Source organism: Mycetocola sp. 2940, from assembly GCF_040548835.1.
GTDB lineage: Bacteria > Actinomycetota > Actinomycetes > Actinomycetales > Microbacteriaceae > Mycetocola_A.
The window spans coordinates 1-216,711 of sequence record NZ_JBEPSK010000006.1 but is presented as its reverse complement, the minus strand read 5'-3'; the positions used below and the strand labels follow the sequence as shown (position 1 = coordinate 216,711).

Sequence of the window (216,711 nt, the reverse complement as noted above, 5' to 3'; positions counted from 1 at the left end):
CGACATCGCCCAGCATCCGCTCCGAGAACCTCGGACTCATCTCGATCAACACCCTTCAATAATCAGGTGTTGCTCTAACCGTTAGAACCCGCGCGACGATACGGAGCTTTTGCGTCACCGGAAGGTACGGATGCTCCCACGCACGCCGTGAAGGTCACGCCGCGCGGACCTCGATCTCGCCGGGCACGCTGCCGTCGACGCCGAACACGAGCTTGCGGTTCGCGACCTTGTCGCTGAAGAACCGGTCGTGCGAGACCACGACGACCGCCCCGGGAAAGTGCACGAGAGCCCGTTCCATCACCTGGGTGCTGGGCATGTCGAGGTGGTTGGTGGGCTCGTCGAGGATGAGCACCGAGGCCCCGGACAGCAGGCACTGGGCCATCGCGACGCGGGCCCGCTGCCCGCCGGAGAGGTTGCCGATCCGCTGCTTGAGGTCCGCCTCCGAAAACTGGAACATCGACAGGAACCGGCCCACCGACTTGCGGGTCGCCGCGAAGGCGAGGCTGCCCGGCGCGGCATTGACCGCGTGGGTGATCGTGTCGTCGTCATCGAGGTCGGCGAGCATCTGGTTGTACGAGACGACACCGGAGCCCTTAGCCCACAGCGCTTCACCGGAGTCGGCTTTTTCCTCACCGGTGAGCACCCGGAGCAGCGTCGACTTGCCGCTTCCGTTCGCGCCGAGCACGACGATGCGGTTGCCGCGACGGATCTCGAACGTGAGGTCGGAGAACAGAACGTTGTCGCCGTAGGCCTTCGACAGCCCCGTCACCCGGCAGAGGATGTCCTTGACATGAAGGCCGCCGTAGATCTCGGTGATGATCTGGTCGACGGGGCGGGGAGCGCGTGACTTCTTGATCCCGGACAGTTTCTTGTCCAGTCCCCTACTCGCTGCCTTCGCGGCCGCCCGCCGGTCGGCGATGCCCTCGGCTTCGAAGGCCAGGAGCTCGGACTCGTGCACGAACTGCTGTTCGAGGGTCTTGAGCCGGAACTGCTTCTGCACCACATACTCGGCGAAGTTGCCCGGGTATTCGTGCAGGTGGAAGTTCTCAAGCTCGACGATGCGTGTGACAACGGAGTCGAGGAACGTACGGTCGTGCGAGACGATGATCGCCGCTCCGCGGAAGTCCCGGAACCATGCTTCGAGCCATTCGACGCCGGCGACGTCGAGAAAGTTGGTCGGTTCGTCGAGCAGCAGCACGTCGGGCCGCTCGAGCACGATCTTCGCGAGCGCGGCACGGTTGCGCCAACCACCGGACAGGTCGTCGATCGGGCAGGTGCGACGGGCCTCATCGAAGCCGAGACGGGTCAGCGCCTCGTCGATGCGGCGCGGATAGTCCCAGCCGTCGAGTCGATCCATCTCCTCGAACAGTTCTCCCTGGCGGCCGATCAGCGCATCGAGGTCCGCGGTGGGGTCGGCGGCGATGGCTGCGTCGATCGCCGCCAGTTCCGCTTCGACCGCGCGGATCTCGCCGAACACGTCGTTGAGGACCTCGCTGATCGTCGCGGTGCCGTCGAGTTCGGAGAACTGCGAGAAATACCCGATCCGGATGCCGTCGTCCAGCGTGAGTGTTCCGGCATCCGTCGCCACCTGCCCGAGGATCAGCTTGATCAGGGTTGTCTTTCCTGAGCCGTTGCGGCCGATCAGGCCGACGCGGTCACCGGTTTCCAGCCGGAAGAAGGCTTCCCGGAGCACCGGAGTGCTTTCGAATCGCACGCTGACGTCGTTCAGTCGGATCAGGCTCATGCCCGGGTTCTCCTCAAGGATCGTGTCGTTGAGGCGGGGGTTACCTGAACGCTGGAGCTTATCCACCGTAGCTGAACGACCTGTGCGGCCCGTCCTCGGCCTCAGTGGATGAACACCTTGAGCAGGATCATCGCCATCCCGAGCGTTGCGGTCCCGAGGCTGCTGAGCAGGCGCACCGGCCAGCTGTTTCCCCGCGCGGCGGCGACGTGGTAGCCGACCGCAGCGAGGATCGCGACGCCGAGCCATAGTGCGGTCCAGACTGCAAGGTCGTCGGGGATCGCCTCGAGCGCGCCCAACAGGAGCGCGATCGATGGCGGGATGGCGGCGGTGAGGAATCCGACCGAGCGGCGGAGCGCCCGCCGGATCGCCACGCGGAGCGACGTCTCGTCCCCTTCGACGGCGTGGTACCCGGCGACTGTTCCCGCGTAGACGTGAGCGATCCAGAAGACGAGGACGGTTCCGAGGACAAGCTGGAAGGTCTCCCACGAGCTGGCGCCGTATCCGCGGGAGACGACGATCATCCCGCTGACGAGCACGGTTCCGTAGACCGACTCCTCGGTGATGAACTCCAGTTTGGGTGTTGTCGTCACCCGTCCATTGTTACGCGGCCCCGGATCGTTCATCGCGTGCTCCGTCGACCGCATGGCGGGAGGATTTCTCGGATGATCCCTCCCATGAGCTTCCTCCGTGACCTGCCCCGCGACATACGAGGCGCTTTTCCGCCAGCGTTCCCCCGGATGCGGCTCACGATACCGATGGGAGGATGGTGCCGAATCATCCGGTGCGGGTGAGCGGCCCAGGAAGATGTCGGGACCGTGTGAGATAATTGACCCAGCCAAGCTTGCGGCTCCAGAACCTCCCACCCGTGTGGGAACGTCCTGTCCGCGCGCCCATGTCATCTGGCGCACGAGCGAGTCGTGCGCCTCGCCTTGGGACGACCGTCACCGGCGGAATGAATTCACGTTCACCCGGCCGGTGAAGTCGAGTGTGGCGCTTATTGCGCACCCGGAGGTACATCCCCATGCAGTTTTCTGAAGGCCAGACCGTCGTCTACCCACATCACGGCCCCGCCACCATCACCTCGATCTTCTCCCGAGTCGTCAAGGGCGTCGAGATCCAATACTTCAAGCTCGAAGTCCACGATTCAGGGCTGTCGGTCAGCGTCCCGGTCGCCAGTGCGGACAAGGTCGGCATGCGCGCGGTCCTCGACTCGACCGAAATGACCGCCCTGTTCGACGTGCTGCGCGCACCCACCCTCGACGAAGAGACCAAATGGTCCCGTCGGATGAAGGACAACCAGGAGAAGCTCAGGGTCGGCGACATCGTGACCGTGGCGAGTGTGGTTCGCGACCTCACGCGCCGCAACGACGACAAAGGCCTTTCCCTCGCGGAACGCGACCTGCTGCGCCACGCACAACGCCCGCTCGTCACCGAGATCGCTCTCGCACTGGGCGTCGACTACGACACAGCCGAGCGGGAACTCCACGAGGCGTTGACCGGCGACACGGCATCCGGTTCCTCAGCGGCAACCGCCGCCGCGTAAGCCTCGACGGCCGCGGTCGTCAGTGGGCGTCGTCGACGAGCTTCAGTCCGACGATGCACCCGATGAGCCCCAGCAGCAGGGCGATTTTGATCCACGAGACGCTCGCGTCGCCGGTGATCATCGACCACGCGACGGTCAGGGCAGCGCCGATGCCCACCCACACCGCATAGGCCGTGCCGATCGGTATGTCGCGCATCGCCCACGCAAGACCGCCCATGCTGACAACGAGCGCTCCACCGAATACCAGCGATGGCCAGAGCTTGGTGAGACCCTCTGATTTGCCCAGCGCCGTCGCCCAGACGGCCTCGAGCACACCGGACGCAAGAAGAATGATCCACGACATGACTGTTCGCTCCTGGCCAGTCTTGTCGCGTTCCGGGTACTGATCCCTCGTCCGGGGCCGCATCCCCGCAGCCTGCCTCGAGAATAGCAAAACCGCGCTTCACCGGCCCGTTTGCTCCGGACTTGCACAGGAACCGGGATGCCGTGCGCTCACGGCATCCGCTCGAAAGCGCTTCCTGTCCGCGGACGTCGGTGTCACGATGGACCCGAGCAACGAGCGAAGGCGGATGCGATGACCCTCGACGTGAGACCGGCCCACGAGTTCGATGACCTGGCAACGATGCTGGGACCGAAGAACCCGCAGTCGTCGGTGTGCTGGTGCCTGTCGTGGCGGTTGAGCTCGAAAGAGAATCGATCGCTGGCGGGGACCGCCCGTGCCGACAAGGTGAGGGAGCTGTGCGCCCGCGAGCTGGCGCCGGGAGTGCTCGCGTACCTCGACGGCGACCCGGTGGGCTGGGCGGGAATCGCTCCCCGGTCGGAGCTCCATCCAATTGAGAATTCCCGCAAGATCCCGCACCTCGACGACCTGCCGGTCTGGTCACTCTGGTGCATCCGGGTGCGGCCCGGATTCCGCAAACAAGGCGTCACCGAAGCGCTCATCGACGGTGCCGTCGATTACGCCCGCGCATCCGGAGCTCCTGTGGTCGAGAGTTATCCGGTCGACAACGAGGGAGAGCGGGTCGACCAGACCATGGCGTTCGTCGGCACGCGCAGCATGTTCGAACGCGCCGGTTTCACCAAAGCCGCCGACACCACCTCGGTGTCGGGCGGTTTTCCGCGCATCCTCATGCGTAGGATGCTCTCCTGACGCCGGCCGCTGCAACGCCAGGTGGGGGCTGACGCGTCGGCTCGCGCAGCATTACGGTGGGCTCATGAGTCCGACGAAGAGCCAGGCAGCGGTGCTGCAGATCGGCGACCGCGAGGTGCAGGTCTCGAACCCGGACAAGGTGGTCTTCCCCGGACCCGGCCTGACGAAACTCGACCTGGTCGAGTACTACCTGGCCGTTGCCGACGGGGCGCTTCGTGGCGTGGCCGGTCGGCCAATGGTCCTCAAACGGTTCGTGAAGGGTATCGACCAGGAGGCTTTCTTCCAGAAGCGAGCACCCGAGAAGCGCCCGGAGTGGATCGACACCGCCACGCTGCAGTACGCGTCGGGCAACTCAGCCGAAGAGGTCGTCGTCCGGGATGCCGCGTCGCTGGCCTGGGTGGTGAATCTCGGTTGCATCGACCTCAACCCCCACCCGGTCCGGGCGGACGATCTCGATCACCCGGACGAACTCAGGGTGGACCTCGACCCGATGCCGGGCGTGGACTGGCGCCAGATCGTCGACGTCGCCATGATCGCCCGGGAGGTCCTCTCCGATCACGGCCTCGTCGGCTGGCCGAAAACATCCGGTTCCCGCGGCATCCACATCTATGCCCGGATCGAGCCACGCTGGGACTTCCGACAGGTGCGGCTGGCCGCTGAGACGCTCGCCCGGGAGGTCGAACGCCGCGCTCCAGGCCTCGCTACAGCGAAATGGTGGAAGGAAGAGCGGGGCGAGAGCGTCTTCGTCGATTTCAACCAGAACGCGAAGGACCGCACCGTCGCGTCGGCGTACTCGGTCCGCCCTCTTCCAGATGCTCGGGTGTCCACGCCGCTCGACTGGGACGAGGTGCCCGGATGCCGTCCGGAGCAGTTCACGGTCCGCACGGTGATCGAGCGATTCGCGGAACGCGGCGACGCGGCATCCGGAATCGACGACGCCGTCGGCGGCCTCGACGCCTTGCTCGCTCTCGCCGAAGAACTGGGCCCCGCCGAGAAGCCGCCGAAGTCGTCCGACGGATCGGGTCGCCGCACCTCGACAATGCCGCTCATCGAGATCGCCCGTGCGAAAACGAAGCCTGAGGCGCTGGCCGGTCTGGAGCGGTGGAAGTCCAGGCATCCGGACGTCGTGACCCTCCTTGAGCCGGCCGATGTGCTCGTCGACGGGATGCGGGGCTCCAGCTCTCTCTGGTATCGGATCCGGGTGAACCTCCAGCACGTACCGGAGAAGGTGCGGCCGGAACAGGCAGAACTCGAGGTCGATTACGACCCGTGGGCGGGGAAGAGCCCGTCGGCATCGTGAGGACGTTCGGGCCCGGTCCGGGCAGTACATGTCACACCATTCGAGTGATGCGCGAGCCGCCAACGGGAATGTAGCTTCTGACGAATCCGAGAAAGGAATCGACATGAGCACCGTGACCAGAACTCGATGGGTCGGCTGGGCGAAATTCGCCGGGGTGATCCTCCTCCTCAGCGGCCTCTTCAACCTCGTCCAGGCGATCGTCGCGCTGGTCGGGCCCAACACCTATTGGGCGGTGGGGGGCGATTCGTTGTGGCTGCTCGATCTGACCGGCTGGGGATGGTGGAACCTCATCGTTGGGGTGCTCCTCGTCATCACGGCGGGTTCGCTCGTCGCCGGGCAGGCCTGGGCGCGGGTCGTCGCCATCATTCTGGCCGCCGCCAGCGCGCTCGGTTCGCTCATCACCCTCCCAGCGCAACCGTGGTGGTCGTTGATCATCATCGCGATCGATGTCCTGATCATTTATGCGCTGATCGTTCATGGGAAAGAACTGCGCATAGCTGAGTGAAGATCGTGGCGACGCCGCGACGGAAGGAGAATCGCATGTCCGGTCGCATCCACATCGACCATTTCACGACACTCGACGGAGTCGCCCAGGCGCCCGGCGGCCCTGAGGAAGACAGCGAAGGCGGTTTCGCGTTCGGTGGCTGGCAGGCGCCCCTGATCGACGACACCGTCGGCGCGCAGGTAGACGAGGGCATCCAGACCATGGACGCCCTGCTACTCGGACGGCGCACCTACGACATCTTCGCCTCGTACTGGCCGTATCAACTCGATGGGCCGGAGGCCGAGATCGCCCGCAAATTCGACGCGATCCCCAAGTACGTCGCGTCGCGGGGCACGCCGGACCTCGCCTGGCGCGACTCACACCTGCTCGGCAGCGACCTCGTCGCGGAGGTGTCGGCGCTCCGCGAGCGGCACCAGGAGATCCACGTGATCGGCAGCATCGAGTTCTCCCGGGCGCTCGTCGTCGACGGCCTGTTCGACCAGCTGAACCTGTGGGTGTACCCGATCGTGGTCGGGCCGGGCAAACGCCTGTTTCCCGACGACGGGCCACCGGCGTCCCTCGAGTTGCTCGGCGCTGGCGCTGTTTCCGAGAAGGGCGCCGTGCTGCTGCGCTACGGGTGGAAGGGTCCCGTTCCGGAGACGGGTGACATGACCTGACTGCTTCGTGACGGCGTTCGCTATGCTGACGGCATGACGGCGCCGCAGATCTATCTCAGCTTTCCCGGCACGGCCCGCGAGGCGCTCAGCTTCTACGCGGATGTCTTCGGCGGAGAGCTTTCGTTGCATACGAACGAGGACTTCGGCCGGAGCGACGGCTCGCCGGATGCCATTGCTCACGGCGTGCTCACCGGCGTCGTCGCCCTCGCGGGATCGGACGCAGCGGCAGGCGAAAAGCCTGTGCGGTTTGAGGGTTTGATGCTCTCCCTGTTGGGAACCGCCGTCCCGGAGGTCCTCCACGACTGGTTCGATCAACTCGCCGTCGGGGGCGTCGTCGTGGATCCTCTCGCCCCGAAGCCGTGGGGCGCGTCGGATGGCCAGGTCATCGACCGCCACGGCCTGCACTGGCTCATCGGATACGAACCCGAGTGACCCGCAACCGCGAGTTGCTACGTTTGTGGCGGTGTGACCGCGATCGCACCCCTGCACGTTCAGCATCTCGCGGGGGCGGTTGACGGTCGCCTGTGCCTGAGTAGCATGACCGCATGTCCGGTCGCATCGTTGCACGCACACTGTCCGCCGCCGCACTGGGTGCGCTCCTGATCGTTTCAGGAACACCCGCGGTCTTCGCCGCCCCGCAGGCGCCGCCCGGCAACTTCGAGGAGGTCATCGGGCTGCCCAACGGGTTCCAGCCCGAGGGGATCACGATCGGGCCCGGTGGCACTGGCTACGTCGGCTCGCTCGCCAACGGCGACGTGTACGTCTTCGATGCGCGAACGGGCGAGGAGATCAGGACGCTCGACGGCCCCGGCACACCATCCGTTGGCCTGAAGATCGACAAGCGGGGCCGGCTCTTCGTCGCGGGCGGCGACACCGGGGAGGGTCGGGTCGTGGATGCCGTCACCGGCGAACTCCTCCGGAATTACACCTTTCACAGTGAGCCGACGTTCATCAATGATGTCGTCGTCACGCGTGACGCTGCCTGGTTCACCGACAGCCAGCAGGCACAGCTCTACAAGGTTCCGCTCGGACCCGGCGGTGCACTTCCGGCGGAGAATGCGTTCGAGGTCGTCGCCCTGACGGGTGACTGGGAGCAGGCGGTGGGATTCAACGCCAACGGTATCGCCGAGACCCCCGACCATCAGGCGCTTCTCGTGATCCAGTCGTCCACGGGACTCCTGTACCGCGTGGATCCCCAGAGCGGCGTCGCCACGATCGTGGACCTGGGCGGTGCATTGCTCACCAACGGCGACGGGCTGCTCGTCGTCGGGCGCACGTTGTACGTCGCCCAGAACTTCTTGAACACGGTCGCCGTCGTCCGCCTCGACCCGGCCGGCACCAGTGGCGAACTCGTCGACGAAATCACTGACACCGACTTCCAGATCCCGACGACGATCGCGAGGTTCGGCAGCGGCCTCTACCTGCCGAACGCGCGCTTCGACACGGAGCCGACGCCGGACACGGAGTACTCCGTGGTGCGCATCGACCGGTGACCACCCGCGCGAGATGCTGGGGTTGCAGGGTTGCGACGCCCCTGCACCACCGCAAAGACAGCAAGTGGTGTGGTTGTGAGGGTCTACGTGATGGCGTACACGCGTGATGATGCGTGATCGTCGTGGACAGCCGGCTTGAGCGAGCGCAATTCCGCCAGCTGCGTGATGAGGTCGACCCGTTGCGTATCGGACGGCACGAAGGAGCCGTCGTGCATCTGCTCGGTGACGTACCGGATGGCGATGTTCGTCTTTGTCAGCACCAGCCGGAGAGAGCCCAGGACCGGCCGCAGGGCGTCTACGCCGCGCGTCCCACCCCCAAGTCCTCCGTAGCTGACGAAGCCGACTGGCTTGCCCACCCACTCGTGGTAAAGAAAATCGATGGCGTTCTTGAGAGCGGGCGAAAAGCTCCGGTTGCACTCGGGCGTGACGAAAAGGAAAGCGTCAGCGGCCTGAACCCTGGCACTCCAGAGCCAGGTGTGCCGTTTGGTGTACTGCTGGTCCCTCGGATGCCCCGGCTCATCCATGAACGGAAGGTTCAATTCGGCGAGGTCGACGAAGTCGATTTCGATATCAGTGGCCTCGGTCACCAGTTCGTGTACCCACAGGGCGACGGAAAGGCCGACACGCTGTGGCCTCACGCTGCCGAGGATGATCATGAGTTTCATCGGCGCTACCGGTGACTGAACTGGTGCTGAGTCGAACATGGGGATCGCTCCTTCTCTCGCGCTGCCGGTGAACTCGGTTCCTGCTTTCGAGTCGTAGACACAAGCTCCCAGAGGTTCCTCAAGGACGCGCCAAGATCCGCGAAATTTTGTCCCAATGTCTGCTGCGATGCAACGCCGGTTGCTGGATGTGCGGTAGTTCCGGTGCGTGCGCACCCGTCAAAGGCAGCGCCTCGCGGGGCTAGACGTTGAAGCGGAACTCCACCACGTCTCCATCAGCCATGACGTAGTCCTTGCCCTCCATACGGGCCTTGCCTTTGGCCCGAGCCTCAGCGACGGAACCCGTCTCGACGAGGTCGTCGAACGAGATGACCTCGGCCTTGATGAAGCCGCGCTCGAAGTCCGTGTGGATGACACCGGCCGCCTGTGGCGCCTTCGCCCCCTTCGGGATGGTCCAGGCGCGAGATTCCTTCGGTCCTGCCGTGAGGTAGGTCTGCAGGCCGAGTGTGTCGAATCCGACGCGCGCGAGCTGGTCGAGCCCTGACTCGGCCTGGCCGGTCGAGGCGAGGAGCTCGGCGGCGTCTTCGGGGTCGAGATCGATAAGTTCGGATTCGAGCTTCGCGTCGAGGAAGATCGCCTTCGCCGGCGCCACCAGAGCGGCCAGTTCGGCCAGCTTGACGTCGTCCTGCAGCACGCCCTCGTCGATGTTGAAGACGTAGATGAACGGCTTCGAGGTGAGCAGTCCCAGTTCACGGATCGGCTCGAGGTCGAGCCCTGAGCTGGAGAGCGGCTTGCCGGTGTCGAGATATTCCTTCGCGGCCAGAGCGGTGTTCAACACGATCGGGTCGAGCTTCTTGCCCTTGACCTCTTTCTCGAAGCGCGACTGCGCCTTCTCGAGGGTCTCCAGGTCGGCGAGGATCAGTTCCGTGTTGATGGTCTCCATGTCGCCGGCCGGGTCGACGGCACCGTCGACGTGGATGACGTCTTCGTCGGAGAATCCGCGAATGACCTGCGCGATGGCATCCGCTTCTCGGATGTTGGCGAGGAACTTGTTGCCGAGCCCCTCCCCCTCGCTGGCGCCGCGCACGATCCCGGCGATGTCGACGAACGACACGGCCGCAGGCAGGATGCGTTCGCTGCCGAAGATCCCTGCCAGCACGCCGAGGCGCGCGTCGGGCAGGTTCACCACACCGATGTTCGGTTCGATCGTCGCAAACGGGTAGTTTGCCGCGAGCACCGAGTTCTTGGTGAGTGCGTTGAAAAGGGTTGACTTGCCGACGTTAGGGAGACCGACGATACCGATAGTTAGAGCCACGAGGGTCTATCGTACCGGGCCGACCTCCGAGGACTCTGCGTCGAGCGCAATCGGCGACGCCGGAGCGACGCGCCCGGTCCGCGGTGGACGACTGGTCAGCCAGACACCGGCGATGACGAGGGCTCCGCCGAGAACCTGCACGAGCGTGATCGGCGTGCCCATCGCAAGCGCCATCAGCGCCGTGAACACCGGCATGAGGTTGAGGTAGATCCCCGCCCGCCCGGCGCCGATCTTCTTCACCGAGATGTTCCAGAGCATCAGGCTCAGTACCGAGGGGAACAGCCCGATGTACAGCACGCCCCACCAGCCGGCGCTGTCGAGGGTGATCGGGCCGCCGATCAGCAGCGTCACCGGTGCGAGGACGGCGGCAGCGAACACCGACTGAACGGCGGCGGATGTCACGGGTCCCGTCTTCAGCGTCCGTCCGAGAATCGTGTACACGGTCCACACCATGACCGCACCGAGCATCCACAACCCGCCGACGTTGTACTCGGTGGTGAACACCTCGAGCAGTTTGCCGTTGGTGAGAATGAGGAACACGCCGACGAGGGAGGTGACCAGCCCGAGGCTGCTGGTTCGTCGAATCCGCTCGCGAATCAGAAGGGCGGCGACCACGGCGATGAGGACCGGGTTCGTTGCCCCGACGAGCGCAGCGTTCAGTGCCGTGGTGTGCGCGAGGGCCTGGTAGCTGAACAGACAGAAGCCGATGAGGCCGAACGCGGCCTGCAGCAGGTGCATCGGCCACTCGCGGAGGGCGGCACGCCAGTCCGGCTTCTCGATCAGCACGGCGAGCACCACGAGGAACGGTGCGGCGATGGCCCAGCGGATTGCGGTGAGCTGGAGCGGGCTGATCCCACCGGCGAGGAGGTTGCCGACGACGTAGTTGCCTGACCAGAACAGGTTCGCCAACACGAGAAAGAGGTAGACGCGCCACGAAGCCATTACTCGATCGTATCGAGCGGCGCGGGCGCTTCGTGCACCCGTTCGGGCGTTCGAGGGACGCAAACCGCTGTTAAACCCGCAAAGAGGGATCAGAGCGGTTTGAGTCCCTCGAACGCTGCGGGGTGGTTCGCACACGAGCGGTGTCGGCGGTCACTGTCACACTGATTCCATGGACCCTCTCCTGACCCTCCTGCTCGGAGTTCTCCTCGGCGCCCTCGTCGGCGCCCTGGCCACGCTTGTCGTCGTCCGGCGGCGGCAGTACGGATCGGATACCGTCGACCCCGTGGTCGTGGCACGGCACGAATCAGAGCTGGCGCGACTGCGCGCGTCGGAGGCTGAGCGGCATGCGCAACTCGCCGAACTCCTGGCACGCGCCGAGACTCGCGCGGATGCCCTGCAGGACAGGATCGACGCCCAACGCGACCAGTACCAGGACCTCGTGGAACGGCACCGCCGCGAACGCGATGACGAGGCCGAGCGGGCCCGTTCCGAAAGCCGTGTGCTGCAGGCGCTTGCACCGGTGCGGGAGAGCCTGCAGGAGATGCAGCACAAGGTCACTGAACTGGAGACCCAGCGCACCAGGCAGCACGGCGAGCTGGCACAGCAGTTGCGAAGCGCAACCGAATCCGAGGAGAGGCTCCGTTCCACAGCCGAGTCGCTCGCGTCAGCCCTCAACAACAACTCGACCCGTGGCGTGTGGGGCGAAACGCAGCTGCGCAGTGTCGTAGAGGCGGCCGGCCTGCTCGAGCGGGTGAACTTCGATGTGCAGTCGAGCATCACCTCCGACAGCGGTGCAGGGCGGCCCGACATGGTCGTCTACCTCCCCGGCGGCAAGAGCATCGCCGTGGACGCCAAGGTGCCGTTCAGTTCGTACATCGAGGCAAGCGCGATCCCGCTGACGGCATCCGCACCCGAGCTGGCCCGTCGCGCCCAGCTCATGAAAGCGCACGTGAAGGCCGTTCGTGACCACGTGATCGCGCTGGGCAGCAAAACGTACTGGGACGGCCTCGATGCCAGCCCCGAGATGGTCATCGCGTTCATCCCGAGCGAGTCGCTGGTGTCGAGCGCCCTTGAGGCCGACCCCACCATCATGGAGTTCGCGTTCAGCAAGCGCGTCGCGCTGTCCTCCCCCGTGACCCTCTGGTCGGTGCTGAAAACCGTGGCCTTCAGCTGGCAGCAGGATGTCGTCTCCCAGGAGGCGAAGACCCTGTTCGACCTCAGCCGCGAGCTCTACGGCCGGCTCGCCACCATGGCCGGACACATCGACAAGCTCGGGCGATCGGTGAAAGCGACGGTCACCGACTACAACCGGTTCGTCGGCTCACTGGAACGCCAGGTGCTTCCATCGGCTCGCAAACTCAACGTGCTCGACGAGTCGAAGACGATCCCGGCGCTCACCGCGCTGGAGGAGACCGCACGTGACCTCGCCGCCGTGGAACTGGTCTCAGAAATCGACACCGAACGGCTCGCGGCAGGCGGCGATGCGGGCCAGGAGAGTTTGATCACGCGTGAGATCCGGGAGCGCGCGGGCAGCTGACCGCGCGCTTGGCCCTGCGCAACGAGCAGCATCCGTCATCGCACGCTGCGAAGACGAAAAGGGTCGACACTCACAAGGAGTGTCGACCCTTTTGTCGGTTCAGACCTGAGACGCGCCTAGAGCCACTTCTCCGCGAGGTGCTCAGCCACGATGCGACGCATCGTTCCCGACTTCGACCGGAGCACGACGCTCTCGGTGCGGATGATCGACCCGAACCGCCGCACGCCGTCGACGAGCCCTCCATCGGTCACACCGGTCGCCACGAAGAACGTGTTGTCGCTGGCGACGAGCTCATCGGCCTCGTAGACGTAATCCATCTTGAGTCCGGCATCGATGCCCCGCTGTCGTTCCACGTCGTCCTTAGGCGCCATGATGCCCTGAATCAGCCCGCCGAGCGCCTTCACGGCACACGCGGTCACGATGCCCTCGGGGCTGCCGCCGATGCCGACGCACATGTCGATGCGGGTGGTCTCGCGTACGGCGTTGATGCCACCGGCCACGTCGCCGTCGAGCATCAACCGGGTCCCAGCACCCGCTGCGCGGATCTCGTCGATCAGCTGTGCGTGCCGCGGGCGGTCGAGGACGGCGATGGTCATGTCGCCGACGCCCTTGCCCTTCGCTCTCGCCAGGGCACGGATGTTCTCACCGATCGGCTTGCGGATGTCGACGACGCCGATGCCCTCGTGACCGGTGACGAGCTTGTCCATGTAGAACACGCTGGATGCGTCGAGCATGGTTCCGCGGTCAGACACGGCAATCACCGAGAGCGCGTTCTGGCGGCCGGCCGCGGTGAGGCTCGTGCCGTCGATCGGGTCGACGGCGATGTCGCAGGCAGGGCCACGACCGTTTCCGACGCGCTCGCCGTTGTACAGCATGGGGGCTTCGTCCTTCTCGCCCTCACCGATCACGACGACACCATCGAAGTTCACCGTGCCGAGGAAGGCCCGCATGGCGTCGACGGCGGCACCGTCGGCAGCAAGCTTGTCGCCGCGTCCGATGTACGGCGTGGCCCGGATGGCCGCAGCCTCGGTCGCCCGCACGAGTTCGAGGGCGAGGTTGCGGTCGGGGTGGGCGAGGAGGGAGGAGGAATCGGGGGTCACAATGGTCCTTAATCGGAAACGGTGGTTGCGATGGCGGGTTCGCTGTTGACCTGTCCAGCCTACCGGCGCGGGAACGCCAGGACTCCTTACATGAACGGACGTGTGCTCACCTCGCGGTCCGGGCGGTGGTGCGCCGCACCACGATTCCCGGCCCGGCGCTCCACGATGACGTGATGACATGCGAGCCGTGGACGCGCACACCAGGCAGAACCCGCCCGGCTTCGATCCGGCAGTCGGTGATCGCGGTGAGGAACAGCCAGGCGTCGCCGGTGCACAGCTCCGCGAGGGTGAGTACCCGCCCCGTTTCGAGCCCGGCGAGCCGCACCCGCCCTGCCTCCCGACGGCTCTGGGGAGCGAGGCGCGCCTGCATGTGGCCGCCGAGGGCGCGAACCGCTGCGGCGGTGAGAACTCCCTCCGGTGCTCCCCCGATGCCCACAAGCAGATCGATGGCGGTGCCTGACTGCGCGGCAAGCAGGCACCGCTCCACGTCGCCGTCAGCGAAGAGATCGACCTGCGCGCCGGCGGTCCGGGCCGCCGACACGAACGTGTCGTTGCGCGGACGGTCCTGCACGGCGACGACCAGGTCTCCCACCGCGACGCCGCGGGCAGCGGCAAGCCGTGCCAGGTTCTCGGCGAGGGGCGCGCCCAGATCGAGCGACGCACCGGTGGCATCCGTCACCAGCTTCTCCATGTAGTGAGCCGGGCCGATGTCGAACAGCGTGCCACGTTCGGCCACCGCGAGCACCGCGACCGACCCGGGCAGGTTCTCGGCGGCGAGCCGGGTGCCGTCGACAGGGTCGACGGCGATATCCACGCCAGGCCCGGTGCCGGTGCCGAACCGTTCGCCGAGGTGGAGCATGGGGGCTTCGTCCTTTTCCCCTTCACCGACCAGCACGAGTCCGTCGACCTCGATGCCGGCGAGGGCTTCGCGCAGGGCGACGACGGCGACACGGTCCACCTCGATCTTCTTGCCCGAGCCGAGCAGATCGAGAGTGGCGACGGCGGCGCTCCGGGTGGCGCGGGCGAAACCCTCGAGGACGTCGGCGGGCAGGCTGGGGGAAGTCACCCTCCAATCCTGCCCTGTTCACGCGGCTCCTCCGTTCGGGAGCCGCTCGCTACACTGAACCTCGAAAGACATTCCCATCTTGTCAAGGAGAAGATATGCCCGTCGCAACCCCAGAGCAGTACGCAGAAATGCTCGACACCGCAAAGGCGAAGGGTTTCGCCTACCCCGCGTTCAACGTGTCGAGTTCTCAGACCATCAACGCGGTACTCCAGGGACTGACCGAAGCCGGCTCAGACGGGATCATCCAGGTCACCACGGGCGGTGCCGACTACTTCGCCGGCCACACCGTGAAGAACCGCGCGGCAGGGGCCATCGCCTTCGCGAAGTTCGCCACCGAGGTCGCGAAGAACTATCCGATCACGGTCGCGCTCCACACCGACCACTGCCCGAAGGACGCCCTCGACGGCTTCGTGATGCCGCTCATCGCCGCGTCCGAAGAAGAGGTCAAGGCCGGCCGCAACCCGCTCTTCCAGTCGCACATGTGGGACGGATCAGCCGTTCCCCTCGACGAGAACCTCGAGATCGCCCAAGACATGATCAAGCGCACCCGTGCGATCAACGCCATTCTCGAGGTCGAGATCGGTGTTGTCGGCGGCGAGGAAGACGGTGTCAGCCACGACATCAACGAGCACCTCTACACGACCCTCGACGACGCGATCGCCACCGTCGAAGCCCTCGGGCTCGGCGACAACGGCCGTTACATGGCCGCACTGACCTTCGGCAACGTGCACGGTGTCTACGCACCGGGCAACGTGAAGCTCAAGCCGGAACTGCTCAAGGAGATCCAGGACGGCATCGCCGCCAAGTATGGAACCGGCCCGAAGCCTCTGGACCTCGTCTTCCACGGCGGATCCGGCTCGACCGACGCCGAGATCGCCGAAGCCGTCGCGAACGGCGTCGTCAAGATGAACATCGACACCGACACGCAGTACGCCTACACCCGCGCGATCGCCGACTACATGCTGAAGAACTACGCCGGTGTGCTCAAGGTCGACGGTGACGTCGGCAACAAGAAGCTCTACGACCCCCGCGCCTGGGGCAAGGTTGCCGAGTCGGCGATGGCCGCCCGCGTCGTCGAATCGACCCGCCAGCTCGGTTCAGCGGGCCACTCGCGCGGCTGAGCCACCGGCGCGCACACGAAAGACGGATGCCCCGACCAGCGCGGTCGGGGCATCCGTCTTTCTCGTGTGGGCGGGGTTCAGAGCCGGTCAGTTCATCTGGTTCATGTACTCGGTGAACGCAGGATCGCCGACCATCGCGAATGCGACGCAGGCGAAGACGACGACATTGCCGAGAACGCCGAAGACGAGGGGAATCCACCAGGCTTTGCGTCCGCGGCGGAGGGCGCGCATCGACAGCCAGAGGGCGGCTACCCACAGCGCCACGGCGAGGATGAGGGCGGTCCAGCCCAGCGCCGAGCCGAGGGCGAAGGAGGTGTAATCCTCGAGTCCGAGCTGCGCGAACGCCGTGTCGATCGCTGTCGGCAGGTCGACGAGGGCGGACATCGACAGAAGGATCGTCAGCAGGCCGATCCCGAGCAGAGTCATCGTCGCCACCCGGTCACCACTCGGGCCCGCCGGCACGGCCTGGGTTCGCGGAGACCCCTGCACGCTGATGTGACTGGTCGGAGACTCCTTCGACGCGACAGGCATCGACTCGGTGTCGTCGAGCGGAACCTTGATCGCTTTCTTCTGCTCCTCGGGCGTCGCGTATTCGCCGAACTGGGGCCGGGGTCGCTGGGCGTCGCTCATGGCCGGTTCCTTCCGCCGAGCGCCCGTTTGTCCTTGGCACCCTTCAGGTTGGTGCGGAGTTCCTTGGGCAGGGAGAACATCAGGTCCTCCTCGGCCGTCTTCACTTCCTGGACGTCGCGATAACCGGCCGAGGCCAGGCTCTCGAGGACTTCGGTCACGAGAACCTCCGGTACGGAGGCCCCGCTGGTCACGCCGACGGTTTCGACGCCGTCGACCCACTCTTGCTTGATCTCGCTGGCGTAGTCCACCCGGTAGGCGGCCTTGGCGCCGTACTCGAGTGCCACCTCCACGAGGCGGACCGAGTTGGACGAGTTCGCGGATCCGACCACGATCACGAGGTCTGCGTCCTGTGCGACCTTCTTGATCGCGACCTGGCGGTTCTGGGTGGCGTAGCAGATGTCGTCGCTGGGCGGGTCCTGCAGGTTCGGGAACCGGGCACGGAGCCGGCGGACCGTCTCCATGGTCTCGTCGACGCTCAGCGTCGTCTGCGACAGCCAGACCACCTTGTTCGGGTCCTTCACCTGGACGGTGTCGGCTTCGTCCGGGCTTCCGACCAGCGTCGTGTGTTCGGGCGCTTCACCGGCCGTGCCTTCGACTTCTTCATGGCCTTCATGGCCGATGAGGAGGATCTCGAAATCGTCACGGGCGAACCTCACGGCCTCACGGTGCACCTTCGTCACCAGCGGGCAGGTGGCGTCGATGGCCTGCAGACCCCGGTCGGCGGCCGCATTCACCACGGCGGGCGACACCCCGTGCGCACTGAAGACGATGTGAGCTCCTTCGGGGACCTCGTCGACCTCCTCGACGAAGATCGCGCCCTTGCTCTCCAGCTCCGATACGACATGGATGTTGTGGACGATCTGCTTGCGCACGTACACCGGCGAACCGTAGTGCTCGAGCGCCTTCTCGACAGCGATGACGGCACGGTCCACACCGGCGCAGTAGCCACGGGGCGCAGCTAACAGCACCCGCTTATGTCCGACCACCGGGGTATCCTTGAGCCTCGAACGCACGCCGGGAATCCTCGGCATGGGCAGGCTGATTGTTGCGTCACTCACGTGCCAATTCTAGGGCGCTGCCTCTGTGCGCATGCTGGACGACGAGAAGGAGCGCAAACGGATGCCGGATTCCCCCGCCACAGCAGAGAATCCCTGGCCGGTGAGCCTGCTCGGTGTCAAGATCCGGGACTACATCGACCGCCTCGGCTCGGTGTGGGTCGAAGGAGAACTCGCCCAGTGGGGCACCTCCGCCGGCAACGTCTACGGCAAGCTCAAGGACCTCAACGGCGAGGCCACGGTGAGCTTCACCATCTGGTCGTCGGTCAAGGCGCGGATCCCGGAGGACCTCAAGCACGGCGACCGGGTCGTCGCGCTGATCAAACCCAACTACTGGGTCAAGGGCGGCACGCTCACCATGCAGGTGCTGCAGATGAAGCATGTCGGCCTCGGCGACCTGCTCGAACGGCTGGAGCGGCTCCGCACCCAGCTCGCCGGCGAGGGCCTGTTCGACCTCTCCCGCAAGAAACGGCTCCCGTTCCTCCCCCACTGCATCGGCCTCGTCACCGGTAAGGACTCCGACGCTGAGAAGGACGTCCTCCGCAACGCCCAGCTGCGATGGCCGGCGGTGGACTTCCGCGTCGTGCACGCCTCGGTGCAGGGCGACCGCACCGTACCCGAGGTCATCTCCGCCATCAAACGGCTCGACGGCGATCCCGACGTCGACGTGATCATCGTGGCGCGCGGCGGCGGTGACTTCCAGAACCTCCTCGGCTTCAGCGACGAACGGCTTGTCCGGGCCGCCGCCGCCTGCACCACCCCGCTGGTCAGCGCCATCGGCCACGAAGCCGACCGACCGCTCCTCGACGATGTCGCCGACCTGCGAGCCTCAACCCCGACGGATGCCGCCAAGCGCGTCGTTCCGGATGTTACGGAGGAGCTGCATCGCGTCCACCAGGCCCGTGCCCGCCTGGGTACTCGTCTGGCCACCTACCTCCACACCGAGACCGCGCGGATCGGACAACTGCGCTCGCGTCCCGCACTGGCTTCGGCCACCTGGATTGTCGACACGCGGGCTGAAGAGCTGACCCGGTATGTCGCCCGCGGCACCGAACTGGTCGAGCGCATCCTCGAACGATCGACCCGCGAGACCGCCGACCTGCGTTCGCATCTGCGCGCGCTCTCCCCGCAGCGCACCCTCGACCGGGGCTACGCGATCGCGCAGGACGCCGACGGCCACGTAATCCGTTCGGCCCCCGAAGCTCCCGCGGGCACCCCGTTCACCCTCACCCTTGCGGCCGGCCGGATCGCAGCTCACTCCGACGGCCCGCAGGGTGAGGCGTTCGCCGACCCCAGATAGGATTGGACCATGCCAGAAACCCGCGAGGTCGCCAGCCTCAGCTACGAAGACGCACGGGATGAACTCATCCGTGTCGTCTCCGAACTCGAGCAGGGAGCCCCGACCCTGGAACAGTCCCTCGCCCTGTGGGAGCGCGGTGAAGCGCTGGCCCGCCGCTGCGAGGACTGGTTGATCGGGGCGAAGGCCCGCCTCGACGCCGCACGCGCAGCCACCCAATCGAGCGAGGCGCGACCAGCCGAATGAGTTCCCGTCGCCCGCCGCGAGTCGTCGCCGAACTCGGCCGCCCCGAAACTCCCCAGGAGACAGCCGACCGCAAAGCCGAGAACTCTCGCAATTACCGCAAACGCAAGACGATCAACAACCTCGTCTACTCTCTGCTGGTCTGCGTCGGCCTCGTCCTCATCATCGCGCTGGCCGTGCCCCGGGCCGACAACTCCCTTGTCGCCGAGGTCGATTACGGTGCCGTCGCCACGCAGGCGCAGATGTCGTCGGACCAGGTCCTCGCGAACCCGGAACTGCCAGGCAGCTGGAGTTCGAACCGTGCTGAGACCGACAGGTCCGGCGGGGTGTCCTCCTGGAACATCGGCCTGATCACGCCGTCGAAGGAGTACATCGGCATCAGCCAGGGCTTCGACGCCAACGAGACCTGGGTTTCCCAGCAGCTGCGCCAGACGACGGCCTCGTCGACGGTCGCCGTCGACGGTGTCGAGTGGACGGTCTACGACAATCGCGGGCGCGAGGATGTCGGCAACATGGAGTACGCGCTGACCACGGAGGCCGGTGCGTCGACCTTCATCGTGTTCGGAACCGCGACCGACGAGGAGTTCCTGACCGTGGCATCCGCCCTGGCTGACCAGGTGCTGGCCAACTCGAGAAATGGGAGCGAATGATGCCCACGTTACGCCCAAGCAAGGCCTGGTCGGTCATGATGCGCGGAAACGCGCGATTCGTCGCCGGTGAGCCGCATCACCCGCGCCAGGACGTGGAACGACGGGAATCGCTCGCCCTCAAACAGCAGCCCGACGTCGTGCTGTTCGGCTGCTCCGATTCCCGCCTCGCCGCGGAGATCATCTTCGACAAGGGGCTCGGCGACCTGTTCGTCGTCCGGAATGCCGGCCAGGTCATCTCCGGATCGGTGGTCGGGTCGCTCGAGTACGCCGTCGGCGTCCTGCACGTTCCGCTCATCGTCGTGCTCGGCCACGACCAGTGCGGGGCCGTTCGCGCCGCGATCGATTCGCTCGCACCGGATGCCACCCCGTTGCCGCCGCACATCGACAGCCTGATCCAGCAGATCACGCCGGCGGTGATCCGCGTGGCGAAGGCGCGCAACATCAATCCGTGGGAGGCCGACCCGCTCGACGTCGGCCGGGAGCACCTTCGCCACACCGTTGCCGAGTTGCTTGAGCGGTCGGAAATGATCAGCGACGCCGTCGCCGCCGGGATCCTCGGTATCGTCGGAGCGAACTACAAACTGCTCGAGGGCACCGCGGTGCCCGACATCATTCTCGGAAATCTCGAAACCACGCCCACCGGCGCAATGTAGCGCCACCACCCCCAGGAGAAGATCAACCGTGTCAGACACAGCTCAGTACCGCATCGAACACGACACGATGGGAGAGGTCCGCGTGCCGGCAGCGGCGCTGTACAGCGCCCAGACCCAGCGTGCCGTTGAGAACTTCCCGATCTCCGGTGCCGGGCTCGAGTCGGCGCAGATCGCGTCTCTCGCGAGGATCAAGAAGGCAGCGGCGGCCGCGAACGCGCAGCTCGGAGTGCTCGACACGGCGATCGCCGAGGCGATCGGCGCTGCAGCCGACGACGTCATCTCCGGCCGTCACGACGACCAGTTCCCCATCGACGTGTACCAGACCGGATCCGGCACCTCCTCGAACATGAACATGAACGAGGTGCTCGCCAGCCTCGCCTCGACCCGCCTCGGCTCTCCCGTCCACCCCAACGACCACGTGAACTGCTCACAGTCGTCGAACGACGTGTTCCCGACGTCGGTGCACATCGCGGTGACGAGCGCGCTCATCGATGACCTGATCCCGGCCCTCGACCACCTGGCCGTGTCGCTCGAAGCCAAGGCCGACCTGTGGAAGACCGCCGTGAAGTCCGGCCGCACCCACCTGATGGATGCCACCCCGGTCACCCTAGGGCAGGAATTCGGCGGCTACGCCCGCCAGGTCCGCCTCGGCATCGAGCGGGTCAGGTCGGCACTCCCCCGCGTCGCCGAAGTTCCCCTCGGCGGCACCGCCGTCGGCACCGGCATCAACACCCCGTCCGGTTTCCCGCAGCTCGTCATCCGGCTGCTCGTCGAGGACACCGAGCTGCCGATCACCGAAGCGGCCGACCATTTCGAGGCGCAGGCCAACCGCGACGGCCTGGTCGAGGCATCCGGTGCGCTCCGCACCATCGCCGTGAGCCTCACCAAGATCTGCAACGACCTCCGCTGGATGGGCTCAGGCCCGAACACCGGTCTCGGCGAACTGAACATCCCCGACCTCCAGCCCGGTTCGTCGATCATGCCGGGCAAGGTCAACCCGGTCATCCCCGAGGCCGTGCTCATGGTCTGCTCACGGGTCATCGGCAACGATGCCACGATCGCCTGGAGCGGAGCATCGGGTTCGTTCGAACTCAACGTGCAGATCCCCGTCATGGGCACGGCGCTGCTCGAATCGATCCGCCTGCTCTCGAACGCGAGCCGGGTTCTCGCCGACAAGACCGTCGACGGGCTGGAAGCGAACCTCGACCGCGCCGCCGCCCTGGCCGGGATGTCACCGTCGATCGTGACGCCGCTGAACAAGATCATCGGCTACGAGAAGGCGGCGAAGATCGCCAAGCACTCGGTCGCTGAGGGCATCACCGTGCGCGAGGCCGTGATCGACCTGGGCTTCGTCGAACGCGGCGACATCACCGTCGAGCAGCTCGACAGCGCACTTGACCTGCTGTCGATGACGCACCCCGGCTAGCCCCGGAACTGCCCGGTTGAGCGGTGGCTGCGCGCCGTGCGCGGTCACGAAGGGTCGAGCGCACCTTGCTCGGTCGGTAATGGTCGGACTTCCGCTGGGAGTCCAGCCGTTATCGACCGAGCAACGACCCGGGCACCGCCGAAGCAGCTACCAGCGGTCGTGCACCGCGTTCTTGATGTCGGCCTCGTAGATGCTCTCGACGGCGTCGAGGTAGGCGGCCGGAAGCGGTCCCGTCAGGCCTGCTGCCGCGTTGGACTGCGCCTGGGCGATGGATCGCGCGCCGGGGATGACGCTCGTCACGCCGTCCTGCTGCGTGACCCAGGCGATGGCGGCCTGGGCCGGCGTCAGCCCCTCCGGGACGTAGGTCGCGAGTTCTTCCGCCGCGCGGACACCGGTGGAGAAATCGACCCCGGCGAAGGTCTCGCCGACGTCGAAGTGGCTTCCGTCGCGGTTGAACGTGCGGTGGTCGTCGGGAGCGAACTCCGTTGTCGGGGTGTACCGCCCGCTGAGCAGCCCCGACGCGAGAGGCACGCGGGCGATGATTCCCACTCCCGCCTCCCGGGCGGCGGGCAGCACTTGTTCGAGTGGCTTCAGTCGGAACGCGTTGAGAATGATCTGCACACTCGCCGTGCCGGGACGGGCGATCGCGGCCAGGGCCTCCTCGCACGTCTCGACGCTGACCCCGTAGTTCGCCATCACACCCTCGGCGACGAGGGCGTCGAGAGCGTCATACACGGTGTCCAGCAGGAACACGGGCGTCGGTGGGCAATGCAGCTGCACCAGGTCGAGCCGGTCGACCCCCAGGTTCCGGCGTGACCGGTCCGTCCACTCGCGGAACTTCGCCAGCCTGAAGTTGGCCGGGTTCTGGGCCTCCCGGCGACCCATCTTGGTGGCGACGAAGACCTCGGTGCCCGGGTTTGCGGCGAGAAACTGCCCGATGATCTGTTCGCTCCGACCGTCGCCGTAGACATCGGCGGTGTCGAAGAAGCTGACGCCCGAGTCCACGGCGGCGTCGAGCACGGCGAGGGCCTCGGTCTCCGAGACAGCACCCCAGTCCGCCCCGAGTTGCCAGGTACCCAGGCCGACGATCGAGACGGGGCGGCCGGTACGACCGAGTATGCGCTCTTCCATTGCACCAGCCTAGGCTGTCGCCGCCCCCTCCCGGCGGCTGTGTCTGGATTGCATCGGGGTACGTCTACGCAATCCGAAGCCGATACCGTCACACGGATGCCGCCGGGGCAAGGGCGACAGCGACCCAGAACCCGGCGAGCAGGAACGGCCCGAACGGAATGCGCGCGTTCCTCCCACCCACGTGCCGCACGAGGACGAGGATGCCGGCGATTCCCCCGAAAAGGAACGCCAGCGCGAGCCCGATCAGCGGCTGCCCCGGCCCGATCGAGCCGAGGCACAGCCCGAGCACACCGGCCAGCTTGACGTCGCCCATCCCCATTCCGCCGCCGAGGTTGAGCACGAGGAAGAAGAGGAACCACGCCGCACCTGCCGCGAGTGGGAGGACCGGCGGAATGCCGGTGAGAACGCCGTGGAACGCGACCCCGGCCAGCGCGATCGGATACCCGGGAAGCACCAGCCGGTTGGGCAGGCGGTGGCTGTCGACGTCGATGCGGACGAGTTCCGCCGTCACCGCCGCGAGGTACAGAAGTCCGAGCAGGAGTGGGCTCGGGCCCACCGCGACGACGGCGAGCACACCGAGCACGGCGGCCGCGGACAGGTCGTGGGCGAGGTGCGAACGCCGCCCGGCATCCACTCTCTCCGTCTCCGCGCCGATCGCCATGGCGACACGCTAGCCGGGCTGCGCAACCCTGCACGGGTTATCCACAGCCCGGCCGGGCGGGTCAGGCGAGTTCGTTCCCCTCCAGCAGTTCGGTCACGAGTGCGGCGATCGAACTGCGCTCGGAACGAGTCAGGGTGATGTGCCCGAACAGGTCGTGACCCTTGAGCGTCTCGATGACCGAGGCGACCCCGTCGTGACGCCCCACCCGCAGGTTGTCGCGCTGGGCCACGTCGTGCGTCAGGATCACCCGGGAGTTCTGGCCGATCCGGGAGAGCACGGTGAGGAGGACGTTGCGTTCCAGCGATTGTGCCTCATCGACGATGACGTACGCGTCGTGGAGCGAGCGCCCGCGGATGTGGGTCAGCGGCAGCACCTCGAGGATGTTGCGTTCGATCACCTCGTCGAGGACGTTCTGCGACACGACCGAGCCGAGCGTGTCGAAGACGGCCTGGCCCCAGGGGTTCATCTTCTCGCCCTGATCGCCGGGCAGGTAACCGAGCTCCTGGCCGCCGACTGCGTACAGGGGCCGGAACACCATGATCTTGCGGTGCTGCTGGCGCTCGAGCACGGCTTCGAGTCCCGCGCAGAGAGCGAGCGCGGACTTCCCCGTTCCGGCTCGACCTCCCAGCGAAACGATGCCGACCTCGGGGTCGAGGAGCAGGTCGATCGCCAGCCGCTGCTCGGCGCTTCTGCCGTGCAGTCCGAAGACGTCGCGGTCGCCGCGGACGAGTTTGAACTCCCGCTTGCCGGTGACCCGGCCGAGGGCGGAACCCCGATCGGAGTGGATGACGAGGCCGGTGTTGATCGGGAGGCCTTCGACGTCCGTGGACAGGCCGACCTCCGTCTCGTACAGGTCGCTCATCTCGTTGGCGGAGACGCTGATCGACGACATCCCCGTCCAGCCGGAGTCGATGGCCTGCTCGGCGCGGTACTCCTCTGCCGAAAGGCCGATGGATGCCGCCTTCACCCTCAGCGGCAGGTCCTTCGAGACCACCGTGACCGCGAGTCCGTCGTTGGCCAGGTTGAGGGCAACGGCGAGGATCCGGGAGTCGTTGTCGCCGAGTTGCAGCCCGTTCGGGAGCACCGACATGTTGGAGTGGTTGAGTTCGACGCGCAGCGATCCACCCTCACCCACCGGCACCGGGAAGTCCAGCCTCTCGTGCTCGAGTCGCAGCTCGTCGAGCAGGCGGAGGGCCTGCCGGGCGAAGTACCCGATCTCGGGGTCGTGACGTTTCTTCTCGAGCTCCGAGATCACGACGACGGGAATGACGACGGCGTGCTCGGCGAACCGGAAAAGCGCCTTCGGGTCAGACAACAAAACCGAGGTATCCAAAACATAGGTACGCTCGGTTGTCTTCTGAGGTGCTGGTTGTGAAGTTGTGTTCTCTGCTTGCCCTTCGGTGTTGTGCTGCAGTGCGTGGGTACGTGTCGCGGTCATTGCCACTCCCAGCCGAACCTGTCGGTTCGGTTCTCCAGCGAGTGCGGCCACGTACGTTCCGAGTCGAACTTATGTGGCCGTCTCGACCAGGCGCCGTGCCTGGTACTTCAGACGTTACGACGACCTCATTCCGGGATCAAACACGACACGCTGGGTTGACATTGCAGACAGGTAAACATTTGCTGATCGTCAGCCGTGAGCCCTAGTAGGCGATGGCCGTCGAGAACGAGACGAACGAGTCTCGGAGCATCCCGAGCGTCTCGCTCGTCGTGCCGGCATGCACGCTGAGGCGGATGCGGTTCTGCCGGAGAGTGGTGGTGACCCCGTGGTTGTGGAGGGAGGCGACGAGCAGGGCGACCTGGTCGTCGGGCGGGTCAAGGATCACGATCCCGGCGCGCTCGTGGGCGGCACGGGGCGACGCCACCGAGATCCCGAACTCGTCGGCGAGTTCCAGCGCCTCGCCGACCCGGTCGCTCACCGTGGCCTCGATCTCCGCGATGCCGACGGAGCCGATCTCCTCGAGCGCGGCGGCGAGCCGTGCTTCGGCGGAGTAGTCGGGGTTCGCCACGCTGTAGGCGCGAGCCGACCTCGACGGCGGAGGAACGGCATCCCACGGCTCGTCGTCGTCGGTGCCGGTGTAGCCGCTGACGACGGGAACGAGGTGATCCAGGGCGCGGTCGCTGAGTGCGAGGAAACCGGTTCCCCAACCCGCACGGACCCATTTCTGGCCCCCGGATGCGATGACGTCGGCGACCTCGTACGGCGCGTCGACCACGCCGAATCCCTGGATCGCGTCGACGATGAGCAGCCGCTCGCCGATCACCTGCCGGATGCCGTCGAGGTCGGCCAGGTAGCCGGTGCGGGTGTCGACGAGGCTCACAGCGACGGCGGTGATCGCCGGCGTCAGCTGCTGTTTGATCGTGTGCGGGGTGACCCGGCCGTGGTCGGTCTCCAGCCAGGTCGGAACGAGGACCTGCATCGATTCGGCGGCACGGGAGGCGGCAACGGTGAGACTCGGGAAGTCTCCTGCGGAGAGGAGCAGACCTCCGGTCATGCTGAACATCGCGTGCATGAGCCCCATACTCGTGTTCGGCTGGCTCACGATGTTCTCAGGGGCGAAGCCGACGAGGGATGCCACCGCCGTGCGCATGCGTTCGTCCTGGCCCAGCAGCGCGTCCACCGCTCCGTACCGCGCCCGCCCGAGCAGGTCCACCTGCAGACGCAGCTCGTCCTGCACCACGGCGGCGAGGGGACCGAGCCGGCCGTAGTCGAGGTAGCCGGTTTCCTCACCGAAGCCACGGAGGTACTCGTCGATCCCGGTCATGGTTCTCCCTCAGCCGCCGTAGCGGCGCTGCCTTCTTGAAAAGTCACGGAGTGCGCGCAGAAAGTCGACCTCGCGGAGGTCTGGTCCGAGCGCTTCGACGAAATAGAACTCGCTGTGCGCGCTCTGCCAGAGCATGAAGTCGCTGAGGCGCTGCTCGCCCGAGGTGCGGATGAGAAGATCCGGGTCGGGCTGTCCGCTGGTGTAAAGGTGCTCGCCGATGAGGTCGGGGGTGAGTAACTCGGCGAGGGAGTCGAGGCTGCCGCCGGTCAGGTGGTGTTTCTCGACGATGCTCCGCATCGCGTGGACGATCTCGGTGCGCCCGCCGTAGCCGACGGCGAGGTTGATGTGGAGGCCGTTCTTCTGTGCGGTGCGGGATTCGGCGGCGTCGAGCGCGGCGATCAGCGGTTGCGGCAGTCCGGTCGTCGAGCCGACGCGTTTGACCCGCCAGTTCCGGTAGTGCGACAGCTCCTCGGCGAGGTCCGCGATGATCTCGATCAGGTCATGCAGTTCGTCGGTCGACCGCGAGCTGAGGTTGTCGCTGGAGAGAAGGTAGAGGGTGACCACCTTGATGCCGAGATCGTCGCACCACTCGAGGAACTCGCGCATCTTCGCGGCGCCGGCACGGTGACCGTGGGCGGCCGTCTCGTAGCCGAGCTGCTTCGCCCACCGACGGTTCCCGTCGATGATCATGGCGACGTGGTGCGGCAGAGGTCCGGAACTGAGGCCGCGACGCAGGCGCTTCTGGTACAGGTTGTAGAGAAACCCGGGCCCTGGCTTCGACTGGCTGTTCTTCACACCGTTACGTTAGTGCAGTTTCACGAATGGGGTGCCGCGTATCCTGTGATCTATGCCCCTGTCGCCTTCCCCTCGCGAGCGCCCGATCCGAGCCGGGAAAACCGGTCCCGCCGGGCTGGATATCGATGCCGCCGTCGCCCGCGACGACGCCGAGGGTCCTGACCTTCCGAACATCCCGCTCCTTGACGACACGATCGCGCGACCCGAGGACAGCAAACCGACCTGGCGCGGCTGGATTCACGCCGGCACCTTCCCGCTCACCATCGTCGGCGGCATCATCCTCGTGACGCTGGCCCAGGGGGCGCCGGCGAAGTGGAGCACGGCGGTGTTCGCCCTGAGCTCCCTCCTTCTCTTCGGCATCTCGGCGCTGTACCACCGGATCAACTGGTCACCGCGTTCGAAGATCCTGCTCAAACGGATGGACCACGCGAACATCTTCCTGCTGATCGCGGGCAGTTACACCCCCGTCGCCGTCCTCGCCCTTCCGCCGGAGAAAGGGAGCCTCCTGCTCGCCCTCGTGTGGGGAGGCACCCTCGTCGGAATCGTCTTCCGGATGTTCTGGTTGCACGCCCCCCGCTGGCTCTACGTGTTCCTCTACATCGCACTGGGCTGGGCCGCCGTGATGTACCTCTTCGATATTTTCCGGGTGAATCCGGAGACCATGACGCTCATCATCGTCGGTGGCCTGTTCTACACGGGCGGCGCGGTCGTCTATGCGCTGAAGCGGCCGAACCCGTTCCCCGGCCACTTCGGATTCCACGAGATCTTCCACGTCTGCACCGTGCTCGCGTTCCTCTGCCACTGGACCGGCATCCTGCTGCTCGCGGTCGACCCGGCCTACAATCTCGGCTGAGCAGATCAGTCCATCCGGGTGAGCACGAACACCGGGATTTCGCGGTTCGTCTTCTTTTGGTAGCCGGCGTATGGGGGGAACGCCTCGACGGCGCGCTGCCACCAGACCGCCTTCTCGTCGCCCGTCACCTCCCGGGCGGTGTAGTCGTGCTTCTCGGTTCTGTCCTGCAATTCCACATGCGGATTCGCCCGGACGTTGTAGAACCAGACCGGATGTTTCGGTGCGCCACCCAGGGATGCCACGACGGCGTACTCGCCCCCGTGCTCGACGCGCATCAATGCGGTCTTGCGCAGCTTGCCGGTCTTCGCTCCGACGGTTGTGAGGACCACGACCGGGCGGCCCTGGAGCGTCGTCCCCTCCGTCCCGCCTGAACTCTCGTACAGGTCCACCTGCTTGCGGGCCCAGTTCGCTTTCCCTGGCGCGTACTCGCCTTCCAACGGCATGTGTCCTCCTGCTGCAGAGCGACCTTCGCCTCCGACCGGATCAGTGTAGTGTCGCGGACCGCGCGTGCATACCATGGGCAGCGTGGGCGATTTCGCTGGAGACGTGAGAACCGAGGTTCTCGTTGTGGGGGCAGGCCCGACCGGCCTGCTGCTCGCCGCGGTGCTCACGAGGTTGGGGGTGGACGTCGTTCTTACCGACGGCAAATCGGGCCCCACGCGGGAGTCGCGGGCGCTCGTCCTGCAGGCGCGCACGATGGAGATCCTCGACCAGCTCGATATCGTCGAACCCGTTTTGGCAGAGACGACGACAGCCACGGCCGCCTGCCCCGGCTTCGAGAGGACCTCCTTCGGCAGGGTCCCGATCGGGCGGATCGGTGCCGGTGTGTCACCCTTCCCCGGCCTGCACGTGCTCGAGCAGTCCAGGACGGAGAGCATCCTCGTCGACCAGCTGGATCGGCTCGGGGGCACGGTGCTGTGGGATCACCCGCTCGCCGGCCTGACCACGCCCGTCGAGGGTCACTCGGCTGTCGAGGCCGAGCTGAACGGCCCCGACGGCCCGCTGCTCGTCAGGGCACAGTACTGCGTGGGAACCGACGGGGCGTCGTCCCTCGTCCGCAAGCTCCGTGGCATCCCGTTCGAGGGAATCACCAATGAGCACACCTTCTACGTTGCTGACGCCCACGGTGTCACCGGCCTCGAACCCGAAGCCGTGAACATCAGGTTCGGAACGGATGACTTCCTCATCTCCTTCCCGATGGCACCAGGGGGGAACGACCGCCTGCTCGGCACGATCCGGTTATCAGACGTGCACGAGGTGGTGACCGAGGCCGCCGCACGCTCGAAGCTGTCGCACGTGTTCGGCGTGGACTACGACTCGGCGTCCTGGTTCTCGACCTACCGGATCTCGCATCGGGTCGCCGCCCGGTTCCGCGACGGACCGGTGTTCCTGGCCGGAGATGCCGGGCATGTGCATTCGCCGGTCGGCGCCCAGGGAATGAACACCGGCCTTCAGGACGCCCACAACCTCGGGCTGGCGCTCGCGTCGGTGCTCCGGAAGAACGCCGACCCATCAGCCCTGGACCGCTACGAGGCGGAACGCCGACCGGTGGCGCTCCGACTCGTGTCGACGACGGACCGCGCGTTCGGCATCGTCACCGGCGCCTCGGCCTTCTCTCGGTTCGTGCGGCGGCGGGCGAGCCGCGTGATCGTGCCGATCATCGTGGGTGTGGTCCCCCGCCTGCCCGGCGCCCGCCGTCTCTTCGAGTACCTGTCGCAGACGCGGATCCACTACTGGATGAGCGCCGAAGCGAAGGCGACCGGCCGCAGGGGGCGTGTCGTCGGCCGCCGGCTGTCGTGGACGGGCACGAACTTCGACGTCCTCCGGAGCCTCGACTGGCAAATACACGGGTACGGGGTCGTCGACCGGCGAGACGCCGTGCGGATCACCAGCGCCCTTCGCCTGCCCTTCCACCGTTTCCCGGCCGTGGGCTCGAGCAAACTCTCGCCGGGGCGGTTCTACCTGGTCCGCCCCGATGGGTTCGTGGCCGCCGAGGCGGCCGGAGGTGAGGCCATCGCGGTCTTCCGACGGGCGCTCTCCGAACACGGTGTCCGCCCCGAGCACTCCGGCATCGGTGCGGTGACCGGATGACCGCCGTCACGATCATCTCGCCGACCGAGGCCGACTGGCCGCGCGTCCGCGACCTCCGCCTCGAAATGCTGCGCGACACCCCGATCGCGTTTCTGGAGACGCTCGAGGCGGCTGAGGCGAACACCGAGGACGTCTGGCGGATGCGGGCGAATCGCGGCTCCGGCCCCGACAGCGTCCAGCTCGTGGCGGTGGATGCCTCGGGCTGGTGGGTGGGCACGATGAGCGGGCTCGTCGACCGTCTCGATGTCGGCGGGCCGTTGCTCGTGGGTGTGTACATCTCCCCGGCATTCCGCGGAAGGGACGCCGGCGTGGCCGATGCCCTCCTCGATGCGGTCGAGGACTGGGCGCGCGGCCACGGCAGCACGCTCACGTTGCACGTGCATGAGGACAACGAGCGCGCCATCGCCTTCTACCGGCGGCGCGGCTACGACCTCACCGGGCGGACGTTTCCATATAACCTCGACCCGACACGGAATGAGCTCGAGATGCGGCGCACCCTCGCCTGACCCGGCGTCAGAGCGGCTTGTCGCCCTGGTGCGGGTCGGCGGTGGGATCGGCCGCGGGTCCCTCGTCGCCTGCCGTGCGGTCGCGCTCGGCGAGCTCCGCCTGCAGGCGTTCGCTGATCTCCGCTTTGTGATTCACGCGGCGGATCCGTCGCTGCATGTCGAAAATGAGCAGGAACACGGCGGCGGCGAGAAGGGCGACGATGATGAACCCGGCCGGACCCGGCGTCACATCGTTGGGGTCGATCTCGAGCGACGGAGTGGGAGTCGGTGTCGTGGCCAGCCGCCACGCGGCATCCGTGACAGTGTTCCAGCTGGCGGCGATCATTCAGTGTCCTCGATTCCGGCGAACAGGTCGCTCTCTTGTGCGACGGGCGGCACGCTGCTGCGTGCCAGCTCGAAGTCCTCGTACGGCCAGGCCGTGCGTTGGAGGTCGTTCGACCAGAAGAAGAAGCTCGAGTCGGCGGCGACCTGGCTGGCGTGGGCCCGAAGGGCGGCGTCACGCACTTCGAAGAAGTTCCCCGAGGGCACGTGCGTCGTCGCCCGGGCCGGACGTTCCTTCATCCAGCTCACCATCTCGGCGAGCTGCTCGACGAGCGGCGAATCCGGCTCCTGCCGCAGCAGCTCGTCGAAGTTCGCCTTGACCCTGGCGTAGTTGAACACGTGGTCGTAATACAGCTTCGACACCTGCCACGCGGGACCGGCGTCCGGGTAGGCGGATGCGTCGGCAGCAGCCTCGAAGGCGGCGACCGAAACGTCATGGCAGCGCACGTGGTCGGGGTGCGGGTATCCGCCGTTCTCGTCGTACGTGACCATGACCTGCGGCCGGAACTCGCGCACGATCCGCACCAGCGGTTCTGCCGAGATGGTGACCGGGATGGCGGCGAACGAGTTGGGCGGAACACTGCCGTCCTCCCGACGCATACCGGAATCGGTATACCCGAGCCAGCGGTGCCGGATGTCAATGATCCGGGCGGCCTCGGCCATCTCCCGCCTGCGGAGGCCGGCGAGGTCCCTCTCCCCCAGCGTGCGTGCCTCGAGCTCGGGGTTGAGGATGTCGCCGCGCTCACCGCCGGTGCAGCTGACGACCATCACGTCGACGCCGAGGGAGCGGTAGTACGCGCTCGTCGCCGCTCCCTTGCTGGATTCGTCGTCCGGGTGCGCATGGACCGAGAGCAGTCGGAGTGTCACGTTTGGCATTCTTCCGGTGAGAGTACGGGGGCTGAGAAGCGATTAGCCTTGTCTGTACAGACTAACGTTCGCAGGATGAGGGTTGATGGTTTCGAACACCCAGCAGGACACTTCCGTCCTTGAGGAGCGATACGGGCGATCACCGCACGCGAAAGTGCGCCAGCGTCGCCTGGGCTGGATTGTCGGTGGCGCGTTCGCGCTCGTCTTCTGCGCCTGGGTGGTCTGGGCAGCGCTCGACATGGTGGGCCCCGCAGCCCTCGAAGTGAGGGACACGGCGCATGTCGTGGTCGACGAGCGCACGGTCACGGTCACTTTTGAGTTGTCGGTCGCGACCGGCACTCCCAGCTACTGCGCCGTGCAGGCCCTCAACGACACCTTCGCTGTCGTGGGCTGGAAAGTCGTGGAGATCCCGCCGTCGGGTCAACGAACGCGCACCTTCACTGAGACTGTGAGGACCACGGAGCTCGCCTCAACGGGTTTGATTTATCGCTGCTGGCTGGCATAAGCTCATCTGATACCCGAAAGGCCGGGTCGATGTGATACGCCCTGACGCCCTCGTCAGGGCGTCCGTTTATGTAAGGAGTTCGCCATGGCTGTTGAAACTCAGGTCACGTTCCTGACGCAGGACGCCTACGACCGACTCACCGACGAGCTTGAGAAGCTGTCCACCGTGGGACGCGAAGAGATCGCCAAGAAGATCGAATCGGCTCGCGAAGAGGGCGACCTCAAGGAGAACGGCGGCTACCACGCTGCGAAGGACGAGCAGGGCAAGCAGGAAGCGCGCATCCGCACGCTGACCCAGCTGCTCCGGGATGCCACGGTGGGCGTCGCCCCTGAGAGTCACGGGGTCGTCGAGTCCGGGACCGTCATCACCGCCACCGTTGCGGGCGGCGAAGAGGTCTTTCTCCTCGGCAACCGCGAGATCGCCGCTAACTCGGACCTTGACGTCTACAGCGAACAGAGCCCCCTCGGCTCAGCGATCCTCGGCCTCAAGGTCGGCGCGAGCACCACGTACACCGCGCCCAACGGCAAGGAGATCGACGTGACGATCTCCAAGGTCGAGACCTACGCGGGCCAGTGACCCGATGAGAAACGGCCCGGCGAGATCCTCGCCGGGCCGTTTCTCGTTAACCGGTGTCAGTCCTCGACGATCTGCGGCTCATAACCGGCAGACCGCAACGTCTCCACCACCAGCTGGCGGTGCTCGAGTCCGCGGGTCTCGACGCTCAGTTCGAGTTCGACCTCGCCGATCTTGAGGCCGTGCCCGTGCCGCGTGTGAAGCACCTCGATCACGTTGGCGTTGGCCTGGGCGACGAGTTCCGCCGTTCGCGCGAGCTGACCGGGACGGTCGGGCAGCGGGATCCGCAGGGTGAGGTAACGGTCGGATGCTGCCAGGCCGTGGCTGATCACCCGCTGCATCAGGAGCGGGTCGATGTTGCCGCCGGAGAGAATCACGACGGTGGGACCGCTCGGCGCGACCAGGCCGGCGAGTATCGCCGCGACTCCGACGGCGCCGGCCGGTTCGACGACCAGCTTGGCGCGTTCCAGCAGAACGAGCAGCGCCTTGGCAATGTCGTCCTCCGAGACCGTCACGACGTCGTCAACGAGGTGGCGGATGATTTCGAAGTTGAGCACTCCCGGCTTGCCGACCGCGATCCCGTCGGCGATGGTGGCGAGCACGGGCACCTCGGTCGGCGTCCCTGCGACGAGCGAGGCGGGGTACGCGGCCGCGTTCGCCGCCTGCACCCCGATGACGCGGATCGTACGACCGGCGGCTTTCGCGCGCTGTTTCATGGCGGAGGCGACGCCGGCGATGAGGCCGCCGCCGCCGATCGGTACGATGACGGTCTCGACCTCGGGCACCGAGTCCCAGATCTCGAGGCCCAGCGTGCCCTGGCCGACGATCACATCCGCGTGATCGAACGGCGGGATGAAGATGGCGCCGGTCTCGTCGGCGTACTCGGCGGCGGCCAGCAGGGGCTCGGCGACGGTGTGGCCGTGCAGGATCACCTTGGCGCCGTACGCCTTCGTCGCCTGCAGCTTGGGCAGCGGCACACCGATCGGCATGAAAATGGTCGACGCTATACCGAGCTCTCGGGCGGCGAAGGCGACACCCTGGGCGTGGTTGCCGGCTGACGCCGCCACGACGCCGCGTGCCCGTTCCTGCTCGGTGAGCTGTGACATCCGGTTGTATGCCCCGCGGATTTTGTACGAACCGGTTCGCTGGAGGTTCTCGCATTTGAGGAACACGTCAGCACCGAGGAGTTCGGTGAGATACCGGGAACTTTCCATCGGAGTCTCCTGGGCGACCCGTGCGACCACGGTCCTTGCCGTCTCGAACTGGTCGAGGGTGGGATTGGACGTGGATTCATGCATTCGGTGTTCCCTTGGGCTCGATGGTCTTGACCTTCGCGGACTCGGCGGTTCTGCGCATGTGTCGTTCGGTTGGAACGGTGCTCCAGATCACGTCGCCGAGTATCAGCGGTGATGGCGGTCCGGCTGTTCGCCAGGCGCCGGATGAGATGTAGCGGAACACGACGTTGATCACCGCGGCGACGGGTACGGCAAACAGCGCACCGGGGATCCCGGCCAGCAAAGTTCCAGCCGCCACCACGAGGACCACGGCCAGCGGGTGTACCTTCACCGCGGCGCCCATGAGGAGCGGCTGCAGAACGTGACCCTCGATCTGCTGCACGAGCAGGACCACACCGAGCATCAGCAGCGCGATGAACCAGCCGTTGTAGACGAGGGCGATGAAGACAGCGACGCTGCCGGTGACGACGGCGCCGACGATGGGAACGAACGAGCCGAGGAAGACGAGAACACCGATCGGAATGGCCAGAGGGACCCCGAGCAGGAAGGCGCCGAGGCCGATGCCGACGGCGTCGATCGAGGCGACAAGGATCTGAGTGCGTGCGTAGTTCGTCAAGGTGAACCAGCCCGCTTTGCCCGCCCCGTCGATCGCGGGTTGCGCATTCCTGGGCATCAACCTGACGATCCAGTTCCAGATCCCGCGGCCGTCGATGAGCGCGAAGATCAGGCAGAACAGGGCAAGAAACAGCCCGGTGGCGACGTGGCCCAGGGTCGAACCGAGCGAGAGCGCACCGCTCAGCAGCGCCGAGCCGTCATTCTGGACTGTCGCGACGGCATCCGCGATGAAATCGTTGATCTGTGTCTCGGTCAGGTGCAGCGGCGACTGGAGTAACGCGGTCTTCAGCTCGCCGAACGACGCGGCGGTTCGCGCCTGGACCTCGCTGAAGTCGCGCGTGATCTGCCAGATCGCAAGCCAGAGCAGCCCGCCGACGGCGGCGAGCGTTCCGAGGATCCCGGTGGCGATCGCGAGCCCTCGTGGCCAGCGGTGCCGGGTGAGGAATTCGATGATCGGGGTGAGGAGCGCCGACACGAGCACCCCGATGAACAAGGGGATGACGATCAGCCGCAACTGGACGACGAGAAAGACGAGCACGGCGAGCGCTCCAGCGATCACCAGGAGGCGCCACGACCAGGCGCCCGCGATCCGGATTCCGCGGGGGACGTCGTCGTGCGTCTCCTTCACCGGTTCGGGGTCATCGACGGCGGAATCGGCGGGTCGGAACACGCGACCCCACCAGCCTTTCTCAGTCGATTTCTCCACCGGATCAGTCTATGCGGCCAGTGTCAGAGCGACACGCTAACGTCAGGGGTTATGACGAACAGCGTGTCCCCCGCCCTCGCACGGCGGATCGCCCTGGCCGCGCAGGGTTTCGGTCGAGCCCGGGCGACAGAGCCGGGCACCCGGCAGCTGAACGCCCTCATCGACCGGCTCGGGGTCCTTCAGATCGACTCGGTCAATGTATTCGAGCGAAGCCACTACCTCCCCGTCTTCGCCCGGCTCGGGGCGTACGACAAGTCGGCCCTCGACGCGCTCACCTTCGCCCGGGCGGGCCGCTACATCGAGTACTGGGGCCATGAAGCGACGATCATGCCCCGCGAGAGCTGGCCGCTATTCCGGTGGCGCATGCAGCACTACCGGGATCGCAGCCGTGCCGATCCGCAGAGCTGGGCCACCGCCAATCCGGAGTTCCTGCGCTGGCTGCATGCCGAGCTCGCGGAGAAGGGCCCGCTGGCCGCGAGCCAGATCGAGCACGACGCGAACAAGAGGGTCGGCCCCTGGTGGGGCTGGTCCGACGTGAAAATCGGCCTGGAGACCCTGTTCCGGTGGGGCGAGATCGTGGCGGCCGGGCGAGCCGGGTTCGAACGACGCTACGCCCTCCCCGAGCACGTGCTCCCACCGGCGGTGCTCAACCGGGACGTACCGCGCGCTGAGGCGATCCGTGAGCTTGTCCGGCGCGCCGCCATCGCCTCGGGGATCGGCACGCTCGACGACCTGGCCGACTACTACCGTCTGCCGTCCCAGGACGCGAGAACAGCGGTACGCGAACTCGAGGAGGCCGGTGAGCTGCTGCCGGTGACGGTGCCGGGCTGGCTGCGTGGTGCGCGACCGAGGGAGACGTGGCTGCACCGCGACGCGCGTCGCCCGCGGTCGATGGAGGCATCCGCCCTGCTCTCCCCCTTCGACCCGGTGGTCTGGGCCCGGGACCGGGCGCTGCGAATGTTCGACTTCCACTACCGGATCGAGATCTACACGCCCAGGCACAAGCGCGTCCACGGCTACTACGTGCTCCCGGTCCTGCTTGACGATCACCTGTCGGCACGCCTCGACCTCAAGAACGATCGCGCATCCCGAACCCTGCGGGTGCAGGCCGCGTGGATCGAGCCGGGCGCGCCGACGGATGCCGCCGAGCGGGTCGCCGCGCTGCTCCGGGAGACAGCGGGGTGGCAAGGGAGCGAACGCATCAGCGTGTCAGGGCGGGGATCCCTCGCCGGGGACCTGGCCGGAGCCCTCGGGGTCCGGGTGGACGACGAATGACTACGCCCGTCGGCCTTGCTCGGTCGGTTTCGGCGGCGGATCTCGCCGAGCGCCAGCCGTTATCGACCGAGCAACGGGTGCTCCAGCCGTTTCTGACCGAGCACCGCGTGCTGCATCGTTAGAACCCGCCACCGATGGTGCGGAGGCGTGCGACGCGCTCTTCGATCGGCGGGTGGGTGGCGAACAGGCGGGCGACGGCGCCGGGCTTCAGCGGGTCGGCGATCCAGAGGTGAGCCATCGATGAGTTCTGCCGCCGCATGGGCCGACCGTACGCCTGCAGCTTCAGGAGAGCGTTTGCGAGGGCATCCGGGTGACGTGTCGTGAGCGCTCCGGTGGCATCCGCGAGGTACTCGCGCTGACGGGAGACCGCAAGCTGCACCATGCTGGCCAGCAACGGTGCAACGACCATGGCGATGATGCCGAACACCATGACGATCGGGTTGCCACCGTTATTGCGGTTTCCGCCACCGAACCACGCCATGCGCAGGAACATGTCGGCGAGAAACCCGACGGCGACGACGAGGCCGAAGACGATCATCGACACCCGGATGTCGTAATTGCGCACGTGGCCGATCTCATGCGCCATGACTCCCTCGAGTTCGGAATCGGTGAGGATGTCGAGCAGGCCGGTGGTGGCTGCGACCGATGCGTGTTGCGGGTCGCGCCCGGTCGCGAAGGCGTTCGGAGCCGGATCGTCGATGAGGTACACCTTGGGCATGGGCGAGCCCGTTGTGATCGCGAGGTTCTCGACGATGCGGTACAACCGCGGGTTGTCGCGTTTCTCGATCTCTCGACCGCCCGCGATCGCGAGGGTCTGACTCGAGGCGAAGTAGTACTGGAAGATGGCGTAGGCGAGCGCCCCGACGATGGTGAAGATGACGATGGTCGGGCTGTTGTAGACGTACCCGGCCAGAGCGCCCAGGCCTCCGATGATCAGCAGGAAGAAAGCGATGATGAGCACGGTGTTCACCTTGTTCCTGCGGATGGCCCTGTACATTCATCGTCCTTTCGCATCGGATACAGCAAGGGCCCGGGCGCATTCTGCGCGCCCGAGCCCGAATCAGAGTTTCTTAGAACTGCACGCGCGGCGGCTCAGCAATGGCCGCGTTGTCGGTGACCTCGAAGAACTCGCGCTCGCTGAAACCGAGGTTCTTCGCGATGAGGTGGTTCGGGAACACCTTGATCTTCGTGTTCAGCTCGCGCACGCCGCCGTTGTAGAAACGCCGTGACGCCTGGATCTTGTCTTCGGTGTCGACGAGTTCGCCCTGGAGCTGGAGGTAGTTCTGGCTGGCCTGCAGCTGTGGGTAGGCTTCGGCGACCGCGAAGATCGACTTGAGCGCCTGCTGCATGTGGTTCTCGGCCACTGAGGCGTCTGCGGGCCCCTGGGCGCTCAGCGTCTCGGCGCGAGCCCTCGTGACGTTCTCGAAGACAGCCCGCTCATGTGCGGCGTAGCCCTTGACCGATTCGATCAGGTTGGGGATCAGGTCTGCCCGGCGCTTGAGCTGCACGGTGATGTCGCTCCAGGCCTCGTCCACGCGCACGTTGAGGGACACCAGGGAGTTGTAGGTGACCCAGAAGTAGATACCGACGATGACCGCCAGAGCGACGATGATGAGTACAGGAATGAGCCATTCCATTGCGAGTGCTCCCTTATGTGTGCTGAATGTGCTGCGTTTAGGTTGTCCCTGCAAGTCTACGGGTCCGACCGTGCCGATCCCTGAGGATATGGCCGGTTCTCAGGCAACACTGCGCCGCCTCAGGACCCGAGCACACGGGTCAGATACGGGTTCGAGAATAGCCGCCGCGGATCGAGCCGATCGCGGACCGCGAGGAACTCGTCGAAGCGCGGGTACAGCGGCCGGAGGGTTGTGGCATCCTGCGTGTGCATCTTGCCCCAGTGCGGCCGCCCGCCGTGGTTGATCAGGATCGACTCGACCGCAGCGAAGTACCGGGCCGGGTTTTCGTGGACGTAGCGGTGGACGGCGACGTACCCGGTGTCACGGCCATAGGCGGTCGAGAGCCACAGGTCGTCGGCAGCGGCGAACCGCACTTCGATCGGGAAGCTGATGTGCCACCGCTTCTCGGCGATCAGGGCCTCGATCTCGCGTACGGCGGCTGGGACCTTCTCGGCTGGCAGCCCGTATTCCATCTCCCGGAAGCGGACGGTGCGCCTGGTCGAGAAGATGCGGTGCGAAACGTCGGTGAACTTGCGGTTGCCTGCGAGCGTCGTGGCCAGCCGATTCACCACGGGAATCACCGGCGGAAGCACGGTTCCGGCGAAGCAGCTGACCCGATACACTCCATTCCCCATCAGGGTTTCGTCGACCCACCGTCGTCCGAACGGGAGGGGCCGGCGTCCAGCGGTGACAGGCAACCTGGTGAGCGTCTTCGTCAGGGCTGTCGTCGTGTGCGGAAACCAGAAGAACTCGAAATGATCGGCGGATGCCGTGCGTTCGGCGAGCGCGTCGAGCACGTCGGCGAGCGGCTCCGACCGTTCGACCGACTCGAGGAGGAAGCGGGGAACACAGGCGATCGTCACCTCGGCGAGAATGCCGAGGGCGCCGAGTCCGAGCGCGACCGCGGGCAGCAGTTCTGCGTTGTTCTCGTCGTCGACGCGCATCGATTCGCCGTCGCCGGTGATGAGCGTCATCCCGCGGACCTGGCCGGCCAATCCGCCGTACCCGGACCCGGTGCCGTGCGTCCCGGTCGAGATGGCGCCGCTGATGCTCTGCCCGTCGATGTCGCCGAGGTTGGTCATGGCAAGCCCGTACGGCGCGAGAAGACGGGGGATGTCACGCAGCCGGGTTCCGGCGTAGAAGGTCGCGCGGCCGTCAGCGGTGGGCCGGCCGACCAGCCCGGCGAGGTCGTCCAGGGCGAGCTGCACCCCAGTGGCCACGGCGATTCCTGTGAACGAATGCCCGGCTCCGACCGCCTTGATCGGGATGCCCGATCCACCTGCGGCCCGGACGGCGCGCTGCACGGCGGCCGTCGTCCGCGGTCGTTCCACCCGCAGCGGTCTGGCCTCCTCGGTTCGGGCCCAGTTGCGCCACACCGCTCCTGTTGCCGTCACAGAAAGGCTTTCCCTTCGCCTCGATAGGTGGGGAGCCGATTGACCACCCGGTCGTTGTCGACGACGGCGAACTCGTTCACCCGTTCGCTCAGTTCACCCGATTTCGAGTGCCGGAGCCAGACCCGGTCGCCGGTGGCCAGCATCGACGCCCCCGCCCCGCGAATCGGCGTTTGCACTTCTCCGGCCATCTCTCGCGGAACGAGGTGCAGTCCGGCCGGCCATTCCAGTCGAGGCATCCGGTCTTCACCGGGCGGGCCGGATGCCACCCAGCCGCCCCCGAGGATGACGGCCATCGACGGCGCCGGTTTGCGCACCACCGACAGGGCGAACGACGCGGCAGGGGCAGGGCGGAACGTGCGGTAATTGTCGAACAGGTGTCCCCCGAGGATCCCGCTTCCTGCGGCGATCTCGGTGACCGAATCGTCCTGTGACGTGCTCTCGAGCGAGCCCGTTCCGCCGCCGTTGACGAACTCCAGCGCAGTGATCTCCCGCACGGCGGCCACCGCCTCGGCGCGCCTCTCGGTGAGTTCGGCGACCGACCGGCGTTTCATCCACCGTTTGGTGAGTGACCATGAGCCCCGCGGATCGGTGCGGTCACCGAGGCCGGCGATCTGCGCTTCGTAGGCCATCATCCCCACGAGGGTGAATCCGGCGCGGGCCTGGATGGCTGCGGCGAGCGCGGCGGCTTCGCCGGCGGTGCGGACCGGTGACCGCCAGACGCCGACGTGGCCGAGCAGCACGGCCGCCTGCCAGGAGACGTCGAGTTCCAGACAGAGTCGCAGGTTCTCGCGCTGGTTCGGTGGCACGCAGGCGTCGATGAAGTCGAGGTGCTCGGTCGAGTCGACCATGAGAGTCACGCGGGCGGCGGCCACCGGGTCGGCAGCAAGCCGGCGGATGGCGTGGGCGTCGGCCGTCGGATAGCCCACGACGACGTCGTCGATCGTTTCCGCGAGCCAGAGCGCCTCCGGGAGAGTGAACGCGAGCACTCCCGCGTATCCGTCCGTGCCCAGGAGCGCGTCGATAAGTCCGCGCACGCGAATCGACTTGCTGGCGACGCGGATCGGCTTTCCGGCCGCGCGGCGCACCAGGTCATGGGTGTTGAAGCGCAATGCCCCGAGTTCGAGAACGGCGAGCGGGCTTTCGAGCCCGGAGGTCGCGGCTTCGAGGCCCGGCCAGAACTGCGCGGGGTCCAGCCATGGGGCGGGTGCAAGGTCGGCTGGTCCCACGGCGGAGAGGGTGATCGCCACAGCCCCTCCCTTCATCGAATTCCACGTTAGCGGTTTTCGGTTGCCGAATAGCCGGGCCTGAGGCTGGGAAACACCCCCAAACGGGCGTGGCGGTTTGACAGAATCCGAGACTGCCTCGTAAATGGAATCACGGTGGGGATATTCAGTGCTGCTCGACGTCGCGGGGGCCGGTCGGTGGAACTGACACGGCAATCCCCACGCGCCCTCGCGCGGACCGTCGCGGTGCTGGCGGCAGCATCCGCCGCTCTCCTCGTTCTCGCGTTTCCTGCGTCCGCGCACGCTGAGCCGGAGACGCCTCCGGCGCTCACCGCTGAGCGGCCGACGATCACGTCCCCCGCAGACGGCTCGTTCCTCGGTTCAGGGAGCGCCGTTCTCACCGGGACGAAGGCCGCCGGCTCGACGGTCCAGATCCTGGCCGGCTCGTCGCGGACCAGCGTGTGCACCGTTCGAAGCGCCGACACGACGTTCTCGTGCTCCGTCAGCCGCCTCCCCAGCGGGCCGCGAATACCCCTCACCGCTGTGCAGCTCATCGACGGTGACGACAACCTCGAGTCAGAGCCCGTCTACGTCGACGTGCTGGCGCCACCGACCATCGCCGGCACCCCCGTTCTGACCAACGGCCTGGTCCAGGGTGTGGGCTATCCCAACGCACGCATCACCCTGTCGGTCGGCGGCGGATCGACATGGAGCTTCCCCGCCGGGCCGGAAGGGGCGTGGGCGTACGTGCTTCCGCGCACGATCGGCAGTGGCAGCTACACCCTCACCGCCACCCAGTCCACACCGTTCAGCCACGGGAGCCAGTCGGCAAGCAGCCCCGGCGTCTCGATCACGCTCGACGTCGACCCGCCTGAGCCGCCCACCCTCACCTCTCCCCGGCCGGACAGCAGCGTCTCCCCGACGGGCGTGCGGTACTCGGGTGCCGGCGAGAACGGCGCGACCGTGAACGTGTTCGCCCTCACGGCATCCGGGTCCGACGTCGCGCTCTGCTCGGCGACCGTCTCCGCAGACGCCTGGAGTTGCACGGGCGCCGCGCTGCCGGCCGGCACCGCAACGGTCACGTCGTACCAGACGGATGCCGCAGGCAACGCCGGTACCGGAAGCGCTCCGCTGTCGCTCACCGTCTCTCAGCCGTCCACGGCGCGGCCGACACCCTCTCCGTCAGCGACGGAGAGGGATGACCCCACGGTCGCCCCGGTGGTACCGACAGTTCCTCCGTCGGCCACTCCGACGCCGAGCCCGTCAGAGTCCGTGGTACCGGTACCGCCCGCGGAGCCGCCCGCTGCGGAACCTCCGAGTGCCGGCACCTGGGAGGCCGCGACGCCGTTCACGACCGCGGTGCCTCCCGCACTCGGCACGGCGGACCTGTCCTGGCTGCGGGCACTGCTGCTCGCCGCTGTCGCCGTTCTTCTGCTGTTGGTTCCGGCTCGGATGCTTGCCACGACCGTTCGCGGGCGAGGCGCCCGCGGGCTGCCTGTCGCCCTCACTGGGCGCAACCGCGTGCCCACGCACGACGACCCCGCTCCGCTCGTGACAGCGCCCGGGGAACGGGTCACGGCCGCCGTCCTGGTCGCCGTGGCCGGGGGAATGGTGCTCTTCGCCAATCCTGTGCAGGGTGAGCTGGAATTCCTGCGCGTGCTGCTGGCATCCGTAGTCGCCGTTTCGCTGGTGAATCTAGTCGCAACGGTAGTGCCGGCCCGCCTGGCCGCTCGGCTGCCGTCGGGTGACGCCACCGTCGCGCTCTCCCCCCGGTTTCTCCTCACGGTAGCGGGGGTCGCCGTACTCTCGCGGGTGTTCAGCCTGGAACCGGCGCTGCTGTTCGGCATCGTCTTCACGGTCACCGCCGTCTCGGGGACGCGTTCAGCGCGAGGAATGGTCGCCGGCATCCGGATCGCGGCGGTCTTCGCCCTCGGACTCCTCGCGTGGCTGGCGTCGACGTTGCTGGGGACCCCGACCGGGTTCCTGGACTCGCTGCTCACTGAGACAGCGAACGTTGCGGCGATGGCGGGCATTGGCTCGGCCGCGATCCTCCTCGTTCCTCTGGGCCGGCTGGATGGTCGCGCGTTGCTCCTCTGGTCGCGGCCGGCCTGGTTCGGCGCAGCGTTCGTGGTGCTGACGGTGCTCTTCGCGCTGCTCGCCCCCGTCGTCGATGTCTGGCAGACGAGCGGGGACGTTCTTCTCGCTCTCGTCGTCGTCCTGACTTTTGGCGCGCTCGGCCTGTCGCTCTGGATCTGGCGGCGACTGGTCCAGCCCGCCATGACGTCGGACTGAGCCGGGCGGCGGACCACCTCCTGTCGGTCGTGGACGGGAGAATGGGATTGTGTTCATTGTGATTGCAGGCTCCCCGCGCGGCAGCGTGACGCTCACAGAAGTCGACGCCGCGGGTGTCGCGGCGGCACCGGTGTTGCTCGACGCTGCCGGATTTCTGGCGGCCGTGGCCAGCCGTGAGCCGGCACGACCCCGCTGGGTGTGGAGCGACACGACGCTGTGGTACCCGGCGCTGCTCGAAGCCGGGCAGCGGGTCGAACGGTCGCAGGATCTTCGGCTCGGGCACCGCGTCCTGAAGCTTTCGGAGGCCACCCGGGGCACACCGCTGCGGGACGCACCGGCGAATAGCTGGGATGACGCCGCCAGTCCCGCCGGCGACCACGCCAACACCCTCTTCGACGACGGGGCGTCAGCGCCGGGCGCCGACCCGGTCGCGGAATTCGTGCTGCAGCGACAAACACTCGATGAGGTGGCTCGCAGCGACCCGGCGAGGGCCCGGAGGCTGACGCTCCTGCTGGCCGCGGAGTCCTGTGGGGCTCTCATCGCCGAGGAGATGCGGTTTCACGGGATGCCGTGGCGGCGGGACGTGCACGCCGCGAAGCTCGAGGAGGCGCTCGGCCCCCGTCCGCAGTTCGGTGGGCGACCGGCCAGGCTGGAGGCGCTCGCCGACCAGATCCGTGCCGCTCTCGACGCTCCCGCGCTCAACCCGGATTCACAGCCCGACCTGCTCCGCGCCTTGAAGAGGGCCGGCCTGGCCGTGACCGGAACGAGCAAGTGGGATCTTCGCGAGTTGCGGCATCCGGTCATCGAACCGTTGCTTGCGTACAAGAAGGGCGCCCGGCTGCTCTCGGCGAACGGCTGGGTCTGGATGGACGCCTGGGTGCAGGACGGTCGCTTCCACCCGGAGTACGTCGTCGGCGGTGTCGTCACCGGTCGCTGGGCCACGCGGGGTGGGGGCGCACTCCAGCTACCAGCCGAGGTCCGCGGGGCCGTCAGGGCCGACGAGGGCTGGTCGCTCGTCGTGGCGGACGCTGCACAGCTCGAACCGAGGATCATCGCGGCGATGGCGCGCGACGAGGCGATGGCGGCGGCCGGCCGCGAACGGGACCTCTACCAGGGGCTCGTCGATGCCGGGGTCGTCGACACCCGCGCCCACGCGAAGGTGGCCATGCTCGGCGCTCTCTACGGTGCGACGAGCGGCGAGAGTGCCCGGCTCATGCCGCGGCTGACCCGCGCGTTCCCCCGGGCGATCGGCCTCGTCGAAGCTGCCGCCCGCACCGGTGAACGCGGTGAGCAGGTCAGCACGTGGCTGGGCCGCAGTTCGCCTGTTCCCGGAGACGACTGGGAGGGTGCCGACGCCGTGTCGACAACGGATGCCGCGCCGACAGAGGATCGGCGGGCGCGACAGGCGGCCAGGGACTGGGGGCGCTTCACACGCAACTTCGTCGCGCAGGGCACCGCAGCGGAGTGGGCGATGTGCTGGATGGCAGGGCTGCGCAAACGACTCCGCCTGCTCGCCGACGAGGGGGGTGAGCCGCACCTCGTGCTCTTTCTCCACGACGAGGTGATGGTGCACACCCCGGCACACCTGGCTGACGCCGTCGGACACGCCGTGACCGAGGCGGCGAACGACGCGGGCCGCCTGCTCTTCGGCGACTTCCCTGTCGACTTCGCCCTGACCATTGCGACCGTCTCGAGCTACGACGAGGCCAAGTAAGGTCAGCCCACGTCAGGCGAACGTCTCCCGAGCGGCCGAGTGTTCTCGGCGCATACGCGTTGATCCCGTGAAATATCTACCCCCCGTCAAGAACACAGGGTTTGTCGCATACTCCTTCGATGGATACCGCACCAAACTTGTTCGTTACGCCCGACTGCCCTGTCTGCTTGATGCAGCTCGAAACCGCCGGCTCCGGGAAACACCAGCATTTCGTTTGTCCGTCGTGTCATCTGGCGTTTCTCCGCACGTCACGAGACCGGGTCATGCACGAAGACGACGCGCCGACGCAACGACACCTCGCGCCGACTCCCTGGTGAATGCCTGGTCGCGGCGCGGCCACGTACCCCCGGTGGGACTCGAACCCACACTGGAGCGATTTTAAGTCGCCTGTCTCTGCCATTGGACTACGGGGGCGTGCTCTCCCAGCCTATTGTGCGGCACCGTGAACACCCGACGCGCACCGCCCAGGTCACGATGGCCACGTCACGATGGCCCGGCTCACGATGGCGAGGGCACGACGACGACTTTGCCGAGCGCGCGTCCTTCACCGACCGTGGCGAGCGCCTGCGGGACCTCCTCCAGCGTAAAAGTCCGGTCGACGTGGATTCGGAGTTCTCCGGCGACGCATTGCGCGGCGACGGGTTCGAACCAGGCTGGCCCCTCCCTCGCGACGAGGATGCCCAGGTGCCGCCCCGTGACCACGCCGAGTGCTGCGCCGACCGTCACGACCCGCAGCAGCGCCCGAACCGTCCCGCCAACACAGAGATAGCGCCCGCCTCGTGCCAGTGCTCGCCGGTATGCGAAGACTGATCGGTGGGCGACGAGATCGAGCACGAGGTCGAACGGCTCCAGCCTGGTGAAATCCTCCTTGCGGTAATCGATCACCTCGTCCGCTCCGACGTTCCGCATGAACGCGAGTTTGCTCGCGTTGTCGACACCGGTGACGTGAGCACCGGCCCGTGATGCCAGCTGGATCGCCAGGGACCCTGCACCTCCCCCGGCGCCATTGATGAGAACGCGCTGCCCCGGGCGCGCACGCGCGGTTCCCTGCAACGCGATGGCGCCCGACTGGGGCAGGGTCGAGGCGTCGACGAAGGTCAGCTCTGGGGGCTTTTGGGCCAGCCCAGACTCAGACGCCACCGCGAATTCGGCGAACCCGCCCATCAGACTGAGATTGTCCCCATACACGTCGTCGCCGACCCGGAACCGGGTGACGCCAGGGCCGACGGATGCGACGACTCCGGCGATGTCGGAGCCGAGCACGCGTCGTGACGGCGTGCGCAGCCCTCCGATCCGAGCGTAAGCGGGGGAACCGGTCAGTCCCTCCCAGTCAGACAGGTTGACGGACGTGGCTGCGATGTCGACGAGCACCTGCTTCGGTCCGGGTGTCGGCACCGGAACCTCTTCGACCCGGAGCACGTCGGGCGGGCCGTAGCGGTCGTGCACGACGGCCTTCATCACGATCGTCTGTCCAACAAGGAGCGCCGGGGTGGACACATGCGAGACAGTGTACGCGAGCCGGAACATCCGCTGCGTTAACGAGAATGAGCCCGGTCCAGGACCGGGCTCATCTCACATTCAGGAACTACTTTGACGCGGCGACGGATTCCTTCTCCACGAGCGGTTTCGCTGCCTTCTTGACCACGGGCTTCTTGAGCACTTCGACCGGCTTGACGGCATCCGCTGCGGCGGGCGGCTTCGGCCGCGAGGCGAATTCTTCGAATGCCGCGCGCGGGCTTTCGACTGCCGCGAGGCTGACGATGTCGCGCCCGAGGAACACGTTGATGACCCACCCCATGATGACGCGGATCTTGCGCTCCCAGCTCGGCATGGCGAGACCGTGGTAACCGCGGTGTGCGATCCAGGCCAGGAAGCCCTTGATCGCGATCTTGCCGGACTGGAAGACACCGATACCGAGACCGAGGCCGGCAACGGCGCCCATGTTCTTGTGGAGGTATTCCCGCGGCTCCTCGTCGCGGAGGACCGCAACGATGTTCTTCGCCATGAGCTTGCCCTGGCGAACGGCGTGCTGGGCGTTCGGCACGCAGTAGCCGCCGACACCACCACCGGAGAGGTCGCGGATCGCGGTCACGTCGCCGGCGCCCCAGGCATCCGGGACGATCTCGTCGTCGGTGCCGACACGGAGGTCGGGGCGGACGACCAGACGGCCACGCTCTTCGATCGGAAGGTCGGTGTTGCGGACGATCTGAGGGTTGGCCATGACGCCTGCGGTCCAGACGATGAGGTCAGACTCGAACGTTTCGCCGGTCGACAACTCGATCTTGCCGTCGACTGCAGAGGTGAGCTGGGTGTCGAGGTGAACGAGGGCCCCGCGCTCGGCGAGGTTCTTGAGCACCCAGTGACTGGTCTCCAGGCTGACCTCGGGCATGATGCGCCCCATCGCCTCGATGAGGTGGAACTCGACCTCTTCGAATTCGATCTCGGGGTAGTTCTTCAGCAGCGCGCTGGCGAAGGAACGGAGTTCCGCGAACACCTCGATGCCGGCGAAGCCGCCGCCGACGACAACGAAGTTGAGCAGACGCGCGCGCTCGGGTCCGGCAGGAAGGCTCGCTGCCTTGTCGAAGTTCGTCAGCACGCGGTCGCGGATCGCGACAGCCTCTTCGATGGTCTTGAGCCCGATCGCCTCGTCGGCAACGCCGGGGATCGGGAACGTGCGCGACACGGCGCCCGCCGTGACCACGACGATGTCGTAGTCGAAGTCCCAGGCGTCGCCCTCGGCGGGAACGATCGTCGCCTTCTTCTCGGCGTGATTGATGTTCGTGACCTTGGCGGTGAGCACGTTCGTCTTCTTGAGGTGACGACGCTGGGCGACGACTGCGTGGCGCGGGTCGATCGATCCTGCTGCCACCTCGGGGAGGAACGGCTGGTAGGTCATGTACGGGAGCGGGTCAACGACGGTGACTTCCGCTTCGCCATGGCGCAGCCATTTCTCCAGCTTCCATGCGGTGTAAAAACCGGCATAGCCGCCGCCGACAATCAGAATTTTTGGCACGGTGAGGATTCTCCTACTGGGGGGTCGCACGGACTCAAACGGGCTACTGTTCGCGAGCCGTCCGTTTGAGGTGCCGGGTGGCACCGATGGCACCGAGCACTACAAGGGTACCAGTTCCGACGAACAGGGCTAACGGGAGGCTCACATACAAGAGGGTGTCCCGGGTCGGGAGAAACGGATTGGGCGGGCCGGACGCCGTGTCGAGCGGCGGAAGTTCCGGGATGTCGCCGGTGTCCTGCGGAATTGATTCCGGGGTGGATTCCGCCTTCCGGTGCTGTCTGATCCACGCCGCGAGGTCCCCCATCGGGTTCTCGTCAACGGCCGCGACCTCTGCCGTCACCGCGGCGACGGCGTTCACGTAGCCGTAACCATAGGTCGCGTTCGGAAGGGTTTCACCGGCGACGGGACTCGCAGTCCGGATGATCCGGTTGATTACGTTTGCGGCATCCATCGCCGGGTACCGGGAACGGACGAGAGCCGCGACCCCGGCGACGATCGGCGACGCCCCACTGGTTCCCGCCCACTGGACGTAGCTGCCGTCGGGCGACACACCGACCAGCTCTTCGCTGGGTGCGGCGACCGAGAGCGTGATGCCTTTGCTCGAGGCGTCGTAGCTGGCGTTCCCCGACGGGTCGACGCCGGCAACGACGAGGACCCCGGGGATCGTCGCAGGAGCACCCACCTCCTCGGTGCCGCTTCCCCGGTTGCCCGCCGCCGCAACCACGATCACGTCGTGCGCGTAGGCGTACGTGAACGCCTCGTCCCAGCTCTCCGGCCAGTCCTTCGTGTTCGTCGTCAGCGACATGTTGATCACATCGGCGCCGTTGTCGACGGCGAAGTGGATGGCATCCGCGATCTGGTCGGCGAACGGGATGGTAGAGCCGCTCGATCCGAAGCCCACCGAGATGGAGATGAGGTTGGCGCCCGGCGCCGCGCCGATAACACCGATGCCGTCACCGTTGCCGCGTCCGGCGGCGAGCGATGCGACCCAGCTGCCGTGAGGGTTCTCGTCGGCCCCGCCGACCGGGGTCCTTCCGTCGGCGCCGCCCACACCGGACGCGTCATGACCGGCGACGACCGCCCCGGCGAACTCGGTGGGGCCGTTGGCGATACCGGTGTCGATGACCGCGATGGTCGTCCCCGCCCCGTTGCTGTGCTGCCAGGCGTCAGCGATGCCGTAGTTGGCGAGCCAGTACTGGGCGTCGCGCACCGAATCGGCGTACGCGGGCGTCGTTCCTGCGCTCACCGTGCCGAGGACAAAGAGGGTTGTCAGGGCTCCTGCGAGCATCCCCCGATGCTTCTGCATGCCCCTGCTCACTCCCCCGCGACAGCGGGCTGTTCGCTGTCGGGGTCACATTGGCACACCGTAGGCGACCACGCTGCTCGTTCGAGGGCGCGATCGCCGATCGGGTTGACCCCGGGCCCCGCAGCCAGGGCATGACCGACGAGAGCGTGCAGGCATTTCACGCGCACCGGCATCCCGCCCGCTGAGATGTTCGCGATCTCCGGAACCACGGCGATGCTTTCACGGTCAGCGAGGTACGCGGCGTGTGCCGCCGCGTAGGCGGCGAGGAGCTCCGCGTCGGCAGCGAGATCGTCGTTGAACTCGTTCATCACCCGGGTCGCTTCAAGCGTCGACACCGCTGCGGTCGCCGCCGGGTGGGTGAGGTAGTAGAAAGTGGGGAACGGCGTTCCGTCATCGAGCCGCGGGGCGGTGGAGACCACGGTCGGCGCACCGCATACGCATCGCGCAGCGATCCCGACAACGTTACGGGCGGGTCGGCCGAGCTGGGCTGAGACGGCCCGGATGTCGTCAGCCGTCACGGTCTCGAATGGCGGTGTCGTCATGCCTCCATTATCCCTGCTCAGGGAGTGGGCTCGGGCGCCGGCGCCGGCTCGGTAGACCGTTCGCCCGAAACCTCGGCCAGCCCGGCGGTGACCAGTGAGGACAGCATCGACTCAGCCCAGTTCACTGTTGTGGCCTTCAACTCGGTACTGACCGGAGCCTCATCCTCGCCGAACAGTGCAGAATCGACATCGTTCATGACGATGAAGCTGATTTCACCCGGGTTGACGTAGAAGAGGCGGTCGCGGGCCTGAGTCATGACGTAGGTGCTGTCGTTCCAGCGTTCGCGCTCGACGCCCAGTCGCTCGATCTCTTCTTCGCTCGCGTCGACCGCTGCCTGCAATTGAGCGATCTGCTGGCGCTGTTCGGCGTAGGCCTTGAGGTTGGGGGCGATGACAACGATGCCCAGCACGAGGAGGGCCATCATCAGCAGCCCGAATCCTGAGAAACGGATGCCGCGGATCCAGTTTCCCGCCTCGGCTCCCGACACAGGGGCGGGCATGCCGGCACGGGCGCGTCGAGCCGTGCTGGCAATTCGCTGAGTCGACGTCGGGCGGCTGCTTCCTGGTCTTCTGGCCACGCGCCCTCCCCCTTCGATCTGTACTGCTGTTCACGCACAACTCCCGGCATGCGCCGATCTTTCGACGCATACCGGGAGTTGATGAAACGGTTACGCCGAGAACCTCGGGAAGGCGCTGCGTCCCGCGTACACCGCGGATTCGCCCAGCTCTTCTTCGATCCTCAACAGCTGATTGTACTTCGCGACCCGCTCGGACCGGGCAGGCGCACCGGTCTTGATCTGGCCGGCGTTGGTGGCGACCGCGAGGTCGGCGATGGTGGTGTCCTCGGTCTCGCCGGAGCGGTGGGAGAGGATCGCCGTGTAGCTCGAACGCTGCGCCAGCGCGACGGCGTCGAGCGTCTCGGTCAGGGTTCCGATCTGGTTGACCTTGACCAGGATGGAGTTGGCGACCTTGAGGCCGATGCCCCGGCCGAGCCGCTCAGGGTTGGTGACGAACAGGTCGTCTCCGACGATCTGCACCTTGTCGCCGAGTTCGGCGGTGAGGTGCTGGTAGCCCTCCCAGTCCTCCTCCTCGAGCGGGTCTTCGATCGACACGAGCGGGTACGCCTCGACCAGCTCGGCGTAGTAGGCGCTGAGGTCCTGGGCGGAGAGCTGCTTGCCCTCGAAGTGGTACGAGCCGTCCTTGAAGAATTCGGTGGCTGCGACGTCGAGCGCCAGGGCGATGTCCTTGCCTGGCGTGTAGCCGGCGTTGGTGATCGCTTCGACGATGAGGTCGAGCGCGGCGCGGTTGCTCGGCAGGTTCGGAGCGAATCCACCCTCGTCGCCCAGGCCGGTTGCGAGGCCCTTCGACTTCAGGAGCGCTTTGAGCGCGTGGTAGGTCTCGACGCCCCAGCGCAGGCCTTCGGAGAAGCTCTCCGCGCCGAGCGGCACGATCATGAATTCCTGAATGTCGACGTCGTTGTCCGCGTGGGACCCGCCGTTGATGATGTTCAGAAGCGGCACGGGCAGAACGTGGGCGTTCGGTCCGCCGAGGTAGCGGTAGAGCGGGAGGTTCGCGGCCTGGGCCGCCGCCTTTGCGACGGCGAGGCTCACGCCGAGGATGGCGTTGGCACCGAGGCGCTCTTTGTTGTCGGTCCCATCGAGGTCGCGAAGCGTCTTGTCCAGCAGCCGCTGGTCGTCGGCCTCAAGGCCTTCGATGGCGTCGCCGATCTCGTCGAGGACGGCGTCGACGGCCTTGAGCACGCCCTTGCCCTGGTAGCGGTCGGCGTCACCGTCGCGCAGTTCGTAGGCTTCGAACGCTCCTGTCGACGCGCCGGATGGAACGGCAGCGCGCTCCACGGTGCCGTCGTCGAGGAGCACCTCGACCTCTACGGTCGGGTTCCCGCGGGAATCCAGAATTTCGCGAGCGCCTACAGCATCAATGAGTGCCACAGTTTTTCTCCTGTTCGAGGTGGTGCCAGTGGATTGTGTGGAGCGACGTTGACCCGGGGATCAGTCTAGCCATCCGGGTCGGGCAGGTTACGAGGGCGTTTCGGCTTCGGCGGATACGGCACGGACGGCGGGCAGCGACGTCCTGCCCCGTCGCCCAAGGGTGAGAACGGCCGACGGCGGCACGACACAAGGAAGACGGCACCAGAGAAGGACAGAATTTGCTAACTCGTCCTTATCCGGGGTCTTTTTCCTTGTCCCGGGTCGACAACTCAGGCGGGCGACGGCATCGTGTGCCGAGGGTGTGGTCGGGCGCCCATGGGCGCCGGTGCACGATGCCGCCGCCCGCCGTCCGCTAGCCGAGCGGCTTGATGTCCAGGTCAGAGGCGGATGCCGTCGCAGACGTCACAAACGCGAACGCGCCGAATCCTTCACCGGTGACGCGATCGAGCAGCGCTTTCAGGTTCTTGGCCCGCTTCTCCAGCCGCACCCGCCGCCCGGCGGCGACGAGTTCGGCCTTGAGCGCGATGAGGCGGGACGGCTCGACGTCGCGGTCGTAGACCAGGACCGTCGAGTCGGTACGGGTGTTCTCGGCCAGCTCGAGCAGGTCGACGATCCGCTCGAAGCCGATCGAGAACCCTGTCGCCGGAACGTCCTGCCCGAGGAAGCGCCCGATCATGCCGTCGTAGCGTCCGCCGCCGCCGAGGGAGTACCTGAGCTCCGGGTGCTCGATCTCGAAGATCGGGCCGGTGTAGTAGCCCATCCCCCGCACGAGGAACGGGTCGAAGGTCACCGGCGAACCCGACTGGCCTGCCGAGCCGATCATCGCGAGGTCCGCGATCACCGCATCGTCGACGCCGAGCGGAAGCCGCGAGCGGATCTGCGCTTCGCCGAACGGCTGGTCGTCGGGCGCGGGACGCGCGAAGAACTCCTCGAGCCGGTTCACCGCGTCGGGTGTCGCATTGCGGTCACGCAGCTCGGCGAGAACACCGGCGGTTCCGATCTTGTCGAGCTTGTCGACGGTGATGAGAACGCCCGGGTGCTCGTCGGCAACGAAGCCGAATGCGTCGAGCATCCCGGTGAGCAGTCGGCGGTCGTTGATCCGCACCCGGCACCCGGTGAGCCCGAGCGCGGAGAGCACGGCGGAGGTTGCGCTGATCAGCTCGATTTCGGCGAGCGGGCCGGCTTCGCCGATGATATCGATGTCGCACTGCATGAACTGGCGGTAGCGGCCCTTCTGCGGCCGCTCCGCTCGCCAGACCGGTGCGATCTGGACCGCCCGGAAAACCGGTGGGAGTTCGGCACGGTGCGTCGCGTAGAACCGGGCGAGCGGCACGGTCAGGTCGAAGCGCAGCCCGAGGTCGGCGAGCGAGTCGAGGCTCCCCGATTCCGCTGCCGCGACGGCATCCTCAGGAGTCAGCCCACGCTTGAGCACGTTGAACGCGAGCTTCTCGTTGTCGCCGCCGAGGCCGGAGTGCAGGCGGGCGAAGTCTTCGACGACGGGAGTCTCGATCTCGTCGAACCCGAAATCGGAATACACGGATCTGATGATGCCGAGGGCATGTTCCCGCCTGGCCTTGTCCCGGGGAAGGAAATCGCGCATGCCGCGGGGCGGTGTCACAGGAGAGGCCATTCCCCAATTCTGGCATGGGCACACGGGCCGCCCGTCTCAGGGGCCGCCGCCCGCTTCCTGCCGCCGGATGCCGTCCTGCAGTTCGCGGAGCGCCGAGCGGAGGGCACGCTCCGCGTCGAGACCCTGCGACCGGGCTGCCGCCGAGATGTCGAGGAGCACCTGCCCGAGTTCCGCCTCATCTGCGAAGCGCTGTCCGACCCGGTTCGGGCTGCCCGGGTCGACCAGGCCGGCGCGTTCGGCACGACTGAGCACTTTCTCGGCGAGGGCAAGGGCGGGCATGCTCTGCGGGATGCCGTCCAGCGCACTCGTCCGCGTGGATTTCTCGGCGGCTTTCGCGGCGCTCCACACCCGCCAGACCTCGTCGACCGTGAGCGCCGTCTCGTTTCCGAAGACGTGAGGATGCCGCCGGATCATCTTCTCGTTGGCGGCCCGGGCGATGTCATCGAGCGAGAACCTCTCGGCGGGAGTGCGGCGCGCGATCTCGGCGTGGAAGACCACCTGGAGCAGCACGTCGCCGAGTTCCTCGAGCATGACGTCGCGGTTCTCCGCCTCGACCGCGTCGATGAGTTCGTAGCTCTCTTCGATGAGGTAGGTGACGAGCGACGCGTGCGTCATCGTCTGGCTCCAGACGCAGTTGTCGAGCACGGTGCGCATGGAGGCGGCGAGCGCGTCCATCTGCGGAAGCGGGGTCGGGGCGGGGTCGGTAGGGTCGGTCATCGGTTACGGCGCCAGGTCCTGGCGACCACGGCACGCACCAGGAAGTCGCGCAGGTCGTCATGGGGTGGATAGATGAGCTGGAGCGTGTCGGGGTTCGTCGGTTTCGACAGGACGGCCTTGTGGTGGCTGAACGTGTCGATCGAATATTTGCCGTGGTACCGCCCCGTGCCGCTCGGGCCGACACCGCCGAACGGGAGCCGGGGGACCAGCAGGTGAGCGGCGGGGATGCCGAGCCCGACGGCGCCGGACGACGTCTCCCGCAGGAATCGGCGCTCGACCGAACGGTGCGGGCTGAAGACGTAGAGGGCGAGCGGTTTGTCGCGGGCGGTGATGAAGCGGATGGCGTCGCTCACCCCGGAGACGTGCACGATCGGCAGCACAGGCCCGAAGATCTCGTCGGCCATCAGCGGATGCCCCGGGTCGACGCCGTCGATCACGGTCGGCGCGATGTACCGGGAGGCGCGGTCCACCTCGCCCCCGATGGCGGGGCTGGTGCCGGTGAGGAGCGTCGCGAGCCGGTCCACGTTCTGCTCGTTGACGATGCGCGCCAGGTCGGGGCTGGTGCGTGGTTCGGAACCGTACAACTCGGTGATCGCGGCGGCGAGGTGCGGCACGAGAGCCGCTGCTGTCTTCGGTGTCGCCAGGACATAGTCGGGCGCGACGCAGGTCTGGCCCGCGTTGAGGAACTTGCCCCAGGCGATCCGACGGGCAGCGACCGCCAGGTCGGCGCCGTCGTCGACGAAGACCGGCGACTTGCCGCCCAGTTCCAGCGTGACGGGCGTGAGGTGCTCCGCCGCGGCGCGGGCGACGATCCGCCCGACGCGGCCGTTGCCGGTGAAGAAGATGTGGTCGAACCGCTGCGCCAGCAGAGCGGTGGTCGTCTCGACACCGCCCTCGACGACGCGGACCGCTGCCGGATCGAGGTACGCCGGAATCAGTTCGGCGAGAAACCGCGACGATGCCGGGGCCAGTTCGCTCGGCTTGACGAGAACAGCGTTGCCCGCGGCCAGCGCCCCGACAAGCGGCACGAGGGTGAGCTGCACGGGATAGTTCCAGGGGCCGATCACGAGGACGACTCCGAGTGGTTCGCGCACCACCCTGGCCGTTGCCGGCGCGAAGGCGACGGGAACGGCGACGCGTCGGGGGCGAAGCCAGGACCGGAGGCGGCGCAGCGCGAAGTCGATCTCGCCGAGAATCAGTCCGATCTCGGAAATCTGGGCCTCGGTCGGGCTTTTCCCGAGGTCGGTTGCCAATGCCTGCTCGATGTCGGCACCGTGGTCGAGAAGCATGCGCTTGAGAGCGGTGAGTTGCCGTCGTCGCCAGGCAAGCGACCTGGTTCCTCCGATATCGAAGGTCTCCCGGAGATTCCCGACAAGCGCCGCGGCATCCGTCTCACGGAAGGTCTCGGTCCTGGAGATGCTCATGCGCGTGGTTCTTCGGTCGGAACTGCGGCCGGCGTCGCTGCCGGCGAGCTGCGGCCGGTGAACTCGTCCATACTCGAGTACACCGAGAACACTCGGTCTGCGACAGCATCCCAGGCCCGTTGCGGCAGCACGCCTTTCAGCGCGCTCGCGAGGCCGACCGTCCACGGCGTTCTCCGGATCGGCCGGCCGGCAAGCATCGCCTGCCAGGCCCGCGCAACGGCGATGTCGGGATGCAGGACCGGGGTCATCAACGGTCCGCGCGCGCCGTCGAACATGCCGGTGGCGACAAAAGACGGGCAGAAGGTCGTGATTTTCACATGTGAGTTGCCCGAGCGTTCCAGCTCGAGTCGCACCGAGTCACTCCAGCCGATCAGCGCCCACTTCGAGGCGGCGTAGACGCTCATCCGGGGGTTGGCCAGCATGCCTGCGGCGGATGCCACGTTGAGGATTCGTTTCTCGCGTGGCGCGTCGGTGATCATTGCCGGGAGGAACTCCCGGGTGATGTGCATGGGCGCGATCGCGTTGATCCGCATGGTCGGTTCGGTGTCGTGCTCGGAGTCGGTGTTCCAGAAATACTCGTTGCCGCGAACAATGCCGGCGTTGTTGATGAGCACATCGGGCACGCGGCCCTCATCGAATTCGTGGTTCGCCGCACTCCGTACGTCGCCCAGGTCCGACACGTCGACCACCCGCGTGTGGATGACCGTCCCGTGCCCGGAGAGAGCGCTCGCGGTGGCGTCGAGGCCCAGCGCATCGATGTCCCAGAGGGTCACCGACGCTGCCTGCTCTGCCACGGCCCGCTGGGCGTAGAGACGCCCCATTCCTGACGCTGCACCGGTGACGAGCACTCGAGCGTTGGCGACGGTGAAAACCACGGGAACCTCCATTGGGTGCGATGGAACCCCACCCTATTCGATTCGACCCAGCGAACCCCGGCAACCTACGAAGCAGCCTGCTCCTCTTTCGGCGGCACTGGGAAGAGGGCGTCGAGGAACTGGCCGACCCAGGCGATGAGGTCCGCATCGGTGAGTTTCTCGCCGTGCTTCTCGGGCATCGGCACGATCAGGGCGTTGGCCTGGGCCAGGTACTTGCCGCCCGGGTACATCCGCCGCAGTCGCGCTTGCAGCGAATCGGGCAGGTTCGCCGGCGCGGCGCGGAGGTTCGAGCCCATGGCGACGAGCTCGCTGAGCCCGACGCGTTGGGCGCGTTGGCGCAACCGGGACACGGCAATGAGGTTCTGCACCTGCGCGGGCGGTTCACCGTACCGGTCGGTGAGCTCGTCGATGACCAGTCCGATCTGGTCGTCGGCGGCCGCGGGACCGGACGCCGCCGAAAGCTTCTGGTACGCCTCCAACCTCAGCCGTTCACTGTCGACGTAGTCCTCGGGGATGTGCGCATCGACGGGCAACTCGAGCCGGAGCTCGGTCTGGCCCTCGGCCACGTCACCACGGAAGTCGGAGACGGCCTCGCCGATCATCCGCAGGTAGAGGTCGAAGCCGACGCCGGCGATGTGCCCGGCCTGCTCGCCGCCGAGCAGGTTGCCGGCGCCGCGGATCTCGAGGTCCTTGAGCGCCACCTGCATGCCGCTGCCGAGTTCGTTGTTCGCGGCGATCGTCGACAACCGGTCGTGGGCGGTCTCGGACAGCGGCTTGTTCTCGTCGTAGAGGAAGTACGCGTATGCCCGCTCCCGGCCCCGGCCGACCCGGCCACGCAACTGGTGCAACTGGCTGAGCCCGTACTTGTCTGCCCGGTCAATGATGATCGTGTTGGCGTTCTGGATGTCGAGACCGGTCTCGATGATGGTGGTGCAGACGAGGACGTCGAACTTGCGCTCCCAGAAATCGACCACGACGCGCTCGAGCGTGTTCTCGGACAGCTGGCCGTGGGCGACGGCGATCCGCGCCTCCGGCACGATTTCCGCCAGCTGGGCAGCGATCCGGTTGATGCTCGACACCCGGTTGTGCACGAAGAAGATCTGGCCCTCACGCAGGAGTTCACGGCGGATCGCCGCTCCGACCTGTTTGTCGTTGTAGGGGCCGACGAAACTGAGAATCGGATGCCGTTCCTCGGGGGGCGTCGCGAGGGTCGACATCTCGCGGATGCCGGTGACCGCCATCTCCAGGGTGCGGGGAATCGGCGTCGCGCTCATGGCGAGGATGTCGACGTTCGTCTTGAGTTTCTTGAGCTTGTCTTTGTGCTCGACGCCGAACCGCTGCTCTTCGTCGATGATCACGAGGCCGAGGTCTTTGAACGCCATCCCCTCGCTGAGGAGGCGGTGGGTGCCGATCACAACGTCGATGGTCCCGCGCTCGAGACCGTCGCTCGTCTCCTTCGCCTCCTTGGCGGTCTGGAACCGGCTCAGTGCCCGAAGGTGCACGGGGAACCCGGCGAACCGCTCCGAGAACGTCTCGAAGTGCTGCTTGACGAGCAGCGTGGTCGGAACGAGCATCGCGACCTGCTTGCCGTCCTGGACGGCCTTGAATGCCGCACGAATCGCGACTTCGGTCTTGCCGAAGCCGACATCGCCGGAGAGCAACCGGTCCATCGGGATGGGCCTCTCCATGTCGGCCTTGACCTCGTCGATCGTCGTCAGCTGGTCGGGCGTCTCAGCGAAGGGGAAGGCTTCCTCGAGCTCCCGCTGCCACGGGGTGTCCTTGCTGAACGCGAAACCCTTCGACGCCATCCGGGCCGAATACAGCTTGACGAGCTCGACGGCGATGTCGCGCACCGCCTTGCGCGCCTTGCCCTTCGCCTGCGACCAGTCGCTTCCACCCATCTTCGACAGCGCGGGAGCCTCGCCGCCGACGTACCGGCTGAGCAGATCGAGCTGGTCGGTGGGCACGAGGAGCTTGTCACCCGGGTAGCCGCGTTTCGACGGCGCGTATTCGAGTGTCAGGTACTCACGCCGGGTCTTCGTCGGGTTGCGTCCGCCGCTGGAGACCTCACGCTGGCTGAGCTCGACGAACCGCCCGATGCCGTGGGTCTGGTGGACGACATAGTCGCCGGCTTTCAGCTGCAGCGGGTCGACGACGTTCTTGCGCCGGGAGGCCAGCTTCTTCACCTGGCGCGAGTCGTAGCCGATGGTGCGGCCGTAGAACTCGTTCTCGCTGATCAGGGCGAGTTTGGCTTCGGCGAGTTCGAAGCCGCTTTCGGCGGTCGCCTGGAGCAGGTAGGCGATGCCCGGCTCCGGGTCGGCCGGGAACTCGGCCACGACCCGTGCGGGAACCTCGTGTTCAGCAAGGACGTCGCGGGCACGCTCCACCAGCCCGGTGCCGCGTGCGGCGATTCCGACGATCCAGCCGTCGCGGAGCCGGGAGGCGACGTGCTCGATCGCACCGTCGACGTTGCCGGAGAAGCTCGGAACCGCGTCGGCCGTCACCCGCACGGTCAGCAGTTCGTCCATCTCGCGTTCTTCGGGCAGCACGTCTTCCGGCCCCTGCTGGAAGCTGCTGAAGGTCCACCACGGGTGGTCGGAAGCCGGCTGTCCCGGCGCGGTGAACCGTGTGGCATCCCGCAGGTCTTCCAGGGTGATGAACTCGCCGCTGGCGAGGTCGATCGGCGCCTGCGCTCCGGCGGTCGCCGCGCTCCAGGCCGCCGCGAGGAACTCCCGGTTCGTCTCGGAGAGGCTGATGGCGCGGGTTGCCACGCGTTCGGGCGAGATGACGGCGACAGCCGCGCCGGCCGGAAAGTAGTGGCTCACCGGCACGAGCCGCTCGAGGAGCGCGGGGGCGAGCGACTCCATACCCTCGACGGGGATGCCGTTCGCGATTTTCTCGAGCATCCCAGACATGCTGGGAAACTCGTGCTGCATTTCGGCGGCCCGCTGGCGGACGGCGTCGTTCAGCAGCAGTTCCCGGCTCGGCGGGAGTGCGATGCCGGTCACGGCATCCGGGATCGACCGCTGGTCGGCGACCGAGAACTCTCGGATCTGCTCGACTTCGTCGCCGAAGAACTCCACCCGGTACGGATGCTCCGCCACCGGAGGGAAGACGTCGAGGATGCCTCCACGCACGGCGAACTCCCCGCGGCGCGACACCATGTCGACCCGCACATAGGCGAGTTCGACGAGCTGTGTCGAGATCTGCTGCAGGTCGTGACCGCGAGCGCCGGCGTCGAGGCGGATCGGCTCGACGTCGGTGAGGTTGTCGGCCAGCGGTTGGAGGGCGGCGCGGACCGAGGCGACCACGATGAGCGGGGCGGTTCCGTCCCAGTCGGTCATCACCCGGAGGGCGGCGAGTCTCTTGCCGACGATCTCGGCGCTCGGGCTGAGTCGCTCGTGTGGAAGCGTCTCCCACGCCGGGAAGTCGATGACGCGGGCGTCGGGCACGACGCTTTCGAGGGAACCGCGCAGCGACTCCGAGTCGCGGCTGGTGGCGGTGACGACGAACAGCGCCGCAGGCTTCCCGGCCTGCCGACGTGCGGCGAGGAGCCCGGCCAGCAGCGGGGCACGGAGGCCGTCGGTCACCGAGAAATCAGCGTTCCGGGTGGCGTAGCCGAGGGCGTTGTCAAAAGTGGAGGCGCGCGAAAGCGCTTCGATTAAGCCCGAAAGGATCACCGGGACAGTCTACGCGGCACCCGCGACACCGCGGCCGCGGCCGCCAACACCAGTCAGGAAGGCGAGTGCACCTTCAGCTGCGCGGCCTGCAGGCCGTCCGTCGCGAGCAGGGCGACGGCATCCGCCGCATCGCCGACGAGATTGGGCAGAAGGTCGCGTTCGGTGCCGGCGAAGTCCTTGAGCACGAAATCGGCGGCGTCCTGGCGGCCCGGCGGGCGGCCGATCCCGACGCGCACGCGAAGGAAGTCAGGACTGTCAGCGGCCTTGGCGATGTCGCGCAGCCCGTTGTGGCCACCGTGGCCCCCGCCCTGCTTGAGTTTGACGGTGTCGAACGGGAGGTCGAGTTCGTCGTGCACGACGATGAGCCGGGAGGGATCGAGTGAATAGAACCGGAGCAACGCTGCGACCGGCCCTCCGGACACGTTCATGTAGCTGTTGAGCTTCGCCAGCACGAGCTTCGGGCCGCCCGGGGCGACGAAACCCTCCGCGACCACGGCCGGCGTCTTGTGCTTGCGGAATCCGGCGCCCATCCGGCTCGCGAGTTCGTCGACGACCATGTGCCCGACGTTGTGCCGGTTGCGCGCGTAGGCGGGACCGGGGTTGCCGAGACCGACGACGAGCCAGGTGTTCTCAGCCACGATCGGCTCCGTCTTCTTTCTCCGCCACCACATGATTCTCCTTGATACGCCGACGAGCCCGCCGGTCCGTGCCCGGCAGGGCGCGAACCGGGCGGGCTCTTCGCTGTGAAACCGAGGTTACTCGGCGGGTGCTTCGGCGGTTTCGCCTTCAGCTTCTTCTTCTTCTTCCGCTTCCGGCTCGGAGATGGCGACGACGAGCAGGTCGGGGTCGCTGAGCAGGGCGGAACCGGAGGGCAGCGTCACGTCCTTGGCAAGGATGTGCGCACCGGCCTCGAGGCCTTCGATCGAGACGACGAGGTTCTCGGGGATGTGCGTGGCCTCGGCCTCGATCGACAGCGTGGTCGCGTCGAGGTTGTGGATCGTTCCGGGAGCGGATTCGCCCTCGAGGTGCACGGGGATGTCAACGGTGACCTTTTCACCCTTGATGACCACGATGAGGTCGAGGTGCTCGATGATGCGGAGCACCGGGTCCTTCTGCACGTCTTTGACGAGCGCCAGGCTCTGCGTGCCGTCGATCTCGAGCTCGAGGACCGCGTTCGACTTGCGGATGATGAGGCCGATCTGGTGCGCGGGGAGCGCAACGTGCTTCGGCTCGGTGCCGCGGCCGTACATGACGGCGGGGATCTTGCCGGAGGCGCGGAGCTTGCGCGCCGCACCCTTGCCGAATGAGGTGCGGGTTTCCGCGACTACCTTGTTGCTGTCGTCAGCCATGGTGTTCTCCTTGGGTGAGCCTGAGCTCGATTGCGTGAACCGGAGCGCGCTCCGGATGGTCTGGGGAGGAGCCCGGGAATGCCCGGCTCCGTGTCAACTCGAACGCATGTCAGCGTGAGGAAAAGCCGGTCCAGTGTCGAAACCATGGTTGCCTTGCCCACCGCGTCGATTACGGATGCCGCCTGCGCCGTGACGCGCAGCATCCCTCGCCGAAGTTCAGTTGCTCAGTCTACCCCATACCCAGGCGGTCACTAGCGGCCGGGACGAGCAGCCGTTACGGCCTGGATAGCGGCGACGGCTTCGGAGACGATGGCAGGAACCTGCTGGTCGATGTCGACCACGATGCCGGGTTCGTCCGACTCGAGCGGTTCCAGGGTGGCGAATTGGGAGTCGAGCAGTGCGGGCGGCATGAAGTGGTCGCTTCGCCCTTCGAGCCGGGAGGCGAGAACCTCACGCGACCCGGAGAGATGCACGAACCTGGTGTCCGGCGCCTCCGTGAGAATCGCGTCCCGGTAGGCACGGCGCAGTGCGGAGCAGGCGATGACCATCCCTGTTCCCTGCCGACCGGCATCCGCCAGCGTCTTTCCCACGGTGGCGAGCCAGGGCCAGCGGTCGTGGTCGTTCAACGGCTGTCCGCCGGCCATCTTCTCGATGTTGGATTGCGGGTGGAGGGAATCACCGTCGACGAACGGAACCCCGAGGGCGCCGGCGATGAGCGCCCCGATGGTGCTTTTGCCCGATCCGGAGACCCCCATCACAATGATCTGGGCGCCCTCGGGTGTTCCGTCGTCGTTAGTCATGTGTCGATTCTCCTACTTACCAGTCGTGGACGGTGCCATCGGCCAGCCGGTTGTACGGCAGGTAGGCGGTCTCATACGGGTACTTTCCGGCTTCGTCGACGTTCAGCTCGACGCCGATTCCCGGCTTGTTGCCCGGGTGCAGCATGCCGTCGTTCCAGGTGAAGGACTGCTCGAAGACGCTGTTGGTCTTCTCGCCGTGCTGCATGTACTCCTGGATGCCGAAGTTGTGGATGGCCATTCCCAGGTGCATGGCGGCGGCCATGCCGACCGGCGAGATGTCGGTGGGTCCGTGCATCCCCGACTTGATCTGGTACTGCGCGGCGTAGTCCAGCACCTTCTTGAGGTGCGAGATGCCTCCGGTGTGGGTAACGGCGCTGCGCACGTAGTCGATGAGCTGCTCGCGGATGATCTGCTGGTAGTCCCAGACCGTGTTGAAGATCTCACCGATGGCCAGCGGGGTGGTCGTGTGCTGGCGAACGAGGCGTAATGCCTCAGGGTTCTCGGCCGGGGTGCAGTCCTCGAGCCAGAACAGGTCGTACGGTTCGAGCGACTTGCCGAGCTTTGCCGCCTGGATCGGCGTCATCCGGTGATGACCGTCGTGGAGCAGCGGGATCTCAGGGCCGAACTCGTTGCGGACGGCCTCGAACACGGTGGGAACGTGGCGCAGGTAGCTGCGCGTGTCCCAGTCCTCCTCCGCCGGCAGCGCACCCCGCTGGGCAGGCTCGTGGTCGTAACGGACGCCCGTGTTTGCTTCGAACGTCGCGTTCGACGCGATGCCGTAGATCGACTTCAGGCCTGGCACGCCGGTCTGGATGCGGATCGACTTGTAGCCCTGCTCCTGGTGCTCGCGCACGCTGTCGAAAAGTTCGGGAAGCGACTTGCCCGAGGCGTGGCCGTACGCCATGAGGCCTGTGCGCGATGCGCCGCCGAGCAGCTGGTACAGCGGCATGCCCGCAGCCTTGGCCTTGATGTCCCAGAGGGCGACGTCGACGGCGGCGATGGCCGCCATGGTCACCGGACCACGGCGCCAGTATGCGCTGCGGTACAGGAACTGCCAGGTGTCCTCGATGTTGCGGGCGTCGCGTCCGATCAGGAGGGGCACGACGTGCTCCTTGAGATACGCCACCACGGAGAGTTCGCGCCCGTTGAGCGTCGCGTCGCCGAGCCCGGTGAGCCCGTCTTCGGTGGTGAGCTTCAACGTGACGAAGTTCCGGTCGGGACTCGTGACGATTACTTCGGCCTTCTCAATTTTCATGGCTGTTCCTTGGTCGAGGGGTGGGTTACTTGTCTGTGGACGGGAGGGCGTCGGTCGGCGGGACCGCGGTCGGCCCGGGGCGTTGCGCCGTGAAAGCGGCGGTGGAGAGCGCCGGGTCGATCTGCTCGGGGTTCTGGCCGGACTTCTCGCGACGCTCGGCGATCTCGAGGACGATCTCCTTGTGTCGCTTGTCGGTCAGCGGGTAGAAGATCATGACGGCGATGGCGAGGATGCTGGCGGCCAGCGGGATGAGACCGGCACCGGCGCGTATCCCCCACTCCGCTTGTGCGGACTGCACGGTCTCACCGGCGACGTACCCACCCCAGGCGAGCGCATAGGCAGCGAGTGCACCGCCGACGGCCTGTCCGGTCTTGCGGGTGAAGGAGAACAGGGCGTAGATGATTCCTTCGGCTCGGACGCCGGTCTTCCATTCGCCGTACTCGACGGTGTCGGCTTCGAGCGCCCAGACGAGCATGTTGACGAGGACGATGCCGAGCTGGCAGATCACCAGGCCGGAAAACCCGAGCCAGACCATGCTCGGCGGAGCGAGGAAGACGACAATCCCGCCGACGCCCATGATGCCGCCGCCGACCATGTAGGCGGCGCGTTTCCCGAACGTGCGGACGATCTTCGGAACGAATCCCGCGAGCCCGAAGACGATGATGAGCTGAAGTATGGAGAACACGGCGTACAGCGGAAGGGCGTGGAGCACGTCGCGCAGGTAGTACAGCTGAACGGTGCTGAGCGCCAGCATGCCGGTGAGGAACACGAACGAGCTGATGCAGAGCAGAACGAGCGGCTTGTTGCTCTTGAGGATCGCGAAGCTCTGCTTCATGGTCACGTGCGGCACGTCGCGCTTGACCCGCTCCTTCGCCGTGAACGCGGTGAAGAAGTACAGCGCGGTCCCGACGACGACGAAGCCGAGCGTCATGGAGGTGAAGATCGCCTGCAGGTCGTTGTCCTTCGTGATCAACGGGGCGACGAAGATGCCGAGTCCGGCGCCGACGATCATGGCGCCGATGGTCCGGGCGCTGGCGAGCTTCGCGCGTTCGCTGGGGTCCTGCGTCATCGCACCGGCGAGTGAGCCGTAGGGGATGTTCACGAGGCTGTACGCCAGGCCAAGCGCGGCATAGGTCAGGTAGGCGTAGATCAGCACGCCCGTCTCACCGATCTGCGGGATCGAGAAGGTGGCGACGCTCAGGAGCAGGAGGGGTATCGAGCCGAACATGAGGAACGGACGGAACTTGCCGAAGCGCTTGCTGTACGTCTTGTCGACGACCCGCCCGGCGAAGAGATCGGCGAAAGCGTCGAAGACCCGGACGACCAGCAGGAGAGTGCCTGCAGCGGCGGCGGAGATCCCGGCGACATCCGTGTAGTAGATCAGCAGGAACATCGTGGCGGTGGTGAAAGCCAGGTTGTTGGCGGCGTCGCCCGCGCCGTAGCCGACGATGCTGAGCTTGGTCAGCTTGCCTGCTGACTCAGCCGGGGGCTTGGTGATGCTCGAACTCATGGAAGGGCTCCTTTACCCGTGGTGCCGCGAACGGCTAGACGTTTCGTGTGCTTCGCGAGCGAAGCGGGGTCATGCGGGCAGCACGAGCAGCTGCGGGCATTCGTTTGGGGTCGGCAACCTCGCCGGTCGAGGTGCTCGCCAGGATGGCAAGGTTGCCGAGCTGTGGGGAATCGGGTCGATTCCTGATCGACGCGGTGCGCGAACCCGCAGCGGAGGGTCGAGGCGCTGGCGGAATGCGTGTGCCGACATGGCCTCTCCTCTTCGCTTCGTTGCGGGGACGCGCCCTCGCGAAAACTTTCAGTTCAATCGGGTGTTTCGCCGATTCGCTGATTAACAGTGAAACACGGATGATGCCTTTTGGCAAGCGGTTGCCACTCATCCATGCCAACACGATTTCGGGCCGGGTCTCTTCCGTCTCAAATCGCGGTGCTATCGGGGTGGGTTCCAGTGACGCGAAGGCCCCGTTTGGACGCCCTTTCGGTGCTTTTGCGTCACCGGAACCGGCAGCCATTGGGTGAGACGGCGTTCCAATGACGCGAAGACCCCGTTCGGACGCCCTATCGGTGCTTTTGCGTCACCGGAAGCGGCAGCCATTGGGTGAGACGGCGTTCCAGTGACGCGAAGACCCCGTTCGGACGCCCCATCGGTGCTTTTGCGTCACCGGAAGCGGCAGCCATTGGGTGAGACGGCGTTCCAATGACGCGAAGGCACCGTTCGGACGCCCTATCGGTGCTTTTGCGTCACCGGAAGCGGCAGCCCCTGGGTGAGACGGCGTTCCAATGACGCGAAGACACCGTTCGGACGCCCTATCGGTGCTTTTGCGTCACCGGAACCGGCAGCCATTGGGCGCTACGCCCGGGCCGCCACCGACTCGGCAGGACGGCGCGGATGGCCGCGAAGACGTCGTCATCCTCGACCAGGCGGTCGTCCACGAGGCGCAGGAGCGCTTCGTCGACCCCGTCGGCCGACGCGAGCGCCGCGTCGATCTGAGACGCGTGCGCGTCGGGAAGGAACGCACCCGACAGCACGAGTGCCAGCCAGGATCCGATGGCACGGATGCCGGCAGCACCCTCGCGCCCGCTTCGCCGCTCGGCGAGCAGAACAGGAACGACACGCACACGCAGCTTCGTGACCCCGTCCATGCCGATCTGGGTGAGCTTGTGCTCGATCCGGGCGTTCGTGAAACGCTCCAGCAGAGACGTCCGGTAGGCGTCGAGGTCGAGACCCTCCGGCAGGTTGCGGGCCGCATCGTCCCAGAAGGACGTGACCCAGCCCAGGCAGGTCTCATCTGCGATGGCGGAAGCCACGGTCTCATGCCCGCGGAGGCGACCGGCGTATGCCAGCAGGCTGTGCGCCCCGTTGAGGAGCCACAGCTTGCGGCGCTCGAAGGGTTCGATCTCGTCGACAAAGCGGGCGCCTGCGCGCTCCCAGGCCGGACGCCCGGCGGGGAAGTTCCCGGCGAGCACCCAGTCCCTGAACGGTTCGGTGACCACCGGGGCGGCGTCCAGCCACCCGGACAGCACTGAGGCCGCCTCGATGTCGGCGGCGGTGGTCTTCGGCGTGATGCGATCCACCGAGGTGGAGACGAAGGAGACGTTGGACGCGATCCACGCGGCTGTCTCAGGGTCGGCCAGCGCGGCGAGCGCGGTCAGGCCTCGTGCGACGAAGTCGCCGTTGTTCGGCATGTTGTCGCACGGAACGATGGCGAGCGGGCCGCCTCCTGCGAGGCGGCGGGCGTGCAGCCCGAGAACCAGACGGCCCAGCGTCGTCGTGGGTCCGCCGTCGAACGCTGCCGAGGTTTCGCCGAGGTGGCTGGTGAGCCAGTCGAGATCGGCTGACACCGCGGCATCCGCCAGGTTCGGTTCCGCAGAGGCGGTGAGCCTGTAGCCGGCTTCCGTGATGGTGGTCGTCACGATTGCGGTCGACGATGCGGCAAGAAGCTCGACGAAGCGTGAAAGATCGGCTCCGTCCACGGCTTCGACGATGCTCGGGATGACGGAAGCCACGTCGCGCTCCGCTGAGCGCTCGATCAGCGTGTACAGGCCCTCCTGCGGCGCAAGCTCGTTGGCGGCGGTGGCGTTGCGCCCGGTGAAGGCGGCGATGCCCCACTCCCCTGCCTCGTCGACCTGCGCGGTGTACCAGGCCTGGTGGGCGCGGTGGAAGGCGCCCAGGCCGATGTGGACGATCCGCACCGGGGCGATCGCGTTCGTTACGCCCTCGCGCTCGGCGAACGATTCGCGGGTCAGCGGGGAGGCAGAGATGGGCGGGATGCTCACAGTTTGAAGACCTTTCGGGGCATGGAGTCGACGAGATCGACGGCGATGCGTTCGGCGGCGGCCTGGTCGATCCGCCCCTCGCGCACGAGTCGCGCAAGGAAGGCGGAGTCAAGCCGGCGTGCCATGTCGTGGCGTGCGGGGATGGAGAGGAAGGCACGGGTGTCGTCGATGAAGCCGGAGCTGCGGTAGAACCCCGCGGTCTCGGTGACGGCCGCGCGGAACCGGGTCACGGCATCCGGTGCGTCGAGGAACCACCACGGCGCGCCGATGTAGACGCTCGGGTAGAAGCCGGCGAGCGGGGCGACCTCGCGGGAGTAGACGGTCTCGTCGACGCTGAAGAGGACGAGGTGGAAGTCCTTCTCGTTGCCGTACCGTTCGAGGAGGGGGCGGATGTTCTCCACGTAGGTCGTCGGAACCGGGATGTCGTGCCCGGTGTCCGGCCCGAACGCCGAGAACGTCTCGCTCGAGTGGTTGCGGTAGACGCCCGGATGCACGGTCATGACGAGCCCGTCGTCGACGCTCATGCGGGCGCTCTCGAGCAGCATGTGGCCGGTGAAGGCGCGGGCCTCTGCCGCGCTGAGCGTCCCGGCGAGTCCCTTCTCGAAGAGGGCGGCGGCATCCGATTCGGGCAGATCGAGGGTGTATGGCTCGAGCACACCGTGGTCGGCGGAGACGGCGCCGTTCTCGACGAAGAACCGGCGCCGGCCGGCGAGGGCGTCGAGGTAGCCGGCGTAGCTCGAGACGGATGTCCCGTTCCAGTCCGCGAGGCGGGCCACGTTCGCGGCCCAGGTCGGCGTGGCGGGGTTGAGGTAGGCGTCGGGGCGGAAGGTGGGCAGGACCCGTCCCGAGAAGGCCGGGTCGGCCGCGAGGGCACGGTGCGGCGCGAGGTCGTCCATGGGGTCGTCGGTGGTGGCCATCACCTCGATACCGAAACGTTCGAACAACGCGCGGGGGCGGAATTCCGGGGTGGTGAGCGATTCCTGGATGCGGTCGAAGACGGCATCCGCGTTGTCGGTGTCGGGGTGGACGTCGAGCCCGAACTGCTCGCTGAAGGTGTTCTGGAGCCAGTAGCCGGACGCGGTCCCCGCGTAGAGGTGCCAGTTCTCACTGAAGGTGCGCCAAATGTCGCGCGGTGAGGCGACCGTTCCGGGCGCTGCGCGGTCCGGGATGCCCAGCGCCTCGAGGCTGATGCCCGACGCGTGCATCAGTCGGGTGACGTAGTGATCGAATCGGATGAAGAGTTCAGCGGGGTTCGGGAACGGCTGATCCTCGACGAGGAGCGCCGGGTCGACGTGACCGTGCGGCGAGAGGATGGGCAGGTCCTTCACCTGCCCGTAGAGCGCGCGAGCCACCTCACGGGTGGAGGGGTCGGCGGGGAACAGGCGGTCGGGATCGAGTTGCAGCTTCATTGACACCCTTTCATTCAAGCCGCTCCCTCCCGGTTTTGTCAACCGGTTGCCATTTCTTGCACGAATGTGTCAGACTGGGCCGCATCAAGGGACCAGCCTCGGTCCAATCTGTCAACCGGCTTCCGTCTTCGGCAGCCGCGCATCCAGTCCCCGAATCCAATGGAGGAATTCCCGTGGCGAAAATCGGCGTCCAGGCCATGATGCTCAAAGACAGCTTCGTTGAGGTCGGAGCGCTCGAGACGCTCCGCAAGGTGAGCGAGATCGGCTATTCCGCTGTTGAGATCTCGCAGATCCCGATGACTCCCGAGAATGTCGACGAACTGGCGCGGTCCCGCGACGAACTCGGCATGGACATCGCCTCGCTTTCCGCCAACCTGAGGATCGCACCGGGCACGCCAGGCGAGTCGCTCACCACCGGGTTCGACAAGATCGTCGCCGACGCGAAGGCGCTCGACGTGTCGATGGTCCGGATCGGCATGCTGCCATTCGACGCGATGGGGTCACTCGACAAGGTTCTCGACTTCTGCGACGCCACGAACGATGTGGCCGCGCGACTCGCCGAGCAGGGCATCGGCCTTTACTACCACAACCACCACATCGAGTTCGCGAAGTACGACGGCAAGCACCTGCTCGACATCATCGCCGACCGCGCGCCCCTCCTGGGCCTCGAACTCGATGTGCACTGGATCCAGCGCGGTGGCCTCGACCCCGTGTCGACGATCGCGAAGTACAGCGACCGGGTCGCAATGATCCACCTCAAGGATTACCGGATCGGGTCGATGCCGGATTCCGCCTTCGAAGCCCTGGCATCCGGGGACATCCCCGCCTTCATGGCGGCGTTCACCGGTGTCGTGCAGTTCGCCGAGGTGGGCGAGGGTAACCTCGACTTCCCGGGGATCATTGAGCAGAGCCTCGCCAGCGACGCGAAGTACCTCCTGGTCGAGCAGGACGACCTCTACGGTCGCGACGTCTTCGACTGCCTGGCGACGTCGAGGAACAACCTCGTCGCGCTGGGCTACGAGCACCTGTTCTGAGCCCGGGCATCCGCAGAGATCGTGGCTCGGCCCATTGGGTGAACTGCGCCCATCGAGTCACCACAACCTGCTGCTGAGGGCTCGAGTTCGCACAGAACGCAGCTCACGGATGCCACAAGCAACGATTCGCGGCGAATCGAACGCCCCGAGGCGGCCGGCCCCCGCTCAGCCGCCCGAACCATCGGTCTCAAGGGCCGTCCGGGCGATCGACTGGTCCCTGAACGCTCTCCGATTGCCCACGAACGACCGTCTCGGCCCAATCGGGTGAACTGCGCCCACGAGTCACCCGGCTGCTGAGGGCTCGAGTTCGCACAGAACGCAGCTCACGGATGCAACAAGCAACGATTCGCGGCGAATCGAACGCCCCGAGGCGGCCGGCCCCCGCTCAGCCGCCCGAACCATCGGTCCCAAGGGCCGTCCGGGCGATCGACTGGTCCCTAAACGCTCTCCGATCGCCCACGAACGACCCTCCAGGCCCAATCGGTGGAGCTGCGCCATCGAGTCACCACAAACGACTGCTGAGGGCTCGAATTCGCACAGAACGCAGCTCACGGATGCCACAAACAACAATTCGCGGCGAATCGAACGCCCCGAGGAGCCCGGCCCCCGCTCAGCGGCTTGACGGCCCGGTCGACCCGCGCACGATCAGCGACGTCACGATCGGCTCGTCGTTGCCGCCCGACGCAACCCGGTCGGCCCCGAGCATCTCGAGCATCAGCCGCACGGCACGTTCGCCGGCGAGGCCCAGTGGGGTTCGAACCGTCGTCAGCGCCGGTGACGTGAAGTCGGAACCGAAGATGTCGTCGAAGCCGATGACGCTCAGCCGGCCGGGCACGTCGATCCCCTGGTCGGCCGCGGCACGGAGAAGACCGATGGCCATGAGGTCGTTGTAGGCGACGACAGCGGTGACGCCCGCGGCGACAACCCGGGACAGCGCTGCCCGTCCACCGTCGAGTGTGGGCACACCGGGTCCGATCTCGACGATGGTCATGCCGCAGGCAAGGGCACGCTCCAGCAGGGCCGTCCAGCGGGTGGTACTCATCCACGAGTTCGCCGGCCCGGACAGGTAGGCGATGCTCTTGTGCCCGAACTCGGCGAGGTGGGCGACAGCCTGGTCGATGCCGGGAGTCACGTCGGGCAGGATGCTCGACACTCCCTCGACATCCCGGTTGATGACCACCAGCGGTTTGGCCTCGGCCAGTCGCTGGATCTGCTCGTCGTTGAGCCGGGTGGTGCCGAGGATGAGTCCGTCCACAGAGGGCTGGATCCGCTCAGCGGTCGTGGCTTCACGCTCCCCGGACTCCTCGGACTCCGCGATCACGAGCGTGTAGCCCTGTTCCGCGGCGGCGTGCTCGGCGCCGCGGACGATGCCGAAGATCATCGGGTTGGTGATGTCGGCCAGCAGCAGCCCGAGCGTGTTCGTGCGACCGGTCGGCAGGGCGCGAGCCATCGGGTTGAGCCGGTAGTTCAGCTCTTTCGCCGCCGCGTGGATGCGCTCTTCGGTTTTGATGTTGATTCGTCCGGGCTGGCTGAGCGCGCGTGAGACAGTGGACGGGTTCACCCCGGCCAGCTTCGCGACATCGTAGATCGTGGGAGCTGACTTGCCTCCGCGCGGCGCGCGAACGCGCGCCGGGCGAGGGGGCTCCGCTGCGGCGTCGCTCGACATGTCAGCACTCCTCCGGGCGTTGGCACGCCGTCTGCAGTGGGCCTGGACGGCCCTTCTCTACGGTATCGCACGCCCTCGATGCCGATCACGCCGCAACACCGGCGTGGGCATCCAGTCCGCGTCGTCCGGCCGCCGTCGCAGCGCGTAGCCACGAAACGGCACGAACCAACCCCGGACGAGCGCGGAATGCGGGCGACTAGTTACGCTCCGGGAAGGTGCCTTCCGCAGCGATCCGGGAGTTCAGTTCCGCGAGGAACACGTCCTCGTCGAAGTCGAGCGAGACCTCCTGCCCGGTCCACGCCGAGAGGTGGATGGCGTTCGCGAGGCGCACGCCCTGGATGCCATCGGAACCGGGGGCGAGCAACGGCGTCCCCTCGAGGATGTTGGCGGCGAAGTTCTCGAGCACGCCGGAGTGTTGCGCTCCCCAGGCGGAATCGAACTCGATCGTCTCCTGCGTGTACAACTCGTCGACGTTGAGCTGCCCCATGAACAGCTTCGTGACGTCGTCCATGCCCATGCTCTCGGAGAGCTCGCGCTCGGGTCGATTGAGCCGGGTGACCGTCGCCGTCTTGCTGTTCTCGACCACGATCTTGCCCTGGTCGCCGACGATCTCGAACCGGTCCGTCCCGGTCAGCTCGTGGGTTGCCGTGATGAAGACGCCCGTGGCGCCGTTGCCGTAGTCGACGAGCGCGGTGACTTCGTCTTCGACGGCGATGTTCCGTCGGTAACCGAACGCCACCTTCGAGTAGACCGACTTCGGGACCCCGCAGATCCACTGCCACAGGTCGAGTTGGTGGGGCGCCTGGTTGACGAGGACCCCGCCGCCTTCGCCGCCCCAGGTCGCGCGCCACGCGCTCTGGTCGTAGTAGCCCTGCGGTCTCCACCAGTTCGTGATGATCCAGTTCGTCCGCAGGATGGTGCCGATTTCGCCGTTGTCGACGATCTCCTTCAGGCGGATGTACAGCGGGTTGTTCCGCTGGTTGAACATGATGCCGAAGCTGAGGTCGGGCTTGGACGCAGCGAACGCGTTCAGCTCGGCGACCTGCCTGGTGTAGACCCCTGCCGGCTTCTCGAGAAGGGCGTGGATGTTCCGCTGCAGCGCGTCCATTCCCATCTGCGGGTGGAGGAAGTGGGGGACGCAGGTGACGATGGCGTTGACGGTACCGCTGTCGAGCAGGTCGAGGTAGTCCTCGAAGAAGGCGGCATCCGGGAAACTTTCAGCGGCGATGGCAGCCTTCTCGGGGTTGTGGTCGGCGATCGCCGCCACTTCCATGTTAGGAACGAGGCCGTCGGCGATGAACCTGGCGTACATCGAACCCTGGGCGCCGAGCCCGATGATTCCGAGGCGGACTTTTGTCGTCATGGCTGGAGATTCCGTTCTGTTATGTCGGGTAGCGGGGAAACGGCACGGTCGGCCCGCTGGGGATAGGACTGGTCGTAGACCTCCTGGACGATCTCGAAGGAGGCTCGGGCGGCGACCGGGTCGATCCAGAACATGCCGTCCTCGGCGAGGCTGGAATAGAAGTCCTGGATGAGCAACTCGTGGGAGACGCCCCAGTAGGCGCGCTCCCCCGTCGCTGTCGCCACTTCGGCCACCGTGTCGACAGTGCCGTCGGCATGCGTCACGGTCAGGTCGCCGCGGAGGTGAAGCGTCGCTTTCTCGGTCACGATCTCGATGTCGACCGGCGCGTTCGACGCATGCCCCAGCGTCGCGTAGAGCACGCTCCGGGCACCGCCCTCATGCGTGAGCACCATTTCGGCAGTGTCCTCGACCTCGATGACGTCGTCCAGGTGTCGGGTGCTGGCGTTCCCGCGAACCGAGGTGACCGGGCCGACGAGCCATTGGACGAGGTCGACGGTGTGGATGGCCTGGTTCATGAGGAGCCCGCCGCCGCCGGTCGACCAGCGCCCCCGCCAGGGGCGGTCGAGGTAGTACGCGGCAGCCCGGTGCCAGAGCACCGTGGCCGAGGAGCCGAGCACACGCCCGAGTTCGCCGGTCGACAGCGCCAGGTGCGCTGCGCGCACAGGCGCGTTGTACCGGTTCTGGAAGCAGATCGCGATCTTCGCCCTGCTCGCTTTCGCGGCGTCGACGAGCCTCGCCGCTTCGTCCCGCGTGTGCGCCACCGGTTTCTCCAGCACCACGTGGATGCCACGCTGGAGGGCATCCGCCGCGATGGCGGCGTGGGTGGAATGCGGCGTGCAGACGTGCACGACATCCGGGCGCGCCTCGTCGAACAGGGCGAGGTGGTCAGCGAAGCCCGGGACGCCGTTCGCAACGGATGCCGCCGCCAGGCGCCCGGGGTCGGTGTCGCAGACCGCGACCAGGTGGGCTCCTGCAACGGTGGTGATCGCAGCGAGGTGGAGGGCCGAGATGTCGCCGCAGCCGATGATTGCGGCGCGATACCCGGTCATACGTCGGCCCCCGATGAGGCAGCAAGGGGGCCACGGCCCATGCTGCTGAGCACGTTCTCGTACTGGCGGACATGATCGGAGAACGCGGCGTCGACCGACCCCTGACGGTCTCGCGACGATGCATCGTCGAACGGAAACCATCGGCCTGGACCGCTGTCGCCCGGGTCGCGGTTTCCTCCGACGACCGTCTTTCCGGCGGCGACCGCCTGGCCTGCCGCCGAGGAATCCTCGATCTCACCGATGGCGACGATGTCGATGGCGAGCGCCGCCAGTGCGCTGTCCAGATCGGCGAAAAGCAGGGCGCGCTCCCCCTCGAACCGATGAACGATTCGTTCGATCATCGCGGCCCCCGAAGCGGCATCCGGATCGACGATCGCGACGAGCCGGAGGTCGGGATGCGCGACGACGACCCGGGCATGCGTCCGGGCGAGCGTCCCAGCGCCGAGGATCGCAACGGTGGCCGGTCCTGGGGTCATTTGGTGCCCACCCCGATTCCCGAGAGCAGACCGCTGAACGCACGGGCCGCCTGGCCGAAGGCCGCCGGACCCGAGAAGCCACCGAGGGCATGCGCCTCATCGAGGTGTGGTTCGAGGGACGCGAAGCCGGTGTAGCCGTCGTCCCTCAACGCGGTGAGCGTTTCGAGGACCTGGCCGTCACCCTCGCCCGCCGGGACGACCGCGCCGGTGGCGGCGACGGCATCCTTCACCTGGAGGTAGTCGAGGTACGGCCGCAGCATCGCGTAGCCGTCGTCATGGGGATGCGCGACGCCCACCTGGACGAAGTTCGCGCTGTCCCAGGCGAGTCTGAGCGCAGCCGAACCAACCGACTCGACGAGGTCGAGCACCCGCTCGGGGGTGTCGCCGTAGATGTCCTTCTCGTTCTCGTGCAGGAGGAGAACGCCTTCGCGCTCCGCCTCGTCGGCGAGGAGCCGCATCCGGAGCATCACGTCGTCGCGGGTCGACTCGACCGGGACGCCCTCGCCGCGGAAGAAGGAGAAGACCCGGATATTCGGGGTCCCGAGAGCGTGGGCCACCCGGATGATGCGCCGCAGGCGCTGCACCTCCAGCTCGGGGTCCAACGAGACATCGACCTTGCCGATCGGGGAGGCGACGGCGGATGCCTGCATGCCCTGTTTGGCCAGCAAAGCGGCGAGTGTCGACAGCTGGTCGTCGGAGAGGTCGACGACGTTGGTGCCCCACGCGCTGCGCACCTCGATGTGCGAGGCACCGAGGGCCTTGAGCACGGCGACCTGCACGGCGGGGTCTGGGTCGATCTCGTCGCCGAAACCGGAGAGGGTCCAGGTAACAGCTCTGGATTGGGTCATGGAAGAAGCCACCTTTGGGTTGGTCACGTCGCTGGGAACCTCGGCGGAATGGAACGGATCCGCAAGGCGATGGGCCTCAGCCTAGGTCGGTTTTGCCATTTATGCAACCGATTGCCAAATGGTGCGTCGGCCGTTTGGCAATCGGTTGACAAATCGGCGCGGCGTGGTGTCTCATAGAAAGATGCCGCGGGTGTCTCCGCGCCGTGCTTCCCCTGAAAACAAGGATGTCCTCATGGTCGATCTCCGCGCCAAGCCCTTCTTCCTCGACGATGCCGCTGTCGCCTGGGTCGAGGAAACGCTCGAGTCGCTCACGCTCGAGGAGAAGATCGGCCAGCTCTTCATCAACCTCAACGTGTCGTTCGACGAGGGCTACCTCGACAACATCGTCGGCAACTACGCCGTCGGCGGAATCCGCTACATGGGCGCGGATTCGAAAACCGTGCAGGACCACATCCGCTACGCGCAGTCGAAGGCGAAGGTTCCCCTCCTCGTCGCATCCAATCCTGAGATGGGCGGCGCAGGCAGCGCCGACGACGGGACGCTCGTCGCGACGCACCTCGCGGCCGGGTCTCACCCCGACAAGTCCATCGCACGGCTCATGGGCCAGGTCGCCGGCCGGGAGACCGCCGCGATGGGCTGCAACTGGGCGTTCGCCCCGATCGTCGACATCCACTACAACTGGCGCAACACGGTGATCAGCACCCGCTCGTTCGGAAACACCCCGGACGTCGTCATCGAACGGGCCAAGGAGTACTTCGACGGCATCAGCGAGTCGAACACCGTCTGCGCGATGAAACACTTCCCCGGCGACGGCATCGACGAACGCGACCAGCACGTGGTCACGAGCTACAACACCCTCGGCTACCACGACTGGAACGCCAGCTACGGCCGGGTCTACCGGGAACTCATCGACCACGGTGTGCAATCCATCATGATCGGGCACATCGGCGCCCCCGACCTGTCGAAGCATTTCCGCCCCGAAATGACGGATGCCGACATCCTCCCCGCCACGCTGGCCCCCGAACTCCTCAACGACCTCCTCCGGACCGAACTCGGCTTCAACGGCCTGATCCTCACCGACGCGTCGATGATGATCGGGATGACGCAGGCGAAGAAACGCAGCGAGCTCGTCCCGGCGGCGATCGCCGCCGGCTGCGACATGTTCCTGTTCTTCCGCAACGCGGACGAGGACTTCCGGTACATGCTCGACGGATACCGCAGCGGCGTGATCACCGAAGAGCGCCTCCGCGACGCCGTGCTTCGCATCCTCGCGCTCAAGGCGTCGCTCGGCCTGCACGCAACGCCGCGGAACGAGCTCGTTCCGGGCCCTGAAGCGCTGGCGGTCATCGGCAGCGCCGAGCACCACGCCATCGCAGCGACGATCGCCGACAAGACGGTCACCCTCGTCAAGGACACCCAGGGCAACCTCCCCCTCACGCCCGAGACGCACAAACGCATCCGGCTGTACGGAATCAGTGGGCAGGCCGACTTCACCGGGACGGACCCGAGCGGCTACCTCGAGGTCGCGAGGGACGAACTGGAGAAGGCCGGCTTCGACGTGCACGTCTTCAAGAACGCGAAGCAGCGCGCCGCCGAGGGCGAAGAGAACGTCTACTTCCACACCGTCATGGCCGATGAAGCCAACGAGCAGTACGCCGAGAAGTACGACGCCGCGATCGTCTTCGCCAACGTCACCGGTTTCGCGCAGGAGGCGAGCATCCGCATCACCTGGTCGACGCCGATGGCTGCTGAAATCCCCTGGTACGTCACCGAGGTCCCCACGGTCTTCGTGTCGCTCGCGCAGCCGAATCACCTGATCGACGTGCCGATGGTCAAGACGATGATCCACGCGCACGCGCCGAGCCGCGAAGCGATCGCCGCAGCGGTCGAGAAGATCCAGGGTCTCTCGAAGTTCACCGGTACGTTCAACGAGAACGTCTGGTGCGACACCTTCGGAACCAGGCTCTGACCTCACCACGCCACCGGCGTCACGTGAGGAATCCGACATACCCGATTTGCTAGCGTGTACACCAAGCCCGGTCGCGTCGACCTGGCTCCCCCCTGCTTTTCCACTCCTCTTCGCGAGGACTGTCCGAACTTCTGACCGCTGACCACAAGAGGAGATCTTCATGGCGGATACAACCAAGGCCCAGGCCAACATCGGCGTCGTCGGGCTGGCGGTGATGGGCTCCAACCTGGCCCGCAACCTCGCCAGCCGTGAGGGGAACACCGTTGCGGTCTACAACCGCTCGTGGGAGAAAACCGACACCCTTCTCACCGAGCACCCCGAGGCCGGTTTCATCGCGTCGGAGAAGATCGAAGACTTCGTCGCGTCGCTGCAGAAGCCGCGCACGGCGATCATCATGGTGCAGGCAGGCAAGGGCACCGACGCCGTCATCGACCAGCTCACGCAGCTCTTCGAACCGGGTGACATCATCGTCGACGGCGGGAACGCCCTCTTCACCGACACGATCCGCCGCGAGAAGGCCGTCCGCGAGACCGGCATCAACTTCGTCGGCGCCGGCATCTCCGGCGGAGAAGAAGGCGCCCTCAAGGGCCCCTCGATCATGCCGGGCGGCTCAGCAGAGGCCTACGAGACCCTCGGTCCCATCCTCTCCTCGATCGCAGCCGTCGCCGAGGGCGAGCCGTGCGTGACGCACATCGGTACCGACGGCGCCGGCCACTTCGTCAAGATGATCCACAACGGCATCGAATACGCCGACATGCAGCTCATCGCCGAGGCGTACGACCTCATCCGCCGCGGCACCGGCAAGTCGCCGGCCGAGATCGCCGATGTCTTCGCCGAGTGGAACCGCGGCGAACTCGAGAGCTACCTCATCGAGATCACCGCCGAGGTGCTCCGCCAGGTCGACGCGAAGACCGGCCAGCCCCTCGTCGACGTCATCGTCGACCAGGCCGGTTCCAAGGGCACCGGCGTCTGGACTGTCCAGACCGCGCTCAACCTCGGCGTCCCCGTCTCCGGAATCGCCGAAGCCGTGTTCGCGCGCGGTCTCTCGTCGCACCCGGAGCAGCGGAACGCGGCATCCGACCTTCCCGGACCGAGCGACGACTGGACCGTCGAAAACTCAGACGCCTTCATCGAGGACGTCCGCCTCGCCCTCTACGCATCGAAGATCGTCGCCTACTCGCAGGGCTTCGACGCCATTGCGGCCGGGGCTGACGAGCACGGCTGGAACATCGACCTCGGCGCCGTGTCGAAGATCTGGCGCGGCGGCTGCATCATCCGCGCCCAGTTCCTCAACCACATCGCCGACTCGTACGCCGAAGTGCCCGACCTCAAGCTTCTCCTCGCCGCACCGTACTTCGCCGACGCGATGACCGGGGCGCAGGAGGCCTGGCGTCGTGTCGTCGTCGCGTCGGCCCAGTCCGGCATCCCTGCTCCGGCGTTCTCGTCGTCGCTGTCGTACTACGACGGACTGCGGGCAGAGCGGCTCCCCGCCGCGCTCGTGCAGGGCCAGCGTGACTTCTTCGGTGCCCACACCTACAAGCGGGTCGACGCCGAAGGCACCTTCCACACGCTGTGGTCCGGCGACCGCAGCGAGGTCCAGGCCGTCGACAGCCACTAGTCGTTCGTCACACGAACCGGGCCTCCGTCATCGACGGGGGCCCGGTTTCGTTTACCGCGCCGGCGGGATGCTGCGCCGCCGATGGAGCACGCGGGTGTTGTGCCCGCGCGCCGGTGGAAGCGCACCCGCGCGGGGACGATCCGCCCGCGCGACCGACTCTCTCCGACAGATGCGCCCCGGGCCGGTACGCTCGAAGTAACACACCCGGAAGGCCCCATGACTACCAACCTCTCGACGCCCCAGACGGCTACCCGTCAGGTGGTCAGCTGGAATCTGCTGCCCGGGCTGCTGCTCGCCGCATCGGGATTCCTGCTCTTCGGCGTCCACTGGCGTCCGGGCGGCTACATCGTGCTGGCCGCAGCCCTCGTCGCCGCCCTGATCGTCAACCGCGCCCTCGCGAAGGACCTTCTGCTCATCGCTGTCGGGCTGGGAATCATCAGCCTCGTCCAGATCAACACGGACATCTCCTGGGACCACATGCTCGTCATGGGAACCGCCCTCGCCGCCGCCGTGCTGGTCCCCTACCTCACCTCACGGTTCGTCTACCGCGACCACGCCATTCGGTTCCCGGTGGCGACCGGGCAGCGCTGGACCAAAGTCGAGTGGTGGTACCTCATCGCCGTCGTCGTGCTCGGCTGGGTCCTCCTCCCGGTGTACATGATCCCGACGGGTGTCTACGAGAACTGGCCCGCGGCATCCGAGCCCGATGAGATCGCCCGCCTGTTCCTCGGCACCAATGCGCTCGGCATCTGGGATGAACTGTTCTTCATCTGCACCTGTTACACCCTGCTGCGCCGCCACTTTCCCGACTGGCAGGCGAACCTGATCCAGGCGGTCCTGTTCACCTCGTTCCTCTGGGAGCTCGGTTTCCACGCCTGGGGCCCGCTGCTGATCTTCCCGTTCGCTCTCGTACAGGGCTGGATCTTCAAGCAGACCAAGTCGCTCAGCTACATCGTCAGTGTGCACCTGCTCTTCGACTTCGTGCTGTTCCTCGTGCTCCTCCACGCCCACAACCCCGAATGGCTGGCCATCTTCGTCTATTGACGCGGGCCGTGGCGGCTGGGAATCGGCCGGATGCCCCGCGGCGACGTTGGCGTCACGCCCGCAGCGGAGGACAATGGGGACCCAACCGTGAGGAGTTCACCATGACCGATGACCGCACCCAGGACGCCCCCGTCGAGGACCAGCACCCGCAGCCGCTCGAAGACAAGGTTGCCGGAATCCTCGTGCAGGAAGAGGCGGACCTCGCCGGCCACGACCAGGCCGAAATCCTCGACGCACTGAGGCAGCGATTCGCGGATGCCGGCATCGCGATCTCCGAGGATGAACTCCTCGAGCAGAGCATCAGAATCTCCGCGTCAGAGGGCGGAACGTTCTCTAATCGCTGAGAACACATCTTGAAAAACTGTCAACCCCCTGTACAGGGGCGGAGTTAAAACTTACTCTCAGCAGTAGAAGATCCTTCCCCGAGTTACCCCGCTTAGGTGCTAGTGAGAGCACCCGGACGACGGGATATTCCGGAGGGTCTTTGGGGGCGGGATAGTCGGGATATCCCGCCCTCTCTCATGGCTGGGTGACGGGACGCCGCCTATGCGGCACCGTCGAACATGCTCGTCACGGAGCCGTCCTCGAAGACCTCACGAATGGCGCGGCCGAGCAGCGGCGCGATCGGTAGCACGGTGAGGGTCGCGAAGCGCTTCTCCTCCGGGATCGGCAGGGTGTCGGTGACCACGACGGAGTCGATGAAGTCGCTCTGCAGGATCTCGGTTGCCGGGTCGCTGAAGACCGCGTGGGTGGCTGCGACGACGACGCCGAGTGCCCCGGCAGCCTTGAGCGCTTCAGCTGCACGGACGATGGTGCGGCCGGTGTCGATGAGGTCGTCGACGAGCAGGCAGACACGCCCCTCCACCTGTCCGACGATCTCGTGCACCGAAACCTGGTTCGGCACGAGCGGGTCGCGGCGCTTGTGGATGATCGCCAGCGGGACGCCGAGCTTGTCGCTCCAGATGTCGGCGACACGCACCCGACCCATGTCGGGCGAGACGATGGTGAGGGTCTCCGGATCGAGCTTCTCACGGAAGTGGCCGAGCAGCACCGGCATCGCGAACAGGTGGTCGACGGGGCCGTCGAAGAAGCCCTGGATCTGGGCGGCGTGCAGGTCGACGCTCATGATGCGGTCGGCGCCGGCGACCTTGAACAGGTCGGCGACAAGGCGGGCAGAGATCGGCTCGCGGCCGCGGCCCTTCTTGTCCTGCCGGGCGTACGGGTAGAACGGGGCGACGACCGTGATCCGCTTGGCGGAAGCCCGCTTGAGGGCATCCACCATGATGAGCTGTTCCATCAGCCACTCGTTGATCGGCGCGGTGTGCGACTGGATGACGAAGGCGTCGCTCCCCCGCACGCTTTCGTCGAAGCGGGCATAGAGCTCGCCGTTGGCGAAGGTTCGCGCGTCGGTCGGTACGAGTTCTGAGCCGAGCTCTGCAGCGATGTCGAGCGCGAGTTGCGGGTGCGCCCTCCCTGACACGAGGACCAGTCGTTTCACTCCGCTGCTTTTGATGCCCGACACGAGCCCTGCTTCCTGCCGACACCGTCGGCTTTAGTGCTTAGTTTTCTTCGGGGGACGTGTGCTGGGCCCGGGCAGCAGCCTCAGCTGCCGCCGTGCCCGGACGGTGGGATTCGGTCCAGCCGTCCATGTTGCGTTGGGGGGCGACGTTGATCGCCAGCGCTCCGGCCGGGACATCCTTGCGGACGACCGTTCCAGCTCCGGTATACGCCCCGTCGCCAATCCTAACCGGAGCGACGAATACGCCGTGCGAACCGGTCCGCACGTGGGACCCCACGACCGACGAGTGCTTCTTCACCCCGTCGTAGTTCGCGAAGATGCTGCCGGCGCCGATGTTCGACTGCTCACCGATCTCGGCGTCGCCCACGTAGGACAGGTGAGGGACCTTGCTCCCGGCGCCGATCCGCGCGTTCTTGGTCTCGACGAAGGCACCGATCTTGCCGTCTGCGCCCAGGATCGTTCCCGGCCGCAGAAAGGAGAACGGCCCGACGGATGCTCCCGCGCCGATCACCGCGAGGGTCGCGTCCGTGCGCTTCACCTCGGCGCCCTCCCCCACCTCACAGTCGACGAGGGTGGTGTCCGGGCCGATCACGGCGCCGGTCTCGACGGCGGTCGCACCGAGGAGCTGCGTGCCCGGCTTGACCGTCACATCGGGCGCGAGGCTGACCGTGAGGTCGATCCAGGTCGACGCCGGGTCCTGGATGGTCACCCCGGCCATCTGCCAGCCCCGGACGATGAAGGAATTCAGGCGCAGGGCCTGGGCGCTCAGCTGGGCCCGGTCGTTGACGCCTTCGACCAGCCAGGGCTCTGCCACCGGAATGGCGGCGACGGCGTTCCCCGCCTTGCGGAGCAGCCCGACCACGTCGGTGAGGTACTTCTCGCCCTGGGCGTTGTCGGTGGTGAGGTTCGCCAGTTGGGCGCGGAGGGCGCCGAGCGTGAAGAGGTAGACGCCGGCGTTGATCTCGCGCACCGCCCGCTCCTCTACCGAGGCATCCTTCTGTTCCACGATGCGGTCGAGTCCCCCGGACTCGCCGCGGATGATGCGACCGTACCCGGTGGCGTCGTCGAGAACGGCGGAGAGCAGCGTCGCAGCAGTCCGCTCCTCACGGTGCCGGGCGACAAGCGCGGACAGGGTGTCGGCGTCGAGGAGGGGGACGTCGCCGTTGACCACGAGGACGTCGCCCTCGAAGTCCGCCGGAAGCGCGTCGACGGCCTGCTCTACAGCGCGACCGGTGCCGGGAACCTCGTCCTGGTCGACGATGATGCTGTCGGGGAGCTCGGACGAGATCACTTCAGCGAGTCGGTCGCGTTCGTAGCGAACGACGGCCACGACATGGGCGGCGTCGAGCGCGCGGGCCGTCGCGAGGACGTGACCGACCAGCGGCACGCCGGCGATTGGATGGAGAAGCTTCGGAGTCGAGGATTTCATGCGCGTTCCCTGGCCGGCGGCCAGGATCACGATGGCAAGGTTGTTGTCTGGCACGATACTCCCCAGAAAATCCGATCGGGCGACCTGCCCACATTCGGGTCGTCCAGGTCGTACAAGACCAGGACGCACCGCTCCGCCTCCAGGACTCGAACCTGGACCGAACAACTCCAAAGGTTGCCGTGCTGCCATTACACTAAGGCGGACCGCACTCGCATGCAGTAGTCCAGTCTGCCAGAAAGTTGCTGGAGAGTTGCGCGGCCCGCTCGCCGTCATAATGGACGCATGCCCGAAGATCATGACGAAGTCGACCGCATCGTCACAGCGTGGCAGCGCGAACGCCCCGATCTGAATTTCGCTCCGCTGCAGGTGCTCTCCCGTGTCGGCCGGCTGACCCACCACCTCGACCGCGCGCGGCGGACAGCCTTTACCCGGTCCAAGCTCGAATCGTGGGAGTTCGACGTACTGAGCGCGCTGCGACGGGAGGGCGAGCCGTACACCCTCAGCCCGAAGCAGTTGCTGCAGCAGACGCTGGTTTCCAGCGGCACGATGACGAACCGGATCGACCGCCTCGTGGCATCCGGACTTGTCGAGCGCAAGGCGGATCCGGGTGACGGCCGCGGCATTCTCGTGGTGATGACGCTGACCGGTCTGACCCGGGTCGACGCCGCCATAACACGCCTCGTCGACGCGGAGGCCGACATGCTCGCGGCGCTCTCCGCGGCGGATCAGCAGAAACTCGCGGCACTGCTCCGCAAGCTCAGCATGGGCTTCGACCGCAGCTGACGGCTCCGGAGTCGCGAACCTAACGCCGCATGATCTTCCTGGCGAGGGAATTCCCGAAGAACTGGATCAGCTGCACGAACACGATGACGACAAGCACGGCCGCCCACGTGACGGCGGGGTTGAACTGACGGTAGCCGTACTGGATCGCGAAGTTGCCGATGCCGCCGCCGCCGATGTAGCCGCCCACCGCGGACATGTCTACGAGAACGATCAGGACGAAGGTGTAACCGAGGATCAGTGGCCCGAGCGCTTCAGGGAGCAGGACGGTGCGGATGATACGGAACGGCCCGGCACCGGCCGCGCGTGCGGCTTCGATCACCCCGGGCGACACGGTGAGCAGGTTCTGCTCGACGATGCGGCTGATGCCGAAGGCGGCGCCGATCGAGATGGCGAAGATGAGCGCGCCGTTGCCGATGCCGGTTCCGAGGACGGCACGGGCCAGCGGCTGGATGGCGGCGATGAAGATGATGAACGGGATCGGCCGGAAGATGTTCACGAGTACGTTGATCACCGTGAACGCGACCCGGTTCTCCAGGATCGAACCGGCGCGCGTCACGTAAAGACCGAGCCCGATGAAGAGGCCGGCGATGCCGCCGAAGAGCAGGCTCGCCGCGACGATGTACAGCGTCTCCCACGCGGCTTCACCGAGCAAGGGCAGGAGGTCGATGAGTTTGTCCATTATCGGCTCACCTCCGTGACTTCTGAGTGGGTGGCTATTCGGGCGAGAGCGGCGTCGAGGGCTGCGTCCTCCCCGGTCAGCGCGAGCGTGAGGTGCCCAAAAGCGCGGCCGCGGATGTCGTTGATCCCGCCGTAGACGAGTTCGAAGCGGATGCCGGCTTCGGCGAGGTCGAGGAACACCTGCGCCTGCGAGGCGTTGCCGTCGCGGAACGAGAAAGTGACGATCCGTCCCTCGTGACGGGCCTTGAGGGTAGCGACTTCGACCGGTGACGGGATGCCCTGCACCACGGTCGAGACGAACCGCGCGCTGGCCGCGTTCTCCGGCTGCGAGAAGACGTCGAAGACATCCCCGCGTTCGACGATTCGACCGCCGTCCATGACGGCCACCTTGGTGGCGAGGCTGCGGATGACGTCCATCTCGTGGGTGATGAGGATGATGGTGACCCCGAGTTCGCGGTTGACCCGGTCGAGGAGGGCGAGCACTTCGCTCGTCGTCTCCGGGTCCAGGGCGCTGGTCGCCTCGTCGGCGAGCAGGAGCGACGGTGAGGTGGCCAGTGCCCGGGCGATGCCGACCCGCTGCTTCTGGCCGCCGGACAGCTGGTCCGGGTAGTTCTTCGCCTTGTCGCTGAGCCCGACGAAGGCGAGCATCTCGGCGACACGGGCGGTGACTTCGGTTTTGGACCGTCCGGCGACTTCGAGCGGGTAGGCGACGTTCCTGGCGACGGTCTTCGAGTTGAAGAGGTTGAACTGCTGGAAGATCATCCCGATGTCTCCGCGCACCGCACGCATCGACCGCTCGCGCAGCGAGGTGATCTCAGTGCCGCTGACGACGATGCTGCCCGACGTGGCCTTCTCGAGGCCGTTCACCAGGCGGACGAGCGTGGACTTTCCGGCGCCGGAGTAGCCGATGATGCCGTACACGTCACCCTTCTCGACCTGGAGCGTCACGCCGTCGATCGCGACGACCGGGGCGCCGTTCTTCTCGGACGACGGATACGACTTGACGACATCCGTCATGCTGACGATGCTCACGGGTTTTCCTCTCTCGATTTCTTCAACACGCCGCGACGCGAACAGGCGCCGGAGCATCCGCTCCGGCGCCTCTCGCGCACGTGGTGCTTCGACGTGTGCTTAGCCCTGCTCGGCGATCTGTTCCTCGACGCTCTTGAGCGATGCGACCAGGTCCTCCACCGGAGTCTTCACCATGACCGCCGTTCCACCGGAGTTCTCGACGACACCGTCGGTGACGGCCTTCGACTCCTGGTAGATCTCGACGAGCTTCTGATACGTCTCGTTGTCCTTGTCTTCGGCGCGTGCGGCGAAGATGTTGACGTACGGGAGCGCGTTCGGGTCGGCCGGGTCGTCCTGGGCGATGGCATCCTTGGCTTCGAGGCCGGAGTCGGTGATGAAGTCGTTGTTGATGATCGCCGCGGCGACGTCAGGGAGCGACGTGGCCGTGAGGGTGGGGTCGAGCTCGGTCACCTTCACGCGCGACTTGGACTCGTCGATCTCGGAGACGGTCGAGTAGGTGCTGCCGCCGCCCTTCAGGGTGATCAGGTCGGCTGACTGGAGGACGAGGAGCGCGCGGGCCAGGTTGCTGGGGTCGTTGGGAACCGCAACGGTGGCACCGTCCGGGATGTCTTCGACGCTCTCGTACTGGGTGGAGTACAGGCCGAGCGGGTAGATCGCCGTCGCGCCGACCGGCACGAGGTCCTCACCGTTCGCCTCGTTGAACTGGGCGAGGTAGATGATGTGCTGGAACTGGTTCAGGTCGACTTCGCCCTCGGCCAGGGCCGGGTTGGGCTGGTTGTAGTCGGAGAAATCGACGAGTTCGACGGTGATGCCCTCGTCGGCTGCCGCATCGACGTAGGTCTCCCAGTACGGGTCGCTGGCGCCGACGACGCCGATCTTGACGGTCTCGTTCTCCGCTTCGTCGGCAGTTCCGGCGTTTCCGGCGCAGCCGACGAGAAGCGCGGCGAGCGGCACGACGGCCAGGGAGGCCAGGATGCTCTTCTTCAGGGATGACTTCTTCACTGTGGTTCCTTCTTGTTGCGCGGGACGTGTCAGACGGCTGCGTGCGGGCGCAGCGCAATCACCGGGCTTTCCGGGAGAAAGAAGGGGAGGCTGCGCCGCGTCAGCGCTGGCACGTAATAAAAATAGCTGGGAATTCTTCTGAGCGCGAAGCGAACGGTCACACGGCGTCACAGATTCTCCACGTCGGAGCACCTTTTCGTTCACAATCTTCGACGTGCGGCGCTGGCGTTCAAGCGGCAGCCTTTCGGGCTCCCCACCGTCGCATTCCCGTGAACTTGTGACCGGACGAAAAATCCCCCGCCACCCTGGAGGGCGACGGGGGACGACGGGATCAGCTCACGGTCGACGGAACTGGTTGACCATGGGGCAGTCGAACGGGTCGCGCGCCGACAGGCCGACCCGGTTGAGGTAGTCGACGACGATCGCGTACGACCGGACGAGGGAGGTCTCCGTGTAAGTCACGCCGATCGTCTTGCAGTGCTCGATGACGATCTCTCGGGCGTGCTTGAGGTGCGGGCGCGGCATGCTCGGGAACAGGTGGTGTTCGATCTGGTAGTTGAGCCCACCCATGAAGTAGCTCATCCCCCGGCCGCGGATGTTACGGCTGGTGAGGACCTGCTTCGACAGGAAGTCGACCTTGGCGCCTTCGGCGATGAGCGGCATCCCCTTGTGGTTGGGGGCGAACGACGCACCCATGTAGACGCCGAAGACGGCCATCTGCACGCCGAGGAATGCGAAGGCCATTCCGACCGGGAGGAAGGTGAAGAGGATGGCGAGGTAGATGCTGAGACGCAGGCCGATGAGGGTGAATTCGAGCCAGCGCTTGTCGACGTTCTCGGTCGTGAACAGCGTCAGGATGGAACGGAAGTGGAGGTTGATTCCCTCCAGCGTGAGCAGCGGGAAGAACAGGTAGCCCTGCCGGCGGGTGACGAACGCGAGAACGCCCGTTGCTTTCGCGGCGTCTTCTTCCTTGAACGAGATGGTGTCGATCTCGATGTCCGGGTCCTTGCCGACCGTGTTCGGGTTGGCGTGGTGACGCGTGTGCTTGGTCATCCACCAGGCATAGCTGATGCCCACGACGCCGTCGGCGAGGAGCCGCCCGAGCCGGTCGTTGGCCGGGCCGGATTCGAAGATCTGGCGGTGGGACGCCTCGTGGGCCACGAAGGCCACCTGGGTGAGGACGAGCCCCAGGCCGGCAGCGATGAGCAGCTGGAACCAGGAGTCGCCGAGAAGGATGAAGCCGGTGGCGAGCCCGCCGAGGGCGAGGGCCAGCGCGGTGAGGACAAGCATGTAGAAACCGGTGCGGCGCTTGAGCAGGCCCGCCTCACGAACGGTTTTCAATAGGGCGGCGAAAGTTGTCGTCGGATTGTCAAGTCCTTCGATTCGCGCGGCGGTCTTGCGTACAGGGCCAAGGGTCGCTGTGACAGTCATGGCACCTCCAAAAAGGTTGAGCCCGACTTCCCAGCCGTGATGAAAACGAGCGTGTGCTCGGGATGTTTGAGAGACTACGTGACGGCATATTCCCTCAGGCGATTACAGTACGGGATACGGCATATACTCAGCCGATTATTCAAATCGCTTGCATCTCGACGAAGCGTGGGTTAGTGTTGGCAACGCAGTAGTAGTGTTACGCAGTGATTGATTTACGGCGGTTCCTTCATCTGAAGAGCCGCCGTTTCTTGTAGGAGCGGACAGGTACGCCGCAATTGGGATGACGACAGTCGTCATCCACGCAAGACTCCTAAGGAGATCATCATGGCAACAGGAACCGTCAAGTGGTTTAACGCAGAAAAAGGCTTCGGATTCATCGCTCCCGATGACGGAAGCGCCGACGTGTTCGCGCACTTCTCGGCCATCGCTTCCAGCGGCTTCCGCTCGCTCGAAGAGAACCAGAAGGTTGAATTCGAAACCGCAACGGGCCCCAAGGGCCTGCAGGCTGAGAACATCCGCCCGCTGTAACTAAAGACCATTGCGCCGTCAGCCTCGCGCTGACACAGCGATTCTTGAAAAGCCGGCCTTCACGGGAAACCGTGGAGGCCGGCTTTTTTGGTGTCCCGTAACGCGAGATGCCGAAAGGGCTCCCTGCGACGATGAAACGTCGGACAGGGAGCCCTTCCCGGCATCTCGGCCGGAGCTACTCGAGCAGCTCAGACAGCTCGAGCCAGCGGGTTTCGAGGGCGACGAGGTCAGACTCGTGCGCGCGCAGACGGTCGCTGATCTCCCCGAGGCCGACGTAATCCCCCTGGTCGTGGGTGGCGAGAAGCTCGTGGGTGTCCACGATCCGCTGGCGCATCTTCTGGATCTTGCGGTCGGTCGACGCGATCTCCTTCTGCGCGTTCCGGAGGTCCGCTCCGCCCAGCTTGGGCGACGACGCCGACGCGACAGCGCCGTCGGCCGCGAGCGGAGCGATCAGCGGCGCGGCATCCTGGCCGGAGCGGAGCGCGAGGTACTCGTCGACCCCGCCGGGGAGGTGCCGGAGGTGCCCGTCGAGCACCGCATACTGCTGGTCGGTGACCCGCTCGACCAGGTACCTGTCGTGCGAGACGACGAGCAGGGTCCCAGGCCACGAGTCGAGCAGGTCTTCGATGGCCGCGAGCATGTCGGTGTCGAGGTCGTTGGTGGGCTCGTCGAGGATGAGCACGTTCGGCTCGTCGAGGAGGATGAGCAGCAGCTGCAACCGGCGACGCTGGCCACCCGACAGGTCCTTCACCGGAGTGGAGAGCTGGGCGCTCGTGAAACCGAGCCGCTCGAGCATCTGGCCGGGAGTCATCTCCTTGTCGCCGGTCACGTACGAGGTCTTCTGCATGCCGACGACGGTGGAGACCCGTTCGTGCTCGATCTCCTTGAGCTCGTCCAGCTGCTGGGTGAGGCTTGCGATCCTGACGGTCTTCCCGCGCTTCACCCGGCCGGAGGTGGGCTCCACCGTTCCGGTGACGAGGCCGAGCAGCGTCGACTTGCCCGCACCGTTGACTCCGAGGATCGCGGTGCGCTCCCCCGGTGCGATCCGCCACTCGATGTCTTTCAGCACGGTCTTCGTTCCCGTTGCCGACTCCGGGTCCGGGTAGACGACGCCAGCGTCGAGCAGGTCGACGACGTCTTTGCCGAGCCGGGAGGTGGCCATCTGCGCCAGCGCGACGGTGTTGCGGGGCTCAGGCTCGTTCGCGATGAGGTCGTAGGCGGCATCCATGCGGAACTTGGGCTTCGTGGTGCGCGCGGGGGCGCCGCGGCGCAGCCAGGCCAGCTCCTTGCGCATGAGGTTCTGGCGCTTGTTCTCGCTCGCCGCCGCCATCCGGTCGCGTTCGACCCGCTGCAGGATGTACGCCGCATAGCCGCCCTCGAACGGTTCGATCAGCCGGTCGTGCACCTCCCAGGTGGCGGTGCAGACCTCGTCGAGGAACCACCGGTCGTGGGTGACGACGATGAGGCCGCCAGCGTTGGCTGACCACCGCCGCTTGAGGTGCTCGGCGAGCCAGGCGATGCCTTCGACGTCGAGGTGGTTGGTGGGCTCGTCGAGGAAGAGGACGTCCCAGTCCCCGACGAGGAGCGCGGCGAGGGCGACGCGCCGACGCTGGCCGCCGGAGAGCGAGCCGATCGTCGCGTGCCACGGGATGTCCTGGATGAGGCCGCCGATGACGTCCCGGATGAGCGAGCTTCCCGCCCACTCGTGATCCTCCGCCGACCCGACGATCGCCTGGGAGACGACGAGGTCGTCCGGCTGCTCATCGCGCTGGTCGAGCATGCCGATGGTGACCCCGCGTCGCCGCGTAACGCGACCACCGTCGGGTTCGATCCGCCCCGCGAGCAGCGAGAGCAGGGTCGACTTGCCGTCGCCGTTGCGGCCGACGACGCCGATCCGGTCGCCTTCGTTCACCCCGGCGGTAACGGAGTCGAAGATCACACGGGTCGGGTATTCAAGGTGGAGCTGTTCCGCTCCGAGAAGATGGGCCACCCTCCAAGACTAAGCGCCGGGGCGAGGGCTCCGAGCCATTCAGTCGTGCAGGAGCCTCGCACCGTGGACAGGTCCGGTCACCCGGAGCACGTGCAGGCGCGACGCGCTGAGGCTGACCTGCAGTTCGAGCGCCGTGTCGGCATCCGGCGCCAGGAACGCCACCGTCGGGCCGGACCCTGACACGATGCCGGCCAGGGCGCCCATCTGCTCTCCGAGTTCGAGGATGCCGCCGAGTCCCGGCGCGAGGTGGAGCGCCGCGGCCTGGAGGTCGTTGTGGAGCGCCTCGGCCAGTTGCCTGGCGTCACCGGCGCGGAGGGCCTGCAGCACTTCGGCGTCGACCGTCGGTTGGGCGACGGCGGGGAAGATGTCCTGGGCGTGCCGCTCCCGGTGGGAGTCGAGGGCGCGGTACACGTCGGGCGTCGACATCCCGAACTCGGCGATGGCGAGGACCCAGTGGAATGTTCCCTTGGCGAGCGCGGGGCTGAGCCGGTCGCCCTTGCCGGTTCCGATCGCGGTTCCCCCGGTGAGCGCGAAGGGAACGTCGGCGCCGAGCTTCGCGGCCATACCGAGAAGTTCGTCCCGCGACAGCTCGGTTCCCCAGAGCGCATCGCAGGCGAGCAGCGTCGCGGCGGCGTCGGCCGATCCCCCACCCATTCCGCCGGCGATGGGAACGTGCTTCTCGATCTCGAGGCGCACACCGCGGCGGTAACCGGCCTTGCGGGCAAGCATCCGGGCCGCTTTGATCGCCAGGTTACTGCCGTCGACCGCGAGCGACGAGGTGTCGATCGGGCCCGAGAAACCGACCGAGAAGTCTGACGCCGGGTAGGCGCGCACATCCTCGTACAGCGACACCGCCTGGAACGCGGTGGCCAGTTCGTGGTAGCCGTCGTCCATCAGTTCACCGACCTTGAGGAAGACGTTGATCTTCCCCGGCGCCCGTGCGTGCGCGTAGGTCGGTGCCAGCGGAGCGGTCATGCAACCAACCTAACGCAGGGCAGGGGGCAGGGCGTTCCGCAGGAATTCCTTGGCAGCGGGCATGGCCTCCTCCGAGACCAGGCCGACGTGGCTCAGCGCCACCGTGGTCTTGCCGCCGGAACTCGGCGAGACGCTCGCCGCCACCGCTGTTCCGTCGTCGAGTTTCCATCGGGCGCTGAAGTACTTTCCGCCGGAGTTGACGCTCGTCGCTGGCCGGTCGATCGCAGCCGAGACGGATGCCACGACCGCCGCCAGTGCCTCCTCCTGGTCGCCGACAAGGCGGCGGGAGGATGAGACTTCGAAGGTGCCGTTGGCTCGCTGCCCGGGTCGGCGGCGCCCGCTGTGCTGCTCGAAGTCGACGGTGATGTTCTGGGCCCACCACGGGTCGACGCCGCGGTCGGTGACGAGCCACGTGGCCATGGCCGAATGGCTCCACTCCGCGGCGCCGGCCTCCGCCAGCGCTGTCCGCCAGAACTCGCGGCTCTGGCCGGTGGCGGCGAGGACCGACGCGTCGCCGGTGCTGTCGCTCTGCGGGGCGACGGCCATCAGAGCGACCCCACCTGGCGGGCGATGGCGAGAAAATCGTGGACGGTGAGTTCTTCACCCCGCGCCGTGGGGGCGATGCCGGCCGCCGTCATGGCATCCGTCGCCGCCGCTGAGCCGCCGAGCAGCTGCCCCAGTGACTGGCGCAGCATCTTGCGCCGTTGCTGGAACGCGGCGTCGACGATGCTGAAAGTGAGGACGCGTTCCTCCTCGGTGCCGATGGCATCCTCGCGCCGGTCGAAGCCGACGAGCACGGAGTCGACGTTCGGTACCGGCCAGAACACCTGGCGGCTCACGGTCCCCGCCGTGCGCCAGGCGCCGTACCAGCTCGCCTTGACGCTCGGGCTGCCGTAGATCTTCGACCCGGGTTCGGCGGCGAGCCGGTGGCCAACCTCGGCCTGGACCATGACGACGCCGGCGCGGATCGACGCGAAATGCTCGAGCAGGTGGAGCAGGACGGGAACAGAGATGTTGTACGGCAGGTTCGCGACGAGCCGGGTCGGGTCGCCGGGGAGGTCGGTGATCCGCATCGCGTCGGCGCTCACGACGGTCAGCGGCGCGCCCGGCTGCAGCAGTTCGACGGTTTTGGGCAACTGGTCGGCGAGGCGGTGGTCGATCTCGACCGCGACGACGCTCGCCCCGGCGGCGAGGAGGCCGAGCGTGAGCGAACCGAGCCCCGGGCCGACCTCGACGACGTGCTCACCGGGGGCGACCTTCGCGACCTTGACGATGCGGCGCACCGTGTTGGCGTCGACGACGAAGTTCTGGCCGAGTTTTTTCGTCGGCTGCACATCGAGCAGGTCGGCGAGGTCACGGATTTCTGCGGGGCCGAGCAGGCTCATTCGCCGTCTTTCTGAGAGGGAGTGTCGTAGGGATCCGGGGGTGAGGTGACGGGGTCGGTGTCCCAGTGGCCGTAGACGTATTCGGTGTTGGAGGAGATCTGCGCCGCGAGCATCGACGGGTCGGTGCCCAGGTGGGCGGCGATCGCGCGCACGGTGTGCGGAAGCAGGTAGGGGGCGTTCAGCCGGCCGCGGTGGGGCATCGGCGTCAGGTACGGAGCATCCGTCTCGATCAGGAGCAGGTTGCGGGGGGCGACGTCGAGGGCGTCGCGGAGGTTCTGTGCGTTCTTGAACGTCGCCGTCCCGGCGAACGACATGAACCAGCCGTTATCCGCGCATTCCCTGGCCAGTTCCGCGTCGCCGGAGAAGCAGTGGAACACGGTGCGTTCAGGCGCGCCCACCCGCCGGAGCGTTGCGAGCACGTCGGGGTGGGCATCCCGGTCGTGGATCTGCAGGGCGAGGTTGTGCTCCTTGGCCATCCTGATGTGCGCCTCGAACGCGCGCTGCTGGGCTGCGCGCCCCTCCGGGCCGGTGCGGTAGTAGTCGAGCCCGGTCTCCCCGATGGAACGGACGCGGGGCCTGCCGGCGAGTTCGTCGATGACGGCGAGGGCCGCGTCGAGGGTCCCTTCAGCGTCGAGCCGGGGGGTCTCGTTGGGGTGGATCGCGACGGCAGCGAGCATCCGCGGTTCGATAGCGGCGGTCTCGGCGCTCCAGATCGACGATTCGACGTCGGTGCCGACCTGCACGATCCCGCGCACCCCGACGCTCGAGGCCCGGTCGAGGTGTTCCCGGTAATCGAGTTCTCCCCCCTCAGCGGTCGGCCGGCCGGAGCCGACCGACGGGTCGAGGTGGGTGTGGTTGTCATACACCGGCACGAGCAACGCCTCGGGCAGCGGCGGGTACTTCAGTTCCGTGCGCTCGGAGGCGGAGTTCGTCATGGTTTCGACGGTACCCCACTTGCGTGCCGCGGACGCGGCATCCGTCGGGTCAGTTGACGGTGGCCTCGATGCGCGGGAACAGCGCGTCGAGCGGCGCGACCTGTGTTCCTGCCGGCAGCCGGCCCCAGGTGCCGGCGTCCCGGAGCGGCTGGTCCTCGAGCGCGCCGAGCGCTTCGGATGCTCCGAGCGACGTCCACAGCCGGGCCGTGGCGTCCGGCAGCACCGGTGACAGCAGCACGGCGAGGGCACGCAACCCCTCGAGCGCCGTGTACAGCACGGTGCCGAGTCTCTCCCGCTGGGCGTCGTCCTTGGCGAGGGCCCACGGCTCCTGGTCGGTGATGTAGCCGTTGAGCTCGTCGACGATCCGCCAGATCGCCGTGAGGGCGTCGTGGACGGCCAGTTTCTCGATCGACGCATTCGCGAGGTCGGATGCCGTCGACACGACGGCATGGATCAGCAGCTCCGCGTCGGTCCGCTTGCTGTCCGCCGGTACGACGCCGTCGAAGTAACGGGTGACCATGGCGACGACACGCGATGCGAGGTTTCCGAAGCCGTTGGCGAGTTCCGACTGGTACCGGGCCGACAGGTCCTCCCAGCTGAACGAGCCGTCCTGCCCGAAGGCGATGGCGCGCATGAAGTAGTAGCGGAACGCGTCGGCGCCGAAGGTGTCGGTGATCTCGCTCGGGGCGATCCCGGTGAGTTTCGACTTGGACATCTTCTCGCCGCCGACGAGCAGCCAGCCGTGGCCGAAGACCTTCCTGGGCACCTCGAGCCCAGCGGCGAGGAGCATCGCCGGCCAGATGACGGCGTGGAACCGGAGGATGTCCTTGCCGACGATGTGGGTGGCCGGCCAGCGGCGGGCGAACTCCTCCTCGTCCTGGCCGTAGCCGACGGCGGTGATGTAGTTGAGCAGGGCGTCGAACCAGACGTAGACGACATGGGATTCATCCCACGGCACCTTGACGCCCCAGTCGAAGCTGGAACGCGAGATCGACAGGTCGGAGAGACCCTGCTTGACGAACTGGATGACCTCGTTCCTCGCGGACTCCGGCTGGATGAAGTCGGGGCGCTCCTCGTACAGGGCGAGCAGCCGGTCGGTGAAGTCGCTCATCCGAAAGAAGTAGTTCTTCTCCTGCAGCAGCTCGAGCGGCTTCGAGTGGATCGCACATACCTTCTGGCCCTCGAACGGCCCGGTGCCGTCGACGATCTCCGACTGCGGCTTGAACTCTTCGCAGCCGACGCAATACAGCGCTTCGTACTCGCCGGAGTAGACGAATCCGGCGTCGAACAGCCGCTGCAGGAACAGCTGCACGTTCGTCTCGTGGCGTTCGTCTGTGGTGCGGATGAAGTCGTCGTTCGCGATGTTGATGGTTGCCAGCAGCGGCTTCCAGGCTTCGGTGACGAGCTTGTCCGCCCATTCCTTCGGCGTCGTGCCGTTGGCGGTGGCCGTGCGGAGGATCTTCTCGCCGTGTTCGTCCGTGCCGGTCAGCGACCAGGTATCGTCGCCGGCCTGGCGGTGCCAGCGGGCGAGCACGTCAGCGGCCACCTCCGTGTAGGCATGACCGATGTGGGGCGCATCATTCACATAGAAGATGGGCGTGGTGATGTAGAACGATTTGCCGCTGGCCATGGACTCAATCCTAGAGCCGGACTTTGCAGGGTTACGCCGTGTGCGAGTTGCTGGGGTTGCAGGGGTGCGGGCCGGCCGGAACTACCCCATTGTGTGCGACTCGCGTCATTTCTTGACGGCGAGCGCCGCCTGGTACAGGTCACGTCTGCTCAGCCCGGTCGCCTCAGAGACCTGTACCGTTGCCTCCTTCAACCGCTCTCCCGCCGTCACCAGCTCGAGCACCTGCTGCACACCGTCGTTCAGGTTGACCTCCCGTTTCTCGGCGCCGGCGATGACGACACAGATCTCGCCGCGGACACCGGCCTCGGCCCACTCGGCCAACTCGGCGGCAGTGCCCCGCTTGACCTCCTCGAACATCTTCGTCAGTTCACGGCAGACGACGACGCTGCGGTCGTTTCCGAGAACGGATGCCGCGTCGGCGAGCGAGGCGGCCAGGCGGTTCGGGGATTCGAAGAAGACCATCGTGCGACGTTCGTGCTCGAGCTGCCGGAACGCGTGCACCCGGTCGCCGTGCTTGCGCGGCAGGAAGCCCTCGAACGTGAACCGGTCCGTCGGCAGGCCGGAGACGGCGAGCGCGGTGATCACGGCGCTCGGGCCGGGCAGGACGGAGACTTCGATCCCGGCGGCGACCGCGGCGACGACGAGGTGATAGCCGGGGTCGGACACGGTCGGCATCCCGGCGTCGCTGAGCACGAGCAGGTCGCGATCGCGGGCGAACTCGATCAGCTCCGCAGATCTCTCGCGTTCGTTGTGCTCGTGCAGGCTGACCAGCCGCGGCTTGTGCGCAATGCCCAGTCCCTTGAGCAGCTTCACTGTGGTTCTCGTGTCCTCGGCAGCGACGACCTCCGCCGTGCTGAGGGCGTCGACGAGGCGCTTCGACGCATCCCCGAGGTTTCCGATCGGGGTCGCTGCGAGGATGATCATGGCTCCAGTCTCCCACTCTGCCCGTCCGCCACCGCCGCGGTGGTTAGCATGGCAGGGTGTCCACCCCGAACCGCGATCCGTTTGCGCTGGTCGTGACCGGCGAGCCTGTGACGGCCGAGCCCGACCACGAGCCGGTCGAGCGCGGGTCCCGGCTGGACGGCTGGGCGGCACGGATGCTGTCGACCCCGCGGCGACGTCTGGCCTGGTACTGGGGCGCTCCGCTTCTCGTGACCCTGCTCGCCGGCATCCTGCGGATCTGGAACCTCGGCCACCCGCACGCCCTCGTCTTCGATGAGACGTTCTACGTCAAGGACGCCTGGACGCTGCTGTCGAACGGCTACGAGTCGGCGTGGCCGGAGAACGCGGATGAGGCGTTCAACCGCGGCGAGACCTCCGGGTACCTCGACGATCCGTCGTACGTCGTCCATCCTCCCCTCGGCAAGTGGCTGATCGCCGTGGGGCTGGCGGCGTTCGGGGCCGGCGACAGCTTCGGCTGGCGGATATCCACGGCGATCGTCGGCACGGTCGCCGTCTTCGTTCTGATGCTGGTCGCGCGCAAGCTGTTCGCGTCGACGCTGCTCGCGGTGCTCGCCGGATTCCTCTTCGCCATAGACGGCCACGCGATCGTGATGTCGCGGGTGGCCGTGCTCGACAATTCGGTGATGCTGTTCGCGCTCCTCGGCTTCGGTTGTGTCCTTCTCGACCGGGAACGGCACGAGCGCGCCCTCGGCGAGCGCCTCGCCGCTGCCCAGGCCCTCGGCAGGGACCCATCCTGGGGACCGGTGATCTGGTGGCGGCCGTGGGTTCTCGGTGCCGGGCTCTGCTTCGGGCTGGCGTCGAGCGTCAAATGGAGCGGCCTGTACTTCCTGGCGGCGTTCGGCCTGTACCTCATCGTCGTCGACGCGCTCGCCCGGCGCCGCCTGGGTCTGCCGCTGTGGACGAGTGCCGCCGTCCTCAAACAAGGACCGGCGACGTTCCTCCTCGTCGTGCCTCCTGCCCTCGCCGTGTACCTCGCCAGCTGGACGAACTGGTTCGTCAGCGACAACAGTTACTACCGGCACTGGGCGGAGGCGGCGGGGAACGCGTGGACCGGGGTGTTCTCCTGGGTGCCGCCGGCGTGGCAGAGCTTCGTGTATTACCAGCAGTCGATCTACAACTTCCATGTCGGGCTGAAAGCGGCGCACCCGTATTCGGCCGATCCGGTGAGCTGGCTGGCCATGACCCGGCCGACGAGCATGTGGTACGCGTCGCCGGGGACAGGCACGGAGGGCTGTATTGCCGAACCGTGCTCCCAGGCGATCACGTCGATCGCGAACCCCCTGATCTGGTGGGCCGCTGTCACCGCGCTCCTCTACCTCGTCTACCGCCTCGCCCGGTACCGCGAATGGCGCGTCGGGCTGATCCTCATGGGCACCGTCGCCGGGTATCTCCCGTGGCTGCTCTACACCGAACGGACGGTGTTCCAGTTCTACACGATCGTGTTCCTGCCGTACCTGCTGCTCGGCCTCGTCTTCGTGCTCGGGTTGGTGCTGGGGTCGCCGGACGATGAAACGTGGCGGAGGAACCGCGGGCTCTCGCTGACGGCCGTGTTCGTGATCGCCGCCACGGCACTCACCGTATTCTGGTATCCGCTCTGGTCGGCGACGACAGTTCCGTACTGGTTCTGGATGCTGCACTCCTGGCTTCCGACATGGGTGTGACCGCCGCACCGGTCACGCCGTCGGTCTGGCGTTCCCGGGCGCCCGGCATCGGCCTCGCAGCGGCCGCGGTGCTCGTTGCGGCCGGACTGCACGCGCTGCTACCCGCCCTCCCGCTCCTGACGATCTGCGTTCTGCTCGGCATCGCCTGCGGCCAGGTTCCCGCCGTCCGCCGTCTCCTCGACTCGCTGTTCGCTGCCGGAATCGCGTTCTCGGCCCGCCGCCTGATGCGGATCGGGATCGTCCTGCTCGGGCTCAAACTCAGCCTCGTCGACATCGCCGGGCTCGGCTGGGGCGTTTTCCTCAGCACCGTCGCCGTCGTCCTGCTCAGTTTCGGCGGCACCTGGCTGCTCGGCCGGCTGTTCCGCCTCCCGGGGCGCGAGCCGCTCCTCCTCGCCACCGGGTTCGCGATCTGCGGGGCGAGCGCCATCGGCGCGATGGCCGGGGTGGTGCGGGCGAAGCACTCCGAACAGGCGTCGCCGGTCGCCCTCGTGACCCTCTGCGGCACCCTCGCGATCTTCGTCCTGCCGGCCCTCTGGCATCCGCTCGGACTGGACGCCCTCGGGTTCGGCCACTGGGTCGGAGCGGGCGTGCACGATGTCGGCCAGGTCGTCGCCACGGCCCAGCTGGCCGGCAGCGGCGCCCTCGCGCTCGCGCTCGTCGTCAAGCTGACCCGGGTGCTGATGCTCGCCCCGATCGTCGCCGTTGCAGGCGTCGTCGAACGTCGCCGTGCGGTGACGACCGGAGGGGCACGTCCGCCGGTCGTTCCCCTGTTCGTCGCCGGTTTCGTCGGGGCGATGCTCCTCAACACCGTCCTGCCGATCCCGGAACCCGTACTGTCTGCCGCCGATGTGGTTCAGACGCTCCTGCTCGCCATGGCTCTTTTCGCGCTCGGGGCCGCCGTGAACCTCCGGCGCCTCGGCACGACCGGGTGGCGTGCCCTCGCGGTCGGGCTGCTGGCCTGGCTGCTCATCGCCGGTCTCGCGTTCGCGGCCGTTTCGCTCGCCGGCTGAGCTGTGCTTCTCATTGTTACGGCGCCGGGCGGAAAGCTCCCGCCAGAGCCGGTAGCCTCGAATGCATGGCAGATCGCGAATACGGCTTCCGCACGCGTGCAATTCACGCGGGCAACATCCCCGACTCGGTGACCGGTGCTCGCGCACTCCCCATCTATCAGTCCACGGCGTTCGTGTTCGATGACACGTCGGATGCTGCGGCGCGCTTCGCCCTGCAGAAATACGGCAATATCTACTCCCGGCTCGCCAACCCGACCGTGGCAAGCTTCGAAGAGCGGGTGGCGAGTCTCGAAGGCGGCCTCGGCGCCGTCGCCACGGCATCCGGGCTCTCAGCGCAGTACATCACCTTCGCGAGCCTCGTCGGGAGCGGCGACCACATCGTGGCATCCGCCAACCTCTACGGCGGTTCGATCACCCAGCTCGACGTGACCCTGCGGCGGTTCGGCGTGGAGACCACGTTCGTCCAGTCCGCGAACGCGGAAGACTACGCGGCCGCGATCACCGACAAGACGAAGCTGATCTTCGCCGAGACCATCGCGAACCCGTCAGGCGAGATCGCCGACATCGAAGCCCTCGCCGACGTGGCCCACGCCCACGGCATCCCGCTCGTGATCGACTCCACGATCGCCACTCCCTACCTCAACCGACCGATCGAGTGGGGGGCTGACATCGTCACCCACTCGGCGACGAAGTTCCTCGGCGGGCACGGCACGACCCTCGGTGGCGTCGTCGTCGAAAGCGGCCGGTTCGACTGGCACAGCGACAAGTTCCCGTTGTTCGGCCAGCAGGTCCCGAGCTACGGCGGACTCGAATGGTCGGGCAACTTCGGCGAGTACGCGTTCCTCACCCGCCTGCGCGCGGAGCAGCTCCGGGACATTGGACCTGCGCTCTCCGCGACGGCAGCGGCCACGCTCGCCCAGGGCGTCGAAACCCTCTCGTACCGGATGCAGGCGCACGTCGACAACGCCCGTGCCGTTGCCCGCTGGCTCGAGGTCGACCCCCGCATCGAGGCGGTGTACTGGGCGGGACTCGACTCGCACCCGCATCACGAGCGGGCGAAGAAGTACCTGCCGAAGGGCGCCGGAAGCGTCTTCAGCTTCGTCGTGAAGGGCGGCCGCGCCGTCGGCCAGAAGCTCATCGAGTCGGTCAACCTCGCCAGCCACGTGGCCAACATCGGCGACACCAAGACGCTCATCATCCACCCGGCATCGACCACCCACGCGCAGTTGACCGAGCAGCAGCTCCTCGACGCCGGGGTGCTTCCCGGTGTCGTGCGGCTCAGCGTCGGCATCGAAGACGTCGACGACATCATCTACGACCTCGACCAGGCACTCGCCCAGGCAGTGGAGGCTTAAGCCATGTCAGAACTCGTCACAACCCAGCTGCAGAACGGGCTCACCTGCTCGCTGCCCTCCGACTCTCCGCTGGCGAAACTGCTGAAGTCGCAGCGCACCTGGGTCGGACCCGACTCGAAGGCGCGCCTGGGCATCCTCCGCGGCGCGAAGTCCGTTGCGGTCGTCGGCGCATCGCCGAACCCGGCGCGGTCGAGCTACTTCGTCGGCACCTACCTGCTCCAGTCGACCGACTTCCGCGTCTACTTCGTGAACCCCAACGCCGACGAGATCCTCGGGCAGAAGGCGTACCCCGACCTCGCGTCGCTGCCGGAGGTGCCCGACATCGTCGACGTCTTCCGTAAGGCGAGCGACATCCCCTCGGTGATCGACGACGTCCTCGCCATCGGAGCGAAGACGGTGTGGGTGCAGCTCGGCATCTGGAATGAAGAGGCCGCGCGGTACGGCGAGGAGAACGGCCTGACCGTCGTCATGGACCGCTGCATCAAGGTGGAGCACGCCCGGTTCAACGGCGGGTTGAACCTCTTCGGGTTCGACACCGGGCAAATCACCTCCCGCAAGGGACTGCGCTGAGCGCTTCGCCGCTCGAACGGATGGATTCACCGCCACGCCGCGCCACCGCCGCGGCGGGCGGCGTGTCGCACAAACGATCCGCCTGAGCCCCGCGCCGGGCCGCTCTGCCGCTCGGATGCCCCGCCCCCCGCTCAAACGGATGGAATCACCGACACCCCTCGTAGCGGCAGCGGCGCGCGGCGTGTTGCACAAACGATCCGCCTGAGCCGGCGACCTCGTCGGACCCGCGCCGATTTACTGCGCCCAACCGGGCATTTGTGCTGTTTTCTCGCACGCCGGTCGGAACATCGTCCACCCCTCGCCGTCGCGTCCTAGAGTGGCAGTGAACCCCCACCGGGGAGCGGTTCTCGAGGAGGAGACATGACGGCGTACGTCTCGGCTTTCGACCTGTTCTCGATCGGCATCGGGCCGTCGAGTTCCCACACGGTCGGACCGATGCGCGCCGCCCTCGACTTCGCCGGTCGGCTCTCCGATCGCCTCGACTCGGTCGACCGGATCACCTGTGTTCTCTACGGCTCGCTCGGCTCCACCGGCATCGGGCACGGAACGCCGGATGCCGTCGTCGCCGGTCTCGCAGGCGCACGCCCGGAGACCTGCGATCCTGCGCTCGTGCGCAGCTCCTGGTCCGAGCTCGCGCCGGGCGGTTCCCTCCTCCTCGGCGGGGTCCGTCGCATCCCCTTCGAGAAGACGGATGTCAGCTTCGAACCGCGCACGCGCCTGCCCGCCCACCCGAACTCACTGACCCTCACCGCCTGGTCGGCCGGCGGGGAACCGGTCGCCAGCGAGACGTACTATTCGGTGGGCGGCGGGTTTATCCGCCGCGAGGGCGAAGACCTGTCGGCTCGACCGGCGCCGGTCTACCCGCTACCGTTCGCCACCTCCGTCGCCCTGCTGGCGCTGTGCGCCGAGCACGGCCTGCGAATCGACGAGGTCGCCCGGGCGAATGAGGAAGCGGTCCGCACGCCTGCCGAGGTCGACGCCGGCCTCGACGCGATCTGGTCGGCGATGGACGACTCCGTGCGGAACGGGCTCGCCGGCCGGGGCATCCTGCCGGGCGGCCTGCAGGTCAAACGCCGGGCGGCGGCTGTGCGGGATCACCTGGAGGCGGCCGAAGCCGAGAGCGGCCGCGAGCTGCCGAGCGAGTGGCTGCACTCGTTCGCCCTTGCCGTCAACGAGGAGAACGCCGCTGGGGGCCGCGTCGTCACCGCACCGACGAACGGAGCGGCCGGGATCATCCCCGCCGTGGCGTCGTACTACCTGCGCTTCGTCCCCGGGGCGTCGGCCGAGGGCATCCGCCGGTTCCTGCTCACCGCGACGGCCATCGGGTCACTGTTCAAGGCGAACGCGTCGATCTCGGGCGCCGAAGGCGGCTGCCAGGCCGAAGTCGGATCGGCCTGCGCGATGGCGGCCGGCGCGCTGTGCGCGGTTCTCGGCGGCACTCCGGGCCAGGTGGAGAACGCAGCGGAGATCGCCATGGAGCATCACCTCGGTCTCACCTGCGACCCTGTCGGCGGGCTCGTCCAAGTGCCCTGCATCGAACGCAATGCGATCGCGTCGACCACGGCGGTCAGCGCTGCGCGATTGTCGCTGCACGGCGACGGGACCCACCTGGTCTCGCTCGACCAGGTCATCGAGACCATGCGCCAGACCGGCGTGGACATGTCGACGAAGTACAAAGAGACGAGCGAGGGCGGGCTGGCGGTGAACGTCATCGAGTGCTGACCGCGCTCTGTGACATCCTCTGTGACGCCGCGTGACCGCGTGTGTCGGCGGCACGGCACGGTGTCGTCCGGCTCCTCTACCGTGGAATCATGCCTCCTGTTCTCAGCGGCCCGACGGTCACGACGCAGTGGCTGGCCGACCACCTCGGTTCCGACGACCTCGTCATCCTCGACGGCACCGTGCTCGTCGTCCGCACCGGTTCCGGACGCGCGTACCTGTCCGGGTACGACAGATACCTCCTCGACGGGCACATACCCGGTGCTGTTTTCGCCGACCAGCTCAGCGGTGTCGACACCACCGGAAACCGATTTCCGGTGTCACGGCAGGATGCGGCGGAGTTCGAGCGGGTGGCGGCATCCGTGGGCGTCTCGGAGTCGAGCGTGGTTGTCGTGTACGACAGCACGGGCGGCGGGTGCGCGGCCCGCCTGTGGGAACTGTTCCGCCGCTGGGGCTTCACGTCGATCGCCGTGCTGGACGGCGGCCTCCCGAACTGGCTGGCCGAGGGCCGCGATACCGACACCGGGCGGGTCGAACCCACGGCAGGATCGGTCGTGGCTGTGCCCCAGCCAGAGGAGTGGGCCCACCCGGCCGACGTTGACCTCGTTCTCGCGGCCGGCCATCACCGTCCCCGCGGTGGCGGGCCGACCGAACCGTTTCGGCGGGTTGAGGGTCACACCTCCTCTGGCACCCGGCAGGTGAAGTTCTCGCAGAGGTAGGCAGCCCGAGCGCCGTTCCTCGGCGTCCGCGCTTCGAACAGCTCGAAGCCGGCGGCCGCGAACTCACGCGCCTGCTGCTCGGTCACCAGCGCGGTGACATCGGTCCGGCGGGTGCGGATGCTCGCGGGCAGTTCCCCCGTGCGACCGGCGTCAGGGCTCACGACGACGAGCTGAACCGGTGTCCTCGCGAGCCGGTGCAGGAGGCCGAGAGACGTGCCGAACGACAGGGGGTTCGCCAGGGCGAGGGCCCCGATCGGTGCCAGGGCTGCGACCGTGGCCTCGCGGTAGCGGTTCTCCCCGGTGAGCAGGAACAGCCGCCAGGCGGCATCCGCACTCGCGCTGATCCCGGACGGGTACGCACCCTCTGACGGATCTCCCGCGAGCGCGATCCCCGACGCCGCCAACACCGGGTCACCACCACCCGGCTCCGCGAAGACGGTGCCGGCGGCGGCGCCCGCGGCGAGGGTGTCGTCGACCAGAGCGCGCGCGGTCGTCGCGTACACCGGTTCGCCCGTCGCCGCGGCGAGCCCGAGCAGACCGGTGGCGAGCATCCCGTAGTCCTCGAGCGTTGCCCGCGCGGTGGAGCGCCGCTCGGCGACCGTGGCCCGGATCAGCCGGCCGTCCGGCCCGCGATGATTCTCGAGGAGGTAGTCGGCGGCCCACCGGGCAGACTCGAGCCAGTCGTCGCGGTCGAAGAGAACGGCGGCCCGGGCGAGCGCGGCGATGGCGAGGCCGTTCCAGCCGGCAAGCACCTTCTCGTCGAGTGCCGGCGGCTCCAGTGCGGACCGGCCGGCTGCGTCGCGGGCGTAGTATCCGCCCTCGGACCTCGCCCCGTCGATCACCGACTCGGAATCCTGGGCGCTCGCGTACCCGCCAGACGGAAGCTGCAGGACCCCGGTGAGGAAGGCGGCGATGCCGGACGCCGCCGAGGCCGCCCAGTCCCTGCCCGTGTCGTCGGCCCAGGCCCGCGCGTACGCGTCGAGCAGGATGGCGTTGTCGTAGAGCATCCGTTCGTAGTGGGGGTCGCTCCAGTCCCGTCGAGTGGCGTACCGGAAGAAACCGCCGTCGACCGGATCGCGGAGCGGCGACGCGGCCATCCGTTCGAGCGAGCGCGCGGCGAGATCGGCGCCGCTCCCCGACTCGAGAAGCAAGCCGAGGACCGGTGCCACCGGAAACTTCGGGGCTTCGCCGAACCCGCCGTATTGGAGGTCTTCCACCGCGGCGAGCCGGGCAACGGCCTCGTCGATGTCGGCGTCGCCGGGCAGCGTCCCCGCGGTCGGTGCCGGGGCTGCGGAGATGGCCTCGCCGATGGCGGCGGCATTCCGGAGAACCTCGGGGCGACGGTTCGCCCAGGCCTCGAGCACGGCCTCGAGCACCTGCCGGAACGACGGGTACCCCGAGACCGGCATCGGCGGAAAATAGGTCCCGGCGTGGAACGCCAGGCCCTGCGGCGTCGTGAACAGGCTGAGCGGCCAGCCGAGCTGCCTGGTGAACGCGGCGGCCTGCGCCATGTAGCTCGCGTCAACTCCGGGATACTCTTCCCGGTCGACCTTGATGCTCACGAAATTCTCGTTGAGGATGCCGGCGATGTCCGGGTCGCTGAACGACTCCCGCGCCATCACGTGGCACCAGTGGCAGGTGGAGTACCCGATCGATACGAAAACCGGGACGTCCCGGGCGGATGCCTCGTCGAATGCATCCTGACCCCACTCACGCCAGTCGACGGGGTTGTCGGCGTGCGCCCGGAGGTAGGGACTGAGGGCGGAGGCGAGGCGGTTGACCATGCCTTCAGCCTAGGGTCGGCTGTTGCGGGCTACCAGGCCCCGACGTACGCCGACACGTCGTCACGGTCACGGTCACGGTTGCGGACGAACGGCAGCCCGCGAAGCACCGCCAGTTCGACCCGCGACTTCACGGCCTCGGAGGTAAGGGTGTACTCGGTGAAATCCGTGTTCGAGGCGTAAACGCCGATCGGCAGGGTGAGCGCCTGGAAGAATCCGAAAAGCGGCCGGAACTGGTGCTCGAGCATGAGGGCGTGGCGTTCGCCGCCACCGGTCGCCGCGAGCAGCACCGGCTTGTCGATGAGGGCGTACTGCCCGACGAAGTCGAAGAGGTGCTTGAACAGCCCGGTGAACGAACCACGGTAGACAGGACTCGCGACGACGAGCAGGTCGGCATCCTCAATCCGGCGCAGTTCCTCCTCGACCGATGGGGAAACCTGCTCGCGGGTGAGAGCCCCGGCGAACTCCGGTCCGATCTCGCTGAGTTCGATGATGTGGCGCGAGATGTCCTGGTGCTCGGCGATCTCGTCGAGGATGGCCGAGACGAGCACACTCGTCTTCGACGGAGCGTGCAGGCTGCCGCTGACGGCGACGACCCGCAGGGGGCGGTTTGCTCTGTTCTCGACCATGCTTGCGACGCTACGCCGGTTGCCGCTCCCGGCGCCATCCGCGCGAAACACGACGTAACGCGTTGGGTCAGATCGCGACCCTCGACCGGCACCGCACAAGGAAAAAGCCCCGAGGTAAGGATGCTGCGCGCCTGGCGTCCTTATCTGGCGCCGCGGTTCCTGAGCAAGGTCGCTCCGCGACCGCGTCGAAGGGCCTTATCCGACGCTGAGGCGCCGAGACGGGGCGACCGGCCCGGGTCAGGCGGAGCGGAGCACGTTTCTCTCCCCGGCGCGGATGGGGGTGCTGAGCCGGTTTCCGGCCGGCGGCAGCGGACAGACGTAGAAATCGCTGAACGCGCACGGCGGCAGGTAGGCGCGGTTGAAGTCGGCGACCACGGAGCCGTCTTCGCCCGGCAGGGCCAGGTCGAGAAAACGGAACCGGTAGCTCTCGTCGCCACTGGTCCCGTCGGCGAACACGGCGTGCAACCGGCCCCGTTCCAGGGTGACGGTGAGCGATGCGGCGCCGTCGTGGAGGTCGAGATCGACGAACCCGGCGGGCGCATCCGTCGACCGGTGCCCGTCGATGGTGGTGAATTCGACGCTCGACTCCGGGTCGGCCTGGCGGAACCGGCCGGTCACGACGAACTCCTCGGTGGGCGGGAACGCGTCGATGCCGCGCAGCACCGTGCGCGTCGGCGCCTCCGGGTCGAGCAGGCGCAGGGCGAGCGCCCCGTCACGTTCGAAGTAGCGCAGTCGCTTCTCGCCCCACTCGATGTCCTGGCCCGCCGTCAGGGTGACGCTGCCCCCGGAGATGGCGCCGATCGGCCGACCGCTCTGCAGGAGGGTCAGACCCTCGAGGTCGTCGCCGGTGCCCACGATCCCCTCAGGGGCGGACTGCCACGAACCGGGCACGCCCTCGTACTCCGACGGTGCCCCGGCGAGCCAGTGGGTGGCGACGAGTGAGGCGAGGCCGAGCGGTGAGCCGGTGCTGCGCTCCCGCGCCTCGTGCCAGCTCGCCCAGTCGGCGTTGAAGGCGTCGGTGGCGGAGTCGAAAGTGTCGGGCAGTGCCATGACAGGTCCTCGGTTCGGTGGTCAGTTGACGTCGTTCGGGTGAGAGCCGACGCGGCCGTCGCGCTCGAGGGAGGAGATCGCGGCGATTTCGGCCTCCGTCAGCTCGAAGTCGAAGATCGCGAGGTTCTCGGCGATCCGGGCACGGCTGTTGGACTTGGGGAAGACGATGTTGCCGTTCTGCAGGTGCCAGCGCAGAATCACCTGGGCGGGAGTCTTGTCGTGGGCCGCAGCGGCGGTCGCGACGCTCGGCTCGTCGAGGAGCGGGTACTTGCCCTGCCCGAGAGGACCCCACGCTTCGATCTGGATGCCGTGGCTACGGGAGAACTCGACGACCTCCCGCTGCTGGAGCGCCGGGTGCAGTTCGATCTGGTTCACGGCCGGGACGGCCCCGCCGTCGGCGAGAAGGTTCTCGAGGTGCTCGACGAGAAAGTTGGAGACCCCGATCGACGTCGCCTTGCCGTCGGCCTGAATCTGCTGGAGCGCCTTCCAGCTCTCCCGGTATCGGTCGCGGCGCGGCGTTGGCCAGTGGATGAGGTACAGATCGACCGCCTCCAGCCCGAGCTTCTCGAGGCTGAGGTCGATCGCGTCGTGCGCTGACGACGTGCCCTGGTCGGAGTTCCACAGCTTGGTGGTGACGAACAGATCTTCGCGAGGGATGCCGCTGGCCGCGATCGCGCGCCCCACGCCCTCCTCGTTGCCGTAGATGGCTGCGGTGTCGATATGGCGGTAGCCCAGTTCGAGGGCATCCGACACGATGCTTTCGGTCCCGGCCGGGTCCACCTTGAACACGCCGAACCCGAGCTGCGGGATCGTCGCTCCGGAGTTGAGGGGAAGCACAGGACCGGTCCAGGATGTCGTCATCGCTCCAGCTAACCATCCAGCCGTGGTGCCACCAACCTGAGCGGCCCGGCTTCGCCGTCAGCGGAATCGGCCGCGGCGCCGCGAGTTCACAGCTTTGGGGTGGTTGCGGGCCTCGTCCACCCCTGCAAACCGTGCAGCTCGCGACGGAAGTACGATGGAGGGCTATGTCTTTCACGATCTCCTATCCCCCCGAGCTGCCCGTCAGCCAGATGCGGGACGAGATCGCCGCCGTCATCCGCGACCACCAGGTGGTCATCGTGGCCGGCGCGACCGGTTCGGGTAAGACCACCCAGCTGCCGAAGATCTGCCTCGAACTCGGCCGGGAGTCGATCGGGCACACCCAGCCGCGCCGCCTCGCCGCCCGCACCATCGCCGAGCGCATCGCCGAGGAGCTCGGCACGGAACTCGGCGGGCTCGTCGGCTACCAGGTCCGGTTCACCGACCAGGCGAGCAAAGACACGAAGGTCAAGCTGATGACCGACGGCATCCTGCTCAACGCGATCCACCGCGACCGGATGCTGCGGGCTTACGACACGATCATCATCGACGAGGCCCACGAACGCAGCCTCAACATCGACTTTCTCCTCGGCTATCTCAAGCAGTTGCTGCCGAAACGCCCTGACCTCAAGGTGATCATCACCTCGGCGACCATCGACCCGCAGAGTTTCTCGCGTCATTTCGACGACGCACCCATCGTGGAGGTGTCCGGGCGGACGTTCCCGGTCGAGATCCGCTACCGCCCGCTCGTCGCCGACGCCCCCGCCGAGGACGAGGACCCGGATGAGGCATCCGAGACCCAGCCGGACCTCGACCCGATCGACGGCATCACCGCCGCGCTCGACGAGCTCGCAACGGAGTCGATGGGCGATGTCCTCGTCTTCCTCAGTGGAGAGACCGAGATCCGCGACACGGCCGACGCCCTGCGCGCCCGATACTCCTCCGGTGGGGCCGGCGTCACCGAGGTGCTGCCGCTCTACGGCCGCCTGACCTCAGCCGAACAGCACCGGGTGTTCCAGCCCAGTGCCGTCGCCGGGGTGCGCCGCCGGATCGTGCTGGCAACGAACGTCGCTGAGACGAGCCTGACGGTGCCGGGGATCAAGTACGTCATCGACGCCGGAACGGCGAGGATCTCGCGCTACAGCGTCCGGTCGAAGATCCAGCGGCTGCCGATCGAGGCGATCTCGCAGGCCTCAGCGAACCAGCGGTCGGGCCGGTCGGGCCGCACGAGCGACGGCGTCGCCATTCGCCTGTATTCCGAGCAGGATTTCGCCGCGCGCCCCGAGTACACCGAACCGGAGATCCTCCGCACCAACCTCGCGGCGGTGATCCTGCAGATGGTGTCGCTCGGCCTCGGCGACATCCAGGCCTTCCCGTTCCTCCAGCCGCCGGACTCCCGCGGCATCAAGGACGGCATCGATCTTCTCCGGGAGCTCGGCGCCATCAGCACCGCCGAAGGTACGACGCCGGCGCTCACGAGAGTGGGTCGCGACCTGTCGCGGCTCCCGATCGACCCGCGCTTCGCCCGGATGGTCGTCGAGTCGAAACGGCACGGTGTCTCCCGCGAGGTGATGGCGATCGTCGCCGCCCTCACCATCCAGGATCCGCGGGAACGCCCGCTCGAACGCCGGGCCCAGGCCGACGAACAGCACGCCCGGTTCACCGATCCGACGAGCGATTTCCTCTCCCTGCTCAACCTCTGGAACTACCTCGAGGACAAGCAGAAGGAACTCGGCTCCAGCGCCTTCCGGCGGCTGTGCAAAACCGAGTACCTCAACTACCTGCGTGTGCGCGAATGGCAGGACGTCGTCCGCCAGCTCCGGCAGCTGTCGAAACCGCTTGGGCTCACCCTCAGCGACCGCGCGATCAACCCCGACGGCATCCACAAGTCGCTCCTTGCCGGGCTGCTCTCGCACATCGGGCTGAAGGATGCCACGGTCGCCGCGGCAAACGCGGCGCGCGGCAAGGGTGCCGGCCGGCCCGCACCGCCGAAGAAGGGCGACTACATCGGGGCGCGGCAGACCCGGTTTGTGATCTTCCCCGGGTCGGCGCTGGCGAAGAAGCAGCCGAACGCGATCATGGCCGCCGAGCTGGTGGAGACGTCGCGCCTGTTCGCGCGCACCAATGCCGCCATCGACCCGGCCTGGGCCGAGCAGATCGCCGGGGACCTCGTCAAACGTAGTTTCTCGGAGCCGCACTGGGAGAAACAGCAGGGCGCGGTCGTGGCCTGGGAGAAGGTGATGCTCTACGGAATCGCCATCGTTCCCCGCCGGCGCGTCCAGTACTCCCGGATCGACCCGGAGCTCTCCCGCGAACTGTTCATCAGGCACGCCCTCGTGGAGGGCGAGTGGGACTCCCCGCAGGCGTTCGACCGCGCCAACCGCAAACTGCGCAAGGAACTCGCGGAGCTCGAAGAGCGGACCCGTCGACGTGACATCCTCTTCGACGATGAAGCGGTTTTCGACTTCTACAACTCGCGGATTCCCGCCGATGTGTTCTCCACACGCAGTTTCGAGGGCTGGTGGCGCCAGGCGAAACAGAAGACCCCCGACCTGCTCACCATGCGGCAGGAGGACCTCCTGCCAGACGACGCCCCCGAGGTCGACGAGGCCGAGTTCCCGCCGGTGTGGCGACAGGGCGACCAGAAGCTGAGCCTGCGCTACCGGTTCGAGCCCGGGGCGGAGGACGACGGGGTGAGCGTCCAGGTGCCGCTGCCGCTGCTCCCCCGGCTGTCTCCGGCCGGGTTCGACTGGCAGGTTCCCGGGCTTCGCCAGGACCTCGTCACCGCGATGATCAAATCGCTGCCCAAGGCGATCCGACGCAATGTCGTTCCGGCCGCGGACTGGGCCCGGCGCCTGATGGCCGAGTTGCCGGATGCTCCCCCGCAGCCGGCGCCGCAGGCCACCAACAACGACACCCTCGCCGCGCATCTGGCGATCGCGATCAAGCGTCTCTCCTACATGCCGATCGAGGCGTCCGACTTCGACCTGTCCCGGATCCCGGGACACCTGCGGGTGACGTTCCGAGTCGTCGACGAGAAGGGCCGCCAGGTCGCCTCAGGCAAGGACCTCGTCGATCTGCAGCACCGCCTCGCCTCCCGCACCCGCGAAAGCGTCGCGAGGGTCGCGGAGGCCACTCCCAACGCGCTGGAACGTTCCGGGATCACCCGCTGGGACTTCGACGAGCTCCCACGCTACGTCGACACCCGCCACGCCGGCAACACCATCCGCGGGTACCCGGCACTGGTCGACGAGCGCACGTCCGTGTCGATCCGCATCATGGCGACGGAGGCCGACCAGCGACGGGCCATGCCCGGCGGTGTGCGGCGGCTGCTGCTCCTGTCCGTGGCGTCCCCGGTGACCTACGTCCAGCAACACCTCACCTCGGCTGAGAAGCTCGTGCTCGCCACCAGCCCGTACCCGTCGACGCAGGCCCTGTTCGACGACTGCCTCGTCGCCTGCATCGACGATGTGCTCTTCCGAGTGTCACCCGACGGATGCCTCTTCATGAAACTCGAATTCGAGACCGTTCGCGACCGGGTCTCCGGCGCCATGATGAACACGATGTTCGACACCGTGTCGCTCGTCGCCAAGGTCCTCACCGCGGCGCGGACCGCTGAGAAATCCCTGAAACGGGCGACGAGCCTTTCGCTGCTCCCCGCCCTCTCCGATGCCACCGCGCAGCTCGGCGGCCTCGTCTTCCCCGGCTTCGTCTCGGCGACGGGGACGGCACGACTGGGCGCGCTGCCGAGGTATCTCGCGGGGATCGCCCACCGGGCCGAGAAGCTCCCGGACAACCCGAACCGCGACCGGGTCTGGATGAACGAGATCCAGGCCGCTGCCGCACTCTTCGACGCCGCGGGCGGAACGATCCCGCTGGATCCGTTCGCTCCCCCGCACCTGGTCAAGGCGCGCTGGATGCTTGAGGAACTCCGGCTGAGCCTGTTCGCTCAGAACATCGGCGCTGCAGAGACGGTGTCGCTGCAGCGCATCCGCAAGGTGCTCGCCGGCTAGAGCACTTTCGACAGGAACGACTGCGTGCGCTGGTGCTGCGGGTTCGCGAGCACCTCGCGAGGGTCGCCGGACTCGACGATCACCCCTTCGTCCATGAAGAACAGCGCGTCGCCAACCTCGCGGGCGAACCCGATCTCGTGCGTGACGACGATCATGGTCATCCCGGACTGGGCGAGACCCTTCATCACGTCGAGCACCTCCCCCACGAGTTCGGGGTCGAGGGCGCTGGTCGGCTCGTCGAAGAGCATCAGCTTGGGTTCCATGGCCAGCGCGCGGGCGATCGCCACGCGCTGCTGCTGGCCGCCGGAGAGGTGACCGGGGTAGGCCTTCGCCTTGTGCGCGAGACCGACGCGTTCGAGGAGCTGCATGGCCGTGGCGACCGCGGCCTGTTTCTTGACGTTCTTCACCCGGGTGGGTGCCTCGATGATGTTCTCGAGCACCGTCATGTGCGGGAACAGGTTGAAGGACTGGAACACCATGCCGATGTCCGCCCGCTGACGAGAGACCTCCTTCGGCGACATCTCGTAGAGCTTGTCGCCGCGCTGCCGGTAACCCATGAGGTCGCCGTCGACCCAGAGCCGGCCGCCGTTGATCGATTCGAGGTGGTTGATGCAGCGAAGGAACGTCGACTTACCCGAACCGCTCGGTCCGATCAGGCAGGCGACCTGTCCCCGTTCGACGGTGACCGAGATGTCCTTGAGGACCTCGTGGGAGCCGTAGCTCTTGACGATGTGGTCGGCGTGGACCATCGGGATGTCGCTCATCAGGGTGTCGCTCATCGGTGTTCCCCCTTCGGAGGCGGGATGGTGTCCGTGTCGGCGGATGCCTCGGCGTTCGCCGTTCCGGGAGCCACCGTTCCGGTCGGGATCGGTTCGCCGTCCAGAGCGCGCTGGGGTGCGACGCCCCGCGCGTAGTACTTCTCGAGGTAGTACTGGCCGACCATCAGGATGCTCGTGACGAGCAGGTACCAGATGCTCGCGACGATGAGGAGCGGAACCGTGGCGTAGATCTGCGACGAGATCGCCCGGGTCCTGGCGTACAACTCGAGCGAGAAGCCCAGCGCCGTCACGAGGGAGGTGGTCTTCAGCATCGAGATGACCTCGTTGCCGGTCGGCGGGATGATCACCCGCATGGACTGCGGAACCACGATGCGCAGCATGGTCTGCTGCCAGCTCATCCCGAGGGCGCGCGCGGCTTCGTCCTGACCGCGCGGGACGCTGAGGATGCCGCCGCGAACGATTTCAGCCATGTACGCGGCTTCGTTGAAAGCGAGGCCGAGCACCGCGAGCCAGAACAAGTTGATGAAGTCGAACGGGGCGGCGGTGAAGAACTCGACGTCGGTGAACGGGATACCGATCGTCACCGATCGGTAGATCGTGCCGAGGAGCCCCCAGAAGACGAGCTGGACGTAGACCGGCGTTCCGCGGAACAGCCACAGGTACGTCCACGAGACGGCCTTGAGCACCGGATTGTCGCTCAGCCGCATCACGGCCAACACGAGCCCCATCACGATCGCGAGGACCATCGACAAGACGGTCAGCACGAGGGTGATGAGCGCGGCCTGGCTGATCCGGCGATCAAAGAGGTACTGCGCGACGAGGGGCCACTGGTAGGCATCCCTCGTGGCGGCATCCCAGACGAACACCACGACCAGCAATGCGATCACGATCGCGAAGGTCGTTCGGAGCGGGTGCCGGAGCTTCACCGCTTTGATCGGAGCGGTCGACGACTCCCGCGCCGAGGCCGGCGCGGGAGTCGCCCGTGTGTCTGCCATCCTTCTGACGCCCGTCTCGCGACTCAGCCGGCGTTGACGGTCGCTTCGGTGACGGCACCCGCCTCGACGCCCCATTCCTCGAGGATCTCGAGGTAGGTTCCGTCGTCGATGAGAGCCTGCATGGCGGCCTGGATGGCTTCGACCAGCTCACCATCCTTTTCGATCACAACACCGTACGGGGCGGAGTCGAAGATCTCGCCGCTGAGTTCCAGCGCGCCGTCCGATTGTGCGACACCGTACTGGGTGATCGGCGAGTCGGCGAGCATGTACTCGGCGCGCCCAAGCACGGCGTTGTTCGTCGCCTCGTCCTGGCCGTCGGACTTCAGCATGTCGACGGCTTCCTTGCCATCGGCGACGCACGTGTCGCTCTCGGCCTGGAGGAACTGTTCGGACGTCGTGGAGGCCTGGATCGCGATGGTCACGCCACAGTATTCCGTGAGGTCTTCGGAACCGGCGGTCTTGGCGAACTGCAGGCCGGCGCTGTAGTAGTCGACGAAGTCGACCTGCGCCTGCCGTTCAGCGTTGTCGGTGAAGCTCGACCAGCCGAGGTCGAGAGTCCCGCCTGCGACCTTCGGAAGGATCGCGTCGAACAGGTTCTTCTCCCACTCGACCTCGAGTCCCAGCTTGCCCGCGACCGCTTCGGCGAGTTCGGCGTCCCAGCCTGTGACGCTTCCGTCATCCGCCTCGAACTCGTTCGGTGCGTAGCTGGCGTCGACGCCGATCTTGAGCACTCCGGCCGATGCGATGTCCTCGGGAACGAGCGAGGTGAGCTCCTCGTCGGCGGAGACTGAACCGCCGTTCGACTCTCCCGACGGGGGCGCCTCATTGTTCACACAACCGGTCAGGACAAAAGCGGCCACTGCCGCCAATGCCACTGGTGCAACGAGTGCTTTTCTGCGCATTTTTTATTCCTTCATCTCTCGACGTCATCGCCGACGGTATACCGAGACTAACCCAACTGACCCAAGCCGCTCCGCCGACGAAACCAACTTGTGACCGGCCGGTTACGCGGTCAACCTGCGGCGAGTGCGTGCTGCAACTCGGAGACCAGCCGGCGTTCCACGCCCAGAACCGAACGGACCCGGTCGGCGAGATCCGGGATCGTGACGTCGGGCTGGGTCGCGGCGGCGGCGACATCGGCGATTCCGGCCCACTGGGAACCGGCATCCCGCGCTGCCTCCGCGGCGGATGCCAGTTCGAGGCCCGTGATTGGTCCCGCCTCCTCGAGGAAGGCACCGTAGAGCGACCGACCCGCCCCCGGTGCGGTGTGCGCCCAGGTGAGGCACTCGGCGAGTCGCGTCATGCCCACGCCGAAGGCCTCCGGTGGGCCGAAGCGGCGCCTCCACCCCTTCTTCGTTGTGGTGTCCTCGAGATCTGCGAGCAGCCGTTCCATGCCGCTGAGCCCCACGTTGACGTCGAACGCGTTGCCCAGAACGGGTCCGGTCAAATGAGCTGTGGTGGTGGCGATCGACGCCCGCACGGCCACGGCAAGGTCTGGCGCGGCAGCGGGTGGGCGAAGCGTTTCCAGTCGGAAGCGCCCGGCACGGTGGGCGCCCCACGCTGCGGCGAGTTGGTCCGAAGTCAGGAGGTGCGGCTCCGGTGCCGAGTCGTCAACGAGGTATCGGCCGTCGGCCCGACCGGCGACGACGATCGGGTAGGGGTCTGCCGCCTCCTCCACCCGCGTGTCTCCGTGCCACGGCAGAAGCCCGCGTCCGACGGTGAGCATCGCAGGACGCCCCGCATCGAGGGCCGCATCGAGTTTCTTCAGCGCCGCGCCTGGCGCGCTCGAGGTCACCGTCGACAGGTCGAGGCCGAGATGGCCGGCGACCGCATCGAGCCAGGGCTGCGGATGGTGCTGCGCCACGATGGTGAGCAGAGGGTGCGGAACCTGACGGTACTCGAAGACGGCGTAGAGGAACCCGATGCCGCCGCCAAGGCCGAAGGCCATCGGTTCGGAGACGCCGATATCGTCCACGGCGAGCATGTGGCGGCAGAGTGCCGACGGGGTGTGCTCGTCACTGCCGAAGGCGGGATAGCCGGTCACCGCTGCCGGATGGCCGGAGTGTCGCCGCTCGGCCAGGATGCGGCGGTGGGCGGCGGTGTAACTCTCACCGGTGCGTTCCATCCGCTCCCGGATCCTCTTCTTGAGGGAATGCTGCTCGGTCATGGTGCTCTCTCCCGTGGTCAGGGGCGCGCTCTCCGCCCCACACCGGATACGCGCCGACCACGATTGAAAGAGATCATGTCGAGGTATGCCTGTCACGATGAGAGATCACCTTGTTCCCGCACAGCCGGTGGGTGTGGGCCGCCGGTCAGGGAATCGGGCGTGTGACACGCCGCCTCGTCAGGGTACTACGGCCGCAGTCCGGCGCACCAGTGGGGCGGCTCAGGCGATGGGATCCGGCGTGCCTGCCCGGACCGGTTCACCGGCCGTCGCCGCCCAGCTCGCGAGAAGGCGCAGCCTCTCCTCGCTGGGCGACCCGGGTTCGGTTCCGTACACGATGAGCGACTGCCCCGGGTCGGCGGGAAGCTCCATCGCCTCGAACGTGAGGTAGAGGTCACCGACGACCGGATGGTGGACCGCCTTGAACCCGGTGTCGTGGTAGCGCACATCGTGGGCCGCCCAGAGGGAGCGGAACTCGTATCTGCGGGCCAGCAGATCGCCTATGAGTTCCTGCAGTTGTGAATCGTGCGGGTCACGGCCGACTTCGATGCGGAGGTTCGCCACCATGTCGGCAGCTGCCTTCGCCCAGTCGAGGAAGAACGCGCGTGCGCGAGGGTTGAGAAAGAGGAAGCGTGCCGTGTTGACCGGCGAGCCGGCCTCAGCGTCCGCGTACAGCTCCGAGTAGAGGGCGCGTCCGAGAGCGTTGCTGGCGAGAAGATCCCGCCGGGTATTGCGCACGAAGGCGGGAGCGTCGGAGAGCCCGTCGACCACCCGCTGCACGGCCTGCCGCACGTTCTGCCGTGCAGCGCGTCGTGGGGCGGGCCGGACCGTGGCCCGGGCTCCGGCGAGGCGCAGGAGGTGCTCGTGTTCGGCTTCGTCGAGTTGAAGCGCCCGCGCGATCGCGTTGAGCACCCCCTCGGATACGGTGCCGAAGGTTCCACGTTCGAGCTTGGTGTAGTAGTCGACGCTCACCCCGGCGAGCATGGCGACTTCTTCGCGCCGCAGTCCCGCAACGCGCCGGTTCCCGCCGTAAGCCGGCAGTTTGGCCTGTTCCGGGGTGATCTTCGCCCGCCGCGAGGCGAGGAATTCACGGATGTCCTGACGATTCTCCATGGAACGACGATAGGTCAGGCCGGTGCTTCGAGACAGGCTCTGCCGGTACCTGCTCGGAGCCTGTCGTGTCGGACATCTCCTGCGTACGGTGGATCCTGAAGACAATCGATCCCCTGGAGACGATCGATTCGAGGAGGCGACATGGAGATCCTGCCCCAGGGCACAGCGCAAACGTCAGGGCGAGAACGATCATGACGACCGCGTGGACCAGCGACGAGCTTTCCCGCGTGGGCGGCGCTGAGGAACTTCTCATCGCCTCGAGGCGGAAAGACGGCACGTTACGCCCGTATGTGAGGATCTGGGTCGTGCGGGCGGGAAACGACATCTACGTCCGGTCCGCGTACGGCTCGGACAACCCGTGGTTCGTTCGTGCGAAAGCCAGCGGTACCGGGCGGGTCAGGGCCGGGGGGGTCGAGAAGGACGTCGTCTTCACCGACGCCGCGGCATCCGCTCAGCGGGACATCGACGCCGCCTATCACGCCAAATACGACCGCTACGGCCCGCGCATCGTGGGCTCGGTTGTCGGCGCGAGCGCCATGGAGACGACCCTGAAGCTGGAGCCGCAGGCGGGCGGGTAGCCGTCCCGGCCGGACCGGGTACGCGCTCGCCTCAAGCCGGTAAATCTTTGGCAACGAATCAGCGGCGAAAACCCCGGTCGCGCTACAATTGTCGGCAGAAGGGACACTGCGCGATGCCTCGGTCCGGAGTTCTGATGTGTGCGGCGGCGTTGCTCGCCGGAATTGTTCTCGTCACAGGCTGCGCTCCGAATCCGGGGCCGACGGCTTCGCCTTCGTCATCGACCCAGACGCCATCGACACGGACGCCATCGACACCGACGCCGTCCGAGACACCGACGTCTACCCCCGGGGCCGACACCATCACGATCGACCTGCCGGCCGATGGCGCTCGAGTCACTGTGCCGGTTGACGCGGAAGGCACCGCCAATACCTTCGAGGCGGCGCTCACCGTCGACATCGTGAACGAGGCAGGCGACATCCTCTGCATGCGCCACCTGATGGCGACGTCCGGGAGCGGGACGCGTGGAACCTGGCAGGCTCGCCTGGGCTTCGCGCCGGAGCAGGACATCGCTGCCCCCGTCACCCTGCGCGCGTATGAGTTGAGCGCGAAAGACGGATCCATGATCAACCTGGTCGAACGACCGATCACCCTCTCGCCGGAGCATCCGCTGATCATGCTGACCAGCCCGGTCTGTGGCGACGTGGTCGACGCCGGTGGAAATCTTTCGGTACAGGGACTCGCGACCGTGTTCGAAGCCGCCCTCACCGTCGAGCTGCGGGATGCCGCCGGTGCCGCCGTGTACTCCCGCGACCTGATGACCGCTGAGGGTGGTGTTGAGTCACCGTTCGGCGAGATCGTCACGATCCCGGCCGGCCTGCCCCCGGGGTTCTACGATCTGGTGGCTTTCAACTACAGCGCAGAAGACGGCAGCATCGAAAACGAGTTCCCGGTCCAGATCGAACTGCGGTAGCGAGCGCGGCGCTCGAGCCCGAGCTCACCGTACGAGCTGCGGTGCGGGGGCGGCCGGTACGGGTCGCGAGGGGGCCAGGGCCCTGACCGCAACACACCCAACGACGGCACCGAGACATTGCGCACCGAGATACGGGAGAACCGAGGTCGGGGCGATTCCGGCGAACGTGTCCGAGAACATCCGGCCGATCGTGATGGCGGGGTTGGCGAAGCTGGTGGAGCTGGTGAAGAAGTAGGCGGCGCCGATGTACGTAGCCACGACCGCCGCTGAGAAATGCGCACGGCCGGTTCGGTCGAGGGCGAAGATGACGAAGATCAAACCGGCGGTGGCAACAACCTCTGACAGCAGGTGGCCGGCCGTGGAGCGGTCGTTTCCGCTCCACGAGACGAGCGGCAGTTCGAACATTGCATTGGCGAGGATGCAGCCGGACACGCAGCCCAGCACCCGCGAGTACGTACGGCCCGATGTCCCGGAGACCGCGGAGCCCTAGGGCGTAGTCGACGGCCGACACCAGAGGGTTGAAGTGCGCGCCGCTCAGCGGTCCGAGAACGGTGATCAGCACGAAGAGCCCGAAAGCGGTGACGATTGCGTTGATCAGGAGCTGCAGGGCCACATCCTGGGTGAGGTTCGTTGCGGCGACTCCTGAGCCGACGACGATTGTCGTGAGGGAGGCGGACCCGACAAATTCTGCGGACACTCGGCGGAGAATGGCTGGGGGCTCGATGGTCACCGGCCAAGCATACGCATAGACTGCGATCTATGGTTATCTCGGGGTCGACCAGCGAACTGCGGCTTCTCGCCGATCCCACCCGTGCGCGGATCATGTCCCTTCTCCTGGACAGCGACTACGGCAGAGCGGCCGTCGGCGCCCTGGCCGCCGAACTCAAACTCCGCCAACCGACGGTGAGTCACCACCTCAAGGCTCTTTTCGACGAGGGTTTTCTTGATCGCGAGCCCGAGGGCCGGAACGTTTGGTATTCCGTTCGTCCTGACCAGGTCGACCGGGTGACAGATCTTCTGGGTGCCGGCCACGAGGGCACGCCCGACGACGGAGTGCTGGACCGGATCTCCGAAGACCTGGCCGCCCGGTTCGTCGGCACCTTCGCGCGAGAGACCGTCGACCGGTACGTCCGAGAGAGCTTCGCGCTGCTCGCCGAACGGGCGAACATCACGCGTCATCTCCCGTCCCTGACCTCGCGTTTCGCCGCCGACCGCCTCTCCGCCCTCGCGTCAGCCGATCTGCCGGGGCACGGCATCCCGGAAGTGCTGTTCGTGTGTGTGCAGAACGCGGGACGCTCCCAGATGGCCGCCGGCATCCTCCGCCATCTGGCAGGCGACCGCGTGCACGTGCGCACAGCCGGCTCCGCACCGGCCAGCGCCCTTCGGGCGGTCGTCGTCACCGCACTCGACGAGATCGGTGTGCCGATCGGCGGCGAGTACCCGAAGCCCCTCACCGACGACGTGGTCCGCGCGGCCGACGTCGTGATCACGATGGGCTGCGGCGATGCCTGTCCTGTCTACCCCGGGCGACGCTACCTCGACTGGGATCTGGAGGATCCAGTGGGACTCCCCCTGGCACGGGTGCGGGAGATCCGTGACGACATCGACGCCCGCGTGCGGGACCTGCTGTCGACGCTTCAGGTGAACGCGGCATGAATTCGCATGCCATCCGGTCCCGCACCAATAGATGACCGTCTATGCTTTTGGATAACCGACTGTGAGGGTCCCGATGCCAACCAAGCCCACCGTTCTCTTTGTCTGCGTTCACAACGCGGGACGCTCCCAGATGGCCGCGGGTTACCTGCGGGAACTCTCCGGCGGCGCCGTCGAGGTGCGCTCAGGTGGATCGGAGCCCGGCGACCAGATCAACCCGATGGCAATCCAGGCCATGGCCGAAGACGGGATCGACATCTCCCAGGCCGTCCCCCAGCTGATGACCACCGATCAGGTTCGCGACTCCGACGTCGTGATCACGATGGGTTGCGGCGATGTCTGCCCCATCTTCCCCGGCAAGCGATACGAGGACTGGGAGCTCGTCGACCCGAAGGGGAAGAGCATCGACGAGGTCCGGCCGATCCGTGACGATATCAAAGCTCGCGTCCAGGCGCTGGTCGCTGAGCTTCTTCCCGCGGAAGCCTGACGCCCGGGGTGAGTCTGGGTCGCGCGCCAGCCGTCGAAGGCGGGTTTCGGACAGCTACCAGAACAGGACCTGGGCGAGCACGAGCAGCGCGATGAGGAACACCACGACGACACCGGCGACGATTCCCAGCGTCTGGCGCGACATCCGGGCCACGCCGAAACCGACGAGGAACGGCAGCGAGAGAAGGAAAATCGTGGCGACCCACCAGAACGTCGCGTATCCCCCGGCCGACACGTCGACGGCGTTGGTGAACAGGAACCGTGTCTCCGGGTGGGTGGCGAAGGCGAAGGCTGCCGACAGCGGCACGGCGATGAGCGCTGCCGTGATGACTCCGGTGAAAAACCCCCACATGCCCGCCTTCGACGTGTCGCCTCCGACCGGGGAGCGAGACTGCGTTTTCTGCGCACCCATTTCGAGACCCTTCCCTTCGCAGCGCGTCGCTGCACGCGCCCTGAATCGTAGCTTGGCACCAGCGTGCCCTCGACGCCACGGCCTGCTCTGTTCCGGTGCCGGATCTCACCCGCCGAGGGTGACAGTGGACGCTCCTCGCCGCATGCGCCGGTTCCTCGTCACAACGACGAATGCGACCGCCCGACCGGCCACCGCATTCGTGTGAGGGACAGCTAGAAGTCCCAGTTCTCGCCCGCTGAGCTGCTAGCCCCGGAATCTCGGGCATTCTGTGGTGCGTTTCTTCGCTCGTGCCTTCTGCGTGCCACCCGCATTCGAACTAGCTTCAGCGGGCCCGATGCGGATCCGATGATACTCCACTAAGGCTACTCGCCTCAGGGATCCGCGCTCAGAATGCTGAGCCAGCGCCTGTTATAGAACGCGGACACCGGATGTGAGACGTCGACACGCCGGAACGCGGGTCGTTCAGCCTCGTGTCTCACGGACGATCGTTTATGTAACCCCGCTCCCGGGTCCTCACCCGAAAGCTGGAGCTTCCGGGCCTAAGGACATGCCCCCTGAGCTGGTGCTATCGCATTAGCTCCGATGGCATCAGGCCAGTCGACGGCCGGCAGCAGTTGTGCTGAATTTCGGAGTACACCTCACCCACCGGGGAAGAGGCGCCTTGCGGATAACGCCTCTTACGTACGGCGCCGCACTCACGCCGCCCCGTCAGACCATGCAAGGCGGATTCGGTGACATCAACGTCCCGTTGACGCCTGGTCCCAATCGGCCACACCGAGTGGACCTCGGGCGGCTCCTCGGACGAAGGTTGCCACGTCAGCCTGCGACGGAACCCCTGGGGTCCATGGAGTCCCGTTCCGCTCAGTGAGTTCGACGATTTGTTCGCCTGTGAGCAGGCGAAAGTTCTGCCCCCGAATGAGCAAAGCAGTTCTCGCGGCCTCCTCGATCTCCGTGACAGCGGTTTGCGCTTGCGCGAGCGTGGGGAATGCGGCGATCGACCCGTGGTTGGCAAGCAGAGCCGCCGAGAAGGTTAAGTCAAACCTGAGAATCGCGTCGGCTTGGGCCGGGTCGCCTGGGGCGAAGTACGGGATGAGCGGCACTTGCCCGACCTTCATGAGCAAGTATGGCGTTGCGGGAAGTATTGCGTGATGTGCACTCCACGGCTCAACGCACGACGCCGCGGTCGCGTTCTCCGAGTGCACGTGCACAACTGACTGGGCAGCCGGGTCGCGGCGATACATTGCCAGATGCAACGGCACTTCCTTGGAAGGACGCGGTCCGTCGAGATGCGTGCCGTCGAGCGAGACGATCGAGAGCGCGTTTACGCTGAGCGATCCCAGGCTCACGTTCGTTGGCGTCATGATGATCGTATTGCCCGTGCGAATACTGAGGTTGCCGGAGCGACCGGGGCTGAGGCCAGCGTCGACGAGTTCGCGTCCCATGGAGACGAGTTCTTTGCGGACTGTGCTCATTCCAGTTGCTCCCATGCGGTGCTGAAGAGGTTGATGTCACCGAAGTTTCCGGATTTAAGGGCGAGGTTCAGCATGGTTCCATTGGCATCGCGGGCTTCCGCCCATACGACGCCTGGTGCGATTGCCGGGCCGATGCGCAGTTCTGAGATTCCCAGGCGCGAGACGACTGCTCCGGAGGTCTCTCCGCCCGCGACGATAACTTGGCGGACCCCGGCGGCCACGGATTCGGCGGTGATTTCGGCGAGGGCGTGCTCAAACGCGGCTGCGGCCTCCGCGCGGTTATCTGCTGTGGCGCCGAGGTCATCTTCGGTCTCCGTGGCAAAGACGAGGACCGGTGTGTTTGCTCCGGTCGCCCATGCGTCGATGGCCCAGTCAACGGCCCGACCGATCTCCGCCTGCGAGTTGTGCATTAGTGCTGCCACGTCGAGCTTAAGGGATGGCATGTGTACGCGGGCTGCGGCAGTCTGTGCGCGGGTCATCTGCGAGGCCGATCCGCTGACGACGAGTCGGTAGCCCTCTGTGGTCGTGATCGCGCCGGCGCGAGTGCTCCTGCTCTCACTCGAGAGGTTTCCGGCGAGTCCTGCGCCGCCGGTGAGAAGCGCCCGGTAGGGAGCCGCGGCGGAGATTCGAGCCAGATCGTCTTCGTCGATCGCGTCCACGATGACCAGGGATGTGCTGTCTTGTTCCGGAGCTTCCAGGGCGGCTCGCAGTTCTGCTTCGGCTGAGCGTACGGTGTGGAGCCCAACCCTGCGGATGGCGTTGTCCGTCTGCGGCGCAAGAATTGTCTCGAGATTGGAGTCGGTCATCGGCGTGAGAGGGTGCGTGCGCATCGGGCTCTCGCTGAGCAACTGATCATGGACGAAGAGGTGTCCCTGATAGACAGTTCTGCCGTTCGCAGGGAACGAAGGAACCATTAGTGCGGTGTTGAGACCGAGCCTGCTCAGCATGGCGTCGGTCACCGGGCCGATATTTCCGCTCGGCGTTGAGTCAAAGGTCGAGCAGTACTTGAAGTAGAAGCGCTCAGCGCCAGCAGCGAGAAGGGAATCGACTGCGTCCAGACTCACGCGAACCGCATCTTCAACAGGGGTCGTGCGTGATTTCAGGGCGATGACATACGCGTCTACGTCGTCCGCGGCGAATGGAACGGATGAATCGATGATCACTTTTGTGCGATACCCCGAATGCACCAGCGCTGCCCCGACGTCCGTCGCCCCGGTGAAATCATCAGCTATGCAGCCGAGAACGTCCATTGTCACTCCTTCGTTGGTTCACACTAGCATGTGATGATTTGATAAATAAGTTGCAGTATTTGTGAAAATGTGGGTACTGTCGGAACATACCAACGATGTTAGGAACTGCGGTGAACTTTGAACTTCTCCTCCGGAGCGCGAACGACCAGCCCATCCGGGTCGCGCTGACCGGGGCGAACGGAGCCTACGCACGGACCTTGCTCTCGCAGCTCCTGCTCATCCCCGCGATCCATCCCGCCGTGCTGTGCGACCTCGACCTTGAGGGCCTCCGTGCCACTCTTCTCAACCTCGGCTATGACGAAGGGTCCCTCGTCCTTGCCAACACGAACGCCATTTCGGTTGACGCGGCGCCGGGCACGATCGTGCTCACGGACGAGATCGGGCGCTTAACGACGTACGACTTCGATGTGCTCGTGGAGGCGACCGGCAATCCGGCGATCGGCCTGGATGCTGCACGTGGCGCCATCGCCGCCCAGCGGCACGTCGCCATGGTAAGCAAAGAGGTCGACTCCGTCGCCGGACCGCACCTGCTCAATATGGCCCAGCAACACGGCGTGGTCTACACCCTTGCGGGCGGCGACCAGCCGGCAAATCTACTCTCGCTCGTCAGCTGGGTCCGATCCCTCGGACTCGACATCGTCGCCGTCGGCAAGTCGAGCGAGTACGACCTCGTGCTCAACGCTTCGACTGGAGAACTCACCCAGCTGGAGGAGACGATCGACGCACCCGGGCTGCTCGACCTTCTATTCCTCTCGGACGATATCGAGGACACCTTGTCGGCCCGCGCCGAGCAGGTCGCCGCCCTGAACCGTCGCGCCACCGCCGACTACTGCGAAATGGCGGTCGTCGCCACAAACGGCGGCTTCGTGCCTGACACCGAGCGCCTGCACTACCCCGTCGCACGCACCGCCGAACTCGCCGATATCTATTCGCTCCGCGAGCACGGAGGAATCCTGTCGGACACGGGGCGCATCGACGTCTTCAGCGCCCTCCGCCTGAAAGGCGAAGCGAGCTTTGCCGGTGGGGTCTTCGTGGTGGTACGGACGCATGACTCCACCACCTGGACGATCTTGGCCGAAAAAGGCCATGTCGTCAGCCGCAACGGTCGCTACGCAGCGATCTACCTCCCCTACCACTTCATGGGCATGGAAACGCCAATGACGATTCTCGCTGCCGCCCGTCTCAAAATCTCCGCCGGCTATCCGACGGCACTGGGGGCAGTTGTACTCGGAGGTCGCGCCACGCGGGAACTCCCTGCCGGGACCGTCCTCACAATGGGTGGCCACCACCACGACGTCACCGGCGTCGATGCCGTGCTTCTGAACCGCGCGGAGGCACCGGCCAACATCGCTCCGCTCTACCTGTTGTCATTCGCCACGACCGCGCGCGACATCGCTCAGGGCGAACTCCTCACCATCGACGACGTGTCCGGTTTCGACCCCGCACTGCTCGAGGCGTGGAACGAAGCACCAGCTACCTATTAAGACCCCCAAAATTAAGACCCCCTCAACCCACCAAAACCCGATGCAAAGGAGCACCATGAGCGCCACAACGACAGAAACGGAACGCAGGGCCGCACCGCCACGCAAAGCTACAGCGATTCGCTGGAGCGTGGTGATCGTCCTGTTCGTCTTCTACACGGTCAACTGCATCGACAGGGCCGCGCTCGGCGTCGCTCTTCCGACCATCAGCGAAGAGTTCAAACTCACGCCCACCATGCAGGGGCTTATCCTGAGCGCATTCTTCTGGAGCTACTGCCTCATGCAGATCCCAGGCGGGCTCGCTGCAGACAAGTTCGGACCCCGCCGGGTGATCGGGGTCGCTGCGGTCATCTGGGGTTCGTTTACCGCACTGGCCGGCCTCGCTGCCAACGGTCTAATGCTCATCCTTTCCCGCATCGGGCTCGGCGCGTTCGAGGCACCATACATGGCATCGGCGAGCAAGATCGTTGCCGCATGGATGCCACCGAAACGCCGAGCAAGTGGCGTTACGCTCATCGACAGCGGCGCCCCGCTCGGCGCAGCCTTCGGCGGATTGCTCATCGCTTGGCTCATCTCCACCACGGGCTCTTGGCGCTGGTCGTTCCTCATCATCGGCGTCGCGACCATCGTCGTCGGCATCCTCGTTTACCTGTACATCCGCAACAAGCCTGCGGAGCACTCCCTCGTTAACGAAGAAGAAGTCGCCCTCATCGAGACCGCGGCTGAAGCCGAGGGTGAGAAGCCAGGCGTGAGCCGGGCTAACATCATCGCGATGGTCATTGGTCGCCTCTCCTGGGCCATGGTGTTCTGGGGCCTGGTCACCTGGGGTCCGAGCTACCTGTCCTCCGCTCGCGGGCTGGACCTGAAGGCCATGGGCTTTGCGATCTTCCTCATCTTCCTCTGCGGTGCCCTCGGTGAGATCCTCAGCGGCTTCCTAGCGGATCGCCTGCAGAAGCGCTTCTCTCGGAACGTCTCCTTCAAACTTTTGTTCGGCGGATCCGGCGCCCTCAGCCTTATCGCGTTGCTGATTCTTCCTACAGTCACGGACGCAACGACAGCGGTCACGCTGCTCTGCGTGGGAGTGTTCTTCAACCTGTTCGGCGGCCTGTACTGGACCATCCCCGCGATGCTTGCCAAACCTGACAGGATCGGCCTCGTCGGCGGCGTCATGAACTTCGCGGGCACCTCCGCAGGAATCATCGTCCCCATCGTTGCGGGCGTGCTGCTCGAGGTCACCGGCGGCTACACCGCCGTCCTGATCTTCCTCGCCGGCGCCGCAGCCGTGTACCTGATCGGCTCTCTCTCGATCAACTTCAACGGCACCTCTAAGAAGGACAAGGTCTCCGCTAATGCCTGACCAGGTCAGCCAGGGGCACAAATACGACGGCCCCGTCATCGATGCACACCACCACGTTTGGGATCTGCAACGAAACCTGTACCCCTGGCTGACCCCCGAGGAAATGGTGCCGCACCGCTACGGCGACTACGGCTCGATCAAGCGGGACTATCTCCCCGCCGACTACCTCGCGGATGTCGACGACACCTCTGTCGTCGCGAGCGTCTACATGGAGGCTGAATGGGATCCGACGGACCCGATCGGTGAGACCCGCTACGTCAACGACCTCTCCGCAGCTACGGGAGTGCCCGGCGCGATGGCCGCGCAGGCGTGGCTGGATGCACCCGATGTGGCGCACGTGCTGGAGCAGCAGGCATCGTTTGGGATCGTCCGAAGCGTGCGCCACAAACCGGGCGGCCCTTCAAACCTGGCAACCGTAGGCGTCGACCGCACGCTCATGTCGAACGAGCTCTGGCGGGCAGGCTACGCCCTCCTTTCCGACCACGGCCTCCACTTCGAACTCCAGACCCCATGGTGGAACCTCCGCGAAGCCGTGGAGCTCGCGCGAGACTTCCCTGAGACGACCCTCATCGTCAATCACTCGGGCGTGCTGCTAGACCGCGAGCCGTCGACGATTGCCGGCTGGTTGCCTGCATTGGAGACTGTCGCAGCACTGCCCAACGTCGTCATCAAAGCGTCCGGTCTCTGTGTTGCTGGACAGCCTTGGACGGTAGATCTCAACCGTGACGTCGTCCTCGCGATGGTGGACATCTTCGGAGCCGACCGAGTCATGTTCGGCAGTAACTTCCCTGTCGACGGCATGTTCACGAGCTACGGTGACATGCTCGACGGCTATCTCGAAATCACCAGCTCGCTTCCAGATGAGCAGCAGAAAGCCTTCTTCCACGACACGGCAGAACGCATCTACGCGCCGTCCCTGATAGCAACATGAAACATTACCCTGAACGTATGGTTTCGACTTTCATGCCGCCGGACACGCCGCTGATCCCCGAACAGCGGCGAGAGATGATCCTTCGCCAGCTGCACCGGGATCAAGTGCTCAGCGTGCACCAACTCACCGATCTCCTTGGCGTCTCCCACATGACGATCCGCCGTGACATCGCCGCGCTTGAACACGACGGCAAGGCGATCAGTATCGCCGGGGGCGTCCGTCTAGCCAGCCACGTGCGCACCGAACCGAGTCGAATCGACAAGTCCACATTGGAAACCGGTCGCAAAGCGAGCATCGCGGCGCTGGCATCAACGCTCATTCGCGACGAGATGGTCGTATATCTCGACGCCGGCACTACCACTCTGGCAATCGTCCCGCACCTCCTGGGACGCTCAGGCCTCACAGTCATCACCAACGATTTCGCGATTGTGGACGAACTCGGAGCAATCGGCAACATAGACGCGGTACATATCGGCGGTCAGATCGAATGGGCCAACCGGTCAACGGTCGGACCTCTCGCCGCGACGACTCTGGCGAAGCTGAATACGGATCTCGCGATCATCAGCGCGAGCTCCTGGAGCGTTAAACACGGCGTCACCAGTCCCTCCCCCAGCAAGGTTCAAGTAAAAACAGCGGCCCTCGCGACAACGTCTGAAGCCGTTCTCGTCGCAGACAGTTCCAAATACGGATCGTTCAGCTTGCATTCCGCGATCGCCCTCCGAGAATTCACGTCGATCGTCACAGACGGCGACCTGAGCGAAGGGGCCGCCGGTGGCATCCGCGACCTTGGAGTGCAATTGATGCTGGCGTCGCCCGTCGAAGAGAACGACAGAGTCCGCGAGCCACGAGGATAGCCGGTCAGGGTCGCGCGGGAGACCACTCCTCACAACGCTTGCACCCATGCGCCGGAGTGCGGTCCGTGCCACATACGGTCGTCCCATAGAGTGAAGAGACCCCGGGGAGATGTCCCCTGACCGGGCACGGTTCTCCTGGCGGGTGTCCTTGCCTAGGCCACGATCGCACCCGGCTGGCCACACAGACGGGATGAGCGTAGGTCCGCTATCTCCACCCGCGGCCCCGGTAGCGCCTCAGTTGACTACAGCGTCGTGCGCGCAACTGGCTTTTTCCCGCGCTGATTTTCGAGGGGCGCGATAAGTCCGACCGTGGCGGTCTCGTAAGCGTCGGGATGGCGCTCGATGATGGGGCGTACTGCCTGCAACACCTCGATCCCAAGGTCGTTGGTGCGCGAGAAATGGCGCTTCTTCGGCTTGCCACTGGTCCCAGAAGGCAAGAGCGGCTGCTTCGTCGCGTTGACCCCGGCCTCGGCGTCGCGTGCGATCGCCCGGCGCGTGGCTTCCTCATAGTCGGATTGCACCCAGACGGACGCGTCGACAAAGTCCTGGACCTCATCGCGAATGACGCCGGTGCCTTCCACGATGATCACCTCGCACTTCGCCGGGATCGCGATCGAGCCGGCCGAGTTCTTCCGCATTCATCCTGGCGGCCGACTACGCTCATGCGCACGCTTAAAGAATCCCCCAAATACTTTGGGGACGTCCGAGGTCATTCCCGCCGATGTATCGATTTGGGCTCGGACGGCCGCCACGTCTCGGCCGTCTGCACGGTGGCACGCATGGTTCAGATCCGCTTACATCAGGCGTGGATCATGGCTGGCCGACGGGACGCGCGGCTGTTCAGGTGGCTCAGGACCGATCGTTCTCCAGACGCCGTCACTAGGCTAATCCGCAAAGGCGCATCACGCTAGGCGACCGGAAGGAGATCCTGCTAACCCTCGCTTTATGTCAGCTTGCACAACAGCGACTTCTTCAGGCCTCATCACGCTTCGCGAATTGTTCTCGCCTACATCTAGAGACGTGCGTTCAAACCGTCAAGGCCTCGGCCAGTCCGTCGCCAGGTCATTGCTAGTGGAAGGCGTCAGCAAACAGTCATACCGCCGTCGACGGTCAGGATCGTGCCGTTGATGTACGACGCCCGCGGCGACGCCAGGAAGGCCATCGCCTCGACGATCTCCGACGGTTGCGCGGCTCGTCCGCTGACTCCATAGCGAGCAACGTTATCTCGCGTGTCTGTACCGGAGCGCGCCGCGCTGAGTTCGGACATCATGTCGGTGTCGATCCAACCGGGTGCGACGGCATTGATGCGCACACGATGAGCAGCGTATTCAAGGGCGACGTTTCTCGTAATCTGGGTGACCGCCGCCTTCGAGGCGCCGTACCCGATCTCGTTCGCGACACCGCGCACAGCGGAGACCGAGCTCACGTTTACGATTGCGCCCCCGCCGTTCTCGCGCATTGCGGGTAGCACTGCCTTCGTGACGAGATAAGTCCCGAAAGCATTGACGCGCAGGACCTTCTCGAACGCATCCGCCGGATATTCCTCGGTCGTAGCGATTGGCCCGAGGATGCCGGCGATGTTGAGCAGGACGTCGACCGAGCCCAGGGCGCGGAGCGCTGATTCCACCAGGGTCGAGACCGAGGCAGGATCGCTGACGTCCACGGTGAAGGATTCGGTCCTTCCCGGACCTTCCAGCTCAGAAGTAGTGGCGTTCAGTCCGTCGCGACGCAGGTCCGCAAGTGCGAGGTTGGCACCGGCAGCGGAGAAGTAGCGTGCCGCCGCAGCGCCAAGACCTCCGGACGCGCCCGTGATGAGCACGTTCGATCCGGCGAATTCCGGGAGTGGTGTAAGGGTCATCGGATTCCTTCTATTGGCGTCGTCCCCGACGTGCTGGTGGATCAGGAGATAGTGATCGTTCGGCTCTGCTCGCGCATGAAACCCTGGAGGTAATGGACGCCGAGGCCACCCTTTCCTGTGCTTCCCGACCGCTTCCACCCAGCGAAAGACTGCACTCCGGGCCACGCACCTGTGGTGGCACCCTGCGGTCGATTCACGTAAAGGACGCCCGCTTGCATCTCGTTCAGAAAAGTCTGGATCTCGTCGGGATTGGTGCTGAAAAGGCCGGCCGACAGGCCATAGTCAGTTGCATTTGCCTCGGCCAACGCCTCTTCGAAGCTGTTCACGACGGTGAGAGTAAGCACGGGTGCGAAAAGTTCTTCGCGGGTAAGAGCGTGGCCAATGGGCAGGCCAGAGACGATCGTTGGAGCGAAGAAGTTCCCGGGACGATCGACACGGCCGCCGGTTATCGATGCACCGTCTACTCTCGCAATAGTGAGAGCCTCGTCGATTCGGTGACCGATTGCATCATCGATCACAGGGCCCATGAAGGTGTCTTCATGTATCGGATCGCCGACGATCAATTTCTGCGATCGCTCGATGATCTCGCGCATCAGCTCGTCCGCCACGGCCGCATCGACCACTACCCGACGGCACGCGCTGCACTTCTGACCCGAAAGTCCGAACGCCGATCGCACGATCCCTTGCGCGGCGGCGGACACATCAGCAGAGGATGCCACAATGGCGGCATTATGACCGCCCATCTCCGCCAGCACAGGGCGGGGCAGACGTCGGTCCTGCGATGTGCGGAAGATCTGCCACCCCACGTCGGCCGATCCGGTGAAGGCGATTCCGTCGACGTCGGAGTCGACCAACAGTCGGCCGACATCGGCTCCCCCGTGAACCACATTGAGAACGCCGTCAGGCAGGACGCTGGACAGCGCTCGCGCGACCAAGAAGGTTGAAAGCGGAGCCTTGTCGCTGGGCTTCAGGACGACAGTGTTTCCGGTAATGAGCGCGCCGAGCATCATCCCGGCGCTGAGCGCGACCGGAAAGTTGAATGGCGCGATCACGCCGAATACGCCGTAGGGGACGAGCAGATCGATGTTGAGCTCGGAGAATGATGAAGCTTGACGTTGCTCGTAGCCGCGCGCGGCCTCGAAAGTTGCGCAGTAGTGTTCGATCATATCGACCACTTCCTGCACCTCCCCGTATGCCTCAAGCCTGGTCTTGCCGGTCTCCGCCGAGGTGGTCGCGGCGATGTCGGTGCGCGCGTCGGCAATAAGGTGAGCCGCCGATCGGACCCTCGTGAGCCGCTCCGCCGTAGGCATCGAGCGCCACGCGGGGAACGCGTTGCTCGCGGAGCGCACGGCAGCTTCCACCTCGTGCGCACCGGCAACGAATGCCTCGGACACGGCGACATCGACGACGGGGTCACGCCGCGTGATCACGGCGGTTGTTGCCACTTCCTGCCCTCCGACGAGGTTCGAGACCCGTGAAGGCTCACCGGCCCGGATTTCGGCGAGCCGCTGCTCGAACGCGGCATCCAGAACTCCGTCCGCCAACGATGTGGACGCGTAGTCGATCATGCGCTTCTCCTTTGCAATCTTGAACGGTGAGGCTCAGGCGCTTTGAGGCGCCAGCTGCGCCGACTGGACGATGAGGTCCCCGGCCGTGATGGTGTGGGTACGCTCCCAGAAATCCAACAATGAGTACGGCCAGACCTGCGTTACTGCGCCAGCGGAGTTCTTGTACCAGTTCGTAACAGAGGGCTGCCCCCATGCCCGGCGGGCGTTTCCACTGTTCATATCGTCAATAAACGCGTGATACGCATCAGGTGTCACTTCGACTGTGCCGCCGCGCTCGTCGATCAGCTGGAGGGAGGACCGCGCAAAGTCGACCGAGCACTCGGCCATGAACATGATGCTGCCGTTGACGACCAGGTTCGTGTTTGGACCGTAGACCAGAAATAGATTGGGGAAATTCGGCACCAGAGATCCCAGGTACGCGCGACTCTCGCCGTTCCAGAAATCGTGAATCTCGATGCCTTCGCGCCCGCGCACCTCGATCCCGGGCAAGAACTCAGAGGCCTCGAAGCCACTGGCGAATACCAGAACGTCGAGCTCGATCTCTTCCCCGGTGACGAGTCGCACGCCGCGTTGAGTGACTGCCGCGATCGAGTCCGTCTCAAGCCGCACATTGGGGCGCTTCAGAGTGCGCGCCCAATTTCCATCGTCGCGCAGCATGCGCTTGGACCCCGGCGGATAGTCGGGAACTACTTTCTGAAGCAGATCGGGCCGATCTGCGAACTGCGCCTCGATATATTCGGTGAGCGTTCTGCGCAGTGACTCATTCGTTGAGGAGACAGAACGAGGGTCATCCCATCCGGCCTCGATTTCGGTCAGACCCAACCGCCCTTCGACAGAATTCCAGAACTGCCAGAAGCGATACCACATCGACAAGCCCGGAAGCTCGACGAGCAGGTCGAGGGCGGCCTGCGGCATCGCCTGCCGATACTCCGGTGTGGGCGAGATCCACGGTGCCGATCGCTGAAATACAACCAGTTGGTCGGCATCCTCCGCCAATTCCGGAATGATCTGGAATCCTGTTGCACCAGTTCCAACTACGCCAACGCGCTTTCCTGCAACGGGGAGATCATGAGCCCAGCGATTGGAATGCACGATCGTTCCGGCGAACTCGTCAATGCCGGTCAGGCGCGGGATGCGCGGCACGCCGAGCTGCCCGACGGCACTGACCACTGCATCGAACTCTTCCGAATGCGCCGAGCCCTCGACGTCGTAGTCGACCTGCCACACGCGCCGACTCTCGACCCATTCGCACCGGCGCACCGTCGCACCGAACGTCGTCGAGGCTTGGAGATGGTGAGAGGCCGCTACGTCCTCCAGGTAGGTCAAGACCTCCCCTTGCGTGGAGTAGAAGTTCGGCCACGTGTCAGGCTGCGCGAAGCTGTACGTATAGGTGAAGTTGTTGGTGTCGAGCCGGCACCCCGGATAGTCATTCTGAAACCAGGTGCCACCGAATCCGCTGTCGCGTTCAAGGATGTGCACGGCATGACCGTCCGCACTCAGGCGAATGGCCGAGGCGATGCCTGATAGACCTCCACCGATAATCCCGACGCGCAAACCTGTCGGGGCGGGTGTTCCGGGGCTCTGCCGGACATGCGTGCGGAGGAGAGCGTGGAACTGGGCGTCGGACTGGCCGGTGAGGAAGGTGACCACCTCCTCGATCGACAGGTCGTGCTGGGCTGGTGTTTCGGGAAGCCCGCCTGCTTCGATCGCCTCTGCCGCCAGAACGGCGGCCAACGAACGGCGCACGGTATCCACGGCAAGGTCGGCTGTGGGCTGGAGCGCAGGGTCAAGTAGTGATCGATCACCTGTTAGCAAGGCGAGCGCGCCCAGAACAGGTCGCGGATCGAGCACGTTTAGCGCGCTTCGAAGGTCGAGTTCCTTTTCCATCAGAACGCCGACCTTTCCTGGACTACTCGATCGAGTGGGCACGCGGCTACGCGCCGCTTCGTTGCAGTGCCGGCGAATGGCCGCATGAGGAGCCTTCCTTTGATGAAATCGAAAGTGAGAGTATGCTATCAGAATCGGCGACAGATGAGTTTGACTCATCCGAGTGTGAGCCCACTCTTATTTGATTGTGCTTGACCAAATGATACCGCACTCCCATAATGTATCAAATAGGCGGTGCCTGCCGGTAGACCCATGGGCCGACGCCGACCGCACCAAGAGAACCCGACAGAGGAGCAACCCATGAGCAAACCCATTTCCCGCCTCCGCCGCGTTGCGACGGCCTCAATCGCGATAGGCGTCGCCACGGTAGTACTGGCTGGATGCAGTAGCGCCAGCAGCAATACCGGCAGCAACGGCAAAACCAGTGACGTCGAATTGGTCTTCGGCACATACCAGGGACCGATCTCGGACGCCCTGGACGAAGCATATTTTGACGACTACGCCGACGAGACTGGCGTCAAGATCACACAGGTTCCCGCCGACTATGCGCGCTACATCCAGACGTTAGAATCGGGCAAGCCCGATTGGAACTCGCTCGAGGCAGACGCGTATGACCTTCTGAACTGGTCGGAGGCCGACTACATCGCAAAGTTGGACTCGGACATCCCGCGCGCTGATCTGCTTCCGGAGGAGATCAAGGACTACTCAGTTAGCGGGTATGGTCAGTCCTTCCTGGTCGCATACCGCGAGTCGGCGTTCGATTCGGCGCCGGAAGATTGGGCAGACTTCTGGGATGTCGATAAGTTCCCAGGCAAGCGAGGCTTCCCGTCGTACTACATCAACACCGCTGAGGCGGCGCTGATGGCGGATGGCGTTGCGAAGGACGAGCTCTACCCACTCGACCTGGATCGCGCGTTTGCGAAACTCGACGAGCTTAAACCGAACATCACAGTGTACGAGAGCTACGCGGCGCTCGCGCAGGGGTTCCAGGCGGGCAGTGTCGATATTGCACTGATCCCGAGCGGTCGAGCGGCAGCGCTTGCGAAAGAGGATCCTGATATCAAGCTTGTTTGGAACCAGAACATCTTCTCGTGGGCGGCTTACACCATCACCGCTGATGCGCCCAACGCGGACGCAATGCAGGACGTCGCGCGCTTCATGGCGGACCCGAAGCGTCAGGCAGTCTTCGCCGAGGGAAGTGGCTACGCTCCGGTATCCAAGGAGGCATACCAGTACATCAGCGAAGAGACCCTCGAGTACCTTCCCGGCACCGAGGAACGCCTCGCCCTGGCTGCCATCGTGGACGTGGAAGCGCTGCGGGATCAGAACACCGAGTATTACGAACGTTACACCGCCTGGCTTGCAGAGTAGGTAGACGTCCGTTCCGCCCTAAGGCCGGCTGAGAACCCCTCTCAGCCGGCCTTCGGCGTGCGCTGTGAAACGGCAGGAGTCGTGATCGCCCGCTTCGTGATCGCGGCCCTCAGGCGACCGCCCCGATCCGAGTCGTGCAAGGGCCCACATCAAACGTCTACCGGGTCACCGCGCGGGCTGTGGAGCTCATCGAATTGGTGTTCAGCTTTACCAGAGACGACCTCATGACCGTCATCGTTACGACGGTGACGAGGCCGGTCGCGGTTCAAGTGCGACCTCGACGCGCACCAGTGCTGCCTCGGGTTCCGTGGGTTTGTGCACTGACACGGAGCACAACCCCGCCAGTCTTGCGGGACTACCTCGCCCACGACTCGACTCGCATGGACGACGACAGGTCGTTCTCACGGCCCTCGGCGAGCCTTCCCTCACGCGCTGCAAAGGTGCCGACGTCGACCTCGACAGCGCGCACCGGGTGCGCCGGCGATTCATCGTTGCGCTGACCAATGGCTGCTGGACCTTTCATCGACCGCGCACCAAGCCCGGTCCTCAGTCAGCGAAAGTCGCGCAAGCCTGAGGGATGCTTCTCCGGAGCCAGCGCTGAGGTCGCGAGATGCCGGAGGCTGCGAAATACGCCTCCGGCATTCTCGCGACTTGTCAGTTGGGAACGACCAGGACCTTTCGGATGGTCTCGGTGATGTGCCACACAACTTCGTCGCCAGGCGACATGACGAACAGTCGTCCGGGGCGGAGCTCCTCGATCCTGCCCGCTGCGTCTGTGATCGTGCCTGCCCCCTCGATGATGTGGAATACTTCCGGATTTTCCCACTTCCACGGGAAGTCGCCCGGATCGCACGTCCATACGACGGCGCGAAGACCAGTCTCGGCGAGGATGGTGGCGGAGAATTGTTCTGGGTGCCCGTCGGTTGCTCCGGGCGATACTCCACGCGAGGCCAGTGGCACTTCAAGCGGCTCGACTGCGATCATGATTGCTCCATCCTCCTCCCGCTCACTCAGCGAGCGAAGCGGAAGACCTTCTTGTTGGCGAACTCATCAATGCCGTACTTGCCGAGCTCCCGTCCGAAACCGGATCGTTTCACGCCGCCGAACGGCACATCGGCGCCGTCGAGACCCGGAGCGCCAACGAAGACCATGCCAACATCCAGCCGGTCGCCCACCCGCTCGGCACGATCGAGGTCATCGCAGATGATGACCGACCCAAGTCCATATGGACTCGAGTTCGCGAGTTCGATGGCTTCCTCGTCGGACGCAACTTTGTAAAGCTGCGCGACGGGGCCGAAAAGTTCCTCGCTGAAGACGTCCATCGCGGGCGTAATGTCCGCGAGGACAGACGGGGTGTATACATTCCCCTTTGGCTCGTTGTCGCCGACCAAGAGTGTCACCCCCTGGTCGAGGGCTGTCTCCACCTGTCTCTGGAGGGTTCGCGTGGCATCCTGAGAGGAAAGGGGGCCGAAATCGCCGTCCTCGTATGACTGGCCGCCGATGGCAGCCACGAATTTGGGGGCGAACTCGTCATAATACTTCTTGTGCACGATGATGCGTTTTGACCCGTTGCAGGCCTGACCAGTGTTGTCCATTCGCCCGGAGACGGCGTGCTGCACCGCTGCGTCAATGTCATTCGTGTCGAGAACGAGGAATGGGTCGGATCCGCCGAGTTCGAGAACGCACTTCTTTAGGTTCCGACCGGCAATCTCACCGATCTTCGCGCCGGCTCTCTCGGAGCCAGTGAGGGAGACGCCGTGTACGCGATCGTCCGCAATAATCTGCTCAACCTGATCGTGGGTAGCGAACACATTCACATATGCACCCTCCGGGAAGCCCGCATCCCGGAATATTGCCTCGATCGCCAGAGCTGACTCGGGGCACTGTCGCGCGTGCTTTACGATGACCGTATTGCCGAGGATGAGATTGGCTGCGGCAAATCGCGCGACTTGGTAGTACGGATAGTTCCACGGCATAATGCCGAAGATTGTGCCGATGCCCTGTCGGCGCACAAGCGTACGCAGGCCGTCAGCGACTTCGAGCTCCTCGTCGGCGAGCCATTTCTCTGCATTGCTCGCGAATGCCTTCACGATTGATCCGGCGAATCCGGCCTCGCCGATTGCGCTCTTGAGGGGCTTTCCCATCTCGCGGTTGCTGAGCGCGCCGAGTTCCTGCTTGCGTTCGGCGAAGAGTTCCGCAGCACGATGAGCGAGCGCCGCGCGCTCTGCCACGGTGGTTGAGCGCGCCCAATTGCGGTAGGCGGATTGGGCCGTGGCCAAAGCCATCTCCAACTCCGCGTTCGTTGCTTCCGCGTACTCCGCGACGAGCTGGCCGCTCGCCGGATCGATGACAGCGTATGTGCCCACGATTGTTGCCTCTTTCGTTCATATGGACGCAGGCAATAGCCCGCAAGATTTGATGTAGAACTCGGTTGCGATAGGGACGTATTAGGTTTGTAGAAACGCTTACTAACTCAAGACTGCTTGCGCTGAAGGTGCGGCAGGAGAAGGTTTCCCCCATCCACGGGGATGACCGTCCCCGTCACCACGCTGGCGAGTTCCGAATTGAGGAAGAGCGCCACATTCGCGACCGCCTTCGGGTCCAGGACGCTGACCCCTTTGAGGGCAGTCTTGGTCGCGCCATAGTCGAGAAGATGCTGGCGGGTTCCCTGGCCTTCAGCGCCGGCGAGAAAGTCGTAGAACTTCTGACTATTCACCATCGGCGTGTCGACGAACCCCGGCGCAATCGTGTTCACGCGGATGCCGTGTGGTCCAAGTTCAGCAGCTGCGTACTGTGCGACGCTGATGCTGCCTGCCTTGGAGACGCCGTACGCCGAGGACCCGACAGAGGGAGCAATCCCGTCGACGGAGGCGATGACAACGATTGATCCCTCGCCCTGGTCGATCATCACCGGGGCCACAGCTTTGATTGACTTCCAGACGCCGTCCAGATTGACTCCCAGGACGAAGCTCCAGTCGTCCTCTTCGGTTTCCCACAGGGGGGAGCCACGGTGAACGCCGGCGTTGAGCACTGCCGCGTCAACACGGCCAAAACGCGCCACGCCAGCTGTAACCGCAGCGTCGAGTGACGCTTGGTCGGTCACGTCGGCCTGCACACAGAGGAGCTCACCGCCAAGTTGTAGGACTTCCTCGTGAAGCGTGGCATATGCGGCCGCATCGGTCGGGTGCACGTCGGCAGCGATCGCCTTCGCGCCTGCAGCGACCGAAACGAGCACATGGTCGCGGCCTTGACCTGCCGCGGCGCCAGTCACCATGACGACCTTGCCGTCGAGAAGTCCCATATTTTTCTCCTTGGTATCGTTTGTTGAGTACTTATGTGAGTTGTAGTGCGGGCGCGGAGTCCGCGACTTTACTGAGCGCGACGACATGGACGTCGTGGCCAGTTAGCCCGACGGCGATGTCATCGCCCACAGTGGGCACCGAACCGAGGCCCGAGTATGCAGTCCGCACGATGAGGTTCTCTTCCAGCGCGGGCACAGCGACCTCGAGTCGGCACGTGCCTCCCTGGAACAAGACGGCGACGATTCGACCTTGCGCAATTCCACTGGAGCGGACAGGCGTCCACGGTAATACCGAGAAACTCTCCGGCCGCACGGCGGCAAGTTGACCGCCGCCCGCACTCACGCCGGTGCCGAATGGTTCGATGTGTCCGGTTGCGTCGATAGGCAGAAGATTCACCTCTCCGAGGAAACGGGCGAGAAATTCCGAGCGTGGACGGCAGTACATCTCTTCCGGAGTTCCACACTGGTCGATCCGGCCTTCGTTCATGACAACTACGAGATCAGACATCGACAACGCCTCTGACTGATCGTGCGTGACGCTGATGGTTGTGACCCCGACGCGGCGCTGGATCTGTTTGATCTCAGCTTGCATGGCCTCGCGCAACTGCTTGTCGAGCGCCGACAGGGGTTCGTCGAGCAGCAGCAACTGCGGCTCTGCCGCGAGGGCACGTGCCAGAGCGACACGCTGCTGCTGTCCACCCGAGAGCGAGCTCGCTCGCCGAGCTTCAAAGCCACCGAGCTGAACGAGCTCCAGCATGTCCCGGACTCGCCGTTTGTGATCACCGCGCCAGTGCTGTGCCTTGAGCGGGAAGCCGACATTTGCCCCGACTGTCATGTGCGGGAATATCGCGTAGTTCTGGAACACGATCCCGAGATTGCGAGCCCCTGGCGGCAGTGCCTTGACATCGCGGCCTCCGAAGGCGACCTCGCCGCTGTCCGGGGAGAGGAATCCCGCGATAACGTTCAACGTGGTGCTCTTCCCCGATCCCGAAGGACCCAGCAGTGTGACAAGCGAACCGGCGGGTACCTCCAAGTCGAGCTCGTGGAGGATTTTCTTGCCCCCGAGTGCCAGGCTCAGGTTACGGACAGAGACGGTCTGACTCATGCTGATTCTCTTTTCTCGGTGGCGCTTACTGCGCCCGACGCCCGAGGGCCCGATTGATGACGAGGGCCAATGCGGCGATCGCGCAGGTGAGGAGGATGACGAGGCCACTGACCGAGGCAAGCAGCGGTGACGCGCGGAAACTTGCCTCTTGATACAGCAGCGTCGGGAGAGTTGTCTGGCCGGTTGGTGCCAGGAACAAGGCGAGGACGGCTTCGTCGAACGCGTACGCGAAGCTCAAAATGAGGGCACCAAAGACGCTCTGCTTCAGCAGTGGCAAGTCGATCGTGAACACTGTCCGCCACCATGTCGAACCAAGGGAGGCCGCTGCTCGATGGATCGCAGGGTCAATTCCCACCATTCCTGCGGAGATAGCGATAAAGGCGATGGGAAGGCCGAGTAGAGCCTGCCCGAGGACGACGGCGCCGAACGACGTCTGCATCCCGAGCATTAGCAGAACGCGACTCAGACCGAGCGCCAGGACGACGATGGGCAGAACCATCGGTAGAAAGAAGAGCGGCCTCAGAGTACCTCCCCACCGACGGCTGCGTGCTAAACCGGTCACGGCGAGGAAGGCGGTTACCGTCGCGAGGATCGCAGCCGAGCCTGATACCTGAAAGCTCGTCACCAGGGCATCGAGCCACTTGGAGTCGTCGAAGACCTCCTCGTACCAGCGCAGCGAAAGTCCATCGGGCGGCACTTCGAGAAACTCTCCTGAAGTCAATGATGCCGGGATGGTCACTGCCATCGGCGCGAAAAGGTAGACCGCGAAGACGACGCCCAGGATCATGAACGGAACTCGACCGCCCCGGAAGGTGGATTGGAACGGTGTCAAAGTTCGTTCGTTGCTCATGCTCGCTCCCATTGCTTGGTGATCTTGAAGAATCTCTCAGCGAGGAAATAGAGGATCGTGACCGTGATCAGTAGTACGACTCCCATCACCGCCGCAGCCTGGAAATCGAAATCGACACGCATCTCGCGACCGATCAGTGTGCCCATCGTCAACTGCTGAGGCCCGCCGAGCATGGCGGGGGTGATGTAAAAGCCGAGCGAGATCATGAACACCAACATCGCCCCCGCGACGACGCCTGCCATGGACTGCGGCATCACGATTCGGAAGAAGGCGAACCGACCGCTCGCGCCCATGCTCTGGGCGGCCTTGAGCTGGTTAGGATCGACAGTCGACATCGAGTTGTAGGTCATGAGCACTGCGTATGGAAGCATCACGTGGACCATGCCGATATACATCGCCAGGGGCGTCTGCAGGAGTTCGAGCGGGCCCACAGCGATCCCTATTCCGTGCAGGACCTCATAGATCAAGCCTTTCGGCTGAAGAATGATGATCCACCCATAGGTGCGCACCATGAGTGAAATGACGAACGTAGCGGCGAGGGCGCCGACCATGAACATGCGGACCGTGCGATTTGCCAGGAGGAGAGCGACGGAGAACGCAATGCCTACGACTGAACAGACGACGGTCACGACCGCCGCCAGCAGCAGGGTACGCAGAAGGGCGGGGACAAACAACGGCTCGGCGATGACACTCAAAAAGTCGGATTCGTCATCGCCGAAGAAGGCGGTGTATGCCACAAGACTCAGCGGAACGAGCCCGACGAGTGTCAAGAACGTGATGGGCAAGATCAGCAGAACTCCCGCTCCGCTGCCCAGTCCCGCACGCGTTTTAGTGGAAGCCGTATTTCGGACCACGTCAATAGGAGCAGTATTCATGTCATTTCCATTCGGGGGACGCTGCGAGAGGAACGCCGTGTTCGGACCTCGACCAACAGCGTCCTTTCTCTGGGCTGGGGCGCGGAAATCTAACGGACGCCATTTCGTACCTTCCTGTCGGGCGGGTTCGAGTCGGATAGGTCGAGCAGACGCCAACCCTTGAGTTTCGCGGAGGGTCCGCGGTTTCGTGCCTGTACCCTCCGTGCCGCCCCTCGTTCATCGAGAGTTAACCTATTATGATAGATAACTACCAAATGATCAACCGCTACCGTTAATTAGTTTGATCCGGCCCATTCAGCCTTGACCTCGGCACGCAGGCGCCCTGATTGCGTGGGTGAGTGACAACGACGCCGGGAGTGACGCGAGGCGACTCCGACCAAGACTCAGTATGCCGCGCGAGACCGCCCTCTGCGAGGACGGCCAATCAGTTGATCTTGAGGGACGAACGTGGAATTTGAAGAGAGTACGACCCGAGTTAGAGCCCGCCTAGTACCCTGAATGCTTCGCGGTACGACCGATCGGTCCTCTCTGGAAAGGGCACACCTCCTAGAATGAGAGTTTCGCTCGTGTTTGCGAGGCGAGTGCGGTACGTTCCGGTGAAGGCGCGACCGGAGTCGGCAAACGTCGAAACTGCGAAAATGAAGGGCCGTAAGCGTCAGATGAACGTGATCGAGGTGAATTTGAACGACGACGAACTGCCACTGCGCGAGTACTCGAAGCGCGACAAGATGCGACGGATCCGCGAGGCGACTGAGAAGCTACTCGTCGATAAGCCGATCTCCGAGATCACAATGAAAGACGTAGCCCGAGTTGCCCGCATTGGCGAGGCGACACTCTTCCGTTACGTTGGGGCCAAGGAGGAGCTCTTGCTCCTTGTGTTCGGCGCTCGGATGGAAGCGTTCGTCGAAGAGATCGAGGCGTCTGACACCTTCTTGCCACGACCGGGGATGTCGGGAGACGAGGTGGTGGAACTGATCTGTGAGCTCTACCGGCGTCGCTCCGCTGTCTACCTCGCAGACCCTGAGAACGTGACCGACTACGTGCGAGTCGGGTTTGAGCCAGGCAACGGCGTCGGCGAACTGAGCGTGGCGCTGGGCGACCGCACACGCACAGTTGTCGAGCGTCTCCTCCGGCACGGACAGGACACAGGCGTAATTCGTAATGACTGGGATGCCGCCACAATTGCGGTCAACTGCGCCGGGCACTATCTGCATGAAATTCTTCGCTCACCGGCCCGTGGCTACGAGCCGGGGAGTTTCGCCGGTCGCCTCGAGAGCCGACTGCGTGTCCAGTTAGAACCGCTCATCGTTTCTCTCTCGTAGCGGCCGGACCAACGCTCGAGTAAGCACCTCCCTCGCTCTCCCTCCTCTCGGCGCCAGACCTAGAGCGCCGGGGACGCGCATTCGGCGTGCCCATGCCAGGTTTCGGAATTTAGGCGGCATCGAACGAGCGCGATCCATGGACTGACTGGGAATGGGGACCTGTGCGCCACAATTTTCGTGCGTTCTCCCGTCACCAATTGTTACTTTTGAGTTTCGACTCTCAAATGTAGTAGACTCTCATTCTGAGCTCGATTGAGAGGATCTTCAGTGACATTGCTACCCAATGCCAAGACACGAGAGCTTCGTGTCGGCAGGGCCACAGTTAGCTACCATGACAATGGATCCGACCAGCCCGCAGTCCTTCTGGTGCACGGCACCGGCGGCACGATGGAGCGCCACTTCGGCCGATTGATCCCGATGCTCGCGGCCCGTAACCGCGTCCTAGGGGTCGATTTAGGCACCCCGGATGTTGGCCTCGAACTTTCGGATTTCGTTGCTCAACTGGTAGCGGTGATCGAGGACTCCGGCGTCGGGGGCGAGGATCTCACCGTCGTCGGATATTCGCTCGGTGCTGTTGCCTCTGCCGCGCTCGCCGCCGGCCGGCCTGACCTCGTCGGTCGCCTCGTGCTCGTAAACGGCTGGGTGCGTCCGGATGCATACCAGCGTCTACGGAACAGCATCTGGCGTGGCCTCTACGAGGAGGGCTCAGAGCACCTAAAGGCGTTCACGGTGTTCACGGCGTATGGCCGCGGCTTCCTTGCTAGCCGCACGCCGGAGGAACTGGACGCTCTACTTTCGACGGTGAACATCGACGAGGTTCGGAGCGCCCAGATGGAACTCAATTCGCGCGTCGACATCTCGCATCAGGTCACCCGAATCACGTGCCCGACACTCCTCATAGCTGGAGACCATGACGTGACAGTCCCGGCGGTGCATGGTTACCACCTTCTCGGCGCGATCGGTGAGTCGCAGCTCGCGGTCATCCCGACCGGCCACGCGGCGCTGATTGAGCGACCAGCCCAGGTCTACAGCCTTATTGACCAATTCGTCCGAGGTGCGCTGCCGGCCACGACGAATCGCGAATACGTTCATCCGGCAGTCTGACCGGACGAAAGGGAAAACACCTATGACCACGAACAACGTTCTTGACATCCCGACTGAGCACGATGTTGAGATCCTCATCGCCGGCTCGGGCTTCGCGGGTCTAGGAATCGCCGCTGCTCTAAAGCGCAGCGGGCGCGAAGACTTCGTCATCATCGAACGTGCCGGGGACGTCGGCGGCACATGGCGCGACAACCGCTATCCCGGGGCGGCATGTGATGTCCCGTCCCACCTGTACTCCTTTTCGTTCCGCCCGAATCCGCAGTGGAGTCGAGTGTTCTCGCCGCAGGCCGAGATCTTCGGATATCTCCGTGAAACCGCACGTGAGGAGGGCCTCCTCCCGCACGTCAAATTCCACGAGGAGCTGCTGCAGGCGGAGTGGATTGAATCGGACAATTCGTGGCGGGTTCGGACTAGTTCAAGCGTCTATCGGGCACGAGTGCTGATCACCGCCACGGGTCACCTCTCAGACCCGAAGATGCCCGCCATCGAAGGCCTCGATGGCTTCACGGGAACCCTGTTCCATTCCGCAACCTGGGACGAGTCCATTGACCTCGCCGGTAAGCGAGTCGGGGTCGTGGGATCGGGCGCTTCCGCGATTCAGATCATCCCAGAGCTGCAGAAAACTGCCGAGAAACTCGTGGTCTTTCAACGAAGCGCTGCTTATGTGACACCGCGTCACGATCGAAGCTACTCCGAAGCGGAGAAGCGCGCCTTCAAACGCGCTCCACGACTTATCTCGCAGATGCGCTCCGAATTGTTCTGGGCGAACGAGGCCCGCTTTGTCGAGCGCCAGGCGGTACCACGCCTGCTTGACGAAGTAACGAAGGTTGCGCTGGATCACCTCGCGGCGCAAGTCACCGATCCCCAACTGCGGGCTGCGCTGACGCCCAACTACCGAATTGGATGCAAACGGATCCTCAAGTCAAACGACTTCTATCCCGCGCTCCAACAGGACAACGTCCATCTCGATACCCGTGGCATCGCCCGAATAGAAGGTTCGGACATCGTTCTCGCCGACGGCTCGCGCCACGAGTTGGATGTCTTGGTCATGGCGACCGGCTTCGAGGCCAGTGACCTGCCGATCGCCCACAGAGTCGTCGGCGTCGACGACACGCTTCTGGCCGATCAGTGGAAGTCGGGAATGCAGGCGTACGCGACCACCTCTGTCCACAACTTCCCGAACTTGTTCATCATGAACGGCCCGAACTCCGGGTTGGGGCACAACTCGATCATCTACATCATCGAGACGCAGGTCGAGTACATCATGGGCGCGCTCGACCACATGGATGCGGAGCATGTCGAAGTCATCGAGGTCACCGCTGAGGCAGAGGAGGCATATGCCGCCGACCTGGATGCCCGAAGCCAGGGAACCGTCTGGCTAACAGGTGGGTGTGAGAACTGGTACGTCGACCCGAGGAACGGGCGTCTGACAACCGTCTGGCCGGATTTCGCCCACACGTTCCGCGAAGAGAATGCGGTTTTCGTCGCATCGCCGTATGTCCTCACACCCAAAATGAGCGCCGTCGCCGCGACATAGCCCGCCCAACGGCGGGGTCAACTCCGCGAGCGCCCGCAAGGATCACATCGCGGCGAGCCCCTCGCATTGCCGGGTCGCGTGAACTCCGCGGCGGAACTCCCCTGTCCGAGCTGACCTGGTCGATTCAGATGGCGCAGCACCTAAAGGGATCCGGCTAACGTAGGAGCCGCCCAGGCTCGAGCCCCTGGTTCGGAAAAGACGGGCCATTTAGATTATGACCGGTTAATCGCTTCCAATCAGTTGACGGAATGCAATGCGTGCCCGATGAACAGCTGGCAGCTCTGCTGGTCCCCTTCGCCGCACGAACGTGGCGCGTGAACGAGGTTTGTGCGCCGCCCCGGGCGGCGAAAGCCGTTCAATTCATCCACGAGTCACGACGAACGATCGAACGATATGCGCCTCCGAAGGTGGAGCGCGCGCCTTCCCGCTGCAACCCGGCGGTCTATCTACGAAAGCCCGCGATCCCTGCGGCTTGTATGAATGACCAAGAGTGCTCGTCAGGCGATCGCCGACCTTCGAGTTCGCTTTGTCCGACGTGCCCGAGTTCGACACCGATCTCACAGCCTCCAGTGGCAATCCAGAACCGCGGTCGATCGATCCTGACCGGCCCAGAAAAGGCCGCGGTCGGTCGCCGCCCCACCCGCAGTCGCCGGCGTAGTCTTTCTACCGGTCCCCGACAGAGGCGGAGAGAGCCGACGGGACCTGGGCAAGGCATTCGACCGCGGCCTGGTATTCATCGTACGGTCACCAGATGCGTGCGCCGCCGTCGACGAGAATGTCAGTTCCCGTTACAAAGCTCGACTCGTTGCTCAGAAAGAACAGAACGGCGGCAGAGATCTCCTCCGGCTGAGCGCCTCTGGGCTTGCCCTCTTCCTTGATGAGGGTTTTCGGAGCGATTACAGGGCCGAACCTCCAGTCAGTGGCAACGCGGGAATCCGTGTGTTCCTCTCGCATTGGAGCTGTGAGCCATCCGGGTGAAACGCTGTTGATTCGGATCCCATCGTCCGCGTACGCGACCGCAGCTGACTTCGTCATGTTCAGGACGGCGGCCTTACTGGCGTTGTAGGAGAAGAAGGCCGGCACGCCCATGTGGGCATTGACTGAGGCGATGTTGACGATCGAACCGCCGTGACCTCGGCGCATCGCCGACGCGGCGACTTTCATGCCCAGAAACGTACCTACGGTGTTTACTGAGAGGATACGGGCGAATGCGTCAGCGCTTTCGTCCTCAGGAAGAGCGAGCCGGACGATCCCCGCATTGTTGACGAGCCCATCCACGATGCCGAAGTTCTGCTCAATGTCGCTCACGACTGAGATCCATGCTGACTCGTCGGTGATATCGAGCGCACGATAGTGCACGTTGAGGCCCTCCTCCTGCAATTCGGCGGCTGTCGCGTGCCCCTCGTCTAACACGTCTGCCAAGATCACTGTGGCGCCTTCCTCGGCGCACACTCGTCCGTGGGAGGCGCCTTGCCCGCGCGCTCCCCCGGTGATCATGATGACCCTGTTGTCTAGGCGCCCTGTCATATTTCCTCTTCCGTCGTAATTACCTGAAAATGGCTACCGCCTGTGTGCGAGCAGCCCTGATGCGTCAATTGAAGTTAATGCAGTTAACCGGTGGCAGAAATGTCGTACGGGGCGACACGACTACCCTGAAGCAGTGTCGATCGCCGAGGTCTAGCCAGGTGAAATAGAGTGCGATCGCGGACTTATCGACCTAAGAGACGGCATCGGTGGGAGGATCAGTCACGGCCGACTGAGAACCCACCTGCCATGAATCCACCATCGACGATGAAGTCGGTGCCGGTAATGAACGCGGAATCGTTTGAGGCGAGGAACAGCACCACCTTCGCCAATTCCGCGGCATCCGCGCCTCTTCTTAGCGGGGTCGATTGGCGAACGTAGGAGGCCGACTCGTCTTTGAGCTGCTCAGTCTCGACCACGCCGGGAAGCAGCGCGTTTGCGCGGATTTTGAACGGAGCGCCTTCGATTGCCGCCGTGCGAGTAATACCCAGGACGGCGGCCTTACTTGCCGTGTACGCGGCATAGCCGGGGGCGCTCACTTTGCCGTAGACCGATGAGGTATTGATGATGGACCCACCGCGCACCGCGAGTAGATCCCACGTCATTTTCATTCCGAGGAACATGCCGAGGACGTTTACATTCAGGACTCGGCTGAACGCCTCGATAGATTCATCGCGAATGGCGCGGCTGTGCACGATACCAGCGTTGTTTACCAATGCATCGAGTGCACCATGTTCCTGGTCGATTGACGCGACCAGGTCCCCCCAGGCGCTTTCATCGGTGACGTCGTGACTGCGGAATCGGATATCGAGATTTCTCTCGCGAGCATATCTCTGGAGCTCTTCGCCCTCCGCGACGAGTAGATCAAGGGCATACACTGTTGCCCCTTCCCGGGCGAGGATCAGTGAGTGCTCGAGTCCTTGTCCTCGCGCTCCGCCCGTGACGATGGCTACTTTGCCACCCAACGCCTCGTTCATCGATTTGCCATCTCTTTCCGGACAACGGACGGAGTTGAGGGCGTGCTTTCGCGAATCACTTCGAGTTGCTTCTTCAGCTTCGTGGCCATCTTGAACCAGACGTCTCGGAGTAATTCCAGATCGCCAAAACCGGGATCGACCTTCTGAATTTCCCGAACAATGGGATAGCTGAAATGATCCTGAAGCTCAATGAGCTCATCGATAATTTGGGCTTGCTGTGAGTAGATGGGCCACTGAGCCCCCATCGGTGCAATGAGCCCGATGAAGTGCAGGTTCGCAGCGTCAGCGACACTCGTGCCGCACGCCCATCGACGTGGCATGTCTTTCTCCCGAGGGATCAGCTGCGGCGCAAGGAAAGGAGCGTGGTACCGGAACCCGGTGGCGAGGAGAATCGTGTCGAAATCGGCCTCGGTGCCGTCCTGGAATCGAGCGGTAGTGCCGCTGATGCCAACCATCGCCGGCTTGATAGCAATGCGGCCGTGCATGATCCAGTAACCAAGCAGATCGTTCACAATTGCGCGCTGCTTTCGGAGATTCCGAGTCTTCGGCTTCGGTAATCCCGCGTACTGCTCCGGTCGGCCGACGCTGACACGAATCAACAGCCTCGAAACCAACTCTGACAACACCGGGTGCAGCTTGGCAGTTGGCAACTCTGCGCGCGGGATACCGAAGAGCGACTTCGGAAGCCAGACGAAAGGGTGCCGGATCGAGACGGTGACGTCTTTCCGGGATTGTGCGGCGTCTACGGCGATGTCGCAACCCGAGTTGCCTGCTCCGAGAACCAGCACCCGCTCGCCAACGATGTCCGCACTATTCCGGTAGTCGTACGAGTGGATGAGTTTACCGGTGAATGTGCCTGGCAGCTGAGGCGTGTATTTGTGGTGCAGGTGCCCATTAGCGACTACGACGACGTCAAAATCTTCGGGGATCGAACTATACGTGGAGGTCACCTTCCAGCCGTCAATACCCTCGGTTCCGACAGGCGACACATCAAGCACCTCGGTGCTAAATCGAATCAGGCGGAGCAGATCGCGGTCCTCAGCGAACGACTGCATGTACGTCGCGACCTGTTTCGCGCTCGGGTACGCCGGGTAGTGGTCGGGCTGCGGCGCGTCCGCAAGTGTCGAACCCGAGCGTGGCGTAATGAGGTGCAGTGCGTCATAGGCATCGTTCCACAATCCGCCAACCTTGTCGCGGCGCTCGAAGACGACGACATCATGTCCAGACTTGCTGAACTGGTTGGCGGCAGAGAGCCCGGCGGCACCCGCGCCGATGATTGCGATTCGTTTTGGCATTACTGTCCTGATTCTCTTTTGTCGGGTTGCGCTCACGCGCGGGCGCTGGTCGAAATTGGGATCCCGCCCGTCTCGTGGACAGGGTTATTCGATGGAACTGAGTGGATATACGACCAGTCATAGGTCACGGTGATGCTCTGCCCTGGCAGTAGCACTGAACCGAGGCCGCCATACGGGGTGCGGATGATGATGGGATCGTCGAGACCGTTGACCTTGGCTTCGATTCGACACGTACCGCCCTGGAACTGACATTGGACTACTGTCGCGGCGAAACGGTCGGAACCGGTTCCTCCAAGCTCGGCGATGGTGAAATCTTCCGGACGGGCCATCATCATCCGTCCCGCATGCTCGGGAACCAGGCGTGCCAGCGGTCGCGCGGTGCCACGCGAATCCACTGGGAAGAGATTCACCTCGCCAAGGAAGCGCGCGAGGAATTCTGAGGCGGGACGGGAGTACATCTCTTCGGCTGTGCCGGACTGCTCCACCCGGCCTTGATTCATGACGACCACCTGATCTGACATCGACAGCGCTTCTGACTGATCGTGGGTGACGCTGATAGTCGTAACGCCGACTTCGCGCTGTATCTGTTTCAACTCCGTCTGCATTGCTTCGCGCAACTGCTTGTCTAGTGCGGAGAGCGGCTCGTCAAGAAGTAGGACCTGCGGTCCGGCAGCGAGTGCCCGCGCAAGGGCGACGCGTTGAAGTTGCCCGCCTGAGAGGGTCGACGCGCGACGTTTGAGAAATCCCCCGAGTTTGACGAGTTCGAGCACCTCGGCCACGCGCTTGCGACGGTCACCTTGCCAACGCTGTGCCAGGAGTGGGAATTCCACGTTCTCGCCCACACTCATGTGCGGGAATATGGCGTAGTTCTGGAAAACGATTCCGAGTTGGCGTGCCCCCGGCGGCAGGTTGAGCACATCCCGGCCGCCGAACTGGACTCGGCCCACGTCTGGCTTAAGGAATCCAGCGATGACATTGAGCGTGGTGCTTTTCCCAGACCCTGACGGGCCGAGCAACGTTACGAACGAGCCAGCCGCGACCGTCAAGTTGACGTCAGTGAGGATTCGGTTTCCTCCAAGGGTCAGGTTCAAATCTATGACGTCGACATCTTGGCTCATGATTGTGCGACCTTCCTATCGAGTTCGCGGGGGGCCAGACCGGCGCTCCGTCGTTTATGGTGAGTGCCGACGAGGATCGCGGCCAGAGCCACGGCCGGGACCCCGTGCCCTGTGTGGACACGGCCTCGCTGCACGCGAGGGACGACAATGATTCGTTGGGCAGTCACGAGTTGGTGCTCCTTCGCGTTGCGTCAAGAACCGCTGCTCTGACGGCCTCAAACGAGGGCCTCAGGTTTTCAAGAACAGCTCTTTCCGCTTCGATCCGATCCCGCGTCTCACACGCTGCGATAAGACGTGCAAGTGAATCCTTCGTGCGAACCAAGTCGAACGCGCCATCGACAAGCTTCGCGTACCGGTCCGTGAGCTGAGCGGCTTCGATGATCAGCTTGACGGTGCGCTCTCTACCGGCCGCTTCGTAGCAGGTGAGGAATGCCGTCCACTCCAGTGACTGATATTCCTCCGGCGTGTGGTCGGTCTCGTATTGGGCGAGAACTGTGCGCATGCGATCGAGGTCCTGATCGCCAATCACGAGGACCGCAATGCGGACAACCGTTGTCTCGAGCGCGATCCTAAGATCGTGCAATTCGTCAAGCTCACTGATCGAGAGCTCTGAAACAACAGCACCTCTCCGTGGATGGGTCTGCACGAGCCCTTCGGTTGCAAGCCGGCGGATCGCTCCGCGCACCGGCATGGTGCTTACCCCGAACTGATCGGCCAAGGAGGCGAGGTGCAGGTGATTACCCGGGACAAGTTCAGAGGTCAGGATCGCGTCGCGAAGGGCCTGATGCACGGCATCCTCCACCGATTGAATCTCGAGCTGCCGAGTCGTGTCCATGGATAAATTATGAGAGTCGAGTGTCATCTTTGCAAGCTTTGTGATCACAGATTCACGATCTTGTAATAAGCCGGATACAAAGACAGCGCTTTGAATCATTGCGCGAGCTGTCCAATCGGCCTGATGCCTTCGATCTCGTGCATCGAGTTATCGTCGCCGTACCTTTCGGCGTCAAACGGGGAATTGACCTCCCGGAACGAGAACGCGAAGTCGGGCCAGATGGTCGTCAGGCGATTCGATCGAGCATCGACGTACCAACTGCGGCAGCCGCCGTCCAACCAGACGGTCCCCTGGCTCATCGAATCGACCTGGGCGCTGTAGGCGTCCTCAACGGCGCGAGCGACTTCGAGCATCCCGGCCGCCGATTCGAGGACGTGGCTGATTGCCTCCACAATGTGTTCGATTTGTGCCTCTGCGACGTAGACAGAGGAGTTGTGTCCCAGGCCGGTGTTCGGGCCGTTAATGATCCAGAAATTCGGAAATCCGTTCACGGCGACAGTGGCATACGCCTGCATCCCCATGTTCCAGCGTTCGGCGAGGAGTTCCCGACCGCGGCCATAGACACGGTGCGCGATGGGCAGGTCGACTGCCTCGAATCCGGTACTGGCGACGATCACGTCGAGCTCGTGAAGTGCGCCATCCGCCGTTCGAATCCCGCTGCCGACTACTTCGACGATCGGCGTCGTTTCGAGACTGACGTTGGCCTGGAGGAAGGCAGGAAAGTAGTCGTCGGACTTCAAGATGCGCTTGCAGCCGATGGTGTAATCGGGAGTGAGCTTGTCTCGCAGCGGACCCGCCGGAATTTGCGAAGCAAGATGATTCAGTGCCGCGCTCTGGACGGCCTGCACAAGCGAGGGGGTGCCGCGCCGTTGAGCGTATCGCTCCTCGTTTGCCCAGAACATGTCACGACGCTGGGCAGCGAGTGTCTCCGGGAGCCGATGGAACATGCGCTTCTCTGCGGTCGTGTACTCACGGTCGGGTCGAGCGGTGATATATGGCGCTGAGCGCTGAAACACCGTGAGTTGCTCGACTACCGGCGCGATGCTCGGAACGATCTGGACGGAGCTCGCGCCGGTGCCGATGACAGCGACGCGTTTGCCAGCGAGTTCGTAGTCATCGTCCCAATTAGCCGAGTGAAAGACCTTTCCAGCGAAGGACTCGATGCCCTGAATGGCCGGCATCTTCGGGTCTGAGAGGTGACCCACGGCACTAATGAAGACGCGTGCAGTGTAGGTGCCAGCGGAGGAGATTATCGTCCACACGCTATCAAGATCGGACCATTCGGCGCTGAGAACCTCGGCATTGAACTCGATGCGGTCGTCGATCTGCTCTTCTCGCGCCGAGGCCCGAATGTACTCGAGGATTTCCTTCTGAGGAGCGAAAATGTGACTCCAATCGGGGTTCGGCCGATGAGCGAACGAGTATAGATGCGAAGGCACGTCGCAGGCCGCGCCTGGGTAATGGTTGTCGCGCCATGTGCCACCGACGTCATCCGCTCGTTCGAGGATGACGAAGTTGTTCAGACCCTCTCGGCGCAGCTTGGTGGCTAGGCCTATCCCAGCGAAGCCGGCCCCAGCGATGACAACGTCATATGGGCCGTGTTGGTTGCTCATCGGTATTCTTTCCATTGCGGTAGAAGAGTCTCAGAAGGCGGCGGTATCGAGAACGGCGCCGGCCGGGGTTGTGTGGGGAAGTTCTCGGACGAAGTCGTCAATGAGCTTGAAGACCTGAGCCGGCCGCTCGGTGGTGGCCGCGTGGCCGGTTGGAATCTCTGCAAAACGCGAATTCTCAATCGCGCCGAATAGGAGCCGACTGTGCTTGATCGGAACCATCTGGTCGCTTGCCCCGCCGATAATCAGTGTCGGACTCACGACATACTCAAGTTCGCCTGAGACGTCGACGTTTTCATTGATTCGCATCTGCTCTACTATCCCGGGGCTGAAGGTCCTGGCATCGATAAGAGCGCGAAGATCCGTCGGTGTCCGTGCGTCGAGGTACGTCTGCCCGAAGGACATCAGAGTAGAAAAGATCTTGAGCGCGTCGTGGTCCTCTGCATAGAGGCGGTGCCAAAGCCCATATCGGGCCCGCTGCACAGAATCGGTTTTCGCCCATCCGCAAATCAGAACCAACTTGTCGATCGTGACCGCGCGACGAGCCGCCACTGCTGTCGCAATTGCCGCTCCGAGTGAGTATCCGACGAGCGCCACGGGCTCAGCGAAGGTGCGGACGGCGATCACTTCCTCGACCTGCGAGACGAGGCCCTCAAATGTTTCAGCACGGCCGAGATCCAGGCCTATCACCCGATGGCGAGCCGCAAGCATGGGAAAGACTGTTCGGAAATGCGCCATTGCGCTGCCGCCGGTCCCGTGCACCAAAACGACTGGTGACCCTGCACCAGGCCTACCGGTGTCGTAGTACGTGACTTCCGCACCTCCGACGCCGACGCTTCCGCGCACCGCATCCGGGTGTATTTTCATGAAATTCTCCGAACATTTGAACTGATAATGAGAGTAGACTCTCACATGACAACCTACCTTCACAAGTTGGAGTTTTTGAATGCTAATCACTGGTGCAGTTCTGAGAGAGATGGGCGCAAGCCGCCCGTACGTGTCCAGCCAGCCTCTCGAGATCATGCGTTTACACCTCGACGCTCCCGGCGAATCTGAGGTGCTTGTCAGGGTTGAGGCCGCTGGACTCTGCCATTCCGACCTGTCAGTAGTGGACGGAAACCGTCCGCGTCCGATGCCGATGCTGCTGGGACACGAAGCGGCCGGAATCGTTGAAGCCGTAGGTCCCGGCGTCGACCCCAAGCTCTTGGGACAGCGAGTAGTTACAGTGTTTCTTCCCCGCTGCGGGGAATGCCCCGAATGTCGCACTGATGGAAGGCTTCCGTGCCGCAATGGGTCAGCAAGCAACGGCCACGGAACACTGCTGTCGGGGGACCGTCGACTGCACTCCGAAACCGGAACGGTGAACCATCACCTGGGCGTGTCTGGATTCGCAACGGCGGCGGTCGTGGATGTGAGATCTGTCGTTGCGGTCGGCGACGATGTTCCTGCGGTCGTGGCTGCACTTTGCGGTTGTGCGGTACTGACGGGAGGCGGCGCCGTGATCAATGCGGGCCAAATGAAGCCGCATGAAACGGTGGCAATTGTAGGTCTCGGCGGAGTCGGAATGGCGGCGCTGCTTGTGGCCCGCGCCGTTGCTGAAGGCAACGCCAGACTCATCGGCATAGATCAAAATCCCGACAAGCTCGCGACAGCCAAGGACATGGGGGCCACCGAGGTCTACACTCCTGCCAGCGCGGTGGAAGCCGGTGTTATAGCCGATTTGGTCATCGAAGCGGCCGGTCACCCGCGTGCGTTCGAAACCGCTTTGGAGATCACCGCTCCAGGTGGCCGCCTAGTAACGGTGGGTTTGCCTGCCCCTGATGCCCGATCTTCGATTGCGCCACTTGGGATCACCGCCGGTGCCCGGACCATCATCGGCTCGTACTTGGGCTCCTCTGTGCCAAGCCGGGATATTCCAATCTTCGTTGACATGTGGCGATCAGGACTTCTCCCTGTGGAGCGGCTAGCGACTCGTACGATTGGTCTGGCCGATCTGAATGGCGCCCTCGATGAACTCGCCGACGGTCATGCCGTCCGTCAGGTAATTGAATTCGCCTAACGGTCACCAAACTCACTGAGGTCGAGAGGTTCGAGCTGGCCCTCCAGCCTTCGGCGAATCCGAGCTTGGATGGTGTCCGGCGTGAAACCACGCGTAGGACCGCGCAGAATTTCGTGTATGTACAGGCCGTTACAGTTTTCCGCGACCACGTCAGCCCCAACTCGACTGGACAGCACGCCATTCATCTGACCATGAGACAGGATTGATCTCACAAGCGCAATGATGCGGTCACCATGGGCTGTGCTCCGTGCGCCGAGTTCGCTACCGGGTTTGAGCCCGATCCGAAGGTAGTTGCCCACGTTTTCGGGGTCGCTCTCATAGAACTTTGCGCGCCTCTCGTAGATGCTGTAGATGCGACGGATGTGGGCTGCTCCGTCCTCTGAATCTTCCATAACTCGGAACTCGCGCTGGCGCTCGAGTTCGGCTACCACGTCGTCCATCTTGTGACCCACCACGAGAAGCAACAGGTCGTCCTTGACAGACAAGTATCGAAATAGAGTGGCCTGCCCGACTCGTGCCTTCAGAGCAACGTCCTTCATCGTCACTTCATCAAAGGAGCGCTCGCGCAGGAGACACTCGGCCGCTTCTCGGATCCGATCGAATTTATCAAGACGAGATTGCTCACGCAGCGACAGTTGCTGCCTGTCTACCAGCTCGGTCGGTCTTCTTGTGGTTCCAACCACGATGTTCCCCCGTCTCTTCTCAAGTTGCACGTCGCTGCGAAATTCAACCTGGGTCTTGTCAACTTCCGTCCGTTCTCATGAATGCCGAGGCCATGATGTCGGTTTCCGCTTCGATGACGTCAATCGCGTTGAAGGCCAACCATGCCTCTGCAATGGTTTCAGTTGATCGCACATCGCGGTCGAGGATTGCGGCGCATCGGCGGAGCCGGTACGAGATGGTGTGCTCGTGTACGCCCAAGACTTCTGCACTTTCCCTTGTGGAGAGGTTGGTCTGAAGATAGGTTCGCAGCGTCCGAGCCAATTCGGCGCTGTTGGTTTGGTCGTAACGGATCAACGGACCGAGGACCCTCCGGACCAAGTCGAGAAGAGCTTCCTGCTGCGGCGGCAGCCAGGAGGCATGGGCAGCCACCGACTCGAATGAAAGAACCTTTGCGCGCCGGATCGAGGGATTCCGGTCGAGCATCCATTTGGCTTGCCGAACCGCAAGCCCAATGTCGTCGGCTTTATAGAAGAACGCGCTCAGACCGATCGGACCGGAGAGCGTTTCGGCGATCTCGTCAACAACATGGCGCGAGTCCGCAGAAATCAAGAAGACCCCGGCTCCGTCGAAGGTCGCAGACAGATGAGCGGCAGGATCATCGGTCAGAAATCGTTCGACCATCTCGTCCTCGCTGTTTGCCACTCTCACCGTCAGCACTATTAAGCCACGACCGACATTTAGTCCGTGTTCCATCAGACTCTTCACTGCGATGTTGACCGGAAGGCTGCCGGCGCGAAGCTGACCGAACAGGCGGGCGCCAGATCGCCGAAGGATCTCACGTTCGCGCTCGACCTCTGACAACTCCAGGGCGAGAAGGGTTGCCACGTGCTGGACCGTCGCCAATCCTGACGGGCGCTCCCGGTTCTCGAGGGCGATCAACGTTGCGATTGTCTTTCGCCCGACGGTTATAGGTAGTGCATAGCCGTCTTCGACGGACGATCGATTCACAATCCCTGCGACCGTCGTCTCCGTGGGAAGCAGGGGAAGGCCAGGCAACGCTGGCCGATGACGCGTATTGACGAGATAGAAATCGTAGCCAGTCAGCCGGGAATGCCTGGCGAGTGCCTCCGCCAAGCCGAGGTCGCCGTTCAGCCTCGAGCGCAAGGTGTCGAAGACTCGCAACTGTTCGGAAAGTCGGCTGTCGGCACCGGCTTGATTCGCAATCGCCACGGTGCGACCCAATCCGCCCCAGGGAACTGCTCGGTCGATCTCGATGAGCGCCAGGCCAACTTCGTCCGCCGCCTCGATCAGCCCGGAAATGTCATCAGGGACATCACGGCCGCCGAGGGCTAAACCCGCCGCGCCCCGGCGTGCCAGCCTGCGCACAAGGGCGCCTTGCTCCTTTCGCCCCCTCGGCAGATTGCCGCCTCCGGTAACGACAAGGTCATCGGGTTCGATCCAATCAGCGATATCCGAAGTCGTGGAAATATGAACCCAGCCAACGTGACGGGTGGTTCCCGGCCATCCGGCAAGAATGCGCATGGGGAAGCGCGATGAGAGGAGATCCTCAACGGTCATCGTCGCCATATTATTCCCTTTGTCGATTCGCCAAATCACGCTCCCAATCTTCATCATATCGCCACTCCCCCCTTGGCTAGATCTCGGTCATGCTTGAGTCATGAATCGGAGGAACAGATGAACGACGTTGCAACCACTTTTCTTGACATCGAGGCCACTCGTAAGGAGGTGCTCCCCGGAGGCTTCGGGCGAAGTACATTCGCGGTCGGGGCCACGTCACCGTACGTGTCTCGCGCTTCGGGTCATTGGGTGTGGGATCAGGAGGGCACAAGACTCCTCGACATCAACAACAACATGACCGTAAACCTCCACGGAAACGCCCATCCCGCTATCGTCGCCGCTGTCGAAGAACGCATGCGCGAAGGGCTGATCTCCGTCGGAATCGCCAATACGGACGAACTCACACTTGCTCGAACGCTGCTCGACCGCATCCCGTGGGCAACCAAAGTGAGGTTCGCAAACTCCGGCACCGAAGCAGTCATGCTAGCCGTCCGCGTCGCTAGAGCCACAACTGGTCGTGGCTTGCTCGTAGCTTTAGAGCCTGGGTATCACGGGACATCCGACGCAGTACTCCCAACCCTCGGAGCGAAGGGCATTGCAGGCGTACCCGAGGCCGTGCAGTCGCAGACGCTTCTGGTCCCTCGCAACGATGTCGCGGTCCTGCGGCAAGTGCTCGAGCAACACTCGAATGACATCGCCGCCGTGCTTCTTGACCTGTGCGCTAACCGTGCCGGCCTGATTCCCCTCAGCCGCGAGTTCGTGGATGTGGCCTCCGCATTTACGGCGTCGAATCCTGCGCAGCTCATCATCGACGAGGTAGTCACCTTCCGGAATGCCTTTTCAGGGCTTACGGCCGAGTACGGCCTCCAGCCGGACATGGTCGTGCTCGGCAAAACCATCGGAGGTGGGTTCCCAATCGGAGCCGTCGTGGGTAGCGCAAGTGCGCTAGAGCGACTAAACCCTCGCACCGCCGCGGGGCTCGAGCACGGCGGCACCTTCACCGCCAACCCTGTGACGATGGCTGCGGGTGACGTGGCACTTACCCTCTTCGACGCGAGTGCGATTGCTCGGCTGAACAGGCTCACAGACCGGCTCGGAGCCGCGACCGCCGACGATCTCGCCGGGACGGGCTGGGAATTCCGCAAGTCCGGGTCTGTGTTTCGACTCTGGCCAGCAGGATGGGTTCCCGCCGACCGCGCCGCGGCGCAGAAGGAGCTATTCTGGGCCCATTACAGGCACGGCGTCCTGGGAACAGGGACGGGCCTAAGCACCCTGTCCACTGTGATGGACGAGTCAATCGTCGATGAGCTAGCCGGAAAGCTCATCGCCTCGGCACGGGAGGTTCAACCCTAGAAGGTTCCGGCGAGGATGCGTCGGACAGCGTCCCGGGCCAGCCCTTCCGGTTGCCGCGTCGTATCCAGGGCGCGGTGGATGGCCAGGCCCTCGACAGTGGCGTCCAGGATCCGCGCCGTCTGGGGGTCGAAGTGCTTCTCGAGGGCCGCACGGCTTCGGGTCATCCACGCGTTGGTGAGAGCACGGTATGACGGGTCACGCGCCGCGAGGGTGTAGAGCTCGTGAGTGAGGACGAGGTCGCGGCTGCTGCCGAAGACGTCCTCCTCGATGCTGTCGACAACCGCTCGCGCGGCACTTTCCGGGTCGGACACCGCTGCCATGCGTTCTTCGATCCGCACGCTCACAGTTCGCGAGAACTGCGTGAACGCTTCATGAAGGAGCTCATCCATCCCGGAGAAGTGGTAGGTCATCGAGCCCAGGGGAACGTCAGCGGCCGCAGCAATCTTCCGATGGGACGCGCCAGCGACGCCGTCGCTCGCGATGACGTCGAGTGCTGCGGTGATGATCTTCTGGCGGCGGGCCGGGTCGGTTCGTCGCGCTGACTGTGGGCGGGCAGCCCGTGCAGCGGGCATGTCAGATTTCCCGGACGATTCGAGCCGGATTGCCGACGGCGACGACGTTGGCGGGGATATCCCGAGTGACGACGGCGCCGGCTCCGATGACCGAGTTGTCGCCGATCGTCACGCCGGGACAAACAATGACTCCCCCGCCGAGCCAGACGTTGTCACCGAGGGTTATCGCCTTCGCAGCCTCAAGCTTGTCGCGGCGCGGTCCGGGCTCGACAGGATGCGTGGGGGTGAGCAGTTGGACGTTCGGCCCCAGCTGGCAGTCCTCGCCAATGATGATGGGTGCGACATCAAGCGCGGTCAGGTTGCAATTCACGAAAGTACGCGCACCGATATGAATGTTCTCTCCATAGTCGACAAACAGCGGCGGCTTCACGTACGCATCCACTCCGAGCGTGCCTAGGAGTGCTTCGAGGTGCGCACGGGCAGCCTCAGGATCAGCAACAGTCGCACGGTAATACGCATCCGCCAGTTCTATCGCCCGTTGGGCAACTCGTGCACTCTCCGGGTCATCGGCGATGTACAGTTCACCGGCGAGCATCCGCTCTCGATTTGACCGGTTGTCGCTTGCAAAATATTCCACGTCCATGTGAAGAGTCTATCGAGAAGCGTACAAACGTACACATTGCACCATAGTCAGCCGCCTGCATGGTTCCGACCCCATCGGTCTTGGTGAGGAACGTCAGCGGTTTGTCCCACCAGTGCTTTTGACGCTTCCTGTGGCACGCAGTGGCACGACACCGGTGGCATACCAATGCCATACTCCGGTCGGTGGACCACCCTTCTTCACCCATGAAAGGTGCGCGCGTGCCACCCGCGTGCCACATCGAACGGTAATTCGTGTCCATCTCAGTCCTCCTCTGTCTATCGAGAGAAGGCACAAAAGAGGCCCGGATCCGCAGAATCCTGCGGGTCCGGGCCTCTCAGCAGCCCGTTACGGGCCGGGCATGATCTGGAACTTCTAGAAGTCCCAGTCCTCGTCTTCGGTGACAACGGCCTTGCCGATGACGTACGACGAGCCGGACCCCGAGAAGAAGTCGTGGTTCTCATCGGCGTTCGGCGAGAGCGCGGACAGGATCGCCGGATTCACGTCGGTGACCGTCTTCGGGAACATCGGCTCGTAGCCGAGATTCATCAGCGCCTTGTTGGCGTTGTAGTGCAGGAACTTCTTGACGTCCTCGGTCAGGCCGACGGTGTCGTAGAGGTCCTGCGTGTACTGAACCTCGTTGTCGTAGAGCTCGAACAGGAGGTTGAACGTGTAGTCCTTGATCTCCTGGCGGCGCTCCTCGGTCTCGTTCTCGAGACCCTTCTGGAACTTGTAGCCGATGTAGTACCCGTGCACCGCTTCATCACGGATGATGAGACGGATCAGGTCGGCCGTGTTGGTGAGCTTCGCACGGCTCGACCAGTACATCGGCAGGTAGAAGCCCGAGTAGAACAGAAACGACTCCAGCAGCGTCGATGCGACCTTGCGCTTGAGGGGGTCGTCGCCGGTGTAGTACTCCATGACGATCGAGGCCTTCTTCTGAAGGTTCTCGTTCTCGGTCGACCAGCGGAACGCCTCGTCGATCTCCTTGGTCGAGCACAGCGTCGAGAAGATCGACGAGTAGCTCTTGGCGTGCACCGACTCCATGAACGCGATGTTGGTGTACACCGCTTCTTCGTGCGGGGTGATGGCATCCGGGATCAGCGAGACAGCGCCGACCGTGCCCTGCAGGGTATCGAGCAGGGTGAGGCCGGTGAACACGCGCATCGTCAGCTGCTGCTCTTCGGGCGTGAGGGTGTTCCACGACTGGATGTCGTTTGACAGCGGCACCTTCTCGGGCAACCAGAAGTTGTTGACGAGGCGGTTCCACACGTCGACGTCCTTCTCGTCCTCGATCTTGTTCCAGTTGATCGCCTGGACGTGGTCGACCAGCTTGAGCTTGTCAATCATTGTTGTTTTCCTTAGTGGAGAGAGAGCACAGTGGTGGCCGGTGATCGAGCTACGTCGAGATCAGAGCATGCACGAGACGCACATGTCGAGCTCCGTGCCCTCGAGGGCCATCTGGCGCAGGCGGATGTAGTAGATCGTCTTGATGCCCTTGCGCCATGCGTAGATCTGCGCCTTGTTGATGTCACGCGTGGTGGCGGTGTCCTTGAAGAACAACGTCAGCGACAGGCCCTGGTCGACGTGCTGCGTTGCGGCAGCGTAGGTGTCGATGATCTTCTCGGCACCGATCTCGTAGGCGTCCTGGTAGTAGTCCAGGTTGTCGTTCGTCATGAACGGAGCCGGGTAGTAGACGCGCCCGAGCTTGCCTTCCTTGCGGATCTCGATCTTCGACGCGATCGGGTGGATCGACGACGTCGAGTTGTTGATGTACGAGATCGACCCGGTCGGCGGCACCGCCTGGAGGTTCTGGTTGTAGATGCCGTGTTCCATGACGGATGCCTTCAGCGCGGCCCAGTCGGCCTGCGTCGGGATCGCGACGGCGGAGGTCGCGAACAGTTCCGCCACGCGCTCGGTTGCCGGCTCCCAGGCCTGCTCGGTGTACTTGTCGAAGAAGGTGCCTGACGCGTAGGTGGACCGCTCGAAGCCGTCGAATGCGATGCCGCGCTCGATGGCGATCCGGTTGGATGCCCGCAGCGCGTGGAACAGCACGGTGTAGAAGTAGATGTTCGTGAAGTCGATGCCCTCTTCGGAGCCGTAGTAGATGCGCTCGCGGGCGAGGTAGCCGTGCAGGTTCATCTGGCCGAGGCCGATGGCGTGCGACTTGTCGTTGCCGTCTTCGATCGACCGGACCGATTCGATGTGGCTCTGGTCGGAGACCGAGCTGAGGCCGCGGATCGCGGTCTCGACGGTGCGTCCGAAGTCGGGCGAGTCCATCGACAGGGCGATGTTCATCGACCCGAGGTTGCAGGAGATGTCCTTGCCGATGACGTCGTACGACAGGTCGGCGTTGTACGTGGTCGGCGTGTTGACCTGGAGGATCTCCGAGCAGAGGTTCGACATGTTGATACGACCCTCGATCGGGTTCGCCTTGTTCACGGTGTCCTCGAACATGATGTACGGGTAGCCGGATTCGAACTGGATCTCGGCGAGCGTCTGGAAGAAGTCGCGGGCCTTGATCTTCGTCTTCTTGATCCGCGCGTCGTTGACCATCTCGTAGTACTTCTCGGAGACGGAGATGTCGCCGAACGGAACGCCGTAGACCTTCTCGACGTCGTATGGCGAGAACAGGTACATGTCCTCGCCCTTCTTGGCGAGCTCGAAGGTGATGTCGGGAACGACGACGCCGAGCGACAGCGTCTTGATGCGGATCTTCTCGTCGGCGTTCTCACGCTTGGTGTCGAGGAACCGCATGATGTCGGGGTGGTGGGCCTGCAGGTAGACGGCACCGGCACCCTGGCGGGCACCGAGCTGGTTGGCGTAGCTGAAGGAGTCTTCGAGGAGCTTCATCACGGGGATGATGCCACTGGACTGGTTCTCGATCTGCTTGATCGGCGCGCCGGCCTCACGGATGTTCGAGAGGAGCAGGGCGACGCCGCCGCCGCGCTTCGACAGCTGAAGCGACGAGTTGATGCCGCGGGAGATCGACTCCATGTTGTCTTCGATGCGGAGCAGGAAGCAGGAGACGAGCTCGCCGCGCTGTGCCTTGGCGGAGTTGAGGAACGTCGGCGTTGCGGGCTGGAACCGGCCGGCGATGATCTCCTCGACGAGTGCGGTCGCGAGTTCCTCGTCGCCCTGGGCGAGGCCGAGGGCGGTCATGACCACGCGGTCTTCGAAACGCTCGAGGTAGCGTTTGCCGTCGAACGTCTTCAGCGTGTACGAGGTGTAGTACTTGAACGCGCCGAGGAACGTCTGGAACCGGAACTTCTTCGAGTAGGCGAGGTCGTTGAGCTTCGTGATGAATTCGAACGAGTACGCGTCGATGACGGCTTTCTCGTAGTACTCCTTCTCGACGAGGTAGTCGAGTCGCTCACGGAGCGAGTGGAAGAACACCGTGTTCTGGTTGACGTGCTGCAGGAAGTACTCCCGGGCAGCCTCACGGTCCTTGTCGAACTGGATTTCACCGTTCGGGCCATACAGGTTGAGCATCGCGTTGAGCGAGTGGTAATCCATACCGGTGTCCATGGGAACCTCGGTCACTACTGTTCCAGCCAAAATGATTCCAATCCTTCGTGGACGACTCGGACGTCGTCTGGTGTTCCGAATACTTCAAAGCGGTAGAGGTTCGGCACGTGGCACTTGGCGGAGATGATGTCTCCGGCAAGACCGTATGCCGAACCGAAGTTCGTGTTGCCTGCGGCGATGACGCCGCGGAGCAGCTTCCGGTTCTTCTCGTCGTTGAGAAACCGGATCACCTGCTTGGGTACTGCGCCGTGCCCGTCTCCCCCGCCATAGGTGGGGGTGACGAGAACGTATGGTTCGTCCGCCGACAGCGCGGGCTCTTTTGCGTGCAGCGGGATGCGTGCCGCGGGGACGTCGAGCTTCTCGACGAAGCGGCGGGTGTTCCCGGAGACGCTGGAGAAGTAGACCAGCTTCGTCATGGGATTCACGCCCTCACTTCACATCTCACGTCGAGACCAAGGTTCGAGCTTCTATGGTTCAACGGTGATTGAGCTTGTCGAAATCAGAGATCAAAGTTATGACAAACGGGAAGCAAGTTCGTTGATCTTGTCCGGCCGAAACCCCGACCAGTGGTCTTCGTCGGTGATGACAACAGGCGCCTGAAGGTAACCGAGGGCCTTGACAGCCTCGAGTGCGTTTTCGTCTGCAGAGAGGTCGAGGATTTCGTACTCGAGCCCCTTGTTGTCGAGCGCACGATACGTCGCGGTGCACTGGACGCACGAAGGCTTGGTGTAGACCGTGATTGTCATCGAAGTGGGGCCCTTCTTCTTCATTTCCACATGTTGCTGATCGGCACTGGCTTGCCGGTTGTCCAATACTACATATAGTTGGTGTCTTTGGGGAGCACCCCAACCAGTAGTAGTTACACGTCTGTAGTTATCAACAACCGATTCCACCGTTTTGTTCCGTTTTCCACCGTTCATCCACCCCCTTATCCACAGCGGAGCAGGACCCGGGAAGAGCGGAAGAAAGCAGAAACCACGCTCTTCCTGGGCGGTTGTCCACAGTTCCCACGGTACGGGGCACCACCGACATTAATTTTCCGGCGACGGCCCATCCACGGCGTGTCGCGACCCGACGGGCATCCGTCACTGTGCGCCGTCCGCGCCTCCCTAGACTTGAGCCATGAGCGGATACTCGAGCCTGTTGAAAACGTCAGGCGTCGCTCGAATCATCGCCGCCCAGCTGATCGCCCGTTTCCCGTTCGGGATGCTCTCTCTCGCGTTCCTCCTCCACATCGAGCAGGTCACCGGATCGTACGGCGCCGCAGGCCTCGTCCTCGCTGCGGCGAGCGTCGGCCAGGCGGCGGCTGGCCCCCTGACCAGCCGGTGGATGGGTGTCTGGGGAATGCGACGCGTCCTCGTCCTTACCCTTGTCGTGTGCGCGGTGACCGTCACCGCCGTTGCACTCCTCGAACTGCCTGTCGGCGGCTACATGGCCCTGGCTCTGGTCGCCGGTCTGGCCACTCCCCCGATCCAGCCGGCCGTGCGCACGATCTACCCGAAGATGGTGAACTCGAAACAGCTCACTCCGCTCTTCTCTCTCGACGCGTCTGCGCAGGAGATCATCTGGGTCCTCGGCCCGGTCATCACCACCTTCATCTCCACCCAGGTCGGAACCGACTGGGGAATTCTCACGGCGGTCGTGATCATGGTGGTCGGCGGCGCCTGGTTCATCGCGTCGCCCGAGGTGAGCCGGGTGCGCATTCCCCGCTCGAGGCGCAGGATCGGTGTGGTGCTCAAGCGCCCGCCCGTCCTCCTCGCCACCGTTGTCGGATTCCTCCTCATCGGCGCGTGCGCCGCGCTCGAGGCCGGGGTCGTCGCGACGTTCGGTCATGACGGACTCGAGGCCGGTATCGTTCTCGGGATCTTCTCGCTCGGCAGCCTGGCCGGCGGCCTGACCTTCGGCCACATCCCGATCGGGCCGTGGGCGCTGGCCCGGCGCATGTTCATCGTTTTCGTCGGCGTCGCGGTGTCGACGTTCTTCTCCAACCCCGTGCTGCTGTCGATCACTCTCTTCATCGCCGGGATCGGCATCGCACCGGCCCTCGCCGTTCTCTTCGCGATCGTGTCAGCGAGCGTGAAGTTCAGCGACACGGCGGAGGCGTACGGGTGGGTCGGGACCGGCCAGCTCATCGGTGCCGCCCTGGGATCCGCTGCGGCGGGTCTTCTCATCGACCAGAACGGCGCCGTGGGCGCGTTCTGGGCGGCGACGGTGTTCGCCTTCGTCGGATTCCTCGTGCCGTTCCTCGGCAGGCGCTGGCACCCGGACCTTCGCGGGCGCGACGCCAGCCCCATTCCCGACACGGAGCCGATCCAGGTCCATCCCGGGTGACCCGTGCAGGCCTGAGAGCGCCGACAGCCGAACGCAGGTGACCCTCGCAGGCGTGCTGCGAGGGCCACCAACCGATGCTCACGGCACCGGCTTGAGGTGTTCAGCTCGCCACGAGGGCCGATTCGCGCACTGAGCGAAGGGCGGGAGCGAGTGCGCGGAGTTCGTCGAGCAGGTCGTCGAGTCGCGCGGTCTGCTTGCCGTCGGGGAGAAAGAACCCGTCTTCGACCTGGCTGGACACCCGGGGGATGTCGACGTGGGAGCTCGCCGTGATCAGCTGCAACTCGGAGAGAACAGGCCGCAACGCCGCGGCGCCGAACGCGCCCCCACCACGTCCGCCATAGCTGACGAGGCCGACGGGCTTGCGGTTCCATTCGTGGAACAGATAGTCGAGGGCGTTCTTCAGAACGGGAGAGAAGCTGGAGTTGATCTCCGGGGAGACGAAGAGAAAAGCGTCAGCATCGGCGACGCGGGCGCTCCACGCCGCCGTGTGCCTGCGACTGTACAGTTGGGCTTTCGGGAGCCGCTGTTCGTCGACCATGGGCAGGTTGAGTTCGGCGAGGTCGACGAAGTCGATGTCAAAACCGCCGCGTTCCGTGATGTGCTCGTGCACCCACAGCGCGACGGAAAGTCCTAGGCGGCCGGGTCGGACACTGCCGATGACGACCATGAGTTTGATCGGGGATTCGGGTTCCCGATCGGTAATACGTGCGGACATAGGGGTTCTCTCCAGCAAAGGCGAATACTGGGGGCAGCAGTCCTCGCGGGATTTTCGGGACGGTACAGCTGTAGTCGGGTGGGGCAACCCTCGTTACGTGCCTCTAGCATCCTCCGCTGACGCGCTCCTGCAACCCCCCACAATTGGGCGCAGCCGTGATGCGTTCCGTCAGGTATCCGGGTGTCAAATCGTGACGGTACCGTAAGGCTGGGCCCTCCTTCGCGGCGGTCCCCGCTCCTAGAGTGAGGTCATGACTCCCCTCTTGAGCCGGAAGACCACACACAGCGCTTCCCTGACCGCGGTTCTGCTCTCGTGTCTCCTGCTCGCCGGGTGCGGTTTCGCTCCCTCCTCGACGAACGACGCGGTCGTCGAGGGCGGCGCACCCGAGCAGGGATTTGTGGGGCCCGAAGGCGGCGATTCGACCATCGAACGCGACGTCGTCAGCACCGCCTCGATCTCGCTCACCGCCGGCGACCCCATTGCGGTGGCAGACGAGGCCGTCGACGTGGTGCTCGCCGTGAACGGCCACGTCGATCGGCGCAACGACAACCCGGTCGAAGACAACGGGCAGGGATCCGCCCAGCTCGTGCTCCGGGTACCGTCCGGGGACCTCGACACGACCCTCGCCGAGCTGAAGTCGCTGGCGGAACTGGTCCGCTCATCGCTCAACCAGACGGATGTCACGACCCAGGCCGACGACCTCGACGCGCGTATTGCTGCGCTCCAGACCAGTGTCACCCGCCTGCTCACCCTGATGTCGCAGGCCACGACGACGGGCGATCTCATCGCCCTCGAATCCGCGCTCTCCGAGCGCCAGAGCGAACTGGACGGGCTCAAAGCCCAGCGCGACTCGCTCACCGACCTGGTCGACTACGCCACCGTCGAAATGTATATCACGACGCCCGGGGTGGTCGTCGGAGCCGCTCCCGGCGATTTCTGGGGCGGCGTCGTGGTGGGCTTCCAATCGATGATCGCCTTCTTCGGCGGTTTGCTCGTGGTCCTCGGGGTGCTCCTGCCGTGGCTTCTTCCCCTCGGTCTCCTCGCGCTCCTCATCGTCTGGCTGGCGCGGCGGAAGCGACCGCCGCGCGTCCAGCCAGGCCCCGCGGGCTATCCGCAGGAGAACCTTCCACCGCGCCCGCCCATCCCTGCCCAGACGCCGACGGCCGATCGGGAGGCCGAGCCGGCTGACCGCAACCCCGGCTGACCTCCCCCGCCCCGACATACGATGGGCGGATGACGATTCTCATCGACAGCCCGGCAGATGCAGAACGACGCGTCGCCCTGACCCGGATGAAGCGGACAGCCACCGCGCTGCTCGGAGTGATGGCCGTCATCTTCGCCCTTTCGTTCGCTTTCCAGGACGAGGTGCCCTGGCTCGCCTGGGTGCGGGCGGCCGCCGAGGGCGGCATGGTCGGCGCGATCGCCGACTGGTTCGCCGTGACCGCACTGTTCCGTCATCCACTCGGCCTGAAGATCCCGCACACGGCGATCATCCCGCGGCGCAAGGACGAGATCGGCGCGACTCTCGGCGAATTCATCGAGCAGAACTTCCTCTCCGCCGCCGTGGTGCGCCAGAAGCTGGAGTCGATCGGCGTGGGCCGCACGGTCGGGGCATGGCTGGCCCGGCCGGAGAATGCCGCCAGGGTCGCCGACGACGCCGCCGCCGCCGGCAGGGGCATGCTCGACCTCCTCGACGACGAGAACGTGCAGGACGTCGTCGAACAGCTCACCCGCACCCACCTCATCGACCCAGGCTGGAGCGAGCACCTCGGCGCCTGGGGTGAGCGCCTCATCGCCGAAGGTGGCCACCACAGCGCCGTGAACCTGCTCCTCGACGGGCTCGACGAATGGATGACCGCCAACCCCGCGGCGTTCTCCCGGCTGGTCTCGGCCCGGCTTCCGAGCTGGTTGCCGTCGTTCGTGGACCGGCTCGTCGACGAACGGGTCTACCGCGAGTCGGTCGACTTCGTGCGCCGCGCGCGCTCGGATCCCCGGCACGCCGCCCGGGTCGCCCTCGACACGTACCTGTCGGAGCTCGCCCGCAAGCTGCAGGAGGACCCGGAGACGATCGCCGCCCTGGAACGCGCCAAAGCCGACATGTTCGACAGTCCCCGCGTGCGCGACCTCGCGACCCGTGCCTGGAACACCACCCGGGAGGCCCTCATCGCCTCGCTCGAGAACCCTTCCAGCGGGCTGCGGCAGCAACTCGCCGCGACCCTGGTCGACGTCGGTGAGCGCCTGGGCCGCGACCCGAAACTGGCCGGCAGGGTCGACGACTGGGTCACGGATGCCGCGGTGTCGCTGGTGGGCAACCACCGGCACGAGATCGCCAGCGTCATCACCGAAACGATCGAACGCTGGGACCCGGAGGAGACGAGCGACAAGATCGAATTGCAGGTCGGCAAGGACCTCCAGTACATCCGGATCAACGGCACGGTCGTGGGAGCGCTGGCCGGCCTCGCCATCTTCACCACCGCCACCGCCCTGTTCGGCGGCTGACGCCAAGGTTCTGCCGGGACGACCCAGAAGGCGATGGCGAGCGGCGTCCCCGTGGTCGCGACCGGGCGCGGCCGCTCACCAGGCGCCCTCAACTCGGTGAGCCGCGGCAACCGGCTGACAGCAGTCAGAGCACGCGGTTGCCCTTGGCGTCGACGAACTCGAGCTGGGGCATCCGCCTGGCGATGATCTGCAGGGCGGCGTACCCGTCGGGAGTCGTCTGCGGCCAGGTCCAGCGGATCACCTGGGGCGCCGACGGTAGAGCCGCCTCGAACAGGTCGACCTCGACCCCGGTCCGAAGGTGCTTGGGCGGCACGACGAAACCGACGACGCGTCCCTGCTCGTGCAGCGTGACGAACTGCAGCCGCGAACCGGTCTGGTCGTCTCGCACGATGAACTCACGCGTCTCCGGGTCGTCCGGCGGGATCTCGGTGGTGTCGAACCGCGCGGAGCCGCTGCCCGAGAAGGCGCCCTTGATCTGCCGGCCGAACAGCGCGAGTACCACGACCAGCATCGCGACGATGGCGATGCCCCAGATCCACTGACCGCCGTTCTCGAACATGGCTGCTCCTCGCCCTCTGAAGGCTTCAGTTTACTGAGCCGGCGCGACAACAGTTCGACACGAACTGTTCACGAGAACGAAACAGTGAGAGGTTCTCATGTTTTGCCTGCAACTCCTAGAGTTGCATCACCGGACGCAGGACCCGAAATTCCCCGCATCCGTCAAGCGCCAGAGCTGCCGCGCCGACCTGTCCCTCCCCGCCGGCATGCAGCCGCTAGGGGCGAGGCAGAGCCACTCCTCTCCCGAAGCGAGTTCACATGACGTCCCTCGAATCCCGTTCCCGCCTGTCCACGTCGACCCTCGTCACCGAACCCTCCCTGCCGCATCGGTCCGCGGGGGGCAACAAGCCGCAGTCACCATCGCTCATCCTCCTCGTGGTGATCGCGACGATCGGCATCCTCGCCTACGCCGCATTCCTGCTCAACCCGGCCAGTCGCGGCGACTGGCTGCCGTACGTCATGGTCATCACGGCCGAATCGATTCTCATCGCCCAGGCACTCCCGTCGATGTGGACGATCCTGTCCGCCGCCCACGACCCCCGGGACTTCGCTTTCCACCAGGCCCACGGTTCCCTGTTCCGCTCGCGGGACATCACGCGGGACGGGTTCGCTCAATCGCCGGAGCGATGGGGTGTTCACCTCGGCAACGTCCCGGTCTCGGTCGATGTGTTCATCACCACCTATGGGGAAGACCTCGGGACGATCAGGCGGACCGTCGCGGCCGCCCTCACCATGACCGGTTCCCACCTCACCTGGGTGCTCGACGATGGGAGGTCAGACGAGGTGAAGGCGCTGGCGGGCGAACTCGGCGCACGGTACGTGCGCCGGCTCGGAAACGCAGGGGCCAAAGCGGGCAACGTCAACCATGCGCTCGCGTTGACCCGCGGCGAGTTCTTCGTGATCCTCGACGCCGATTTCGTACCGCATCCCGGCTTCCTCGTCGAGACGTTGCCGTTCTTCGCCGACGAGCACGTCGCGTTCGTGCAGACTCCGCAGAGCTACGGCAACCTGCACAACGTGATCTCACGGGGTGCCGGCTACATGCAGTCGGTCTTCTACCGGTTCATCCAGCCCGGCCGCAACAGGTTCAACGCCGCGTTCTGCGTCGGCACCAACGTCATGCTGCGGCGCGCCGCGGTCGACGACATCGGGGGCCTGTACACGGACTCGAAATCGGAGGATGTCTGGACGTCGCTCATGCTCCACGAGCGGGGCTGGAAGACGGTGTACATCCCGCTCGTCCTGGCGGTCGGCGACGCCCCTGACACAATCGAGGCATACACGAAACAGCAGCTGCGCTGGGCGACCGGCGGCTTCGAGATCCTCCTCCGGCACAACCTGTTCAGCAGGAAAAGCCGGCTCACCCTCGACCAAAGGCTGCAGTACCTCGTGACGGCGTCGTTCTATCTCACCGGGATCTCGCCCCTTCTGCTCCTGCTCGTTCCGCCGCTCGAGATCTATTTCGACCTCCGTCCGGTGCATCTTTCGACCACCGTGGTCACCTGGCTGCTCTATTACGCCGGCTTCTACCTGATGCAGATCGTCCTCGCGTTCTACACAATGGGGTCGTTCCGCTGGGAGACACTGATGCTCGCGACAGCATCGTTCCCGATCTATGCGACGGCCCTGTTCAACGTCCTCGTCGGCAAGGAACAGAAGTGGACGGCAACCGGCGACAGAAACCGGGCGGGCTCCGCGTTCAACGTCATGATCCCCCAAGTGTTGTTCTTTGCCTTCCTGTTGCTCACCTCACTCGTCGCGATCTGGCGAGACATCGACAACGGGATGCTGACGCTTGCGACCGCGTGGAATGTCACCAACACCCTCATCCTCGGAGGCTTCGTCGCCACCGCCGTTCGGGAGGGATCGCGCCGCGCTTCCCCGGTTCCCGGTGTGGCCCGGCAGACCGCCCAGGCCCCCGTCCCCGCTATCGCATCGGCGGTGACATCATGACGTGGCGCAGCCGGATCAGGCTTTTCGTCGGACTTATCGGCGTCGTCGCGCTCGTCTCGGTGCTCACCCTCGTCTTCACGCAGCGCCAGACCCAGGTGGCCAGCAACTCGGCGTCGATCCAGGCGGAGCAGTTCCCGGTCGGTATCGACTACGGCGGCACGGTCCTCGAGCGACTCGTCAGCGACGGTGACCGGGTCGAGGCCGGAGCACCGCTCTTCGTCGTCCTCAGCACCACCCTGCAGGCGGACCTCGCCGAGGGCCTCCTCAAACCGGAGACGATCGCCTACTCGGTCACCGCCGACGGCGCCATCACCCTCACCGCCTCGGTCGCCGGCACCGTTCGCGAGGTGACGACCGAGCGCGGGTCCTTCGTCCAGGCCGGGCAGGTGCTCGCCACCATCGACCGGGCGGGGTCGTTGTACGTCGCAGCCGAATACGAACTCACCAGCGGCGACTACGCGCGCATCGACGAAGGCGCCGCAGTCGAGATCTTCCTCCCCGACAACCAAAAGATCGTCGGACGGGCGACATCCGTCCAGGTCACGACCACCGACGGCAAGGCGACGACAACGGTCTCGGTCACCAGCGATTCGCTCGTCGACGGTGGGCACCACGGCCTGATGGCGCGCGGGACCCCGGTCGGAGCCGTGCTGCAGCTGCGCAACGACGGCATCCTCGCCGGAGTCAGCGACGGACTGTTCGACTTCCTCCGCAAGATCGGCGTCTGACATGCGTACCTCCCCCTGGCGGTTCCTGGCCGTTCCGGTCCTTCTCGTCGCCGTCCTCGGCGGCTGCTCCGCGCCCCCCTCGTCCGGACAGGCGGACGCCCCGTCCGGGCCCGCAGCCGGCGTGCTGCCCGAAGAGCTGGTAGCTCCCCTCGTCGACGCCGTGCCACACCGCACGGTCACCGCGCTCCCGGCCGCGCGGCTGGCCGACGGCCTGCTCCCGCCAACCAACCGCTGGTTCTCGGGCCTGGTCTTCGGGGAGCCGTCGATGCCCGTCTTTCCCCTCCCCCTGTCGTTCCAACTCACCGGGAACGGTCTCAGCTTCGGCGTCCCCCAGGTCACGGCGTCCTCCGCCGTGATTATGGGCGGTTTCACCGGCTCGGTTCGGGCGGATGTCGGCGCACGCGAGCAGCGGGTGGTCGCGTACGACGCGGCATCCGTCACCGTGGCCTCGCTCGCCGACGGCCAAGAGATCGGCAGATCGGTGATCGCCCAGGGGTCGCCGTTCGTCAGTTTCACTGCGACCAGGGACACGACCGTCCGGATGTCGAACGCGTTCACCCCGGGAACCGACGCCGCGACGGCGACCATCGCCGACACCGCCTATGGGCTGGTGTCGGAGGGGGAACTCCATGCCGACGGCGCCTCGGTCACCCTCGCGACCGGAGACAGCGTCACCTGGTTTGCCGTGCCACAGGACGGCTCACTCGAGGACCTGATCGAGGCCGCCCGGCATCCCGTTCTGGGAACCAGCGTCAGCTACGCCGTCGAGGCGGGGAAGACGACGACCGCCATCACCTACCGGACGGCAGGCGATGCGGACACCCTCATCGCCGTCATGCCACACCAGGAACCGGCGGATTCCGACTGCTCACTGGGTACCTATGCGAGCATCTACGGGGAGCTCCGCCTCTGCCGAGCGGCCACGCTGAGCTGGACGGCGCCGCTGGTCGAACCGGCCGGCTCCCTCGACCTGTCAGGCCTCGATCCGGGGCGGCGCGAGGATCTTCTGGCACAGCTCGCGTCCGACGTGACAGGGACGGCGGAGTTTCCCGCAGACACCTACTTCGGCGGCAAGGCCCTCTACCGGGCTGCGAACCTGCTGAGCATCGCCCGCGACCTCGGTGCCGACGACCTCGCGGCGACGCTCCAGGAGCGACTCGAGGCCGAACTCGCGCTGTGGATGGATCCGGCCGGCTGCGACGAGCGTAGCTCGCGGTGCTTCGTTTACGACCCCGAGGCACGCGGCATGGTCGGCCTTGAGCCGTCGTTCGGCTCCGACCAGTTCAACGACCACCACTTCCACTACGGCTATTTCCTCTACGCCGCCGGGGTACTGGCCGCAGACAAGCCCGAGCTCGCCGACGAGTGGGCGCCGGTGATGAACCTCCTGGCCGCCGACCTGGCGACGAGCGAAGCGAACCCGCTGTTCCCGGAGCGCCGGGTGTTCGACGCCTACGCCGGGCACTCCTGGGCCAGCGGCACATCCCCGTTCGGCGACGGGAACAACCAGGAGTCGAGCTCTGAGGCCGTCACCGCCTGGAACGGTCTCGCCCTCTGGGCTGCGGCCAGCGAGCAGCCCGACCTGTACCGGGAAGCGGTCTGGATGCTCTCATCAGAGGCGGCATCCGCTCGCGCCTACTGGACCGATTTTCCCCTCGACGCCGCCGTGTACGACGGATTCGACCACACGATCACCTCGCTCGTGTGGGGCGGAAAGCGCGACTACGCCACCTGGTTCAGCGCCGAACCGAGCGCGATGCTCGGGATCCTCGTGCTGCCGATGAGCCCCATCTCCGGCTACCTGGCCGGCGACCCGGAGCGGATCGCCGCGAACATCGACGACGCCGCCCCGGACGGTTTCGACGTCCTGTTCGGGGACTACCTGCTGATGTATTCCGCCCTCGCAGGGCCGGATGCCGCGGCGCAGGCGCTCGACAACGCAGCAGAGCTGCCCGCAAGCCGGATCGACGACGGGAACAGCAGGACATACCTGCTCGCCTGGCTGATGTCCCGGCTGAACGGCTGACCAGCGCTGGACGGATGTCGGTGGTGTGCCCGAGACTGGGACCGTGCCAGAGCTACCTGAGGTTCACGCTCTCGTCACCGATCTCGGTGCGCGCCTTCTCGGCCGCACGGTGAACCGGTTCGACGTGGTCTCCTTCGCCGCGCTCAAGACCTTCGACCCGCCGGTCAGCGCGCTGGCCGGCCAGCCGGTCACCACCGTCGGCCGGCACGGCAAGTTCCTCGATCTCACGATCGGCGACCTGCATCTCGTTTTTCACCTCGCCCGGGCGGGATGGCTGCGCTGGCGCCCCGACCCGCCGGCTGCTCCCGGCAAACCCGGGCGCACCGCCCTTGCCGCGCGGCTGGTGCTCGACGACGGTTCCGGCTTCGACCTCACCGAAGCCGGAACAAAGAAAAGCCTGGCCATCTACGTGGTCCGCGACGCGGCCGACGTACCCGGCGTCGCCCGGCTCGGGCCGGATCCGCTCTCCCCGGAGTTCACGATGGAGGTGTTCGCCGGCATCCTCAAGGCGGCCGGGCGCTCACAGATCAAAGGCGTCCTTCGGAACCAGTCGCTGATCGCCGGGATCGGCAACGCCTATTCGGATGAGATCCTGCACACCGCGCGGATGTCACCGTTCAAACCCGCCGCGATGAGCGACGACGACACCGCCCGGCTGTACGAGGCACTCCGCTTCACGCTCAACGACGCGATCGCGCGCGCCGACGGCCTCGCCGCGTCGGAGCTGAAGAAGGAGAAGAAGTCGGGACTGCAGGTCCATGGGCGTTTCGGCGAACCGTGCCCGGTGTGCGGCGACATGGTCCGGCAGGTGATCTACAGCGACTCGACGTTCCAGTATTGCCCGACCTGTCAGACCGGCGGCAAGCCCCTCGCCGACCGGGTACTCTCCCGGCTGCTCAAGTGACCCTCGACGCCGTCTCAGTTCTTGGCGGCCACGGACTTCGCGTGGTCGGGAACGAAGTTCTGTTCGTCGATGTCAGGCCGGTCGGCCTCGTTGGCGTCCGGGCGGTCGGGGATCTTCACCTTGGCCGGCTCGCTCTGCTCGTACGGCACGCGTGAGAGCAGGTGCGCGATGGTGTTCAGGCGTGACGACCGTTTGTCGTCGCTCTCGACCGTCCACCAGGGCGCCTCGGGCGTGTCCGTCGCCGCGAACATGGCATCCTTCGCCCGCGAGTAGTCCTCCCACTTGGTGATCGAGGCCAGGTCTGTCTCCGAAAGCTTCCACCGCCGGACAGGGTCCTTCAGCCGGGACTTGAAGCGTTTCTCCTGCTCCGTGTCTGAAACCGAGAACCAGTACTTGATGAGGATGATGCCGTCGTCTACGAGCATCCGCTCCAGGGTGGGTGTCTGCTCGAGGAATCGCTCGTACTGGTCAGGGGTGCAGTACTCCATGACCTTCTCGACGCCGGCACGGTTGTACCAGGAGCGGTCCATCAGCACGATTTCGCCAGCCGTCGGCAGCCGTTCGATGTACCGCTGGTAGTACCACTGGCCACGTTCGCGTTCGCTCGGCGTCGGGAGCGCAACGACGCGGGCCGACCGGGGGTTGAGGTACTGGACGATGCGCTTGATCGCCCCGCCCTTGCCTGCGGCATCCCGTCCTTCGAACAGGACAAGCACGCGGGCGCCCGTCTCCGCGACCCACCGCTGCATCGTCACGAGCTCGACCTGCAACCGGTTCAGCTCGGCTTCGTACAGCGCCTTGTCGATGCGCTTCTGCTTCTTCTTGGACTTCTTCGAACCGGACATCGTGTGCCCTTCCCAACTTGTGGAGCGCTGGACAACCAGCGTCCGGCGGTGACGGCTAACACGAGAACGGCGAGAATCTACAGGGTGGACCTAAGGAGATTCGAACTCCTGACCTCCTCGATGCGAACGAGGCGCGCTACCAGCTGCGCCATAGGCCCTGATGTCGTCCAGATTATCACGCGTTCGGCCGCGTGTAATTCACTAGCTCGCGACGCGGCGGCGCTGCAGGGCGGCGCTGATGTCTGTGGGCGCCAGTTCGGACTCGTCGACGATTCCCATTCCGGCGAAACGGCTGGGGACGACAGGCGCGCGCGCGGGCTCCTCGGCGACCGGGGCGACGATCGACGGCACGGCAGACTGCTCTGCGGCACGGGCCGCCATGACCTGGGCGAGTGCCGCACGACGGAGGGCGGCGTGGGCCTCGGCCTGGGCGATCGCATCCGCGGCCGATGAGCCCTGCGAAAGGTGAAGCGGTTTCGGAAGGGGCCTGGGCGTCCATGTGACGGTCACCGGTGCGTTCACTTCGACCTCGACCGGCTCGAAAACCGCCGGCTGCACGACAGACGGAACCGCTGTCGCAACCCGGGCGCTGCGCCGGCCGACGCGGGCCATCCGGACGAGCATGGCAAGGGCGAGTGCCGCCGTTCCGCCCGCTGTTGCGAGCAGCAGGGCCGACCCGGCGGTGGCCAGCATCCAGCCGCCGACTCCCGCAGCGAGAATGGAGAGGAAGAGGACCGTGGTCGCGGTCAGACGAGCCCGTCGGCGCGCCCTCGCAACCCGGACGTGCGGTTGCGACCTCAACGTCGTGATGGCGGCCCACGCGCTTGCCCGGGCCAGTTCCGCGGATGCTGTCGCCTCGAGTCGCGCCCGCTCGCGGGCTTCGGCCTCGACACGTTTGAGGACCTTCTGCTGCTCGGCCACTGTGCGGGCGGTGGCCTCGAGGCGGATCTCCTGGGGCGTTTCGGCCGTCTCGGCCAGGATCCGAAGGGTCTGCTGGAGCCGGATCGCGTTGCGTTCGGTCGCCAGGTACTCGCTCTGGCGCAGCCAGGTCGGCAACAGATAGACGATCCAGAGCACGGCGGCGACAGCGAAGACGATTCCGCCACTCAGAAGCCCGCCACCAGTCATGGCTCTAAACTACGAGCGCTCCGGGGCTTCGTCGTTCATTGCGGGGGGTGTGTCACCCGAAAGTTGAGGTTGAAGGTTAGAAAAGTGCCTGCGGCGGGAGCAGCGGAGTTTGCGAGGCGACACGGTCGACGGCGGGTACCGCAGCCGCTCCGGGCGGCACCTCGCCGTTCTGCCAGCGGCGGAGAATCCCCTGGGGAACCTCTTCACGCACGAGAGCGAAGCAGAAATGGTCGCGCCAGTCGCCGTTGATGTGAATGTACCGTCGGCGGAACCCCTCGTAGCGGAAGCCGAGTTTCTCGACGACTCGCAGACTCGGTGCGTTCTCGGGCCGGATACAGATCTCCATCCGGTGCAGCCCCATCTCGGTGAAACAGTAATCGGTGGCGAGCGCGACCGAGGTCGGGGTGACCGACCGTCCGGCGAACCGCTCGGATACCCAGTAGCCCAGTGTCGCCGATGAGAGAGAGCCGTACGTGATCCCGGATACGTTCAGCTGACCGGCCACTTCTCCCTCGTACTCCATCACGAGCGGCAGGCCACCGCCCGACCGCGCGTTCTGAAGGAGCGAGCGGATGCTCGAGCGCATGTCGAAGGAACGCGGGGCGTACGGGCTGGTCGCCTCCCATGGCCGCAGCCACGAACGGTTGCTGAGCAGTTCATGCTCGATCACCTTCGCATCGCGTACGCGCACCGGGCGAACCGTGATCGGACCATTGCTCAGCACAGGCACGGATTGGGCCACCGCGATTCTCCTTCAGGCAATGAGACGATCTAGTCGAGGGTGGCGGCGAATTCCTTGAGCCATGGCTTGAGGTCAACCCCGAGGTCCTGGCGGTCGGATGCCAGCTGCACGATGGCCTTGATGTAGTCGAGACGGTCACCGGTATCGTAGCGGCGGCCGCGGAAGATCACACCGTACACTCCCCCGGCGATTGACTCATCGGCAGCGAGTTCCTGGAGCGCGTCGGTGAGCTGGATTTCGCCACCCTTGCCCGGTGCCGTCCTGTCGAGGATGTCGAACACCTCCGGGGTGAGCACATACCGGCCGATGATGGCGAGGTTGGAGGGGGCATCCTCGGCGGCCGGCTTCTCGACCAGCCCGGTCACCCGGACGACGTCCGGGTCGTCGGTGGGTTCGACGGCCGCGCACCCGTACATGTGGATCGTCGACGGATCCACTTCCATGAGTGCGATGATCGTGGCCTGGCGCCTCTCCTGCTCCGCGATCATCGTGGTGAGCAGAGGATCCCGGGCATCGATGAGATCGTCGCCGAGCAGAACGGCGAACGGCTCGTCGCCGATGTGGCGTCGCGCACGAGAGACGGCGTGCCCGAGCCCGCGCGGGTCTCCCTGGCGCAGAAAGTGGATGTCGGCGAGCTCGCTCGACTCGATGACGCGGTCGAGACGGCTCGTGTCGCCCTTCGCCTGGAGGGCAAGCTCCAGTTCGATGACGCTGTCGAAGTGATTGGCCAGCGCGTTCTTGTTTCGTCCGATGATCATCAGCACGTCGTTCAGCCCGGCACTGACGGCCTCCTCGACCACGTACTGGATCGCGGGCTTGTCCACGACCGGAAGCATCTCCTTGGGCATGGCTTTGGTGGCCGGCAGGAAGCGGGTTCCCAGGCCTGCGGCGGGAATGACGACTTTGCGAACTGATGAAGACATGGGTCAATCGTAGTGGGCAGGTTTTTTTGCGGCGGTAACCCGGATTTGAACGGATGTCGGCGGGTCGGCGTCCGCCGCTTAGAATGGGGCAATGCCCACCCCCGCGGACCACCAGAAACGCGCGTTGCGCGCCGAGCTGCGGGAGCGACGGCAGAACCTCACCGCGAACGAGCGTGACAAGGCGACGATCGGGGTGACGAACAACCTCGTTTCCCTCGTCACCGGTCTCGACGCTCGGAGCATCTCCTGCTACCTGTCATCGCCCACCGAGCCAGACACGCGCCCGTTCGTCAATTGGGCGCTCGCCAACGACATCCGGGTTCTCTTCCCGGTCAGTCGCGAAGACGGACTGCTCGACTGGACCGTCGGCACCGAGGGCGAGGAGGAACAACAGGGGCTGCACGGAATGCCGGAGGCCGTCGGTGAGCCGCTCGGACCCATCGCCATCAACGACGTGGACCTCATCATCGTTCCCGCCGCCGCCATCGGCCCTGATGGCACGCGGCTGGGCTGGGGGCGGGGATACTACGACAAGACGCTCGGCTCGATGGAGAACTGCCCTCCGGTGTATGCCGTCGTTTACGACTCCGAGATCCAGCCGGACATTCCGCGTGAACGGCACGACCAGCCGGTGAACGGCGTCGTCACTCCTTCGCGCATTCTCGATTTCTAGAACCAGTTTCAGCACGTCAGACCCGGCACACACTGCCGCGACCAGCCAGGAAAACCACCATGCCCACCTATTCGTACAAATGCACCGTCTGCGACACCGCCTTCGACATCCAGCAGTCGTTCACCGACGCGTCCCTCACCGAATGTCCCACCTGCGAAGGCAAACTGCGCAAGCTCTTCAGCGCGGTCGGCGTGACGTTCAACGGGTCGGGCTTCTACCGGAACGACTCGCGGAAGGCCGAGAAGTCACCGGCGAAGAAATCGGAAAAGCCGGTCTCGTCATCGTCAACGGCCGCACCTTCGGGCGGCGCCTCCTCCGGCGCTTCAGCCGCCTCTTAAGCTTTCGATCGGCAGGAAAAGAACATGCTCAAAGGTTTTAAGGATTTCATCGTCCGAGGCAATGTCATCGACCTCGCAGTCGCCTTCGTCGTCGGCGTGGCGTTCACCGCGGTGGTCACCTCGATCGTCCAGAACATCTTCAACCCTCTGGTCGCAGCCCTGTTCAAGTCAGACAGCCTCGACGACTCCCTGATTCTCACCATCGGCGACGCGCAACTGAAGTTCGGCGCGGTGCTCGGCGCGATCATCACGTTCCTCATCGTCGCTGCTGTCGTCTACTTCATCTTCGTGCTTCCCCTCAACAAGATGAAGGAGCACGCCGAGGCCCGCCGCAAGGCCGGCGTCGTCAAGGAGCATGCGCCAGCCACCGAGATCGACGTCCTCACCGAGATTCGCGACCTCCTCGCTAAGAACAACATGCGCCAGTAGTCGAGCGCCGAACGATGAACCGCGTGCGACCTCGGCTGCTCGCGGTTCGTCGGTTAAGGCGGTCACCCCCAGTGCGGAGGAACGTCCTGCTTGAGCTGGGCGTCGTTGCTGTCGGCTCCGGCCGCACCCCAGGGCGCGTCGGTGTCTTCCCCGGCTCGCACGGCACCTGCGGTGTGCTGCGGAGTCGGGTCGGCGCCCGGCGCGCCGGGTCGAACCACGCGACGAGAACCTCGAATCCGCCTCACGACGGGCACGTCAGGATTGTCAGTGTCGGGTGAGAGCTCGGGCATGCCCCCAGCTTAAGCGCGACAGCCCGGTCCAGGCGGTTCGGTTTGGCTAGCCGGGCTCCGACGTCGGCTTCGGGGCATCCGTCGATTCGGCGGCGACCGGCACTCCGAGCATCGACACGATCTTGGAGGCCACTCCGTCAGGGTCGCTGAACAGGTCGAAGCTGTGCACCCGAAGATAGTGCCAGCCGAGCCGGCGCAGTACATCGGGGCGGAGTCGCAGCGACTCGCGCAGCGAATCGGAACCGACCTCGGGGTCGGACTCCACAGCGATGGCCCTGCCACCGTACGAGGCGACGAGGGCGAGTTTGCCCCGGTACCCCACCTCGACCGAGAGCCCGTGGCGGTAGAGGCGCTCGGCCAGGTCGAGCAGCATCGGCTCGGCACCGTCGGTCGCCGGAGGTGTCGGTTCATGTTGCACGGGCTGGCGCAGGATCTCGCTGAGGGCCGCAATTCCGTGCTGCGAGCGGTCGACGTCGATGTCCTCCGGGCGGATGCACGAAACGATGACCATGGAACGACGCGCCCGGGTCATGCCGACCGCGAGCAGACGGTCGCCGCCCGGTTCGCCGAGCGAGCCGAAGTTCGAGAGCACCCGGCCGTGCGGGGTCACACCGTAGCCGAGCGAGAAGATGACGCGGTCACGGCTCTCGGCGACGGACTGCTCGAGCGTGAGCACGGTGAACGGTTCAGCGCGTTCCTTGAGGATGAAGCCTGACAGGTCCGAACGCATCGCGAAAGCCGAGATGACCGCCTGGTGCACACGGGTGGCGTGCTTTTCGCTGGCGGTGATGACCATGAGCGACTCACGCGGCCGGTTGATGGCGTGTTCGAGCACGAGGTTGACGACGCGGGCGACTTCGGCGTCCACGCTTTCCACTCCCCCGGTCTCGGGGTCCGGCATGCCATGGCCGTTGGGCACGTAATCGAGGGTGAGGCTGCCGTGGCCGAGGAACGACCCGGCCCACGGAAGCGATTCGATCTCTCCGCCGTAGAAGCGGTGGTTCACCAGTTCGGCGAGGTCCTCGCCGCCGGCCCGATAGCTGCGCGTGAGGGTGAGCGTCGGCAGAAGGCCGGACAGGTGCGCGAGCGCCGAGTCTGCGTGGCGGGCGTCGACACTCTCGGCGGCATCCGGTTCCGGCGTGTCTCCGATGGCGATCTGGAACGGGGTCGGGCTCTGGGTGACCGGGTCACCGACGGCGACGACCTGACGTGCCCGGCGGATGGCGCCGGCGTTCTCGGCCAGCGTCGTCGCACCGGCGTCGACGAGGAAGACGGCGTCGAAGCGCACGCTCTCGGGGATGACATGCACTTCGTACGGCGAAGCCAGCCAGACCGGCGAGAGAACACGGGACAGGTGCGGTGCGGTGGCCTCGAGGCTGGCCGGGTTCGCACCCTCGCCACGGAGCAGTCTCTTGAGGGCGTTGGCCTCGTCGGAGAAGTCGACGAGTCCGATCTTCCATGTGTCGGCGAGCAGCGAGCCGAGCAGGGCACCGGATGCCGACGCGTGAGCTTCGTCGACCAGACGGAAGTCTGCCTCCAGGCGGTCGATCACGCTGGTGTTGGCGCCGAGCAGTGCCTTGTCGGTTGCGAGCATGTGCTCGAGCACGGACTGCCACCAGGCGAGTTCGAGCTCGGCAGCAACCTGGTCTTCGGGTACGTGCCGGACGGAGAGATCGGTGATCAGCGGGGCGAGCCCCTTCTCGCGGAGCTCGGCGATGAGGGTGGTGCGCTCCTGGAGGTTCTCCATCACCTGCGAGTCGGCGGCGAGCCCGGAGAGCAGCCGGATGAGCTCCTTGACGGGCAACGAGACCAGCGCCTGGGATGCGTCACGGCCGAGGGGCACGTCGAGCTTGCTGAGGTCTTCGACGACGCGCTGGTACGCGACCTGCACGTCGGCGATACCGAGCGGCACTTCCGGGGTGACGCCGGCGGCGACGTAACGCTGCCACAGGGTCCTCTGCTGCTGGATGCGACGCAGAGCTGCGTTGATGTCGGCGACGTGCACCCCGGGGCGCACATACTCGCGGGCGAGTTTCTTCAGGCGGCGGCGGTTGGCGCCCGACATTGCCGGGGCATCCCGTCGGTTGCTCGTCGCGGCGATCAGCTCACCGAGGGACCGGTCGAAGACACTCGGCTGGAACTTGTCGAGGGTCTCGCGGACGTCGAGGAGCAGGCGGAGGTAGACACCGAGTTCCTCAACGGACTCGAACGCGCGCATGCGCGTCTGGCCGATGAGTTCGTAGCCGCGCTCGAGGAGGCGCGGGAGCTCGGTGCGGTGCAGCTTCTTCGCCAGGTCGTGCGTCGCCTTGGCCTGGCGTGTGCTGGCGAACTGGGCGCCGTACCAGGGAGAGTCGTCGGGCCCGTACTGGAATTCACCCAGCGCGGCCGCTGTCGCCAGTTTGCGGGCGATGACCGCCCGGCTGCCGGCGAGCTTCTCCAGGGAGGCCAGGTCGAGGCGCGCGGATGTCGTGGGCGGAATGGGCAGGTTGCCCAGGCGCGTCAGCGCTTCCAGCGCGTCGATGACACTCACGCCGAGGCCGCCGTCGACGCGGCGGAGAGAGCTGCGGTAATCCAGGAGTACCTTGCGGAGCCGCACGAGGGCGTCGTCGACGTCGGCGACCCGAGGAGCGACGGCTTTCTCGTTGCGCGAGATCGCCTGGATCAGGTCACGCCGGACGGTCGCCGGGCTGACGGTGAAGCCGGGAAGGCCGACCTTGCTGAACCGGTGACGGATACCGTCGAGGCTGGAACGCCGTGCGCTGACGACGAGGACACGTTTGTGCTGGCCGACGAGCGTACCGATGGCGTTCACGACGGTCTGGGTCCCGCCGGTACCCGGGAGCGTGGTGACGACGATGGAGTGCCCGGCGGAGATCTGCGCGATGACATTCTCCTGCTCGGTGTCCGCGTCGAGGAGCAGGGTGTCCGTGGCAGGGGGGCGATCGTCCTGGCCGATGGCATCCACGGGGCTGAACAGTCCTTCGACGAGCCGCCGGGCTCCTGGGTTACCGGCGAGGGCGTCGAGGATGGGGTGTTGCAGGTCTCCGGCGTCGCGGGCGAGGGCCGTGCCGACGTCAGCGAACGATGACACGACGAGGCGCGGCTGCACGCTGAACCACTCGAGGTGCTGGGTCAGGCCCCGGAGCCGGTCGATCACCGGCTGCGGCTTGAACATCCCGTTCGTCACGGCGAGCGCTTCGAAGGCTTCGGCATCGAGGGTGATCTGGTACTGCTCATGGAGCGCACGGGCCAGTTCCGGGTTGAGGAACGGTGCGCCCTTCAGCTTGAGTTCGAAATCCCGGCCGTAGCGGCGGATCGCGACGGGGCGGAGAAGCACGGGCGCTGAGAAATCTTCGCCGTTGTTGCGCCACTGGGCCAGGCCGATGGCCAGGTGGACGGATTCGATGCCGCGAACGGTGCGCAGTTCGACGCCCTTGACGGTGATCTGGTCAGCGGCGGCCTTGGCGCTGCGGAGGGCGAGTTCGTCACGGATCAGGTTGGAGAGCAGGGTGGAGTGACCCGTGATGAACTGGGGAAGGCCGCCGGGGTGCGTCGAGCTCAGTTCGATCCGGGTGCGCGGTTCATCAACGAAGTGGAGCAGGGGCGAACGCCCGCCCACTGCCGCAAGCTGGCTGCGCCAACGATGCCGTTCAGTGTCTGCCACGTTGCCTACCGCGAAGTTCGGGTCGCCCACGCTCAGGCCAGTCGGGCTGGTGACCGAGAGCGCAAGCGAAGTATTGGCGTCGTCGATATCAAAATCGCGCGCATCTGGTTTCTTGTCTAGCCGCCACACAACCCACACCCTAAGCGCTCACGAGGGAAAACACCGGTAGGACCACCGGATTTTCGCGGAGTTGCCAGAGTTCTTGTGCTTATCGACGTCTGCACAGGATGTTCACCCGAGCCGGGTGACGTGCGCCCCGACGCCGGTTGATTGAATACGGGCACCTCGACGGATGCGCGATGGCCGGGCGAATCGGGTCCGGACGCACGGCTGAGCCGACGGTGCATCGGGACCGTGCGAAAGGAACAACGATGGACATCCTGGTGATCGGCCGCACATGACCGGCGAACGCGCCACGGCGGAGGCCCCCAGAAAGCCGATGACGGTGCTCCAGGCATCCTTCATCGGTGTTGGGGCGATGGTCGGTGCGGGAATCTTCGCGCTGCTCGGCGCAGCCGGAGCCGTGGCAGGATCAGCCGTGTGGCTGTCATTCCTGATCGCCGGGGCCATCGCCGCGCTGCAGGGATACTCGTTCGCAAAGCTCGGGGCGACGTTCCCGTCCTCCGGCGGGATGCTCACCTATCTGGCGAAGGGCTTCGGGGAGGGTCACATCACCGGCCTCGTATCGTGGCTGTTCTACATGACGGGTGCGATCGTCGCGGCCATGGTTGCCTCCTCATTCGGCGGCTATGCGAGTGCGGTCGTGGCCGATGACGACCCCACCTGGGCAGTCGTCTTCGCGATCGCCCTGGTACTCGTCATGACGGCTCTGAACGTCGTCGGGTCCGCCGCCGTCGCCAGGGTCCAGGCCGTCATCGTCAATGTGGTCCTGGCCATCCTCGCTCTCTTCGCCATTGTGACGATCGCCAACTGGGATCCGTCCCTTCTCGACCCTCGGGGATACCCCGAGGTGCGGTACATCGTCTCGAGCGTCGCCCTGACGTTCTTCGCGTTCCTCGGCTTCGGCGTCATCACGTTCACGGCGAAGGACCTCCCTCAGCCGGCCCGCCAGCTTCCCCGCGCCATGTACCTGGCTCTGGCGATCGCGACGACGATCTACGTCGCTGTGGCGCTCGGCGTCTTCGGCACGCTGACGGCGGACCAGGTCGTCGAATACGGCGCGACCGCGCTGGCTGAAGCGGCGAAGCCTACGCTCGGCCAGGCGGGTTACGTCCTCATGGTGATCACGGCGCTGTTCTCCACCGCAGGCGCGGTGAACGCGAGTCTCTACCCGTCCACCGGCATGACCCGCCACCTCGCTGAAGTCGGCCAGTTCCCGGGTGCGTTCGGACGCCAGATCGGCGGTCGAGCGCCGGTCGGGCTGGTGATCATGGCCCTGCTGACGATCCTCATGATCGTCGCGCTCGACCTGAACAGCATCGCGTCACTTGGCAGCGCGGTGGCACTGCTGATCTTCTCGACGGTGACCGCATCCCACTTCAAGACGTACCGCCAGACCGGCGCGAACCTGATCGTCCTCGTCGTGGCGCTCCTCGCCACCCTGGGAACATTCGTCGTCTTCACGACCACAACGCTGGTGAACGAACCGCGGACCGCCATCGCGCTTGTGATCATCCTCGTCGCAGCGTTCGTGCTGGACTTCGTCTGGAAGCGTGTCCGGGACCGTCGCGACGCACGTCCTGCTTCCAACCGGCCCGGCTCCCCGTAGGTGCCGCCTCACTCGTCAGGCGCGGCGGCATCCGCCCCGTCGTGCTGCCACACTGGACCGTGCCCATCGTCAGCTCCGCCGCCATCGTCCCCGTCGACACCGCGACGGCCTTCGCCGTGTCGCAGACGACGGGAGAGGTCCGCCTTCGCTGGGACCCGTTCATCCGCAACCAGCGTTTCCTCGACGGAGCGACAATCCCGGCTAAGGGCGTCCTGACGTTCACGCAGCATCGGCTGGGCTTCCGCATGGTCAGCGAGTACGTGTCCTACAACCCGCCGACCAACGTCGGCATGAAGATGGTGCAGGGCTCGTGGTTCTTCGAACGGCTTGCGGGAGGCTGGCGGTTTCAGGCGGCGGACGGCCGGCCCGATCACACCGAGGCCGCGTGGCGGTACAACTTCACCTGCAGGCCCCGGTGGCTGGCGCCGATCGCCGAGCGGATCGGCGGGTGGATCCTCCAGCGTGACATCGACCGCCGGATCGCCGGCTTCGCCCGTGGTTGCTCTGACCCCGTGGTGCTCGCCGCTGCCCGCAAGACGCTGGCCGATCCTCTCGCGGGCTAGCTGTACTGAGTCATCACGTTGCCGGGAGCACCGCTCACCGGACGTAGGGAGGTGACGACACAACAGCACGGGGTCGGTGCCGAGGTCCTTTCTCGGCACCGACCCTGCAGGTGAGCTCAATTCACCGGCTGAAACAGCGTCGAGATCACGTGATCAGACACCTTGTGGGCGGTTTCGTTCGCGAACCCCATGGAGAAACGAACGTGGAGCCCGAGCCAGACTCGCGCATCCATCGCGTCCTGATCCCAGGCATCCGTGCTGTCGTAATGCCTCGTCGTCGTCCCGGCCACAAGGGCTGGAATGTCGATGTCGAGCGTGTTCTCACCGAACAGATAGCCGAAGACGTTGGACGTCGACCCCGTCACGGAGGCGTGCCCGCTTGCGTAATCGGAGTACGGCGGAGTCTGGACCATCGGCGTCCAGCCTGGGTCGGCCACCGTAGCATCGTTGCCGTCCGTGTCCGCCTCCCGGATCGCTGTGATCGGACGCCACGTCGGGACCTCGAACTTCGCGCGCCAGGTCGTGATCAGCGCGTCTGCGGTCGATGTTCCGAGCAGGGCGAATGCTCGGGCGCTGTCGACGATGTCGAACCCGCGGCGTGTCACGGCGTCGCGCAGGACTGCGTGGTACTGGGGTACCGGGTTCGCGCTGAAGAATCGGGCGATCTCCGTCTGCCGCTCGTCACGGACGGTGCTGGTGATCGATCCGTAGTCCTTCACTTCGTTGAAGTCCTTCGCATACGCCTCGCTGTCCAGCAGAGGCGGCTCCGGGAGGTCGAACTCCTGCGCCGACGCGAGCGCAAACGGACGCACGAACCCCAGCCACGGAACGGCGAACTTCGCGAAGGCATCCGGCGTTGGTCGCCAGATACCGGGAGACGGTTCGACGTTGAAGTCGATCGGTGCGTTGAGCCCGTCGTCTGCCCGGGACTGGATCAGGCTAACGGCCGCTGCAGTACCGACACGGATGCCCTGCACCCGGCCGACGCCGTTGCGCACGCCGGAGAGGTAGTCCTGGTAGTCCGCGTCGAGATTATCCGCTGACGCGGGGAAGTGGTGTTTGAGGACGAGGTAGGCCGCTGTGGCGGCTGCGACCTCCGGGGACGCGTGCCGGTGTGCGCGCGGCTGGGGGTTGTACGGTTCGTACTCGCCTTCAATCGCGACGACGGCGTCGTACACGGCGATGGACACGTAGCCGAAGTACAGGTTGGATGACGGAGGTGGCGTGGCGTTCTCGGTGAAGATCGTGCGGTTCGCTATCGCGTCCCACTGAGTGATCACCGCCGGGTCGGCAGCGTCGTGCGGATGCGCCCCCGCGGGGGTGCCGGCGACCGACGGAGTGATGACTCCGACCGTCGCGACGATCGCGAGCATCAGCGCTCGCGTGAATCTGAACATGGGAAACCTCCAACAGTTGGTGGAGGGCTTGCACGTGAAGAGGGTGCGCTCGGTTCGGGAACGGGTGCAGGCTTTTCAGAACAAGCTCTGCTGCCGCCGAGTATGGCCCGGAAGGGCCGTCGCCGCAAGAAGGGCCGCCGGCCGATTTGCACGAATTTCTGGTGCCCCTGGAGGGATTCGAACCCCCAACCAACTCCTTAGGACGGAGGTGCTCTTCCGTTGAGCTACAGAGGCTGACCTCCCAAGTTTAGCGGAGCCCCATACCCCCTGTGCGACGCCCATGCTGCGGCGTACCATGAGTGCCATTTCAGACAGGTTGGAGTCGCTCATGCTCAGGTCATCCGCTTCCTTCACCGTGCTGCCGGCGGCAGACATCAACCGGGCGCGTCAGTTCTATCGCGACAAACTCGGCATGGAGCCAACCCTCGAGCAGGGCGGCATGATCATGTATGGCAGCGCCACAGCCCCCGACTTCCTGATCTATGAGACCCCTCACGCCGGCACCGCGCAAAACACGCAGATCTGCTGGCTGGTCGGAGACATCCGGTCCGCGATGACCGAACTCCGCTCAAGCGGCGTCATCTTCGAGGAGTATGACTCGGAGAACCTCAAGACCGTGGATGGCGTTGCCGAGCTCGACGGCGAGTACAGCGCCTGGTTCCGCGACAGCGAAGGCAACTTCCTCTGCCTGTCGCAGCCGAAAGCCTGAGCGACTCCTCGCTGCCTCAGGCAGCTGCAGGAGTCAGATACTGGTCCCACGATGGCGTCGCGCGTTCCGCGCCGCGCACCGCCCAGGTGGGCCCGTACGGCATGCGCGGTTTCGTGCGCAGCGACCAGCCCATTTCGCCTGGCGTCCGATCGCTCTTTGCGTTGTTGCAGCGCAGGCAGCAGGCGACGAGGTTCTCCCACGAGTCCACTCCCCCGCGGGAACGCGGCAGGATGTGATCGATGGTGGACGCGGCCGTGCCGCAGTAGCCGCATCGGTTCGCGTCGCGGCGCAGCACGCCCCGTCGTGTCACCGGCACACGCCTCGAGTTCGGAATCTTCACGTACCGGCTGAGCACGATAACGGAGGGACGGTCATGCGCACCATCTGTTGCCCATACCGGGTGGCCGGTGTCGATCTCGACGATGGACGCCTTCTGATTCATCACGAGCACCAGGGCTCGGCGGAATGAAACGATGGCAAGGGGCTCGTACCCGGCGTTCAACACCAGTGTGCGCATGTCGGTTCCTCTCAAATCGCCGTGACGGCTTCACGGTCATTCGGTTGTCTCCGACCGAGGGAAGTACAGGATCCGGGCAACAAAAAAGGCGCCGTCTTTACAGACAGCGCCTTTCCACAGCCGACGAGCGGCAGTGACATGAGTAGCCGGCGGGCCCGGTTTCGAGGCAACCGCAAGCATCCGTGGTGTGGATACCGGGTATTCGATCCATGAGCTTCCCGCACTTTCCAAAGGTCAGGGCTTTAATGTAACGCAAAATCGGTGTGCCTCCTTACGAAGGCACACCGATTGCGTGTTGCTGCGGCTGCTGTTAGCTGAATCAACAGCTTCCCGACACCGGAATCAGATGCGGACGATCCACCAGTTGTCTGCGTAGATCGGGCCGATCCGGAGCGGCGTTCCGGGCCGCGAGGCGTGCAGGATCATGTTGTTGCCGGCATAGAAGCCGATGTGCCCGTCGCTGACGACGAGGTCACCCGGCACGGCCTGCGACACGGGGATCCGCGTTCCCATGTTGCCCTGAGCGGTCGACGAGTGCGGCATGTTGACGCCGAACTGTGCGTAGACGTACTTGATGAAGCCTGAGCAGTCGAAACCGGCAGGGGTCGCGCCGCCGTAGACGTACGGGACGCCCTGGTACTTCAGCGCGACCGAGTAGATCTGGGCAAGGCTGGAGCCCGGCTGCGGAGCCGCGGCCAGAAGGTCTTCGGCCGACGGACCGGTGAAGCTCTTCTGGTTGTTTGTGAAGGTCGCACGCTGCGCTGCCGCATCGGCCGCTGCCTTGGCTGCGGCTTCTGCCGCGGCCTGCGCAGCGGCAGCGGCGGCAGCGGCTGCTTTGGCTGCAGCGAGTTCCTCAACGGTTGTCGCGGAATAGCCGTCGCGGGCCACGGCGTTCGCCGTCACGCCGGCGTCGACGGAGAGCGACTGTGCGCCCGATTCCTTCAACGACTGGAGCGAGGAGCCGTTCGCCAGGTCGCCGGTCGCCGGAGTGAACGCGTAGGCGGGGAGCGCCATGGTGGCGAACAGGCCGGGAACGACGAGGGCCATGATCGCCGTCGAGCGCCAGCTACGCCAGGCACCGGGCTTTTTCGGGGTTGTCGTCGATGTGGATGCAGGAGCGGGCGAGGCGGTAACCGGCGCGCTTCGCCGGGCAACCGCATGGCGAAGCGCCGCCTGCTTCGCTGAGGAGTCGGAGCCCAAGGGCTGCAACGATTTTCCGAACGAGTCAGGATTAGTAGGAGTGGCCAAGGTTGAAACCTCCGGCGCCTCGCACAGCCGTTAGGGCAGCTGTCTCGTCCGCAAGAAAAAGTCGGGTTTTCCAGCACAGGGAGACGAGCAAGAGAGGCGCCCTGCACCGGGTCCTGCGATCGACTGGCGACCTTCGGACTTACCCGAGGCTACGGGACCGTTACCAATTTGTCACCTTCAGCAACAGATTAATAACAAATTCGTAACAGGAGGTGACCGAAGGATGCCACGACTCGTCGTCGCGCGGGACCGCTCACGGCCCCTCGATCCGCTCTTATTACGCGTTCTGAACGAAGATGTGCCCGGCGACTTCGTTCGGCAGTTCGAGACCGTCGCCGAAGCCTTCAACCCGAACCAGAACATAAGACCCGACGGCGGAGAACAAGGCGATGTTGCCGGGCATCACGCCAGCGTTCTTGAGCTGCAGAAGCAATTCGGGATCGACCTGGGCCGGCTCTCCCAGTCGGCGGATTGTCGCCGTCACAGGACCGGAGTTGCCGCGGACCAGTTCGACGATGTTGGTGACGCCGTGGGAGAAGGTGCCTGCCGGAGTGTCACCCAGCTCGTCGAGACCCGGGATCGGGTTGCCGTACGGCGACTCGGTGGGGTGGTCGAGCATGGCAAGGAGCTTTCGCTCGACCTGCTCGCTCATCACATGTTCCCAGCGGCACGCTTCTTCGTGAACGAACTCCCACTCCAGCCCGATCACGTCACTGAGCAGCCGTTCGGCAAGGCGGTGCTTCCGCATCACATGCACGGCCTTGCGTCTTCCGGTCACGGTCAGCTCAAGGTGGCGATCACCGGAAACGACGACCAGACCGTCCCGTTCCATCCGACCGACCGTCTGTGACACCGTCGGACCCGAGTGCCCGAGCCGCTCGGAGATGCGCGCCCGCAGGGGCACGATGTTCTCTTCTTCCAGCTCAAGGATCGTACGAAGGTACATCTCGGTGGTGTCAATCAGGTCTGTCATTGACGTCTCCCCAGGTTTCAGCGCAGTTGTGACCAGCCTACCGGTCAGTCCCGAGGGGTTCGGCCGCGCCGCCCAGCCGTCGTCTCAGGCCGCTGGCGGCATGCCGAAGCTTCTACAATGAGCGGATGCCAGAGATTTCCCTCCCCCCAGAACTCCTGCCCGCTGACGGTCGCTTCGGATGCGGTCCTTCCAAAGTCCGGGCGGAGCAGGTGGACGCCATCGTACGCGCCGGCACCTCCCTGCTCGGCACGTCACACCGGCAGGCGCCGGTCAAGAACCTCGTCGGCAGCGTGCGCTCCGGATTCGAGACACTGTTCTCTCTCCCGGAGGGCTACGAAGTGATCCTCGGCAACGGCGGATCGACAGCCTTCTGGGATGCTGCCGCCTTCGGCCTGATCGAACGCCGCAGCGAGAACCTCACCTTCGGTGAGTTCGGCCAGAAGTTCGCCAAGGCGGCAGCAGCACCGTGGCTCGAAGCGCCCCTCGTTCTCGACGCCCCCGGAGGTTCGCGCAGCGAGGTGCAGGTCACCGAAGGCGTCGACGTCTACGCCTGGCCGCACAACGAGACGTCGACAGGCGTGATGGCGCCGGTGCGCCGGGTCGCCGGCGACGAAGGCGCCCTCACGGTGATCGACGCGACGAGCGCAGCGGGCGGCATCTCCATCGACGCGACCGAGACGGATGTCTACTACTTCGCACCGCAGAAGAACTTTGCATCAGATGGCGGACTGTGGTTCGCACTGTTCTCACCTGCCGCTCTCGAGCGCGTGGAGCGCGTCGCGGCATCCGGTCGGTACATTCCGGAATTCCTGAGCCTCAAGAATGCCGTCGACAATTCCCGGCTGAACCAGACGCTGAACACGCCCGCCCTGGCGACCCTGGTCATGCTCGACAACCAGCTCGAGTGGATGAACGGCAACGGCGGACTGGACTGGGCATCGGCGCGCACGAGCGAGTCGTCGTCTCACCTGTACGAGTGGGCCGAGAAGACGTCGTACACGACTCCGTTCGTGTCGAACCCGGACCACCGCTCCCAGGTCGTGGTCACCATCGACTTCGACGACGCCATCGACGCTGCCGCCATCGCGAAGGTGCTTCGAGCCAACGGCATCGTCGACACCGAGCCGTACCGCAAGCTCGGCAGGAACCAGTTGCGCATCGCGACGTTCACAGCGATCGAGCCTGAAGATGTGCGCCAACTCACCCGCAGCATCGAGTACGTCGTCGACGCGCTCTGACCCGTAGGTCAGCGAAAGGGCACCCTCCGCGGAGGGTGCCTTTTCGTTGCAAGCGGCGCTCAGGGGCTGCGCGGTTCAGTAGCTTCGTTCGGGCCCATCGTCGTCGGAGTCCTCGTCGTCGGCGTCGTCGTCGTCGGAGTCGTCGTCGGAGTCGTCGTTGGAGTCATCTTCGTCGGCGTCCTCGTCTTCCGACTCGTCGTCGTCTTCGTCTTCGTCGTCTTCCTCGTCGTCGTCTTCTTCTTCGTCTTCTTCTTCGTCCGACTCGTCGTCGGACGCGTCTTCGTCGATCTCGTCGACGTCGACACCGTCGACGTCGCCGGCGTGGAGGATGCTGAAAACATCGTCTTCATCGTCGTCGTCGCTGTCATCGAGGACGGCGGCAGCTTCAGCAAGCGCGCGGGCTTCGTTCTCCGCGACTTCCTGGCCCGCCTGGTAGTCGGCGAGGCGCTCGGACCAGGGCACCCATTCCGGGGCGAGCAGAGCGTTCTCACCCGGCATCAGCTCCGTTTCGAGAACGCTCGGGGTTTCGTCGTCGCCGACGCGTGAGAGCGTGACCGTCCAGCGCCATCCGGGGTAACCGCGGAGTTTGCTGTCGAAAAACAGCGAAAGCACGTGATCCTCTTCCGCGACATGGCCGACGGGTTCGCCGATGGTGTCGGCCGGCGTGACCTCGAGCAACGCGGCGCGAGCCACGTCGACCGAGGCCAGCAAAACCTGGTCGGCCACAGGAGCTGGCCGCTCAGCGACCGGTTCGTCGAGGGTGGGCTGAATCTCGGCGCCCTGTTCCGACAAAACGGCCGAGTCCACGGCCGGGTCGACGGCCGCATCCGCAGGCAGCGACAGCGTGAAGGGATCGGCGGCGGCATCGCTGCGGGTTCCGGCCTCGTGGGCCGGCTCGGTCGCGAGGCCGGGTGTTGACGCAGCATCCTGTTCGGGCGCCACGGCAGCCTCCGGCGCGATTGCGTCGGAAGTCGGTGGAGCCTCCGTCGGTTCGATGGTGGAGTTCTCAGTGGTTGTCATCGGAGTGCTCCTCTGGAAGAGACGGCGGGCCCAGCCTGGCGCGGCGATCACGCGTCCAGTTCGTCGGCCACACGGCGCAACAACAGTGCGACCTTGCGGCTGTGGGCGTTGTCGGGGTAGCGGCCCCTGCGGAGATCTCCTCCGAGGCCGTCGAGGAGCTTCACGAGATCCTCGACGATGATGGCCATGTCGTCGGCGGGTTTGCGCTTCATCTTCACCAGGCTCGGCGGGGCGTCAAGCACCCGTACCGAAAGCGCCTGGACGCCGCGTTTGCCGTCGGCGATGCCGAACTCGAGGCGGGTGCCCGCCTTGACCGAGGTCACGCCTGCAGGCAGGGCGGAGGCGTGCAGGAAGACTTCCTGGCCGTCGTCGCTCGAGATGAAGCCGAAGCCCTTCTCGTCGTCGTAGAACTTAACCTTGCCGGTGGGCATGGACGAACCTCGCTGGTAACTGGACACGCCGGCCCGAGGCCGGCGTGCGGTGCTGTCGCCGTGGCAGGAGCCACGAACGAACGGGACGTTCCCCGCCCTTCAAGCTTAGAGCGTCAGCGGATTGAGCGGCACCTTCCCCGACGTTCGGCAGAAAGGCCCTATGCCGATACCCTGAGAACTGTGACCGATCCTCAAAAGCACAATGCCAGCCGCTTCGAACGGATCCTTGCCTTCATGCTCCTCGCGCTCGTCGCGTTGTCCGTCGGGTCGTTCATCGCGATCATGGTCGGGACCATGCAGGGCATGGGGTCCGAGAACTTCGCCTCCGGCCTCTGGCCCGTGATCGTGATGATCCCGTACGTCGGCCTCCCCCTGTCGATCGTGCTCCTCATCGTCCTCATGATCTCCAGCGCGGTGCGACGGGCGCGGGAGTCCCGCCGAGACCAGCCGGAGCGCTGACCGGGGAACCGGCTGCCTGATGACCGACATCCTCACCCTTGCCGCGAACCTCCGGGCGCTGACCGACGCCGCTCTCGAGGAACTCCTCAACGAGCGTCGCGTGGCTCCGGCCGCCCGCGCCCAGGATTTTTTCGACCTGGCCGAACTCCTGCTCGACCCGTCGAACATCCGAGGCGCGCTTCAGCGGCTCGACCGTCCCACCCTCAGCGTCCTCGCCGCAGCGACCGCAGAACCACTGGGCTCGGCAGAGCTGGCCGATCGGCTCTCGTCATTCGGCGCTCCCGGCGTGGATGTCGACGACGTGGACCGGCGGGCGGCTGTCGCGGCGAACCGTGCCCTCCTGACGCGTCTCGACGGGGGTTATGCCACGATCGACGCCGTCGATGCTGTCCTGGCCACCTGGCCGACGACAGGTGTGCCGATCGCGGTGCAGCTGGCATCCGCACCTGCCCCGGCCCTGCCCCCTGCGGCATCCGACGAATCCGCTGCCCTGACCGACCTCAGTGCGGCGGAGCACGCGTTCCAGACCACCTTGGCGAGCGCCGAGCTGCTCACTGAGCTTCTCGCCACGCCGGCTCGCGAACTGGGAAAGGGCGGACCGGCGCTGCCGGAACGCAAACGGCTGGCGATGGCCATGCACGTCAACTCGGCGACCATCGACGCCTACCTCGACCTCACGGTGCGCGCCGGCCTCGTCAGCCACGCCCCCGGCCTGTGGCTCACCTCCCCGGCCGGGGAGGACTGGCTGGTCCTTCAGGCCGCGGAACGCTGGCGGGTCCTCGCCGCCGCGTGGCTCGATGCGCTCCCTCAGCAGGTGCGCACGGTGCTGAGCGGGCGCACCCGCTCCACCTGGGGCTCGGCGCTCCACGATTACGCTCAGTGGCTGTACCCGGCGGGCGGCGACTGGATCCGAGGCCAGGTCGCCCGCGTCACCGACCAGGCGACCATGCTCGGGATCACCAGCGGCCCCACCCCGAACACACAGGTGCCGAGTACGGCCGGGCGGATTCTTCTCGAAACGGATGCAGCGACAGCGGCGACGGCGATGGCCGCCCACTTCCCCGCCCACGTCAGCAAGGTGTACCTGCAGCACGACCTCACTGTCATCGCGCCCGGTCCCCTCGAGCCTGAACTCGACCTCCGGCTGCGGTCGTTCGCCGACCTCGAGGGACGCGCCCAGGCGTTCAGCTACCGGCTGTCGGCGGAGAGCGTCAATCGGGCCCTGTCCGCAGGCGAGACGGCGGCAGGGATGCTGGACTTCCTCTCCTCGCTCTCGCTGACGGGCATCCCGCAACCCGTCGACTACCTCATCTCGCAGGCGGCATCCCGGTTCGGCGTGATTCGGGTCGGCGCGATTCGGGACGGGCATCCGGATGCCGCCTCCTCAGACTCGAAAAGCTACGTCCGTTCCGATGACAGCGCCATGCTGGGGCTTCTCGACGTCGACCAGGCACTCAACTCGCTCGGGCTTCGCCGGTCGGCGTCGAACAGGCTGGTCAGCCGATTCGACTTCGAGGTCGTGTTCTGGGCGATCAGCGACGCTCGCTACCCGGTCGCCGCCGAGACGGCATCCGGGGAGCTGATCAGCCTGCGTCGCCGTCGCGTCGCTCCGCCGGTCGATTCTCCGCCGCCCCTCCCCGACCACGGCACGCTGATCAGCCGGCTCCGCCAGGTCGAGGCCGACACGTCCGGCAGCACGGACCTGGCCTGGATCACACGCCAGCTCGACGCCGCCATCCGCGCGAAACAGACGGTCACCGTCACCGTCGAGGTGCCACGTTCCGGGCCCATCGACTTCACCCTCGAGCCGACCGGGGTGTCCGGTGGCAGGCTCAGGGGCAGAGACAAGAAAGCCGACATCGAGCGGACCCTTCCGCTGTCGAGCATCATCGCGCTGAAGTAACCTCCCGCGTGGGCACGCCGGAACGCCGCACGCACTCGCTGCCTAGCTTCGGTCGCGCACGTAACGCAACAGCAGTGTCGCCTCCGAGCTGAGCACGTGAGCGAGCGCCATCGGGCGCTGGATGCCGGTCGGCTGCCCGCCGACGATCCTGCCGGCACCGGGTCCTTCCAGGACGGGGCTGATCGTGAGGCAGACCTCGTCGACAGCATCCGCCCTGAGGAAATCGGCGAAGAGGTGAGGCCCGCCCTCGGAGTGCACCTGGGCGAGTCCGCGGTCGGCGAGGAGCGACCGCATCCGCCCGGGATCGACGTGGTCGTCGCCGGCAATGAGCACATCCGCGACACCCGCGAGTGCCTTTCGCCGCTCCTCGGGCGCGGATCCGACGGTGACGACGATCGGACGCACCGGGGCGTCGGCGAACAGCGGATGAAAGGGGTCGAGGTTCAGCCTCGCTGACACGATCGCGAAGACCGGATGGGCGGGCAACCCGTGCGCCTGGCGCCAACGGACGGCCGCATCATCCAGGCGCATCGGTCCGTACCCTTCGGCCCGCACGGTGCCCGCGCCCACGAGAACCACGTCGCATAACCGCCTAAGCAGATCGAAGACCCGCTTGTCGGCCGGGGTGCCCAGGCCGCCGGACAGGCCGTCGTGGGTCCCGGCGCCGTCGACGCTCGAAACGAAATTCACTCGCAGCCACCCGACCGTGCGGTCGTCGACGGCGTAGAGGTCGGTGATCTCGTCATCGCTGAGAGAAGCCCCGGTTCCCAGGAGCGAAACGCCGGGTTCAGTCATTGGATTCCCCCATGTTGTGGCGCAGGTACGCGGGCTGCCTCAGCCCGAGGATGGCCTCCGTCATCCGCGCGGCTTCGACCGCCGGTGCGACGTTGTGCATCCGGAGAATCCGTGCGCCGTTCACGATGGCGACGACGGCGGCGGCCAGTGACCCGTACACGCGGTCGCCGCGTCCACGGTCGAGCGTCTCACCGATGAAATCCTTGTTCGACACCGCGGCGAGCGCCGGATAGCCAAGGCCGGCGATCTCGCCGAACCGTCGCGTCAGTTCCAGAGAGTGGAGCGTGTTCTTGTTCAGGTCATGCCCCGGGTCGAGAAGGATCCGGTCGGCCGGTATCCCGGCATCGATCGCAGCGTCGGCGCGTCCGGTGAGAAACGCAGCCACCTCAGCGACAACGTCTGCATATTGCGGACGGGCGAAGGCTGTGCGCGGCCTGGCGAGGCTGTGGGTGATCACGACGCCGGCGGCACTGTCGGCGATCACGTCGATCATGCGAGGGTTCCGGAGCCCGGTGGTGTCGTTGATCAGGTCGGCTCCGGCATCGATGCTCGCACGGGCGACCTGCGGCTGGAAGGTGTCCACTGAGAGGACGACGTCGGAGGCCGCGCGCACCGCCGCGAGCACCGGAACGACCCGGTCGATCTCGGACTGGACCGAGATCTCAGGCCCCGGGGCGAACGGCGCTCCCCCGATGTCGACCATGTCCGCGCCGTCGGCCACGGCGGCGAGCGCTGCGGCGACGGCCGCGTCAAAGCCGAACGTGCTGCCGCGGTCGTAGAACGAATCCGGTGTCCTGTTGACGATGGCCATCACCGCGACCTGCCGGGAGAAGTCGAACGTGCGGGCTCCGATCGTCCGCACCCCGGCGAGCGCCGGCATCCCGTGCTCGCCCTCGGGTCCTGGGTTCGTCATGAGTCCATCGTGCCGTACGCACATCCCGCGGCGCACCTCGCGGCATCCCAGGGTGCCCGACCACACCGGTATCATTCAGGAATAACCCAGCCAACACGCAGATACTGGTGGGATGACTGGACCACGCATCCTCATCGTCGATGACGAACCGAACATCCGCGACCTCCTCACCACAAGTCTCCGCTTCGCCGGTTTCGCCGTGCGCGCCGTCGGAAACGGCGCCCAGGCCATTTCAGCCGTCCTTGAAGAAGAGCCTGACCTCATCATTCTCGACGTCATGCTGCCCGACATGAACGGTTTCGGCGTGACCAAACGACTGCGCTCCGCCGGCTACACCGCGCCCATTCTGTTCCTCACCGCCAAGGACGACACCGAGGACAAGATCATGGGGCTGACCGTCGGAGGCGACGACTACGTCACGAAACCGTTCAGCCTCGACGAAATCGTGGCCCGCATCAAGGCAATCCTCAGACGCACAATGCATGCTGATGAGGATGCCGTCATCCGCACAGGCGAACTCACCATGGATCAGGACACCCATGAGGTTCTCGTCGGTGAGACGCCCATTGAGTTGAGCCCGACCGAGTTCAAGCTTCTGCGTTACCTCATGCTCAACCCCAACCGGGTGCTGAGCAAGGCGCAGATTCTCGACCATGTCTGGGAGTACGACTTCAATGGCGACGCCGGCATCGTCGAGAGCTACATTTCCTACCTGCGCCGCAAGCTGGACCAGTTCTCGACTGAACCGCTCATCCAGACCAAGCGCGGATTCGGCTACATGCTGAAGACGGCGAAGGCGTAGACCGAATACAGGTACATGCACGATCCAGTAGCCGAGTGGTGGAACGCGATTTCACTGCGCACGAAGATCACCGGCGTCACCGTGCTGGTCCTCACCTTCGGCCTGCTCATCGCGGGCGTCGGCACCGTCGTGATGCTGCGCCCGGCGCTCGTCGACAAGGTCGACACCGACCTGATCTCCGCGGCGCAGTCACCGGTGCCTCCCGGCTTCCTCGACCTGGATGACGCCGAGGCCGACAACGCCGGCGACATGGTCAAGGACGCGATGTCGTCGGACTACTTCACCGCAATCTATGACGCCGACGGTCGCTTGCGCGCGGCCACCTGGCAGGATCGGCCCGAGAACACGCTGCCTGACATCAGCCGGACGTTCGAGCTGTCTGAGGCCGTCAAACACGACGGCGTCTTCGAGTTGCGGAGCCTGGACCGGAAGACGTCGTACCACGCCGTCGTGGTTCCGTACCAGTGGGATCACCAGGGCAACATCGGTGTCGTCCTCGTCGCCATCTCGATGCGCGAGACCGAAACGATCATCGCGACCTACCTGACCATCTTCTTCGGGCTGGGCCTCGGCGTCATCATCATCGGCGCCCTGCTCACCCGGCTCCTCGTCACCAGCACGTTCCATCCGCTGCGCGAGGTCGAGCACACCGCCGCGGCGATCGCCGACGGCGACTTCAGCCAGCGACTTGCGGTGGCAACGCCGAACACCGAAGTCGGCCGGCTCAACCGGTCGCTCAACACCATGCTCGCCCGCATCGACCAGGCCTTCGCCGACCGTGCCCGGACGATCGAGCAGATGCGCCGCTTCGTCGGTGACGCCAGCCATGAGTTGCGAACGCCGCTGGTGACCGTGCGCGGTTACGCCGAGCTCTATCGGATGGGCGCGCTCCAGAACGACGAAGACCTGGCCCAGGCGATGTCGCGAATCGAGAAGGAGGCCATACGGATGGGCGGCCTCGTCGAAGACCTGCTGGAACTGGCGCGACTCGACGAGACCCGGCCGATGGTGCACACCCCTGTCGACCTCTCCCCCATCGCCCGCGACGCGGCGCTGGACGCCAACGCGTCGTCACCCCGCCGCACGGTGACCGTTGTCGTCGACAGGCCGCCCGCCTCCGAGGCGACGCCGACTCCCGCTCGGGCCGAGCCTGCCGCTCCCCCGGCCCCGATCACCCGCATGCCGCGGCCGGAAGAGGAATCCACCCCCACCCGGCCTATCGCGTTCGCCGGCGCCACCCTGGCCCGGCTCCGGCAGCGGCGTCCCCGCAAAACAGCCGAAACGGATGTCGGCGTGACGATCGAGTCAAGGCTCACGGTCTCGACGCAGCCCACTCCTGAAGTCCCCGCCATCGTGCTCGGCGAGGAGAACAAACTGCGCCAGGTGGTGACCAACCTGGTCGGCAACGCATTGCGGTTCACCCCGGAGGACAGCCCCCTCGAGATCGGGGTGTCAGCCAACCCGTTCACCCGCACCGCGACGATCGCGGTCATCGACCACGGCGACGGCGTCCCGCCACAGATCCGCGAGAAGATCTTCCAGCGCTTCTGGCGTGCCGACAGCTCTCGCACCCGCGAGACGGGAGGTTCCGGTCTCGGGCTCTCGATCGTGTCGTCCATCGTCGCCGCACACGACGGCACCGTGTCTGTGACAGAGACGCCGGGCGGCGGGGCCACCTTCCGGGTGCAGTTCCCACTCGCGGAGCCTGCTGCCGCCCCTGCCGGCTGACGATACCGACCTCCTCTCGCTGCACGCGAGTGAGACCCTCCCCAGCGGGAGTAACGGCGCCGCTTCTCCACCGGTTTCCGGCCCGATCGGAACCCAGCCGCGACCACGCCTACCGTCGAAGAGACGGATGCCGCATCGACGCATCCACATCCAGAGGAGGACGGGCATGACCAGGTACCAGGTGGACAGCGACATCGTGATGGGGACGACGGCATCCGTCCGTTCCCGCATCGAGACGATCCAGGCTGAGGTGGATGCCATGATGCAGCAGCTGACCCAGCTCCAGTCGACGTGGACCGGTGAGGCCTCGAACGCCTTCCAGGGCGTCGTGACCGACTGGCGGGGTACCCAGCGCCGGGTGGAGGACAGCGCGGTTCACATCAATACGGCGCTGGCGAGGGCAGGAACCCAGTACCAGGAGATCGAGCGGTCGAACGCCGCCCTGTTCCGGACGTGATCCGGGTCCCGACCCAATGTGGACCCGGCTGGAGGAACGACAGCGGGGCGCCTCCCGAAGGAGACGCCCCGCTGGTCGTGCGAAGACGGACTTAGAAGTCCATGCCACCGGTCGGGTCGCCGGCCGGAGCCGAGTTCTTCTCCGGCTTGTCGGCGACGACGGCCTCGGTGGTGAGGAACAGTCCCGCGATCGACGATGCGTTGAGGAGCGCTGAACGGGTGACCTTCACCGGGTCGTTGATGCCGGCGGCCAGCATGTCGACGTACTCGCCGGTCGCGGCGTTGAGGCCGTGTCCGACGGGCAGGTTGCGGACCTTGTCGGCCACAACGCCCGGCTCGAGGCCGGCGTTGAGGGCGATCTGCTTGAGCGGAGCGTCGATAGCGACCTTGACGATGTTCGCCCCGGTTGCCTCGTCGCCCGTCAGGTTCAGCTTCTCGAACGCGGTCTTGCCTGCCTGGATCAGCGCAACGCCACCACCGGCGACGATGCCCTCTTCAACGGCAGCCTTCGCGTTGCGGACGGCGTCCTCGATGCGGTGCTTGCGCTCCTTGAGCTCGACCTCGGTCGCGGCTCCGGCCTTGATGACTGCAACGCCACCGGCCAGCTTGGCCAGGCGCTCCTGCAGCTTCTCGCGGTCGTAGTCGCTGTCGGTGTTCTCGATCTCCTTGCGGATCTGGGCGACGCGGCCCGCGATCTGCTCGACGTCGCCGGCACCCTCGACGATGGTGGTCTCGTCCTTGGTGATGACGACCTTGCGTGCACGGCCGAGAAGGTCAAGGGTGACGTTCTCGAGCTTGAGGCCGACCTCTTCCGAGATGACCTGTCCACCGGTGAGGATCGCGATGTCCTGCAGCTGGGCCTTGCGGCGGTCGCCGAAGCCGGGAGCCTTGACGGCGACCGACTTGAAGATCCCGCGGATCTTGTTCACGACCAGGGTCGCGAGGGCTTCGCCGTCGACATCCTCGGCGATGATGAGGAGCTGCTTGCCCGACTGGATGACCTGGTCAACGATCGGGAGCAGGTCCTTGATGTTGGAGATCTTGGAGTTCGCGATGAGGACGTAGGGGTCCTCGAACACGGCTTCCTGGCGGTCGGGGTCGGTGACGAAGTACGCCGACAGGAATCCCTTGTCGAAGCGCATTCCCTCGGTCAGCTCGAGCTCGGTGCCGAACGTGTTCGACTCCTCGACGGTGACGACGCCTTCCTTGCCGACCTTGTCGATGGCTTCGGCGATGATCGCGCCGATTTCGGTGTCACCGGCCGAGATGGAGGCGGTTGCCGCGATCTCTTCCTTGGTCTCGACCTCTTTCGCGTTGGCGATGAGCTCTTCGATGACGGCAGCAGTTGCCTTCTCGATGCCCCGCTTGAGCGAGATCGGGTCGGCGCCGGCAGCGACGTTGCGCAGGCCTTCGCGAACGAGTGCCTGGGCCAGGACGGTTGCGGTGGTGGTTCCGTCGCCTGCGACGTCGTCGGTCTTCTTGGCGACCTCCTTGACGAGCTCCGCACCGATCTTCTCGTACGGGTCGTCGAGCTCGATCTCCTTGGCGATGGACACACCATCGTTGGTGATCGTGGGGGCGCCCCACTTCTTCTCAAGGACAACGTTGCGACCGCGGGGGCCGAGCGTTACCTTGACGGTGTCGGCCAGAATGTTCAGACCGCGTTCGAGGCCGCGGCGGGCTTCCTCGTCAAAAGCAATGATTTTTGCCATGTGGTTTTTCGTCCCTCCCGGACGTGATGAACGTAGTTAGCACTCTACGAATGCGAGTGCTAACACGATTCTGGCACTCTCCACCTGTGAGTGCAAGCTCGCCGGGGTGAGGGTGGGCCCTGCCGGGGCCCGGCAACGCAGCAACGCCGCCCACGCATGGTGGACGGCGTCGCGGCGGTTGACGCTGAGATCAGACGGGACGCACGGCCTCCGCCTGCGGTCCCTTCGCACCCGTGCCGATCTCGAAGCTCACGTGCTGGCCTTCTTCGAGCGACCGGTATCCGCTCGATTCGATGGCGGAGTAGTGGACGAACACGTCCTGCCCATCGCCATCGACGGTGATGAAACCGTAGCCCTTTTCAGCGTTGAACCATTTCACGGTTCCGTTCATCCTGTGTTACTCCCATTGCTGTGTTCATTCCGTGCAGGCAGGCGCCAGCCCGGGTCTGCCGCACCGAGGCCCGGCGATCGTGCCGACCGCTGCCGCCTGCGGCTGGGGTGGTACACGACGATGACCAGTTCCAGATACTAGCGAGGCGAACTCGTGCGCCAACAGGGGTTTGGCGCGGGAAGTTCGGATATTTTCACCGTCTCAACATCGTCGAAACGCGACGGAAACAGCGGGCGAGCGAAATGCTACTGGGCGGCGTAGTCGGCGCCAAGCACGACGGTGAGTTGCAGGACCGGGTCCTCGCCCTCGCCGGCGGGAATCTGGAACTGCGTCGACATCTGGATGCTTCCCAGCCCGAGCGCTTCGGCCAGCCCACGGGCAGCGCCCTCCTGGGAAGGATCCTCGTAATACACCGTCGTCGTTTCGACATCGGAGGCCGACGCGTTGCCCGGGGTGATGCTCTGCGTCCACCCTGCTGCGTTAAGGTCTTCGATGGCTTCGGTGGCGAGCCCCTTCGTCGCGGTGCCGTTGAGAACAGTGACCATGGAGTCCGGGTCGATCGTGGCGACGGCCGCCGGGGTCTCGGCGGGGACGGATTCGGTTGCGGACGGCGTCGAACTGTCGACGAAGTCGACACGGTCGCCGAGCAGGGTCAACCCCAGGATCCCTACGGCGACGAGGACAATCGTGGCAACGGCCGCCCAGAGAAACACGAACCACCCGCGGCCTGGCTTCACCGGTGCCCGGTGCGCACCGACGCGCTTCAGATCTGCGGGAACCTCGTCGAACCTGTCCTTGGCGAAGTGGTGTGCCATATCGGTGCTGTTCGGTCCTCTGTGTCGCGCGGTGTGCGGGTGGCGATCCGGTCGCCGGCGTGCAGAGGGTCAGTCCGCGTTCCGGGCACGCGCCCGTCGTGCGGCCTGCCGGGTGTCACGGAGCCTTTGCAGGCGCTTGACCAGGAGGGGATCGTGCATGAGGGCGGCGGGCGAATCGATGAGTGCGCCCAACAGTTGATAATACCGGGTGGGCGAGAAACCGAATGCGGCGCGCACGGCTTCTTCCTTCTGTCCGGCGTGCTGCCACCATCGGTTCTCGAATGCGAGGATCGCGAGGTCACGCTCCCCCAGAGGCTCCGCCTGCCGGGATGGACTGCCCTGGTTGTCGTTCATTGTTCACCACCACTGAAGAATGTCGTTTCGCTGACCTCGGCCGTGACGCAATCCTAAAGGCTGCAGCGTGTGGGAGCCGCGACACACCCGGCTTCGTGGAAGGCGCCCGGCGTGGCCCAGGTATTACGCAACCTGAATGACATCCGGGAACACGTTCCGCTTCGAAGGGGTTAGATAAGAAGCAAGGACTATCCCTGAGGAGCACAATGACGCAGCCGGTGAACAAGAGCAACGAAGAGTGGCGCGAGGAACTGACCGCCGAGCAGTACGCGGTGCTGCGCGAGGCAGCGACAGAGCGCCCGTGGACAGGAGAACTGCTCGATGAGAGCCGGTCGGGTCTGTACACCTGCGCCGCCTGCGGCGCAGAACTGTTCAAAAGCGGAACGAAGTTCGATTCCGGCTGCGGCTGGCCGAGCTTCTACGAATCCGTTCGCCCCGAGGCCGTGAAGCTGATCGAGGACAACTCACTCGGCATGGTCCGCACTGAGGTGCGATGCGCCACCTGCGACTCGCACCTCGGCCACGTCTTCGACGACGGGTTCGGTACTCCGACTGGAGACCGCTACTGCATGAACTCGCTCGCCCTGAACTTCGCCCCCGTCGACTGACGTGACGAAACTTCTCGACGCCGTCGCCGGGCGCAGATCCTGGTCGCGGGTGACGGCGGATGCCCCGACGCACGAGGAACTGCTTCCTCTCGTCGCGGCGTCCGCCCGCGTCGCCGACCACAGCGCCCTGCGGCCGTGGCGACTGATCGAGTTGCGCGGTGGGGCGCGCGAGAAGCTCGGAGCGGCCATCGCGAAGGCCGAGGGCGACAGACATCCGTCGACCAAGCCGCTGCGCGCGTCGCTCCTGATCGCCATCGTGGTCAGCGTGAAGAAGAGCTCGAAGGTTCCGGCGTGGGAGCAGGAGGCAGTCGCCTCCGGCGTTGCCCACATGCTGAGCCTGCTGCTGTCCGACGCCGGATGGGGTGTCTTCTGGCGCACCGGGTCGTACACGCGGTCGAAGCCGGTCCGCAAGATGCACAAGCTCGCCAAGAACGAGCAGTTGCTCGGCTGGCTGTACGTCGGCGGCGTGCCGCCCGACGCCCGGCCCGGCCACCGCAAGATTGTCGACGCCGAGTCGTTCATTTCCGTGTTGTAGGACGCGTCCGCGTCCTGATCGTCGCGCCCGCCGAGGATCGTCCACCACGGCATGCTGCCCTCGCGGAGGGCGCCGGCCACAGCCACGAGTCCCCGCCGTCCCCGGCGAACGACGAACAGGCATCCCACCAGGTCACCGCGGGACTCCCGCTCCGTCGAGCGTCACGTCGTGACGGCTGAGGACCTGCTGAACCGCCGGCATCGTCTCTTCGAGCGGGCGGCCTCGTGGCACTGTCGCGTCGAGGTCAGCATGGAACCGGCCCATGGCACCGGTCAGGCTGAACACCAGGAACTTCGTCGACGGGGTCAGCACGGTGAAGGTGTGCGGCGCGCCTGGCGGGATGGCGATCGACGAACCAGGACCGAGGTCGAACCCCTCGTCCTCGATCTGGACGATCATCCGGCCTTCGAGCACGTAGTAGGTCTTCGCCCACCCGGTGCGGTGCAGGGGTGTGGGTTCGTCCCGGGGAGCGTCGACCTCGAAGAGCTCGTACGAATCGTCGGTGTGCGCGCTGTCGACCTTCACGGTCAGGGTGGCGTCGGGTGATCGAAGCTCCGCTCCGTCGCCCGCCTGCAGAAACTGGATTGAGTAGTTCATGGCGCCAACGCTAGGACGGCGTCCGGGACCGGTCGATCCCAGAAATCGGGGAATGACGGGGAGAAGGCACGGTGGCATACTGGCCGCATGTGGGAGGAACGAGCTGACCACGCCCGCCGCGACATCGCCGCGCTCGCGGCGTCGGGGGTGGGCCTGGGTGACCTGCACACCGAGGCGATCCGGCGAATCGACAAGGATGTGCGTGCAGAGCTGACCTGCTGGGCGACCCTCGATCCTGAGACGCTGGTGATCAGCGCAATGGCGAGCGGCGACGCACGGATCCCGGCGGACTACGAGCCCCTGCTGGCCGACGCGGAATACTCCCCCGAGGAGCCGCACACCTTCGCGACCATGGCCAGGCGCAAGGAAGCGGTGACGCGCCTGTCGGACCTGCCGCAGCGGGAGCAGATCCGAAGTGCGAGGCTGCAGAACGTGTGGCGGCCGCTCGGCGTGAACCAGGAACTCCGTGTCCTCTTCGTCTCCGACGGGGCGTGCTGGGGCGCCGCGGGCCTGGTCCGCTCGGGAGCGGACTTCACGGACCGCGAGTCGGAGTACCTGGCCAGCGTGGCTCCCGCCATCGCGTCGGCGACGCGGGTGGCGGTCCGCTCGGAGATCTCGAGCAGCACCCCTGGCGGCCGCGCGGCCATCGTCGTCCTCGACAAGCGCGGAGAGGTGCGTTCCGCCACAGCGGAGGCATTGCAGTGGCGCGAGCGCCTTGACGACGTCGAGGGCGGGAGGTTCCGCGTGTTCATGCGTGTGATGACGCGGGGAGCGCTCGGAACCGCATCCGGAAGTTTCCGTGCGCGTGTCCGCGACGGACGCGGACAGTGGGCGCTCATGCGGGCGAGCACACTCGTCGGTCCGGACGACGACGATCAGGTCGCCGTCTCCATCGAACCCGCGCTCGGGGAGCAACTCCTCGGCCTGCTTCTCGCCGCGTATGGCCTGTCACCGCGGGAGCGGGAGGTGTGCCGGGAGGTGATCGCGGGATACCCGACGTCGCTCATCGCCGCTCACCTGTTCGTCAGCGCGAACACCGTGCAGGATCACCTGAAGTCGGTGTTCGCGAAGGTCGGCGTCCGGAGCCGCGGAGAACTGGTGGCCAGGCTGGAGCCGCAGCCCATCACAGCCTGAGAGAGCCGCCTGTCGGATTCGAACCGACGACCTGCGCATTACAAGTGCGCTGCTCTGGCCAACTGAGCTAAGGCGGCGTGTGCTCGTCAATCATAACGAACCCCTGGTGTTCATCCGGCCATGACATCCTTGGAGGACCGCCCACCACAAGGAACCCGCATGCCCGAGCAGTCCACCGCACCGTCCGTCACCGAAAGCACGGGTCGGGGGGTGCTGGAGCTCGCCATTCGCTGCGGAGAGGTCATCTTCGCGTCAGGCGCCAGTGCCGAGGATGCAACGGCGACGATGCTCGCCGTGGCGCGAGCGTACGGCCTGAAGGGCTGCGAAGCGGATGTCACGCACACCGTCATCACGCTGACCTGGGACGACCCGGCTTCCGGCGACACCGTCACCCGGTCGAGGAATGTCAAGTACCGGACGATCGACTACACCCGGCTGACGAACACGTCGACGCTGATCGGTGAGCTCCTCCACGACCCTGTGCCCCTCGCCGATGCCCGTGCCCGGGTGAACAGCATCATCACCGCCGGGCACATCCACCCCTGGCCGGTGCGCCGGGTCGGCTGGAGCCTGGTCGGGGCGGGGGCCGCGTTCCTGCTCGGAGGGGGCCTGCTCGTCGTCGTGGCCGCATTCGCAGCGACCTTCTTCGTCGACCTGCTCACCGGCAGGCTCGCGAGAACGAGGATCTCGGTGTTCTATCAGACCCTGGCCGGCGGTGCCGTCGGGCCGCTCGTGGCCGCAGTCGTCCACTTCCTCGACCCCCAAGCGGACTCATCCCTCGTCGTCGTCGCCACGATCATCATGCTCCTGGCGGGCGTCACATCCTTTGGTGCCGTGCAGGACGTCCTCTCCGGGTTCTACGTCACGGGCACAGCGCGCGTGCTCGAGGCGCTCCTGATCACGGGCGGACTGGTTGCCGGCGTGGCCGGCACGACCATGTTGCTTGCCCGGTTCGGCCTGGTGCTGAACATCGCGCCGTACACGGCGCCGACGCTTTCCGACCTTCCGCTCCTGCTGCTGGCAGCGGTGGTCATCATCCTCGGCTTCGCCCTCGCCGTCGAGCTTCCACCGAGGGCGATCTGGGCTGTCAGCGTGCTCGGAATTGTGGGTTACCTCGTCTACACGGCGGGCCTGGCCGCGAGCTTCGGCGGCGGCTGGTCCGCCGGCTCGGCCGCGTTCGTCGTCGGCGTCCTCTCCGCCGTCGCATCGCGCGTCGTGCGCACTCCCCCGCTTCCGCTCGTCGTCTCAGCGCTCGTGCCGCTCGTGCCCGGCCTCATCCTCTTCCGCGGCCTGCTCGAGCTGAGTGCGGGATCGATCGACGGGCTGCTCAGCATGCTGGAGGCGGCATCCGTCGCCGTCGCTCTCGCTGCGGGGGCGCTGCTCGGGCAATACCTGGTCCAGAACGCGCTCGGCCCCGCGCGGCGGATTCAGCGTCGCTTCGTCGGACCGCTCATGGGCGTGCAGGTACGACTCGGCCGCAAGCGGGACGAGAAGATCTAGCTGCTACGGGGCGGGAGCCGTCGGAGTCGGAGTGGGAGTGGGATTCGACTCCGCGTAGGTCTCGCTTGCAACCGAGAGCACGAAGGCCTGGAATTCCTTCTCGTCGGTGATCGACCCGGTGTACTGCTTGTCATTGACGAGGACGGTGGGCGTCGCCTTGACCTTGTCGAGCGAAGAGTGTGGCACCTTCTCGGTCGTCGCCCGGTCGGTGGCCGACTGAACCCACGTCTTGTAGCGGGCGTCGTCGATGCAGGACTCGATGTTCTTCTGGGCCGAACCGGCGGACCCGGCGGCCTTTGCGACGAGCTTCTTCAGCTCGTCGTCGGAATGACCTTCGGTGCCCTCTTCGGGCTGGTTCTCAAACATCAGCGTGTTGAAGGCGAAGAACTCGTCAGGCGAGTAGTTGGCCACGCACGCCGCGGCGTTGGCCGCCCGCAGGGAGTATTGCGATCCGGCCGAACGCCCGGTCAGGATGGCGATGGGGTGGTACTCGACGGTCGCCGTGCCGTTCTCGGCCCAGGTCGCGAGCTGCTCAGCGTTCGCTTCCTCGAACTGACCGCACACCGGGCAGAGGTAGTCGACGTAGATCCGGATGTTGGGCACGTTCGGGTCGACACCGGTCGCGACGGGTGATGCGCCTGCCGCGAGTGCAGGGGTCTGGACCGCTTTCAGTTCCGCTCCGACGACGATGCCGTCACTGGCCATGTTCGTGGGCCCGGGTGCGGGAGGACGGATGGCGCTGGTGAGGATGAAGGCGACTCCGGCGATGACGGCGAGGACGACGACGACGATGCCGCCCTGCAGGAAGAAGCGGTTGCGCTTCTCCTGTTTGCGCTGCGCGTTCCGGAGCTCCTTCGCTTTCTCACGTGTCGCTTGACGACGCTGGTTCTTCGTAGGAAGAACGTCTGGTGCGTCGTTATCCATGAATCCTCGATTCGGTAAGTAGGCAGTCGGTCTCAGCTCGCTGCCGAACTCAACACCCACCGATCGTAGTTGCGCTGTCTGGGAAATGCCCAAACGGATGCTGGAGGCGGCATGAGCCTCGACGCGCACAACGCCGCGCATCGTGGCTCACTTTCTGCCATACTGAGGTCTCGTGATCGTGCACCTGCACGTTCACGCGCATGCAACGCAGCACGCAATGCATGAATCCATTCACTCGGATCGTCCGGCACGTACCTGCCGGTGAAGGAGCAAAACATGTCATCCGTAACGTTCGACAACGCCACCCGCCTGTACCCAGGAGGTACACGCGCCGCCGTTGACAAGCTGAACCTCGAGGTCGCCGATGGCGAATTCCTCGTGCTGGTCGGCCCGTCCGGTTGTGGCAAGTCCACCTCACTGCGCATGCTCGCCGGCCTTGAAGAGGTCAACGACGGCCGCATCCTCATCGGTGACCGCGATGTCACCGACGTGCCGCCGAAAGACCGCGACATCGCCATGGTCTTCCAGAACTACGCGCTGTACCCGCACATGACGGTCGCCGAGAACATGGGCTTCGCCCTGAAGATCGCCGGCGTCAACAAGGACGAGCGCGCCTCCCGCGTGCTCGAAGCGGCTAAGCTGCTCGACCTGGAGGAGTACCTGACCCGCAAGCCGAAGGCCCTCTCCGGTGGACAGCGTCAGCGCGTCGCCATGGGTCGCGCCATCGTCCGTCAGCCTCAGGTCTTCCTCATGGACGAGCCGCTGTCGAACCTCGACGCCAAACTCCGTGTGCAGACCCGCACCCAGATCGCGTCGCTCCAGCGTCGCCTCGGGGTCACCACGGTCTACGTCACGCACGACCAGACCGAGGCGCTCACCATGGGTGACCGGATCGCCGTGCTGAAGGACGGCATCCTGCAGCAGGTCGGAACTCCCCGCGACCTGTACGAGAAGCCGCAGAACGTCTTCGTCGCCGGCTTCATCGGCTCCCCCGCGATGAACCTGCTCACGGCAGACCTCGCCGACGGCGGCATCCAGTTCGGCGCCCGCGTCGTTCCGGTGGACCGTGACATCATCGGCGAAGCCACCGCGAAGCAGGTCACCGTCGGCGTCCGCCCCGAGGACATCCAGGTGTCGACGGAGCCGGGCAACGGCCTCGAGGTCCAGGTCGACCTCGTCGAGGAACTCGGCGCAGACGGCTACCTCTACGGACACGCAGATGTCAACGGCAAGCGCACCGACCTGGTCGCGCGCGTCGACGGACGCTTGCACGCCCACGCCGGCGAGAAGGTCTTCCTCATCCCGACGCCGCGCCACGTGCACGTCTTCGATGTCGAGTCGGGACTCCGTCTCGGCAACAAGGCAGTCGTTCCGGACTAAACAGAATCTGCGCCGGCTGGTGGGGAGTTCCCCGCCAGCCGGCGCTACTGTTTAAGCAACTATGAGCGCATCACTCAACATCACCGCGGCCACCGTCGATCCCGCACTTCTCGATCTTCCCTGGGACCTTCCTCTGGAAGACTGGCCGAGTGAGACAATCGCGTCGCTGCCCAAGGGCATCTCGCGACACCTGGTCCGGTTCGCGAACCTGTCCGGCTACGTCGTCGCCGTCAAGGAGACGACCGCTGAGATGGCCCGCGGCGAGTACGACATGCTGCGGACCCTGCAGCGCATGGACATCCCCTGCGTCGACCCGGTCGCGGTCATCACCGGTCGCTCAGACGAGTCCGACGATCCGCTGCCCAGCGTCCTCGTCACGCGGCACCTGAAGTTTTCACTCCCCTACCGGGCGCTGTTCTCCCAGCAGCTGCGACCGGACACCGCCGGGCGTCTCGTCGACGCCCTCGCCGTGCTTCTCGTCCGGCTCCACATCGCGGGCTTCTTCTGGGGCGACGTATCGCTCTCGAATACCCTCTTCCGCCGGGACGCCGGCGCCTTCGCCGCTTACCTCGTCGACGCCGAGACCGGCAAGCTCTATCAGGGCGGCCTGTCGAACGGCCAGCGCGAGAACGATCTCGAGATCGCCAGGGTCAACATCGCCGGCGAGCTGATGGACCTCGAGGCCGGCGGCCGGGTCGACGACGAACTCGATCCTATTCAACTGTCCGACGGCATCGTGGCGGCCTACCGGTCGCTGTGGACCGAACTCACCGGCTCCGAAATCTTCTCCTCGAGCGAACGCTGGAGGATCAACGAGCGGGTCGACCGCCTGAACGCTCTTGGTTTCGACATCGAGGAACTTGCCATCAAGACCGACGAGACCGGGTCCCGCGTCAAGATCCAGCCGAAGGTGGTCGACGCGGGCCACCACCAGCGGCGGCTGTTGCGTCTCACCGGACTGGATACCGGCGAGAACCAGGCACGACGGCTGCTCAACGACCTCGACTCCTACGGCGCGACGTTCGCGAAGGCCAACATGGATGAAGAGATGATGGCGCACGAGTGGCTTCGCCGGGTTTTCGAGCCCGTCGTGAAGTCGATCCCCCGCGACCTCAAGGGAAAACTCGAGCCGGCCGAGGTGTTCCACCAGCTGCTCGAGCACCGGTGGTTCCTGTCGCAGAGCGAGGGACGCGACATCCCTCTGTCTGAGGCGCTGACGAAGTACATCAACGACATCCTCCGCCACCGCCGTGACGAGGCCACCGTGATCGCGCCCCTGACGGGTTCCGTCGGCGTGCCGACCGAGGTGCTCGACACCCAGCCGGTGAACTGGCGCGACCGGGTCTGAGACCCGGCGCGACACGGTCGAGTCACCGAGTTGCCGCACTGTGTCGTGCGGCGCCCGAGTTGCCGCACTGTGTCGTACCTGGGCTCCAGGAGCAGCACATCCCGGTGAATCGAGCAACGAAAAGGCGCGACCGGGTCTGAGACCCGGTCGCGCCATCCGCGTTCCGCTCGCGGTTACTTCTTCTTCAGCGCCTTCTGGGCTGAGCGCAGCTTCGAGATCTCGTAGAGCGTCACGGATGCCGCGATACCCGCGTTCAGCGATTCGGTGGCCGACGAGATCGGGATCGAGACGATCGCGTCGCAGGTCTCGGTGACGAGTCGGGACAGTCCCTTGCCCTCGCTTCCGACGACGATGACGACGGGGCGGTCCGCGAGTTCCAGGCCGGGGAGGTCAATGGTTCCGCCGCCGTCGAGGCCGATGACGAAAACGCCTGCGGCTTTGAACGCCTTGAGGGTCTGGGTCAGGTTCGGTGCCATGGCGACGGGGGTGCGTGCTGCGGCGCCCGCGCTCGTCTTCCAGGCTGATGCCGTCAGCCCGACCGAGCGACGCTGGGGCACGATGACTCCCTGCCCGCCGAACGCCGCCGTTGAGCGGATGATCGCACCGAGGTTCCTCGGGTCGGTGATGCCGTCGAGGGCGACGAAGAGCGGCTTCTGGCCACGGGAGATCACCGTCTCGAGCAGGTCGTTGGGGTGCGCGTACTCATACGGCGGCACCTTGAGGGCAAGTCCCTGGTGGACAGAGTCGAAGCCGGCGAGGCGATCGAGTTCCGGCCGCATGACCTCGAGGATCGGCAGACCTCGTGCGGTGGCCAGCGCGAGTACTTCCTTCACCCGGTCGTCGAACTCGATGCGGGTGGCCATGTACAGCGCCGACGCGGGGATCTTGGCGCGGAGCGCCTCGAGGACCGAGTTACGACCGGTGACGATCTCGCTGTCATCGGCCTGCTTCTGCTTGGGCTTGCGGCCGGCGACGGGCGCCGTGCTCGGGCGGGCGCCCGACTTGGCCTGCGCCTGGTTGAGTCGGTCCTTGGCGATCTTGCGCTTGCCTGCGGCGTGGTAGGTACGGTCTTCGGCTTTGGGGGTGGGACCCTTGCCTTCGAGCGAACGTCGGCCGAGGCCGCCTGTGCCCTTCGCCGGACCCTTTTTCGTCTTTCGAACCGCCCCTGGGCGGCCTGGCTTACTGGCCATCAATACTCCAATGTGCACCCGTTGAGGTGTCTTCAATCGTGATCCCCGCGGTGGTGAGAACGTCGCGGATTCTGTCGGCGGCCGCGAAGTCGCGTGCTGCCCTGGCTTTCTGGCGTTCGTCGAGAAGCTGGTCGACGAGGGTGTCGAGAACACCGGATGCTGCCTTGTCCTGGCCGCGGGACCATTCGGCCGAGAACGGGTTGATTCCGAGAACCTCGGCCATAGCCATCACCTGCCCTTGCGCGGCGGCGGCCAAAGCCAGGTCTTCCCCGTCGATGCTCGCGTTGCCTTGCCTTATTGTGTCATGCAAAACGGCGAGAGCCTGCGGAATGGAAAGATCGTCGTCCATCGCCGCGGCGAAGGCATCCGGGATCTGCTCCGTGCCGGTGCCGGCGAACCGGGTGCCGGTGAGCCTGCGGGCAACCCGTTCGAGAAAGCTTTCGATCCGGTCGAGTGCTGCTTCCGCTTCAGCCAGCGCCCCGTCGTGGTAGTCGATGGTTGACCGGTAATGGGCCTGTCCGAGGTAATAGCGCACCACAATCGGTCGCGCCGCTCCGAGCAGATCGGCGGCGTACACCGAATTGCCGAGCGACTTCGACATCTTCTGGCCATTCACGTTCACCAGGCCGTTGTGCACCCAGTACCCGGCGAAAGCGTCCCCGGCAGCGGTGGACTGGGCGAGTTCGTTCTCGTGGTGCGGAAACCGCAGGTCGAGGCCGCCGCCGTGGATGTCGAACGCCGCCCCGAGGTAGCGGCTGGCCATCGCCGAGCATTCGATGTGCCAGCCCGGCCGCCCGTCGCCCCAGGGGCTCGGCCACGTGGCCGAGTCGGGCTCGCCGTCCTTGTGGCCCTTCCACAGCGCGAAGTCGCGAGGATCCCGCTTGCCGCGCGGGTCGGCATCCGTCGCGGCATCCATGCTGTCGATGTTCTGGCGCGTCAGGGCGCCGTATTGGGGCCAACTGCGGACGTCGAAGTAGACGTCGCCGGAACCGTCCTCGGCGGCGTAGGCGTGAGAATTGCCGATCAGCCGTTCAATGATGGCGTGCATCTGCTGGATGCTGGCCGTCGCCCGCGGCTCGTAAGTGGGAGGGAGGATGCCGAGTGCGCGATACCCGTCCGTGAACTCCAACTCGGTGCGGTAGGCGAGGGCCCACCACTCCTCGTTCTCGGTGGCATTGACGAGAACCTTGTCGTCGATGTCGGTGACATTGCGAACAAGGGTGACGTCGAACCCCTTGTAGTTGAGCCAGCGGCGCATCTGGTCGTAGACCAGCGCGGAGCGCAGGTGACCGATGTGCGGCGATGACTGCACGGTGGGTCCGCAGACATACATCCCCACCCGTCCTGGGACGAGAGGAGTGAAGTCACGGAGGGCCTGTGCCCGGGAGTCATAGAGTCGCATTGCCACCCGTCAAGAGTACTGGCGTGACACCGTCGCCGTCGCGATGGCGCAGACACCCTCGCCTCTGCCCGCAAACCCGAGTCCGTCGGTGGTCGTCGCCGAGACGCTGACCGGGGCGCCGAGCAGCCCACTGAGGAGTGCCTCCGCCTCCACCCGGCGAGGCGAGAACCGGGGACTGTTGCCGATGAGCTGGACGGCCACGTTACCGATGACGAAGCCCTCTTCTTCGAGCCGTAACCGCGTGGCGGCCAGGAACACGTCGCCGTGCGCCCCGGCGAACCGCGGGTCGCTCGTGCCGAACACGGTGCCGATGTCTCCGAGGCCGGCGGCCGACAGCAGCGCGTCGGTGATGGCGTGGGCGACCGGGTCGCCGTCGCTGTGCCCGGAGAGACCACGTTCGCCGGGCCAGTGCAGCCCGGCGAGCCAGAGCTCCGCGGCGTCGTCGAAGGCGTGGACGTCGGTGCCGATCCCGATACGGATGCCGGCGGGCGGGGTCTCCGCCGAGAGCAGCCCTTCAGCACGGCGCAGGTCCCACGGCGTGGTGATCTTGAACGAGGCCTGGTCGCCGTCGATCACCGACACGGTGTGGCCGGCCGCCGCGAACAGGGCGGCGTCGTCGGTGTGCTCGATCGACGCTTCGGCGTAGGCGTCGGCGAGTGCGGCGCGAGGGAACCCCTGCGGCGTCTGAATCGAGCGAAGCTCTGAGCGATCCAGCGTCTCGACGACGGTTTCATCGTCATCGACGCGCTTCACGGTGTCCTGGACGGCAACGCCGGGAACGATCCCTGAGCCGGTCTGGGCGACTCCGGTGACCACGGCGTCGAACACCGCGGCGGGCGTCAACGCGCGCGCGGCGTCGTGGACGAGGACGATGCGGATCGAGTCGCCGAGCACGGCGAGCCCCCGGGCGACGGACAGCTGCCGGGTGTTCCCCCCGGCGACGACGGAGATGGACGCGGCGGCGGCGCCGGCGGCGTGGGAAGTGATCTCTTCGGCCTCGGCGAGCAGATCCCCCGGCGCGACGACGACGACCTGCGCTTCGCGTTGCATGGCGAAGACAGAGGACAGCGAGCGCTCGAGAACGGTGCGCCCGGCCAGGTCGACGAATGCTTTGGGCTTGTCGGCGCCGAGGCGGGTTCCGCTGCCGGCGGCGACGACGATGACGCCGACGATGGGAGGGCGACTATTCATATGAGGAGCCTATCGATGTCAAGCACGACAAAAGCTCGACCCCCGCTGCGCGGTGATCGAGCTTGTCGAGATCAAATCAGGAAGCTAAGACTTCGTCCAACACGTTCGAAGCCTTCTCCTCGTCGGTCTTCTCCGCGAGGGCGAGTTCCGAGATGAGAATCTGGCGCGCCTTGGCCAGCATGCGCTTTTCGCCTGCCGAGAGTCCGCGGTCCTGGTCGCGGCGCCAGAGGTCGCGCACGACCTCGCTCACCTTGATGACGTCGCCGGAGGCGAGCTTCTCAAGGTTTGCCTTGTAGCGGCGTGACCAGTTAGTGGGCTCTTCGGTGAACGGCGCACGAAGCACGTCGAAAACGCGTTCAAGACCTTCTTTACCAATGACATCACGAACGCCGACCAGGTCGACATTCTCAGCGGGCACCTCGATAACGAGGTCACCTTGGGTGACGCGAAGCTTCAGATAAAGCTTCTCTTCTCCCTTGATGACCCGAGTTTTCACTTCCGCAATAGTTGCGGCTCCGTGGTGGGGGTATACGACGGTTTCGCCAACCTCAAAAAGCATGGATGTGTATCCCTTCAGCATCTACCAGAATACCACAGCGGGAATGCGCTACAGTTCGCTCAGCAGCGGGCGGCGGCGAGACGTCGCTAGGCTAAACTCAGACTCGTTCCGCACGCCGTTTCAGCGCGTGCACCCCTGTGTTCTTGGAGGACCTGTGAAGGCGCGTTTGATCGCATCCGTCGTGCTGGCGGCATCCGTCGTATTGGGCACCAGCGCGTGCAACCTCGTCGCCCCGCAGGCCACGACCAAGCATTACGACCCGAGCGACGGCGTCTCAGGTCGCGTCGGCGACATGAAGATCCGCAACGCGATGATCATCACGGGCGAAGACGGCACCGACGGCAACCTCGTGGCGTCCGTGACGAACGGCGGCGACCCCCAGTCCCTGTCGATCCAGTTCGGTGAGGGTGCCGGCGACACTGTCACGGAAGACATCCCCGTGCGTTCGACGGTGTCGTTCGGCACCGACGAGGAGGACCCGATCCTCCTGGAGGGAATCGACGCCGAGCCCGGCTCGATGGTGGAAGTGTTCTTCCAGTACGGCGACGAGACGGGCGTGGAGATCCTCGTGCCCGTGCTCGACGGCGAGCTCGGCGAGTACAGCACCCTCGTTCCCACGGAACCGGCCGAGTAGCTCGAACGACTGAGCAGACCAACGACGAAGCGCGGCGCCCCCCCCACGGCGCCCCCCCGAGTAGTAGGCCGGGAAGCCCCCCAAACGGAGCCCAACCCCCCCACCGGGGACAGCCACCCCGGCGCGGACGGGGTGGCCCCCCACCCGGCCCCCAACCCCCGGGTTTTGGCCACC

Annotated in this window: 202 protein-coding genes, 5 tRNA genes, 2 pseudogenes and 1 riboswitch; of the genes and pseudogenes, 78 read left to right on the top strand and 131 right to left on the bottom strand. The window is 65.6% G+C overall.

Annotation, left to right across the window (positions count from 1 at the left end):
• Positions 1-154: 154 nt before the first annotated feature.
• Together ABIE24_RS11230 and ABIE24_RS11225 are read right to left on the bottom strand one after the other, a co-directional pair.
• Positions 155-1,744 (bottom strand): ABC-F family ATP-binding cassette domain-containing protein, encoded by a 1,590-nt coding sequence (locus tag ABIE24_RS11230; RefSeq protein WP_354499647.1) that lies wholly within the window; start codon positions 1,742-1,744, stop codon positions 155-157.
• 101 nt (positions 1,745-1,845) lie between these two features.
• Positions 1,846-2,334, bottom strand: coding sequence for a hypothetical protein (locus ABIE24_RS11225; RefSeq protein WP_354499645.1), 489 nt, complete (start codon positions 2,332-2,334; stop codon positions 1,846-1,848).
• A gap of 431 nt (positions 2,335-2,765) precedes the next feature.
• On the opposite strand from ABIE24_RS11225, the gene ABIE24_RS11220 reads away from it, so the two are divergent.
• Positions 2,766-3,287: a CarD family transcriptional regulator gene (locus ABIE24_RS11220; protein WP_354499643.1), complete on the top strand. Its 522-nt coding sequence runs from the start codon at positions 2,766-2,768 to the stop codon at positions 3,285-3,287.
• 19 nt (positions 3,288-3,306) lie between these two features.
• Here the strand turns inward: ABIE24_RS11220 and ABIE24_RS11215 are convergent, their stop codons facing one another.
• A complete protein-coding gene (locus ABIE24_RS11215; RefSeq protein ID WP_354499641.1) occupies positions 3,307-3,630 on the bottom strand; it encodes a DMT family transporter in 324 nt (107 codons plus the stop codon).
• Between the two features lie 11 nt (positions 3,631-3,641).
• Positions 3,642-3,706: riboswitch (guanidine-III (ykkC-III) riboswitch) on the bottom strand.
• 155 nt (positions 3,707-3,861) lie between these two features.
• On the opposite strand from ABIE24_RS11215, the gene ABIE24_RS11210 reads away from it, so the two are divergent.
• The 6 genes from ABIE24_RS11210 (at position 3,862) to ABIE24_RS11185 (ending at position 8,391) form a co-directional block, all read left to right on the top strand.
• Positions 3,862-4,437 carry a GNAT family N-acetyltransferase gene (locus ABIE24_RS11210; RefSeq protein WP_354499639.1) on the top strand — a complete coding sequence of 192 codons (576 nt, stop codon included), beginning with the start codon at positions 3,862-3,864 and terminating at the stop codon, positions 4,435-4,437.
• A 64-nt stretch (positions 4,438-4,501) separates the two neighbouring features.
• Positions 4,502-5,737, top strand: a complete 1,236-nt coding sequence (ligD, locus tag ABIE24_RS11205; RefSeq protein WP_354499637.1) for a non-homologous end-joining DNA ligase — start codon at positions 4,502-4,504, stop codon at positions 5,735-5,737.
• A 103-nt stretch (positions 5,738-5,840) separates the two neighbouring features.
• On the top strand, positions 5,841-6,242 hold the full coding sequence (locus tag ABIE24_RS11200) for a DUF7144 family membrane protein (RefSeq protein WP_354499636.1): 402 nt from the start codon (positions 5,841-5,843) through the stop codon (positions 6,240-6,242).
• A gap of 35 nt (positions 6,243-6,277) precedes the next feature.
• The gene (locus ABIE24_RS11195; protein WP_354499634.1) at positions 6,278-6,898 is read left to right on the top strand and encodes a dihydrofolate reductase family protein; all 621 of its coding nucleotides are present in this window, start codon (positions 6,278-6,280) and stop codon (positions 6,896-6,898) included.
• Positions 6,899-6,931: 33 nt separating this feature from the next.
• Complete coding sequence (locus tag ABIE24_RS11190; RefSeq protein WP_354499632.1) at positions 6,932-7,330, top strand: VOC family protein; 399 nt, start codon at positions 6,932-6,934, stop codon at positions 7,328-7,330.
• A gap of 113 nt (positions 7,331-7,443) precedes the next feature.
• Positions 7,444-8,391 carry an SMP-30/gluconolactonase/LRE family protein gene (locus ABIE24_RS11185; RefSeq protein WP_354499630.1) on the top strand — a complete coding sequence of 316 codons (948 nt, stop codon included), beginning with the start codon at positions 7,444-7,446 and terminating at the stop codon, positions 8,389-8,391.
• A gap of 83 nt (positions 8,392-8,474) precedes the next feature.
• Here ABIE24_RS11185 and ABIE24_RS11180 read toward each other — a convergent pair whose 3' ends face one another.
• The 3 genes from ABIE24_RS11180 to ABIE24_RS11170 all read right to left on the bottom strand — a co-directional run bounded on the left by ABIE24_RS11180 (position 8,475) and on the right by ABIE24_RS11170 (position 11,310).
• Positions 8,475-9,095, bottom strand: coding sequence for an NADPH-dependent FMN reductase (locus ABIE24_RS11180; RefSeq protein WP_354499629.1), 621 nt, complete (start codon positions 9,093-9,095; stop codon positions 8,475-8,477).
• A 199-nt stretch (positions 9,096-9,294) separates the two neighbouring features.
• Positions 9,295-10,368 carry a redox-regulated ATPase YchF gene (ychF, locus tag ABIE24_RS11175; protein ID WP_354499627.1) on the bottom strand — a complete coding sequence of 358 codons (1,074 nt, stop codon included), beginning with the start codon at positions 10,366-10,368 and terminating at the stop codon, positions 9,295-9,297.
• A 6-nt stretch (positions 10,369-10,374) separates the two neighbouring features.
• Positions 10,375-11,310: a DMT family transporter gene (locus tag ABIE24_RS11170; RefSeq protein ID WP_354499625.1), complete on the bottom strand. Its 936-nt coding sequence runs from the start codon at positions 11,308-11,310 to the stop codon at positions 10,375-10,377.
• 169 nt (positions 11,311-11,479) lie between these two features.
• Between ABIE24_RS11170 and ABIE24_RS11165 the strand changes: the two genes are divergently transcribed.
• Positions 11,480-12,847: a DNA recombination protein RmuC gene (locus tag ABIE24_RS11165; RefSeq protein ID WP_354499624.1), complete on the top strand. Its 1,368-nt coding sequence runs from the start codon at positions 11,480-11,482 to the stop codon at positions 12,845-12,847.
• A gap of 116 nt (positions 12,848-12,963) precedes the next feature.
• Here the strand turns inward: ABIE24_RS11165 and glpX are convergent, their stop codons facing one another.
• Positions 12,964-13,947 carry a class II fructose-bisphosphatase gene (gene glpX, locus ABIE24_RS11160; RefSeq protein WP_354499622.1) on the bottom strand — a complete coding sequence of 328 codons (984 nt, stop codon included), beginning with the start codon at positions 13,945-13,947 and terminating at the stop codon, positions 12,964-12,966.
• Positions 13,948-14,053: 106 nt separating this feature from the next.
• Positions 14,054-15,013, bottom strand: a complete 960-nt coding sequence (locus ABIE24_RS11155; protein ID WP_354499620.1) for a class II fructose-bisphosphatase family protein — start codon at positions 15,011-15,013, stop codon at positions 14,054-14,056.
• Between the two features lie 95 nt (positions 15,014-15,108).
• Between ABIE24_RS11155 and fbaA the strand changes: the two genes are divergently transcribed.
• Positions 15,109-16,134, top strand: coding sequence for a class II fructose-bisphosphate aldolase (gene fbaA, locus ABIE24_RS11150; protein ID WP_354499618.1), 1,026 nt, complete (start codon positions 15,109-15,111; stop codon positions 16,132-16,134).
• Positions 16,135-16,221: 87 nt separating this feature from the next.
• On the opposite strand, the gene ABIE24_RS11145 is transcribed toward fbaA, so the two are convergent.
• Both ABIE24_RS11145 and ABIE24_RS11140 read right to left on the bottom strand, forming a co-directional pair.
• The gene (locus tag ABIE24_RS11145) at positions 16,222-16,764 is read right to left on the bottom strand and encodes a DUF6264 family protein (RefSeq protein WP_354499616.1); all 543 of its coding nucleotides are present in this window, start codon (positions 16,762-16,764) and stop codon (positions 16,222-16,224) included.
• Positions 16,761-17,795 carry a 4-hydroxy-3-methylbut-2-enyl diphosphate reductase gene (locus ABIE24_RS11140; RefSeq protein WP_354499662.1) on the bottom strand — a complete coding sequence of 345 codons (1,035 nt, stop codon included), beginning with the start codon at positions 17,793-17,795 and terminating at the stop codon, positions 16,761-16,763. The genes ABIE24_RS11145 and ABIE24_RS11140 overlap by 4 nt, the downstream gene beginning before the upstream one ends.
• Before the next feature lie 58 nt (positions 17,796-17,853).
• Between ABIE24_RS11140 and xseA the strand changes: the two genes are divergently transcribed.
• Genes xseA through ABIE24_RS11115 form a run of 5 tightly spaced genes read left to right on the top strand, consistent with a single transcriptional unit; the run spans position 17,854 to position 22,088 of the window.
• Complete coding sequence (gene xseA, locus ABIE24_RS11135; RefSeq protein WP_502916272.1) at positions 17,854-19,119, top strand: exodeoxyribonuclease VII large subunit; 1,266 nt, start codon at positions 17,854-17,856, stop codon at positions 19,117-19,119.
• Positions 19,120-19,128: 9 nt separating this feature from the next.
• Entirely contained in the window at positions 19,129-19,362 is a 234-nt protein-coding gene (locus tag ABIE24_RS11130; RefSeq protein ID WP_354499614.1) for an exodeoxyribonuclease VII small subunit, read from the top strand.
• Positions 19,359-20,009, top strand: coding sequence for a DUF4245 domain-containing protein (locus tag ABIE24_RS11125; protein ID WP_354499612.1), 651 nt, complete (start codon positions 19,359-19,361; stop codon positions 20,007-20,009). The genes ABIE24_RS11130 and ABIE24_RS11125 overlap by 4 nt, the downstream gene beginning before the upstream one ends.
• Entirely contained in the window at positions 20,006-20,662 is a 657-nt protein-coding gene (locus ABIE24_RS11120) for a carbonic anhydrase (RefSeq protein ID WP_354499610.1), read from the top strand. Before ABIE24_RS11125 ends, ABIE24_RS11120 begins: the two co-directional genes overlap by 4 nt.
• Before the next feature lie 28 nt (positions 20,663-20,690).
• Positions 20,691-22,088 (top strand): class II fumarate hydratase, encoded by a 1,398-nt coding sequence (locus tag ABIE24_RS11115; protein WP_354499609.1) that lies wholly within the window; start codon positions 20,691-20,693, stop codon positions 22,086-22,088.
• A gap of 147 nt (positions 22,089-22,235) precedes the next feature.
• Here ABIE24_RS11115 and ABIE24_RS11110 read toward each other — a convergent pair whose 3' ends face one another.
• From ABIE24_RS11110 to ABIE24_RS11090, 5 genes are all read right to left on the bottom strand, one after another.
• Positions 22,236-23,219, bottom strand: a complete 984-nt coding sequence (locus ABIE24_RS11110; protein ID WP_354499607.1) for an aldo/keto reductase — start codon at positions 23,217-23,219, stop codon at positions 22,236-22,238.
• An 88-nt stretch (positions 23,220-23,307) separates the two neighbouring features.
• Complete coding sequence (locus ABIE24_RS11105) at positions 23,308-23,880, bottom strand: prepilin peptidase (protein ID WP_354499605.1); 573 nt, start codon at positions 23,878-23,880, stop codon at positions 23,308-23,310.
• Positions 23,881-23,941: 61 nt separating this feature from the next.
• Complete coding sequence (phoH2, locus tag ABIE24_RS11100) at positions 23,942-25,318, bottom strand: RNA 5'-3' helicase PhoH2 (protein WP_502916271.1); 1,377 nt, start codon at positions 25,316-25,318, stop codon at positions 23,942-23,944.
• 202 nt (positions 25,319-25,520) lie between these two features.
• On the bottom strand, positions 25,521-26,642 hold the full coding sequence (locus tag ABIE24_RS11095; protein WP_354499603.1) for an aminotransferase class V-fold PLP-dependent enzyme: 1,122 nt from the start codon (positions 26,640-26,642) through the stop codon (positions 25,521-25,523).
• Positions 26,643-26,651: 9 nt separating this feature from the next.
• Positions 26,652-27,437, bottom strand: a complete 786-nt coding sequence (locus ABIE24_RS11090; protein ID WP_354499601.1) for an isoprenyl transferase — start codon at positions 27,435-27,437, stop codon at positions 26,652-26,654.
• 52 nt (positions 27,438-27,489) lie between these two features.
• Here ABIE24_RS11090 and trhA point away from each other — a divergent pair, with 52 nt between their 5' ends.
• Positions 27,490-28,290: a PAQR family membrane homeostasis protein TrhA gene (gene trhA / locus ABIE24_RS11085; protein ID WP_354499599.1), complete on the top strand. Its 801-nt coding sequence runs from the start codon at positions 27,490-27,492 to the stop codon at positions 28,288-28,290.
• 5 nt (positions 28,291-28,295) lie between these two features.
• Here the strand turns inward: trhA and ABIE24_RS11080 are convergent, their stop codons facing one another.
• Positions 28,296-28,733: a nitroreductase family deazaflavin-dependent oxidoreductase gene (locus ABIE24_RS11080; RefSeq protein WP_354499597.1), complete on the bottom strand. Its 438-nt coding sequence runs from the start codon at positions 28,731-28,733 to the stop codon at positions 28,296-28,298.
• Positions 28,734-28,815: 82 nt separating this feature from the next.
• Here ABIE24_RS11080 and ABIE24_RS11075 point away from each other — a divergent pair, with 82 nt between their 5' ends.
• Together ABIE24_RS11075 and ABIE24_RS11070 are read left to right on the top strand one after the other, a co-directional pair.
• Positions 28,816-30,381 (top strand): FAD-dependent monooxygenase, encoded by a 1,566-nt coding sequence (locus tag ABIE24_RS11075; protein ID WP_354499595.1) that lies wholly within the window; start codon positions 28,816-28,818, stop codon positions 30,379-30,381.
• Complete coding sequence (locus ABIE24_RS11070) at positions 30,378-30,887, top strand: GNAT family N-acetyltransferase (RefSeq protein WP_354499593.1); 510 nt, start codon at positions 30,378-30,380, stop codon at positions 30,885-30,887. Before ABIE24_RS11075 ends, ABIE24_RS11070 begins: the two co-directional genes overlap by 4 nt.
• Before the next feature lie 7 nt (positions 30,888-30,894).
• Here the strand turns inward: ABIE24_RS11070 and ABIE24_RS11065 are convergent, their stop codons facing one another.
• On the bottom strand, positions 30,895-31,212 hold the full coding sequence (locus tag ABIE24_RS11065; RefSeq protein WP_354499592.1) for a hypothetical protein: 318 nt from the start codon (positions 31,210-31,212) through the stop codon (positions 30,895-30,897).
• Positions 31,209-32,084, bottom strand: coding sequence for a mycothiol conjugate amidase Mca (gene mca / locus ABIE24_RS11060; protein WP_354499590.1), 876 nt, complete (start codon positions 32,082-32,084; stop codon positions 31,209-31,211). The genes ABIE24_RS11065 and mca overlap by 4 nt, the downstream gene beginning before the upstream one ends.
• Before the next feature lie 76 nt (positions 32,085-32,160).
• On the opposite strand from mca, the gene ABIE24_RS11055 reads away from it, so the two are divergent.
• Both ABIE24_RS11055 and greA read left to right on the top strand, forming a co-directional pair.
• On the top strand, positions 32,161-32,580 hold the full coding sequence (locus ABIE24_RS11055; RefSeq protein ID WP_354499589.1) for a DUF4307 domain-containing protein: 420 nt from the start codon (positions 32,161-32,163) through the stop codon (positions 32,578-32,580).
• 84 nt (positions 32,581-32,664) lie between these two features.
• Entirely contained in the window at positions 32,665-33,156 is a 492-nt protein-coding gene (greA, locus tag ABIE24_RS11050) for a transcription elongation factor GreA (RefSeq protein WP_354499587.1), read from the top strand.
• A gap of 56 nt (positions 33,157-33,212) precedes the next feature.
• On the opposite strand, the gene ilvA is transcribed toward greA, so the two are convergent.
• On the bottom strand, positions 33,213-34,451 hold the full coding sequence (ilvA, locus tag ABIE24_RS11045; protein ID WP_354499585.1) for a threonine ammonia-lyase: 1,239 nt from the start codon (positions 34,449-34,451) through the stop codon (positions 33,213-33,215).
• Complete coding sequence (locus tag ABIE24_RS11040) at positions 34,444-35,709, bottom strand: AI-2E family transporter (protein WP_354499583.1); 1,266 nt, start codon at positions 35,707-35,709, stop codon at positions 34,444-34,446. The genes ilvA and ABIE24_RS11040 overlap by 8 nt, the downstream gene beginning before the upstream one ends.
• 51 nt (positions 35,710-35,760) lie before the next feature.
• Here ABIE24_RS11040 and ABIE24_RS11035 point away from each other — a divergent pair, with 51 nt between their 5' ends.
• Positions 35,761-36,984 carry a winged helix-turn-helix domain-containing protein gene (locus tag ABIE24_RS11035; protein ID WP_354499581.1) on the top strand — a complete coding sequence of 408 codons (1,224 nt, stop codon included), beginning with the start codon at positions 35,761-35,763 and terminating at the stop codon, positions 36,982-36,984.
• 118 nt (positions 36,985-37,102) lie between these two features.
• Here the strand turns inward: ABIE24_RS11035 and ABIE24_RS11030 are convergent, their stop codons facing one another.
• The 4 genes from ABIE24_RS11030 to ABIE24_RS11015 form a co-directional block, all read right to left on the bottom strand.
• Entirely contained in the window at positions 37,103-37,981 is an 879-nt protein-coding gene (locus tag ABIE24_RS11030; protein ID WP_354499579.1) for a M48 family metalloprotease, read from the bottom strand.
• A 73-nt stretch (positions 37,982-38,054) separates the two neighbouring features.
• Positions 38,055-38,621: a LemA family protein gene (locus tag ABIE24_RS11025; protein WP_354499578.1), complete on the bottom strand. Its 567-nt coding sequence runs from the start codon at positions 38,619-38,621 to the stop codon at positions 38,055-38,057.
• Between the two features lie 119 nt (positions 38,622-38,740).
• Positions 38,741-40,054: a D-arabinono-1,4-lactone oxidase gene (locus tag ABIE24_RS11020; RefSeq protein WP_354499576.1), complete on the bottom strand. Its 1,314-nt coding sequence runs from the start codon at positions 40,052-40,054 to the stop codon at positions 38,741-38,743.
• A complete protein-coding gene (locus ABIE24_RS11015; protein ID WP_502916270.1) occupies positions 40,051-41,316 on the bottom strand; it encodes an alanine racemase in 1,266 nt (421 codons plus the stop codon). The genes ABIE24_RS11020 and ABIE24_RS11015 overlap by 4 nt, the downstream gene beginning before the upstream one ends.
• 159 nt (positions 41,317-41,475) lie before the next feature.
• Here ABIE24_RS11015 and ABIE24_RS11010 point away from each other — a divergent pair, with 159 nt between their 5' ends.
• Together ABIE24_RS11010 and ABIE24_RS11005 are read left to right on the top strand one after the other, a co-directional pair.
• Positions 41,476-43,569 carry a hypothetical protein gene (locus ABIE24_RS11010; RefSeq protein ID WP_354499572.1) on the top strand — a complete coding sequence of 698 codons (2,094 nt, stop codon included), beginning with the start codon at positions 41,476-41,478 and terminating at the stop codon, positions 43,567-43,569.
• Between the two features lie 49 nt (positions 43,570-43,618).
• Entirely contained in the window at positions 43,619-45,283 is a 1,665-nt protein-coding gene (locus ABIE24_RS11005; RefSeq protein WP_354499571.1) for a bifunctional 3'-5' exonuclease/DNA polymerase, read from the top strand.
• A gap of 341 nt (positions 45,284-45,624) precedes the next feature.
• On the opposite strand, the gene ABIE24_RS11000 is transcribed toward ABIE24_RS11005, so the two are convergent.
• From ABIE24_RS11000 to uxaC, 19 genes are all read right to left on the bottom strand, one after another.
• Positions 45,625-45,697: transfer RNA gene (locus ABIE24_RS11000), tRNA-Leu, on the bottom strand.
• Between the two features lie 84 nt (positions 45,698-45,781).
• On the bottom strand, positions 45,782-46,780 hold the full coding sequence (locus ABIE24_RS10995) for an NAD(P)-dependent alcohol dehydrogenase (protein WP_354499569.1): 999 nt from the start codon (positions 46,778-46,780) through the stop codon (positions 45,782-45,784).
• 88 nt (positions 46,781-46,868) lie between these two features.
• Entirely contained in the window at positions 46,869-48,296 is a 1,428-nt protein-coding gene (locus ABIE24_RS10990) for an NAD(P)/FAD-dependent oxidoreductase (protein ID WP_354499567.1), read from the bottom strand.
• Positions 48,297-48,339: 43 nt separating this feature from the next.
• A complete protein-coding gene (locus ABIE24_RS10985) occupies positions 48,340-49,602 on the bottom strand; it encodes a S8 family peptidase (RefSeq protein ID WP_354499565.1) in 1,263 nt (420 codons plus the stop codon).
• 8 nt (positions 49,603-49,610) lie between these two features.
• Positions 49,611-50,144, bottom strand: a complete 534-nt coding sequence (locus ABIE24_RS10980) for a DUF501 domain-containing protein (protein ID WP_354499563.1) — start codon at positions 50,142-50,144, stop codon at positions 49,611-49,613.
• A 17-nt stretch (positions 50,145-50,161) separates the two neighbouring features.
• Positions 50,162-50,644 (bottom strand): FtsB family cell division protein, encoded by a 483-nt coding sequence (locus ABIE24_RS10975; RefSeq protein WP_354499561.1) that lies wholly within the window; start codon positions 50,642-50,644, stop codon positions 50,162-50,164.
• 168 nt (positions 50,645-50,812) lie between these two features.
• The gene (eno, locus tag ABIE24_RS10970; protein ID WP_354499559.1) at positions 50,813-52,093 is read right to left on the bottom strand and encodes a phosphopyruvate hydratase; all 1,281 of its coding nucleotides are present in this window, start codon (positions 52,091-52,093) and stop codon (positions 50,813-50,815) included.
• A gap of 352 nt (positions 52,094-52,445) precedes the next feature.
• Positions 52,446-53,723: a histidine--tRNA ligase gene (gene hisS / locus ABIE24_RS10965; protein WP_354499557.1), complete on the bottom strand. Its 1,278-nt coding sequence runs from the start codon at positions 53,721-53,723 to the stop codon at positions 52,446-52,448.
• A 36-nt stretch (positions 53,724-53,759) separates the two neighbouring features.
• Complete coding sequence (locus ABIE24_RS10960; RefSeq protein ID WP_354499556.1) at positions 53,760-54,440, bottom strand: nucleoside triphosphate pyrophosphohydrolase; 681 nt, start codon at positions 54,438-54,440, stop codon at positions 53,760-53,762.
• Complete coding sequence (locus ABIE24_RS10955; protein WP_354499554.1) at positions 54,437-55,864, bottom strand: aldehyde dehydrogenase family protein; 1,428 nt, start codon at positions 55,862-55,864, stop codon at positions 54,437-54,439. The genes ABIE24_RS10960 and ABIE24_RS10955 overlap by 4 nt, the downstream gene beginning before the upstream one ends.
• Positions 55,861-56,739, bottom strand: coding sequence for an SDR family NAD(P)-dependent oxidoreductase (locus ABIE24_RS10950; protein WP_354499552.1), 879 nt, complete (start codon positions 56,737-56,739; stop codon positions 55,861-55,863). Before ABIE24_RS10950 ends, ABIE24_RS10955 begins: the two co-directional genes overlap by 4 nt.
• Positions 56,740-56,804: 65 nt before the next feature.
• Complete coding sequence (mfd, locus tag ABIE24_RS10945) at positions 56,805-60,419, bottom strand: transcription-repair coupling factor (RefSeq protein WP_354499550.1); 3,615 nt, start codon at positions 60,417-60,419, stop codon at positions 56,805-56,807.
• A 53-nt stretch (positions 60,420-60,472) separates the two neighbouring features.
• Positions 60,473-61,090, bottom strand: coding sequence for an aminoacyl-tRNA hydrolase (pth, locus tag ABIE24_RS10940; RefSeq protein WP_502916269.1), 618 nt, complete (start codon positions 61,088-61,090; stop codon positions 60,473-60,475).
• 84 nt (positions 61,091-61,174) lie between these two features.
• Positions 61,175-61,768: a 50S ribosomal protein L25/general stress protein Ctc gene (locus ABIE24_RS10935; protein WP_354499546.1), complete on the bottom strand. Its 594-nt coding sequence runs from the start codon at positions 61,766-61,768 to the stop codon at positions 61,175-61,177.
• A 251-nt stretch (positions 61,769-62,019) separates the two neighbouring features.
• Complete coding sequence (locus ABIE24_RS10930; RefSeq protein ID WP_354499544.1) at positions 62,020-62,568, bottom strand: gluconokinase; 549 nt, start codon at positions 62,566-62,568, stop codon at positions 62,020-62,022.
• A gap of 16 nt (positions 62,569-62,584) precedes the next feature.
• Positions 62,585-63,823 carry a D-mannonate dehydratase ManD gene (gene manD, locus ABIE24_RS10925; protein ID WP_354499542.1) on the bottom strand — a complete coding sequence of 413 codons (1,239 nt, stop codon included), beginning with the start codon at positions 63,821-63,823 and terminating at the stop codon, positions 62,585-62,587.
• A gap of 25 nt (positions 63,824-63,848) precedes the next feature.
• On the bottom strand, positions 63,849-65,333 hold the full coding sequence (gene uidB / locus ABIE24_RS10920; RefSeq protein ID WP_354499540.1) for a glucuronide transporter: 1,485 nt from the start codon (positions 65,331-65,333) through the stop codon (positions 63,849-63,851).
• 806 nt (positions 65,334-66,139) lie between these two features.
• Entirely contained in the window at positions 66,140-67,609 is a 1,470-nt protein-coding gene (locus ABIE24_RS10915) for a mannitol dehydrogenase family protein (RefSeq protein ID WP_354499539.1), read from the bottom strand.
• Positions 67,606-69,018, bottom strand: coding sequence for a glucuronate isomerase (uxaC, locus tag ABIE24_RS10910; protein WP_354499537.1), 1,413 nt, complete (start codon positions 69,016-69,018; stop codon positions 67,606-67,608). Before uxaC ends, ABIE24_RS10915 begins: the two co-directional genes overlap by 4 nt.
• A gap of 173 nt (positions 69,019-69,191) precedes the next feature.
• Between uxaC and ABIE24_RS10905 the strand changes: the two genes are divergently transcribed.
• A complete protein-coding gene (locus ABIE24_RS10905) occupies positions 69,192-70,052 on the top strand; it encodes a sugar phosphate isomerase/epimerase family protein (protein WP_354499535.1) in 861 nt (286 codons plus the stop codon).
• A 610-nt stretch (positions 70,053-70,662) separates the two neighbouring features.
• On the opposite strand, the gene ABIE24_RS10900 is transcribed toward ABIE24_RS10905, so the two are convergent.
• From ABIE24_RS10900 to ABIE24_RS10880, 5 genes are all read right to left on the bottom strand, one after another.
• Entirely contained in the window at positions 70,663-71,718 is a 1,056-nt protein-coding gene (locus tag ABIE24_RS10900) for a LacI family DNA-binding transcriptional regulator (protein ID WP_354499533.1), read from the bottom strand.
• A gap of 196 nt (positions 71,719-71,914) precedes the next feature.
• Entirely contained in the window at positions 71,915-73,081 is a 1,167-nt protein-coding gene (locus ABIE24_RS10895) for a Gfo/Idh/MocA family protein (protein WP_354499531.1), read from the bottom strand.
• A complete protein-coding gene (locus ABIE24_RS10890; protein WP_354499529.1) occupies positions 73,078-74,130 on the bottom strand; it encodes a Gfo/Idh/MocA family protein in 1,053 nt (350 codons plus the stop codon). The genes ABIE24_RS10895 and ABIE24_RS10890 overlap by 4 nt, the downstream gene beginning before the upstream one ends.
• Positions 74,127-74,606 carry a Gfo/Idh/MocA family oxidoreductase gene (locus tag ABIE24_RS10885; protein ID WP_354499528.1) on the bottom strand — a complete coding sequence of 160 codons (480 nt, stop codon included), beginning with the start codon at positions 74,604-74,606 and terminating at the stop codon, positions 74,127-74,129. Before ABIE24_RS10885 ends, ABIE24_RS10890 begins: the two co-directional genes overlap by 4 nt.
• A complete protein-coding gene (locus ABIE24_RS10880) occupies positions 74,603-75,454 on the bottom strand; it encodes a sugar phosphate isomerase/epimerase family protein (RefSeq protein ID WP_354499526.1) in 852 nt (283 codons plus the stop codon). Before ABIE24_RS10880 ends, ABIE24_RS10885 begins: the two co-directional genes overlap by 4 nt.
• 232 nt (positions 75,455-75,686) lie before the next feature.
• Between ABIE24_RS10880 and ABIE24_RS10875 the strand changes: the two genes are divergently transcribed.
• From ABIE24_RS10875 to ABIE24_RS10860, 4 genes are all read left to right on the top strand, one after another.
• Positions 75,687-77,423, top strand: coding sequence for a glycoside hydrolase family 3 protein (locus ABIE24_RS10875; RefSeq protein WP_354499523.1), 1,737 nt, complete (start codon positions 75,687-75,689; stop codon positions 77,421-77,423).
• 160 nt (positions 77,424-77,583) lie between these two features.
• Positions 77,584-79,041: an NADP-dependent phosphogluconate dehydrogenase gene (gene gnd / locus ABIE24_RS10870; RefSeq protein ID WP_354499521.1), complete on the top strand. Its 1,458-nt coding sequence runs from the start codon at positions 77,584-77,586 to the stop codon at positions 79,039-79,041.
• A 216-nt stretch (positions 79,042-79,257) separates the two neighbouring features.
• Positions 79,258-80,085 (top strand): CPBP family glutamic-type intramembrane protease, encoded by an 828-nt coding sequence (locus ABIE24_RS10865; protein ID WP_354499519.1) that lies wholly within the window; start codon positions 79,258-79,260, stop codon positions 80,083-80,085.
• A gap of 101 nt (positions 80,086-80,186) precedes the next feature.
• Entirely contained in the window at positions 80,187-80,429 is a 243-nt protein-coding gene (locus ABIE24_RS10860; protein ID WP_354499517.1) for a hypothetical protein, read from the top strand.
• A 200-nt stretch (positions 80,430-80,629) separates the two neighbouring features.
• Here ABIE24_RS10860 and ABIE24_RS10855 read toward each other — a convergent pair whose 3' ends face one another.
• The 3 genes from ABIE24_RS10855 to ABIE24_RS10845 all read right to left on the bottom strand — a co-directional run bounded on the left by ABIE24_RS10855 (position 80,630) and on the right by ABIE24_RS10845 (position 83,236).
• Complete coding sequence (locus tag ABIE24_RS10855; protein ID WP_354499515.1) at positions 80,630-81,607, bottom strand: ribose-phosphate diphosphokinase; 978 nt, start codon at positions 81,605-81,607, stop codon at positions 80,630-80,632.
• A 37-nt stretch (positions 81,608-81,644) separates the two neighbouring features.
• Positions 81,645-83,087 (bottom strand): bifunctional UDP-N-acetylglucosamine diphosphorylase/glucosamine-1-phosphate N-acetyltransferase GlmU, encoded by a 1,443-nt coding sequence (glmU, locus tag ABIE24_RS10850; RefSeq protein WP_354499513.1) that lies wholly within the window; start codon positions 83,085-83,087, stop codon positions 81,645-81,647.
• A 77-nt stretch (positions 83,088-83,164) separates the two neighbouring features.
• A tRNA-Gln gene (locus ABIE24_RS10845) sits at positions 83,165-83,236 on the bottom strand.
• Positions 83,237-83,315: 79 nt separating this feature from the next.
• On the opposite strand from ABIE24_RS10845, the gene ABIE24_RS10840 reads away from it, so the two are divergent.
• Positions 83,316-83,816, top strand: coding sequence for a MarR family winged helix-turn-helix transcriptional regulator (locus tag ABIE24_RS10840; RefSeq protein WP_354499511.1), 501 nt, complete (start codon positions 83,316-83,318; stop codon positions 83,814-83,816).
• Positions 83,817-83,835: 19 nt separating this feature from the next.
• Here the strand turns inward: ABIE24_RS10840 and ABIE24_RS10835 are convergent, their stop codons facing one another.
• The 4 genes from ABIE24_RS10835 to ABIE24_RS10820 form a co-directional block, all read right to left on the bottom strand.
• Complete coding sequence (locus ABIE24_RS10835) at positions 83,836-84,495, bottom strand: methionine ABC transporter permease (RefSeq protein ID WP_354499509.1); 660 nt, start codon at positions 84,493-84,495, stop codon at positions 83,836-83,838.
• Positions 84,495-85,526: a methionine ABC transporter ATP-binding protein gene (locus tag ABIE24_RS10830; RefSeq protein ID WP_354499507.1), complete on the bottom strand. Its 1,032-nt coding sequence runs from the start codon at positions 85,524-85,526 to the stop codon at positions 84,495-84,497. The genes ABIE24_RS10835 and ABIE24_RS10830 overlap by 1 nt, the downstream gene beginning before the upstream one ends.
• A gap of 99 nt (positions 85,527-85,625) precedes the next feature.
• Positions 85,626-86,528, bottom strand: coding sequence for a MetQ/NlpA family ABC transporter substrate-binding protein (locus ABIE24_RS10825; RefSeq protein ID WP_354499505.1), 903 nt, complete (start codon positions 86,526-86,528; stop codon positions 85,626-85,628).
• Between the two features lie 336 nt (positions 86,529-86,864).
• Positions 86,865-87,959, bottom strand: coding sequence for a fatty acid desaturase family protein (locus ABIE24_RS10820; RefSeq protein ID WP_354499503.1), 1,095 nt, complete (start codon positions 87,957-87,959; stop codon positions 86,865-86,867).
• 324 nt (positions 87,960-88,283) lie between these two features.
• On the opposite strand from ABIE24_RS10820, the gene ABIE24_RS10815 reads away from it, so the two are divergent.
• Positions 88,284-88,487, top strand: coding sequence for a cold-shock protein (locus tag ABIE24_RS10815; protein ID WP_090712708.1), 204 nt, complete (start codon positions 88,284-88,286; stop codon positions 88,485-88,487).
• 175 nt (positions 88,488-88,662) lie between these two features.
• On the opposite strand, the gene ABIE24_RS10810 is transcribed toward ABIE24_RS10815, so the two are convergent.
• The 7 genes from ABIE24_RS10810 to rsmI form a co-directional block, all read right to left on the bottom strand.
• Positions 88,663-90,477: an ABC-F family ATP-binding cassette domain-containing protein gene (locus ABIE24_RS10810; protein ID WP_354499500.1), complete on the bottom strand. Its 1,815-nt coding sequence runs from the start codon at positions 90,475-90,477 to the stop codon at positions 88,663-88,665.
• A gap of 39 nt (positions 90,478-90,516) precedes the next feature.
• Positions 90,517-91,452, bottom strand: a complete 936-nt coding sequence (locus ABIE24_RS10805) for a 4-(cytidine 5'-diphospho)-2-C-methyl-D-erythritol kinase (protein WP_354499498.1) — start codon at positions 91,450-91,452, stop codon at positions 90,517-90,519.
• A gap of 9 nt (positions 91,453-91,461) precedes the next feature.
• On the bottom strand, positions 91,462-91,998 hold the full coding sequence (locus tag ABIE24_RS10800; protein ID WP_354499495.1) for a hypothetical protein: 537 nt from the start codon (positions 91,996-91,998) through the stop codon (positions 91,462-91,464).
• Entirely contained in the window at positions 91,998-92,837 is an 840-nt protein-coding gene (rsmA, locus tag ABIE24_RS10795; protein ID WP_354499494.1) for a 16S rRNA (adenine(1518)-N(6)/adenine(1519)-N(6))-dimethyltransferase RsmA, read from the bottom strand. The genes ABIE24_RS10800 and rsmA overlap by 1 nt, the downstream gene beginning before the upstream one ends.
• A complete protein-coding gene (locus tag ABIE24_RS10790; RefSeq protein WP_354499492.1) occupies positions 92,834-93,772 on the bottom strand; it encodes a TatD family hydrolase in 939 nt (312 codons plus the stop codon). The genes rsmA and ABIE24_RS10790 overlap by 4 nt, the downstream gene beginning before the upstream one ends.
• A 49-nt stretch (positions 93,773-93,821) precedes the next feature.
• Positions 93,822-95,402, bottom strand: coding sequence for a methionine--tRNA ligase (gene metG, locus ABIE24_RS10785; protein ID WP_354499490.1), 1,581 nt, complete (start codon positions 95,400-95,402; stop codon positions 93,822-93,824).
• 105 nt (positions 95,403-95,507) lie between these two features.
• Complete coding sequence (gene rsmI, locus ABIE24_RS10780; RefSeq protein ID WP_354499488.1) at positions 95,508-96,326, bottom strand: 16S rRNA (cytidine(1402)-2'-O)-methyltransferase; 819 nt, start codon at positions 96,324-96,326, stop codon at positions 95,508-95,510.
• Between the two features lie 56 nt (positions 96,327-96,382).
• Between rsmI and ABIE24_RS10775 the strand changes: the two genes are divergently transcribed.
• The 6 genes from ABIE24_RS10775 to ABIE24_RS10750 all read left to right on the top strand — a co-directional run bounded on the left by ABIE24_RS10775 (position 96,383) and on the right by ABIE24_RS10750 (position 103,399).
• Positions 96,383-98,026 (top strand): dolichyl-phosphate-mannose--protein mannosyltransferase, encoded by a 1,644-nt coding sequence (locus tag ABIE24_RS10775; protein ID WP_354499486.1) that lies wholly within the window; start codon positions 96,383-96,385, stop codon positions 98,024-98,026.
• Complete coding sequence (locus tag ABIE24_RS10770) at positions 98,017-99,036, top strand: YeiH family protein (RefSeq protein ID WP_354499484.1); 1,020 nt, start codon at positions 98,017-98,019, stop codon at positions 99,034-99,036. Before ABIE24_RS10775 ends, ABIE24_RS10770 begins: the two co-directional genes overlap by 10 nt.
• 65 nt (positions 99,037-99,101) lie before the next feature.
• Positions 99,102-100,391: an O-acetylhomoserine aminocarboxypropyltransferase/cysteine synthase family protein gene (locus ABIE24_RS10765; protein WP_354499482.1), complete on the top strand. Its 1,290-nt coding sequence runs from the start codon at positions 99,102-99,104 to the stop codon at positions 100,389-100,391.
• A 3-nt stretch (positions 100,392-100,394) separates the two neighbouring features.
• Positions 100,395-100,961 (top strand): CoA-binding protein, encoded by a 567-nt coding sequence (locus ABIE24_RS10760; RefSeq protein ID WP_354499480.1) that lies wholly within the window; start codon positions 100,395-100,397, stop codon positions 100,959-100,961.
• Positions 100,962-101,321: 360 nt separating this feature from the next.
• On the top strand, positions 101,322-102,683 hold the full coding sequence (locus ABIE24_RS10755; RefSeq protein WP_354499478.1) for an L-serine ammonia-lyase: 1,362 nt from the start codon (positions 101,322-101,324) through the stop codon (positions 102,681-102,683).
• An 89-nt stretch (positions 102,684-102,772) separates the two neighbouring features.
• On the top strand, positions 102,773-103,399 hold the full coding sequence (locus ABIE24_RS10750; RefSeq protein ID WP_354499477.1) for a sulfurtransferase: 627 nt from the start codon (positions 102,773-102,775) through the stop codon (positions 103,397-103,399).
• Here the strand turns inward: ABIE24_RS10750 and ABIE24_RS10745 are convergent.
• From ABIE24_RS10745 to ABIE24_RS10730, 4 genes are all read right to left on the bottom strand, one after another.
• Positions 103,354-105,183, bottom strand: a complete 1,830-nt coding sequence (locus ABIE24_RS10745) for a thioredoxin domain-containing protein (protein ID WP_354499475.1) — start codon at positions 105,181-105,183, stop codon at positions 103,354-103,356. The two genes, ABIE24_RS10750 and ABIE24_RS10745, sit on opposite strands and share 46 nt — an antisense overlap.
• Before the next feature lie 29 nt (positions 105,184-105,212).
• The gene (gene msuE / locus ABIE24_RS10740; protein ID WP_354499474.1) at positions 105,213-105,809 is read right to left on the bottom strand and encodes an FMN reductase; all 597 of its coding nucleotides are present in this window, start codon (positions 105,807-105,809) and stop codon (positions 105,213-105,215) included.
• Between the two features lie 237 nt (positions 105,810-106,046).
• On the bottom strand, positions 106,047-106,859 hold the full coding sequence (locus ABIE24_RS10735) for a DUF1684 domain-containing protein (protein WP_354499472.1): 813 nt from the start codon (positions 106,857-106,859) through the stop codon (positions 106,047-106,049).
• 21 nt (positions 106,860-106,880) lie between these two features.
• A complete protein-coding gene (locus tag ABIE24_RS10730; protein WP_354499470.1) occupies positions 106,881-107,720 on the bottom strand; it encodes an aldo/keto reductase in 840 nt (279 codons plus the stop codon).
• Positions 107,721-107,851: 131 nt separating this feature from the next.
• Here ABIE24_RS10730 and hrpA point away from each other — a divergent pair, with 131 nt between their 5' ends.
• On the top strand, positions 107,852-111,730 hold the full coding sequence (hrpA, locus tag ABIE24_RS10725) for an ATP-dependent RNA helicase HrpA (RefSeq protein ID WP_502916268.1): 3,879 nt from the start codon (positions 107,852-107,854) through the stop codon (positions 111,728-111,730).
• Here the strand turns inward: hrpA and ABIE24_RS10720 are convergent.
• From ABIE24_RS10720 to ABIE24_RS10700, 5 genes are all read right to left on the bottom strand, one after another.
• Positions 111,727-112,509 carry an amino acid ABC transporter ATP-binding protein gene (locus ABIE24_RS10720; protein ID WP_354499467.1) on the bottom strand — a complete coding sequence of 261 codons (783 nt, stop codon included), beginning with the start codon at positions 112,507-112,509 and terminating at the stop codon, positions 111,727-111,729. The genes hrpA and ABIE24_RS10720 overlap by 4 nt on opposite strands.
• Positions 112,506-113,504, bottom strand: a complete 999-nt coding sequence (locus ABIE24_RS10715; protein ID WP_354499465.1) for an amino acid ABC transporter permease — start codon at positions 113,502-113,504, stop codon at positions 112,506-112,508. The genes ABIE24_RS10720 and ABIE24_RS10715 overlap by 4 nt, the downstream gene beginning before the upstream one ends.
• Positions 113,505-113,527: 23 nt before the next feature.
• Positions 113,528-114,406 carry an ABC transporter substrate-binding protein gene (locus tag ABIE24_RS10710; protein ID WP_354499464.1) on the bottom strand — a complete coding sequence of 293 codons (879 nt, stop codon included), beginning with the start codon at positions 114,404-114,406 and terminating at the stop codon, positions 113,528-113,530.
• A gap of 110 nt (positions 114,407-114,516) precedes the next feature.
• A complete protein-coding gene (locus ABIE24_RS10705; protein WP_354499462.1) occupies positions 114,517-115,671 on the bottom strand; it encodes a BtrH N-terminal domain-containing protein in 1,155 nt (384 codons plus the stop codon).
• 219 nt (positions 115,672-115,890) lie between these two features.
• Entirely contained in the window at positions 115,891-116,781 is an 891-nt protein-coding gene (locus ABIE24_RS10700) for a helix-turn-helix transcriptional regulator (RefSeq protein ID WP_354499460.1), read from the bottom strand.
• Between the two features lie 191 nt (positions 116,782-116,972).
• Between ABIE24_RS10700 and ABIE24_RS10695 the strand changes: the two genes are divergently transcribed.
• Together ABIE24_RS10695 and ABIE24_RS10690 are read left to right on the top strand one after the other, a co-directional pair.
• Positions 116,973-117,359 carry a DUF2255 family protein gene (locus ABIE24_RS10695; RefSeq protein WP_354499458.1) on the top strand — a complete coding sequence of 129 codons (387 nt, stop codon included), beginning with the start codon at positions 116,973-116,975 and terminating at the stop codon, positions 117,357-117,359.
• Between the two features lie 113 nt (positions 117,360-117,472).
• Positions 117,473-118,270, top strand: a complete 798-nt coding sequence (locus ABIE24_RS10690; protein WP_354499456.1) for a Gmad2 immunoglobulin-like domain-containing protein — start codon at positions 117,473-117,475, stop codon at positions 118,268-118,270.
• 24 nt (positions 118,271-118,294) lie between these two features.
• Here the strand turns inward: ABIE24_RS10690 and ABIE24_RS10685 are convergent, their stop codons facing one another.
• Positions 118,295-118,675, bottom strand: coding sequence for an aquaporin (locus ABIE24_RS10685; protein WP_354499454.1), 381 nt, complete (start codon positions 118,673-118,675; stop codon positions 118,295-118,297).
• 163 nt (positions 118,676-118,838) lie between these two features.
• Positions 118,839-118,967 (bottom strand): annotated as a pseudogene (locus tag ABIE24_RS10680) (aquaporin family protein); the annotation flags it as partial.
• A 62-nt stretch (positions 118,968-119,029) separates the two neighbouring features.
• Between ABIE24_RS10680 and ABIE24_RS10675 the strand changes: the two are divergent.
• Together ABIE24_RS10675 and ABIE24_RS10670 are read left to right on the top strand one after the other, a co-directional pair.
• A complete protein-coding gene (locus tag ABIE24_RS10675; protein ID WP_354499452.1) occupies positions 119,030-119,926 on the top strand; it encodes a metalloregulator ArsR/SmtB family transcription factor in 897 nt (298 codons plus the stop codon).
• Positions 119,927-119,999: 73 nt separating this feature from the next.
• Complete coding sequence (locus ABIE24_RS10670) at positions 120,000-120,410, top strand: arsenate reductase ArsC (RefSeq protein WP_354499450.1); 411 nt, start codon at positions 120,000-120,002, stop codon at positions 120,408-120,410.
• Positions 120,411-120,464: 54 nt separating this feature from the next.
• Here ABIE24_RS10670 and ABIE24_RS10665 read toward each other — a convergent pair whose 3' ends face one another.
• From ABIE24_RS10665 to otnK, 3 genes are all read right to left on the bottom strand, one after another.
• Positions 120,465-120,821 (bottom strand): hypothetical protein, encoded by a 357-nt coding sequence (locus ABIE24_RS10665; RefSeq protein WP_354499449.1) that lies wholly within the window; start codon positions 120,819-120,821, stop codon positions 120,465-120,467.
• 737 nt (positions 120,822-121,558) lie between these two features.
• Positions 121,559-122,293 carry a class II aldolase/adducin family protein gene (locus tag ABIE24_RS10660; RefSeq protein WP_354499447.1) on the bottom strand — a complete coding sequence of 245 codons (735 nt, stop codon included), beginning with the start codon at positions 122,291-122,293 and terminating at the stop codon, positions 121,559-121,561.
• On the bottom strand, positions 122,290-123,543 hold the full coding sequence (gene otnK / locus ABIE24_RS10655; protein WP_354499445.1) for a 3-oxo-tetronate kinase: 1,254 nt from the start codon (positions 123,541-123,543) through the stop codon (positions 122,290-122,292). Before otnK ends, ABIE24_RS10660 begins: the two co-directional genes overlap by 4 nt.
• A 110-nt stretch (positions 123,544-123,653) precedes the next feature.
• Between otnK and ABIE24_RS10650 the strand changes: the two genes are divergently transcribed.
• From ABIE24_RS10650 to ABIE24_RS10635, 4 genes are read left to right on the top strand one after another with little or no spacing between them, the layout of a single operon-like run.
• Complete coding sequence (locus tag ABIE24_RS10650) at positions 123,654-125,027, top strand: homoserine dehydrogenase (protein ID WP_354499443.1); 1,374 nt, start codon at positions 123,654-123,656, stop codon at positions 125,025-125,027.
• A 55-nt stretch (positions 125,028-125,082) separates the two neighbouring features.
• On the top strand, positions 125,083-126,381 hold the full coding sequence (locus ABIE24_RS10645) for an MFS transporter (protein WP_354499441.1): 1,299 nt from the start codon (positions 125,083-125,085) through the stop codon (positions 126,379-126,381).
• Positions 126,374-127,312 (top strand): amidohydrolase family protein, encoded by a 939-nt coding sequence (locus ABIE24_RS10640; RefSeq protein WP_354499439.1) that lies wholly within the window; start codon positions 126,374-126,376, stop codon positions 127,310-127,312. Before ABIE24_RS10645 ends, ABIE24_RS10640 begins: the two co-directional genes overlap by 8 nt.
• A 17-nt stretch (positions 127,313-127,329) precedes the next feature.
• Positions 127,330-128,166, top strand: a complete 837-nt coding sequence (locus tag ABIE24_RS10635; RefSeq protein ID WP_354499437.1) for a DeoR/GlpR family DNA-binding transcription regulator — start codon at positions 127,330-127,332, stop codon at positions 128,164-128,166.
• Positions 128,167-128,408: 242 nt separating this feature from the next.
• Here the strand turns inward: ABIE24_RS10635 and ABIE24_RS10630 are convergent, their stop codons facing one another.
• The 4 genes from ABIE24_RS10630 to ABIE24_RS10615 form a co-directional block, all read right to left on the bottom strand.
• A complete protein-coding gene (locus tag ABIE24_RS10630) occupies positions 128,409-128,804 on the bottom strand; it encodes a nucleoside/nucleotide kinase family protein (RefSeq protein WP_354499435.1) in 396 nt (131 codons plus the stop codon).
• Positions 128,805-129,247: 443 nt separating this feature from the next.
• Complete coding sequence (locus ABIE24_RS10625) at positions 129,248-130,024, bottom strand: SDR family NAD(P)-dependent oxidoreductase (RefSeq protein WP_354499433.1); 777 nt, start codon at positions 130,022-130,024, stop codon at positions 129,248-129,250.
• A gap of 41 nt (positions 130,025-130,065) precedes the next feature.
• A complete protein-coding gene (locus ABIE24_RS10620; protein WP_354499431.1) occupies positions 130,066-131,592 on the bottom strand; it encodes an aldehyde dehydrogenase family protein in 1,527 nt (508 codons plus the stop codon).
• A gap of 33 nt (positions 131,593-131,625) precedes the next feature.
• A complete protein-coding gene (locus tag ABIE24_RS10615; protein ID WP_354499430.1) occupies positions 131,626-133,479 on the bottom strand; it encodes a flavin-containing monooxygenase in 1,854 nt (617 codons plus the stop codon).
• A 300-nt stretch (positions 133,480-133,779) separates the two neighbouring features.
• Here ABIE24_RS10615 and ABIE24_RS10610 point away from each other — a divergent pair, with 300 nt between their 5' ends.
• Complete coding sequence (locus ABIE24_RS10610; RefSeq protein WP_354499428.1) at positions 133,780-134,850, top strand: extracellular solute-binding protein; 1,071 nt, start codon at positions 133,780-133,782, stop codon at positions 134,848-134,850.
• Between the two features lie 355 nt (positions 134,851-135,205).
• Here ABIE24_RS10610 and ABIE24_RS10605 read toward each other — a convergent pair whose 3' ends face one another.
• The 7 genes from ABIE24_RS10605 to ABIE24_RS10575 form a co-directional block, all read right to left on the bottom strand.
• Positions 135,206-135,373, bottom strand: a complete 168-nt coding sequence (locus ABIE24_RS10605; RefSeq protein ID WP_354499427.1) for a hypothetical protein — start codon at positions 135,371-135,373, stop codon at positions 135,206-135,208.
• 131 nt (positions 135,374-135,504) lie between these two features.
• The gene (locus ABIE24_RS10600; protein ID WP_354499425.1) at positions 135,505-135,834 is read right to left on the bottom strand and encodes a cupin domain-containing protein; all 330 of its coding nucleotides are present in this window, start codon (positions 135,832-135,834) and stop codon (positions 135,505-135,507) included.
• 26 nt (positions 135,835-135,860) lie between these two features.
• Positions 135,861-137,216, bottom strand: coding sequence for an NAD-dependent succinate-semialdehyde dehydrogenase (locus tag ABIE24_RS10595; protein WP_354499423.1), 1,356 nt, complete (start codon positions 137,214-137,216; stop codon positions 135,861-135,863).
• A gap of 107 nt (positions 137,217-137,323) precedes the next feature.
• Positions 137,324-138,151, bottom strand: coding sequence for an SDR family oxidoreductase (locus ABIE24_RS10590; RefSeq protein WP_354499421.1), 828 nt, complete (start codon positions 138,149-138,151; stop codon positions 137,324-137,326).
• 31 nt (positions 138,152-138,182) lie between these two features.
• A complete protein-coding gene (locus tag ABIE24_RS10585) occupies positions 138,183-139,256 on the bottom strand; it encodes an ABC transporter ATP-binding protein (protein ID WP_354499419.1) in 1,074 nt (357 codons plus the stop codon).
• Positions 139,257-139,281: 25 nt separating this feature from the next.
• Positions 139,282-140,043: an ABC transporter permease gene (locus tag ABIE24_RS10580; RefSeq protein WP_354499417.1), complete on the bottom strand. Its 762-nt coding sequence runs from the start codon at positions 140,041-140,043 to the stop codon at positions 139,282-139,284.
• A gap of 59 nt (positions 140,044-140,102) precedes the next feature.
• A complete protein-coding gene (locus ABIE24_RS10575) occupies positions 140,103-140,981 on the bottom strand; it encodes an ABC transporter permease (RefSeq protein WP_354499415.1) in 879 nt (292 codons plus the stop codon).
• A 596-nt stretch (positions 140,982-141,577) separates the two neighbouring features.
• On the opposite strand from ABIE24_RS10575, the gene ABIE24_RS10570 reads away from it, so the two are divergent.
• From ABIE24_RS10570 to ABIE24_RS10560, 3 genes are all read left to right on the top strand, one after another.
• Positions 141,578-142,303 (top strand): TetR/AcrR family transcriptional regulator, encoded by a 726-nt coding sequence (locus tag ABIE24_RS10570; protein WP_354499413.1) that lies wholly within the window; start codon positions 141,578-141,580, stop codon positions 142,301-142,303.
• A gap of 267 nt (positions 142,304-142,570) precedes the next feature.
• Entirely contained in the window at positions 142,571-143,407 is an 837-nt protein-coding gene (locus ABIE24_RS10565; protein ID WP_354499411.1) for an alpha/beta fold hydrolase, read from the top strand.
• The gene (locus ABIE24_RS10560) at positions 143,310-144,944 is read left to right on the top strand and encodes a flavin-containing monooxygenase (protein ID WP_354499409.1); all 1,635 of its coding nucleotides are present in this window, start codon (positions 143,310-143,312) and stop codon (positions 144,942-144,944) included. The genes ABIE24_RS10565 and ABIE24_RS10560 overlap by 98 nt, the downstream gene beginning before the upstream one ends.
• 744 nt (positions 144,945-145,688) lie before the next feature.
• On the opposite strand, the gene ABIE24_RS10555 is transcribed toward ABIE24_RS10560, so the two are convergent.
• The 7 genes from ABIE24_RS10555 to ABIE24_RS10525 form a co-directional block, all read right to left on the bottom strand.
• A complete protein-coding gene (locus tag ABIE24_RS10555; protein WP_354499407.1) occupies positions 145,689-146,441 on the bottom strand; it encodes an SDR family NAD(P)-dependent oxidoreductase in 753 nt (250 codons plus the stop codon).
• 245 nt (positions 146,442-146,686) lie between these two features.
• Positions 146,687-147,445 carry an SDR family NAD(P)-dependent oxidoreductase gene (locus tag ABIE24_RS10550; protein WP_354499405.1) on the bottom strand — a complete coding sequence of 253 codons (759 nt, stop codon included), beginning with the start codon at positions 147,443-147,445 and terminating at the stop codon, positions 146,687-146,689.
• Positions 147,442-148,740 (bottom strand): flavin-containing monooxygenase, encoded by a 1,299-nt coding sequence (locus ABIE24_RS10545; RefSeq protein WP_354499403.1) that lies wholly within the window; start codon positions 148,738-148,740, stop codon positions 147,442-147,444. Before ABIE24_RS10545 ends, ABIE24_RS10550 begins: the two co-directional genes overlap by 4 nt.
• Positions 148,741-148,772: 32 nt before the next feature.
• Positions 148,773-149,858 (bottom strand): ABC transporter ATP-binding protein, encoded by a 1,086-nt coding sequence (locus ABIE24_RS10540; protein WP_354499401.1) that lies wholly within the window; start codon positions 149,856-149,858, stop codon positions 148,773-148,775.
• Between the two features lie 163 nt (positions 149,859-150,021).
• Positions 150,022-150,693, bottom strand: coding sequence for a GntR family transcriptional regulator (locus ABIE24_RS10535; RefSeq protein ID WP_354499400.1), 672 nt, complete (start codon positions 150,691-150,693; stop codon positions 150,022-150,024).
• Between the two features lie 95 nt (positions 150,694-150,788).
• Positions 150,789-152,306: a flavin-containing monooxygenase gene (locus tag ABIE24_RS10530; RefSeq protein ID WP_354499398.1), complete on the bottom strand. Its 1,518-nt coding sequence runs from the start codon at positions 152,304-152,306 to the stop codon at positions 150,789-150,791.
• 30 nt (positions 152,307-152,336) lie between these two features.
• Entirely contained in the window at positions 152,337-153,326 is a 990-nt protein-coding gene (locus ABIE24_RS10525; protein WP_354499397.1) for an alpha/beta fold hydrolase, read from the bottom strand.
• Here ABIE24_RS10525 and ABIE24_RS10520 point away from each other — a divergent pair.
• A pseudogene (locus ABIE24_RS10520) lies at positions 153,250-153,720 on the top strand (alcohol dehydrogenase catalytic domain-containing protein); the annotation flags it as partial. The gene ABIE24_RS10525 and the pseudogene ABIE24_RS10520 overlap by 77 nt on opposite strands.
• An 81-nt stretch (positions 153,721-153,801) precedes the next feature.
• Positions 153,802-154,362 (top strand): zinc-binding dehydrogenase, encoded by a 561-nt coding sequence (locus ABIE24_RS10515; protein WP_354499656.1) that lies wholly within the window; start codon positions 153,802-153,804, stop codon positions 154,360-154,362.
• On the opposite strand, the gene ABIE24_RS10510 is transcribed toward ABIE24_RS10515, so the two are convergent.
• Complete coding sequence (locus ABIE24_RS10510; protein ID WP_354499395.1) at positions 154,359-155,045, bottom strand: TetR/AcrR family transcriptional regulator; 687 nt, start codon at positions 155,043-155,045, stop codon at positions 154,359-154,361. The genes ABIE24_RS10515 and ABIE24_RS10510 overlap by 4 nt on opposite strands.
• Positions 155,046-155,103: 58 nt before the next feature.
• Positions 155,104-156,612, bottom strand: a complete 1,509-nt coding sequence (locus tag ABIE24_RS10505; protein WP_354499393.1) for a PucR family transcriptional regulator — start codon at positions 156,610-156,612, stop codon at positions 155,104-155,106.
• 108 nt (positions 156,613-156,720) lie between these two features.
• Here ABIE24_RS10505 and ABIE24_RS10500 point away from each other — a divergent pair, with 108 nt between their 5' ends.
• On the top strand, positions 156,721-157,956 hold the full coding sequence (locus tag ABIE24_RS10500) for an aminotransferase class III-fold pyridoxal phosphate-dependent enzyme (protein WP_354499391.1): 1,236 nt from the start codon (positions 156,721-156,723) through the stop codon (positions 157,954-157,956).
• Here ABIE24_RS10500 and ABIE24_RS10495 read toward each other — a convergent pair.
• The 6 genes from ABIE24_RS10495 to nrdH form a co-directional block, all read right to left on the bottom strand.
• Positions 157,953-158,528 (bottom strand): TetR/AcrR family transcriptional regulator, encoded by a 576-nt coding sequence (locus tag ABIE24_RS10495; protein ID WP_354499389.1) that lies wholly within the window; start codon positions 158,526-158,528, stop codon positions 157,953-157,955. The genes ABIE24_RS10500 and ABIE24_RS10495 overlap by 4 nt on opposite strands.
• Before the next feature lies 1 nt (position 158,529).
• A complete protein-coding gene (locus ABIE24_RS10490; protein WP_354499387.1) occupies positions 158,530-159,111 on the bottom strand; it encodes a sugar O-acetyltransferase in 582 nt (193 codons plus the stop codon).
• A 372-nt stretch (positions 159,112-159,483) separates the two neighbouring features.
• Positions 159,484-160,458, bottom strand: a complete 975-nt coding sequence (nrdF, locus tag ABIE24_RS10485) for a class 1b ribonucleoside-diphosphate reductase subunit beta (protein ID WP_354499385.1) — start codon at positions 160,456-160,458, stop codon at positions 159,484-159,486.
• A gap of 60 nt (positions 160,459-160,518) precedes the next feature.
• Complete coding sequence (gene nrdE / locus ABIE24_RS10480; RefSeq protein ID WP_354499654.1) at positions 160,519-162,636, bottom strand: class 1b ribonucleoside-diphosphate reductase subunit alpha; 2,118 nt, start codon at positions 162,634-162,636, stop codon at positions 160,519-160,521.
• Positions 162,637-162,650: 14 nt separating this feature from the next.
• Positions 162,651-163,052, bottom strand: coding sequence for a class Ib ribonucleoside-diphosphate reductase assembly flavoprotein NrdI (gene nrdI, locus ABIE24_RS10475; RefSeq protein ID WP_354499384.1), 402 nt, complete (start codon positions 163,050-163,052; stop codon positions 162,651-162,653).
• 96 nt (positions 163,053-163,148) lie between these two features.
• Positions 163,149-163,382 carry a glutaredoxin-like protein NrdH gene (gene nrdH / locus ABIE24_RS10470; RefSeq protein WP_354499652.1) on the bottom strand — a complete coding sequence of 78 codons (234 nt, stop codon included), beginning with the start codon at positions 163,380-163,382 and terminating at the stop codon, positions 163,149-163,151.
• A 376-nt stretch (positions 163,383-163,758) separates the two neighbouring features.
• On the opposite strand from nrdH, the gene ABIE24_RS10465 reads away from it, so the two are divergent.
• Positions 163,759-164,967 carry an MFS transporter gene (locus ABIE24_RS10465; protein ID WP_354499382.1) on the top strand — a complete coding sequence of 403 codons (1,209 nt, stop codon included), beginning with the start codon at positions 163,759-163,761 and terminating at the stop codon, positions 164,965-164,967.
• A 100-nt stretch (positions 164,968-165,067) separates the two neighbouring features.
• On the opposite strand, the gene ABIE24_RS10460 is transcribed toward ABIE24_RS10465, so the two are convergent.
• Complete coding sequence (locus ABIE24_RS10460) at positions 165,068-165,682, bottom strand: NADPH-dependent FMN reductase (protein WP_354499380.1); 615 nt, start codon at positions 165,680-165,682, stop codon at positions 165,068-165,070.
• A gap of 250 nt (positions 165,683-165,932) precedes the next feature.
• Between ABIE24_RS10460 and ABIE24_RS10455 the strand changes: the two genes are divergently transcribed.
• Together ABIE24_RS10455 and ABIE24_RS10450 are read left to right on the top strand one after the other, a co-directional pair.
• Positions 165,933-166,886, top strand: a complete 954-nt coding sequence (locus tag ABIE24_RS10455) for a DUF4349 domain-containing protein (protein WP_354499378.1) — start codon at positions 165,933-165,935, stop codon at positions 166,884-166,886.
• 29 nt (positions 166,887-166,915) lie between these two features.
• Entirely contained in the window at positions 166,916-168,181 is a 1,266-nt protein-coding gene (locus tag ABIE24_RS10450; RefSeq protein ID WP_354499376.1) for a DUF445 domain-containing protein, read from the top strand.
• A 124-nt stretch (positions 168,182-168,305) separates the two neighbouring features.
• On the opposite strand, the gene ABIE24_RS10445 is transcribed toward ABIE24_RS10450, so the two are convergent.
• Positions 168,306-168,740, bottom strand: a complete 435-nt coding sequence (locus tag ABIE24_RS10445) for a hypothetical protein (protein ID WP_354499374.1) — start codon at positions 168,738-168,740, stop codon at positions 168,306-168,308.
• A 257-nt stretch (positions 168,741-168,997) separates the two neighbouring features.
• Here ABIE24_RS10445 and ABIE24_RS10440 point away from each other — a divergent pair, with 257 nt between their 5' ends.
• From ABIE24_RS10440 to ABIE24_RS10425, 4 genes are read left to right on the top strand one after another with little or no spacing between them, the layout of a single operon-like run.
• Positions 168,998-170,692 carry a glycosyltransferase family 2 protein gene (locus ABIE24_RS10440; protein WP_354499372.1) on the top strand — a complete coding sequence of 565 codons (1,695 nt, stop codon included), beginning with the start codon at positions 168,998-169,000 and terminating at the stop codon, positions 170,690-170,692.
• Positions 170,689-171,420 (top strand): HlyD family efflux transporter periplasmic adaptor subunit, encoded by a 732-nt coding sequence (locus ABIE24_RS10435; protein WP_354499370.1) that lies wholly within the window; start codon positions 170,689-170,691, stop codon positions 171,418-171,420. Before ABIE24_RS10440 ends, ABIE24_RS10435 begins: the two co-directional genes overlap by 4 nt.
• Position 171,421: 1 nt before the next feature.
• On the top strand, positions 171,422-173,446 hold the full coding sequence (locus ABIE24_RS10430) for a glycosyl hydrolase (protein WP_354499368.1): 2,025 nt from the start codon (positions 171,422-171,424) through the stop codon (positions 173,444-173,446).
• Between the two features lie 43 nt (positions 173,447-173,489).
• Complete coding sequence (locus tag ABIE24_RS10425; protein ID WP_354499366.1) at positions 173,490-174,350, top strand: Fpg/Nei family DNA glycosylase; 861 nt, start codon at positions 173,490-173,492, stop codon at positions 174,348-174,350.
• Between the two features lie 14 nt (positions 174,351-174,364).
• Here ABIE24_RS10425 and ppk2 read toward each other — a convergent pair whose 3' ends face one another.
• The 5 genes from ppk2 to galU form a co-directional block, all read right to left on the bottom strand.
• Complete coding sequence (ppk2, locus tag ABIE24_RS10420; protein WP_354499364.1) at positions 174,365-175,195, bottom strand: polyphosphate kinase 2; 831 nt, start codon at positions 175,193-175,195, stop codon at positions 174,365-174,367.
• 85 nt (positions 175,196-175,280) lie between these two features.
• Positions 175,281-175,353, bottom strand: a tRNA-Ala gene (locus ABIE24_RS10415).
• A gap of 43 nt (positions 175,354-175,396) precedes the next feature.
• Positions 175,397-176,323, bottom strand: a complete 927-nt coding sequence (locus tag ABIE24_RS10410; RefSeq protein WP_354499362.1) for a hypothetical protein — start codon at positions 176,321-176,323, stop codon at positions 175,397-175,399.
• A gap of 76 nt (positions 176,324-176,399) precedes the next feature.
• Complete coding sequence (locus ABIE24_RS10405) at positions 176,400-177,071, bottom strand: GNAT family N-acetyltransferase (RefSeq protein WP_354499651.1); 672 nt, start codon at positions 177,069-177,071, stop codon at positions 176,400-176,402.
• 23 nt (positions 177,072-177,094) lie between these two features.
• Entirely contained in the window at positions 177,095-177,988 is an 894-nt protein-coding gene (gene galU / locus ABIE24_RS10400; protein WP_354499360.1) for a UTP--glucose-1-phosphate uridylyltransferase GalU, read from the bottom strand.
• 91 nt (positions 177,989-178,079) lie between these two features.
• Here galU and ABIE24_RS10395 point away from each other — a divergent pair, with 91 nt between their 5' ends.
• From ABIE24_RS10395 to mscL, 3 genes are read left to right on the top strand one after another with little or no spacing between them, the layout of a single operon-like run.
• A complete protein-coding gene (locus tag ABIE24_RS10395; RefSeq protein WP_354499358.1) occupies positions 178,080-178,661 on the top strand; it encodes a 5-formyltetrahydrofolate cyclo-ligase in 582 nt (193 codons plus the stop codon).
• Positions 178,662-178,720: 59 nt separating this feature from the next.
• Positions 178,721-178,999 carry an FmdB family zinc ribbon protein gene (locus ABIE24_RS10390; protein ID WP_354499357.1) on the top strand — a complete coding sequence of 93 codons (279 nt, stop codon included), beginning with the start codon at positions 178,721-178,723 and terminating at the stop codon, positions 178,997-178,999.
• Positions 179,000-179,023: 24 nt separating this feature from the next.
• Complete coding sequence (gene mscL, locus ABIE24_RS10385; RefSeq protein WP_354499355.1) at positions 179,024-179,428, top strand: large conductance mechanosensitive channel protein MscL; 405 nt, start codon at positions 179,024-179,026, stop codon at positions 179,426-179,428.
• A 62-nt stretch (positions 179,429-179,490) separates the two neighbouring features.
• Here the strand turns inward: mscL and ABIE24_RS10380 are convergent, their stop codons facing one another.
• Positions 179,491-179,718 carry a hypothetical protein gene (locus ABIE24_RS10380; protein ID WP_354499353.1) on the bottom strand — a complete coding sequence of 76 codons (228 nt, stop codon included), beginning with the start codon at positions 179,716-179,718 and terminating at the stop codon, positions 179,491-179,493.
• Positions 179,719-179,764: 46 nt separating this feature from the next.
• Positions 179,765-183,511: an AAA family ATPase gene (locus ABIE24_RS10375; protein ID WP_502916267.1), complete on the bottom strand. Its 3,747-nt coding sequence runs from the start codon at positions 183,509-183,511 to the stop codon at positions 179,765-179,767.
• Positions 183,512-183,779: 268 nt separating this feature from the next.
• Here ABIE24_RS10375 and ABIE24_RS10370 point away from each other — a divergent pair, with 268 nt between their 5' ends.
• Positions 183,780-185,111: an APC family permease gene (locus ABIE24_RS10370; protein WP_354499351.1), complete on the top strand. Its 1,332-nt coding sequence runs from the start codon at positions 183,780-183,782 to the stop codon at positions 185,109-185,111.
• A 59-nt stretch (positions 185,112-185,170) separates the two neighbouring features.
• On the top strand, positions 185,171-185,674 hold the full coding sequence (locus ABIE24_RS10365; RefSeq protein WP_354499349.1) for an SRPBCC family protein: 504 nt from the start codon (positions 185,171-185,173) through the stop codon (positions 185,672-185,674).
• A 116-nt stretch (positions 185,675-185,790) separates the two neighbouring features.
• On the opposite strand, the gene ABIE24_RS10360 is transcribed toward ABIE24_RS10365, so the two are convergent.
• Both ABIE24_RS10360 and ABIE24_RS10355 read right to left on the bottom strand, forming a co-directional pair.
• Positions 185,791-187,071, bottom strand: a complete 1,281-nt coding sequence (locus tag ABIE24_RS10360; protein WP_354499347.1) for a vanadium-dependent haloperoxidase — start codon at positions 187,069-187,071, stop codon at positions 185,791-185,793.
• A 159-nt stretch (positions 187,072-187,230) separates the two neighbouring features.
• Positions 187,231-187,305 (bottom strand) — tRNA-Arg (locus tag ABIE24_RS10355).
• A 94-nt stretch (positions 187,306-187,399) separates the two neighbouring features.
• On the opposite strand from ABIE24_RS10355, the gene ABIE24_RS10350 reads away from it, so the two are divergent.
• Entirely contained in the window at positions 187,400-187,780 is a 381-nt protein-coding gene (locus ABIE24_RS10350; protein ID WP_354499345.1) for a VOC family protein, read from the top strand.
• Positions 187,781-187,796: 16 nt separating this feature from the next.
• On the opposite strand, the gene ABIE24_RS10345 is transcribed toward ABIE24_RS10350, so the two are convergent.
• Together ABIE24_RS10345 and ABIE24_RS10340 are read right to left on the bottom strand one after the other, a co-directional pair.
• Positions 187,797-188,297: an HNH endonuclease gene (locus tag ABIE24_RS10345; RefSeq protein ID WP_354499344.1), complete on the bottom strand. Its 501-nt coding sequence runs from the start codon at positions 188,295-188,297 to the stop codon at positions 187,797-187,799.
• Positions 188,298-188,639: 342 nt separating this feature from the next.
• Complete coding sequence (locus ABIE24_RS10340; RefSeq protein ID WP_354499342.1) at positions 188,640-189,344, bottom strand: C40 family peptidase; 705 nt, start codon at positions 189,342-189,344, stop codon at positions 188,640-188,642.
• Between ABIE24_RS10340 and ABIE24_RS10335 the strand changes: the two genes are divergently transcribed.
• The gene (locus tag ABIE24_RS10335; RefSeq protein WP_354499341.1) at positions 189,343-189,579 is read left to right on the top strand and encodes a hypothetical protein; all 237 of its coding nucleotides are present in this window, start codon (positions 189,343-189,345) and stop codon (positions 189,577-189,579) included. The genes ABIE24_RS10340 and ABIE24_RS10335 overlap by 2 nt on opposite strands.
• Positions 189,580-189,822: 243 nt before the next feature.
• Here ABIE24_RS10335 and ABIE24_RS10330 read toward each other — a convergent pair whose 3' ends face one another.
• Positions 189,823-190,518 carry an iron-dependent transcriptional repressor DtxR gene (locus ABIE24_RS10330; RefSeq protein ID WP_354499339.1) on the bottom strand — a complete coding sequence of 232 codons (696 nt, stop codon included), beginning with the start codon at positions 190,516-190,518 and terminating at the stop codon, positions 189,823-189,825.
• Between the two features lie 125 nt (positions 190,519-190,643).
• Here ABIE24_RS10330 and serC point away from each other — a divergent pair, with 125 nt between their 5' ends.
• A complete protein-coding gene (gene serC, locus ABIE24_RS10325; protein WP_354499337.1) occupies positions 190,644-191,756 on the top strand; it encodes a phosphoserine transaminase in 1,113 nt (370 codons plus the stop codon).
• Positions 191,757-191,831: 75 nt separating this feature from the next.
• On the opposite strand, the gene ABIE24_RS10320 is transcribed toward serC, so the two are convergent.
• Both ABIE24_RS10320 and ABIE24_RS10315 read right to left on the bottom strand, forming a co-directional pair.
• On the bottom strand, positions 191,832-192,776 hold the full coding sequence (locus ABIE24_RS10320) for a DUF3027 domain-containing protein (RefSeq protein WP_354499335.1): 945 nt from the start codon (positions 192,774-192,776) through the stop codon (positions 191,832-191,834).
• Between the two features lie 47 nt (positions 192,777-192,823).
• Positions 192,824-193,207, bottom strand: a complete 384-nt coding sequence (locus ABIE24_RS10315) for a cold-shock protein (protein ID WP_121672606.1) — start codon at positions 193,205-193,207, stop codon at positions 192,824-192,826.
• Positions 193,208-193,387: 180 nt separating this feature from the next.
• Here ABIE24_RS10315 and ABIE24_RS10310 point away from each other — a divergent pair, with 180 nt between their 5' ends.
• Positions 193,388-193,666: a multidrug ABC transporter ATPase gene (locus tag ABIE24_RS10310; RefSeq protein ID WP_354499332.1), complete on the top strand. Its 279-nt coding sequence runs from the start codon at positions 193,388-193,390 to the stop codon at positions 193,664-193,666.
• A gap of 19 nt (positions 193,667-193,685) precedes the next feature.
• Entirely contained in the window at positions 193,686-195,569 is a 1,884-nt protein-coding gene (locus tag ABIE24_RS10305; protein ID WP_354499330.1) for a helicase-associated domain-containing protein, read from the top strand.
• Between the two features lie 42 nt (positions 195,570-195,611).
• On the opposite strand, the gene ABIE24_RS10300 is transcribed toward ABIE24_RS10305, so the two are convergent.
• Positions 195,612-196,364: a pyrimidine reductase family protein gene (locus tag ABIE24_RS10300; protein WP_354499328.1), complete on the bottom strand. Its 753-nt coding sequence runs from the start codon at positions 196,362-196,364 to the stop codon at positions 195,612-195,614.
• Positions 196,357-197,277, bottom strand: a complete 921-nt coding sequence (gene folP / locus ABIE24_RS10295) for a dihydropteroate synthase (RefSeq protein ID WP_354499326.1) — start codon at positions 197,275-197,277, stop codon at positions 196,357-196,359. Before folP ends, ABIE24_RS10300 begins: the two co-directional genes overlap by 8 nt.
• Positions 197,278-197,389: 112 nt before the next feature.
• On the opposite strand from folP, the gene ABIE24_RS10290 reads away from it, so the two are divergent.
• From ABIE24_RS10290 to ABIE24_RS10280, 3 genes are all read left to right on the top strand, one after another.
• Positions 197,390-198,079, top strand: coding sequence for a response regulator transcription factor (locus ABIE24_RS10290; protein WP_354499325.1), 690 nt, complete (start codon positions 197,390-197,392; stop codon positions 198,077-198,079).
• A 15-nt stretch (positions 198,080-198,094) separates the two neighbouring features.
• The gene (locus ABIE24_RS10285) at positions 198,095-199,807 is read left to right on the top strand and encodes a sensor histidine kinase (protein WP_354499323.1); all 1,713 of its coding nucleotides are present in this window, start codon (positions 198,095-198,097) and stop codon (positions 199,805-199,807) included.
• A gap of 166 nt (positions 199,808-199,973) precedes the next feature.
• Positions 199,974-200,264: a WXG100 family type VII secretion target gene (locus ABIE24_RS10280; protein WP_354499321.1), complete on the top strand. Its 291-nt coding sequence runs from the start codon at positions 199,974-199,976 to the stop codon at positions 200,262-200,264.
• Positions 200,265-200,355: 91 nt separating this feature from the next.
• On the opposite strand, the gene groL is transcribed toward ABIE24_RS10280, so the two are convergent.
• The 4 genes from groL to ABIE24_RS10260 all read right to left on the bottom strand — a co-directional run bounded on the left by groL (position 200,356) and on the right by ABIE24_RS10260 (position 203,535).
• On the bottom strand, positions 200,356-201,975 hold the full coding sequence (gene groL / locus ABIE24_RS10275; RefSeq protein ID WP_354499319.1) for a chaperonin GroEL: 1,620 nt from the start codon (positions 201,973-201,975) through the stop codon (positions 200,356-200,358).
• 190 nt (positions 201,976-202,165) lie between these two features.
• Positions 202,166-202,366: a cold-shock protein gene (locus ABIE24_RS10270; RefSeq protein ID WP_354499317.1), complete on the bottom strand. Its 201-nt coding sequence runs from the start codon at positions 202,364-202,366 to the stop codon at positions 202,166-202,168.
• A 245-nt stretch (positions 202,367-202,611) separates the two neighbouring features.
• Positions 202,612-203,181, bottom strand: coding sequence for a LytR C-terminal domain-containing protein (locus ABIE24_RS10265; protein WP_354499316.1), 570 nt, complete (start codon positions 203,179-203,181; stop codon positions 202,612-202,614).
• A gap of 69 nt (positions 203,182-203,250) precedes the next feature.
• A complete protein-coding gene (locus tag ABIE24_RS10260; protein WP_354499314.1) occupies positions 203,251-203,535 on the bottom strand; it encodes a DUF3263 domain-containing protein in 285 nt (94 codons plus the stop codon).
• A 206-nt stretch (positions 203,536-203,741) separates the two neighbouring features.
• Between ABIE24_RS10260 and msrB the strand changes: the two genes are divergently transcribed.
• Together msrB and ABIE24_RS10250 are read left to right on the top strand one after the other, a co-directional pair.
• Positions 203,742-204,143 carry a peptide-methionine (R)-S-oxide reductase MsrB gene (gene msrB, locus ABIE24_RS10255; RefSeq protein ID WP_354499312.1) on the top strand — a complete coding sequence of 134 codons (402 nt, stop codon included), beginning with the start codon at positions 203,742-203,744 and terminating at the stop codon, positions 204,141-204,143.
• A 1-nt stretch (position 204,144) separates the two neighbouring features.
• Positions 204,145-204,678 (top strand): nitroreductase family protein, encoded by a 534-nt coding sequence (locus ABIE24_RS10250; protein WP_354499310.1) that lies wholly within the window; start codon positions 204,145-204,147, stop codon positions 204,676-204,678.
• A gap of 132 nt (positions 204,679-204,810) precedes the next feature.
• Here the strand turns inward: ABIE24_RS10250 and ABIE24_RS10245 are convergent, their stop codons facing one another.
• Complete coding sequence (locus ABIE24_RS10245) at positions 204,811-205,275, bottom strand: cupin domain-containing protein (RefSeq protein WP_354499309.1); 465 nt, start codon at positions 205,273-205,275, stop codon at positions 204,811-204,813.
• 87 nt (positions 205,276-205,362) lie between these two features.
• Between ABIE24_RS10245 and ABIE24_RS10240 the strand changes: the two genes are divergently transcribed.
• Complete coding sequence (locus tag ABIE24_RS10240) at positions 205,363-206,409, top strand: helix-turn-helix transcriptional regulator (RefSeq protein ID WP_354499307.1); 1,047 nt, start codon at positions 205,363-205,365, stop codon at positions 206,407-206,409.
• A gap of 3 nt (positions 206,410-206,412) precedes the next feature.
• On the opposite strand, the gene ABIE24_RS10235 is transcribed toward ABIE24_RS10240, so the two are convergent.
• Positions 206,413-206,486 (bottom strand) — tRNA-Thr (locus ABIE24_RS10235).
• An 82-nt stretch (positions 206,487-206,568) separates the two neighbouring features.
• On the opposite strand from ABIE24_RS10235, the gene ABIE24_RS10230 reads away from it, so the two are divergent.
• On the top strand, positions 206,569-207,909 hold the full coding sequence (locus ABIE24_RS10230; RefSeq protein WP_354499306.1) for a threonine/serine exporter family protein: 1,341 nt from the start codon (positions 206,569-206,571) through the stop codon (positions 207,907-207,909).
• Positions 207,910-207,912: 3 nt separating this feature from the next.
• On the opposite strand, the gene ABIE24_RS10225 is transcribed toward ABIE24_RS10230, so the two are convergent.
• Positions 207,913-208,833, bottom strand: coding sequence for a DsbA family protein (locus ABIE24_RS10225; RefSeq protein ID WP_354499304.1), 921 nt, complete (start codon positions 208,831-208,833; stop codon positions 207,913-207,915).
• 276 nt (positions 208,834-209,109) lie between these two features.
• Here ABIE24_RS10225 and ABIE24_RS10220 point away from each other — a divergent pair, with 276 nt between their 5' ends.
• Together ABIE24_RS10220 and ABIE24_RS10215 are read left to right on the top strand one after the other, a co-directional pair.
• Positions 209,110-210,213 carry an ABC transporter ATP-binding protein gene (locus ABIE24_RS10220; RefSeq protein WP_354499302.1) on the top strand — a complete coding sequence of 368 codons (1,104 nt, stop codon included), beginning with the start codon at positions 209,110-209,112 and terminating at the stop codon, positions 210,211-210,213.
• Between the two features lie 61 nt (positions 210,214-210,274).
• Positions 210,275-211,561 carry a DUF4032 domain-containing protein gene (locus tag ABIE24_RS10215; protein ID WP_354499300.1) on the top strand — a complete coding sequence of 429 codons (1,287 nt, stop codon included), beginning with the start codon at positions 210,275-210,277 and terminating at the stop codon, positions 211,559-211,561.
• A gap of 173 nt (positions 211,562-211,734) precedes the next feature.
• Here ABIE24_RS10215 and rlmB read toward each other — a convergent pair whose 3' ends face one another.
• From rlmB to ABIE24_RS10195, 4 genes are all read right to left on the bottom strand, one after another.
• Positions 211,735-212,751, bottom strand: a complete 1,017-nt coding sequence (gene rlmB / locus ABIE24_RS10210; RefSeq protein WP_354499299.1) for a 23S rRNA (guanosine(2251)-2'-O)-methyltransferase RlmB — start codon at positions 212,749-212,751, stop codon at positions 211,735-211,737.
• Entirely contained in the window at positions 212,741-214,159 is a 1,419-nt protein-coding gene (gene cysS, locus ABIE24_RS10205; protein WP_354499297.1) for a cysteine--tRNA ligase, read from the bottom strand. The genes rlmB and cysS overlap by 11 nt, the downstream gene beginning before the upstream one ends.
• A gap of 3 nt (positions 214,160-214,162) precedes the next feature.
• Positions 214,163-215,344 carry a 2-C-methyl-D-erythritol 4-phosphate cytidylyltransferase gene (ispD, locus tag ABIE24_RS10200; protein ID WP_354499295.1) on the bottom strand — a complete coding sequence of 394 codons (1,182 nt, stop codon included), beginning with the start codon at positions 215,342-215,344 and terminating at the stop codon, positions 214,163-214,165.
• A gap of 76 nt (positions 215,345-215,420) precedes the next feature.
• A complete protein-coding gene (locus tag ABIE24_RS10195; RefSeq protein WP_090713134.1) occupies positions 215,421-215,903 on the bottom strand; it encodes a CarD family transcriptional regulator in 483 nt (160 codons plus the stop codon).
• A gap of 154 nt (positions 215,904-216,057) precedes the next feature.
• On the opposite strand from ABIE24_RS10195, the gene ABIE24_RS10190 reads away from it, so the two are divergent.
• Complete coding sequence (locus tag ABIE24_RS10190) at positions 216,058-216,537, top strand: DNA modification methylase (protein WP_354499293.1); 480 nt, start codon at positions 216,058-216,060, stop codon at positions 216,535-216,537.
• Positions 216,538-216,711 lie beyond the last annotated feature (174 nt).

Coding starts and splice junctions, on each gene's coding strand:
- otnK (WP_354499445.1), bottom strand. CDS start 123,543: ATGGACGTTCTCGGCTGCATAGCTGATGATTTCACCGGGGCGACGGAC.
- nrdH (WP_354499652.1), bottom strand. CDS start 163,382: ATGACAATCACGGTCTACACCAAGCCTTCGTGCGTCCAGTGCACCGCG.
- ABIE24_RS10450 (WP_354499376.1), top strand. CDS start 166,916: ATGACGATTCTCATCGACAGCCCGGCAGATGCAGAACGACGCGTCGCC.
- ABIE24_RS10320 (WP_354499335.1), bottom strand. CDS start 192,776: ATGACAACCACTGAGAACTCCACCATCGAACCGACGGAGGCTCCACCG.
- ABIE24_RS10260 (WP_354499314.1), bottom strand. CDS start 203,535: ATGAACGACAACCAGGGCAGTCCATCCCGGCAGGCGGAGCCTCTGGGG.
- ABIE24_RS10750 (WP_354499477.1), top strand. CDS start 102,773: ATGCCTCCTGTTCTCAGCGGCCCGACGGTCACGACGCAGTGGCTGGCC.
- ABIE24_RS10500 (WP_354499391.1), top strand. CDS start 156,721: ATGAACGACGTTGCAACCACTTTTCTTGACATCGAGGCCACTCGTAAG.
- ilvA (WP_354499585.1), bottom strand. CDS start 34,451: ATGCATGAATCCACGTCCAATCCCACCCTCGACCAGTTCGAGACGGCA.
- ABIE24_RS10245 (WP_354499309.1), bottom strand. CDS start 205,275: ATGAACTACTCAATCCAGTTTCTGCAGGCGGGCGACGGAGCGGAGCTT.
- ABIE24_RS10440 (WP_354499372.1), top strand. CDS start 168,998: ATGACGTCCCTCGAATCCCGTTCCCGCCTGTCCACGTCGACCCTCGTC.
- ABIE24_RS11170 (WP_354499625.1), bottom strand. CDS start 11,310: ATGGCTTCGTGGCGCGTCTACCTCTTTCTCGTGTTGGCGAACCTGTTC.
- rlmB (WP_354499299.1), bottom strand. CDS start 212,751: ATGGCCAGTAAGCCAGGCCGCCCAGGGGCGGTTCGAAAGACGAAAAAG.
- ABIE24_RS10380 (WP_354499353.1), bottom strand. CDS start 179,718: ATGCCCGAGCTCTCACCCGACACTGACAATCCTGACGTGCCCGTCGTG.
- ABIE24_RS10410 (WP_354499362.1), bottom strand. CDS start 176,323: ATGACTGGTGGCGGGCTTCTGAGTGGCGGAATCGTCTTCGCTGTCGCC.
- ABIE24_RS10690 (WP_354499456.1), top strand. CDS start 117,473: ATGCCTCGGTCCGGAGTTCTGATGTGTGCGGCGGCGTTGCTCGCCGGA.
- ABIE24_RS10960 (WP_354499556.1), bottom strand. CDS start 54,440: ATGACCGACCCTACCGACCCCGCCCCGACCCCGCTTCCGCAGATGGAC.
- ABIE24_RS10460 (WP_354499380.1), bottom strand. CDS start 165,682: ATGTCCGCACGTATTACCGATCGGGAACCCGAATCCCCGATCAAACTC.
- ABIE24_RS10930 (WP_354499544.1), bottom strand. CDS start 62,568: ATGACTAACGACGACGGAACACCCGAGGGCGCCCAGATCATTGTGATG.
- uidB (WP_354499540.1), bottom strand. CDS start 65,333: ATGAGTTCGAGCATCACCAAGCCCCCGGCTGAGTCAGCAGGCAAGCTG.
- ABIE24_RS10590 (WP_354499421.1), bottom strand. CDS start 138,151: ATGGGACTTCTCGACGGCAAGGTCGTCATGGTGACTGGCGCCGCGGCA.
- ABIE24_RS11105 (WP_354499605.1), bottom strand. CDS start 23,880: ATGGCGATCGGCGCGGAGACGGAGAGAGTGGATGCCGGGCGGCGTTCG.
- serC (WP_354499337.1), top strand. CDS start 190,644: ATGCCAGAGATTTCCCTCCCCCCAGAACTCCTGCCCGCTGACGGTCGC.
- ABIE24_RS10630 (WP_354499435.1), bottom strand. CDS start 128,804: ATGCGGAAGAACTCGGCCGGCTCGATCGCGATCCCGGCGAAGTGCGAG.
- ABIE24_RS10670 (WP_354499450.1), top strand. CDS start 120,000: ATGCCAACCAAGCCCACCGTTCTCTTTGTCTGCGTTCACAACGCGGGA.
- ABIE24_RS10240 (WP_354499307.1), top strand. CDS start 205,363: ATGTGGGAGGAACGAGCTGACCACGCCCGCCGCGACATCGCCGCGCTC.
- ABIE24_RS11200 (WP_354499636.1), top strand. CDS start 5,841: ATGAGCACCGTGACCAGAACTCGATGGGTCGGCTGGGCGAAATTCGCC.
- ABIE24_RS11125 (WP_354499612.1), top strand. CDS start 19,359: ATGAGTTCCCGTCGCCCGCCGCGAGTCGTCGCCGAACTCGGCCGCCCC.
- nrdF (WP_354499385.1), bottom strand. CDS start 160,458: ATGATTGACAAGCTCAAGCTGGTCGACCACGTCCAGGCGATCAACTGG.
- ABIE24_RS10600 (WP_354499425.1), bottom strand. CDS start 135,834: ATGATCGCAGTCGAGCCGCTTGAAGTGCCACTGGCCTCGCGTGGAGTA.
- ABIE24_RS11025 (WP_354499578.1), bottom strand. CDS start 38,621: ATGGAATGGCTCATTCCTGTACTCATCATCGTCGCTCTGGCGGTCATC.
- ABIE24_RS10620 (WP_354499431.1), bottom strand. CDS start 131,592: ATGATCGACTACGCGTCCACATCGTTGGCGGACGGAGTTCTGGATGCC.
- uxaC (WP_354499537.1), bottom strand. CDS start 69,018: ATGAAGCTGCAACTCGATCCCGACCGCCTGTTCCCCGCCGACCCCTCC.
- ABIE24_RS10465 (WP_354499382.1), top strand. CDS start 163,759: ATGAGCGGATACTCGAGCCTGTTGAAAACGTCAGGCGTCGCTCGAATC.
- ABIE24_RS10685 (WP_354499454.1), bottom strand. CDS start 118,675: ATGTTCGAACTGCCGCTCGTCTCGTGGAGCGGAAACGACCGCTCCACG.
- ABIE24_RS10975 (WP_354499561.1), bottom strand. CDS start 50,644: ATGCCCGCCCCTGTGTCGGGAGCCGAGGCGGGAAACTGGATCCGCGGC.
- ABIE24_RS10715 (WP_354499465.1), bottom strand. CDS start 113,504: ATGGCAGACACACGGGCGACTCCCGCGCCGGCCTCGGCGCGGGAGTCG.
- ABIE24_RS10330 (WP_354499339.1), bottom strand. CDS start 190,518: ATGACAGACCTGATTGACACCACCGAGATGTACCTTCGTACGATCCTT.
- ABIE24_RS10885 (WP_354499528.1), bottom strand. CDS start 74,606: ATGACCCCAGGACCGGCCACCGTTGCGATCCTCGGCGCTGGGACGCTC.
- ABIE24_RS10610 (WP_354499428.1), top strand. CDS start 133,780: ATGAGCAAACCCATTTCCCGCCTCCGCCGCGTTGCGACGGCCTCAATC.
- ABIE24_RS10955 (WP_354499554.1), bottom strand. CDS start 55,864: ATGAGCATCTCCAGGACCGAGACCTTCCGTGAGACGGATGCCGCGGCG.
- ABIE24_RS10805 (WP_354499498.1), bottom strand. CDS start 91,452: ATGACCGCTCCGCTGGCACCGACCTACGCGCACGCACGGGCGCCGGGG.
- ABIE24_RS10635 (WP_354499437.1), top strand. CDS start 127,330: ATGGTTTCGACTTTCATGCCGCCGGACACGCCGCTGATCCCCGAACAG.
- ABIE24_RS10265 (WP_354499316.1), bottom strand. CDS start 203,181: ATGGCACACCACTTCGCCAAGGACAGGTTCGACGAGGTTCCCGCAGAT.
- ABIE24_RS10660 (WP_354499447.1), bottom strand. CDS start 122,293: ATGAGCACAGTCCGCAAAGAACTCGTCTCCATGGGACGCGAACTCGTC.
- fbaA (WP_354499618.1), top strand. CDS start 15,109: ATGCCCGTCGCAACCCCAGAGCAGTACGCAGAAATGCTCGACACCGCA.
- ABIE24_RS11180 (WP_354499629.1), bottom strand. CDS start 9,095: ATGTTCGACTCAGCACCAGTTCAGTCACCGGTAGCGCCGATGAAACTC.
- ABIE24_RS10675 (WP_354499452.1), top strand. CDS start 119,030: ATGGTTATCTCGGGGTCGACCAGCGAACTGCGGCTTCTCGCCGATCCC.
- ABIE24_RS10230 (WP_354499306.1), top strand. CDS start 206,569: ATGCCCGAGCAGTCCACCGCACCGTCCGTCACCGAAAGCACGGGTCGG.
- ABIE24_RS10280 (WP_354499321.1), top strand. CDS start 199,974: ATGACCAGGTACCAGGTGGACAGCGACATCGTGATGGGGACGACGGCA.
- ABIE24_RS10270 (WP_354499317.1), bottom strand. CDS start 202,366: ATGAACGGAACCGTGAAATGGTTCAACGCTGAAAAGGGCTACGGTTTC.
- mca (WP_354499590.1), bottom strand. CDS start 32,084: ATGCCAAACGTGACACTCCGACTGCTCTCGGTCCATGCGCACCCGGAC.
- ABIE24_RS10645 (WP_354499441.1), top strand. CDS start 125,083: ATGAGCGCCACAACGACAGAAACGGAACGCAGGGCCGCACCGCCACGC.
- ABIE24_RS10495 (WP_354499389.1), bottom strand. CDS start 158,528: ATGCCCGCTGCACGGGCTGCCCGCCCACAGTCAGCGCGACGAACCGAC.
- ABIE24_RS11110 (WP_354499607.1), bottom strand. CDS start 23,219: ATGGAAGAGCGCATACTCGGTCGTACCGGCCGCCCCGTCTCGATCGTC.
- ABIE24_RS11210 (WP_354499639.1), top strand. CDS start 3,862: ATGACCCTCGACGTGAGACCGGCCCACGAGTTCGATGACCTGGCAACG.
- ABIE24_RS10575 (WP_354499415.1), bottom strand. CDS start 140,981: ATGAATACTGCTCCTATTGACGTGGTCCGAAATACGGCTTCCACTAAA.
- ABIE24_RS10820 (WP_354499503.1), bottom strand. CDS start 87,959: ATGACTGTCACAGCGACCCTTGGCCCTGTACGCAAGACCGCCGCGCGA.
- ABIE24_RS11095 (WP_354499603.1), bottom strand. CDS start 26,642: ATGACCGGGATCGACGAGTACCTCCGTGGCTTCGGTGAGGAAACCGGC.
- ABIE24_RS11220 (WP_354499643.1), top strand. CDS start 2,766: ATGCAGTTTTCTGAAGGCCAGACCGTCGTCTACCCACATCACGGCCCC.
- ABIE24_RS11215 (WP_354499641.1), bottom strand. CDS start 3,630: ATGTCGTGGATCATTCTTCTTGCGTCCGGTGTGCTCGAGGCCGTCTGG.
- ABIE24_RS10350 (WP_354499345.1), top strand. CDS start 187,400: ATGCTCAGGTCATCCGCTTCCTTCACCGTGCTGCCGGCGGCAGACATC.
- hisS (WP_354499557.1), bottom strand. CDS start 53,723: ATGGCCTCTCCTGTGACACCGCCCCGCGGCATGCGCGATTTCCTTCCC.
- ABIE24_RS10345 (WP_354499344.1), bottom strand. CDS start 188,297: ATGCGCACACTGGTGTTGAACGCCGGGTACGAGCCCCTTGCCATCGTT.
- ABIE24_RS10395 (WP_354499358.1), top strand. CDS start 178,080: ATGCCCACCCCCGCGGACCACCAGAAACGCGCGTTGCGCGCCGAGCTG.
- ABIE24_RS10545 (WP_354499403.1), bottom strand. CDS start 148,740: ATGCCAAAACGAATCGCAATCATCGGCGCGGGTGCCGCCGGGCTCTCT.
- ABIE24_RS11230 (WP_354499647.1), bottom strand. CDS start 1,744: ATGAGCCTGATCCGACTGAACGACGTCAGCGTGCGATTCGAAAGCACT.
- groL (WP_354499319.1), bottom strand. CDS start 201,975: ATGGCAAAAATCATTGCTTTTGACGAGGAAGCCCGCCGCGGCCTCGAA.
- ABIE24_RS10980 (WP_354499563.1), bottom strand. CDS start 50,144: ATGACGACACCGCCATTCGAGACCGTGACGGCTGACGACATCCGGGCC.
- ABIE24_RS10835 (WP_354499509.1), bottom strand. CDS start 84,495: ATGGACAAACTCATCGACCTCCTGCCCTTGCTCGGTGAAGCCGCGTGG.
- ABIE24_RS11190 (WP_354499632.1), top strand. CDS start 6,932: ATGACGGCGCCGCAGATCTATCTCAGCTTTCCCGGCACGGCCCGCGAG.
- ABIE24_RS10665 (WP_354499449.1), bottom strand. CDS start 120,821: ATGGGTGCGCAGAAAACGCAGTCTCGCTCCCCGGTCGGAGGCGACACG.
- pth (WP_502916269.1), bottom strand. CDS start 61,090: ATGTGGTGGCGGAGAAAGAAGACGGAGCCGATCGTGGCTGAGAACACC.
- ABIE24_RS10695 (WP_354499458.1), top strand. CDS start 116,973: ATGACGACCGCGTGGACCAGCGACGAGCTTTCCCGCGTGGGCGGCGCT.
- ABIE24_RS11065 (WP_354499592.1), bottom strand. CDS start 31,212: ATGATCGCCGCCAGCTGGAACACTGTCACGGATGCCGCGTGGCGGCTG.
- ABIE24_RS10865 (WP_354499519.1), top strand. CDS start 79,258: ATGACTACCAACCTCTCGACGCCCCAGACGGCTACCCGTCAGGTGGTC.
- ABIE24_RS10860 (WP_354499517.1), top strand. CDS start 80,187: ATGACCGATGACCGCACCCAGGACGCCCCCGTCGAGGACCAGCACCCG.
- ABIE24_RS11035 (WP_354499581.1), top strand. CDS start 35,761: ATGACGAACAGCGTGTCCCCCGCCCTCGCACGGCGGATCGCCCTGGCC.
- ABIE24_RS11120 (WP_354499610.1), top strand. CDS start 20,006: ATGATGCCCACGTTACGCCCAAGCAAGGCCTGGTCGGTCATGATGCGC.
- xseA (WP_502916272.1), top strand. CDS start 17,854: ATGCTGGACGACGAGAAGGAGCGCAAACGGATGCCGGATTCCCCCGCC.
- ABIE24_RS10985 (WP_354499565.1), bottom strand. CDS start 49,602: ATGCAGAAGCATCGGGGGATGCTCGCAGGAGCCCTGACAACCCTCTTT.
- ABIE24_RS10890 (WP_354499529.1), bottom strand. CDS start 74,130: ATGACCGGGTATCGCGCCGCAATCATCGGCTGCGGCGACATCTCGGCC.
- rsmA (WP_354499494.1), bottom strand. CDS start 92,837: ATGAGCCTGCTCGGCCCCGCAGAAATCCGTGACCTCGCCGACCTGCTC.
- ABIE24_RS10550 (WP_354499405.1), bottom strand. CDS start 147,445: ATGAACGAGGCGTTGGGTGGCAAAGTAGCCATCGTCACGGGCGGAGCG.
- ABIE24_RS10340 (WP_354499342.1), bottom strand. CDS start 189,344: ATGGCCCTCGTCGTTCCCGGCCTGTTCGCCACCATGGCGCTCCCCGCC.
- ABIE24_RS10880 (WP_354499526.1), bottom strand. CDS start 75,454: ATGACCCAATCCAGAGCTGTTACCTGGACCCTCTCCGGTTTCGGCGAC.
- ABIE24_RS11130 (WP_354499614.1), top strand. CDS start 19,129: ATGCCAGAAACCCGCGAGGTCGCCAGCCTCAGCTACGAAGACGCACGG.
- ABIE24_RS10490 (WP_354499387.1), bottom strand. CDS start 159,111: ATGGACGTGGAATATTTTGCAAGCGACAACCGGTCAAATCGAGAGCGG.
- ABIE24_RS10540 (WP_354499401.1), bottom strand. CDS start 149,858: ATGAGCCAAGATGTCGACGTCATAGATTTGAACCTGACCCTTGGAGGA.
- ABIE24_RS10390 (WP_354499357.1), top strand. CDS start 178,721: ATGCCCACCTATTCGTACAAATGCACCGTCTGCGACACCGCCTTCGAC.
- greA (WP_354499587.1), top strand. CDS start 32,665: ATGGCTGTTGAAACTCAGGTCACGTTCCTGACGCAGGACGCCTACGAC.
- ligD (WP_354499637.1), top strand. CDS start 4,502: ATGAGTCCGACGAAGAGCCAGGCAGCGGTGCTGCAGATCGGCGACCGC.
- ABIE24_RS11195 (WP_354499634.1), top strand. CDS start 6,278: ATGTCCGGTCGCATCCACATCGACCATTTCACGACACTCGACGGAGTC.
- ABIE24_RS10800 (WP_354499495.1), bottom strand. CDS start 91,998: ATGGCCGTCGCCCCGCAGAGCGACAGCACCGGCGACGCGTCGGTCCTC.
- ABIE24_RS11015 (WP_502916270.1), bottom strand. CDS start 41,316: ATGAAGGGAGGGGCTGTGGCGATCACCCTCTCCGCCGTGGGACCAGCC.
- ABIE24_RS11145 (WP_354499616.1), bottom strand. CDS start 16,764: ATGAGCGACGCCCAGCGACCCCGGCCCCAGTTCGGCGAATACGCGACG.
- ABIE24_RS10555 (WP_354499407.1), bottom strand. CDS start 146,441: ATGATCACCGGGGGAGCGCGCGGGCAAGGCGCCTCCCACGGACGAGTG.
- ABIE24_RS10710 (WP_354499464.1), bottom strand. CDS start 114,406: ATGCGCAGAAAAGCACTCGTTGCACCAGTGGCATTGGCGGCAGTGGCC.
- ABIE24_RS10700 (WP_354499460.1), bottom strand. CDS start 116,781: ATGGAGAATCGTCAGGACATCCGTGAATTCCTCGCCTCGCGGCGGGCG.
- ABIE24_RS10790 (WP_354499492.1), bottom strand. CDS start 93,772: ATGACGAACTCCGCCTCCGAGCGCACGGAACTGAAGTACCCGCCGCTG.
- gnd (WP_354499521.1), top strand. CDS start 77,584: ATGGCGGATACAACCAAGGCCCAGGCCAACATCGGCGTCGTCGGGCTG.
- ABIE24_RS10305 (WP_354499330.1), top strand. CDS start 193,686: ATGACCGACATCCTCACCCTTGCCGCGAACCTCCGGGCGCTGACCGAC.
- ABIE24_RS10300 (WP_354499328.1), bottom strand. CDS start 196,364: ATGACTGAACCCGGCGTTTCGCTCCTGGGAACCGGGGCTTCTCTCAGC.
- ABIE24_RS10195 (WP_090713134.1), bottom strand. CDS start 215,903: ATGCTTTTTGAGGTTGGCGAAACCGTCGTATACCCCCACCACGGAGCC.
- ABIE24_RS10770 (WP_354499484.1), top strand. CDS start 98,017: ATGGGTGTGACCGCCGCACCGGTCACGCCGTCGGTCTGGCGTTCCCGG.
- ABIE24_RS10505 (WP_354499393.1), bottom strand. CDS start 156,612: ATGGCGACGATGACCGTTGAGGATCTCCTCTCATCGCGCTTCCCCATG.
- ABIE24_RS11185 (WP_354499630.1), top strand. CDS start 7,444: ATGTCCGGTCGCATCGTTGCACGCACACTGTCCGCCGCCGCACTGGGT.
- ABIE24_RS10705 (WP_354499462.1), bottom strand. CDS start 115,671: ATGACCGAGCAGCATTCCCTCAAGAAGAGGATCCGGGAGCGGATGGAA.
- ABIE24_RS10315 (WP_121672606.1), bottom strand. CDS start 193,207: ATGCCCACCGGCAAGGTTAAGTTCTACGACGACGAGAAGGGCTTCGGC.
- ispD (WP_354499295.1), bottom strand. CDS start 215,344: ATGAATAGTCGCCCTCCCATCGTCGGCGTCATCGTCGTCGCCGCCGGC.
- ABIE24_RS10720 (WP_354499467.1), bottom strand. CDS start 112,509: ATGAGCGACACCCTGATGAGCGACATCCCGATGGTCCACGCCGACCAC.
- ABIE24_RS11140 (WP_354499662.1), bottom strand. CDS start 17,795: ATGCCGAGGATTCCCGGCGTGCGTTCGAGGCTCAAGGATACCCCGGTG.
- metG (WP_354499490.1), bottom strand. CDS start 95,402: ATGGCCAGCGGCAAATCGTTCTACATCACCACGCCCATCTTCTATGTG.
- ABIE24_RS10840 (WP_354499511.1), top strand. CDS start 83,316: ATGCCCGAAGATCATGACGAAGTCGACCGCATCGTCACAGCGTGGCAG.
- ABIE24_RS10755 (WP_354499478.1), top strand. CDS start 101,322: ATGACGGCGTACGTCTCGGCTTTCGACCTGTTCTCGATCGGCATCGGG.
- ABIE24_RS10745 (WP_354499475.1), bottom strand. CDS start 105,183: ATGGTCAACCGCCTCGCCTCCGCCCTCAGTCCCTACCTCCGGGCGCAC.
- ABIE24_RS10525 (WP_354499397.1), bottom strand. CDS start 153,326: ATGATCTCGAGAGGCTGGCTGGACACGTACGGGCGGCTTGCGCCCATC.
- ABIE24_RS10290 (WP_354499325.1), top strand. CDS start 197,390: ATGACTGGACCACGCATCCTCATCGTCGATGACGAACCGAACATCCGC.
- folP (WP_354499326.1), bottom strand. CDS start 197,277: ATGACGAACCCAGGACCCGAGGGCGAGCACGGGATGCCGGCGCTCGCC.
- ABIE24_RS10360 (WP_354499347.1), bottom strand. CDS start 187,071: ATGTTCAGATTCACGCGAGCGCTGATGCTCGCGATCGTCGCGACGGTC.
- ABIE24_RS10455 (WP_354499378.1), top strand. CDS start 165,933: ATGACTCCCCTCTTGAGCCGGAAGACCACACACAGCGCTTCCCTGACC.
- rsmI (WP_354499488.1), bottom strand. CDS start 96,326: ATGATCATCCTCGCAGCGACCCCGATCGGAAACCTCGGGGATGCGTCG.
- ABIE24_RS10430 (WP_354499368.1), top strand. CDS start 171,422: ATGCGTACCTCCCCCTGGCGGTTCCTGGCCGTTCCGGTCCTTCTCGTC.
- ABIE24_RS10815 (WP_090712708.1), top strand. CDS start 88,284: ATGGCAACAGGAACCGTCAAGTGGTTTAACGCAGAAAAAGGCTTCGGA.
- ABIE24_RS10445 (WP_354499374.1), bottom strand. CDS start 168,740: ATGTTCGAGAACGGCGGTCAGTGGATCTGGGGCATCGCCATCGTCGCG.
- nrdI (WP_354499384.1), bottom strand. CDS start 163,052: ATGACGAAGCTGGTCTACTTCTCCAGCGTCTCCGGGAACACCCGCCGC.
- ABIE24_RS10535 (WP_354499400.1), bottom strand. CDS start 150,693: ATGGACACGACTCGGCAGCTCGAGATTCAATCGGTGGAGGATGCCGTG.
- ABIE24_RS10730 (WP_354499470.1), bottom strand. CDS start 107,720: ATGACGACATCCTGGACCGGTCCTGTGCTTCCCCTCAACTCCGGAGCG.
- phoH2 (WP_502916271.1), bottom strand. CDS start 25,318: ATGACCGCGACACGTACCCACGCACTGCAGCACAACACCGAAGGGCAA.
- ABIE24_RS10220 (WP_354499302.1), top strand. CDS start 209,110: ATGTCATCCGTAACGTTCGACAACGCCACCCGCCTGTACCCAGGAGGT.
- ABIE24_RS10605 (WP_354499427.1), bottom strand. CDS start 135,373: ATGAAAGGTCCAGCAGCCATTGGTCAGCGCAACGATGAATCGCCGGCG.
- ABIE24_RS10765 (WP_354499482.1), top strand. CDS start 99,102: ATGGCAGATCGCGAATACGGCTTCCGCACGCGTGCAATTCACGCGGGC.
- ABIE24_RS10225 (WP_354499304.1), bottom strand. CDS start 208,833: ATGGATAACGACGCACCAGACGTTCTTCCTACGAAGAACCAGCGTCGT.
- ABIE24_RS10735 (WP_354499472.1), bottom strand. CDS start 106,859: ATGGCACTGCCCGACACTTTCGACTCCGCCACCGACGCCTTCAACGCC.
- ABIE24_RS10875 (WP_354499523.1), top strand. CDS start 75,687: ATGGTCGATCTCCGCGCCAAGCCCTTCTTCCTCGACGATGCCGCTGTC.
- ABIE24_RS11165 (WP_354499624.1), top strand. CDS start 11,480: ATGGACCCTCTCCTGACCCTCCTGCTCGGAGTTCTCCTCGGCGCCCTC.
- ABIE24_RS10625 (WP_354499433.1), bottom strand. CDS start 130,024: ATGACCCTTACACCACTCCCGGAATTCGCCGGATCGAACGTGCTCATC.
- ABIE24_RS10900 (WP_354499533.1), bottom strand. CDS start 71,718: ATGTCGAGCGACGCCGCAGCGGAGCCCCCTCGCCCGGCGCGCGTTCGC.
- ABIE24_RS10615 (WP_354499430.1), bottom strand. CDS start 133,479: ATGGAAAAGGAACTCGACCTTCGAAGCGCGCTAAACGTGCTCGATCCG.
- ABIE24_RS10335 (WP_354499341.1), top strand. CDS start 189,343: ATGATCGCCGTCGAGCGCCAGCTACGCCAGGCACCGGGCTTTTTCGGG.
- ABIE24_RS10760 (WP_354499480.1), top strand. CDS start 100,395: ATGTCAGAACTCGTCACAACCCAGCTGCAGAACGGGCTCACCTGCTCG.
- msrB (WP_354499312.1), top strand. CDS start 203,742: ATGACGCAGCCGGTGAACAAGAGCAACGAAGAGTGGCGCGAGGAACTG.
- ABIE24_RS11030 (WP_354499579.1), bottom strand. CDS start 37,981: ATGTACAGGGCCATCCGCAGGAACAAGGTGAACACCGTGCTCATCATC.
- mscL (WP_354499355.1), top strand. CDS start 179,024: ATGCTCAAAGGTTTTAAGGATTTCATCGTCCGAGGCAATGTCATCGAC.
- ABIE24_RS11055 (WP_354499589.1), top strand. CDS start 32,161: ATGGTTTCGAACACCCAGCAGGACACTTCCGTCCTTGAGGAGCGATAC.
- ABIE24_RS10580 (WP_354499417.1), bottom strand. CDS start 140,043: ATGATCCTGGGCGTCGTCTTCGCGGTCTACCTTTTCGCGCCGATGGCA.
- ABIE24_RS10895 (WP_354499531.1), bottom strand. CDS start 73,081: ATGACGACAAAAGTCCGCCTCGGAATCATCGGGCTCGGCGCCCAGGGT.
- manD (WP_354499542.1), bottom strand. CDS start 63,823: ATGAAAATTGAGAAGGCCGAAGTAATCGTCACGAGTCCCGACCGGAAC.
- ABIE24_RS10585 (WP_354499419.1), bottom strand. CDS start 139,256: ATGAGTCAGACCGTCTCTGTCCGTAACCTGAGCCTGGCACTCGGGGGC.
- ABIE24_RS10370 (WP_354499351.1), top strand. CDS start 183,780: ATGACCGGCGAACGCGCCACGGCGGAGGCCCCCAGAAAGCCGATGACG.
- galU (WP_354499360.1), bottom strand. CDS start 177,988: ATGTCTTCATCAGTTCGCAAAGTCGTCATTCCCGCCGCAGGCCTGGGA.
- nrdE (WP_354499654.1), bottom strand. CDS start 162,636: ATGGACACCGGTATGGATTACCACTCGCTCAACGCGATGCTCAACCTG.
- ABIE24_RS10935 (WP_354499546.1), bottom strand. CDS start 61,768: ATGGCTGACGACAGCAACAAGGTAGTCGCGGAAACCCGCACCTCATTC.
- trhA (WP_354499599.1), top strand. CDS start 27,490: ATGCCCCTGTCGCCTTCCCCTCGCGAGCGCCCGATCCGAGCCGGGAAA.
- ABIE24_RS11080 (WP_354499597.1), bottom strand. CDS start 28,733: ATGCCGTTGGAAGGCGAGTACGCGCCAGGGAAAGCGAACTGGGCCCGC.
- ABIE24_RS10285 (WP_354499323.1), top strand. CDS start 198,095: ATGCACGATCCAGTAGCCGAGTGGTGGAACGCGATTTCACTGCGCACG.
- ppk2 (WP_354499364.1), bottom strand. CDS start 175,195: ATGTCCGGTTCGAAGAAGTCCAAGAAGAAGCAGAAGCGCATCGACAAG.
- ABIE24_RS10435 (WP_354499370.1), top strand. CDS start 170,689: ATGACGTGGCGCAGCCGGATCAGGCTTTTCGTCGGACTTATCGGCGTC.
- ABIE24_RS10640 (WP_354499439.1), top strand. CDS start 126,374: ATGCCTGACCAGGTCAGCCAGGGGCACAAATACGACGGCCCCGTCATC.
- ABIE24_RS10530 (WP_354499398.1), bottom strand. CDS start 152,306: ATGAGCAACCAACACGGCCCATATGACGTTGTCATCGCTGGGGCCGGC.
- ABIE24_RS10215 (WP_354499300.1), top strand. CDS start 210,275: ATGAGCGCATCACTCAACATCACCGCGGCCACCGTCGATCCCGCACTT.
- msuE (WP_354499474.1), bottom strand. CDS start 105,809: ATGGTCGAGAACAGAGCAAACCGCCCCCTGCGGGTCGTCGCCGTCAGC.
- ABIE24_RS11070 (WP_354499593.1), top strand. CDS start 30,378: ATGACCGCCGTCACGATCATCTCGCCGACCGAGGCCGACTGGCCGCGC.